At 39.4% G+C, this 198,939-nt stretch carries 168 protein-coding genes and 2 pseudogenes; 64 read left to right on the top strand and 106 right to left on the bottom strand.

Annotation, left to right across the window (positions count from 1 at the left end; translation table 11 throughout):
- Positions 1 to 40: 40 nt before the first annotated feature.
- The 5 genes from OQ267_RS17825 to OQ267_RS17805 form a co-directional block, all read right to left on the bottom strand.
- The gene (locus tag OQ267_RS17825) at positions 41 to 2,014 is read right to left on the bottom strand and encodes a DUF3732 domain-containing protein (protein ID WP_265837276.1); all 1,974 of its coding nucleotides are present in this window, start codon (positions 2,012 to 2,014) and stop codon (positions 41 to 43) included.
- Positions 2,015 to 2,506, bottom strand: a complete 492-nt coding sequence (locus OQ267_RS17820; RefSeq protein ID WP_265837275.1) for a three component ABC system middle component — start codon at positions 2,504 to 2,506, stop codon at positions 2,015 to 2,017.
- Positions 2,507 to 2,520: 14 nt separating this feature from the next.
- A complete protein-coding gene (locus OQ267_RS17815; protein WP_265837274.1) occupies positions 2,521 to 3,717 on the bottom strand; it encodes an ABC-three component system protein in 1,197 nt (398 codons plus the stop codon).
- A gap of 292 nt (positions 3,718 to 4,009) precedes the next feature.
- The gene (locus tag OQ267_RS17810) at positions 4,010 to 5,071 is read right to left on the bottom strand and encodes a DUF932 domain-containing protein (RefSeq protein ID WP_265837273.1); all 1,062 of its coding nucleotides are present in this window, start codon (positions 5,069 to 5,071) and stop codon (positions 4,010 to 4,012) included.
- Positions 5,072 to 5,441: 370 nt separating this feature from the next.
- Positions 5,442 to 6,005, bottom strand: coding sequence for a hypothetical protein (locus tag OQ267_RS17805; protein WP_265837272.1), 564 nt, complete (start codon positions 6,003 to 6,005; stop codon positions 5,442 to 5,444).
- Between the two features lie 429 nt (positions 6,006 to 6,434).
- Between OQ267_RS17805 and OQ267_RS17800 the strand changes: the two genes are divergently transcribed.
- Positions 6,435 to 6,824: a hypothetical protein gene (locus OQ267_RS17800; RefSeq protein WP_265837271.1), complete on the top strand. Its 390-nt coding sequence runs from the start codon at positions 6,435 to 6,437 to the stop codon at positions 6,822 to 6,824.
- Between the two features lie 12 nt (positions 6,825 to 6,836).
- Here the strand turns inward: OQ267_RS17800 and OQ267_RS17795 are convergent, their stop codons facing one another.
- Together OQ267_RS17795 and OQ267_RS17790 are read right to left on the bottom strand one after the other, a co-directional pair.
- Entirely contained in the window at positions 6,837 to 7,727 is an 891-nt protein-coding gene (locus OQ267_RS17795; RefSeq protein ID WP_265837269.1) for a hypothetical protein, read from the bottom strand.
- On the bottom strand, positions 7,724 to 8,491 hold the full coding sequence (locus OQ267_RS17790; RefSeq protein ID WP_265837268.1) for a hypothetical protein: 768 nt from the start codon (positions 8,489 to 8,491) through the stop codon (positions 7,724 to 7,726). Before OQ267_RS17790 ends, OQ267_RS17795 begins: the two co-directional genes overlap by 4 nt.
- A gap of 173 nt (positions 8,492 to 8,664) precedes the next feature.
- Here OQ267_RS17790 and OQ267_RS17785 point away from each other — a divergent pair, with 173 nt between their 5' ends.
- Positions 8,665 to 10,695 carry a dsDNA nuclease domain-containing protein gene (locus OQ267_RS17785; RefSeq protein WP_265837267.1) on the top strand — a complete coding sequence of 677 codons (2,031 nt, stop codon included), beginning with the start codon at positions 8,665 to 8,667 and terminating at the stop codon, positions 10,693 to 10,695.
- Positions 10,696 to 11,154: 459 nt separating this feature from the next.
- Here OQ267_RS17785 and OQ267_RS17780 read toward each other — a convergent pair whose 3' ends face one another.
- Positions 11,155 to 11,436 (bottom strand): helix-turn-helix domain-containing protein, encoded by a 282-nt coding sequence (locus OQ267_RS17780; RefSeq protein ID WP_265837266.1) that lies wholly within the window; start codon positions 11,434 to 11,436, stop codon positions 11,155 to 11,157.
- A gap of 189 nt (positions 11,437 to 11,625) precedes the next feature.
- On the opposite strand from OQ267_RS17780, the gene OQ267_RS17775 reads away from it, so the two are divergent.
- Both OQ267_RS17775 and OQ267_RS17770 read left to right on the top strand, forming a co-directional pair.
- Complete coding sequence (locus tag OQ267_RS17775; RefSeq protein WP_265837265.1) at positions 11,626 to 13,680, top strand: AAA family ATPase; 2,055 nt, start codon at positions 11,626 to 11,628, stop codon at positions 13,678 to 13,680.
- Positions 13,681 to 13,684: 4 nt separating this feature from the next.
- Entirely contained in the window at positions 13,685 to 14,737 is a 1,053-nt protein-coding gene (locus OQ267_RS17770; protein WP_265837263.1) for a hypothetical protein, read from the top strand.
- A 184-nt stretch (positions 14,738 to 14,921) separates the two neighbouring features.
- On the opposite strand, the gene OQ267_RS17765 is transcribed toward OQ267_RS17770, so the two are convergent.
- The 3 genes from OQ267_RS17765 to OQ267_RS17755 form a co-directional block, all read right to left on the bottom strand.
- Positions 14,922 to 17,282 carry a hypothetical protein gene (locus tag OQ267_RS17765; RefSeq protein WP_265837261.1) on the bottom strand — a complete coding sequence of 787 codons (2,361 nt, stop codon included), beginning with the start codon at positions 17,280 to 17,282 and terminating at the stop codon, positions 14,922 to 14,924.
- 351 nt (positions 17,283 to 17,633) lie between these two features.
- Positions 17,634 to 17,819: a hypothetical protein gene (locus OQ267_RS17760; protein ID WP_265837259.1), complete on the bottom strand. Its 186-nt coding sequence runs from the start codon at positions 17,817 to 17,819 to the stop codon at positions 17,634 to 17,636.
- Positions 17,820 to 17,995: 176 nt separating this feature from the next.
- Positions 17,996 to 18,280 (bottom strand): alpha/beta hydrolase family protein, encoded by a 285-nt coding sequence (locus OQ267_RS17755; RefSeq protein WP_265837258.1) that lies wholly within the window; start codon positions 18,278 to 18,280, stop codon positions 17,996 to 17,998.
- 580 nt (positions 18,281 to 18,860) lie between these two features.
- Here OQ267_RS17755 and OQ267_RS17750 point away from each other — a divergent pair.
- Positions 18,861 to 19,859 (top strand): phage exclusion protein Lit family protein, encoded by a 999-nt coding sequence (locus OQ267_RS17750; protein ID WP_265837256.1) that lies wholly within the window; start codon positions 18,861 to 18,863, stop codon positions 19,857 to 19,859.
- A gap of 920 nt (positions 19,860 to 20,779) precedes the next feature.
- Here OQ267_RS17750 and OQ267_RS17745 read toward each other — a convergent pair.
- The 4 genes from OQ267_RS17745 to OQ267_RS17730 form a co-directional block, all read right to left on the bottom strand.
- Positions 20,780 to 22,387, bottom strand: coding sequence for a RagB/SusD family nutrient uptake outer membrane protein (locus tag OQ267_RS17745; protein WP_265837255.1), 1,608 nt, complete (start codon positions 22,385 to 22,387; stop codon positions 20,780 to 20,782).
- A gap of 17 nt (positions 22,388 to 22,404) precedes the next feature.
- Positions 22,405 to 25,632, bottom strand: coding sequence for a SusC/RagA family TonB-linked outer membrane protein (locus OQ267_RS17740; protein WP_265837253.1), 3,228 nt, complete (start codon positions 25,630 to 25,632; stop codon positions 22,405 to 22,407).
- A 1,197-nt stretch (positions 25,633 to 26,829) separates the two neighbouring features.
- Positions 26,830 to 27,126 (bottom strand): hypothetical protein, encoded by a 297-nt coding sequence (locus OQ267_RS17735; protein WP_265837251.1) that lies wholly within the window; start codon positions 27,124 to 27,126, stop codon positions 26,830 to 26,832.
- An 85-nt stretch (positions 27,127 to 27,211) separates the two neighbouring features.
- A complete protein-coding gene (locus tag OQ267_RS17730) occupies positions 27,212 to 27,478 on the bottom strand; it encodes a helix-turn-helix domain-containing protein (protein WP_265837249.1) in 267 nt (88 codons plus the stop codon).
- A 644-nt stretch (positions 27,479 to 28,122) separates the two neighbouring features.
- On the opposite strand from OQ267_RS17730, the gene OQ267_RS17725 reads away from it, so the two are divergent.
- Genes OQ267_RS17725 through OQ267_RS17710 form a run of 4 tightly spaced genes read left to right on the top strand, consistent with a single transcriptional unit; the run spans position 28,123 to position 30,883 of the window.
- The gene (locus OQ267_RS17725) at positions 28,123 to 29,007 is read left to right on the top strand and encodes a hypothetical protein (protein ID WP_088301387.1); all 885 of its coding nucleotides are present in this window, start codon (positions 28,123 to 28,125) and stop codon (positions 29,005 to 29,007) included.
- A 1-nt stretch (position 29,008) separates the two neighbouring features.
- Positions 29,009 to 29,545: an SdpA family antimicrobial peptide system protein gene (locus OQ267_RS17720; RefSeq protein ID WP_265837247.1), complete on the top strand. Its 537-nt coding sequence runs from the start codon at positions 29,009 to 29,011 to the stop codon at positions 29,543 to 29,545.
- On the top strand, positions 29,542 to 30,468 hold the full coding sequence (locus OQ267_RS17715; protein ID WP_088301389.1) for a sporulation-delaying protein SdpB family protein: 927 nt from the start codon (positions 29,542 to 29,544) through the stop codon (positions 30,466 to 30,468). The genes OQ267_RS17720 and OQ267_RS17715 overlap by 4 nt, the downstream gene beginning before the upstream one ends.
- Entirely contained in the window at positions 30,434 to 30,883 is a 450-nt protein-coding gene (locus OQ267_RS17710; RefSeq protein ID WP_088301390.1) for a DUF1648 domain-containing protein, read from the top strand. Before OQ267_RS17715 ends, OQ267_RS17710 begins: the two co-directional genes overlap by 35 nt.
- A gap of 238 nt (positions 30,884 to 31,121) precedes the next feature.
- On the opposite strand, the pseudogene OQ267_RS22590 reads toward OQ267_RS17710, so the two are convergent.
- Positions 31,122 to 31,235, bottom strand: a pseudogene (locus OQ267_RS22590) (transcriptional regulator); the annotation flags it as partial.
- Between the two features lie 186 nt (positions 31,236 to 31,421).
- On the opposite strand from OQ267_RS22590, the gene galB reads away from it, so the two are divergent.
- Both galB and OQ267_RS17700 read left to right on the top strand, forming a co-directional pair.
- Positions 31,422 to 33,845 (top strand): beta-galactosidase GalB, encoded by a 2,424-nt coding sequence (galB, locus tag OQ267_RS17705; RefSeq protein WP_265837246.1) that lies wholly within the window; start codon positions 31,422 to 31,424, stop codon positions 33,843 to 33,845.
- A 262-nt stretch (positions 33,846 to 34,107) separates the two neighbouring features.
- Positions 34,108 to 34,542 (top strand): hypothetical protein, encoded by a 435-nt coding sequence (locus OQ267_RS17700; RefSeq protein ID WP_265837244.1) that lies wholly within the window; start codon positions 34,108 to 34,110, stop codon positions 34,540 to 34,542.
- Positions 34,543 to 34,776: 234 nt separating this feature from the next.
- Here the strand turns inward: OQ267_RS17700 and OQ267_RS17695 are convergent, their stop codons facing one another.
- Positions 34,777 to 35,124, bottom strand: a complete 348-nt coding sequence (locus OQ267_RS17695; RefSeq protein ID WP_088301393.1) for a hypothetical protein — start codon at positions 35,122 to 35,124, stop codon at positions 34,777 to 34,779.
- A 1,026-nt stretch (positions 35,125 to 36,150) separates the two neighbouring features.
- On the bottom strand, positions 36,151 to 37,047 hold the full coding sequence (locus OQ267_RS17690; RefSeq protein WP_265837241.1) for an AraC family transcriptional regulator: 897 nt from the start codon (positions 37,045 to 37,047) through the stop codon (positions 36,151 to 36,153).
- Between the two features lie 246 nt (positions 37,048 to 37,293).
- Here OQ267_RS17690 and OQ267_RS17685 point away from each other — a divergent pair, with 246 nt between their 5' ends.
- Positions 37,294 to 37,977: a type 1 glutamine amidotransferase domain-containing protein gene (locus tag OQ267_RS17685; RefSeq protein WP_265837240.1), complete on the top strand. Its 684-nt coding sequence runs from the start codon at positions 37,294 to 37,296 to the stop codon at positions 37,975 to 37,977.
- Positions 37,978 to 38,164: 187 nt separating this feature from the next.
- On the opposite strand, the gene OQ267_RS17680 is transcribed toward OQ267_RS17685, so the two are convergent.
- The 7 genes from OQ267_RS17680 to OQ267_RS17650 all read right to left on the bottom strand — a co-directional run bounded on the left by OQ267_RS17680 (position 38,165) and on the right by OQ267_RS17650 (position 44,949).
- On the bottom strand, positions 38,165 to 38,332 hold the full coding sequence (locus OQ267_RS17680) for a hypothetical protein (protein ID WP_172406513.1): 168 nt from the start codon (positions 38,330 to 38,332) through the stop codon (positions 38,165 to 38,167).
- A gap of 111 nt (positions 38,333 to 38,443) precedes the next feature.
- Complete coding sequence (locus tag OQ267_RS17675) at positions 38,444 to 38,899, bottom strand: hypothetical protein (RefSeq protein ID WP_265837239.1); 456 nt, start codon at positions 38,897 to 38,899, stop codon at positions 38,444 to 38,446.
- A gap of 115 nt (positions 38,900 to 39,014) precedes the next feature.
- A complete protein-coding gene (locus tag OQ267_RS17670) occupies positions 39,015 to 39,248 on the bottom strand; it encodes a hypothetical protein (protein ID WP_265837236.1) in 234 nt (77 codons plus the stop codon).
- 161 nt (positions 39,249 to 39,409) lie between these two features.
- Positions 39,410 to 40,579 (bottom strand): mannonate dehydratase, encoded by a 1,170-nt coding sequence (gene uxuA / locus OQ267_RS17665; RefSeq protein WP_265837234.1) that lies wholly within the window; start codon positions 40,577 to 40,579, stop codon positions 39,410 to 39,412.
- Between the two features lie 61 nt (positions 40,580 to 40,640).
- Positions 40,641 to 41,465, bottom strand: a complete 825-nt coding sequence (locus OQ267_RS17660) for an SDR family oxidoreductase (RefSeq protein ID WP_265837233.1) — start codon at positions 41,463 to 41,465, stop codon at positions 40,641 to 40,643.
- A 19-nt stretch (positions 41,466 to 41,484) separates the two neighbouring features.
- A complete protein-coding gene (locus OQ267_RS17655) occupies positions 41,485 to 42,954 on the bottom strand; it encodes a glycoside hydrolase family 30 protein (RefSeq protein ID WP_265837232.1) in 1,470 nt (489 codons plus the stop codon).
- 174 nt (positions 42,955 to 43,128) lie between these two features.
- Positions 43,129 to 44,949, bottom strand: a complete 1,821-nt coding sequence (locus OQ267_RS17650; RefSeq protein ID WP_265837230.1) for a glycoside hydrolase family 2 protein — start codon at positions 44,947 to 44,949, stop codon at positions 43,129 to 43,131.
- Positions 44,950 to 45,346: 397 nt separating this feature from the next.
- Here OQ267_RS17650 and OQ267_RS17645 point away from each other — a divergent pair, with 397 nt between their 5' ends.
- Complete coding sequence (locus OQ267_RS17645; RefSeq protein ID WP_265837229.1) at positions 45,347 to 46,366, top strand: LacI family DNA-binding transcriptional regulator; 1,020 nt, start codon at positions 45,347 to 45,349, stop codon at positions 46,364 to 46,366.
- Positions 46,367 to 46,396: 30 nt separating this feature from the next.
- On the opposite strand, the gene OQ267_RS17640 is transcribed toward OQ267_RS17645, so the two are convergent.
- The 6 genes from OQ267_RS17640 to OQ267_RS17615 form a co-directional block, all read right to left on the bottom strand.
- Positions 46,397 to 48,187 carry a chloride channel protein gene (locus OQ267_RS17640; RefSeq protein ID WP_088301657.1) on the bottom strand — a complete coding sequence of 597 codons (1,791 nt, stop codon included), beginning with the start codon at positions 48,185 to 48,187 and terminating at the stop codon, positions 46,397 to 46,399.
- Positions 48,188 to 48,264: 77 nt separating this feature from the next.
- Positions 48,265 to 48,987, bottom strand: a complete 723-nt coding sequence (locus tag OQ267_RS17635; protein WP_088301656.1) for an RluA family pseudouridine synthase — start codon at positions 48,985 to 48,987, stop codon at positions 48,265 to 48,267.
- A gap of 970 nt (positions 48,988 to 49,957) precedes the next feature.
- Positions 49,958 to 50,647, bottom strand: a complete 690-nt coding sequence (locus OQ267_RS17630) for a response regulator transcription factor (protein ID WP_088301655.1) — start codon at positions 50,645 to 50,647, stop codon at positions 49,958 to 49,960.
- Between the two features lie 103 nt (positions 50,648 to 50,750).
- Positions 50,751 to 51,863 (bottom strand): peroxiredoxin family protein, encoded by a 1,113-nt coding sequence (locus OQ267_RS17625; protein ID WP_088301654.1) that lies wholly within the window; start codon positions 51,861 to 51,863, stop codon positions 50,751 to 50,753.
- Complete coding sequence (gene gatB, locus OQ267_RS17620; RefSeq protein WP_265837227.1) at positions 51,863 to 53,320, bottom strand: Asp-tRNA(Asn)/Glu-tRNA(Gln) amidotransferase subunit GatB; 1,458 nt, start codon at positions 53,318 to 53,320, stop codon at positions 51,863 to 51,865. Before gatB ends, OQ267_RS17625 begins: the two co-directional genes overlap by 1 nt.
- A 177-nt stretch (positions 53,321 to 53,497) precedes the next feature.
- Positions 53,498 to 53,803: a hypothetical protein gene (locus OQ267_RS17615; RefSeq protein WP_265837225.1), complete on the bottom strand. Its 306-nt coding sequence runs from the start codon at positions 53,801 to 53,803 to the stop codon at positions 53,498 to 53,500.
- A gap of 162 nt (positions 53,804 to 53,965) precedes the next feature.
- On the opposite strand from OQ267_RS17615, the gene OQ267_RS17610 reads away from it, so the two are divergent.
- The 3 genes from OQ267_RS17610 to OQ267_RS17600 all read left to right on the top strand — a co-directional run bounded on the left by OQ267_RS17610 (position 53,966) and on the right by OQ267_RS17600 (position 56,477).
- A complete protein-coding gene (locus tag OQ267_RS17610; protein ID WP_088301651.1) occupies positions 53,966 to 54,250 on the top strand; it encodes a hypothetical protein in 285 nt (94 codons plus the stop codon).
- Positions 54,251 to 54,450: 200 nt separating this feature from the next.
- A complete protein-coding gene (locus OQ267_RS17605; protein WP_265837223.1) occupies positions 54,451 to 55,656 on the top strand; it encodes a glycosyltransferase in 1,206 nt (401 codons plus the stop codon).
- An 8-nt stretch (positions 55,657 to 55,664) separates the two neighbouring features.
- A complete protein-coding gene (locus tag OQ267_RS17600) occupies positions 55,665 to 56,477 on the top strand; it encodes a glycosyltransferase family 2 protein (protein ID WP_265837222.1) in 813 nt (270 codons plus the stop codon).
- Between the two features lies 1 nt (position 56,478).
- Here OQ267_RS17600 and OQ267_RS17595 read toward each other — a convergent pair whose 3' ends face one another.
- From OQ267_RS17595 to OQ267_RS17535, 13 genes are all read right to left on the bottom strand, one after another.
- Positions 56,479 to 57,528 (bottom strand): glycosyltransferase, encoded by a 1,050-nt coding sequence (locus tag OQ267_RS17595; protein ID WP_265837221.1) that lies wholly within the window; start codon positions 57,526 to 57,528, stop codon positions 56,479 to 56,481.
- Positions 57,529 to 57,533: 5 nt separating this feature from the next.
- Positions 57,534 to 58,856 carry a bifunctional PIG-L family deacetylase/class I SAM-dependent methyltransferase gene (locus OQ267_RS17590; RefSeq protein WP_265837220.1) on the bottom strand — a complete coding sequence of 441 codons (1,323 nt, stop codon included), beginning with the start codon at positions 58,854 to 58,856 and terminating at the stop codon, positions 57,534 to 57,536.
- On the bottom strand, positions 58,846 to 59,991 hold the full coding sequence (locus tag OQ267_RS17585; RefSeq protein WP_265837219.1) for an acyl-CoA dehydrogenase family protein: 1,146 nt from the start codon (positions 59,989 to 59,991) through the stop codon (positions 58,846 to 58,848). The genes OQ267_RS17590 and OQ267_RS17585 overlap by 11 nt, the downstream gene beginning before the upstream one ends.
- Complete coding sequence (locus OQ267_RS17580) at positions 59,988 to 61,082, bottom strand: glycosyltransferase (protein ID WP_265837217.1); 1,095 nt, start codon at positions 61,080 to 61,082, stop codon at positions 59,988 to 59,990. The genes OQ267_RS17585 and OQ267_RS17580 overlap by 4 nt, the downstream gene beginning before the upstream one ends.
- 194 nt (positions 61,083 to 61,276) lie before the next feature.
- On the bottom strand, positions 61,277 to 61,942 hold the full coding sequence (locus tag OQ267_RS17575; protein ID WP_265837215.1) for a hypothetical protein: 666 nt from the start codon (positions 61,940 to 61,942) through the stop codon (positions 61,277 to 61,279).
- Between the two features lie 140 nt (positions 61,943 to 62,082).
- Positions 62,083 to 62,958 (bottom strand): helix-turn-helix domain-containing protein, encoded by an 876-nt coding sequence (locus OQ267_RS17570; protein WP_265837214.1) that lies wholly within the window; start codon positions 62,956 to 62,958, stop codon positions 62,083 to 62,085.
- A gap of 258 nt (positions 62,959 to 63,216) precedes the next feature.
- Positions 63,217 to 63,639 (bottom strand): DoxX family protein, encoded by a 423-nt coding sequence (locus OQ267_RS17565; RefSeq protein WP_265837213.1) that lies wholly within the window; start codon positions 63,637 to 63,639, stop codon positions 63,217 to 63,219.
- Positions 63,640 to 63,676: 37 nt separating this feature from the next.
- Positions 63,677 to 64,423 carry a LytR/AlgR family response regulator transcription factor gene (locus OQ267_RS17560; protein ID WP_265837212.1) on the bottom strand — a complete coding sequence of 249 codons (747 nt, stop codon included), beginning with the start codon at positions 64,421 to 64,423 and terminating at the stop codon, positions 63,677 to 63,679.
- A gap of 11 nt (positions 64,424 to 64,434) precedes the next feature.
- Positions 64,435 to 65,505, bottom strand: coding sequence for a sensor histidine kinase (locus OQ267_RS17555; protein WP_265837210.1), 1,071 nt, complete (start codon positions 65,503 to 65,505; stop codon positions 64,435 to 64,437).
- A 41-nt stretch (positions 65,506 to 65,546) separates the two neighbouring features.
- On the bottom strand, positions 65,547 to 66,950 hold the full coding sequence (locus tag OQ267_RS17550) for an efflux transporter outer membrane subunit (RefSeq protein WP_265837209.1): 1,404 nt from the start codon (positions 66,948 to 66,950) through the stop codon (positions 65,547 to 65,549).
- A gap of 10 nt (positions 66,951 to 66,960) precedes the next feature.
- Complete coding sequence (locus OQ267_RS17545; RefSeq protein ID WP_265837207.1) at positions 66,961 to 70,128, bottom strand: efflux RND transporter permease subunit; 3,168 nt, start codon at positions 70,126 to 70,128, stop codon at positions 66,961 to 66,963.
- Positions 70,129 to 70,149: 21 nt separating this feature from the next.
- Positions 70,150 to 71,271: an efflux RND transporter periplasmic adaptor subunit gene (locus OQ267_RS17540; protein ID WP_265837205.1), complete on the bottom strand. Its 1,122-nt coding sequence runs from the start codon at positions 71,269 to 71,271 to the stop codon at positions 70,150 to 70,152.
- Between the two features lie 457 nt (positions 71,272 to 71,728).
- Positions 71,729 to 73,114 carry a DUF6055 domain-containing protein gene (locus tag OQ267_RS17535; RefSeq protein WP_265837204.1) on the bottom strand — a complete coding sequence of 462 codons (1,386 nt, stop codon included), beginning with the start codon at positions 73,112 to 73,114 and terminating at the stop codon, positions 71,729 to 71,731.
- 468 nt (positions 73,115 to 73,582) lie between these two features.
- Between OQ267_RS17535 and OQ267_RS17530 the strand changes: the two genes are divergently transcribed.
- From OQ267_RS17530 to OQ267_RS17495, 8 genes are all read left to right on the top strand, one after another.
- Positions 73,583 to 73,801: a hypothetical protein gene (locus tag OQ267_RS17530; RefSeq protein ID WP_265837203.1), complete on the top strand. Its 219-nt coding sequence runs from the start codon at positions 73,583 to 73,585 to the stop codon at positions 73,799 to 73,801.
- The gene (locus OQ267_RS17525; RefSeq protein ID WP_265837280.1) at positions 73,747 to 73,929 is read left to right on the top strand and encodes a rhodanese-like domain-containing protein; all 183 of its coding nucleotides are present in this window, start codon (positions 73,747 to 73,749) and stop codon (positions 73,927 to 73,929) included. The genes OQ267_RS17530 and OQ267_RS17525 overlap by 55 nt, the downstream gene beginning before the upstream one ends.
- A gap of 89 nt (positions 73,930 to 74,018) precedes the next feature.
- Positions 74,019 to 74,579 (top strand): YeeE/YedE family protein, encoded by a 561-nt coding sequence (locus tag OQ267_RS17520; RefSeq protein ID WP_265837202.1) that lies wholly within the window; start codon positions 74,019 to 74,021, stop codon positions 74,577 to 74,579.
- 10 nt (positions 74,580 to 74,589) lie between these two features.
- Positions 74,590 to 75,003, top strand: coding sequence for a DUF6691 family protein (locus OQ267_RS17515; protein WP_265817786.1), 414 nt, complete (start codon positions 74,590 to 74,592; stop codon positions 75,001 to 75,003).
- A gap of 96 nt (positions 75,004 to 75,099) precedes the next feature.
- Positions 75,100 to 76,182, top strand: a complete 1,083-nt coding sequence (locus OQ267_RS17510; protein ID WP_265837200.1) for a c-type cytochrome — start codon at positions 75,100 to 75,102, stop codon at positions 76,180 to 76,182.
- Positions 76,179 to 76,634 (top strand): DsrE family protein, encoded by a 456-nt coding sequence (locus OQ267_RS17505; protein WP_265837198.1) that lies wholly within the window; start codon positions 76,179 to 76,181, stop codon positions 76,632 to 76,634. The genes OQ267_RS17510 and OQ267_RS17505 overlap by 4 nt, the downstream gene beginning before the upstream one ends.
- A gap of 396 nt (positions 76,635 to 77,030) precedes the next feature.
- Complete coding sequence (locus OQ267_RS17500; protein WP_265837197.1) at positions 77,031 to 78,734, top strand: hypothetical protein; 1,704 nt, start codon at positions 77,031 to 77,033, stop codon at positions 78,732 to 78,734.
- A gap of 152 nt (positions 78,735 to 78,886) precedes the next feature.
- A complete protein-coding gene (locus tag OQ267_RS17495) occupies positions 78,887 to 82,369 on the top strand; it encodes a hypothetical protein (RefSeq protein WP_265837195.1) in 3,483 nt (1,160 codons plus the stop codon).
- Between the two features lie 207 nt (positions 82,370 to 82,576).
- Here OQ267_RS17495 and OQ267_RS17490 read toward each other — a convergent pair whose 3' ends face one another.
- From OQ267_RS17490 to OQ267_RS17480, 3 genes are all read right to left on the bottom strand, one after another.
- On the bottom strand, positions 82,577 to 83,011 hold the full coding sequence (locus OQ267_RS17490; protein WP_265837193.1) for a GNAT family N-acetyltransferase: 435 nt from the start codon (positions 83,009 to 83,011) through the stop codon (positions 82,577 to 82,579).
- Between the two features lie 283 nt (positions 83,012 to 83,294).
- The gene (locus OQ267_RS17485; protein WP_265837192.1) at positions 83,295 to 84,029 is read right to left on the bottom strand and encodes a hypothetical protein; all 735 of its coding nucleotides are present in this window, start codon (positions 84,027 to 84,029) and stop codon (positions 83,295 to 83,297) included.
- 544 nt (positions 84,030 to 84,573) lie between these two features.
- Entirely contained in the window at positions 84,574 to 84,951 is a 378-nt protein-coding gene (locus OQ267_RS17480; protein ID WP_265837190.1) for a winged helix-turn-helix transcriptional regulator, read from the bottom strand.
- A gap of 84 nt (positions 84,952 to 85,035) precedes the next feature.
- Between OQ267_RS17480 and OQ267_RS17475 the strand changes: the two genes are divergently transcribed.
- The 3 genes from OQ267_RS17475 (at position 85,036) to OQ267_RS17465 (ending at position 86,937) form a co-directional block, all read left to right on the top strand.
- Positions 85,036 to 85,581: an NAD(P)H-dependent oxidoreductase gene (locus tag OQ267_RS17475; protein ID WP_265837188.1), complete on the top strand. Its 546-nt coding sequence runs from the start codon at positions 85,036 to 85,038 to the stop codon at positions 85,579 to 85,581.
- A gap of 172 nt (positions 85,582 to 85,753) precedes the next feature.
- Positions 85,754 to 86,311: a hypothetical protein gene (locus OQ267_RS17470; RefSeq protein WP_265837186.1), complete on the top strand. Its 558-nt coding sequence runs from the start codon at positions 85,754 to 85,756 to the stop codon at positions 86,309 to 86,311.
- The gene (locus OQ267_RS17465; RefSeq protein WP_265837179.1) at positions 86,308 to 86,937 is read left to right on the top strand and encodes a hypothetical protein; all 630 of its coding nucleotides are present in this window, start codon (positions 86,308 to 86,310) and stop codon (positions 86,935 to 86,937) included. Before OQ267_RS17470 ends, OQ267_RS17465 begins: the two co-directional genes overlap by 4 nt.
- An 88-nt stretch (positions 86,938 to 87,025) precedes the next feature.
- On the opposite strand, the gene OQ267_RS17460 is transcribed toward OQ267_RS17465, so the two are convergent.
- From OQ267_RS17460 to OQ267_RS17440, 5 genes are all read right to left on the bottom strand, one after another.
- Positions 87,026 to 89,017 (bottom strand): FAD-dependent oxidoreductase, encoded by a 1,992-nt coding sequence (locus OQ267_RS17460; RefSeq protein WP_265837178.1) that lies wholly within the window; start codon positions 89,015 to 89,017, stop codon positions 87,026 to 87,028.
- A 2-nt stretch (positions 89,018 to 89,019) separates the two neighbouring features.
- On the bottom strand, positions 89,020 to 90,699 hold the full coding sequence (locus tag OQ267_RS17455) for a RagB/SusD family nutrient uptake outer membrane protein (protein WP_265837176.1): 1,680 nt from the start codon (positions 90,697 to 90,699) through the stop codon (positions 89,020 to 89,022).
- 11 nt (positions 90,700 to 90,710) lie between these two features.
- Complete coding sequence (locus OQ267_RS17450) at positions 90,711 to 94,019, bottom strand: TonB-dependent receptor (RefSeq protein ID WP_265837174.1); 3,309 nt, start codon at positions 94,017 to 94,019, stop codon at positions 90,711 to 90,713.
- Between the two features lie 76 nt (positions 94,020 to 94,095).
- Positions 94,096 to 95,220, bottom strand: coding sequence for a FecR family protein (locus OQ267_RS17445; RefSeq protein WP_265837172.1), 1,125 nt, complete (start codon positions 95,218 to 95,220; stop codon positions 94,096 to 94,098).
- A 42-nt stretch (positions 95,221 to 95,262) separates the two neighbouring features.
- Positions 95,263 to 95,799, bottom strand: a complete 537-nt coding sequence (locus tag OQ267_RS17440; RefSeq protein ID WP_265837170.1) for an RNA polymerase sigma factor — start codon at positions 95,797 to 95,799, stop codon at positions 95,263 to 95,265.
- Between the two features lie 164 nt (positions 95,800 to 95,963).
- Here OQ267_RS17440 and OQ267_RS17435 point away from each other — a divergent pair, with 164 nt between their 5' ends.
- Positions 95,964 to 96,530 (top strand): hypothetical protein, encoded by a 567-nt coding sequence (locus OQ267_RS17435; RefSeq protein ID WP_265837168.1) that lies wholly within the window; start codon positions 95,964 to 95,966, stop codon positions 96,528 to 96,530.
- 108 nt (positions 96,531 to 96,638) lie between these two features.
- Here OQ267_RS17435 and OQ267_RS17430 read toward each other — a convergent pair whose 3' ends face one another.
- The gene (locus OQ267_RS17430) at positions 96,639 to 98,264 is read right to left on the bottom strand and encodes a RagB/SusD family nutrient uptake outer membrane protein (RefSeq protein WP_265837166.1); all 1,626 of its coding nucleotides are present in this window, start codon (positions 98,262 to 98,264) and stop codon (positions 96,639 to 96,641) included.
- Between the two features lie 10 nt (positions 98,265 to 98,274).
- The gene (locus OQ267_RS17425) at positions 98,275 to 101,304 is read right to left on the bottom strand and encodes a SusC/RagA family TonB-linked outer membrane protein (protein ID WP_265837165.1); all 3,030 of its coding nucleotides are present in this window, start codon (positions 101,302 to 101,304) and stop codon (positions 98,275 to 98,277) included.
- Positions 101,305 to 101,744: 440 nt separating this feature from the next.
- Here OQ267_RS17425 and OQ267_RS17420 point away from each other — a divergent pair, with 440 nt between their 5' ends.
- On the top strand, positions 101,745 to 101,969 hold the full coding sequence (locus OQ267_RS17420) for a CDGSH iron-sulfur domain-containing protein (RefSeq protein ID WP_088300451.1): 225 nt from the start codon (positions 101,745 to 101,747) through the stop codon (positions 101,967 to 101,969).
- A gap of 200 nt (positions 101,970 to 102,169) precedes the next feature.
- Here OQ267_RS17420 and mnmE read toward each other — a convergent pair whose 3' ends face one another.
- Positions 102,170 to 103,528, bottom strand: a complete 1,359-nt coding sequence (mnmE, locus tag OQ267_RS17415; RefSeq protein ID WP_265817676.1) for a tRNA uridine-5-carboxymethylaminomethyl(34) synthesis GTPase MnmE — start codon at positions 103,526 to 103,528, stop codon at positions 102,170 to 102,172.
- Between the two features lie 205 nt (positions 103,529 to 103,733).
- Between mnmE and OQ267_RS17410 the strand changes: the two genes are divergently transcribed.
- Together OQ267_RS17410 and OQ267_RS17405 are read left to right on the top strand one after the other, a co-directional pair.
- On the top strand, positions 103,734 to 104,852 hold the full coding sequence (locus tag OQ267_RS17410; RefSeq protein WP_216359221.1) for an AI-2E family transporter: 1,119 nt from the start codon (positions 103,734 to 103,736) through the stop codon (positions 104,850 to 104,852).
- Positions 104,853 to 104,871: 19 nt separating this feature from the next.
- Complete coding sequence (locus OQ267_RS17405) at positions 104,872 to 105,396, top strand: protease (RefSeq protein WP_265837164.1); 525 nt, start codon at positions 104,872 to 104,874, stop codon at positions 105,394 to 105,396.
- 61 nt (positions 105,397 to 105,457) lie between these two features.
- Here the strand turns inward: OQ267_RS17405 and OQ267_RS17400 are convergent, their stop codons facing one another.
- The 3 genes from OQ267_RS17400 to argS form a co-directional block, all read right to left on the bottom strand.
- A complete protein-coding gene (locus OQ267_RS17400; protein ID WP_265837162.1) occupies positions 105,458 to 106,111 on the bottom strand; it encodes a DNA-3-methyladenine glycosylase family protein in 654 nt (217 codons plus the stop codon).
- Positions 106,112 to 106,876 (bottom strand): sulfite exporter TauE/SafE family protein, encoded by a 765-nt coding sequence (locus OQ267_RS17395; RefSeq protein WP_265837160.1) that lies wholly within the window; start codon positions 106,874 to 106,876, stop codon positions 106,112 to 106,114.
- 130 nt (positions 106,877 to 107,006) lie between these two features.
- Positions 107,007 to 108,779, bottom strand: coding sequence for an arginine--tRNA ligase (argS, locus tag OQ267_RS17390; RefSeq protein WP_265837158.1), 1,773 nt, complete (start codon positions 108,777 to 108,779; stop codon positions 107,007 to 107,009).
- A gap of 219 nt (positions 108,780 to 108,998) precedes the next feature.
- Here argS and OQ267_RS17385 point away from each other — a divergent pair, with 219 nt between their 5' ends.
- The 3 genes from OQ267_RS17385 to OQ267_RS17375 all read left to right on the top strand — a co-directional run bounded on the left by OQ267_RS17385 (position 108,999) and on the right by OQ267_RS17375 (position 112,421).
- Entirely contained in the window at positions 108,999 to 110,444 is a 1,446-nt protein-coding gene (locus tag OQ267_RS17385) for an arginine deiminase family protein (protein ID WP_265837156.1), read from the top strand.
- Positions 110,445 to 110,647: 203 nt separating this feature from the next.
- Positions 110,648 to 111,562 carry a citrulline utilization hydrolase CtlX gene (gene ctlX, locus OQ267_RS17380; RefSeq protein WP_265837155.1) on the top strand — a complete coding sequence of 305 codons (915 nt, stop codon included), beginning with the start codon at positions 110,648 to 110,650 and terminating at the stop codon, positions 111,560 to 111,562.
- A 280-nt stretch (positions 111,563 to 111,842) separates the two neighbouring features.
- Positions 111,843 to 112,421 carry a PhnA domain-containing protein gene (locus OQ267_RS17375; RefSeq protein WP_088300460.1) on the top strand — a complete coding sequence of 193 codons (579 nt, stop codon included), beginning with the start codon at positions 111,843 to 111,845 and terminating at the stop codon, positions 112,419 to 112,421.
- Between the two features lie 81 nt (positions 112,422 to 112,502).
- Here OQ267_RS17375 and OQ267_RS17370 read toward each other — a convergent pair whose 3' ends face one another.
- Positions 112,503 to 112,736 carry a hypothetical protein gene (locus tag OQ267_RS17370; RefSeq protein WP_265837153.1) on the bottom strand — a complete coding sequence of 78 codons (234 nt, stop codon included), beginning with the start codon at positions 112,734 to 112,736 and terminating at the stop codon, positions 112,503 to 112,505.
- Positions 112,737 to 113,347: 611 nt separating this feature from the next.
- Between OQ267_RS17370 and OQ267_RS17365 the strand changes: the two genes are divergently transcribed.
- Together OQ267_RS17365 and OQ267_RS17360 are read left to right on the top strand one after the other, a co-directional pair.
- A complete protein-coding gene (locus OQ267_RS17365; RefSeq protein ID WP_088300462.1) occupies positions 113,348 to 114,736 on the top strand; it encodes an arginine decarboxylase in 1,389 nt (462 codons plus the stop codon).
- Positions 114,737 to 114,893: 157 nt separating this feature from the next.
- Positions 114,894 to 115,790 carry a DUF72 domain-containing protein gene (locus tag OQ267_RS17360; RefSeq protein ID WP_265837152.1) on the top strand — a complete coding sequence of 299 codons (897 nt, stop codon included), beginning with the start codon at positions 114,894 to 114,896 and terminating at the stop codon, positions 115,788 to 115,790.
- 107 nt (positions 115,791 to 115,897) lie between these two features.
- Here the strand turns inward: OQ267_RS17360 and OQ267_RS17355 are convergent, their stop codons facing one another.
- Both OQ267_RS17355 and OQ267_RS17350 read right to left on the bottom strand, forming a co-directional pair.
- The gene (locus OQ267_RS17355; protein WP_265837151.1) at positions 115,898 to 117,034 is read right to left on the bottom strand and encodes an MFS transporter; all 1,137 of its coding nucleotides are present in this window, start codon (positions 117,032 to 117,034) and stop codon (positions 115,898 to 115,900) included.
- 112 nt (positions 117,035 to 117,146) lie between these two features.
- Positions 117,147 to 117,644, bottom strand: a complete 498-nt coding sequence (locus tag OQ267_RS17350; protein ID WP_265837150.1) for a DUF1579 domain-containing protein — start codon at positions 117,642 to 117,644, stop codon at positions 117,147 to 117,149.
- Between the two features lie 98 nt (positions 117,645 to 117,742).
- On the opposite strand from OQ267_RS17350, the gene OQ267_RS17345 reads away from it, so the two are divergent.
- From OQ267_RS17345 to OQ267_RS17315, 7 genes are all read left to right on the top strand, one after another.
- A complete protein-coding gene (locus tag OQ267_RS17345) occupies positions 117,743 to 118,369 on the top strand; it encodes a 3'-5' exonuclease (protein ID WP_265837148.1) in 627 nt (208 codons plus the stop codon).
- 86 nt (positions 118,370 to 118,455) lie between these two features.
- Entirely contained in the window at positions 118,456 to 120,159 is a 1,704-nt protein-coding gene (locus OQ267_RS17340; protein WP_265837146.1) for an ABC transporter ATP-binding protein, read from the top strand.
- 8 nt (positions 120,160 to 120,167) lie between these two features.
- Positions 120,168 to 121,196, top strand: a complete 1,029-nt coding sequence (locus OQ267_RS17335) for a sialidase family protein (protein WP_265837144.1) — start codon at positions 120,168 to 120,170, stop codon at positions 121,194 to 121,196.
- 107 nt (positions 121,197 to 121,303) lie between these two features.
- Positions 121,304 to 123,436, top strand: a complete 2,133-nt coding sequence (gene rnr, locus OQ267_RS17330; RefSeq protein ID WP_265837143.1) for a ribonuclease R — start codon at positions 121,304 to 121,306, stop codon at positions 123,434 to 123,436.
- A gap of 180 nt (positions 123,437 to 123,616) precedes the next feature.
- Positions 123,617 to 124,582 (top strand): polyprenyl synthetase family protein, encoded by a 966-nt coding sequence (locus tag OQ267_RS17325; protein ID WP_088300469.1) that lies wholly within the window; start codon positions 123,617 to 123,619, stop codon positions 124,580 to 124,582.
- Between the two features lie 27 nt (positions 124,583 to 124,609).
- A complete protein-coding gene (locus OQ267_RS17320; RefSeq protein WP_265837142.1) occupies positions 124,610 to 125,437 on the top strand; it encodes a hypothetical protein in 828 nt (275 codons plus the stop codon).
- A gap of 2 nt (positions 125,438 to 125,439) precedes the next feature.
- Positions 125,440 to 126,138, top strand: coding sequence for a hypothetical protein (locus OQ267_RS17315; protein ID WP_265837140.1), 699 nt, complete (start codon positions 125,440 to 125,442; stop codon positions 126,136 to 126,138).
- Positions 126,139 to 126,225: 87 nt separating this feature from the next.
- Here OQ267_RS17315 and OQ267_RS17310 read toward each other — a convergent pair whose 3' ends face one another.
- The 3 genes from OQ267_RS17310 to rplU form a co-directional block, all read right to left on the bottom strand.
- Positions 126,226 to 127,068, bottom strand: coding sequence for a hypothetical protein (locus OQ267_RS17310; protein ID WP_265837138.1), 843 nt, complete (start codon positions 127,066 to 127,068; stop codon positions 126,226 to 126,228).
- Positions 127,069 to 127,206: 138 nt separating this feature from the next.
- Positions 127,207 to 127,617, bottom strand: coding sequence for a 50S ribosomal protein L27 (rpmA, locus tag OQ267_RS17305; RefSeq protein WP_088300474.1), 411 nt, complete (start codon positions 127,615 to 127,617; stop codon positions 127,207 to 127,209).
- 51 nt (positions 127,618 to 127,668) lie between these two features.
- Entirely contained in the window at positions 127,669 to 127,980 is a 312-nt protein-coding gene (gene rplU / locus OQ267_RS17300) for a 50S ribosomal protein L21 (protein ID WP_088300475.1), read from the bottom strand.
- A 391-nt stretch (positions 127,981 to 128,371) separates the two neighbouring features.
- Here rplU and OQ267_RS17295 point away from each other — a divergent pair, with 391 nt between their 5' ends.
- The gene (locus OQ267_RS17295) at positions 128,372 to 129,328 is read left to right on the top strand and encodes a GLPGLI family protein (protein ID WP_265837136.1); all 957 of its coding nucleotides are present in this window, start codon (positions 128,372 to 128,374) and stop codon (positions 129,326 to 129,328) included.
- Entirely contained in the window at positions 129,325 to 131,988 is a 2,664-nt protein-coding gene (locus tag OQ267_RS17290) for a TonB-dependent receptor (protein ID WP_265837134.1), read from the top strand. The genes OQ267_RS17295 and OQ267_RS17290 overlap by 4 nt, the downstream gene beginning before the upstream one ends.
- A 48-nt stretch (positions 131,989 to 132,036) precedes the next feature.
- On the opposite strand, the gene OQ267_RS17285 is transcribed toward OQ267_RS17290, so the two are convergent.
- The 4 genes from OQ267_RS17285 to OQ267_RS17270 all read right to left on the bottom strand — a co-directional run bounded on the left by OQ267_RS17285 (position 132,037) and on the right by OQ267_RS17270 (position 136,105).
- On the bottom strand, positions 132,037 to 133,482 hold the full coding sequence (locus OQ267_RS17285) for a M56 family metallopeptidase (protein WP_265837132.1): 1,446 nt from the start codon (positions 133,480 to 133,482) through the stop codon (positions 132,037 to 132,039).
- 62 nt (positions 133,483 to 133,544) lie between these two features.
- Positions 133,545 to 133,907 (bottom strand): BlaI/MecI/CopY family transcriptional regulator, encoded by a 363-nt coding sequence (locus tag OQ267_RS17280; protein ID WP_265817654.1) that lies wholly within the window; start codon positions 133,905 to 133,907, stop codon positions 133,545 to 133,547.
- Between the two features lie 110 nt (positions 133,908 to 134,017).
- A complete protein-coding gene (locus OQ267_RS17275; RefSeq protein WP_088300480.1) occupies positions 134,018 to 134,518 on the bottom strand; it encodes a hypothetical protein in 501 nt (166 codons plus the stop codon).
- Positions 134,519 to 134,728: 210 nt separating this feature from the next.
- Complete coding sequence (locus OQ267_RS17270; RefSeq protein WP_265817653.1) at positions 134,729 to 136,105, bottom strand: dicarboxylate/amino acid:cation symporter; 1,377 nt, start codon at positions 136,103 to 136,105, stop codon at positions 134,729 to 134,731.
- Positions 136,106 to 136,262: 157 nt separating this feature from the next.
- Here OQ267_RS17270 and OQ267_RS17265 point away from each other — a divergent pair, with 157 nt between their 5' ends.
- From OQ267_RS17265 to OQ267_RS17255, 3 genes are read left to right on the top strand one after another with little or no spacing between them, the layout of a single operon-like run.
- Positions 136,263 to 136,760 carry an RNA polymerase sigma factor gene (locus tag OQ267_RS17265; RefSeq protein ID WP_088300482.1) on the top strand — a complete coding sequence of 166 codons (498 nt, stop codon included), beginning with the start codon at positions 136,263 to 136,265 and terminating at the stop codon, positions 136,758 to 136,760.
- Positions 136,747 to 137,343, top strand: a complete 597-nt coding sequence (locus OQ267_RS17260) for a hypothetical protein (RefSeq protein WP_265837130.1) — start codon at positions 136,747 to 136,749, stop codon at positions 137,341 to 137,343. The genes OQ267_RS17265 and OQ267_RS17260 overlap by 14 nt, the downstream gene beginning before the upstream one ends.
- Positions 137,344 to 137,377: 34 nt before the next feature.
- Positions 137,378 to 137,947, top strand: coding sequence for a DUF922 domain-containing protein (locus OQ267_RS17255; protein ID WP_265837128.1), 570 nt, complete (start codon positions 137,378 to 137,380; stop codon positions 137,945 to 137,947).
- Here OQ267_RS17255 and OQ267_RS17250 read toward each other — a convergent pair.
- The 14 genes from OQ267_RS17250 to OQ267_RS17185 all read right to left on the bottom strand — a co-directional run bounded on the left by OQ267_RS17250 (position 137,927) and on the right by OQ267_RS17185 (position 155,173).
- The gene (locus OQ267_RS17250; RefSeq protein WP_265837126.1) at positions 137,927 to 138,310 is read right to left on the bottom strand and encodes a diacylglycerol kinase family protein; all 384 of its coding nucleotides are present in this window, start codon (positions 138,308 to 138,310) and stop codon (positions 137,927 to 137,929) included. The genes OQ267_RS17255 and OQ267_RS17250 overlap by 21 nt on opposite strands.
- Positions 138,311 to 138,438: 128 nt before the next feature.
- Positions 138,439 to 139,038: a hypothetical protein gene (locus tag OQ267_RS17245; protein WP_265837125.1), complete on the bottom strand. Its 600-nt coding sequence runs from the start codon at positions 139,036 to 139,038 to the stop codon at positions 138,439 to 138,441.
- Positions 139,039 to 139,101: 63 nt separating this feature from the next.
- Positions 139,102 to 141,012 (bottom strand): family 20 glycosylhydrolase, encoded by a 1,911-nt coding sequence (locus OQ267_RS17240; RefSeq protein ID WP_265837123.1) that lies wholly within the window; start codon positions 141,010 to 141,012, stop codon positions 139,102 to 139,104.
- A 139-nt stretch (positions 141,013 to 141,151) separates the two neighbouring features.
- The gene (trxB, locus tag OQ267_RS17235; protein ID WP_088300488.1) at positions 141,152 to 142,108 is read right to left on the bottom strand and encodes a thioredoxin-disulfide reductase; all 957 of its coding nucleotides are present in this window, start codon (positions 142,106 to 142,108) and stop codon (positions 141,152 to 141,154) included.
- A 157-nt stretch (positions 142,109 to 142,265) separates the two neighbouring features.
- Positions 142,266 to 142,655, bottom strand: coding sequence for a DUF3060 domain-containing protein (locus tag OQ267_RS17230; protein WP_265837121.1), 390 nt, complete (start codon positions 142,653 to 142,655; stop codon positions 142,266 to 142,268).
- Positions 142,656 to 142,710: 55 nt separating this feature from the next.
- A complete protein-coding gene (locus tag OQ267_RS17225) occupies positions 142,711 to 144,339 on the bottom strand; it encodes an acyl-CoA carboxylase subunit beta (protein ID WP_265837119.1) in 1,629 nt (542 codons plus the stop codon).
- A 376-nt stretch (positions 144,340 to 144,715) separates the two neighbouring features.
- Positions 144,716 to 145,180 carry a MaoC family dehydratase gene (locus OQ267_RS17220; protein ID WP_088300491.1) on the bottom strand — a complete coding sequence of 155 codons (465 nt, stop codon included), beginning with the start codon at positions 145,178 to 145,180 and terminating at the stop codon, positions 144,716 to 144,718.
- 65 nt (positions 145,181 to 145,245) lie between these two features.
- On the bottom strand, positions 145,246 to 145,839 hold the full coding sequence (locus OQ267_RS17215; protein ID WP_265837117.1) for a TIGR00730 family Rossman fold protein: 594 nt from the start codon (positions 145,837 to 145,839) through the stop codon (positions 145,246 to 145,248).
- 226 nt (positions 145,840 to 146,065) lie between these two features.
- Positions 146,066 to 148,645, bottom strand: coding sequence for a TonB-dependent receptor (locus OQ267_RS17210; protein WP_265837115.1), 2,580 nt, complete (start codon positions 148,643 to 148,645; stop codon positions 146,066 to 146,068).
- Positions 148,646 to 149,141: 496 nt separating this feature from the next.
- On the bottom strand, positions 149,142 to 150,611 hold the full coding sequence (gene guaB, locus OQ267_RS17205; RefSeq protein WP_088301304.1) for an IMP dehydrogenase: 1,470 nt from the start codon (positions 150,609 to 150,611) through the stop codon (positions 149,142 to 149,144).
- An 888-nt stretch (positions 150,612 to 151,499) separates the two neighbouring features.
- Entirely contained in the window at positions 151,500 to 151,679 is a 180-nt protein-coding gene (locus OQ267_RS17200) for a hypothetical protein (protein WP_029285984.1), read from the bottom strand.
- A 182-nt stretch (positions 151,680 to 151,861) separates the two neighbouring features.
- Positions 151,862 to 152,446, bottom strand: a complete 585-nt coding sequence (locus OQ267_RS17195) for a biliverdin-producing heme oxygenase (protein WP_088300498.1) — start codon at positions 152,444 to 152,446, stop codon at positions 151,862 to 151,864.
- A gap of 91 nt (positions 152,447 to 152,537) precedes the next feature.
- Complete coding sequence (locus OQ267_RS17190) at positions 152,538 to 152,957, bottom strand: response regulator (protein WP_088300499.1); 420 nt, start codon at positions 152,955 to 152,957, stop codon at positions 152,538 to 152,540.
- Between the two features lie 2 nt (positions 152,958 to 152,959).
- Positions 152,960 to 155,173, bottom strand: a complete 2,214-nt coding sequence (locus tag OQ267_RS17185) for an ATP-binding protein (protein ID WP_265837112.1) — start codon at positions 155,171 to 155,173, stop codon at positions 152,960 to 152,962.
- A gap of 85 nt (positions 155,174 to 155,258) precedes the next feature.
- Here OQ267_RS17185 and OQ267_RS17180 point away from each other — a divergent pair, with 85 nt between their 5' ends.
- Entirely contained in the window at positions 155,259 to 155,690 is a 432-nt protein-coding gene (locus OQ267_RS17180) for a response regulator transcription factor (RefSeq protein ID WP_265837111.1), read from the top strand.
- A gap of 123 nt (positions 155,691 to 155,813) precedes the next feature.
- On the opposite strand, the gene OQ267_RS17175 is transcribed toward OQ267_RS17180, so the two are convergent.
- Both OQ267_RS17175 and OQ267_RS17170 read right to left on the bottom strand, forming a co-directional pair.
- The gene (locus tag OQ267_RS17175; protein WP_256387651.1) at positions 155,814 to 155,948 is read right to left on the bottom strand and encodes a hypothetical protein; all 135 of its coding nucleotides are present in this window, start codon (positions 155,946 to 155,948) and stop codon (positions 155,814 to 155,816) included.
- Positions 155,949 to 155,995: 47 nt separating this feature from the next.
- Complete coding sequence (locus OQ267_RS17170) at positions 155,996 to 156,340, bottom strand: STAS/SEC14 domain-containing protein (RefSeq protein WP_265837110.1); 345 nt, start codon at positions 156,338 to 156,340, stop codon at positions 155,996 to 155,998.
- A gap of 144 nt (positions 156,341 to 156,484) precedes the next feature.
- Between OQ267_RS17170 and OQ267_RS17165 the strand changes: the two genes are divergently transcribed.
- On the top strand, positions 156,485 to 157,603 hold the full coding sequence (locus OQ267_RS17165) for an alpha/beta hydrolase (RefSeq protein WP_265837109.1): 1,119 nt from the start codon (positions 156,485 to 156,487) through the stop codon (positions 157,601 to 157,603).
- A 67-nt stretch (positions 157,604 to 157,670) separates the two neighbouring features.
- Here the strand turns inward: OQ267_RS17165 and OQ267_RS17160 are convergent, their stop codons facing one another.
- Positions 157,671 to 158,441 (bottom strand): Ku protein, encoded by a 771-nt coding sequence (locus tag OQ267_RS17160; protein WP_265818120.1) that lies wholly within the window; start codon positions 158,439 to 158,441, stop codon positions 157,671 to 157,673.
- Positions 158,442 to 158,573: 132 nt separating this feature from the next.
- On the opposite strand from OQ267_RS17160, the gene OQ267_RS17155 reads away from it, so the two are divergent.
- On the top strand, positions 158,574 to 160,865 hold the full coding sequence (locus OQ267_RS17155; RefSeq protein ID WP_265818121.1) for a glycosyltransferase: 2,292 nt from the start codon (positions 158,574 to 158,576) through the stop codon (positions 160,863 to 160,865).
- A gap of 66 nt (positions 160,866 to 160,931) precedes the next feature.
- Here the strand turns inward: OQ267_RS17155 and OQ267_RS17150 are convergent, their stop codons facing one another.
- Complete coding sequence (locus OQ267_RS17150; RefSeq protein WP_088301408.1) at positions 160,932 to 162,404, bottom strand: glycoside hydrolase family 130 protein; 1,473 nt, start codon at positions 162,402 to 162,404, stop codon at positions 160,932 to 160,934.
- 203 nt (positions 162,405 to 162,607) lie between these two features.
- On the opposite strand from OQ267_RS17150, the gene OQ267_RS17145 reads away from it, so the two are divergent.
- Positions 162,608 to 163,732 (top strand): sensor histidine kinase, encoded by a 1,125-nt coding sequence (locus OQ267_RS17145; RefSeq protein WP_265837107.1) that lies wholly within the window; start codon positions 162,608 to 162,610, stop codon positions 163,730 to 163,732.
- On the opposite strand, the gene OQ267_RS17140 is transcribed toward OQ267_RS17145, so the two are convergent.
- Positions 163,725 to 164,771, bottom strand: a complete 1,047-nt coding sequence (locus OQ267_RS17140) for a metallophosphoesterase (RefSeq protein ID WP_265837106.1) — start codon at positions 164,769 to 164,771, stop codon at positions 163,725 to 163,727. The genes OQ267_RS17145 and OQ267_RS17140 overlap by 8 nt on opposite strands.
- Before the next feature lie 125 nt (positions 164,772 to 164,896).
- Here OQ267_RS17140 and OQ267_RS17135 point away from each other — a divergent pair, with 125 nt between their 5' ends.
- Positions 164,897 to 165,859 (top strand): alpha/beta hydrolase, encoded by a 963-nt coding sequence (locus OQ267_RS17135; protein ID WP_265837104.1) that lies wholly within the window; start codon positions 164,897 to 164,899, stop codon positions 165,857 to 165,859.
- Here the strand turns inward: OQ267_RS17135 and OQ267_RS17130 are convergent.
- The 3 genes and pseudogenes from OQ267_RS17130 to OQ267_RS17120 all read right to left on the bottom strand — a co-directional run bounded on the left by OQ267_RS17130 (position 165,856) and on the right by OQ267_RS17120 (position 167,213).
- The gene (locus tag OQ267_RS17130; RefSeq protein ID WP_253249021.1) at positions 165,856 to 166,161 is read right to left on the bottom strand and encodes a hypothetical protein; all 306 of its coding nucleotides are present in this window, start codon (positions 166,159 to 166,161) and stop codon (positions 165,856 to 165,858) included. The genes OQ267_RS17135 and OQ267_RS17130 overlap by 4 nt on opposite strands.
- Before the next feature lie 90 nt (positions 166,162 to 166,251).
- Positions 166,252 to 166,578 (bottom strand): annotated as a pseudogene (locus OQ267_RS22495) (DUF3307 domain-containing protein); the annotation flags it as partial.
- On the bottom strand, positions 166,578 to 167,213 hold the full coding sequence (locus OQ267_RS17120; RefSeq protein WP_265837102.1) for a hypothetical protein: 636 nt from the start codon (positions 167,211 to 167,213) through the stop codon (positions 166,578 to 166,580). The gene OQ267_RS17120 and the pseudogene OQ267_RS22495, both read right to left, overlap by 1 nt.
- 127 nt (positions 167,214 to 167,340) lie before the next feature.
- On the opposite strand from OQ267_RS17120, the gene OQ267_RS17115 reads away from it, so the two are divergent.
- The 4 genes from OQ267_RS17115 (at position 167,341) to pdeM (ending at position 173,237) form a co-directional block, all read left to right on the top strand.
- Complete coding sequence (locus tag OQ267_RS17115; RefSeq protein WP_265837101.1) at positions 167,341 to 168,396, top strand: ligase-associated DNA damage response exonuclease; 1,056 nt, start codon at positions 167,341 to 167,343, stop codon at positions 168,394 to 168,396.
- Positions 168,393 to 169,991, top strand: coding sequence for an ATP-dependent DNA ligase (locus tag OQ267_RS17110; protein WP_265837099.1), 1,599 nt, complete (start codon positions 168,393 to 168,395; stop codon positions 169,989 to 169,991). The genes OQ267_RS17115 and OQ267_RS17110 overlap by 4 nt, the downstream gene beginning before the upstream one ends.
- A gap of 48 nt (positions 169,992 to 170,039) precedes the next feature.
- Complete coding sequence (locus OQ267_RS17105) at positions 170,040 to 172,517, top strand: ligase-associated DNA damage response DEXH box helicase (protein ID WP_088301416.1); 2,478 nt, start codon at positions 170,040 to 170,042, stop codon at positions 172,515 to 172,517.
- Between the two features lie 81 nt (positions 172,518 to 172,598).
- Positions 172,599 to 173,237 (top strand): ligase-associated DNA damage response endonuclease PdeM, encoded by a 639-nt coding sequence (gene pdeM, locus OQ267_RS17100; RefSeq protein WP_265837097.1) that lies wholly within the window; start codon positions 172,599 to 172,601, stop codon positions 173,235 to 173,237.
- Here the strand turns inward: pdeM and trxA are convergent, their stop codons facing one another.
- From trxA to OQ267_RS17080, 4 genes are all read right to left on the bottom strand, one after another.
- Positions 173,238 to 173,534 carry a thioredoxin gene (gene trxA, locus OQ267_RS17095; RefSeq protein WP_265837096.1) on the bottom strand — a complete coding sequence of 99 codons (297 nt, stop codon included), beginning with the start codon at positions 173,532 to 173,534 and terminating at the stop codon, positions 173,238 to 173,240.
- A gap of 108 nt (positions 173,535 to 173,642) precedes the next feature.
- On the bottom strand, positions 173,643 to 174,980 hold the full coding sequence (locus OQ267_RS17090; protein WP_265837094.1) for a dihydrolipoamide acetyltransferase family protein: 1,338 nt from the start codon (positions 174,978 to 174,980) through the stop codon (positions 173,643 to 173,645).
- A gap of 47 nt (positions 174,981 to 175,027) precedes the next feature.
- Positions 175,028 to 176,281, bottom strand: coding sequence for a competence/damage-inducible protein A (locus OQ267_RS17085; protein ID WP_265837092.1), 1,254 nt, complete (start codon positions 176,279 to 176,281; stop codon positions 175,028 to 175,030).
- Positions 176,282 to 176,285: 4 nt separating this feature from the next.
- Positions 176,286 to 178,949 (bottom strand): putative LPS assembly protein LptD, encoded by a 2,664-nt coding sequence (locus OQ267_RS17080; protein ID WP_265818131.1) that lies wholly within the window; start codon positions 178,947 to 178,949, stop codon positions 176,286 to 176,288.
- A gap of 29 nt (positions 178,950 to 178,978) precedes the next feature.
- On the opposite strand from OQ267_RS17080, the gene OQ267_RS17075 reads away from it, so the two are divergent.
- From OQ267_RS17075 to OQ267_RS17065, 3 genes are all read left to right on the top strand, one after another.
- Positions 178,979 to 179,887 carry an N-acetylmuramoyl-L-alanine amidase family protein gene (locus OQ267_RS17075; RefSeq protein ID WP_253249016.1) on the top strand — a complete coding sequence of 303 codons (909 nt, stop codon included), beginning with the start codon at positions 178,979 to 178,981 and terminating at the stop codon, positions 179,885 to 179,887.
- Positions 179,888 to 179,897: 10 nt separating this feature from the next.
- A complete protein-coding gene (locus OQ267_RS17070; protein WP_265837091.1) occupies positions 179,898 to 180,677 on the top strand; it encodes an N-acetylmuramoyl-L-alanine amidase family protein in 780 nt (259 codons plus the stop codon).
- Between the two features lie 160 nt (positions 180,678 to 180,837).
- Positions 180,838 to 181,791 carry an MlaD family protein gene (locus OQ267_RS17065; RefSeq protein ID WP_088301422.1) on the top strand — a complete coding sequence of 318 codons (954 nt, stop codon included), beginning with the start codon at positions 180,838 to 180,840 and terminating at the stop codon, positions 181,789 to 181,791.
- Positions 181,792 to 182,003: 212 nt separating this feature from the next.
- Here OQ267_RS17065 and OQ267_RS17060 read toward each other — a convergent pair whose 3' ends face one another.
- From OQ267_RS17060 to OQ267_RS17045, 4 genes are all read right to left on the bottom strand, one after another.
- Positions 182,004 to 182,909, bottom strand: a complete 906-nt coding sequence (locus OQ267_RS17060; RefSeq protein WP_265818133.1) for a ribonuclease Z — start codon at positions 182,907 to 182,909, stop codon at positions 182,004 to 182,006.
- A 68-nt stretch (positions 182,910 to 182,977) separates the two neighbouring features.
- Complete coding sequence (locus OQ267_RS17055; protein WP_088301424.1) at positions 182,978 to 183,355, bottom strand: STAS domain-containing protein; 378 nt, start codon at positions 183,353 to 183,355, stop codon at positions 182,978 to 182,980.
- Positions 183,356 to 183,398: 43 nt separating this feature from the next.
- On the bottom strand, positions 183,399 to 184,343 hold the full coding sequence (locus OQ267_RS17050) for a phosphoribosylaminoimidazolesuccinocarboxamide synthase (protein ID WP_265818134.1): 945 nt from the start codon (positions 184,341 to 184,343) through the stop codon (positions 183,399 to 183,401).
- A gap of 90 nt (positions 184,344 to 184,433) precedes the next feature.
- Entirely contained in the window at positions 184,434 to 185,393 is a 960-nt protein-coding gene (locus OQ267_RS17045) for a PhoH family protein (RefSeq protein WP_265837089.1), read from the bottom strand.
- Between the two features lie 103 nt (positions 185,394 to 185,496).
- Between OQ267_RS17045 and OQ267_RS17040 the strand changes: the two genes are divergently transcribed.
- Entirely contained in the window at positions 185,497 to 186,276 is a 780-nt protein-coding gene (locus OQ267_RS17040; protein ID WP_088301427.1) for an SAM hydrolase/SAM-dependent halogenase family protein, read from the top strand.
- A gap of 105 nt (positions 186,277 to 186,381) precedes the next feature.
- On the top strand, positions 186,382 to 186,897 hold the full coding sequence (locus tag OQ267_RS17035; protein WP_265837088.1) for a hypothetical protein: 516 nt from the start codon (positions 186,382 to 186,384) through the stop codon (positions 186,895 to 186,897).
- A 193-nt stretch (positions 186,898 to 187,090) separates the two neighbouring features.
- Here OQ267_RS17035 and OQ267_RS17030 read toward each other — a convergent pair whose 3' ends face one another.
- From OQ267_RS17030 to OQ267_RS16995, 8 genes are all read right to left on the bottom strand, one after another.
- Positions 187,091 to 188,041, bottom strand: coding sequence for a D-2-hydroxyacid dehydrogenase (locus tag OQ267_RS17030; RefSeq protein WP_265818137.1), 951 nt, complete (start codon positions 188,039 to 188,041; stop codon positions 187,091 to 187,093).
- 60 nt (positions 188,042 to 188,101) lie between these two features.
- Positions 188,102 to 189,175 carry a 3-phosphoserine/phosphohydroxythreonine transaminase gene (serC, locus tag OQ267_RS17025; RefSeq protein WP_265837086.1) on the bottom strand — a complete coding sequence of 358 codons (1,074 nt, stop codon included), beginning with the start codon at positions 189,173 to 189,175 and terminating at the stop codon, positions 188,102 to 188,104.
- A gap of 416 nt (positions 189,176 to 189,591) precedes the next feature.
- The gene (locus OQ267_RS17020; RefSeq protein ID WP_265837084.1) at positions 189,592 to 192,003 is read right to left on the bottom strand and encodes a TonB-dependent receptor; all 2,412 of its coding nucleotides are present in this window, start codon (positions 192,001 to 192,003) and stop codon (positions 189,592 to 189,594) included.
- A 74-nt stretch (positions 192,004 to 192,077) separates the two neighbouring features.
- The gene (gene rpe, locus OQ267_RS17015) at positions 192,078 to 192,749 is read right to left on the bottom strand and encodes a ribulose-phosphate 3-epimerase (protein WP_265837279.1); all 672 of its coding nucleotides are present in this window, start codon (positions 192,747 to 192,749) and stop codon (positions 192,078 to 192,080) included.
- Between the two features lie 247 nt (positions 192,750 to 192,996).
- Positions 192,997 to 195,132, bottom strand: a complete 2,136-nt coding sequence (gene pnp / locus OQ267_RS17010) for a polyribonucleotide nucleotidyltransferase (protein ID WP_088301431.1) — start codon at positions 195,130 to 195,132, stop codon at positions 192,997 to 192,999.
- A gap of 176 nt (positions 195,133 to 195,308) precedes the next feature.
- Complete coding sequence (rpsO, locus tag OQ267_RS17005) at positions 195,309 to 195,593, bottom strand: 30S ribosomal protein S15 (RefSeq protein WP_029285581.1); 285 nt, start codon at positions 195,591 to 195,593, stop codon at positions 195,309 to 195,311.
- A gap of 287 nt (positions 195,594 to 195,880) precedes the next feature.
- On the bottom strand, positions 195,881 to 196,357 hold the full coding sequence (locus OQ267_RS17000; protein ID WP_265818142.1) for a hypothetical protein: 477 nt from the start codon (positions 196,355 to 196,357) through the stop codon (positions 195,881 to 195,883).
- Between the two features lie 9 nt (positions 196,358 to 196,366).
- Positions 196,367 to 196,570, bottom strand: coding sequence for a hypothetical protein (locus tag OQ267_RS16995; protein WP_265837083.1), 204 nt, complete (start codon positions 196,568 to 196,570; stop codon positions 196,367 to 196,369).
- Positions 196,571 to 196,652: 82 nt separating this feature from the next.
- Here OQ267_RS16995 and OQ267_RS16990 point away from each other — a divergent pair, with 82 nt between their 5' ends.
- Both OQ267_RS16990 and OQ267_RS16985 read left to right on the top strand, forming a co-directional pair.
- A complete protein-coding gene (locus OQ267_RS16990) occupies positions 196,653 to 197,072 on the top strand; it encodes an acyl-CoA thioesterase (RefSeq protein ID WP_265837082.1) in 420 nt (139 codons plus the stop codon).
- 335 nt (positions 197,073 to 197,407) lie between these two features.
- The gene (locus tag OQ267_RS16985) at positions 197,408 to 198,832 is read left to right on the top strand and encodes an MATE family efflux transporter (RefSeq protein WP_265837081.1); all 1,425 of its coding nucleotides are present in this window, start codon (positions 197,408 to 197,410) and stop codon (positions 198,830 to 198,832) included.
- The last annotated feature ends 107 nt before the right edge of the window (positions 198,833 to 198,939 follow it).

Below are 198,939 nucleotides of genomic sequence, written 5' to 3'. Positions count from 1 at the left end.
CTTTATATTTTATTTAAAGTTTTTCTTCGTGTGAGTTAATTCAATTCAACCACGATTTTGGTATTAATGCATCGTCATACTCGCCATCTCTCCATCTTTTAGTTTTAATGACGTTGCAATACTCTTTCCAACTGTCCTCTCCAGCGTGCTCCAAAACGATTATTTGAACCTTTCCTTTTGTATTTGTATTAAATGCTGATAAGACTTCAAATATCTTCTTCAATTTAATTAAATCTTCCTCTTGAACAGATTTATCATCATTTATTTCAGGAAAATAGGCTTGACTAGGTTGATCAAAAACAATAAATGGTGGTACTTTATTATCATTTAAGCCAATTAAATATTCGTGAATACCCAAATAAGTTGAAATGTGATATGCCATGTGGTTATGCCCACTACCAACTTCCCAAAATCCAGTTTCAGTACCGAGTTCGTCAAAAAATTTAAGTGTCAAAGCATCATTAATGTCTAAGTCTATTCTATCGCCACTTTTCTCAGCTTCGAACATCAATGCATACTTTTTTATATTTTCTGATATTTTATTTAATGCATAACGCTCACGATTTTTTAACTTTTCATTTCCAACCTCTTTTTCCATTTTGGCAATAGAGTTCTCATATTGTATTATTTTATCATCATTCGTATCTAATCCTTTATTATATTCTTGAAATTGACTTAATGTTAGCTCAACTTGCCCTAAATATCTATAAATTGCGTTCTGGTTTTGTTTTAATCTTTTAAACTCCCCATCCTCTCGCTGAAGCGCACTAATCTGATTTCTTATATTATTAATTTCGTTCTCTTTCTCTGTAATTTGCTTCTCCAATTTTTTACGTTCATTCAAGTAAATTTTGGCGGAATCTGCAACCTTGTCTGAAACCTTTTCAAATTCCGAAAGTAGTTGAGATAAATTTTTATGATATTCACCGATGTGGTCAGTAGTAGAATTACATAGTGGGCAAGGTTTATTATAGTCTAATTTCTCTTGGAGCCAACTTACAACACCAAGCCTGCCTTTTTTGGTTAACGCATTATCGCCAATTTCCTTATTATTCGCTTGTATGCTTCTAATAATCGAAAGTCTTCGCCCCAAATCCTGTAGCTGGTCGGAAGATTCCAATTCTCTTTTATTTAAAGAATAAAGTTGTTCGGCGGCTAATTGAGTAGCGTGTTCTGGAACCCGAATTTGTTCAATATCAGCTGTAGCAATAAGTTGTAATTGTTGAACAAGGAAATCTTGATCTAATTCTTCAACATCGGTTTCCCTTTTAATTATTCCAAATTCCAACCCAATTCTATAATAATTTATTAGTTCTTGATTTAATCTAGACAATCGGTATTCTTTCATATCCCTGTCTTTGATTAGAATTCCTAGTTGCCTTTTCAGCCCTTTAAGTTCTTCTCGTAACTCCAAAATTTTATTACTAATTACCCCAAGGAGATAAGGGAATAAAACTTTTAGTTTTTCACGATGAGCTGTAGAATCAGTCTTGAAGAACATTGTGGATTGGTTAGCAACCAAATACTGTGGTTGAAAATTCAGAGATATAGCGTTACGATAACTGGGCTTTTGAGTGTCAAACGATTGTACATAATCATTTGTAGTCAATCCAACATCAGCAAATCCTAACATAGTATTTAAATACTGCTTTATCTGCACGATACTAAATGGATAATCATCAACTGAGGTAGGTATTGAAACTATTTTATCTTCTGTTTTAAAAAAGTCATTAGAAACACCCGATATACCTGGTTCTGCCCTAGCAATTAAAATTTCTTTACCTTCTAATGCAATAATAATTCCAAATGCCTTTACCTTATTCCTGATTATACCAGAAGGAATTGAGCATTTTGAACTCCCAAGACAATAATCAATTATTGAAATAACCGAGGATTTACCCTTACCACTTGCACCTGTAATAACATTAACCTTATCAATTATAAACTCAATTTGTCGTGGGGCCAATTCCTCATTCTTTGGCCATAATATTATCGACTTGATTCTAAAGTCCATTTATATATCTAAATTTAAGTACATTAAAAATTCTACGTCAGAAAGATTTGAAAACCATCCACCTAATTTCCTAGCAGTCCTGACCAAGTCGCCTATTTCGATAGAAGGAGGGCTAAACTTTTGTTTTGGCGAGTCTATGTTACTACTGATTATGTTTGAGCTAAAGTCTATGTCTAATAAATTGGCTTTAATACAAATCAATAGAGAAAACATCGTTTTATCGAACATATTCCTTGTTTTTAGTGGAATAATATCAAATAATAATTTATTATCTTCTAACACATTATAAAAGCCTTTAATATTATTTGACCTTCCCTTTGCACTAGTAACAATATCCTTAGTGAAGAGAATCGGAAGTACTGGAAGCACTCGTTCCATCCTTGGCGATCGTTTGTCTTTATTTATACGTTCATAGGAAATCACAAACTCATTTAATAATAAAGCACCTAAGGAACTATTCTGATAAATATCAAATACATTTTCTACTTTCATTTGTTCGCTTGTATTTATTTTATTTCCGTCTGCCAATCAGGGTGCCATCCTATTATAAGTTTATCTGACAAGATGTGTAAGCTTCCAAGTATCGTATATGGCTGAATAACTGGATATCCGGCTAAACTATATCCAGCTGCATTTGATGAATCTATGTATATCAGGTTTCCAACATCCGCCTTTGTCAATGTAGGTTTGGTCTTAGCCTCTATTAAATGTCTTTTTTTATGCCCTTTCCAATTTCGGGAAATGTCACTTTCTAATTCATTAATATCTTCTTGACAAGGAATAGTGCCATTTTCTGCCCATCTATCCCGTTCTTTCGAAGCGCGGAGAAAATGATCTATTGCATCAACAATGTCATCTTCATCAGCTTCAATCAAACTCAACTGTTTAATAAATATTTTATCCTGTTGTTGTTGCCTTTCGAAGTCAAATACAGGTATAGCTGAAACCGCCTGTTCGATAAATGGTCTTTCTAAGGATTCCTTAATATATACGTCTTTTATATCAATTAATTTCTGAGCTTTAATTGTACCTTCTTGACCTTTTGCCCATTTTCCAATTATATCATTAACCAACCATCCAAAGATTTTCTCATACACAGAATTAAAAGGAACCTCAGAACCAATTCTCAAATTGGTTTTAATCTCCTCTTTAAACTTATTTCTATCTGGATAGAACTCGTCTGCAGATAAAACAATTTTAGCAAGTAAATTTATAAAGTCTTCCTTTGAGTAGTCAGTTACAATATCATCGTGCAATTCTTTTGATTTACCTTTCAACTTACTTCCTATATCGAATAATTCGTCATAAAATCCTTCAAGTATGTTGCGGTCAGTTTTATAGTCGCTGACATAGTTAGCTTTATGAAGTTTAGAGATAGTTGATGTTGATGAAACTCTCTTATTAGTTGACAGAACGAACCGTGCTTTCTCCCTGGGGAATCTCCTCTGAATTGATAACCAAATGGAAAAGGTTTTCCATAGGTTTATATTAGAGTTTGAGAATGGATTACTTTTTCCAGTTACACTTTTATCCTGCTCGTATATTCTGTTAATCTCTTGACCCGATTTTAATTGAGAAACAACATCATCATCCGTTTCTATTGAAACAAAGTCGATGTCTGATCTTGATAGCCAAAATATGGCACGCTCAAATTGATATAAATATCCTAATGCTTGTCCTGATGCAGATTTACCTAACGCCATAACTATAACGAGGTAACTTTAAACCAAAAAAAAACTTCTTTATTTCCAGCATTATGAAAAACGTTAATACTATTACCTTTATACAATAATAATAATTTAATATTCAAAACCCTATTGAATTAGAATCGTCGAGATAATTATTTGATTCAAAAATTTAATGAATTTTATTAAAAAACACATTATTGAAACCTTATAAAGTAATTAATGCCCGCAAGGGCCGCCCGAAATTTTGGGCATAGCAAAGCACTAAGAACAAGATGCCCTTAGTGCCTAATTTATCATAAAAAACATCCTAATTTAGCGCATTTACGCCAATCCTAGCAAAATCACTGCATAAATCAAATGTAGCCTGTGCCTTTCCCAATGCGTTGCCCGACATTATGAAATTGAACTTGGCTTCATCCGTTTTGTAGCTTTTCACATTCTGAAAATAGCCCGTAACGGAATTGTAAGCACCAAACAAAGTTCCTTTTGTGGTTTCCATTTGTTGGCTTGGACTTGTACCCGAATATTCCAAAACCTTATCAACTACATTGCTGAACAGACTTGAAAACTCATCGGGTCTGCCTTTTTGTATGTTCTCTAATGTTTCCTTATTTGGCGCCATTGCCATTTGCACCAACTTCTTAACCTGCTTATCGGTAATCTTGACCTTTGCCCACTGGTTAAAAATCTGCTCCATTTCTCCACCCAATTGGTTGGTGATGCCTAACAGCTGGTGTGCCTGCTTCAACCTTTCGTGTGCGCTTGCGGTATGTCGTATTTTTATCGCCCCTTTTTGGTTTCGCAATGCGGCATTCAACGTATTTTGGCAACAAATTCTAATCGGTGTAAACGATGCGGTAATGCTACCAAAACCATCGTGCGAAGTGGTGAGAAACAAATATTGCTCAATCAAATCTGATTTACCAACCTTGATAAACTCGGGCAGTTTTGCAGTTATAAAAATCCGTTCGCCCTTGCCCAATGCTCCTGCGGTCTCGTACAAAATCCCATCTCCACCGCCAACGATACTATCAAAGAACGAAAAGGCGTCAACGTTCTGCACCACTTCGTAATCTTTACCGACTACGCCCAAAACCTGATTGGTATCAGTGCGGAGCGTGGCAAAATAATCGGGAACTTCAGTTTCAGTATGCGCCAACAAATCGGGTTCATCCTCCTGCGGTTGTCCGTTATCAACCGTAAACAACCGACGTTTTTCGACCGTATAGTTTAAACCTGCATGTTTGATGGCTTCCGCACTTGTCGGATAGTCCTCTATGATCGTGCCCAGACTGTGCCACGCTTTTTGCTTCACACTAAAAAAGCTATGCTTTTCGGTCTTGCTATTATAATTTATGTTGTGTGCCATGATTGATATTTTTAATGTTCCTAACTCTTGATAATAAAATCTCCGTTTCCAGTACATTGATATTTGCCGTATCGCTAAGAGTCATTTTCGATTGGGTCTCTATCTCGTGTACGATATCTGATAGCTGTTTAAGGTCTGCGTGGACTGCCACACGTATCATGATAAAAATCGTTTCGTATTTCATCGTTTTTGGATATGTTGTTTCTTGAACTTGTCGAGTTGCTGATAAAAAGCATTCGGGTTTTCCTCCTCGAATTCTACGCCGTAGCCAGTCCAGTACAACTGGTCTAAAAATTCTATAAATGCTTCAAGCATGATTTATTGATTTGATTAAGAAATTAACCGCCCCCGATTTGGAGGCGGTCATTGGTTACTTGATTGGGAAATGAATATCCCCCTCGATTTCAGCAAGCTTATCTATACATAGTTTATTTACCATCGTTGCAACGGCATTGATAATAAAAGGGTTCTTCGTTGTAAACTCTCTGCCTTTATCATCCTCTATGGTCAATTCGCAACGCTGAAAATGGTTGCTTTCCGTTTCGTCCGCATCATCTTTTTGCAACACCTCAAATTCCTCCAATGTGGTGATGGTTTCCAATAATTTGCCCCTTTGGTTGATACGGCGGTTGAGTTCTAACGCAAATTTGATGGTGGCATCCAAATTCAATTGCGGTTTCTGCTCCTGCAAAGCTTCCCTCAATTCCGCTTTTGTAGGCTCTGCCTTTGGTGCTTCGGGTGTAACCACTAGTTTTACCGGTTCGTTCTTCGTCTCGATGGGCTTTGTGGTCTCTGCTTCCGATTTTTGCTCTTCCTTAGCTTGGGTTTTGGTGGCATCCTTTAGAGGTAATGACGGACGGATTGCCCTTTTTTCTGTTGCTTTATTAACTGTTGTTGCGCTGTCTTTTCCGCTTCCGATTGCTGTTGTTTTCATGATTGCTAAATTTTAATCTGTGTTCAATAAATATTTCTACTATCTGCCCAAAAAGGGCGGTTCTCGCAATGCCCTGCGGTCTGACCGTTTGGGCTGTGGGTTCGGTTGGTGGGCTTCTGCCTTTTGTGCTGTGCATGGGTCTATCTCCTTTAAAAAATGCTGTCGGCTGAAGCCTCCTGCCTTTTTGTTAAAAGCCCTCACTTGATACAATCCGATAGGCAGGCAAGACTTTGCGAAAAAAAATACTACCCGAGCGAAGCGAGGTGTGGAGATTTTTTTTCAGCAAACCCCTTTAGGGGCTTGGTCTTGACGAGGCTAATGGATTGTTCAGAAATTTTGGAACAAAAAGGTTGAGGAGAATTTTTCGCACCTTACCATACTTCACGGGAATTGGCTATTTTTATCCAGATTTTGAGACGGCTCGGCGCTATGCAGGCAAAAAAGAATAAAAAGAAAATCGTTGTACATACCACCCAGCCAAGGGCCGTTCGTCTGAGAAGGGCAAAAGTCTGGCTGGAAAGTTATGCGGGGAAGAAACTGGTTAGGGCTTACGCGAAAAAATACGGGGTCGATTTGCTGTGTGCCATTGCCGGACTGCGGATGCTGGGCGTGGAAATAAAGGCGGAATACGAACAGGCGGTTAGAAATACAATCCAGCAACAGCTGGAACAGAAGCGTTTGAAAAAGCTGGAAAAAGAGGAAATTGAGGACACCAGCGGATATAAAGACTGGGACTTTGCATTCATTGCAGGGTACACCAGTGGCGGTGCGCCCTATGGCATCCGTCAGGAGGATATTTTAGAAGAGAATGACAACTAATAGCTTGCAACCCTATTCGTCATTGTGTTTATCTGGTTCAATTTTATAATCTCTATGTATAAACTTTATAAACTCAGGGATGCAGATTCCGATTAGCACGGGAAGTTCGCACCTGTAATCGTTATCTTTCAAGTGGGCATCATTGCCAATTACTTTCCCCAAATTATCCATGTGAGTAAATAAGCTACGTGTAATATGCTGTAGATATGGAAATAAGGGATAGTCTGGTGTCTTCAGATCCAAAAGGTCAGGCAGGGATGTTTCATAAGGATTATTGATGGTTTTTGGTATCCTAAAATAAGCAAGTCCATTTTTTATGGTAACAATCGGCTCTTTACCATCATGAATGATTGAGTTCCTTATCTCTCTAATAATGTTTAGCGATTTCCTCATATTTTTAAAAACAGAAACAACCGGCTCAGAAAAAATCTCGGTGCTCCATTTATGTTTGTTTTCAAAAGTTTTTAGCAAGTCACTAAGTGAATCGGTACTCACTACTCGTAGTTTTAGAAATTCGGTGTTGACCACTATTCTGGCGAATACCGCCATAAGATCATATATAGTCCTGACATTTGTGACATAACTTTCAACTAGATTGCTAAGGTAAAGCGTTTTTAGCCCAACCTCGGTTATTCGATCGTTAAGCACATATAGCATTTGATGATAGCACACAGATAAGCTATGAACATCATTGGTAAAAGCCTGAATTGCACCCCTTACTTCGCCATACTTCCTCTTTACCTCATCAGGATGATCAATTAAAAATTCGCCAGTTGCACGGAATTGTGCAGTGTGCCAGGTTTCCACTATGCAGATTAACCATGATGCGAGCGACTCGGGATCATTTTGCCATTTCTCATAGTTATACCCTATAACCGTCCCTTTTATAAAAAGAGTGCTCATAAACCTAAATAGGGCTTAACAACCTCAAATATGGGAGCTGCAAGAAGATTAGTAAAGGTACCGATGCCCACGTCTTTCATTAAACCACCAATGGTTGACAATTGAGGCATAACATCCCTATCACGTCCCAATTGTACAATTGCATAATCCATCTCCATAGCAAAATCTTTACGAATACTTTCGTCAACCTGCTGGATATCCCTTTTCAAAATTTCCAAAAAATCTTTGATTTGATCTTTTTGCAGGTGATTGTGTTGTGTCTGAACGGAATGATCTGAGTTTTGTTGGAACTGAAGGGGCGCGTTTACGTTACCCACATTAATGGTATTGTTAACGGTCTGCCCGTGTTTTTGCTCTTCTGATTTCATACTTTGTTTTTTTATCCATTTATCAAATAATTCCACATAGGCTTCGTTCGTACTCCGTTTCTTTAATATTTGAAATATCTCATATTGCATATGTACAATAAACTCTTCCTTTTTTCCGGGGTGATTTGTGAGATAAAAATTAAAGTGGTGATTTATTAACCCATCAATTTTGTAAGAAGGTCTAATCCTTAATAGTTTTGAAACAAACTGATGGTCGTAATCCTCAGCAGTAACATCAGTATAAATGTGGCTACTTTGATACTGATCCCTTTCTCCCCAATCACCCCTTACACGCTTTCCAAAGCTTGCATATATACGCTGGCTACCTAAATTTTCTAGTTGATATACTTCATCCGGTAGACCGTTTTGGGCACTAATATCAAAAAATGGATTCATGGACATTAAGTTTAAATGCAAATATACCTGATCTAAAAAATGATTTTCATATTGTTTTTAAACAAGTGACTGAAACCTATGGGACAAGTAGCATAGCTAGGATACACTAAAAAGAGTTCAGTGATATAGATTTAAACTTTAACTTCTATTAACTTTACCTTAAATTAATGGATATGAGTACCAATAAACTATACCTTTTCAGTAAAGACACGGGAGCGACGGCAACCGAACAGGGCTATCATTATCAAAAACTGAAAACCTTAAAGACCTGGCTCGAAAACCGCATTGCCAAAGTAGAAGAAGTTATCTACTGTAATTACGAAGACGACATATTTCAGCGAAATTTTAATGCTGGTACTTCCAAATTTAGGCAGATCAAGCTGTATTCTTCAAACTTCTCATTTTCGACTGAAGAGATAACCAAGAGCATTACAAATTTTTTCATGCTGTTCACCAAAGGCGACTATCTCTATGACGATGCCCAGTTTGTTTTTGAAACTAATTCTTCCATCGCAAGGGAAATTCGCGGAAACGATGCGAACCTGCTAAAGGAATGGAACGAGAACCAGGGCAACATGAGCGGCGATCTGGTGACCCGTTGCGCAACACGCGTAAAAGCCATCGTCGATACCTATGTAAAAGAAGGTTATGCCAAACAAATGGCTGGGGATACTACAGGAGATTTTCTAAAGGCTAAAAATTATTATGAGCAGCTTCCGGATGAATTTTGGGAAGCTTTTATCAAATCGATCAGGTGGCAGTTTGAATCTGTCCAACAGAACGAGGCCATCCCCAAACTCCTTGAAGAAATAGAGGTATTGATCGCGCAGCTGCCCCTACCTATAGAAGTTAAATCGGCTTCAACCTATTTGGCTGTTCTTCATTATGAGATCGCTACCAGAACGGCAGAACCTGATGAACAGGAGCGCATGTTGACCAATGAATTGCTGGATGTGGTCATATTGAATAAAGGGTCGGAACGAGACAAGTGGTATGCCGAGGTATTTCAGAAATGGTCGGCAGTTGCCGCCATCAATATCTTTACCGTTGGTTCTTTTTATGAAGTGATAGATGCTGCAAGGTATTGCAGATGGAATCTGCCTCGATCAGAACATTCGGAGGTCTGGTTAAGGCTTTTGAAAATGTACATTCATCTTCCCGAAACGATTGTTTTATGCAAGCGTAAGGCAATCTACGAGTACCTGTTCCTCAAAATGTCGCCTGATATGACAACGGGAAGGCCTGGTGGTTCGATTGAGAATGAAGTTGACCTCATCAAATTTTATTTCGAGAATTTTCAGGAGCGTAATTCGCTGGCAGATATTGAGGATGACATCACGCTGTTACAGATCGTGTTCACACAATGGATGAAAACCCAGGATTTTATCGATCCCGAACTGATTACCCAATGGCGCACCATAATAGAGGATTATATCGAGGAGCGTCTTGTCTCGCCCCGCGACGTTGATGAACAATGCCAGTTATACGACCTCAAAGGGTCAACAATACTCCATTTCAATGTTGGCCGGGATAAAGCAGGTAAGGTGAACGAGGCCTTGAACGTCTATCGGCAAATCATTCCGCTACTGGGGGAAACCAAACTTTATACCATATCCAGATTAAGCGACCTGCTAAAGCAAATGATCGATGTTTACATCCAATTTGGCATACAGAATGACGAGGTAGTAGATGCCATCGAAGAATTTCTTTCCGAGATTGCCGAAAAAGCTGTTCAAACCGGAAACCAGCATAACCAGGCGCATGAGTTTGTTGAACGTGGCGTAAAGTATCTGAAACAAGGCGGGGCTAAAAATTTTCTTCGAGCCTTGGACTGCTTTCAGAAATCAGCAAAGCTTTGGCTGTTAAATGATACCAAAGACGGCTACATTCTGGCGATGATAAACATAGCCCAGCTGTATAGTGCATTGGACGCAAATCTTGCCGGAAAATATTATGCACTATGCGGTATCTGGTCATCTTTCAATTTTGGTGACGCCGATTCATTTAAACGAATCCCGGATAGCTATGCAATGGTATTCCATGCAGATTTTAAACAGGGTGCCTGGATGAGTGCGTTGGGAGATTTTCTGAATTTCATAAATACCAGGCAGCAATTTGACCCCCAAAAAATTAGTACTGTCGATACGGTTAAGAGAGTCAAGCAAAGTGTTTTTTTGCTTAGCGAGCAAACGTTCGGCATCTGAAAACATTCGCATCTCTTTTATTTCCACATAAAAGTCGTCACTGTCTTTTTTGACCAAAAAATCAGGGTGCTTTGTCGTATTTGGTAATTTTGGATGAATAGTCAAATCAAAACCTTGATTTTTAAAATAAGCGTGCATTCCCAATTCATAAAATGCAGGTTGGAAATCAGATTTAAGTCGCTGTCTAATTTCAAATTTCTCAGAATCTGGATAAATGCTATACCAGAGTTCCATGACTTCCCTTATTGGATCTACATCATCTCGGCCAGTATTGTTAAAATAGTCGAATGAATTTTCATTCCCAAAAGCAGGACGTGTTTCTGTCCTAATTTTTTCATCGAAAAGTTTATCATTTAACATTTTGCTAATTTATATATTTCCTTTGACGGTTTTCTATAACTGATTGTGTCTAATCGATCTATCAAATACTATCCATAATTTAGATGCCAAAAAAAAGGATTAAAATCTCTTCTGATGCTTCCCTTCAATGAGTGCTAATACATCATCATATTTATAGAACATCAAGCCACCAACTTTACTAAATTTAAGTGTTCCTGTGTCCCTAAGACTTTGGAGGGTTCCAGGCGAAATGCTCAAAAGTTTGCGGACTTCGTAGCTTTTCAGCCATTCTTTTTGCTCGCTATTTTTATGAAGCTTTTGTCCAGGCCTTCTTAATTCTGAAAATAGTTCCTGTTTGAACTGTTCTAAATCTTCTTTGGTTATAAATTCGATAGTTCCCATAATTCGTAATTAAAAATGATTGACAAATTTGTAAAGTTTGGTTTGTCTTATTTGGGTACTTGTTGACAAGGTAGCTATATCTAATTATCCTAATGGATTGGAACCTTGATAAGTTGAGTTAACTATTGACTCACAGTCATGTTGAAACCTGCGAATATTTTTGCATCTTTCCATATAAAAAAAAGTAAAATGACTAAACAAAAAACGCTCCCAACAGACTTTAAAATAATAGCTATAAAACCACTTAAGGACTGTAAGATTGAACTGATTAAGGTTCTAAGAGAGGAACAACCATATTATTTTTTTAACGACTACCAGCTAGATAAACACGATCGATTATCGTATAAAAAAACCTATCCTGATTGTTTGTATGACTACAAAAAATTAAAAATTAATATTTCTGCAATAGCTGGAAAAAATGGATCAGGAAAAAGCACAATCAGCGACCTACTTTTTATGTCCATAAATAATATTGCATATTATTTTAAGATGAAGCATGACCTTGTGCCAGTGATTGGCTTAAAAGTCGCTTTATACATCAAGATTAAATCATATCATAAAATCTTGATAGACGGGTATAATTTGGCTGTTTTCGACTATGACGAAGATGGAAAGTTGCTCAATGAAAATCAAATTGACAAAGATTTTACGAGAAATTCAATGTTCTACAGTATCTGTATGAACTATTCTCACTACGCGTATAATAGTAATGATTATACTTCAATCGGTCAACAAGACTGGTTGTCAGCACTTTTTCATAAAAACGATGCATACCAAACACCCATCGTAATTAATCCTTGGCGCGACCAAGGCAACATAATTATAAATCGTGAGAATGAACTGGTAAAGTCACGTTTAGTAGCTAATCTGTTAAGGCCATCAGCAAGCAAAACATACGATTTCAGAAATATTACAGAAAATTTAAGGGCTAAGAAATTGAACCTTTCCGTAAATAAAGATAAATTCTACAACAAGGAGTTATACAGAAAAAATGCAAAAGATGATAATGGTAAAGATTTGATCATTAAGGTCACCTATGAGAGATTAATGAATGAAGGTAAAATAAAAACAGAGGAAATACTTAAAAAAATAAATAGATCATTCGATTTTGGCTATAAAGTCTATCAAATTGAGGCAGATGATGTAGAAAAATTTGCCCTAGATTACTTAATCCGTAAATTGATTACCGTCTCTATTAAATATGAGGAATACAATGGATACTATAGTGAAACAGAAGATGATTTTGATTATAAATCAGTTCATAAGTTCATCTCTTTATTAGTTAAAGACCCTAGCCATATCGCATTCAAATTCAAACAGACCTTAAATTATCTAAAGCATAAACATATATCGCTTAAAAATGAGTATCAAGAGCTTGATGATATTTCTACTGAAATCCAAAAAGTCATCGATAAAAAGAAAACGCACAGGGACAAGATAATTGAACTAATTCCACCCCCAATTTTCACAGTTGACATTATTCTTGAGCCAATAAAGGGAGGCTTGGAAGAAAATATACCTTTCAGATTGCTTAGTTCTGGGGAAAAGCAAATAGCATTTTCCATGAGTTCGGTTTTGTATCATCTAGTAAATTTGGATTCTGTAAGGGCCTCAACCAAATCGAAAGTTAAGTATAGACATATTCAAATTGTATTAGAAGAAATCGAGCTATACTTTCATCCCGAAATGCAACGTAGATATGTAAGTTTTTTACGTGACAGCATTATAAACCTTGAACTTCAATTTATCAAAAATATTAGTGTTTGCTTTGTTACGCATTCGCCCTTTATATTGTCGGATATTCCAAATTCAAATATTATGTTTTTATCTCTAGAAAATGGGAAATCAATTCAAGTAAACAAATCACAGAAAACATTTGCAGCAAATATACATAACCTTCTAGCAAGTGGTTTTTTCATGAAGGATGGTTTATGCGGTGAATTTGCAATTGATCAAATTAATTTGACAATTCAATTTCTAAATGACACTATAAGACTCAATAAATTACGTTCAAAACTTTCTGAGAACTCTAACGACGAACAGCAACTTGATCTGGTAGATGAACTTGAAAGCAGGCTTTTGAATGACAAAAAAGAAAATCATGCTCTTCTAATTCGTAACGTCGCAGAGCCTGTCTTGGCAAGTAAGTTAACTGAAATGTATGACCAAGCTTTCTACAATGCCGAACAGGATAGAATTAGATCTGAAATCGCCGCACTTCAACAGTTATTACTTAATAAATAATTAGATGCTTTTTATAGACAAAGATGAGCCGTCAATCATCCAGGCGAGAGAATTGCATTTAAGCAGAGTCTCGTGTCGAATCCGAAGAAAATTAGATGGTACAAAATGTAATAATCAACAATGTGAAATTTGTAATCGGGTAACGCATAAGATTAAAAATGTTTCCAATAAGATCGTCGAGATTTTAACGGATGAAATTTTCTTGAAGACCATTTTAGTAGGTTTACCACAGGAGCTTTTTGAAATGTGCGAATTAGTTTGGTCAGAAATGGTGCCTGGTTTTAATTGGCAGGAATACGAAGTTTTTTTAAAAATTAAGAACTCCAAAAATCCTACTCAACTCCAAAATATCATAATTAATAAATATCTAAATAGCCATAACCTATTGAGAAAAATCTTCGATTATGATGATTGGTTCAAAAATGGTAAAGATCAGGTACGCTATGATGCCTATCAATTGGCGACAAATCTAAATCGATATACTTGTACCTACTGTAACAGATCATATACTCACACAATAAAAACCAAAGATAATCATAAGGTAATGCGCCCAACCTTTGATCATTGGTTTGCACACACAAGACATCCACTCTTGGGGCTATCTTTTTATAATCTTATTCCAAGTTGTGCGCTTTGCAATAGTTCGGTAAAGGGGTTTAAAGAATATCTTATAAGTTCACATTTGCATCCCTATATAGACAAGGATTGCTGCGATCATATTACGTTTGATTACTCGCTAGATGATGAGACTCGAAAGTATAAAATTAACCTGATTCCCATTGCTGGAGCAGATCGCGCAGTTAAAAGTTATGAAGATTTAATGATCAAGGAAATCTATTCCTCACATCAATCTGAGTTATCAGATTTAATTAGGATTAAAGATGCATATTCTCAACAATATATTTCTGAAATGATGAACACGTATTCTGCAGCAGGTCTGACACATGAAGAAGTTTATAGATTAGCATTTGGTGTAGAGCTAAGCTCCGCAGACTTTCACAAACGGCCTCTAAGTAAGTTTAGTAAAGATATACTATCCAAATTAAAAATCATTTGATTAATAACAATAATGCCACGTAGAAATCATTACGCGAATTTGTATAATTCCGCAAAAAGCGATAAAATCTATAGATTTTTTGTTAATAATGCTTATATTGTAATCAGATTGTTCTTTAAAGTTAGTCAAATTGTATCAAAATAACTGGTGCCCAATTTGGTGCCCACTCAGAAATGACGATTAACTATTTTTGTACGATACCGGAAGTGCCACTCCTGAAAAGCTTGGAACTTGCAATTCCTTCAAGTGTTTCAGCAGAATAGCTACCCTGGCTGTCCGAATTTCCAATAGCAAAATTGGTGTGGTGGGTATAGGATAGTTTGTTCCTTAATTTTTTGAGATCTGAATAACGGAATCCGCCCAGGATATCGGTGAAATAGTTTCTTTTGTCATTGTTCCTGATATAGGAATAGATCAGCACAAAATGTCCCGGATCCCAAAAACTACGGGCATCAAATTCCGCACTTTCTTCATCTGCCAGCTCCCGCAAAGGAATAAGGTCAGCGGCATGGATATTGAAAACGATAATATCATTAAGGTTATGCCGGAGCTGTAGCCTGGCCAAAAAACGCAACAACCTGCTCTGGTCAAACGAATCAGCACAGTCCTCAAAATCCAGCACAAAAATCTGGTCCTCGCAAATCTTTTTTAGTTCCACCACCCTGGCACCCAGCTTATCGGCAACGGCAATCTCCGCCCGATAATCCATCATCGAAGTAGTGCCTGTAAAGCTTGAAATATCCAATCTGGTTAAAACATCCCTATCTCCTTTTTTCAACTGATCATCTGATTCCAGGAAACTGTATTTGAGCAGTTCGTAATAATTTTTGGCAGAAAAGTCATTGTCTTTCACCTCCCTGGGCTGTACGACCTGCTCTTTCAGTCCCTGCGTCCGGTCAAGCGGCAGGATTACATTAAATATGGTGCCACCAGTGAATAGCTTACTTTCCTGTACAATATGGGAAAACTGACTTTCAAGCGGTCCAGAATAATAAGTGTCCAGTCCACCGGACCTACCTTTGGTCTGCACCTTATACAACCCCGCGTTCTTTTTGATCAGGCTACCGAAAATGATCAGGCCCCAGTGTGAGGCTGTCTTAATCGCATTGTGGTTGAGCTTGATTTCAGCTGCATTGAAAAAATCACCAATATTGACGCTTCCGTCTTTCAAAAGCGCAATGTCAGAGGTATAGAGATCAGAATCTACTGTTATCCCCTTGGCGAGGTTGCTGATATTGCTTATCGTTTTTTCGATCATTCCCGCACTACCCTCATCAAAGATCGAAAGATCAAAATACTCAGAAGGAGCCGATGTGGCACCAGTCTGCTGATCCATTTCCAGTAAATAGCTCTCCACACCACTTTTGAGTTCACTGTTATCTTTTATTGAGCGCAGCTGTATCCCCTGATAAACCCGTCCGGTGATCACACCACGACGGTGTTCGGTATGGTCGATGATATTTCTAGCGAGTTCCCTGATACTCAGGAACAGGTTCCTGGTAAAGGCCAATAGCTCTTTCAGCCGGTCCAATAGCAGGTTCTGTTTAAGCAGAAGCGAACCGTCTTCCCCTTCATCATCTCTGACCACCATGGTGCCGATATTTCTGTTTACCAGAAAACTGAACAGGAAGGTAAAATAACTAGGCTGTCCCTGAAGACCATCAAATATCTTTTTGGCACCTGTCGTTAACTGGTCCATTTCAAAGTCCTTGAACCCTTTTTTGGTAAAAGATTTAAAGCCAATTGCCTTTCCCACTCCTGGACGCACCAGCTCGATATTGGGCTGCAGCAGATTAAATTCGCTCAACATCCTGCAATACTCCAGAAAGAATATTTCATTGGTATTTCCCCAATCGATACTATTCGAAAAATGACCGATTATCCTGCGTGTTTTACGGTAATTTATTTCAGCAGCCGTGCCCTTAGCTGTCTCCAGTTTTTTGATATATCCAAAAAGACTATCACTGTCCACCGGTTTCATCAGTTCAGCGGATGAAAGCGCAACGCGTGTGTCCACAAAATACCGCTGAAAAGTCGCTGGATTGATCGGAAAGATCAGCATCGGATCTATCGTTTCCCTTGCCCTCCCCTTTATTACCAGTTCATCAGCTATCTCAAAGGGACGTATCCCACTGATTGATTCATATACCGCCCTGATCCTGAAAAAACTATCCCTGAACCTAGCATAGGCGCTATATCCACCTGCACCCGGCAAACGCAAGGTAAACTGGATAGATGGAAAATGTGTTTTAAACAATGTTAAAACCCCGATAAAATTAATATCAAAATTCTCCAGTTCATCGCTCAGGTTTAAAAAAACAGTCCGCTGTAATGATGGGTTATCGTAAATCACCAACTTCAGGTCATGGTACAACCGGGAGAACAGGTTGGTATGCTGCACACTGATCACCTTGCTTTCACCCTCCTTCTGCGGAAAGGGTTCTACCTGAATAACCAGGCCAAAGTCTCCCCTTAAGTCTGCCTCGGGAAGGCTGGATTCAAGACCTTGGTAGTCAATTAATCGTATATCGTATTTTGGGATCACAAGCGCTTTTTTTTGATTTACATTATTTTTTAGCCATTGGTTTTGTACTAACCATCCATTTAGTACAACAACATTCCACGCCAGGAACCAATAAGCAGTTGTAACTGATGATTGCAAGGGGTAAACCTATACCTGTTCAACAGATCCTGAAAAACACAGGCAGATGGGGAATTTTATTAAAGGAGAGCGCATTTTGACCGGAATGCACAAATAAAAATGGTGTATTCATATGAGGTTGAGTAGGTTAATTGACTAAAGATTATAATAAAAACCACAAAAAGCAAAATCTCCACAAATAATTCAGGCAATTTCATTTGAAATACTCATAAATAGTGATAGCAGCTGCTCCCACTACAGGTCAAGGGGTAGTCGCTCAACAAAGCCATTTACCAGCCCCTGATACTCTGGCCTGTTACGCAGATCACCGTGACCCCCACCTGCAAGGACGTGTTTATCCCTGATAACCGAAGCCAGATTTTCATAGATCCGGTCCGCATGACCAGGCTCAATAACCGTATCCAGTTCATCATGTATCACAAGTGCCGATATAGTTATTCTAAACGCCTTCTTTGCGTTGTTCAATTCATATGCCGAGCAACGGCCAGCAATAAAGCCCATCTCGTTACCGACGAATAACCACTCTCCATAATTACCGCCGTCGCCTCCCTGCAGGTGGCCAGATGGGACACCATCGCCACGCCCATGGAATAACCCTATAGGATGATCTGTTCAGCGCGGTAGCCCAAACTCCTCCCATAATCATAAACCTGCTCCGCATCTGTATAGAGCTGATCCTGACCACAAAGTTCACCCTCAGACTTCCCAAAACTTCGGTAATCGGTCACCAGAACATTACAACCCCAGTCCAACACCATCGCATGATTATCCAAAAAGTTCTGCAGTTTTTTTGCATTCCCCTGGAAATACACCATCAGATAAGCATTGCCAGGCCGCTCATATAAAAACCCATTTAAACGCAGGCTCTCTTCAACCTCCACAAATACTTCCCTTACATATTCAGGCAGGGAAAACTTATAATTCTGATCCAGTTTTACCGGCTCAAATATTACAGCAGTTTGTTGCTGTAGGTGGGGATTTCGCTAAAAGTATGCAGTGATTCTCATTCCAAACTGTACACCCCGTTTTTTACCATCTGGTCCTGATGGTATCCTAAAGACTGCCCAAATATATCCAATCCGGCCTAATCTGACCTGGTCATTTTTCAAACAGTATTTGTAATTGTTGGTCCACTGACCCTCCATGTGATTCCCTAGAAGGCAATATTCAGCGTCTAAAAGGACATTTTAGACTTGGACTAACAGAAAATTACCTTCGATAAAAAATACTTCAACAAAAGATTTATAAGTTTCGATTTTAAGGCCTTTAGCGCATAGACAATTTAATTTCTCCATACCAAAACAATCAATGTCCGGAAAGCTTAAAACTGCTTAAAATGAGCCGAGTGGCCATTGAAGCGAAATAGAGTGGACAATATAGACCGAAAAAGCTGGCCACTATGCGCGAAAACAGGTGGATATTATTGCCGAAATCCCCATTTTGCTATCTTTACATCATCCAATGAAAACAATCAACGCTCACCATACCAGTCACGAAGGCCATCAGCCCATCCGGGTGCTCAGTCATAACCTGATCGGAAATCATGAAAACACCCACGCCAAATTTCTAAAGGCGCAAATTGAGGCAACCAAGAAAGGTCTTCAAGCGGGAATCAGTTATTATGTCAATGATTTTCCCATTTTAAATCAGCGTAACGGTCAACATCAAATACCCAACATCTCTGCGGATAACAAAATCAATATCCATGAAACCTTCTGCAGTTATCTTTGGTGCATTTCCTATTCCATTCCTGTTTTTTATGATGAAGGTATCGCCAAAGCCAACCTGAACCTGATAGCCGGCAAAGAGGAATATAAAATCGATACAGAGCTCCTAAATAATGTCCAGCAGCTCTTTGACTATGCCATGACAGTCATCACAGCCATTGTGCCCTGGGATAAGGCACAGCTGGTCAATCCCGAACTGTACAGCGAAGAGGAAAAGTTCTGGGTGGAACGCGCCAACAGCATCTATCTTTATGCTGCGAACTTTATGCTCTGTCATGAATTTGCCCATTTCGATCTGGGGCATCTTGAAATGGGAAAACGGTTAAAACTGAAAAACCATCATTGGGTTCAACTGGAAAGGGAGGCGGATCAACACGCTATAAAACTCCTCATGAAAGGAAATAGCAAACAATTGGACAGAACCCTTAAAGTCGGCATCCTAATCGGGATGATCTCCCTGCTTTTTCTAAACCGGATGACGGTTATGACCAAGCATCCGCACACCGATGAGCGTATACACAGCTTCCTCATGCAGCTCCAATTAGAGGACAATGATCCCCTATGGGCAATGGCCTGTATCGGGTACAAGCTTTGGGATAGCCAGTTCAACCATTCCATGGATTTCATTACCAGCCAGACCAGCTATAGGAAACTTTATTTTGACATCAAAAAACAATTTCAGGAGGTATTGAAATGGCTGCCCATAGCGATCTGCATGGCTCTACTGAGTTGATATAAGAGTATGTGTGACTCACATTAATTGAGTTTTAATTCTATTTATTCTTATGTCAGTAGAGACGCTGCGCTTAACTCTACGAATACAGGTGTTTCGGGAAAATTTGTTTCGAAATCCTGAAATGTTTTTTAATGAAACTTTTTTTTGCTTCGAAAAAAACGTTTCTATATCTGGTTAAAAAAGCCATAACGTCATTTTCTTTCTCAAAATAATTTTAGGTATGGGGGATTAAAATGAAGAATTTTCAGAAGAAAAAATTTTCGAACTCTAATTTGTTAACATAATCATACGAATGAAAATGGAATTAAAGACATAAAATTTATAGGCGGTACCAAAACATTTAGTAATTCCATGAGGCTCGATATGTCTGTTAATAGAGTTCCGAAGTACTCTACGAATTAGTTAAGAACAGCGTCTTTGACTCGCTTCGTATTGAGTTTATAAGCTCAATTTTATTCTTGTATCCGTAAAGACGCTACGCTTAAGCACAGAGGGTAATATAATTTGAATACCGAAATTCTGATTTGAACAAAAGAACGAATGTGCGTTAAGCTCGCATTAAAAGATGGTTCAAGAAGTCCAATAAAGATATAATTCAAACATTTCTAAGTCTAACTGATTGGATGGCCATGAGTAACGATATAGCCATGCTTTTAAGTATGGGAGGTATAAAAGCAGGAACCAATAGTAGGGATGCTAAATATTAACGATGTTAAAGCAGGCGTTAAAACGTATTAAATGAATGGAGTAACTCAAAACAAACAGTATTTTCTGAATTTAACAAAATAAAAGAGCAGCTTACAAAAACAGTAGATGCTGCTAAAGAATTTAGAAATAGATTAAAAAATATACTGTAGGTATGCACACAAGCAAAAAGGGTTGTTCCCTATGACGAAAACAACCCTTTAAATTAATTTCTAATTATTCATGGCATTGCCACGCAGATTTTTGTTGTTATCCAACTCCGCTTGTGGGAAAGGATAGTACATTGCACGCTGCGTCCAACCTATCGCCTTAAGCGGCTCAAGCCATTTTGCATCAGCCATACCCCAGCGTAACAGGTCAAAGTAACGAAGATATTCACCGGCTAACTCAACAAAACGCTCGTGCGCTATTATGCTTTTGATATTGTTTAGTGGCACGCCGTTTTTAGTAATATTTTGCGCCAATAGTCCATCAACATCAGGTATGGTGCCAGGAGAATGCTGATACCATAAACTCGGCTGTTCTGATGGCACTACGTTGTTGGCACGTGATCTAACCATGTTTATATACTGTTTTGCGCCAGCTATATCGCTCTTTTCGTTCAAACATTCAGCATACATCAACAATACATCAGCATATCTGATTAACCTGTCGTTTATGCCATTATCAAAATCAGAAACCTGCACATCAGGGCAGTATTTACGTGTTCCGTACAGATCTTTGTTGGTGGCCAGTTTGCTCATCCAGTAGGCGTAATCTGTAACTGTACCATCAATTTGCGTAAACTTAGCACCGTTATCGCACCAAAGCGTCATAAACTTGCGCGGGTCACCTGTCTCAAACTCATCATAAGTTTTTTTGTTCGGCGCAAGGTTCCACCATGCTCCACCAGTACCGTCAAACATACCTATTTCTTGCCAGCGCCATGAGCATGATAAATCGTCGCCCAACCACCCGGGGCCGTTAAACATCTGTACCTCGAAAACAGATTCAACATTATTTTCTGTCGCTTCAGAAAAATTGTCTTTATAAGCACTTACCAATTGATATTCTTTGCTATCAATTACTTTTTTCAATTCAGCTTCAGCACCGGCAAAATTAGCAGGCTGGCCTAATTCAAGTATTGGCCTGTATAGGTATGCCTTAGCCAAATAAGCCTGAGCAGAGCCCTTTGTAGCGCGTCCTTTAAAAGCAGCGTTAGCATACAATGCACTTCTAAGGGGCAGCAAATCTGCTGCTTTAGCTAAATCGCTTGTTATCAAAGCATATATCTGGCCTTTTTGTGAATTGCTGGAATAGTAATCAGCATCAGAAGTAACCGGTTTATCAATAAGCGGGATGGTTTCGCCAAACATCATGCCCAGGTGCAGATAAAAAACACCACGTAAAAAATAAGCTTCGCCTAGCATCCTGCTTTTTCGGGCAGGGTCTATTGGTCCGGTAAACTCGCTTATTTTAGAAATAGCCAGGTTTGATGCAAATACACCGTTCCACATGTCTTTCCATGTTCCTGCTAGCAAGCCATCGCTGGAAGGCGTGTTATAAGTATCATAGTACATCGGCTCCCACTTAAATGTATGATTAAAGTCATCGCCCGGCGCAAGTAATTCATAGTAGAATGATCGTGCATATCCGCCTTGTACTCTTCCTATCAATGCCTCATAAGCGGGTATTATTGCACCCTCTAACTGGTCTGCTGTTTTGTAATATGTATCGGTTGATAATTCTTGCGGATTTACCAGATTTAAATCAGGCTTGCAAGAATGCACCGCTATCAAAGTAGCAATGAATAGTGTCCCTATTTTAAATATATTTTTCATAATTATTTCAGTTGCTATTAAAATGTGATCTGTGTTCCTATAAATATTTCCCTGGTGTTAGAAAATGTTAGGCCCCATGGTGTAATTGCGTCAATACCGCGGCTCAGGTTATATCTGTTATCGCCTGATCCAACTTCGGGATCAAAACCTTTGTATTTAGTAAATGTCAGCAGGTTTTTGCCACCAATAAATACCCGCAAGCGATCTATTTTTAATCTTTGCAGCGTGTTTGCAGGCAAGGTATAGCCTATATTTAAGGTTTTTAAACGCAGGTAAGATCCATTTTCTATAAAACGGTCAGAAGCTCTTAAATTTTGGTTAGGATCACCCAACACAGCTCTTGGAATATTGGTTTCGGTGTTTTTAGGATAAAAGGTTGTTACTCCTGATACCGGGTTTACGAAAGTTAAATCCGCTTCGCGGAACCTGTTAAGGGTTGAAGCAAAGTTATTATAGTAGTGATACATACCTTCACCCCAATATTTACTATTGTTATAGATCTCGTTGCCCTGAACCCCTTGCCACATCATAGACATATCAAGCGTACCGAATGAAGCAGCATAGCTAACATCAAAATTGAAACCATAGCTAAAAGATGGTATAGGGCTACCAATAAATGCCTTATCCTGATCATTCAAGGCTTTATCGCCATTAATATCCCTAAAGCGTATGTCTCCTAAACGTGCATTTGGAGCAAATGATTTATCGGCTTCTAATTGCTGGCTTGTTTTATAAAGTCCATCGGTTGTATAACCCCAAAATTCACCAATAGAATGCCCAACTGCTGTTCTTGAAACGTTTGAACCACTAGGGTTTACATTGCCCCACAAAATTTCGTTATTGTTACCAAGGCTTAATACTTTGTTTTTTACCACCGAGAAGTTAGCCGATGCTCCGTAGGTAAATTTGCCTGAGCTGTTTTTGTAACCTAATAATATATCTACACCCCGGTTTTGTATGCTGCCCGAATTTAAAACCGGAAAGTTATCTATATAACCTGTTGTATAGGAGATAGGTACATTTACCAGCATATCTTCGGTTTTCTTGTTATAATAATCAACAGTCAATGAGAGTTTATTATCAAACATAGCAAGGTCAAAACCAAAATCCGTTGAGTATTGGCTCTCCCATTTAACACTCGGGTTTGATGGGGTAAGCGGTAATGCCCCCGTTACTTTCACGCCATTTAAATAATACCATACGTGATCAAAACTTACTGTTCTCTGGTACTGGTATTGCGCGATGTCAGAATTACCTAATGCACCATAACTGGCCCTTAGCTTTAAATCGCTTATAAAAGATAAATCTTTCATAAAGTCTTCCTGGCTTAGTCTCCATCCGGCTGATACAGATGGGAAATTGCCATATCTGTACTTTTCGCTAAAGTTGGCTGAACCATCGCGGCGGAAGTTGAACGTTAAAAGGTACTTGCTGTCGTAACTATAATTGATACGGCCCAATATAGAGTACATTGCCGATTGACCTATTCCAGAGCCTATTACTTTAGAATTTGGAGATGTAGTTAAGCCAAGGATCAAAACGTCTGGGCTTGGCAAAGCCCTGGCGCCTGCATTCAGTGCTTTATATTTTGATTCTTCTGAGGTTACACCAGCTACAGCGCTGAAATTATGCTTACCAAATGATTTGTCGTAATTTACCGTGTGCTCAATTAACCAGCGGTTATTTTGAGTAGTTGATATGTTTAACTCATCAGGATCATGATTTTGATACTGACCAACAGAATAGGCAGAGTTGTAGTTTTGCGTGCGAGTTCTGTTCAAATCAATACCGACGTTGATTTTATACCTTAATCCAGGTATAAATTCGTATGATGCCCATACGTTGCCGTTAAGGGATAGCGACTCGTTATTATTCTCGTTAAGATAAGCGTTGGCCAATGGGCTGGCACCGTCTGTGCCGTTACCTGCGCCAGCAAAACCTGTAGTGCTGTTAGGATCGTATAAGGGCAAAGTTGATGACCATCGCTGCGCATCTATTACATTTTTGTCACTCCAGTTGCGTGTAGAAAGGTTAAGACTCATGCTTTCGCCAACCTTTAACTTGCCTTTTGTAAAATCAGATAAAAATTGTAAGCCGTAGTTTTTTGAACCGTCTCTGATAAAAACTGGTTTGTCTGTGCCGTAAATGCCGTTTAAACGGAAATTGGCATTTTGCGACCCACCGCTAACAGAAAGGTTATGCCTTTGATAGTTACCTTTACGCATCACAGCATCCATCATATTATACCCCTCGCCTATTGCTGCCGGGTTTGATAAAGCCGGAAGATAATCGGTACGGGCAGGGTTCTGATTATACATTTCCTCGTTAATTAGTTCTGCCAACTGCTGCCCGTTAAGCACATCAATTTTATGGGTGAGATCCTTTAACCCTGCAAAGCCGTAATAGTCTATTTTAACCGGCCCATTTTGCCCGCGTTTAGTGGTAATTAAAATTACACCGTTAGCACCCCTTGAACCGTAAATGGCAGCTGATGCAGCGTCTTTAAGTATTTGTATGCTAGCGATGTTGTTATCATCAGGAACTGCCCCGCCGATCATACCATCAACAACGTATAGCGGATCGGTACTGTTGATAGAACCCACGCCTCTTATACGAATGGTACCATTTGTAACCTGCACACCGGGTACAGTACCTTGCAACGCAGCCTGAAAACCACCCGGAACTTTAACAAGGTCCTTGGTATTCACCGTTGATATTGCTGAAGTCAGGTCAACTTTCTTTTGCGTTCCGTAACCCACTACAACAATGTCGCCCAAATCAGTTCCTGCAGCTTTCAATTGTATTGTCATAGGCTGGGCCGTAACAGCAACCTCTTGAGCTACATATCCTAAAAATTTTACAATCAAAATTGCATTATCAGGCGCCTCTAAGGTAAAGCGCCCACTTTTATCTGTTACCGTGCTGGTTTGCGTTCCTTTAACAGAAACAGTAGCGCCTGGAAGCGGCTGCCCCGTTTCATTAAGCACCGTTCCGGTAGCTGTTAGCTGCGCGTTATGGATACCGTTATTCCAATCAGCCAATCGCGCATTTTCCCGGGCTTCTATAACGAGTTCACTAAAGACATGGGATATTTTTTTTTCTGCCCGTAATTTAGGTGAAAGGATATCCGCAAATGCGGTGGCGTTAAAAAAAAATATGTTTAGTATGGTAAATGCCATGGTTAGCGGCTGCCTAAATAGGTGATATTTAGCCCCCGCATTCCTGGAGAATATAAAAAATTTCATAATTTTTGTTCTAAGGTAAATAGTAGCAGGTCGCTATTTCAACAACTTGCTATTAATTTTAAAGTGGTCACTTTATCAAGTTGGATTCTCGCGGTTATCCGCTTTAGTCTTGTGGATAATTTACATAGGCATTTGTGTTAAAAGTGTAAAAAATTGCATTTTCTATTTAACCACTCTATTTTAACACAGATTGCCTTTGCCTAACCCTTTCAAAACGGGTACGGCTACAAACATACCCTGCCAGTTTGCCAACCGATTAATGCAGCGGATGAAAGGCCTTTAAAAAATTTTAAAAAGTCGGTTTCGAAGTAAGGCAATTAGTCACTGATTAATTCCTACTCACTCTTTCTGAACTCGGTTTATATAAGTGGTTAGAGACAAAAATAGAAGTGTTTAAGAAGTCTGACTATCGCAAATTGACAATTATATAGCAATATAGTTCAAATTGCGGTGGTCTAAATTGCTTGTTATTGGTCGGTTTTTTACATAATAATTATAAATCAATTATTTGTTATTTAAAACCTCTCGGGGGGAGGAGATTAAGTTTTTGTATGAAATTTTATACTAAAGTTTTGCATATCCCTTTCATAAATAATCTATCTAAAACGTGAAAAATCAACATCAAAATATTTGTCAAACCTTGGGTATGCGTGCTCAGTCATAGTTTTCTTACTTCTTCCATTAAACCATATTGATCGTTTACCGGCGTTCTTACCCGTTTTATTCAGGTTACTTTCGTTGCAAAACTCTTCTGAGGACATAACCCAAATCTTATCTAATCTGCTAGAATAAAAAACAAAAAAGTAGTTTTGCCTCATTTCATGAGAAATTGCAGAGAAAAGCGCGGCGTCAATAAAACAATATTAGCGATAAATAGAGACATTAAAACAGGTACAGCAATGAATGAATTAAACCTGGCCTATATGAAATGAGCCCTATAGCGAATCAAGCTCATCACATTATTTTCTTTTGAGGTTCACTTCATTATACAGACCTTTTAAATTTAAATGCTTAAATGTCAATTGTTAAACATCGCAGGCGGGTGGAAGCTGATTCCGGTAAGTAATTACATCATCAGCTTTTCAGCACCCTCTTTCTGATCCCTTTCAAATTGCACTTGAATACTTAAACCAGTGTTACCTTTTGTTTCCGAAAGTATATTATATGCAAATTCATCTTGATCATATTGCCCCATGATCAAGAAAGAGGTATTTTTAATTTTGATGATTTAAGTTTTAGTGATAAATTTTGCATCCTTGTTTGCCTGATGATTTCAAGCCACTGGATTGTTCCTTTTACGAACATATGCCTGGTATTTTTTACATTCTTAAAATAGCTATAGTTATTTTTGACCAAAAACTTCCCTTGCTCATGTTCTATATAGGCCAGATTTTCAGGCGTGTCATAATCAGTGATCCGACTAATTGAATTTTCCTGTCCATGACCTGATGATAGCAATAAGAAAACGGAAAATATCAAGGTTACTTTTGCCATACTGATCAAATGAGGGATATCTGGAATGCATATCAGGAATCTCCAGGGCGGTACAACCAACCGGAAAGCTACGATACGATCAACATCATATCCTTCTCCTGCTTTCCTGATACTCCGAAGGCAATTCACTCTTATAAAACTTATCCCCGCCGGGAAGCTTCATCGGCCTTAGCCGGCCCTGCTTCACCATCCGCTTATCCGTACTCTCACTAATGCCCAAATAGTCCTTCACCTGCTGGCGGTTCATTTGCGGATCTTCCTCAAAAGCAATGTTCCCATGATATCTACTGTTATACACCAGAATCTGATGTATTTTAGACAAAAGATCCAAAAACGCATCCATCCTATTCATGAATCCAAAAATTAAATTCAACATCAAACCCTCGCCTGCCCCCCCCTGCCCTTATCCAACAGGTCGTGATCACAGCACAAAACAGTAAACCTTAACCCAAACAACCACAGCATCATACACTCAACAGCAGACAACTCAGGCAAATAAAAAACATTTCTCCACATCTGTCAAGTTGCTTCAAGGTTGTCAGAGCACGCAACCCTTCGGCATACTAAAAACTCAGAAATCCCGTAAAGCCTAACAAAACCGACCTGATAATCATCACATCATTTCGAACCAGCAGAACATTTAAATAGTGTATCCATAAAATTCATGAAATCACAGCTTTAAAAGTCCAGGGGGGTCAAACAAGACTCTCCATAGGCCTCACCAGCATCCTTATTTACACTCTTTAAAATTATTAAGCTGATCACCAGACCGCGACATTGTTGTGCCTATAACCGGAGGTATTCTGCAGGCTCTTTACAGCTGACTAACTGACTTCAATGACATACATCGATATCCCATAATCCTCCATTTATTAACATGTTGAATAATTCAATGGAAGAATATAAAAAATACATTTTTTAACATAAAAAAAACCACTTCTAGTTGTAGATTTAGTTTTATTTACACATCTTTATAAAAACTAAATTAATCTCATTATGAACGCTCCAAAACTCAGGAATACAATTTACCTGCTACTATTTTTTGCTGTAATAAGCTCGTGTTCCAAAGACAAACAATCTAAAGATGGCGATATGTCTACCCAAACTGGAGAGCAGTTATTCGAAGGAATTTATTTTGGCTACGGAAAATTTGCAAAATCGTTATCTATTCATAAGGAACTAATAGACGTCGTTGAAAAGTTCACACCGGAACAAAAAAAAATAAGTGAAAGCAACTTCAGAAAACTTGAAGAGTCAATCAAAGCAAGCAAACCTAATTATTTTAATGATTTCAAATTGAGCCTCATGACCAGAAATCACCAGGTGATTGCTATCGCAGTGAACCAGGGATTTAGTTTGATAAACGACAATATAAGGGTAATTTTCCCAAAAATGGACCGCATCATTAATTCCATTAAAGACGATATCAAAAAAGGTAAATTAACAAGTGCAAATTTCAATAGCGAGAAAAAATTAAGCCTACTGAAAAATAAACAACTTGCCGTTATTAATAAGGATTTGATTCATCAAAATATGATATCCAGTGAATCCGAGCCTGAACCACTGAGTCTTGATGTTGATGATCCCTTAGTTGCATGTTCCTGGGCAGTTGTATGTGTATACTATGCAGCACTTGCCATACACAATACCGTTGCGATTACCGCAAATGTAGCAGTTGCACTATCTGTTTATTTAAAAGTGGGTTTCTGGGGTCCTAATATCAGCTCTTACAAAGGCGGAGGTAGTGATGTACCAGTTCCTGTAGATCCTGATTCGTTAAGAATTGATACCAATAAAATTTTTCAGCCTGTTGAACCAGGTATGGTTAATCCCGCTTTGGAATTTGAGGTCTTCATAGATAACATCGCAACAGCAGCTTAGTGTGTATAAGTACATCCTAACAACCTTGTGCTCCATTTTATGTGCTGGACTTCTTATCCTTACCGTTTTTTTCTCTTCCCTACCAAGCAACCCAATGAATCTTGCTCTTAAAAGACCAAAGGCGTTTTTAGCGTTGGTTCCAGAGGGCTGGGCTTTTTTTACACGCAGTCCCAGAGAAGCACAGATTTTGATCTATGCTTGTCAGGGAAATAAACTCACTTTACTGGAACACCGTCATTCCTCTTATAGAAATCTTCTGGGATTGAACAGAAGGGTGACAAAATTATTTGGCGAGCTCCAGTTTATAAAACGACAAATCAAAGACTATCAATATGCGGACACCAAGTTTAATTATCAGTCTGGGAAAATTCAAGGTGTACCTGGTCATGTGGTCGAAGTAAAGAACCAGATGGATCATCCCATATTGATGGGGCAATATGTTGTTGTATACCAGAAAGCAATTCCCTGGAGCTGGTACAGATCCAATGAAAATATTGATATGCCCGCTAAAATAATAAAACTCAATATCACCAAATGATTAAACGTTTAGAAAAAAAGCTTAAGTCGCTTACGGTAGACTATTTTCCCTACACCAATGTTATCGGCCTCGCTAGAACGTTAATTGCTGTGGGTACACTGCTTACCCTGATCTGCAATCCGGTATATACACTCTTTAATACAATCAAAAACGGGAAGGTAGTCAACCCACTTTTAAGCGGAGACATTCCGATTAATGATTATAATTTTTTCACCTTATTTGGTTTTGAGAATGTTATATATACGAAAGTCGCAGCTATTTTAATATTAATTTTAGTAATCTCCGGAAGATTCATCAGAATTAGCGGCATACTGCACTGGTGGGTAACCACCAGTTTTATGCTGTCTGCTTCAATCATTGACGGTGGTGACCAGATTGGAGCCATTATCACTCTTTTACTAATCCCGCATTGCCTCACTGATAGCAGGAAAAGTCACTGGACGAAAGTAGAAGCAGTTCCACGTCCATCTAATATCATAGGCATCACTTCAATTATTCTAATACGACTTCAGGTTTTTGTAATCTATTTTCATGCCGCTGTAGGAAAACTTAATGTAACTGAATGGATCAACGGAACAGCAATCTATTATTGGCTTAACCATAGCGCATTCGGTATGCCCTTATGGCTGTCACACATTACTAATCCACTCTTAAAAAATTCTTTTTTTGTTTCAGCGCTGACTTACGGTTCCATTCTTTTTGAAATCATATTATGCATGAGTCTGCTTGCTGGGAGTAGGTTCAAAAAAAACCTATTAGTATTTGCGATCACATTTCACATCCTGATTATTTTCTATCATGGGATATTCTCTTTCTTTTTTGCCATAAGCTCAGGATTAGTCATCTATCTTTATCCTTTTTACACACCTATCAATTTCAGACATATTTATGAAAAAACGTTTAAACGTGGTGTTTTGGCTTAGTCCTTCCATTATTCTATGCTACACCATTATCTACTTATATTACTACCCTCGACTACCTGAAATCATCGTTGGCCACCGGGACCTCTCTGGCAAAATTGATGGTTATACCGAAAAAAGTTTCATCTGGGTACCAATTGTTTTCAATATAGTGATCGTCGGTGCCATTGGCTACCTGTTAAAAAGGCCAGAAATGTTAAACTATCCTGCCGATATCACAGATAAAAATAAGGAATCTGCCTATTTTAAAATGCAAATTTTCCTAGCTATAACCGCTATTATAACCTCTGCACTATTTTCCCTCGTTATTTTTGATGCAATAGGTTTTTTTAAATCAGCAAACGCATTTTATTTTATCGCCTATTTCTTTCTAACTGTTATTGCTATTCCGTTACTCATCCTTAAAGCGAGAATTTAAAGAAGCAGCTTTCATATTGTTCGATACCCCTGAAGTTTACAGAAAGTTAAATCATTGAACGACTTGATACGATTAGATTGCAAGGTTAACTTTAAATCAGTCGATTATGAAAACTAATTTCAGTCTGCCTTCTACCTGAAGAATGATATCAATTCTTTTTAAACGAAGCCAATGTATAACAAACAGAAACAATTTTAATAACATTATAATTTTTAGAAGAATCTAGTAAATCTCCCTCCTAACTATTTAAATGCGTAGCAACTTCAAATAATTTCTTTATTGAAGGTTGAGCAGAATTCGTACACCAACTGGAAACACTTTCGGCTGCTATATTTAAAGCATCTGCTAAATCTTTGTTTGTCTTCCTTTTTCAGCCAGTAAGGCTTTAAGGAGTAGTTTTCCCCGCTGTAGAATTGGCATTTCTATTTCTCGGAAAAAGGTGGTCAAGAAGCATGAATCTAATATAACACATAATTTACGCTAAAATACTTGTTAGTATAAATGTTATAGATACATTTAATAACTATTTCTAACCAAAATGAAAAAATTATTATACCTGTTTATCCTGATCAGTTTATCAGTCATTGTGCATGCGCAAAGTGGGCGGTCTGTTATGGATTTTGATCAAAACTGGACGTTTAACCTGGGCGACGTACCCGACGGCCAAAATGTTGATTTTAATGATGCCAGCTGGCGAAAATTAAATTTACCTCATGACTGGAGCATAGAAGAAGAATTTAAAAAAGAAAACCCGGCAACTGTGGAGGGCGGCGCTTTACCAGGTGGTATAGGCTGGTACCGTAAAAGCTTTACCATCCCACAAACGGATAAAGGCAAATTGATCTACATTGCTTTTGACGGTGTGTATCAAAAAAGCGAGGTGTGGATCAACGGCCATCATTTAGGTTATAGACCAAACGGCTATATCAGTTTCATATATGAGCTTACGCCGCATTTAAATTATGGTGGTAAAAAAAATGTGATAACTGTAAAGGTTGATAATTCATTGCAGCCAAATTCACGCTGGTATTCCGGTTCTGGTATTTACCGCAATGTCTGGCTGATCAGCACCAACAAAATTGCCGTTAGCCATTGGGGCACTTTTGTAACCACACCAAAGGTAAGCGCCAGCCATGCCGATGTTAACCTGAGCGTTAGCGTCAAAAACGCTGCAGGTAACACTAAACTTGCCACTGTTGTTAGCAGCATTTATGCCAATGGTAAAGTGGTAGCAAGCAAAACCCTTACAGGCATTAGTTTAAAGGATACAGTTACTACTGTAAGCCAAAATTTCGGTGTGAATAACCCGGTATTATGGTCGGTTAGCAAACCATTCCTGTATAAAGTACAAACCAAAATATTGGTGGATAATGTTGTTGTTGATCAGTATGAAACACCGCTGGGTATTCGTTATTTCAATTTTGATGTGGATAAAGGCTTCAGCATAAACGGCGTTTACATGAAAATAAATGGCGTTTGCCAACACCATGACCTGGGTGCGCTGGGCACCGCATTTAATGTGCACGCGCTGGAAAGGCAGTTTAAAATACTAAAGGAAATGGGCGTAAATGCGATACGCACCTCGCACAACCCACCCGCACCCCAGTTTTTAGACCTTGCAGACCGCATGGGCTTTATAATTATGGATGAAGCATTTGATGTATGGCAGATTCATAAGAGACCTAAATATGATTCTCATCTTTTCTTTGACGAATGGCACAAGCGCGATCTGACCGATCAGATACTGCGCGACAGGAACCACCCTTCAGTAATGATCTGGAGTATCGGAAATGAAATACCCGAGCAAAGAGATACCAGCGCGACACGTATAGCCCGCGAGCTTGCCGGTATCATCCACGAATTGGATACCACAAGGCCAATCACTACAGGTAATAACGAACCCGGCCCTGGTAATAAAATTGTCGAATCGGGCGCTGTTGACCTTTTAGGCTACAATTACCATAACGATAAACTCGCAGCTTTTCAGAAGGATTACCCCGGTAAAAAATTCATTGGTACCGAAACTGCTTCAGCGCTGGAAAGCCGCGGTGTTTACAATACTTCGCCCGATACCATTAAACGGTGGCCGGGAGGTGGGGTAGTGAATGGCAAAAAGATAAACTGGACCATGAATGCCGATAATACCGTTAATGCTTATGATAATATTTCGGCACCCTGGGGTCACACCCACGAAGAAACCCTGAAAATATATAAAAAACATGCTTTTCTGTCTGGCCAGTTTGTTTGGACCGGGTTTGATTATATCGGCGAACCATGGCCTTACCAATGGCCATCCCGCAGTTCATACTTCGGTATAGTAGATCTGGCTGGCTTCCCTAAAGATGTTTACTATTTGTACCAGGCTGAATGGACAAATAAAACAGTGCTACACATCTTGCCGCACTGGAACTGGCAACCTGGCAAAGTAGTTGATGTTTGGGCCTATTACAGTAATGCTGATGAGGTTGAACTGTTCTTAAACGGCAAATCATTGGGTACAAAATCAAAACAAGGAGACAGCCTGCACATTGCATGGAAAGTAACCTATAAGCCGGGTACCTTAAAGGCCATATCACGCAAAAATGGAAAAGTTGTAAAAACCACTGAAGTTAAAACCGCTGGCCAGCCAGCCAGGATCGAATTAAGTGCCGACAGGTGCAGCATACTTTCAAACGATCATGATCTTTCTTTTATCACGGTTAAAATTGTAGATAAGAACGGTATAATGGTGCCTAATGCTGATAATGATGTCAAATTCAAATTATCAGGGGCCGATGGATTCTTGGCAGGTGTTGATAATGGAAGCCAAACCAGCCAAGAATCGTTCAAAGCCGATCATCGTAAAGCATTCAATGGGCTGGCCTTGGCGATTATTGGTGCTAAAAACAAACCAGGCACAGTAACGATAACAGCAACTGCCAATGGCCTAACTCCCGCATCGTTGCCAATTACTATTAAATAAGCCAGTTGGTAATGCAAATACGTTCTGCTAGCTTATTGCATAAGTTTACTTTACTTTGTAGGGCAAACTCATTATTTGGGTACCTGCCACCGCCCAATCAGAACAAGGCTCAGAAAGTAACAGTGGAAAGGATATTAATCAAGAGCGTATTTTTTTAAAAACAATATACTATTGATTCGGATACAATCCATTATCCGTATGATCTGGTAATTGGTAAATAGTGAATATTAAACCTTAATTTGCACCAAACTAAAAAAAATGGATGAAAACCTTGTTTTTTATACTCTGCATCATCATCAACTTCATCCTTATTTTTAAAGTTAATAATTTACTTAAGCCAAAAACTGCAGCTATATCATATGCTATCAGCTTATTAATAGTTCCTGTGCTGATGCTGGCAGGTGTTTACCTGTTACGACTTCTTGATTTTCAAGCAGATCAACAGTTTCAGGATATTTATTTTGCAGTGATGCTTAGCCTGGTGGTCATGATGCTACAGAATCTGGTTATGATCTCCGCAGAGGTGATGACCCGAAAACTGTTTCATTTTCAGGAAACAGAAAATGCGGTGAATACCAGCCGAAATCTGATCAGGTTCGCATTAAACAATAAGTCTGGAATCAAGCTGATGTACAGAACTGTTTTTTTTGTAGGATCCATACTGATGTTCTACGGAATATGGCTAGGTAAAAAATAATCTATTTATTATTGCTGCACACAAATTTAAAATGACCAGATCATAGGTATATGGTTAATGAAGCACCCCTGCGCCACGAGCTTTGTAGAAAACTCGGCATTTCCACTATACCGCCTATATCGCCAAGTTTATTTTAAACAACGCAGAAGGGTTGTTAACAGACCAGAAACTTTAACAAGCCATGCATAATACCACTATCCTTTCGCATGGCCATTCAAGAAGAATAAGACCCAATCAATGACTAAGTAGTTCTGATTCATCAAATTCTTTTTTGAAGTAAAAGTGGCTTATAGGTCCAACGGCAGTTTCACCAACCAATGACCATCCTAAAGAATAGATGTAATCTAATACATCTGGAACAGCCGACATTGCCGTTAACTTTTTTAGCATTTCTTCAAACTTTGATCCCTTGATTGACGTCAGTGAATCTGATTTTCCGTAAATAAATTCAATCTTTAATTTATTTCCAGAAAGTCCCCCTATGCGTGTTGTAACTTCGCAGAATTTGGTAACCTTTTTCTGGCAAAAAGAATAGTGAACTGTACAGATTAGTAATGTTATGGCAATTAATAGTGATTTCATATCTTGATTACATAAAAAATAATTTATTAACAATATTGGCCATGATTGTTTTAACGATCAGTGAAAATGGAGCATCAATATTATCTACTATATTAAATGGTACTTTGAAAGCTACTCGATTATTATTTACAGAAGTCCATATATACCACATGCTGAAGAAAATATTGATTATATTATAAGTAAAACGCTTACCGCCTAAATTTACTTAGCCGTTCCACTGCTCATATGGGATTCTGTAGCGTTAAGACCTCTCATTTCAACTAGTTTCTAGTTTGCTAAATCTAATGAGTAGATATTTATTCAATATTAATATAAGGTTATATAATAGTTATAGACTTTTAACGAAATCTGCTTAACTTGAAAAAACCAGAAGTCATTGATCCATCTCACCAAAATTAAGGGAGCAATAACCTACGGACTTACAACTGATTTCTCCAAAGCTAAAATTGGTGGAACGGGGTCAATTAAATTGGTTTATCCACTCTAGTATTGAAATCACAAAAAACTCTAGTAGACACCTTTCAATAATAATCATCCACTTCGTCAGCTAAATCAATTATGCGTTTTAATCCGACACAAATGTGTTCGAGAAAATGTCAGTGAAGTTCACAGAGAACAAAAACCTTTAAGAAATGAAAGGTTTTTTCATTTGGTATCAACCCGCTTGGTTTCGAACAGAAGCGCAGAGCTTGGGTTCGATTTGTAAAAGGCTCAGGGCCGAGTTTGAGATATTGCGGGGCTGAGCCAACCCCAGCGGGATCACGAAAGGCGCAAGAAATTGCACCTTCGATGATTCCAAGGGTATTCGCAAATTCAGTTAATTGATATTCAACTCTTGGAGGCACTTCAGGATTAATGTATAAATCAGATCACATTCTTCTTGGATTAAGTTCATTAAGAAAAAAAGTTGAACACTCTTTCTTTTAGACATATTTTTTTCCTTATAGGTATGTTATAAAAACTATGTAGAATAGGTGATTTCTTTATTTAAAATTTTTGTAAGTTAAAAATCCTACACTAACTATTTTAGAGCGGAGATAGGACATCCCGTTCTTGATGTGTTGCCCGATACGTTGTTGGAGAGCAGCTGTATTTTTCCCGAAAAACCTTTGAAAAATGAGATATGTTTTCAAAACCTAGTGTGTTGCCAATTTCTGAAACATTTAATGCTGTACTTTCAAGAAGTGTTTTTGCTCTTTCAAGACGTTTATTCCTTATCCAAACCTCAGGTGATGTATTATAGATTTGTTGAAAATCCCGCTTAAAACTAGATAGGCTTCTACCTGAAAGATAGGCAAAATCTTTAATGGTCAAAGATGACATATAATGGCGCTCCATTACATCATGTATAGCTGCAACCATAGGTTTGTTTAACTGCAAAATTTGCTGAAACAGATGTGTATTGCAGGTAGCCACATCATAAAGCATCTCCATAAATTTAAGCCGTATTTGACCTGGAAGAACAATTTCACCATCATAGAAATAGGGCTTCAAAGATTCTGCGAATGACAAAAGGCGATCATTCATAGGATGACTATCCTCATCAACTGTGGTAGTTTCGGTTTTTGATGGCATCATCAAATCGCTGGTTGACAAAAAGCTTTTCAAAAGACCGTCTGGTATAGAAAACATCATACAGTCAAACACATTATTGCTATCTGCAATTTTTTGATAATGTACCACTGTTGATTTCTTTAGCAGGATCATTTCATGCTGGTTTACATACAATAGTTGATTACCATATGATAACTTATTGGTGCCGGCCAAAACAAAAAGTAAAAGGTGTTCCTGCAAAAACATAGTTCCTTCTATTTCCGCTTCATGGGTACAGTGTTCTGCTATAGAACAATCTTCCAACACTAAAATAGCCTGTGTTTTAGGATCTGAAGTTAAAGGTCTTGGAATTCTGGTAATACCTTTCATAGGGTAATAAACTGTTGTGGCACAAAAGTAACTAATAGTAGCGGAATTATTTGACTTGCGCATTGAGCCATAGTGAACAAACCATTGGACTAAACAGAATAACAGGTGGTAGGAATGAAGAGTAATTTTGCACTGGTAATCTGTTAACTGATTATATATTAATTAGACCATCCTAAACATTCCTAACTAATAAATATAAATAAGCTGATGGTAGCTTAGTAATTGATTAAAAAGAATTATATAGCAATGAAAAAAATACTATTTATGCTAACCTCCCATGATGAATTGGGCAGTAGCGGACGCAAGACAGGCTTTTGGTTTGATGAAGTTATTTCCCCTTATTACAGATTTATTGATGCGGGATATGAAGTGGTGATGGCATCGCCTAAAGGTGGCCCTTCACCCATTGATCCGGATAGTGAATTACTTGAAGATGCCACACAGGATACTAAACGGTATTTCAAAGACGATAAATGCAAAACTGCGATTTTGGAAACCTTAAAACTAACGGACATAAAGAGTTGCGATTATGAAGCCCTTTATTATCCTGGAGGTTACGGCCCATTGTTCGATTTATTACATGATCCCATATCACTTCAACTGATATCAGATTTTTACGCTGAGAAAAAAATTATAAGTGCAGTGTGCCATGGTACCGGGGTTTTTAAAGATGTACGACTTCCGAATGGAGATTTTTTTATAAAGGGTAAAAAATTGACTGGCTTTGCTGATTCTGAGGAAGCAGCAATAAATATGACGGACTTAACTCCGTTTTTAGTAGAAAAAGAATTAACCCACCAGGGAGCCATTTACCCAAAGGCGGGTGATTGGCAGGAGCATGTTGTGATAGATAACAAGTTAATTACCGAGCAAAATCCTGCATCGGCAAATTTGGTTGCAAATGCAGTTATTCGAATGTTAGCTATTTAAATATTCTTATCAAGAAATATCAATATGAATTCTCATGAAGTGAAGGCAATATTAAATTAGAACTTTTCAGGTTTTCTCCGCTCCTTTATTATGTCCAATACGATATTTTCGCTAACGCTTTTATAGAACACAAAAAAGCCGCTTCGAAATAATTCGAAGCGGCTTAATTACCTAACCTAATTATACCTTACATTTTCGCAGCAGCTTTTTTAGCTTTGTGATGATGTTTGGTATGCGCTTTTTTTACGTGTGTTTTTTCTGTTTTTGCTTTAACAGGTTCTTTGGTTTGAGCATTTGCTGCATTTACAGCGAAAGTAGCTACCAGGGCGATCATTAAAACTTTAATTGCTTTCATTTTGATATGATTTAGGGGTTAATAAACCTTGTTAATTGTTTAATAAATTTCCACATATCAAATGAAGAATTGATGAATTTATCCCTTCTTTTAAATTAATTATTGTTGGTGCTAATCTATGGCAATCAACTGGTTAAATACGGCCATGGTAGCTACCGGAGCATCCGCCGGGTAAGTGGTATAATGAATGGTCAGCTTATGCTGATCAATGGAAAACTTTCCGCTATCAAATAAAATATAATTTACCGGGGTATTCGTGATGATTTTGCCCGTAGCAGATTTCTCAAGGTTACTCGCAGTATTCACAATTAAACGATCTCCGGAAATCGTATATTTGCCAATCACTTCCATTTGCCAATATTGATTATTCTGATCTCTGATTTGCATGGAGAATTGACCTCCGGTTGCGAAAAGCAATCTCCTGCTATATGCTTTTTGAGGTGTTTCTTCCCATGCCCCGGTTAAGACATCCTTTGGTACAGCAGGTATTTTGTCTTTCTTACAAGAGACGATGACCAAAGAAAGTAAAAGTAGCAACCCGCTAATTGATCGTAATTTATGCTTCATATTTTTATTAGTTTACATGATAAACGGTTAGAAGATCATAAAACGCTACAAAACTGAAGTATATTTATTTAAAATCAATCAGGAATAAACGGGAGTTTGAATTTATTCCTAAATGCTAAGCATCTTCACCATTCCATACATCATCATCAGCTTGCTTAATTTCATCATGACTGGATGTGGCCGATTTAAATTCTTCAAGGTGATAATTGCGTTCGGGATTTTCAGGTAGCATATCCTCGTGGTTCGGAATCGTTTTCCTTAAATGTTCTGGTTTTTTCACCTCTGGCAAGTCATCATGAATAACGGAAGGCGTTAAAATCTTTTTTTCGGGATGCAGGTTATTTTCCATAATGATTAAAGGGCAAATTTCAAGCCACAAGCAAAGATGCATTTAAAATAGGATCAAATAACAAAAAAGTTAGATGTACAGATAGCGTTTGTGGAAGGAGATTTTATGATACTCCTAAATAAAAATGAGGCCTTTTGAGCCTCATTTTACATGACCAATGTTTAATAGTTACCGGTCACCCCTACTTCCAGTCCGCGCAATTCTGCAAGTCCCCTTAACCGGCCTATGGCTGAATAACCAGGATTGCTTTGCTTGGCCAGATCATCCAGCATCTGGTGGCCATGATCCGGACGAAATGGAATTGACCGGTCTCTCAGAGCATTTTCTGCCGAAAGGGCTTTCATGATTTCATACATATTTACATCACCGCCCAGGTGGTCCGCTTCGTAAAAACTACCATCTTCATCTTTACTCACGTTACGTAAATGTGCAAAATATATTCTGTCTTTTACGAGGTTAAAAATTTCCAGGGCATTGTTTTTCATTCCGGCACCTAATGATCCCGTGCAGAAACATACGCCATTAAATGCTTGGTTAACTTCTTCTACGATATATTTAAAATCTTCCAGCGTGCTGGCGATGCGTGGCAGTCCTAAAATCGGATAAGGCGGATCATCAGGATGAATGGTCATTTTGATGCCTTCTGCTGTACATACATTGGCAATAGCATTTAAAAAATATTTCAGGTTTTCTTTTAAACCCTGCGTTCCGATAGCAGCATATTCATCAATACTGGTCCTCAAGGTTTCCAGTTCAATTTCCTTTTCATTTGGGATGCCCATTAAAACGTTAATCCGCAGATCAGTTAGTTCCTGTGCACCCATTGTGGCATATTTATCTGCTGCACGTTTTAAAATCGATTCGGAATAGTCCTCTGTGGCACCTGCCCTTTTTAAAATGTACAGGTCAAATATGGCGAGGTCAATCCAGTTGAAATATAAAGCTTTCGAGCCATCTGTCATTTCCAGATCAAGCTGTGTACGGGTCCAGTCTAACACTGGCATGAAATTGTAACACACAATTTTTATTCCACAGGCCGAGAGGTTTTGAAGGGAAATTTTATAATTCTCCAGGTAGTGATCTGCATCTGCCCTTCGGGTTTTAATGGCCTCATGTACCGGTACACTTTCTACTACAGACCATGTCAAACCTGCTGCTTCAATAATGGCTTTCCTTTCTTCAATGTCTGCCAATGGCCAGATTTCACCATGGGGAATATGATGAAGTGCTGTTACAATCCCCGTTGCGCCTGCCTGCTTCACATCTTGCAAACTTACCGGATCAGCAGGACCATACCAGCGCCAGGTTTGTTCTAATTTTTTATAATTCATGTTATATTTGGTTAATCTATCCGATCCTTTAAGAGCCTTGCGTTAAATCTGAAATTTTTAATTAAACACCAGAAAATGCGCAGAAACCACCATCTACGGTAATGTTTTCTCCGTTGACAAACTTCGATGCATCACTTAAAAGATAAACCAGCGCCCCAATTAATTCTTCAGGTGCACCAAAACGTTTAAACGGCGTTTTAGTAATAATGGCATTACCTCTGGCAGTTAATGAGCCATCCGGATTGGTGAGCAATGCCCGGTTTTGGTTGGTAATGAAAAATCCGGGTACGATGCCATTGATTCTGATTTTATCCTGATAACGGTTAGCGAGTTCTACAGACATCCATTTGGTATAACTGTCAACAGCAGATTTAGCCATGGAATACCCCAATACCCTGGTGATGGCCTGTGTGGCAGAAACCGAAGATATATTAACGATATTGCCCCCATTTTTAGCAATCTCCTGACCAAAAATTTGAGTGGGGATAATGGTTCCGAACAAGTTTAAATCGAAAACCTGTTTCAAGGCTGAAATGTTAAGGTCGAAGATGTCGCTTCCCGGCTGGATTACGGCCTCGGCTACATTGCCTCCCGCTGCATTCACCAAAGCATCTATTTTGCCATAGGTTTCCATGATTCGTGTTTTGGCTGCCAGGAGTGCCTGCTCATCCAGCACATCTGCGATAATATAGATGGCTTTGCCACCGGCATCGGTTACTTCTTTCGCACGGAGTTTCGCTACCTCCTCATTTCGGCCAATAACCACAAGACTTGCTTCCGCGGCATGCAGGCCCTGAAGAAATGCTTCACCCAATACGCCTGTTGCGCCGGTTACCACCACTACTTTATCTTTTAAAGAGAAAAGATTTTCGATTTTTTTGATCATGTTTAGGTTTTTATCTGGTTTATTCTACCACTAATGTGGTAATGGAATGTGGCAGGCTGGTGGTATTCGCAGCCTCTCCCTTAATCCACAAACTATATTTTAATTTCTCATCTGACTGATTCATCACCACCACCACTAATTTGCCATCGGTATTCAGGAAAGCAGTCGATTGCAATAAATCTCTGCTGGAAGCTACGCCTACTCTTTTAGCACCCGGACGGATAAATTTGGAAAAATGGCCCATATAATAATAAGCATTGGTATAGATAAGCTTATCTTTTTTAAGATCTGCATGCACAGGTGCAAAACAAAAATTTCCCACATGGTTTGGTCCGCCCTTTTCGTCTAAAAGAATATTCCAATCGGTCCAGGCTGCAGTTCCGGCATTAAAATCATTGATCATGGAATAGCCATAACGCTCTCCCAAAGTCCAGTCATCCAATTTATTTACATCAAATTTTTCTTTGCAACCTTCAGTAAAAATCAATGCCTTATCCGGATAAGCCTCATGTGTTTGGCGTACGTTGCCAAACTGCATGCCGCTGCCTGTCCAGGTTTCATACCAGTGGAAACCGATTCCCCAAACGTATTTAGCAGCATCTTTATCGTTTAGAATGGTACTTGCCCTCTGGAAAATCTGATCACGGTTATGATCCCAAGCGATTAACTTTTTAGATGCTAAGCCTGATTTTTGCAAAGTTGGGCCTAAGAAATTCTTGATAAAATCACGTTCTTCTTCAGCTGTATATACACATGATTCCCAGATCTGTTTAGCCATGGGTTCATTCTGAACAGATAAACCCCAGATCGGAATGCCCATTGCTTCATAGGTTTTAATGAACTTTACATAATGGTTAGCCCAGCTCTGGCGAAATTCAGGAAGCAGGTGTCCGCCTTTAATTAAGCTGTTGTTATCCTTCATCCAGGCGGGTGGCGACCAAGGGCTTACAAATAAAGTTAATTTACCGCCAGCGGCAGCAGTGGCCTGTTTGATTAATGGAATTTTAAACTGCTCATCATGTGCTACACTAAAGGTTTTTAAATCTTTATCTCCATCTTTTACATAAGTATAACTGTCGCTGGAGAAATCGCAGCTGGCAATATTGGTCCGGGCCAGTGTGTAGCCGATTCCCTTATCTTTATTGTAATAGGCTTCCAGTAATTCCTGCTGGTTCTTTTTAGATAGCCTGGCAAACGTTTCAGCCGAGGCATCAGTTAAGGCACCGCCGATCCCCACCATGGTTTGATACTTTACCGTGGGGTCTACAAAAATGCAGGGTTCTGTTTCAAAAGGTTGCTTATTTTCTATGAAATTTAATGTTTCTGTTTTACTGATCCGGTATTCAGACTTTTCAGCTGTGGTGTAAACCGTTACTTTTTTATTTCCGATGCTATAGTTTGCGGCGGGCCTGGTTATCTGTTTCTTTTGCTGTGCCGATGTACCAAAAGCTGTTGCCAGAAGCAGTAAAACACTTAAATGTTGTTTCATTATTATTTCTTTAATTTACGTTTAGATCTTCAAAGAGATCTCAGGTGAATGATTGCCGAATTTCAGGATAAAACCATTGATTCTACCCAGGCAAACATCATTTTAACGTATCTTTTTTATGGATGATGTCTGTTAACCGCCTAACAGGCTATCCCTTAAAAAGATAAATTTTAATTATTTATATTTCGCTTGCATTTGATCATAAAAATCTTTCACAACAAAAAAAGCTTTCTTTTTCTTCCCGGTTTCACTGATCAGCCCTTTGCGGTTCCAGAAATCCTGATAAACAGGGTGCTGTCTTCTCGGCGACCTGAAATCAGCCAGAATCCATGGTGTTACCCCGCGTAATGCATTGATTTTACTTAACATGCTAAACTGATTTTTATAAAGTGCTTCCTGGTATTCTTCACTCCAGCGGGTACTTTCATCACCGTGAAATCCACCCAAGGCATCTCCGCCAAATTCGCTGATAACTACTGGTTTTTTATATTTGATATCAAAAGTATATTTAGACAGTTCTGCCGGTGTGCCGCCCCAGTACCAGCCTGCATATTCATTAAAGCTCACCAAATCGATGACTTCACCCAAAGGATCATTTAAAACCATGGTATTGCCCTCACGGTGAACTTCCAATGCTGCTGCCACCAGTCGACTGTCGTCAAGCATACGTGCTGTTTCGGCCAGATTTCTCATGAAACTCAGGCGGGCTTCGCTCAGTGGTGTTTCATTTCCAATTGACCAGATGATTACACTTGCACGGTTTTTGTCCCTTACAATTAAATCGGTCAGCTGTTGTTTCGCATTCGCATAGGTGGAAGGATTGGTCCAGCTAATGGTCCAGTACACCGGCACTTCGGCCCACACCATTAATCCCATTTCATCGGCTAAGCGCAGCATTTCTTCGTTATGAGGATAATGTGCCAGGCGAACATAGTTGCAGTTCATGTCTTTTGCCCATTGCAGCATCATCCTCATATCACCTTCCGAGCGCAAACGGCCTGCCAGCAACGGATTTTCATCATGAATGGAAACACCACGCAGGAAAGTACTTTTACCATTCAGGAGAATAGAATCACCCTTTACCTGAATGGTTCTGAACCCAATTTTATCGTTGATGTCTTCCTTATCGCTTTTAATATTCACGCCATACAACTTCGGGCTTTCAGGCGTCCAAAGGGATAAATTATTCCAGGTAAATTCATCATTGATTTTTCCTTCGGCATCAGTTTTATATTTCTTTTCAAGCTTTAATTCTGGGATAGACAGGGTAATGTCCTGCCCTGCTGTCGCGTCAGACAGTTTCATAGAGAAATTCAGCAAGTTATTATTTCCCTTTACAAGCTGGAGTTTATAGTCACTGATGAAATGATCCGGAAATTCGGCCAGATAAACATCACGTGTAATTCCACCATAATTCCACCAGTCAGTATTCACCGTAGGGATTTCATCAGGCTTACGGATATTGTCAACTTTCAAAATTAGTGTATTTTCACCTGGCTTTAAACCAGCTGTAACATCAAACTGGAAAGGCGTAAAACCACCTTTATGGATGCCCAGCTTTTTACCATTCAGGTAAACATGTGCCTCATAGTTCACAGCTCCGAAGTACACATAATATTTTTTTCCCTTTTCTGGCTTAACATCAAATTTTCTGCGCAGCCAAACATTACCCTCGTAAAGGGATAATTGTTCTGATTGAGAATTCCAGTCTCCGGGAACATTCATCTGTGGCGAGAGGTCAAAATTATATTCTATTAATTCTGTTTTGTCTTTCTGTACCCGGTCATCATAATACCCTCCCGTTCCACTTTTAGATTCATCAAAAGGCTGATGACGGTAATCGTAATAACCGTTTTCATAGGGATCAACAATATAATTCCATTTACCATTTAAACTCTGGATTTTTCTGCCCTGAATGTTCTGGATAGCACTAACCTGGGCACTGGCGATAAATGAAAAGCAAACGAAAAGTATGATATAACCTGATCTAAGCATAATTATTTTTCTTTAATGTGTAATGAACTGATCCAAAACTAACAATTAATTAACAGACGGTGTTTCCAAAAGGGAGGTAATTTGAAGAAAATTTATGTTAAAAGACTGTAATCGATTATTTTTTCTGATATCACCATTCCACCTGTTCCCCTGCAAATGATACATTATTATAGCTGATCAACTGCATGTATTACGTTGGAAAGATTCGGTTATGGATAAAGTTCCGGGCATAGAAAAGATAATGATCATAGGTTATTATTTGCAGAACGAATTTAAAAAAGCTTCATACAGGATCTGATTAAAGTAGCATATAAATAAAGTAAATCGGTTTCCATCACCATTTCAAACGTTTGAAATAATTACAGATTTTGCTTAACTATGCGTAGAGATTTAAAAGATGATTCGCAACACACCCGTTACGCTGAAATTCCTGGCCGAAAAACTAAAAATGTCGGTATCTACCGTTTCTAAAGCACTGAACGATTATCCCACCATTAATGCCTATACCAAAAAGCGCGTTCAGGAAATGGCCAGGGAGCTGCACTTCACCCCAAACAAATCAGCCATTAATTTACAGGAAAGAAAATCACGGATCATCGGCATTATCCTGCCCAATCTTTTAGATCATTTTTTTACCAGAAGCATTTATGGTGTAGAGCAATTTGCCACCGCAAACGGCTATAACGTGATCATCAAACAAACCCACGATGAACTGGAAAAGGAAATTCAGGCCGCAGATATGCTGCTGAAAAGCCGGGTGGATGGATTAATTATTGCCATTTCTAAAAATACACAAGATTTTGCCCACCTGGGCCAGTTCGAAAACCTGGGTATACCTGTGGTTTATTATGCCAGAAATCCAAGTTTCAATTTAAGCTGTCATAAAGTGCTGGGCAATACTTTTCAGGGTTGTTATGAAGCCACCCGTTTTTTAATACAGCGGAAGCACCGGCAGATTGCCTACCTCGGCGGCCCTAAAATGATCAGTTTTACGCACGACCGCTTTAATGGATATATTCATGCCCTCAGAGATCATGCCATCCCTTTTAATGCCGATCTGGTGGCCTATACGGATTTTGATCAGCAGAGTACGATAGCAGCTATACAGCAATTGTTCTCGAATACCGATTATTTACCTACAGCCCTGGTGGCGTTTAAAGAATCCGTTTTGTTTGATGCAATTAAATACCTGCGCGCTGTAAATTATGCCCACCTTCGGAATATGGAATTTATAGGTTTTGGCAATCATGCCTTTATCAGTTACCTGGATATTCCGCCTGTTGCCTCTGTAGAAGAACAGCCGGAGGACGTGGGTGAAAATGCGGTGAAACTACTGCTTCAACTGATGAATAAAGAAATTGACCACTCAGAATACCAGAAGGTCATGGTAGATTGCAGGTTGGTTGTTCATGAGTAGTAACAATAAGCCCTGCCTGAAAACATTGAATTAACTCATGTAATCATTCTGCCGCATCAGGAGTGCCCTGTATTTATTAAAAATGGCGGTTTTAGAAACAAATCCCTTATAATGATTGGCCTCATCCGTTACCGGTAAAACCCATACATTATCTTGCTCCATTTTCTGCAAAACCACTTTTAAATCGTCATTTTCAATCACAGTATTTGGCGCTGCCTGCACCAGGTTGGTAGCCAGCAGGTTTTCCTGATCCGGATGGTTAACCATTTGACTGAAAAGCTCTTCTATATAGATAATTCCTTTAAAATCTCCGGTTTCATCCGTCACTGCACAAATATTTTTATGCGACTGCACAATCTCGTTCATCTTTAAAGCAATCTGATCGTTCATCTGTAACTGGGGATACGTTTTTTCAATAAGGTATTTGAGTTTCATCTGGTTCAAAACCGTAGTGTCTTTATCCTCATGAGACAATAGTTCGCCTTTATCCGCCAGTACCTTAGTGTAAATAGAATGTTTTTGTGAACTGCGGTTTATGGCATAAGAAATGGCCGTAGTAATCATTAAAGGAACCATCAGGATGTATCCACCGGTAATTTCTGCAATCAGAAAAATGCCCGTTAACGGCGCATGCATAATAGAACCTAATGCAGCAGCCATACCCGCTACAATAAAATTAGATACATTTAAATGTGCCAGGCCCGAAAGATTTACCACGTAGGCGAAGATAAAACCGATTAATCCGCCCATAATTAAACTGGGCGCGAAGGTACCACCATTACCGCCGGCACCCAGCGTGATGAGGGTAGCCAGTGATTTCATAAAGATCGTAACCACCGTAAACAACACCACCATGGGCGGAATGGAATTGTAACTTTCAAAAATACTGTTGTTAATGACAGCCAGATAATCCCCCCTCAGCAGATTCTTCATCGTGATATATCCTTCTCCATACAAGGTGGGAAAAAGAAATACCAGAAAGCCAAGCATTAAACCACCCACCACTACTTTGGTGTAGGGGTGCTTAATTTTATAAAACAATCCCTTTACCGCATAATTCGCTTTTGTAAAATAGATGGAAAAAAGGCCAATTAAACCAGCCAGTAGCACATAATAAAATAATGCATTGATCTGCCAGCCTTCGGTTACCAGGAAAAATAATTGCTGGGTGTAAAAGATCCGGGCCACTACCGCTGCTGTAGCTGCTGAAAGTAAAAGCGGAATAAAAGCTGGGATGGTAAATTCTGGCAATAAAATTTCAATGGCGAAAACGATTCCGGCTACCGGACTGTTAAAAGCACCGGCAATACCTGCCGCGGCACCACAGGCTACCAGCATGGTGATCTCCCGGTAAGATAAGCCCAGAAAGCGACCAAGATTAGACCCTATTGATGCACCACTGGTTACAATGGGCGCTTCCAGACCTGTAGAACCTCCAAAACCCACTGTGATGGCCGCCGTGATAATTTGTGAATAAATATTATGTGCTTCTACCCGGCTTGATTTTTTGGAGATGGCGTAAAGTAAAGGAGTTAAACCCGTTTCAAATTTACTTTTACGAATGAAATATTTGATGTATAAAACCGTCAGAAAAATACCAATCATCGGAAAAATAAAATACAAGTAATATTTGTATTTCCAATGCCAGTCTGACTGGAGAAATTCTTCAATATGATGGGTTAAACTTTTAATTGCCGCTGCCGCAAGTCCGGCGAGAACACCAACAATTACGGCCAGTATAATGAGGAAGTTACGGTTTGATATTTTTGATTTTCGGTACTGATTAATGTTATCAAGGTAATTGACAAAGCGGATATACATTCTATTGAATTTTAATATAGAGCGAATGTTCCAAATGTAGGTAAAAGTGATTATCAGGTCAACTTTTAATGCATTATTTAAGCGTCAAATTTATCCAAAAGCTTGATAAGGGTAGCAAAATCTTTCGGATAGGGTGCCTCGATGGTAATATCCTGATCATCCAGGCCTTTAAATACCAGATGCCTCGCGTGTAAAGCAAAACGTTTCATTACCGGCTGCTCTTCTTCTCCTTTAGTGAGCTTATATCCGCGTTTGATGGAAGAGAGAAAAACAGGTTTTCCTTTGTACATCTCGTCACCTACAATGGCAGCCCTTTGCGTAGCCAGGTGAATCCTGATCTGGTGCATTCTTCCGGTAATGGGCTTGCATTCTACCAGGGTGTAGTGTTTATAATATTTTAAAGAATCAAATATGGTTTCTGCCCTTTTGCCTTCAGCCCGATCGATGGTTACGTTTTTGTTTCCATCATTCAGAATTGGTAAATCAACCAATAACTGATCGAAGATCACATGACCATCTACTACTGCATGATACGTTTTATTGACTTTCCGTCTTTCAAACTGCATGGAAGCATGGCGGTACGCTTCCGGATTTTTCGCAATAATCAAAGCACCAGAGGTTTCCTTATCCAACCGGTGACAAACCTGTGCATCATCACTGTATTGTTTGGCCAGGCGTAAAACATTGGTTTCTCCTGAACCGCCCCTTTCATCAAGTGAAGCCAGGAATGGAGGTTTATTGATCACGATAAAATTATCGTCTTCGAATAGGATAAGGTCTTTAAAATTGGGATACTTCAAATTGTGTATTGGTTAATGCGCCGCAAAAATACAATTTTATTTTTTAATGCTTTAAACTCCTGAGAAGAAAGATTGCTTCACACTACCGCTCAGCCCGCAACTTCAGTTCGCAATGACGGTTTACGGTGAATTCGTCATTGCGAGGCGGCTTTTTCAGCCGGCGAAGCAATCTGTTTTGTCGTTTTTACGATAGAGATTGCTTCACACCATCGCTTAGCCCGCAACTTCAGTTCGCAATGACGGTTTACGGTGATCGTCATTGCGAGGCGGCTTTTTCAGCCGGCGAAGCAATCTGTTTTGTCGTTTTTACGATAGAGATTGCTTCACACCATCGCTCAGCCCGCAACTTCAGTTCGCAATGACGGTTTACGGTGATCGTCATTGCGAGACGGCTTTTTCAGCCGGCGAAGCAATCTGTTTGTCATTTTTACGATAGAGATTGCTTCACACTACCGCTCAGCCCGCAACTTCAGTTCGCAATGACGGTTTACGGTGATCGTCATTGCGAGACGGCTTTTTCAGCCGGCGAAGCAATCTGTTTTGTCGTTTTTACGATAGAAATTGCTTCACACTGCCGCTTAGTTCGCAACTTCAGTTCGCAATGACGAACTCCGTTGAATTCGTCATTGCGAGGCACCTTTTTCAGCCGGCGAAGCAATCTGTTTGTCGTTTTTACGATAGAGATTGCTTCACACTACCGCTCAGCCCGCAACTTCAGTTCGCAATGACGGTTTACGGTGATCGTCATTGCGAGGCGGCTTTTTCAGCCGGCGAAGCAATCTGTTTTGTCGTTTTTACGATAGAGATTGCTTCACACTACCGCTTAGTTCGCAATCAAGATAGCACTTGCCGTCATGTCCTATATATAAAAAACAGAAGCCGCAAACGCGCTGAATGTCATCTGCGAATTTGCGGCTTTTAATTTCGTTGTGGTCAGTCCCTGTTGCTGACTTCAGACGTAAATAACTATCTAAGAAAGTTCGAACTTGTAGCCCACGCCTTTTACGGTTGACACATAGGTTTCACCCAGTTTTTCCCTGAGTTTACGGATATGCACATCAATGGTTCTGTTGGTTACCACTACTGAATCTTCCCAGATATTTTTAAGGATAGATTCACGGGTATACACTTTTCCCGGTTTAGAAGCCAGCAGATATAACAATTCAAATTCTTTCTTTGCCAGCACCACCTTGTTACCACCCTGAAATACCAGATAAGCTTCACGGTCGATTACCAGATCCCCAATTTCCAGTTTGTTCTCTGAAATTTCTTCTGTGCCTGAATTTCTTCTGAGGATGGCATTAATGCGGCTGACTAAAGCACGTGGTTTAATCGGTTTGGCGATGTAATCATCTGCGCCAACATTAAAACCGGCTATTTCTGAGTACTCTTCACTCCTGGCGGTTAAAAACACCATAAATGTATTTTTAAATTCAGGAATAGCACGCATCAGGCGGCAGGCTTCAATGCCGTCCATCTTAGGCATCATGATATCCAGGATAATCAAATCAGGATGAACTTTCTTGGCTACCGTAATTCCTTCCTGACCATTTGAAGCTGTAAAAACCTGATAGCCTTCCTTTTTCAGGTTATATTCAATCAGTTCTACAATGTCTGGTTCATCATCAACAATTAATATTTTCTGACCTGGATTATTCATAGTTAAATATTTGTTACGAAAGTAGTATCTCTGATGTAACTCTTCGTTAAGCCTAAGTTAATAAATTGTTAACGACTTAAATTAGTTTAACATTGAATTTCTTTTAACGTAATGTTTTTCCTAAAAAAGCATCCAGTTCCTCTCCACGCAAGTTTTTAGCTGCAATTTTTCCTGAAGGATCAATTAAAAAGGAAGCCGGAATGGCCTGAACCTGGTATTTTTTGACCGTTTCGCCGTTAAAATCTTTCAATTCTGATACATGTGTCCACATTAAACCATCCGCTTTAACCGCACCCAGCCAGGCTGCTTTATCGGTATCCAGAGAAATGCCCAGGATGTCGAAATTTTTACCTTTGTATTTATTATACACCTTTACCACATTCGGGTTTTCCTGACGGCAAGGCTGGCACCATGAAGCCCAGAAATCCACCAACACGTATTTCCCCTTATAATCAGCTAAACTCACTGGTTTTCCATCAGCGGTATTAATGGTAAATGCCGGAGCAACCTGGCCAACCTGAACGGCCTTTAACAAAGCCATTTGTTTGATAAAGGCATCTACTGTAGCATTTCCTTTAATCTGGTCTTTAATTTCATCAGCGAAAGTAACCAGTTCTGCTTCAAATTCCTGCGGACTTAACGTATTCATGGCATAAAAACTGGCCAGCGTGCCTTTGTTATCCTTTGCAAATTTAAGGATGGAAGTATTTAGCTGGTTGATGTAAGATTCATACTGGGGTTTCATTTCTTCCAGTACAGCCGCCCTGTTTTGTGGTTGTTTGGCAACTTTTGCTTCAAAATCTGCCTGCAGCTTTTCTACCTGTTTCGCAAAATTATTCCGAAGTGCATTCAGTTCAGATAATTTTTCAACTTCATTGGCTCCTGAAATTTTGTAGGCCATTGTTTTATCAGCAAGGTCTGCTTCCAGTTTGATGTCATCTCCGTTTTTGGCAATCAGCATAAATTCATGATTGCCTATAGAAACCCTGAAAAAATCAACAGATGGTGTTTTTCTGATAAATTTGAATTCGCCTTTTTCTGATAGATTGGTTGAATCTATGGCCACCATCTGGCTGTTTTGCATGCCAAAGAGAAACACTTTTTTCTCAGTTCCGGGGTTCTTGAAGATACCATCAATAGTAAAACTATCCTTGGGTTTACATGCTGTGAAAGCAATTGCGATCAATATGATCAGGCTTAAGTTTTTCAATTTCATTATTTCAGTTTTTCTAATATTAATTCGTTGAGTTTTTTGGCATCCGCCCTGCCTTTTGCCAGTTTCATGACGTCGCCAACAAAAAGGCCCAAAACACCCTTTTTACCTTTTTTATAAGCTTCTACCTGTTGCGGGTATTTGTTCAATACTTCATCAATAAATCCATCAAGTTCGTTGCTGTTTTCACTGATCAGTAAGTTCAGGCGTTCTGCTAAAACAGCAACATCAACACCAGTACTTTCTTCAGCTGCCGGTAATAACTGCTGAATGGCAATTTGCTGGGTTAATTTTTTATCATCAACCAGATTGATGGCTTTCGCGAGCTGATCCGGCTTAATTTTATAGGCTGCAATGGCAATCCCCTTTTCACTTAAAACTGCTCTGATAGGGCCAATCAACCAATTAATCAGTGTTTTTTTGATCTTTACTTCGGGTAAGGTTTGATTAAAATAATGAAGCAAATCCGTGTCTTCTGCAAATAAAGTCGCATCAGCCTTGCTGATACCAAATTCAGCAATTAACTGAGTGGAGATCTCATTTGGCAAAGCTGGCATGGCGGCCTTAATTTCGGAAAGCCATTCATCAGAAATATAAATGGGTGACAGATCCGGATCAGCAAAATACCGGTAATCATTGGCTTCTTCTTTGGTGCGCATGGGTGATGTGGTACCTTTATCGGCATCAAAATTCAAAGTGCTCTGGATAATTTTTCCACCCTCACTGATCACCTTAACCTGTCTTCCAAATTCAAATTCCATGGCCCTGCGTACGTTTCGCATAGAATTCAGGTTTTTAACTTCACAACGTATGCCAAAGCTACTGGTACCCTTTTCACGGATGGAAATATTCGCATCGCAACGCAGGCTGCCTTCTTCCATATTGCCGTCACTCACATTTAAATGCCGAACCAGTTTCCTGATTTCGCTCAGTAATGCAGATGCTTCTTCCGCACTGCGGATATCGGGCTCGGTGACAATTTCAATTAAAGGTACACCTGCACGGTTTAAATCAACCAGTGAATACTGGTCATCCTGATCGTGGATGCTTTTGCCTGCATCTTCTTCCAGGTGAATGCGGTTAATACCTATTTTCTTTTTTGAACCATCATTTAATTCCACCTCCAAAAATCCGTTGATGCAAATGGGCTGATTATCCTGCGTAATCTGGTATCCCTTTGGCAAATCGGCATAGAAGTAGTTTTTACGGTCGAAATGATTCAGCTGGTTAATGGTACAGTTTAAGGCCAGGCCAATGCGTACAGCCTTTGCCACAACTTCTTTATTCAGCTTTGGCAAAGCACCTGGTAAAGCCAGGGATACGGTAGAAATATGTTGATTCGGTAAAGCCCCGAAAGATGCACTGTCAGCAGAAAATATCTTGGTATTGGTATTTAACTGAACATGTATTTCCAATCCTGAAACAAGCTCGTATCTGCTTTCGGGTGTCCCTAAACTCATATAAAATGATGCCTTTTAAATGTATGGTGATTGCAAATATAGCAAACAATGTGAAATAGAATGACCACAATTTAACTGAACCTCCTTTTAATCTTGACAGGAAAAACGGGTGAAGTGTTTTCTGTTTTGGCTTCTGGTTAAAAGCGTTTTAAAGATGTTATGCCGGGAAGGGTAAATTTACTGATCAGTATTAATCAGATTGGTTCGCCAGAGCATATAGCCGAGGCGACCACAACATGCCGCCACAAAATATTCCACATTGGCAGGCACATCATTTACGATGCGGTAACGTATTTTAAATTTAGGGTTATAACTGATATAAATTACCAGATCATCCTTTGAGAAACCACTTTCGGTTAATGCTTTAAGGTGTACTTCAGCAAGTTCCTTTGCGGCACGCTTTAAACGCTCATTCATGATTTTAGCCAGGTGTTTAGCCGGAACAAAATCAGTCTCCGGGATGGCCAGCACAGTCACAGTCATGCCGCAAATTTATAGGGATAATCGACTTTTGCAAATGGCTGATGCTAAATTATTGAAATGGAGAGCTATTAATTTTGACACCCGGAAAGCAGATTGCCCTTGGCCATGGTCATCATTTTTACACTTCCAAAACTTTTTACTTTTAAAATTTGTTGCCTAAATATGAAATCTTTCAACCTTGAAGTCATTCTGGATGGTGAAAATACAAGTATCACCGTCAGCGAAGCAGATGGTATTTTTGAGATTATCCATGAGGGGCATATTGTTGCGGCATTGAGGCCTCCGGGCGAAGACTGGCAGCTGCTTCCACTGGATGAATTGATTGAAAAGGTTTCTTTGTTCGAAAGTGATCTCGCCCCGCAAAGCCATCACATTGCCCTGCATTCGCCTGTTATCAATCAGATTATTGCCGAAATTGAAACCCGCTCACACCACAGCCTTCTATAACACAACCGGTCTATTCCAACTCAATCATCAGTGCACTTTCTGCATAACCAGGCTGAGCAATTTAATTTATTTTATTCCTGACAAGTTCATTTCCAGGCTTTAAGCACTACTTTGTTTATATACATGATGCGGGCGGACAGAATTATAGAACTTTTGTTTCAATAATACTGTTCTCCTTGAAACATGTCTTAACCAGCATTATGATTCTATACTTATCTAAAAAAAACGTTATTCTTTTCTCCACATCACCAGATCCCTTTTTGCGTTTATCAGTTATTGTTCCGGTTAAAAATGAGGAAGCTTGTATTGCCCATACATTGGATGCCATCCGTATGCAGGTTGATCCATCTGGAATCCCTGTTCCACCCGAATATTTTGAAGTTTTGGTGCTGGCCAATAATTGTACTGACCGTACTTTTGAAATCTGCCGGAATTATCAGCTTCAATACCCTGAACTGAGGTTGCATGTGGCAGCAATCACGCTGGAAGGTAAAGCGGCTCATATTGGCACAGCCAGGAGATTACTAATGGATGCCGCCTATCAACGGCTGATAGAAGTGGCCGGATACCGTGGTATCATTGTTTCTACAGATGGTGATAGCCAGGCTGATCCGCAATGGTTATATCACATTATGGACGAAATGGAAAACGGTGCGGATGTTGTGGGTGGTAGAATTTTACCCAGAGATACACCACTTCAATCTAAATTGCACCACCTGCGTGATGTGACGTACCGCTTGTTTACAAGCCGGCTGGAATCCGTTCTTGATCCATGTATATCCAATCCATGGCCAAGGCACTTCCAATGCTATGGCCCAAGCCTGGCGGTTACTTGTGAAATGTATGATCGTTCGGGAAGGTTACCAGCCATCCCATACCTCGAAGATGAAGAATTCAGAAAACGTTTAAAAAGAATAGATGCCAAAATCAGGCATTCTCCAAAAGTGAAAATCTATACTTCCTCGAGGCTTAATGGCAGGGTGGAATTTGGATTTTCGGTACAATTACAACAATGGCAGGATATGAGTACCAAGGGAGAGCAACAGTTAGTGGAATCACTGGAAACACTGATTTTTAAACTAAGCACTAAAAATTCACTCCGGAAACTCTGGACAAGCCGCAAACAATGTCCTGCCTTCTATACGGAACTCAAGGAAATGGCTGCTGCACTGGCCATTGATTTTCATGCACTTAAAATGGCTGTACAAAACAATCAGTATTTTGAAAGCTTGTGGGAACAGATGGAGGAACATCTTTTATCTTCCGGACATCATCAGATTATCATGGAACCTATTTCTAAGGCCATCAGTTCGGTGAGACAATATTTTTCAAAAACTATTCTACAACCTATGCCTGCCCCTATGATCATCACTGAAACAGATGATTTGCAGGGTATCGCCGTTTAAAGTGTTTTATGATATCTGTTTTAACCATTGTAAAAGGACGGGCAAATGCATTGATCAACTTGCTTAAAGGATTGGAAATGAATACCGTTCTACCTGATGAAGTGGTAATTGTTTTTATGAACGAGCCGATCAGGAACATCCCGGCACTGCCCTTCCCGGTGCATTGCCATACTATCTTCAAGAATGGACAACTGCCCCTTGCTGCAGCCCGGAATTTGGCGGCAGAGAAAGCAAATGGCGATTTCCTCATCTTTTTAGATGTTGATTGTATTCCGGGTGCCACGCTTATTGCCGACTATCAGCGACATCAAAACGCAACTACATTGTGGAGTGGAACAGTCAGGTATCTTCGTAAAGACGCTACTGAACAAGATGGTTTTTTAACGTCTATGGATTTTTGGAGCGATCCTGATCCGATTCGGGGTGAAATGAATGAGATACCTTATGCACTTTTCTGGTCTTTAAATTTTGCCTGTGCCAGATCCGTTTACCATCACATTGGCGGATTCGATGAAGGCTATGAAGGCTACGGTGCAGAGGATACTGATTTTTCCTTTACAGCATCAGAAATGCATGTTCCGCTAAAACATATTCCGGCCATCGCCTACCACCAGTACCATGAAAGCTTTTCACCGCCGCTTAACCACCTCAAAGACATCGTTGGCAATGCTAACCGTTTCTATCAGAAATGGAAAAAATGGCCCATGGAAGGCTGGTTGAAGGCCTTCAGCGATTTAGGTTTAATAGAATGGCATCCAACCCGGATTATCCTGAAGCGGCAACCTGCTGAGCAGGAAATCATTGCTGCCTTAAAAAAATAAGTTAACCATATATTTTTTGGCCTACAGCCACAATTGCTTCTGCGGTACTTGCCAGTGCATTTTCCGCTATTATACCATCCCACACAGGCTGTTGAGCCTGCAGCTGGTGCAAAACCTCGTTCCAGTTGGTTTCATAAAGCGATTCGGGTAAAATCATCATTACGCCGGGAACGGACTGGATGGCCCTCGCCTTATCTAATTGTTCATCAAACGGACGTGATTCCGGAATGGCAATAAATCGCTTATTCAGGCTGGCCATTTCCATTACGGTATTGTGACCGGTATTGCCAATTACCATGCTGCACTGCGCTAACAGCATTCCCGGTTCATCCTGATGTCCGTAATAGGTGACATGAGGCTGTACTTTAGCTTTCCCGTCAATTTTTCCGATAATGTAAAAATGAAAATCATGGGCAGCATCGGTAAGAAATCCTATAAAATCCGCATCGATGGAGGTACCACCACTTCCTACAATGACAGCAACATGACGCGGCTTTTCTGCTGCAGAATTGCCTTTATCAAACCGCGAGAAACCACCAACATATTTGGTTTTATCTGTGATCCATTGTGCAGATTTGGGGGATATGGCAGCAGGAAAAGGAGCAATTAGTAGTTCAGCGCTCTGATAGGCCATCAGGTGTGGCAGGTCATCGCGAAGCCCGTGCTGACGCATCACAATGGTTGGAATACCCGCTAACCGGGCCAGCAGGGTCACCTCTACCGATACATCAACCACTAGTAATAAAGGATGGGCTGATTGGAAAAAGTTGGTCATCATGGCTGCCCGTTCACTGATTCCTTTTATATTCAATGGCGCATAGTGAAAGGCATCAATTGCATTTCCATTACTATGGTATACATCATTTTGATCTGGCGTATCCATAGGAAGATGGATGACATTAGTCTTTTCAGGGAGTAAATGCTGGTAGGGTTTCAAATTACTACCAAGCAAAGTAATATGGAAACCATGGAGATGCCTGATGATTTGTGCGGTACGGGTGAAGTGACCGGCGCCATGATGGTGAACATAAAAAGCAAGGTTAAATTTCATAAAATCTATTCCTGCTTTTTGTAAACATCCAGCCGGTAATCGGCCGTCCTGCTGCCTTTCAAATGTTTGAGCTTAGCCTGGTCAAAACAATGGTGCACTTCATCGCCACTCAATGGATAATCAGCTACAAAATGTGTCCAGTGTACCAGTACCAAAACACCATCAGGCAATAATGAATTAAATATAAGTTTCCTGGTGGCTAGAAGATCTTCTTTGGAGAGGTAGTAACCCACTTCACTCATGACAATGAGATCAAAACTTTCATCCGGAAAATCGGCGGGAATTCCTCCTTGAATAAAGGCGACTGCTTTTTGATCTTTCATACGCTTTCTGGCTTTTTCCAGCGCAATCTCACTGATATCCATTGCGGTCAAATGGTCACATTTGGAGCTTAACATTTGTGTTAACACGCCGATGGAACAGCCAATCTCCAACGCTTTCCGGTATTGTCCATCCGGGATGGCCGATATGGTAGCCGCATATTTATGGCTTTCATATGCGCTGGTTTCGAATGACCATGGATCTGAATGCGTGCTGTAAAGTGTTTCGAAGTAGTCTTTAGAAAGGGTGCCGGCCGGATTGATTTTGTTGCGCTGCATAAAATATTCTTTCCCGTTTAAAAAATTCCCCATCATTTCTGTTGTTAACCTAAATCCGGATGGGTCATCATCAATGAGTTGGGTGGTTTGAGATTGATGCGCCTGAATGGCTTTTTCTTTTTTATGCAGATAACCGTGGATGTCTAAAAACTTAAGTTCTCCGGCTTCCAGTTTCGGAATATCACTTTCACTGGCATTTTCATAAAGCCAGATGGGATATTCCCAGATCACGGGCTTATAATTGGCTACATTTTTTAACGCAGATAACAGCAATTGAAAGGTTGCCCGGTGGTCGCGGTGTGGATCAAGTTCGTAAGGAACTAAAATAAGTTGCGGAAGAAAATGAGAAAGATCAGCATGAAGCCTTTCAGATAAGGTCTCAAAACCGGGTTCACCTTTAGCCGGCATGGCAGAATCTTTACTTTGGTAACCTTTAAGTTGTTGCGGATCTATACCTAAACAATCCAGTGCAGTAATCATTTCTCCATACCGCAATGCAGCCAGCTGATCAGGCGGATAGGTAGCTGACTGGTGTGACTGGCTTCCATCAGTGGTGAGGATCACCCGCACTTCGGTACCTTGCTGAAGCAGCAATTGAATTAAACCACCACAAGCCAAAGATTCATCATCAGGATGTGGTGCTAAAATCAGGCATCTTTTGATCGTGCGGAGAAATTTTTCCTCCACGCCTGTTGCTGATGACCTGAAGGCTTTTTTGTCAAATATCATCGTCAAAAGAAAAATCGTTTTGTATAAAAAAATCGGCAGCCTTCAGTCTGGTGGCATCCGGTGCGGGCTGGCGCAGGTAGAATGTCAGGTCGCGGTGCAGGCGTTCCAGTTCAAAAGGTTCCATTAATCCTCGTGCACCTACACAACGGTTGCTCTCATCCATTATCTTTAAGCAGATTTCTTCAATGATCGTACGGGTCATATTGGCAAAAGCAATCAATGCATCATCATGTGTACCTGCTGCAACCCATCGATCATAATACTTACCGGCACGGTTCAACCACAATTGTCCGGTGGTGAGTTCACTCATCATATGGTATATGCGCATCTGCTGGAAAGGATCATCTGTGCGCTTCAACTGTTTTAAATAAGAAAGGGTATGCGCTGCAATGGCTTCGGCACCACCCAGATGTACGGCTGCAAAGCGAATGGCCCCGGCATTAAAATACGGCTGGGTTAAATAAGTACCTGGGCGGGCCAGTAAATCCTCATCGTAAATGAGGTAATCGCTAAAATTTACTTTATAACTGCCAGATGCCTTCATGCCCAAAGGTTTCCAGCTATCATAGTCAATTCTATCCTGTGGCAAATCTTCCATATTGATGACCAGCAATTGCCAGCCTTTTTCACCATCTCGGTGAATATCTCCAGAAATCAGTGCACGGTTGATGATGGCAGCGCCCGAACAGAAGGTTTTGCTTCCCTGAACGCGAAATCCCGAATCAACTGCTTCAAGCGAAATGCCATCTGCAGCCTGGGTATTCCATATGCCAAACAACAGGCCTGCTTCTGCTTCTTTGTACCATCGCTCACGCTGTGCTTGTGCGGCATATAAATGGATCAGGTAAAGGGTGTTAATATGCCCTTCATAGATTCTTCCTACAGCTAAATTGGTCTTGCCCACGTCTTTCAGAAGACGCAGCAACTGGGGTGTTTTAGGTAGATTAAAATCCAGTTCATGACCAGGAAGCACAATGGATAGTGCCCCGCATTCATGCAACCATTTAAATTCTGCTGCCGGACCATCAGGCTGATGCTCTGTAGCCGTGGCACTTTCCGCAATTCTTTTCAACACCTCATCAATGGAAGGCTTGCTGATTGCTGTATGAAATACTTCGGTTGTATCTGTGATCATATGGCTACCAGATTTTTCTTGATTTTACCCTCAGCTACCGCTGCCAGCATATCTTCATATTTTTCAACCATTTTTTCAATATCAAACCGCTGCCTGGCATAATCACTCACCGTCTTTCTGTCTAGTTTCATGGCGTCTTGTATAGCAGTGGCCAAATCATCAACGGCAGGATAATCAACCAGGATACCGGTTCCTGTGGCTATAATTTCGGATAAAGCACCCATCTTAAAACCGGCTACCGGCGTACCACAGCTCAATGCTTCTGCAACCACTAAACCAAATGGCTCCTGCCAGCACGGACTCACAATACATACACTTGCTCCTCCGATCAGGGCGTTTAATGATTTTTGGTCCTGCAGGCCTAATAGCGTTGTGCTTTCATCCAGCAGTATGGCTACCTTTTCCTTAAAATATTTCTGGTCCGCAATTCCACCGGCAATTTTCAGCGGAATGCCGGCTAGCTTTGCAGCCTGTATAGCCAAATGGAGGCCTTTATCCGGATGGATTCTTCCAAACCAAACGGCATATTTTTCTTCACTTGCTTCCGCATAGACCTTCCACTGATCCAGATCAATTCCGTTTTCAATCACCTCACAACTGGAAACAATATTGCTCCAGTTCGCTGCACTCTGCTTAGACACAGTAACGTATTGAATCACAGGATTTTTTTGTTCTGCCTTAATGGCCAGTTGCAGTTCGTAAAATGGTGGGGTATGCAAAACGGTTAACATCGGTGTGTTTAACAGATTGGCCATGGTAATCGGGATATAGTGCAGGCTGTTATTGAAAATGATGTCCAGGTTATAATCATCAATTTTCGACATCAAACCAAAATAGGCATGATGCTCAGCGATATATTCTGAGGGCAAATCCCTTTTTTTGATCCGCATCCCTGTTTGCTGATCATAATGTTCATCAGATAGAATCGGATCAACAGGAAGATTTTCATCAGAACTTGAACTGGCAAATAGTATCACATCGTGACCGCGAGATACCAGTCTACGAGTTATTTCATGTGTAAATACCTCCAGTCCGCCTGCAAACGGGGCAATTATGGGGTGTTTTAAGTGAGCGATAATTCCGATCCTCATATGTTTTGGCAATGGTTAATGATATAGTTTCATTCATTAGACATTTTTTTAGGCATGAAGGTTTTATATTTCTGATACGGCACAACGGGTATTCGTAAAAAATACTGTTAAATCTCTAACACGGTTAAAATTGACTCACCCGAATGGCATATACATCGATACTGTAAATATTTGATACCAATCATTCGACCGGTTTATTGATGATTATTTATCTTCATGGTTTTAAAGTCTCCTCCGCTGCTATCTGCTGTAAAAAGGCCTATTTTTCCAGCTGTTCGATGGTTGAGTTTTTTGACCACCAGTGAAGGCTGGCTGGAATGGTTGATGTACGCTTTAACGGTAGTGCCCTCCATTACTAATTTCATACTAAACCAATCATCAGGATTTGGTGGATCAATGATTTCTTTCTCAAAAACCCCATTCCGCTCCTTTCGCAGTTTTTCCCAGGTAAAATCGGGTTGTGAAATGTATTGCACCGCATGAACTCGCCGGACAGCATCTTTAGCAAAAAAATTAAAAGGACGGCAATATACCGCATCATAATGAAGATCATCGGCACCATGAAAGGCAATCCCGATAAAACTGCGCTGAAAAACGTCTTTTCCCCGCATTTCAATCTCAATGGTTCCGTTTTTAAAGTCCTTCACCGGTAGCCAAACAATACCTTCCTTTTTACTTTCCGATATTTTCAGGTAAGCTCCACTATCACTTGAAATAATTTTGATCGTTCTGTTTACGGCTTTAAGCTTTCCTTTTTTGTACAGTTTAGCAAGTTCGATGGTTTGCTGTTGCTGCCCGAAGAGTAAGCAGGGAAGTAAAATCAGTGTAAATACGAGGATAAATCTGATTTGCTTTTTCATTTAAATGCTGTTTTTAATGGTGTGATCGTTTATCTGTTCTTCCTTTATGTCAAGAACGTCTGCCTGTTTTTTGTATAAAAGTTAGTGGTGAACAGGCACCTGCACAAAAATACCATGCATAAAAAAATAATCAAGACCAATCAGATAACAGAACTACCCTTTTGATAAGCATTTCTGAATGCTTTCGGGGAGATCCCGGTTTGCGACTTGAAGAAACGTGTTAAATGATTGGCCTGTGAGAATTGCAACTGATACGAAATTTCATTGATATTCAGCTGCGTATAAGATAAAAGCGACTTAATTTCAAACAGGATAAATTCATTGACCATTTCAGAAACGGTAAACCCGAACTGCCTTTTGATGCATTTATTGAGTGTTACCCTGCTAGTGCCTAACTGCTGTGCATAATAATCGATATTTCTGGTTTTACATACGTCATTTTGTAAAACCTCCTTAAACCTGAATGCCAGGCTATTATTTTCTGTTTCTGAAGACAACAGATAATGCTGTGCATAGGCGCGATTGAGTTTAATTAACACCAGGTATAACAACGCCCTGATCATATGTTCGCTATCTGACTTAAATGTTTTGATCTCCATGAGCAGCTCCTGAATAATATTCGCCAGCTGTGAAAAGAAGCCGTCATTAACCTTCAGGTAGAGTGGTTTTGTTTTGTTATAGAAAAACTGCAGCCTGAAAGCAAATAATTTATCCGAGAAGAAATCAGACAAAAAGCTATCCTGAAAAAACAGGAAATAACAATCCACCTTAGTTTTGTCTAAAAACCACCTTCTTTTTTGAAATGGAGAGATAAAAACAATGGTATGATCAGTAATTTCAATGCGCTGCTGATCAAGTGCTAAATAGCCGTTCCCTTTAACAAAAAATATGATTTCATAAAAATCAGCATCATGAAGCTTACTTTCGAAAAAATAATTCGGAATATCTTTATAAGCACCGATATCAATCAGGAGCTCAACATCATACTTATTTTTCAGAAATTTAAAGGTCTTCATTGTTAATGTATTTCATACACTATTTAAATGCAGAGATAAGCCATCGGTGCATTTGACCTCTCCCTTTGCCAGCAAACCACCCACAGCCATCCAATAGAGCTGATAAAAATAGTCATTTGAAATATTTTATCCGAGCTTACTTTAACGTGCACAAACCCTCTCCTAATTCTTTATGGCATTGCCGATATTTATTTATAAATCGTTTAAGAATAACTTAGGCTATATACTTGCACAAGGTTTTGCACTTTATACAATTTACTATTTAGTCCATTCATTTCCGGCTTTATACAAAACGTACTTCCCTCCCCCTGTAAAAAATATAGCAATGCCTGCAAACATATAGATTAGTGCAAGTTCTCCATCTAGTCCGCCGTTTTCATTAATTGTAAATGCTGACATCCCGTGGGCCAGGTATATTGCAAATAACATTACAATAGCAATCATCAGCCCGGAAAGGCGTGAAAAGATACCCAAAATCAACATCAGCGGTGCCAGTACTTCACCCACTGGAACACCAACCCAAACAAAAGCCGGCAAGCCCTTTTCGATAAGGCTCTGTTTGATAAAATCAAATCCATGGAACAGTTTGGCTATGCCGTGAAAGATCATTAAGCCACCAGTAGCGATACGCAATAACAGGATGCCAAGATCTGGATTTAATGTACTTGAAATTTTATTCATCTTATTTGTTTTTCAGTCTTTTTATAATGGGTCGATTTTATTGATTTAACCACTCTTTAAATTTCGTTGCTTTTTCTTTGCTTACCAACACTTCTTTTTCAGGATGCGCTTTAAGCACAACCTTCAGCTTGCCATTAAAACTGTTCAGAATACGCTCGATGCTATTGATAGAAATGATAAACTGACGGTTAGCCCTAAAGAAATCATCCGGGTTCAATTCGTCTTCCAGATCGTCTAAAGAATATGATAACATCTCTTCCTGCCCAGATTTTAACATCAGCCGTGTAGATTTATATTCGAAATACACAAACGCGATATCATCTGCACTTATGGTTTTGAAACCATCGAAAGCTGGCAATAGAAAACGCTTGCGGTATATTTTTGCTTTACTGTTGATCAGGTTCAGCAACTTTTCCATATCAGGCTGTGAAGCGGCAGGATTAGTTTTTTTTAAAGCTATGGCGAGCTCCTCTTTTTGGATGGGTTTGAGCAAATAATCCAGACTATTCACTTTAAAAGCCCTTATTGCATATTCATCATAAGCTGTGGTGAATATCACAGAAAAGCTAACGGTAGTTTGCTGAAAAATATCAAAGCTCAAGCCGTCAGACAGGCGAATATCCATCAGTGCAACATCTGGTTTGGCATTGTTTTTTATCCACTGCACTGTTTCCTCAACCGAGCTTACCGTACCAACAATATGATAGGCATCCGATATTTCTGCAACCAACTGTTGCAGGCGTATGGCATTGTGTTTTTCATCTTCTACAATCAGAATGTTCATTTATTAAAATATTAGTTCAATAAAGGCAAGCCCACTTCAAAACTGTTGCTGGTTTCTTTAATTACAGGAATTTTATCAGATAAAATTTCATAACGGTTGATGATATTGTTCAGCCCAAATCCGGTTGTTGGTAAAGGGTTTGCTATTCGTTGTAAATTATTTCTCACCCATAAAAAATCAGTTTCCTTGTCAATATTAATACACATGAGTAGCGGCATCGCCCCTGTTGCCCTATTGTGTTTAATGGCATTTTCAACTAACAGCTGCAAGCTTATAGGTGGGATATACCTGTTTATAAATTCGTTAGGAATATCCATTTCAATCTTAACATTCTCACCATGGCGGATGTGAATGAGGTAACTATACGATTTCACAAAATTGATTTCCTCCTGTAGGGTAACCAAATTCTTTTTTAGGTTGATCATCATATATCGGTTCACCTGCGAAAGATTATCCAAAAAAAGACTGGCAAGTTCTTGGTCTTCATTAATCAGGGCAGATAGCGTGCTGAAATTATTGAACATAAAATGCGGATCCAGTTGCAGTTTGAGGGATTGCAATTCAGATTGCATGGCCACTTCTTTAAGTTCCAGGGTTTTTATTTTCAGTGCTGCGGTTTCCGACATCGATTTTTTCCAATATTCGAGTAAAGCATATCCGGTGTGAAAAGTGCTTACAAAAATAGAAACAATCACACCAACCAGAAAAAACTGCCAGATACTGATGGCTTGCTCAGTATTTTCAGGCTCATCATATTCTGCCTGGTAATACAGATGTTGCAGGTAGAGCATAAGCGTGACCACAAAGATAACCAAAACCAATTGTACCAGCACACGTTGCATTGGTGCATTGTTCCATGGCAATTTTTTATCCAAAAATTTGGCAATAAACACACTGGTTTCTATAATTGCCCAAGACTGTAAGAAAACAAAAACTACTTCTTCCAGTATTTCATATACACTCATCTGCCGATACGTCTTCATAAAATCGACAAATGGATTTATTAAATAGGAAAATAAATAAACCAATACGAATACTACCAATATGGAAATGAGCTTAACGGGCCACTTTATGGGTTTCATATTTTTTGGTGTGAAATATTAAGATGGTAAAGATACATACATCAATTCCAACCGCCACCTACGGCACGGTAAAGTTCTATTTTATTGGCAATTTGGTCCCGTTGCAGTTGTGCGCTTGCCAGGCTTGCCTGCAGGTAGTTATTTTCTGCAATGATCACTTCCAGATAATTAACCATTCCATTTTTAAATAACTTTTTAGCAGTTACCATTCCTTTTTCCAATTCCTGCGCCCGCAACCTGGTATGTATGGCTTGTTCTTTTAATTTTTCTTCTTTAATCAGTGCAATAGAAACTTCGCCATAAGCCGTCAGAACCGATTGACGGAAATTAATAACGGCTTTTTCATAATCTATTTTTGCATGTTTTTGTTGTAATTTTAAAGCACCCCGATTGAAAACAGGCTGGGTAATCCCACCGGCAAAAGTACTGAATAATGATGCAGGAACAGTGAACCAGTTGCTTACTTTTAGTGAATTAAGTCCGGACTGTGCGGATAAACTGATGGTTGGGTATAACGAAGCCTGTGCCACACCCACTTTTGCATTTGCTGAGCGCAAGCTGAGTGCTGAAGCAGAAACATCCGGACGATTTGCCAGCACCGAAACCCCATAATCCATATGAGTGGTATTGAGTTCATCATTTATGTTTTCTTGTCGGTCTATTGACGATGGATAGTTTCCACACAAAATACTCAGCGCAATTTCTTGCTGTGCAATATCCTGTCCTATCTGTGATAGTAACACCTTTACTTGTGCTAATTGTGCCGTTGCCTGTTGGATGCCCAAAGCATTGGCATCGCCATATTTGAACTGAATGCGTAATATTTGCAAGGTATTTTCACCCAATTCTATATTCCTTTTGGCTACAAAAAGCTGGTTATCCAACATCAGTAAATTATAATAGCCATTGGCCACATCGGCAACCAGCTTGGTTTGTACGGCTTTTTTTACCGCCTGGCTTTGTAAATAATCAGCCAGTGCCGCTTCTTTTTGCCTTTTGATTTTTCCCCAGATATCAATTTCCCAGGTAAGGCCTAGAGAGGTGGTAAAATCTTGTGTAGTGGTACTGGAAGTAAATTGTTGTGCCGATATCCCGGCCAAGCTGTTTTTTGATGCAGTACTTCTGTTCGCATTCATTTGTGCGTTCAATTCAGGTAAATAATTAAGTTTTACTTTCTTAAAAATAGCTCCTGCACTTTCTATATTTTGTATTGCCAATTGTATTTCGCTGTTTTTTTCAATGGCCTGATCAATTAGCTTAACTAATTTTTCGTTTTTGAAAAAGTCTTTTCTATCGAGCACAGTCGTGTCGTTCCTGCCATTTTCGGTTGTACCAAATTGAGCCGGCATTGCTAAAGCTGGTTTCGTATAATCTTTGGTTACACTGCAAGCGCCCAGCATCAGCATCATGAATAAAACAGGAAGGCTGCTTTTGTATCGGTTCATTACCGGGAGTTTATTCGTTTTCATCATTAAAATGTATTTTCATATCTTGCTTTTTGCCCGGACTAAAATATTCCTGCATACTTTGGAACAGCACAAACAAAACCGGAATAATAAATAATCCAAGCAAAACGCCGGAAATCATTCCGCCAGCGGTACTGATACTGATTGATTTATTGCCAATGGCTGAAGAACCTCTTGCAAACATCAATGGTGTAATTCCAGCCACAAAGGCAATAGAAGTCATCAGGATTGGACGCAACCGGTGCCTTGAACCGGATAAAGCAGAACGAACTAACCCCATTCCGTTCTTACGCGCCTGCAAGGCAAATTCCACAATCAGAATGGCATTTTTGGCAAGCAGGCCAATGAGCATAATTAAACCTACCTGTACATAAATGCTGTTGGTTAGACCCACCATTCCTATAGCCAAATACACACCCAGCAAACCAGTAGGAATAGAAAAAATAACTGCCAAAGGAAGCAGGTAACTTTCATATTGTGCAGCCAAAAGAAAATAGGTAAAAAGTACACACAGTGAAAAAACAAAAATCATCTGGTTGCCTGATTCTTTTTCTTCCTTGCTTAAGCCTGTCCACTCGTAAACGTAAGATTCAGGCAGCTTCTTTTTCATCATTTTTTCTGCCGCCGCCATCGCCTGGCTGTTGCTAAAGCCATCGGCAGGAATAATATTTACGGAAATATTGTTGTACAAATTGTACCTGTTAATGAGTTCAGGGCCATATACTTTTTTCAGCGTGACCAAGGTACTGATGGGGATCATTTTGCCGTTATTGCTTTTCACAAAAACCTGGCTGAGTGAGTTTTCATCAGCCCGGTATTTTCCTTCAGCTTTAATATTTACCCGGTAAAACCTTCCGAAGCGGATAAAATCACTTGCCTGGCTACCTCCGTAAAAAAGACCAAGCGTATTCATAACATCTTTTGGCGTGGTACCAAGCTGATAGGTTTTATCTTCATCCAGTTCCATTTCCAACTGTGGAAAATCACTTCTGAACATCGTAAATGCCGAACCAATTTCAGGCGATTGATTCAGTTCGGCAACCAGCTTTTGCGCCACTTTTGAAAAGTCATCAATGTTGCCGCCCATCTTATCCTGAAGCACCAGTTCTGCACCGCTTATACTACCAAAACCCTCCACAGGGGGCGAACGAAAAATACTCAATTCACCTTCTTTTATGTTGCTAAGCCTTTCGTTCATGGCCATCACCACCTGGTTCATATCTTTAATCTCGCCCCGGTTTTTACTTTCTTTTAAACGGATAAAACCAATGCCATACGATGGGCCTGAACTACCACTAATCATATCAAATCCCGATACGCTCGTCACCAGTTCTACCTCGGGCATTTTTTCAAAAGCACTGTCAATCCGGTCAATCACTCTAGTTGTGTAATCGATATTCGTACCCGACTTTAATGTTAAAGCGTACATCACAAATCGGTCATCTTCTTCAGGAATAAATGATTTCGGACTGCTATTCATCATCCAGACAGAAAGAACAGTCATCAGGCTCAATCCTGCCAAAGCCAGCCATTTCTTTTTAATCAGCCATTTAACTGATTGGATATAACGCCCGGTCATTGTATCAAAACCAGCATTAAAGGCCGTAAAAAAGCGTTGCTTAAAATTCTGGTTTACCTCTTTTTCAGTGTTATGGTGCGTCGTATTTTTGAGCAAAAGCGCACAAAGTGCAGGGCTTAAGGTTAAGGCATTCAATGCCGAAATAAGGATGGCAATTGCTAAGGTAAAGGCAAATTGTTTATAAAAAATCCCGGCCGGGCCATCCATAAAACCAATGGGTAAAAATACTGCCGACATCACTAAGGTAATGGAAACAATGGCGCTGGTAATTTCTCCCATGGTGGCAATAGTTGCTTCCTTTGCAGGCAAACCTGTTTTTTGCATCTTGGCGTGAACCGCTTCAACCACCACAATGGCATCATCTACCACAATGCCAATCGCCAGTACCAGCGCAAAAAGCGTAAGCACATTCATTGTGAAACCCAGCAATTGCAGGAAAAAGAAAGTACCAATAATGGCTACAGGCACAGCAATGGCCGGAATAAGGGTAGATCGAAAATCCTGCAAAAACAAGAAAACCACTATAAACACCAGCATAAAAGCTTCGATAAAAGTGTTGCGAACCTGTTTAATAGATTGATCTAACCGTTCCTTCACACTTTGGATTATATGGTATTCAACGCCTTTGGGAAAACGCTTGCTAAAGGTTTCCAGCTGTGCCCTCACGGCAGTTTCTATTTCGTTGGCGTTAGATCCGCTTGCCTGTTGAATCCCAATGGTTACTGCCGGGAAGCCATTCTCCTTGTTATCACTACCATAAAATGAGGCTCCAAATTCAATTCTTGCCACATCTTTCAGGCGAAGCATCGCACCATTAGGATTGGCTTTAACGACAATCTTTTCAAAAGCCTGGGCAGTGTTCAGTTTCCCTTTATACTTGATGGTATATTGCATTGGTGCATCCGACTCTTCACCCAATTTTCCGGGTGAGGCTTCCAGGCTGCTATTGGCAATAGCATTGTCTATATCTTGCGGTACAAGGTTGTTGACCGTCATTTTTTGCGGGTCGAGCCAAATGCGCATCGCATAATCCTTCGAGCCAAATAGCTGTACGTTACCAATTCCCGGAATGCGTTTCAGGCTGGTAATGAGGTTAATTTTAGCATAGTTCTGTAAAAAAAGCTCATCATATTTAGCCTTGTATTTACTCGAAATATTGAAGAACATGATGTTGCTGTTCTGTTGCTTGGTAGTGGTAATCCCGGCCCGTATTACTTCAGCCGGAATAAGACTGTTTACCTGCGCTACACGATTTTGAACATTTACAGAAGCCTGGTCAGGATCAACCCCCTGCTTAAATACAATTCGCAAAGAAAAAGCACCATCACTACCTGCAGAAGAAGAGATATACTGCATATTTTCGACACCATTAATGGCTTCTTCCAGGGGCGTAATTACCGAACGGATTACACTTTCGCTGTTACCGCCCGGATAAGAACCTGATACCGTAACCGTTGGTGGTGCAATATCCGGGAACATGGTAACCGGAATGCGTTGCATACTCACCAAACCCAGTAAAACCAACATGATCGAGATTACGGTAGCCAAAACCGGCCTTGTAATTATTTTTTTCAGCATCTTGAATGAGATAAGGAATTGTTATTTTTCAGGCGTGATTTGTTCGCCTTCCTGAATGAGGGTTAAATCTTTGGTCACAATTCTATCGCCGGCATGTAGCCCGCCGGAAACCAGATAATTATCTCCACTTTTACCGTTTACAGTTACCGCTACACGCTCGGCTTTATTGTCTTGGCTTAAGCGGTAAACAAAAATTTTATTTTGTACATCCAGCGTTGCCAAAACCGGTACCAAAATCACATCCTTATAATTTTCGGGCAACACAACCCTTCCGGTATTGCCGGAGCGCAAAATATTTTCCTTGTTGCTGAAAATTGCCCTTACACTGATGGCACCAGTTGCCTTGTCAAACTGTCCGTCAATCATCTGTATTCTTCCCTGATTGGCAAATGCATTTCCATCAGCCAGCATGAGCTTCACTTTAGGCATAGCTGAAACTTTATCCTGAAAAGATTTTGCTTCACTCCGTGAAATGAAGCGCAAGTAATCTTTTTCGGTCATTGAGAAGTAGGCATATACCTCACTCACATCAGATAAAGTGGTGAGCGGAAGTGCATCTCCTTTTGATACTAAGTTCCCGATACGTTTGGGAATACTTCCGATATAGCCAGAAACAGGTGCTTTAATTATAGCAAAAGCCAGATTTACTTTTGCCACTTCAACTAAAGAAGCATTTTGAGCTACCTGCGCTTTTGCATGCTCAAAATTAGCCTGAGCAGCTTTAAGCTGATAATCAGAAACCACATTACTTGTGCTGAGCTCCTTATTTTTTTTGAGTTCTAAAGTTGCATTTTTGAGTGTAGCTTTAGCCGCATTGAAACTTGCTTTCGCCGTATTGAGCTGTTCTTTCAGCGCGTGGTCGTTAATTTTGAACAAGGGCTGTCCGGCTTTAACATAAGCACCTTCATCAACAAATATTTTTTCGATATAGCCATCGGCCTGCGAACGAATATCAACCATCACCTTACCTTCTATCCGCGCCGGATAATCGGTATCAATATTCGCGTCTGATCGTTGAAGAGTTAAAACAGGTAACTTTTTTATCGCCGCTTGCTTTTCGCTATCCTTCTTGCTCCCACAGCTTACCAGGAAAGAACAAACTGCTATTCCAATAAAAACAACATAATTTTTTAAACCAGCCATATGATTGCACTAAATAATGGTGCAAATGTGGCTATAAGTAAGGGCGGCTGATTTGATTATTTACCCGAAGCGGAAGAAATGGGGTTTGAAACTGATTTATGGGATAATGAGTTTTGGAAATCATATATTAAGCCAGCAGGTATGGAAATTCATCTTATTGTTCGTTGTTATCGTTAGGTCCAATTTATGGTGACCATACGCACAGGATAAGAAGAAAAATAAAAAACCCGATCTAATGCTTTCAAGAAAGGTTTTACCTTCAGCAGGAAATCGAACTAAAATCGGCGTTTCTGCTCAATTATGGTACATTAGGGCATTCTACTTTTAAGAAAACGCTTAACCAAATGGTTCCTTCAGCTTTCTTAAATAAGTTACCCACGTGATGAAAAAAAGCCGTCTCCACAAGCTGGAGACGGCCTCATCTTCATTTACATAAAATGGATGATTGAGCAGTGTCTTACAACACGGAGCTATTGGTGAATTTTACCTTGTAAGGCCATTGGTCATCATTGGCTTCATTTTCATCCCATGGATGTGGTGCATAGGTAGTCGGCGCTCCGGTTACAACATACCATAATTTTACTGTTCCAGCCGGCACAGTAAAGCTGCTGGTGGCATTGTTGGTCCACATGCCGCTATACCGGCGTTCTCCTGTATTTAAAATCGCAACATATCCATGGCGCCAACCGGCTCTTGCCGGATTTGCCACCTGGTTATACCCGGGCGCATTAACCATACCGGTAAACACGGTTGATACGACCGTACCTGCGGCCGGAACGGTTAAAGGAATAACATTGTAACCAGTAGTACCCGGGGCACGATTATAGGCTACCTGATAGCTTCCGTCCGTCAGCCTGGTATAATTCCATGTTTGGGCGCCATGGTAATTGGCACCATAAGACCGGAGTGAAGGAATATCCCAGGTCACAAATCTTACCGCCTGATCGTAAATTTCTCCATTAAAAGTAGCCACATCAATACCATTGAGCCGCATATATGCCTGGATAGGATCTTCCGGTTGGCGAGATTCGCGCCATAATCTTCCGACAAAATTGCGCCCTCTTTTAAATTCCCAATAGTAGAGGATAAAGTAACTGGCATAACGGTACCATTCATGGTGAACATGGCGGTGATAATTATCCTTGTAAACAGTGAAATCATATGCGGTAAAAACCGTTGAAGGATAGCTCTGGAACCCCTGGAAATTAGCCGTTTGTTCCCAGAAGCCGTTACCACCATTGCCACCAAACCCATAGCGAAACCCGCCAACACCCTGGTCAGCAAAAACCTGGTATTGGAAACTATGTCCAATTTCATGACCGATGACATGGCCAACCGGCTGCATGGTAGCTGGACTAACCCACAGGGCACCAATAACGTTATCATAGCCTGAACCAGTAGCCAGCCATTCTGTTTGATAATTGATAAAGATCATCATCTTATATTTATTCAGCTTGGATGTAGCTAAATTAGCAAATCCTAATTCAGTTACATTTAATTGAAAAAAACCTTCCGCTTTGCTCAGCAGGTCGGTAATGTTTACCCGGTATGCGGCTGGCACGGCCGTTGAATTCGGATCGTTACTGCCATAGCCTTTGGCCCAGAAAACAATAAAGTGATCGGAAGAACGGGATCTTGACCAACTCCATGTGCTAGCCGAATTATTAAAATCATTTGAGCGTAGTTCCATCGGAATATAGACATCCGGAGCTGCAGCTGCAAGTGCTGCTGTTGTGGCCTGCTTTTGCGGTTGAGTTAGCGGAGAGGGCTGAATGGATTTAAATTCATCCTTACAGCCTGATAATATCACAATGATCAGGAATAATAAAATTTGTTTTTTCATTTTGGTTTTTGTTTGATTAGGTTCATAGATTGATTAAATTTCATCACACAGCATGCTCATCTTTAGGTTATTGATTTCCTCAGAAGATAAACAGGCTTTTCGCGAAAAATATTTTTATGACGGGTTAATGCTTAAAATAACAGATTTTACCATACACGTCCATATGCAGAATAAAAGTGGTAAGGCGTGGGCCCACTTGATTCTATGGTTGATTACAGTGTTGTATAAAAAATATTTAATTTTTAAATATACACCACAAAAGGCGATTATGCTGATCGTATATTAACAACAAGTTATACATAATTGACCTATTTGTTAGTCAATGATCACAACTGTTTTACGGCAATTAGTAAAAATAAAGGTTCGGTGGAAGAGCACTGAGATCACAAAGAATAGTATTGGTGAAGATGAACAGAAATTTTGATGGGATACTTTAGTATACCTATCTTTAAAATCCAAAACACCAAAATGAAAGATACCACAGTAGCCGTATACATTAACCGTCTCTTCCCACAATTTGAACCTGCACTAAGGGATATCCTTATTGAAAATGCCTTGCTTAAAGATTTTCAGGGAGGAGATATGTTGATGCAGACCGGGCAGAACATGCGTTCAATGAAAACTTTGAGGATCTGGATAAGAACCAGACTTACTTTGTTCATTGTGCCGGCGGTTACCGATCTGTAATTTTCAACTCCATCATGAGGGCAAGAGGATACCATAACCTGATCGATGTGGCCGGTGGGTTTAAAGCCATTAAAGAAAATAGTCCTATCCCTACCACTGCATTTGTATGCCCAGGTACCCTGAAATAAATCAATGGTCTGCTCAGGTTTATACCAGTGCTGACCTTGTCCCTTTAATGGGCAAACTCGAAATACCCTTATAATATTTAATTTAAAATATGATGATTGATTTTATTAAACAACCCTGGCCCTGGTATTTTTCGGGTATAATGATCGTGTTGATCATGCTGATATTGCTTTTTTTTGGCAAGTCATTTGGCTTCTCTGCTAACCTACGCACCATTTGCAGTATGGCAGGAGCAGGAAAAAAAGTAAAGTTCTTCGATTTTAATTGGAAAGACCAGGTTTGGAACCTGATGTTCTTAGCCGGTTCTATTTTAGGCGGGTTTATCGCTACGCATTACCTGAGCAAACCAGCGCCAATCAAGCTCTCTGCAGCAACCATTGCCGATTTAAAACAATTGGGGGTAAAATTTGATGGTGGTCTGAATCCAGCTGATCTCTTCTCTCTCGAAGCCATGAAAGATTTAAAAACACTCGGCATCTTACTCATTGGAGGACTGCTTGTAGGCTTTGGCTCCCGCTATGCAGGCGGATGTACATCAGGCCACGCCATATCCGGGCTCTCCAACCTGCAGCTACCTTCACTTGTTGCGGTAATTGGTTTTTTTATAGGAGGCCTGATCATGACTTTCCTGATCATGCCATTCATCTTCTAAACCCACAACAATGAAATTTATCAAATATATTCTGGCCGGAACACTTTTCGGCATCATCATGACCAAATCTGAAGCTGTTTCCTGGTACAGAATACAGGAAATGTTTCGTTTCCAGTCCTTCCATATGTATGGAATTATCGGTACTGCAATCGTACTTGGTGTAATCGCTGTATTGCTCATTAAAAAATTCAAGATCAGGGATATCTCCGGAAATCCAATCCGCTTTCATGATAAAGATCAAGCATACCGCAAATACCTGATGGGAGGAACCATTTTTGGTTTAGGCTGGGCACTAACTGGCGCATGTCCGGGGCCAATGTTTGTTAACCTTGGTAGCGGATATGCCGGGATGGCAGTGGTTATCCTGGGTGCCCTCCTCGGAACATATTTATACGGTGTGATGAAAAACAAGTTGCCACATTAATGATTAAACATCACCCGATGACAAAGCTTACTATAATAATAGACCAGAACGAGCCAAGTCACGTTATATCAATTGGTGAGAAATAGGATTTACCAGATGAAACCTGAAATAAACGCTGAAGAAAAGCTTAAGGCCTTTTCAAGTCTTGGAAAATATCTGTCATGGATCGGATTGATATCCGTTGGCATGATGTGTTGCCTGGTTCTTTTGTTAACAGGCTTTCATTTTCCGAAAACGCTTTACACGAATACAAACAATCAATTATCTTCAAAAAACCAATTAAAGCCTGAAACTGGCCGAGTTGCAGGGCCTGGCTATTGGATGGCGCCTGACACCATTAAAATACAGGATAAACCCGGTGCAGACCTGATCAGATATGGGAGAAATTTAATGGTGAATACGGCATCTTATTTAGGGCCGCAAGGTACAGTAGGAAAACTCGCAAATGGTATGAATTGTCAAAATTGCCATTTGGATGCAGGAACCAAACCTTTCGCAAATAATTTTTCCGTTTTTTATGTAAACTATCCAAAATGGAGCGTAAGAAGCGGCAGAAAAGAAGAAGCTTTTGAACGAATTGATGAATGCTTTGAGAGAAGCATGAACGGGATGGCACCAAAAAGAAATTCAAAAGAAATGCAGGCCATGTTGGCCTATTTAAAATGGGTTGGAGAAAAAGTAAGTTCAGAAACGCCACTTGCTGATCATTCGGTAAAAAAAGTTCCCTATTTAGATATTCCTGCAGATCCGATCAAAGGAAAAATTGTTTATACTTCCAAATGCATGAGCTGCCATGGTAGCGAAGGTAAAGGAATGGCAGCTCCAGGCGGAAAAGGTTATATTTACCCACCCCTTTGGGGGCCTGACAGTTATAATGATGGTGCGGGGATGTTCAGGCTTGGAAATTTTGCTGGTTTTGTTAAAAACAATATGCCTTATGGTTCAACTTATCTAGATCCGAATTTAAGCGACGAAGAGGCCTGGAATGTGGCGGCATATGTAAATGCGCAGCCTAGGCCTCATCTTAACCCGAAAAATGATTATAAAGATATCTCAACAAAACCTATCGATTATCCTTTTGGGCCATACGCAGATGCTTTTAGTGAGAAACAACACAAATATGGACCTTTTAGTGAAATAGCAAAACAACACCCTTTTAAAAACAAAAAGATAACATGAAAAAATTATTAATCTTCATTTCCTTTATTTTAATTACAGCCATTTCTTCGGGCCTGTCTGCACAAGAAAAAGCCAGCAACTATGTGGGCGCCATCGCAAGAAAGAAAACGTATAGCGCCCTTTATGTACTCAATAGTGCCGATGAAAAACACATCTCTGCGACACTTAGGAATATGAATAATGCCCTGGAAGATCCAAGATTAAAGGGAAAATTAGCATTAGAATTGATTGCTTTTGGAGATGGCGTGGTGGTTTACCTCAAAGATGGAAAATTTCTTGATCAGCTTAATTTGCTCAGGAACAAAGGTGTGCGCTTAGCACAATGTGAGAATACCATTCGTGAGCGCAAAATTGATAAATCGGGTTTGTTTGATTTTATAAACTATGTACCCAGTGGTAATGGAGAAATAATCATCCTTTCGGCAGAAGGCTGGGCAATTGTTCATCCCTAAAATCGCCTGTTAAGCGTATACATAGATCAGCATAGTCATGATTTAACACCTCTTCATGGTTACCTTTTTTTCTGCGTCCTGTTGCTTCATGATACATATTGATTGTTCTTTTTCTTGTTTATTTAACGTAATTTTTATCCATTAAAATGCTAATTTTCTAGGTTTAAAGTCTTTAATGTGAAATTCAGGCTGAACTGAATCTTTCCAATTTCCTAATTCTTCTATGCATGGTTTGATTGATGTTGTCCTGATCTTAAAGGCCAGATCAAAATTGATAGCTGCAGCATGTCTAAAAAAATATCATTTTAATACACCTATTAAAATGCGCAATTTTCATGTTTTTTTTTCTGAAATTTTGTAACTTAAGATCATTATTAACCTCTTAAAAAACAAACAATGGGATTTTCATCTTCAAATCTTTCGGCTGCGGCATATGGCTACAGCTTTGTGGTAGCCACCACACAGGAAAGTATCAATGCATCGATGCAGCAATACCTGAGTGGTATTAAAGCCCCCGAAATCATGATGTGTTATATCATGGACCAGAACGGTAATCCGCAGTCCATTGATTATCAGACATTAATTACCCAGGCTAATGGAACAGATCCTTTTTCTGTGCCGGATGGAACACCTGTCACTGATCCGCGCATTCAAAACCTGTCAAAGGCCTACTTTATGTATGCTTTCAAAGCACAAATCGGATTACCGGCAGGTTATGCGCCGCTTACACCCGGAGGGCCTGCACTGCCCAACATTGTTGTGTTAGGCAGCAGCACGGCAACTGTTCAATTCAATCTGACATGCAGTGAATTTCAGGTAACCGAAGCCACATACGGGCCACGTGGCATTGCGAATTGGTTAAATCAATCGCAACCCGCCGGACAAGCATGGATATTTTCATCTTTAGTGGATATGCAGTTAACACCGAACAGTGATTACGCAAACCTGCCACCTGCCGTACAGGCACAAATAAAAAACCTGGGTGGCAATGCTTTCAGTGTACAGCAGTTGTTGTTTGATCTGGACAATGCAGCATTGCAGTCAACTCCGACTATTACAGGTGTGGTACCGGGCACTCCCTTATATAATGGATTGCAAAGTGCATTCCTGGGCCCTTACATGACACAATTGAAAACCAATGGCCAACCTGTGTTAGGTTATTCTATACAGCAATCCACCACGCCTCCGTCTTCCATTACCCTCACCGATCTGAATTTTGAAGTAAACCCATATATGGGTACCAACGGACAACCGGTATCTTCGCCGACAACAGATCAGCAAGGGCTGAGCTCCTTATGTTATCTCTGTGCAGCCAACGGCGTACAATTGCCGGTAGCGAACGAATTTTCATGGAACTGGATTGACCCTTCAGAAGAATCCAGTTATAATGGCGTAGTGGCTATTAACAGGAATACATTTGCAAATTTCTTCGAGACCCAGTTATATCCGATCGTATCAAAGTGTTGTTTTTCTCCATCAGTAAGAGTCTGGCTTTCAGGAACGTTCGATACCACCGTAAATTACCAGTGGGGCCTTTCAGGCAATCAGACACCTACGGTAAACATGCCATCCACCGGATCAACAGTTGCCACGTTTACCTATAGTGGAAATGCTTCTGATCAGGCCGGATTAAACGGAGATATGGGATCGATGACGCTTACCCCCTCTATGAATGCCACTGTGGTATTCACCGGAAAAACCATTGTGATTACACAACATCTGGTCATATACGTGGAAATTACCGGAACATTCGGTGTTACCCTGAGTGGCAATGTAGTGGATATTACCTATACAGACACCTATACTTTAGGTGTAGATGCCAGCGGATCACTTACGGCTACCTTAAATTCTGTAAAAACGGATAATTCGGTTGACCCAAGCACCAACGGATGGAGCAATTTCTGGGGCAGCGATGTGAATAGCCTCATGAATGATATCGCCACCTGGGTTCAAAATTTCGCAGCCACCAATTTCACGGATATTCCGCTGAATACAGTCCAGAGTTTTGTATTTCCGGGTGGCAATACATTCACATTTGATGATGTATCGTTCTCTGAAAACCAGGACCTGGTTTCGCACATCACTTATGTACAGGTGTAAACAACAACATATTCCTTCTATCTTAATCTGATTATCCGATACCTGAAACACCGGCCTTATTTTTTTACACCATTACTGAACTTGTTGAAGCATCAAAGACAAAGGCCTGTTCCCTGTATCGGATTAGTCATTCATCTCAAAATCCACCAACAATGGCAAATACAATTCATATTACTTCGGAATTCATGCAGAATTATGTGCAGGCAGAGATCATGTCTCCACAGTCAAAATTCGAAGCATTACAAACCAGTACCGGCTTATCGCTGTTATTTTCGACGGGTACGGACAACGTATTTTATGTAACGGAAGAAGCACAAGGGGCTTCAGCAAGCGGCTGGCAGAAACTCGACTTAAGTTCAGCGCAGATAGCCAAAGACTTTGCCGGCAAATCAGGCATGTTCTGTAAAACGTTCGATGTGGCACAAAACATTACCGATGGAACCATTGGAATGGCTATGGCCATCAGCGATGGCACGAACGATCACTTATACCTTTGTTTAGGCAATTCCAATTCGGATACCAGTTGGCTGGCCAATCCGCAGTGGGTCTATTATCCTTATGATGCTGCAGCCCCGTCACCTCCTCCCTCACCTGTTCAGATTGTAAATATTTTCATCAGCGAAACAACACAGGGCCAGTATATATTGGTGGATATTGTCCAGGATCTGGCCAGCGCCAATCAATTGGTTTCGAGATATTATATCCATACGGCTAATGCCGGAGGTACTGCATGGAATGTACACAGCATTACCATTGACCTCCAAACAACCGGCTACCAAAGCTGCCTTGGCCGCCAGGCCGGGCAAACCATTGATGGTGTTTATACGGCAGGAAATATAAACGGCAGCCCACAGTTTATCTATCAACCTCTGTACAATATCTGGAATCCTGCATTACCAGCAAATCCTGCCCGACTGGCATTGCCACAGAACCTGCAGCCAGATGCTATCGCATCCTGCCGCAATGCAGACCAGTCAACTGATTTATACTGTGCTGCCGGCAGCGGACTCTATTACTTTGCCAGCACCAATCAGCAAGACCAGGCCATGGGTGCATTGTTATTTAATAATAGCCTGCTGACGGGCGTGACACATGTATTCGCGGCAAGCAATAGCACCACTATAGTCGTGTGGGGACTAAACCAGGCCAATCAGGTGTTTTATACCACTTGTCCATTGGCTCAGGCAGGCACCGGTTCCGCCTGGAGCACGCCACTTCCTGTACTCAGTCAGGTGGACCTGATTTCGCCGTATCTGAATGTGGCAGATGGCGGTAATACTTTCTTTGGCGTAGGCGGTAATTTTTTATACAAAATGATCAAATCGCCAGTAAGTGGTTTATGGACCACACAGCAGATCACATTACCCGCTCCGGGACCGCAATCGCCGGCACAAAGTTTCAGTTCTTATACCACACGTATCCAGTTGGTTGACGATACCAATACGGCTGTACCCCAGGCCACCCTGATGTTAAGTGCCAAAACCAGGGCAACATTCTACATCAATAACCTGTACTATGTGCTGGATACCAATCCGATTCCGGTGGAAACAGATGCCCAGGGCTTTATTATACTGATCGAAACAGTAGATGATATAACAGGCACACAAATACAGGTGGCGGCACAAAATGGTACGCCTACGAATATTAATCCCATGGAAAAGCCATTTAATCAAGCCACACAACTGAATACCGTTTCCAGCTTGCAAAGTGCCGTGGTGACCAATCCCGATGGGAGCACCTATCCGCTTGTACCCTCCGGTAATTCGCAAAGCGACCTGCAGGCAGCGGCTACATCATTAGGCAATTTATCACAGGCCTATACCAGTTTATCATCGCCAGGGCAGGGAAATCCTTCAGCAATGGTGATGATAGCGATGCCTTCCCCCGTCAGTCTTGCAGGTGCTATTGAAACAGATATCGGCGATTTGTTCAGCTGGCTCGAATCCGGGGTTGAAAGTATTGTCCAGGTACTAAAAGACGACGCTACAGATGCATGGAATTTTGTGGTAAAGATTGCCGATACGGTGTACCATGCCGTGCTCGATGCGGTAGAGAAAGTGGTGGGCGCGCTAAAATGGATATTCAATGCCATTAAAACAGCCATTGAAGACCTGATCAAATTCCTGGAATTCTTGTTTGAATGGGCTGATATCACCCGCACAAAGGAAGTGTTTAAAAACCTGGTTACCTCTTTCCTTCAATATGAGGTAGATCAGATCAGTGTGTACCAACAGGGAATCAATACAGGTATTCAAAATCTGGTGGCTGCCATTAACGGATGGGCGGACATCACCGACTGGTCGGGACTGGGAACTGCCGGTACGTCATCTGTCAGCGCCAGTTCCAGTGCCTCATTGGGGCAGAGTTCTCCCGGCACGTTATTGTCGCATCATTTTCAGTATAATGCCAATAACCTGACACTGACCAATCCTCCCGCTCCGCCTATTCCCGGGCAGTCGTACATTGATATCCTGATACAAGCCATCCAAAACGAAGGCACCCTTCTGGATGCCACTATCGATCAGCTGGAAAAACTGGCAAGCAATTATAAAAGCATGTCGTTAGTGGATATACTAAAACAGATCATTGCCCTGTTAGCAGATACGGTGCTTGAAAGTGTAGAGAATATTCTCGATGCCTTGCTGGACGTCATACAACAAGTGTCGCAAACAATATTGAATATCCTGGATACACCGATATACATTCCTGTTGTCAGCGATATATTGAGTGCCTTTGGCGTACACAGTGTTTCATTTATTGATTTGTTTTGCTGGATCACTGCGGTACCTGTTACCATAGCATATAAGATAGCGGAAGGAGCAGTACCATTTCTTGACAATACAGAAACTACCTATCTGATAAACACAACTGACTTCAGCAGCTTGATGAGTGCCTTTAGCGGAACGGCGACTACACCGCCCGCAGCATCAAACCCGGTAAATGCAATGGAGACAACATCCCTGGCCACTGTTGATTTTGCGGCTGTGAATACATCAACCAGCCCTGTAAGCATGTCGCAGGACACAAAAAATGCGGTTTTCGTTATGTTACATGGTGGTTCAGGTTTCTTTACTTTTATGTCGTGCTTTATCACCAGTTTTGAAGCCGCTTCAGAAACCGGTGATAATCCATTCTCTACGCCTTCTGCTATACTGGGCGTACTGAGTGCAGGCACTAATGGAATCGCCAATTTCCTGGTCCCTCAGGATGCCATCCAAAATTCGGCAGTCAGCTGGATCAGTAACTTTACAACCGGTGTAACCATTCTTTCGAAAATCATATTCAGCGGTCCGGCACAGCGAAAATTCGCAGCATCTGCCAGCACCATGAAATACCTGTCTGTCAATGATGGTCGATCAACAGGTGCTATTATAAATAGTGTGCTGATCATACCTGCGCTATTCTGCACCTGCTGGCACTTCTACGAATTGTCGCAAGATACCAGCGGAGATGTACGTTCCAATGCCATTATCGGAGAAACGTCCAACATGACTGGTTACATCAGCCGCATTTCTTATACCGTAGCCGTAAATGATGAAGACCCTGATTCGAAAGCCATTGCCATCGGCATCATGGCAGTGGCCAGTATCTGTACCGGAGGTTTACAAACTGCGGAGGCCATAATAGGCGTTTAGCATGGCGCGTACCTAAAGAAATGTACGGTCCATCACACACAAAGCCCGCTCTGATAGCGGGTTTTGTGTGATTACTTTTTCGTAAGGTTCAATATCAGCCTGTTGAGAGGCAGTAACCTGGGAGTCAGAAAATTACCTTTCGTTTTATTTATGATGACTGATCCTGATGGGCAATCTACTTCCATACAGCGTTGTAAAAACCCAACTTTAGCTACAAATCATTTGATGATGAAAGGCAGTTTGCCCGGTTGTACTGAAGCCCAATCGTTCGTACAAAGCCTTCGCTCGCGTGTTTACTTTAAAAACCTGTAATTTGATTTGTTTCGACCTTGATCTTGCCTGCCCAATTAATTCAAGCAATATTTCTGTACCCAAGCCCTTGCCTTGAGCGTTTTGGCATAAAAGCAGGCTTTGAAGGTAAATATGCGTATCGTCTTCTGTCGTCACCATAAGCCCGATAGCCTCATTGCTTTCATCCATTATGATTTTAGTTTTTTCAGGATTGAAGTCTTTAGTGTGAAAATCTAGCTGAACGCCATCATCCCAACCCCATATTTTCTCAATGCATGGTTTGATTGATGTTTTTTTGATTTGAAAGGCCAGATTAAAATCAGCATTTGTGGCATTTCTAAAATTTATCATACCTATAGATATTTTATACATTAGCTACCATCAACCAACTTCTAACTTTTTTTTGAAAATACTAAAAGATTTCCTACTTCAACATCCAAATATACAGCTATTTGTACAGCAATAATAAAGTATTACCACAAACCCCCATAGGCCATACACTGTTAGTTAAATCATTAGGCTAACATATGGAAAGAAGACAATTTATGGCTAAATCCTCGATCAGCTCTGGAAATGACTTATCCTGGCACTTTTTATCTACATCATAATTTTCTCCTACTACTATATGGAATACTCAATAGCTATTTCTGAATAAATAATGAAGTTTTTTGACCTTTCCAAAATCCTGCTCACCGGCTCTCGTAAAATAAGTTTTAAATAATTCCTGAATTTTAATTGCTGAAATCCTTCCTGAACGTCCTGGACAATGTACTTCATAAAAGATAGGAGAATAAAATTTCAGGTCTTTAATCCCATCTTTGGTAATCAGCTTAAACAACGGGCCACCTCCATCAAATAGCTGAACAGGATTTTTACCTTTCACTATAGGACAACCCTCGCCTTCTATCGCATCATCTTTAATATGCCATATTTGTTCGTTCATCAGGTCTTTCCAGAACGTAGTTAAACTTTGCTCATCAACAACCATAACTTTAAAAAGCGTATTGATTGAGGGTGCCTGATCAATTGCCGTGTAATTTACACGTGCAATGGCTTTTGCAAATGCTTTTGGTACATCAACATGGGGTGTTTCAATTAAATTCCGATATCTGTAGGTATACATATTAATGGTATCACCTTTCTTACTTACAATGAAGTAATCGGGATATTCATAAATATTTTGAAGGTGTGATAAAACGATTGTGCTATCAGCATTTTTTTCAAAAAAATCAAATAACGGCGCAGACTGATGTTTTTGGGCATAAACATCAACTACATTCAACGTATTAAAGCATATTACAATCAGTAATAATACCAGCTTTAAATAATTTCTATTTACAAATGGTTGTTCCGGCATGATAAGCATCATAATCTTTATATTTAAGATAACGGTAAGATAGGTCTTCTTTTGTTATGGAGATACCGGATCTACCCAAAGGAATGAGATCATCCATGTTTTTATTGGTCCATGATGGCGAATCTTGAACACCGCTCCAAACCAGGCTATATGCATCCTCAAGCGTTAGACCATATGTTTTCTTCGATATTGCTTCGACTTTCCTTCGGGAAAATGGCCTTTAAAGCACCATGAGCCGAACAAACCTCGAACAACTGTCGAACAAGTGCCATTCAACCAGACAAATCAGGACAATTCCCGATATTGCCCGGTGCCTCTGGGGTATTAAAAGATCTGTCTTTTACCTTCACCCTGCCATCATATGGTGAACAACAGATTTTAAGTATAGCAGAAATAAAGTCATTTGAAAAGGAATCCCGCGTGAATGCTTCTTGAACCGGTAGCCGGTATAGTCAAACCAGCCTAAGTTCATTGGAACGAAAATCTTCAATCTCCCCCTGCTTAGGCCATGGAGATGAAAACAGTTAAAACTTAAGGTGATGCAGATGGCTGAAAGCTATCTGGCAGATGTCACAAATTCCCCTTTTTCGGATGCAATCTGATTTCCCCATGTCGTAATGGTGTCTAATACCGGCAGGAATGTTTTTCCAAAACCGGTCAGGCTGTAAATCACTTTAACGGGCGGCTTTTCGCCATATACTTGTCTGGCGACCAGGCCATCTTTCTCCAGCTGTTTTAACTGCAAACTTAAAGTCATTTCAGTAATGTGGGGTACCGCTTTCCGAAGTTCATGATAACGTTTTTCGCCATCTTTCAGGTGATACAGAATCACGGCTTTCCATTTACCCCCTATTAAATCCATCGCCAGGCTTACCGTACAGGGATAAATTTTTCCCTCTAATTTAATCGCATCAGCAATACATTCTGTTTTCATTAGATTATTTTTAACCTATCGTTTTGGATAGTTATTGCAAATCTAATCTACTACAGATAGTTTTGCAACTATAATTATGATAGTATGGCATTAATCATTTTAGCACACCCTAATTTCGAAAAATCTTTTGCCAATAGCGCAATTATAGCGGTATTGAAGAACAGTAACCTGGAATTGGAAATCAGGAATATACATGATTTGTATCCAGATTACAATATAGATGCAATAGCAGAACAAGAGGCATTATTGCGACACCAGACTATCGTTTTCCAATATCCCATTTATTGGTATAACATGCCGGCTATTTTAAAACAATGGTTTGATGTGGTTTTCGACTATCAGTTTGCCTACGGCTCCAAGGGCGACAAACTCAAAAACAAAAACTTCCTGCCCAGCTTTACCGTTGGCGCACCTGAAAATGAATACCATACACTGGGCGACCATCATTTTAGGGTTTATGAATTTTGCAAAAACCTGGAACAGACTGCTTACTATGCACAGATGAACTATATCAATCCCATTTATTTCCATGGAACATCTTTAGCCGCTGGTTACACAGCGGATGAGGTAAGAGAAAAAGCTGAAGCACATGCCCGTAAGTTGGTGGCTAAATTGACTGAATTGGGTTAATAGACAAAAGTTATTATTTTAAGGAATAAAGAAGATTTTGGTAGGTGTTGTGCAATTAACCTGGCCAAACAGACTTTTTCCTAAAAAGAATGCGGAGACATTTTTTATTAGGGTGCAACGATAAATACAATAAGTTGTCCTATCTTAAACTGTATTCATTTCAGGTTGTATTATGGGGAGATATCCATTGTTGATTTTTATATTTTTATGTTTTTTTAATACGGCTTTCGGGCAGGACGATCCCATTCAAGCAGCTACTTATCATTTCCAGGTTAAGGAGGGCCTGTTCACCGGCAACGGATCAGATACGCTTAAAAAGTATATTCAACAAGCCCAGTTCTTCCTCATTGGAGAAGAACACAACATGAAAGCATTACAGGATTTTACAACGGCCATCATCCCCTTTCTTAAAAGCACCGGATATCAAAACCTTGCGCTCGAAATCGGGCCGTTTTCCGCAGAAAAAATAAGGGCGATGTATCAAACCAAACAAACCATCACCGATTTTAATACCAGATATGATTCTGATGTCAAAGGATCACCTTTTGGCTTTTTTGAAGGGAAGGAAGAAGAACAATTCAGCAACCAGGCCTTTAGAAACGGATTCAGGCTCTGGGGCCTGGATTTTGAAAATTATAATGCAGCACTCTTTATCCTGGATGAGCTCTACAGCTTATCAAAAAAAGCAGCGAACTGGATCGCTCGTATCAAACTGCCCGACGGCTCATGATTGCAGAATATGCAAAGGATAGAAAGGATCAGACATACAATCTTCCCGGGAATCTGCTGCATGCCGCAACTGTACAAGCTTTTTTTAAGCGGGTAGCCACCACACCCCAAGCCAGGTACATCATTAGTCAGCAACTGCGCTCGTGGCACATATACGATGCGCAAAGCCGGAAGAACTGGTATGCCAGGGTTAAAAATATGAGAGACAATTTCATGCTGCACTATAACCGGGCACTGGAGACGAATAAAAATCCAAAAGTATTTGTTAAAATGGGGGCTGTGCACCTGGCGCGGGGAACCAGTTCCAGCGGATTTGAGGAAGTGGGACAGCTGATTAATGAATTAGCCAAAAAGAATAAAAAGAAAGTTTTTTCTGTGATTTCATTTGCGCGGTACCGCATTGATGCCCAAGGTAAACTGGTGGATTTACTGGAAGAAGCAGATGCAGAACTGCTCAAATATACCCCTACAGCTAGCTGGAGCCTGATCGATTTAAACCGGTTAAGAAATGATGCAAAGCAGGGAAAGCTGAAGCTTTCTGAAGCGATGCGATCTTATATGGAACATTATGATATGATGCTGATTCCACCCGCCACCCCATCCACGACCCCAAATGTTCATCGTTAGTGGCAACCTGATCCGGAAACTATGCTTCAGATAGTCAATAACAGGAGCCGCCATCGTACGGCTCCTGTTATTCATATGTAATCAGGCTTTATTTGGAAGCCGCAACAAGCAACACCGCATCTGCCGCCACTTTTTCCCCGTTGCCGGTAATTTCCACGTAGGGTTTTCTATTTCCGGAAAAAATGTAGTCGCCCAGCTTTACCCATTCGCCGGAGGTCTGCCCCACTACCTTCACATCATCATCCTTTATGGCCACTTCCTGAAGCCTTTTTCCATCAAATACTTTTACAGCGGTGACCGCCTTTCGTTCCGGAAGCTTGGCATAATAGGTGTAGATTTCGTAACGGCCTTTAATATTTGGATCGGGATAATAGCGGATGAAGCTACTGCTGTCGGTATGGCCGTCAGACAGGAAATAATCCGGACCGTAACCACCCCTTTTTTGTACTGACCACTTCCCGGATACTTTTACCCTGGATGAATCACTGTTATCGATCAATACATCCGGTGCACTGCCATCAGCCAGCGGATTTTCCTTCAGCTGGCGCTGAAGAGCGGCCACATCAATCCGCTGAACCGCTGATTTTCCGTCAATTGCCTTTACCGCGGCAAGGGCAGCAGATTGTCCCAATACCATAAATACCGGCTCCATGCGAATGGAACCATAGGCAATATGGGTGGCAGAAAGACAAACCGGCACCAACAGGTTAGCTGCCTCCGTTTCTTTAGGCGTTATGGCCCGGTAAGCAATGGGATAAGGGCCAAAACCACCTTCTTCTACATTGCCTTCATTTTTAACCATGCCATTTACCACCAGCCGCTCGCAGTTATGAGAATCCATGGTGTACGCCGCCATGCCGATGCCGTCCTGTACCATTTCCCGGCCTTCACAATGGTGCTGGGTCATCACCAGCGCACCTTTCATTCGCCTGGCTTCGCGCACGTAAAGCTGATGTGTCCAGTTTTCATTATCCATATACTCATCCTTGGGATATCCCCACTCGTTCATCTCCGCCCGGATGTGTTCCGGAATGCGCGGATCATGGCCCACAAAGTAAAGTAAACCCTTGGTATAATCGGTGTGGGCCGACCATATTTCCTGCCGCTTCCGGTAATCTGCATCCGGATAATCCCAGTTCATGCCGATCATATCCGTCGAAAATCCGTTGCGGTTATTGATATCCGTTTTTTGGTTGGGCATCCTGCTCCAGATGAACACATCCTGTAATGATTTCCAGGTTCTTTTTTCCATCTGGCGGATCAGCAGTTCGTAACGCTCGGGCTGATAATGGGCCGGTTTGGTGATCGGGATCCGGTTTTTGGGGTCGTTACTGAGGCAAATCCTGAAATTGTATGCTTGTACCTTATTATCGCCACTTCCCTTTTCGGCCAACTGACCCTTGGTGATGCCCCAGAGCAAACCGCTTTTCGCATCGCCTTTAACTTTGTAAGGATCAATCCCATCCGGAAGCTGGTGACCATTGGTGAGCTGAACGCCGTTAAAAGTTTCACCGTAGGCGGTATTGGCTTCCCTTCCCACCACGTAGGAAACACCTGCCCTGGCCATTACATCGCCTTCATAAGAACAATCAATAAACATTTTCGCTTTCACGCGGCCAACCGAACGGGGACCAGTTGATTCGAGCAGGATTTCAGTAATCACATTACCCTGTTTTTTCACTGCGGTTACCCGGTGCTGGTACAATACGGGCACCTTTGCCTTTTTAAGGTAAGTATGGAAGATATCTTCAGCCACATGGGGTTCAAAAATCCATTGCTCAAATTGACCATAATGCTGCCCTACCCGCCTGTAGAAATCAAGTGCGATTCCACTAATGGCGTATTTATTCCCGATATCAGTTAAGCCCAGTCCGCCGGAACTCATTCCACCCACGTGTTTTCCGGGTTCAATAAGCAATACCGATTTTCCGTATTTAGCGGCGGTATAGGCGGCCACTACCCCTGCTGAGGTAGCACCGTAAATACAAACATCATAACTTTTATATAAGGTTTGCTGTGCCTTCAGGCTGTTCAAAGTGATCAGCAGACCTAAAACGGTCAATTTGATTTTATTGCTCATCTTTAATATTTAGGGTTTTGAATCAGTTTGGGGTTGGTGACCGTTTCAATGTTTGGAATCGGCCAAAGGTAATCTCTGCCGGTATCAAACACCCGGGTTTCAATCACCCGCATATCTGCCCGGTTGGCCACGTTATTATAACTGGCGAGGCCGTTTTCATCGATCTGTGGCGGACCGGCCAGCAGGCCTCTTTGTACCCGGCCATAAAAATTGCCGGTCATGGCTTTATCGGCAATGCGCCATCTTCTCAAGTCAGACAGCCTGAGCCCTTCCATCGCCAGTTCATACAAACGTTCCTTACGCACCAGGCTTCTGAATGATGCGGTGCTTTGTCCGGCCGGGATAAGGGGCATGTTCACAGTGGGTCTGGCCCTTACCAGGTTAATGGCATCATAGGCCGACTGGTCAAGCTGGCCGAGCTCATTTTTGGCTTCGGCATAAATTAACAGTACTTCGGCATACCGGATCTGGATCACATTGATCTCTGAATTACTGCGGTCGGCCTTATCATCCAGGTCGACATATTTTTTCCAGCAATAGCCGGTAAAGGTGGCAAAGGCATTCAGTGCATCCTGGTTATCCACGCGCGTGGCCGGAGTAGTATTGTAATTCCAGCATTTTACGCTATCGCGATGGGTTTCAAACTGGTAGTTGTAAAAAACAGAACCCGGCACCGCAATGGTAAAGGTAAGCCTCGGATCTCTGTTCTTATATGGTGCTTTCGGATCAAACAGGGGCGACTGGTCGATGTTAAGACCATCGGTGCAGGGATACACATCAACCAGCGATTGCGAGGGCACTTTATTGGTAAAACCCAGTCCGTTTCTGGAAAGTAGCGCATTTGGGGTGGAATGTGTTTTCGTTCTGGATGCCTTGAGGTACTGGAAAGCCCAGATGATTTCAGGAGAGCTTTGCCCGGCATAAGAAAACAGTGTGCCGTAGTTATTGTGCAGGCTATATATTTTCAAATCCATGACGGCCTTTGCCGCTTCTGCAGCTTCTGCCCACCTGGCATTGTTTAATGCCGTTCTGGCTTTAAAAGCCAGGGCTGTCCCCCTTGTCGCCCGCCCTACATCAACACCTGAATAATTAAGTGGCAAATCTGCAGCGGCTTCTGTAAACTCTTTTAATATAAATTCAACAATAGCTCCCTTTTCTGTTTTGGCTACCTGGGCAGTTTCGAGTGTGAGCACATTGGTGATCAGGGGCACACTGCCGAAATAATCGGTCAGGTACTGGTAGGTATAAGCCCTTATAAAACGCGCTTCAGCCTTTGAGCGGTTGTAGATGGCCGCCGTGGATTTATCCTTGACCTTGTCAATATTATCGAGGATGAAATTACATTTTGCAATGACCTTGTAGGCTTCTGTCCATACGCTGATCGCCAGACCGTTATTGCTGTCCTGGTTTCCTTTGCCCAGGCTTTGCAATGGGCTGTTGTTGCGGTCCCAGCCGATATCCGTGCCATTATCCATGAGCAGGTTCAACGGCATGTTATCCAGCGGAGCGTAATTGGCATAACGGTATAAACCATTCACCGCCAGTACGAGTTCGTCCTGATTGCTGAAATAGGTTTCATCAGAGGGCCCACTCAGCGGTGTTTTATCCAGATAATTTTTCTGGCAGGATGATAATCCGAGCAGTAAAAAAATAATGATCGAACAATATATTTTATTTTTCATGTGTGTTAAAATTAAAAAGATGCTTCTAAACCAAAACTGTAAACCTTTACCTGCGGATAGATATTTCCGGCACCCACAGGGGCCTCCACGTCATATCCCTGCCAAAAGCGATCGAAAGAGCCCAGGTTTGATCCATTGGCAAAGACCCTGATTCTTTTCAAGGCCACCTTCTGCGCGATGCTTACCGGAAATGTATAACCTACCTGAACATTTTTTATCCTCACATAGGATGCATCTTTCAGGAAATAGGTAGACACCTGTTCGTTATTGGTTTCACCAAAGGCCAGCCTGGGGTATGCGGCATTTCGATTGCCGGGTGTCCAGCGGTCTTTATTGTCCTCGCGAATGGTGCCACCGATGGCTCCGCCCACATTAAAAGGCAAGATACCAGGACCCGCCAGGTAACCATTGGCCTTGCCCACGCCCTGGATCACCACTGAAAAATCAAAGCCCTTGTATGAACCGCCCAGATTGGTGGCAAAGGTATAGCGTGGAATGGTGCTGCCCATCACGATCTTATCTGATTCGTTGATGATATTGTCGCCGTTCTGATCAACATATCGGATATCACCTGCCTTAACTGATCCGAATTGCTTGGCATGAGCAGCCACCTCGGCATCTGAAGCGAACAATCCATCTGCCTGGTAACCAAACAGGGAAGCAATGGGATAACCTTCCCGGTTAACAGTTAAACCAGTCTGATTAATTCCACGCATATCAATTACCGTATTTTTCACGTCGGAAATATTGAAACTTACATTGTAATTAAATTCATTCAGCTTTCCCCGGTAAGCAAGCCCCAGCTCCCAGCCGATATTATCCACCACCCCTGCATTCTGGTAAGGCTTTTCAAAGCCCACAATTAAGGGGATATCCAGCGGTAACAGGATGTCGCTCGTTCTTCTCCGGTAATAGTCGGCCGTGATGTTCAGGTTCTTAAAAAGGGTCAGGTCCAAACCAATATTTTTTTCTTCGGTACTTTCCCATGAAATGAGCTTGTTGGCCAGGGTATTTAAGGCCGCCGTATTCACAATCTGCTTTCCAAGTGTATAAGATTCCAGTAAAATGGTGGTAATAGAGGGATAGGTCCCGATGTTCTGGTTACCCAGTTTACCCCATGATACACGGAGTTTAGCCTCACTAATCACATTTTTTAAACCGGCCATGAAATTTTCTTCCGATATGCGCCAGCCTGCAGAAGCGGAAGGGAAAAACCCATATTTATGACCGGCCGAGAAACGGGAGGAACCATCATAACGGGCATTGATTTCCAGGAGGTATTTATCCTTGTATACATAGTTAAACCTGCTGAACAGTGATTGCAGGGCCCATTCTTCTTCACTGCCGGTAGCCTGCTGGTTTTGAGCAGAGCCGGCATTCAATACCGGGTAATCAGGCAGGATATAGGTATCTCGGTAAGCATTGGTCCATTGGTTAAAATAATCTTCCCTTGATGCTCCGGCCAGTAATTTTAGGTTATGATCGCCAAAAGTTTTGGAAGCCGTTACCGTTGCACGCATATTGTTAAAAAAAGACTGACTGTTGTATTGCGTTAATGAACTGAGTGCAGGCGTTAAATAGCTGGTGGCCCCATTGGGCAGGTAAGACTGAATGGCTTTCCGGAAATTTTTAGATGAAGATAAGGCATACTTTGGCGAATAAACGGCTTCCATTTCTAACCATTCAACAGGCTTATAATTCAGTGCTGCGTTAATGCTGCCAAAAGGTGCATTGGTACGGTTAGCTCCCCCTTCTTTACCGGCTGAAATGGGATTGAATCCATTCCATCCCACCCCCCACTGGCCACTTTGGTTCACCCCGATCTGATTGGCCGGAATACTGTTCATCCATTGAAAAATGGCATCAGAAGTTGCTGAAGGATCAGTGGTGATGGCATTGACGTACTGAAGATCTATCCTGGCCTTCAACTTATCTGAAAAAGCAATATCCGCATTACTTCTGATGGTATATCTTTTGAAACCCGAATTTTCGATAATCCCTTTCTGGTCAAGTAACCCGAATGAACCCAGCAGCTTTACCTTTTGGGTGCCGCCCTGTATGGTTAAAAAATGACTTTGCTGCAAACCTGAACCGGTTAAGGTTTCCTTCTGCCAGTCGGTATTCGGGTAAAGATCAGAACTGGCGCCATTCTGCTCCCGGTATTTCTGAATAAGTGCGTCAGAATATAGAGCGGTACGACCAGTATTGGCGTAGGCCTCATTGGTTAAAAGCATGTGGTCAAGCGCATCCACCAGATCGGGCATATTGGTCGGCTCCTGCCAGCCGATGTAATTATTATAGGAAATGCTGACCTGATCAGCAGCGGCTCTTTTTGTGGTAACGAGGATCACACCATTTGCTGCCCTTGAACCATAAATAGAGGCCGACGCAGCATCTTTTAAAATGGAGATAGATTCAATCAGGTTCGGATCAATATTATTCATACTGCCCTCAATCCCGTCAATCATCACCAGTGGGTTAGGATCGCTGACTGTTCCGATTCCCCTAATCCTGATGGTACCGGCATCTCCACCCGGACGACCGGAACTTTGCGTTACCGTTACACCGGGTGCCATGCCCTGCAGGGCAGCTGAAGTTTGTCCGGCAGGTCGCGCAGCCAGGTCTTTACCTGAAACCTGCGAAACGGCCCCCGTTAAATTCACTTTCTTTTGAACACCATAACCCACCACCACTACCTCATTTAAATTTTCATTCAGGGGAAGTAGTTTCACGTTGATCTGGTTATCCGTTCCTACCGGTATTTCCTGTGGAGTATAGCCCACATAGGAAAAAATCAGGATATCGCCGGCATTGGCATTGATCTTATAGCGGCCATTCTGATCACTAACCGTTCCGCCGCTGCTACTTCCCTTGATCTTAATGCCTGCACCTGGAATAGGTGATCCGTTTTCATCTGTGATTACACCGGTTTTATCTTCTACTTTGGGGCTGCTCAAGGCTGCCGGTTTGCGCGGTTCAGGACCTGGCTTTGGAGTGGCCTTTTGCAGAATAATATACTGTTCTTTAATTGTCCAGTCGAGCCCCTTTCCCTTCAGGCTGACATGCAGAACCTCATTTAATTCGGCCTGCTTAAAGCTGATGGTGATTTTCTCTGCATCGTCAAGAATTTTATTGCTGTAGAAAACCGTCAGCCCGGTTTGTGCTTTTATGCTTTTAAATACTGAGGCAAAGGTGATGTTTTTGCCTTCAATGCTGATTTTGCCTATAGCCTGGGATTGAGCGCCCATCACCAGGGTAAAAAGCAGCATCAAAACAATTGGCAAGCAAAGCCGACCCCTTCGGGTAAGATTTTTTTTCATAACAGTTAAAAGTTTATAAGTGGTTTTGCATAAGATGCAACTTTAACTGAAACGGGTGAAGGGCGGGACAAAAAAATTATTTAAAAGTCAGCACACCATTTTTAAGGGTGGCCTGAATGCCCGAACTGAGCTCCAGGTTGGAGATGACCACCTCCAGCGGCAAGCTTTTATTGATCTCGCCCGTAAAGGTTTGTCCGGCCAGATCAGGCTGCAGGAAAACCACCTTCACATCAAACCAACGCCCAAGCACCTGAGCAATGTCGCCTAAGGAGCGGTTGTGGAAATTATAAAGGCCCTTGCGCCAGGATAACAGTTCCTGGGCATCAAAAGGTTGTTTGGTTAAGCCATCCGGGGTGGCATTCACCTGTTCACCGGGTTTTAAATCAATGACCTTCCTGTCTTTTACCGCCGATACTGATCCTGCCACCAGTGCAGTAGAAAAGCTTCGCTGATCATAAGCATTGACGTTAAAGGAAGTACCATGAACCTGAACATCGGCAAAAGCCGTGTGCACCACAAATTTCCGTTTTTGTTCATGTGCCACTTCAAAATAAGCCTCACCGGTTAAATAAACTTCCCTGATCTGCTGATTAAAGTTATAGGGAAATTTCAAAGTAGAAGCCGAATTCAGCCATACTTGTGTACCATCGGGTAATTTGATCTTATAGTCTTTGGTAGCTGGCACATATAAGGTGGCCTGATCCGTATCATTTGCCTGATCGGCCTGATAAGTCAGTTCATTTTCTTTGGTTTGTCCGCTTAAACCATCCTGGTTAATGTGACGGTCAGTGTTGAGTTCAATAGCTCGGCCATCACTGGTTTTGAGGTATACCTGATTGGTTTGGAAACCTGGCACTAAGGAAGTACTCCCCTTTTCCTGATAGACATACCACACTACAGGCATGCCGATCAACAGCATGGCGGCAACGGCCAGGTATTTCAAATTCCGGTAAAAAAGGGGTTTGGCCGAATGAGCCCCGAGTTTAGGACTGAGCTTTTGCCAGGCGGTTTCTTCATCCAGTGAGGATAAAAATGCTGCTGCACCAGGCTTTTCCATTTGCGCTTTCAGCTTCAGCCAGTATACTTTCATGTCGGGAATATCAGCTATTGCCTGTTCTGCAATCCTGTTATCGCCATCACTGATCGTTCCCGCCATTTTTTCAAACAGAAGCCCTTTGATATATTCCTCTTTATATTCCATCTTTAATTGATAGATACATTAATGTGTAAATTAGGTGAATGTTTATCTGAATGAAATCAATTTTTCCTGCAACATTTTAACGGCGAGTTTCAGGTGTGTTTTCACAGAGTTGACCGATAAGCCCATTTTATTGGCGGCTTCTTTATATTTCTTATCTTCCAGATACACCAGTTGAAAAGCTTTCTGGCGTTGTGCAGGCAGATTTTCCAAAGCATGCTGAATCAGTTGTTCGTGCCTGTCATCTGCTGAAACTTCTTCAGCTGTAGCCAGATCGAGGGTATGGCTGTAATCATGCAGCCGCTGCTGATCCGTTTTTCTTTTTCTGATACACATGAGGCATTGGTTATGCACCGCCTTAAACAGATAAGCCTTCAGCGCCGTATTGACAGAAAGAAACTGTGATTTTTCCCACATGGAGATGAAAAGGTTCTGCACCAGATCTTCCGCCTCCATTTCATTCTCGAGCATGAGGTATGCTTTTAAAGCCAGCGCCTTATAATATTTTTTGAACACCAGTTCATAAGCCGATTGATTGCCATTTTGGAGGTCTTTTAATAAAATTTGGTCAGGAATCTCCATTAATACAGATTAAAGCAGGGCTAAATATATACTTTGATCATGAAAATTACAACTACAGCATTAAGTTTATCCATCGCCTTTCAGGTGAGCAAAAGCAATGGCTGCCGGTTATACGCCATATTTTTATATTTTAGCTGCACATGTACTGTAAGCAAAAACCCGATATGATTAAAATCCGCATACCAGATACCTTACCGGTTTTTAAAAGTTATTTACTGATCATCCCGCTGATGTGCGCCCTCGCCTGCCGCGATACCTCAACCCAAAAAACAGTAACCAAAACGCCCGCAGAAAGCAGCATTCCCGATCGCATCAGGCCAGCGGAAAAAGCAATTGAAGCGCCGAAAGCAAGGCCTCAACCGGATACCATCAGAAATATGGAAACCACCAGGATGACTGAAGCGGCTTTTCAGAAGGCAACTGTTAGCCTTCGCGACAGCCTGTTGCGGGTATATGGAAACATCAGGGCTGATTACCGGATCTTCGGGTATGAACAACCCGATACCAATTCCAGGAAACTTATATTTTTTTCTGTGTTTACCACGGATGTGGAGAAAAACCCATACCAATGCCCGTATGGTGCTTATTATGCCACATCGGATATGCCACACACCACCATCAAATATATTGGTAATGCCGGTAATTTTATCAAAGCCAACCTGATCCAGGCAGAAAAAGTAGAGACTTCGCTTTATATCCGGAAAGACTGGGTGGAATTTGAAAAGCAATAAAAAGAAGAACAGCCAGGGAAAAGGACTGTTGCTCCTCGCGACCTGCTATTTTTAAAGAAGGTTAGTTAAGGGCCATCCGGAGACGCCCCATAAACTAACCAATGTATGTTAATAACCAGGATTCTGTGTTAACACCGCATCCTTGTTCAGCTGAATTTCATTTAAAGGAATAGGCAATAGCAAAGCCTTTGAAGTTAAACCTGTAATGGGTTTGACCGCATCATTTGCATTCAGACGGAGCGCCCGCTCTACCAGTGTGCCAGTTCTCATCAACGTCATTCTCCTGTTTTCTTCTCCGATCAGCTCCCTGGCACGCTCGTCCAGGATAAAATCTTTGGTCATCTCCGCTGCCGTTACCTGTACAGCATTTGCCCTTGTTCTCAGCACATTAATGCTGGCAGCGGCTTCTGTGGTTTTACCCTGCGCCACCTGTGCTTCAGCCAGCAGCAGATAAGTTTCGCCAAGGCGCATTAAAATAAAATCCTTCACCATGGCATAACCAAAGGTATCATTCGGATCGAATGCGCCCCATTTGGTGGTGCTCGGGCAAATGTTAATTAAAGTATCCGGACCGGTAAAAGGCACCTGTTTACCATACCTTGCGGCATAAATCGGATTAGGATCATTGTAATAGTATTTACGGCGGATGTTATACTGTGAATTGCGGATATCATTGCCTTTATACAGGCGGTACAAAACCCAGTTGCTCAAACGTAAACGACCAATGGAACGGCCACCCAGGGAATCTGCCACAGTCATGCCGGCAATGTTGTAATAAGCTGCACCCCAAACCCGCCTTTGCTGCGGGCTGTCGGTAATACCACCCACTACGGAAGCCGGATTTTCCTGCTCTAACACCCAGATGGCTTCGGTATTGCCCTGCGATCTTCTTTGATTACCATACTGAAACATATCAGCATAATAATCTCCGGGCTGGCTGGTTTTAACACCGTAGCGATTCCTGATCAGGCTAAACCTGCCACTGCTGATGATCGCCTGGGCCTGCTGCTCGGCTAAATCTGGTTTTCCAATTCTTAAATAAACCTCTGCTAAAAGCTGCATGGCCATAAATTTATTGGCCCTGCCATACATTTTACCTTTGGTATTGGTTTTTACAGATTCAATATCAGGAAGATTGGCCGCGGCAAACACTAAATCTGACACGATGAAATTATTTACATCGGCGATGGGTGCGCGGACAAAATCGATTTTCGGACCGGATAAAGCATGTGTAATTAAAGGTACCCCTCCAAATAGTGTTGCCAGGTTATTATAGGCATAAGCCCTGAAAAATTTAGCTTCGGCACTGATCTGGTTTTTGCCTCTCGCACTGATGGTGCTGGTGGCAGGGTTTTCAATCCCGTCTACAATGATATTGGTTAAATTCACCATAATGTAGTTTCTGTTCCAGGTACGGGCCGCACCATTATCTGTGGGCGTTAACGTTTCATAATTGTAATAAGGAATTTCTACGCCCTGCTGGTTATTGGTGGCATTGGCCACATCGGTTCCGACTTGCCACACACTCGGCCAACCTTGCTGATCGCTCCATGAAAAGATGGTGCTGGTATGGTTATATAATCCAATTAAGGATGCCTCAAAGCCCAATGAATCCGTAAGCGTCAATGGTGTATAGGCCGAAAATGGTTTCTCATCCAGGAAAGCTTTTTTACAGGAGGAAAAGGCAAAAAACAATATGGATAAGGAAGTGAGTATGATGATATTTTTTTTCATGATGATAAGATTAACGTAGTGAAACATTTAAACCTAAAACAAATGTCCGCGTAACCGGATAGTTGTTGGTCCAGTCAGCAGCGAATGCCTGTTGGTTGGCATTTGAATTACCAGTACCCCGGCCATATGTGGTTTGCTCAGGGTCCCAGCCTATCCAGTTGGTAAATGTAGCCAGGTTACGGCCGCTGGCATAAATGGTTAAACTACCGAGGTGCAGTTTATCAAGCAGGCGTTGGGCAAATACATAACTCAGGGTAACATCCTTAATTCGGGTATAACTGGCATCAGAGGCATACCCGTATCCTAAGGTATTGTTATAGGATAAGGCCGGGCGGGTTTGACTTTGGTTTTCCGGCGTCCAGTAGCCCACTTCTGCCGGTGTGTTTCTCCGGCCTGTTTCATCCCCGTAGGTTAGATCAGGATTATTCCTGGTCATGCCCTGTGCTGTTTGGATAAACACACTTAAATTGATGTTTTTATAATGAAAAGTATTGGTAATACCTCCGGTCCATTTTGGAGCCGTTTGTCCTAAAATCGTTCTGTCGTCAGCAGTAATTTTACCATCACCATTTAAATCCGCAAATTTTAAGCTGCCGGGTTTAGCAGTCGGATCCTGTTTAGACACATCTTCACCCGTTTGCCACACACCCGTCATTTTGTAATCGTACACTACATTAATAGGTTGACCAATGAACCACCTGTTTCCTAAATCGTCCTTTCCATCGCCATATAAATCGTTGATTTTATTCTTGTTGGTGGCAAAAACAACCATGGTTTCCCAACGGAAATTCTTTCCGGCAAAATTTTGAGTATTCAGGGTCAGTTCTAAACCGTTGTTCGTGGTTTTACCGATATTTTCCAGCACCCTTGAATACCCTGTAATGATGGGAAGGCTCCTGTTTAATAATAAGCCACTCGTTTTATTCTGATATGCCTCTACACTACCTGTAATTCTGTTATTAAAGAGACCAAAATCTAAACCAATATTGGCTGTTTTAGTGGTTTCCCACTGCAATAATATATTGCCCAGGTTATTTGGAATGACACCAATGGTGCTGATACCGTTAAATGGCGAGCGTACAGACCCTTCAGTGGTGATGGTATTGTAAACACCAACGGCCTCATTACCTGTTTTACCATAGGAAAGCCTTAACTTTAGGTTACTGATGGCTTTGATGTCTTTCATGAAGCTTTCGTTAATGACGTTCCATCCCAGTGCTGCTGATGGGAAAACACCATACTTGGTGGTATTGACGCCAAATACCGATGAACCATCTCTCCTGGCTGTTAAGGTTAAGAGGTAGCGGCTGTTGTAAGAATAAAATAAACGGCCCATTTGCGAGTTTAATCCATACCGATCACGGTATGAGCCACTGGTTTGCGTTGCTCCGGCACCAATATTATCCAGCCCCAGCTCATCATTGATAAAACCCACTGCACCGGCAGTGGTCGAATTGTATTTGCGTTCCTGTGCACTGTACAATGCTGTAAAATCAACATGATGTTTTTTAATATCCTTTGAATAGGTCAGGATGTTCTCGATGGTGTAACTGTTGGTCGATGCATTGAAACTACTGGCCGTACCATTATTATCATTGGCTAAACGACCAACATAACTGCCACGTCTTTCAGGAAAATAGGTATAACCTGCATTTAACCGGAACTTTAATCCGGTTAATACCCCCGGAAACTTGATCTCTGCATAACCATTTCCATTGATATTAGTGGTTCTGCTGATCTGTGTAGTTTTTAAACCCAACAACGGATTGGTATACAATAGTTCAGGCTCCATTGGAAAAATCTTGTAAGTACCATTGGCATTATACTCCTGTCCGTAAGGACTCATGGCTGTAGCCAGCAGCAGATTGGCCCTGCCGCCATCAAAATTATTGCTGGTTAAAAATAAGGATGTACCAACCGTTAAAAAACTGGTCACATTTAAATCTAAATTGGAGCGTAAACCGATGCGGTTAAACTGGTAACCTTTAATTACACCTTTCTGGTCAAGATAATCTCCTGAAATAAAATACTTCACGTCAGGTGTTCCGCCTGAAATACTGACGTTATGATCCTGGATCACCCCCTGCTGGGTCGCTTCATCCACCCAGTCGGTTGTGGTACCGGCATTATAGGCTGCTAATTCGCCGAGGTTTGGAACGGGCCGCGTTTGGGTCTGATTGGTTTGTTTAAGGAAGTCGGCATATTTCTGTACGTATTCTGCCCCACTTCGAGGTTCCAGAATATGCGCAATGTTATCGATACCAGCATACCCATTGTAACGGATGACCGGTTTACCCGTGGTTCCCCTTTTTGTGGTGATTAAAATAACACCGTTTGAACCGTTCGTACCATAAATGGCCGTGGCACTGGCATCTTTCAGGATCTCTACAGATGCAATATCATTCGGGTTGATGTCATTTAAAGAACCACCTGTTTTGGTTAAAGGCACACCATCCACCACCACGTAAGGACCGGTTCCGGCAGTGATAGAGTTTTGTCCCCTCACCAGCGCAGTAGGCTGACTGCCCGGAACGGATGAAGATGAAGTAATGTTAACACCGGCTACAGCACCCTGAATAGACTGCAGGATGTTGGTTACCGGAAGCTGTGATAATCTGGATTTCGGCACAGATACCACCGAACCGGTTACATCAGATCTTTTCTGTGTACCATAGCCCACTACCACCACCTCGTTAAGTGTTTTATCAGATTCTTCTGTTAATGAAAAATTAAGTTGAGTCTGGTTGTCTAATACAATTGTTTTTGGCGTGTAACCAACAAAGCTCACCACTAAAGTTTCTCCTTTAAGGGCTGCAATTTTATATCGCCCGTTTCCATCTGATATGGCCACCTTAGCTGTTTTTTCATTTTTAATGGTTGCACCAGGAATGGGCATACCTTTTACATCCAGGATGACACCTGAAATTTCTGTATTACTGTTTTGCGCATACAAGCTATTGCCATTGATACTTAAAAAAAGAAGTATAGACAATAGCACAGCAATACATCTTGAAGGGATTAGTAATTTTTTTTGCATCATAAATTTGGTTAGTTTTTTGGAATGAATCGATATTGAAACCGACTTTCGTTTCACCTGTTATTCAACAGGCATTTTTTCAGGCAACGGAGGCCATGATTAGAGCTAGTAGTTCTTTGTCATAATATGTATATTTGGTTATACCAAAGTAACTATAAATATTGCACATAATATGGGGGGCAATACGATATTTAAAGGGGGGTAAATTTATATTTTAAGCACGAATAAACGCACCTGAGCTAATATATCTCATTTTAATCACTTACAAGCCTGCAGAAGAATAGCTGTTGGAGATAAGCAATGTAAAATCCACGTTATGATGGCATTGAAGTTTCAGTTCAGCAGCTCCCTGTACGACTTAAAGCGGAATGTTTCTAAACTACAATCCGTATCTGCCAAATCATCAGAATTATTTTAGTTTTGCCGCATACAAACAAAACATCATGTCTAAAACAAAACTTACTATTAACAATAACGGATCAGTAAAAATTGAGGGAGATTTCGAAATTGTAGATAAAAACGGCAATGCTTATGGCTTACAGGGTAGAGAAGTTCTGTCTATTTGCCGTTGCGGTCTATCGCAGAACAAACCATTTTGCGATGGTGCACATAAAGGACATTTCGAACATGAAGCCATTGCTTTTGATCTGCCTCCAAAAAAAGCATAACATGAAATTAAAGCCTTGCAAAGCCGCAGGGCTTTTTTTGGCGATTGGTATTTAAAAGTTTTAGTCAGCAGCTCAAATAATTACGGGGTGCAAAAAATTTATTTGGCTGTACAACTTATCATTTAAACAGGCAGAGATCATTTTTTTACAAAACGAAAAATAGACAGACAATTACGATCAGTTTATTTTATTTAGCCTTATTATTTCCCGATACAAAACTTCGTAAAAATATTCTCCAGCAAATCATCAGTGGTAACCGTTCCAGTGATTTCGCCCAGGTAATGTAAAGCCTGTTTGATATCCATCGCCAGGAAATCAGAAGTTACCGGGTTATCTACATTATCCAGTACCCGCTGTAAGGCATTTTCAGTTTGTTTAAGTGCTTCCACATGGCGGATATTGGTCACCAACGTTTCACTTGTATTAATATGATGCAGATTCACCTGTTCCAATAAGGTGGTTTTCAATTCATCTATGCCAACCTTTTCTTTCGCCGATAAGAAAACAACATCTAAAGCCTCGAAAGCCTTGCGTTGTTCGGAAGAAATCAGATCTGCCTTGTTGAGTAAAATGAGATAAGGAATTTCAAGTTGCTTTAAGCCCCTTACCTGCTCTTCAATTTCGGCAGTGGTTTGTGCCACATCAGCCATATAAATGATCAGCTTGGCCTGTTTCATTTTTTCAAGCGTCCGCTCTACCCCAAGGGCCTCAATAATATCGGCAGTATCGCGGATACCCGCAGTATCGATAAAGCGAAACACCACGCCACCGATAGTAAGCTCATCCTCAATGGTATCACGGGTGGTCCCGGCGATATCAGAAACAATGGCCCGCTCTTCATTCAATAAGGCATTTAAAAGAGTCGATTTGCCTACATTCGGTTTTCCGGCAATCACAATCGGAACACCATTTTTAATGACGTTTCCCATTTCGAATGAAGAAATTAATCTGCGCAGCACATGGTTGATTTTGTTCACTAAATTCGTAAGCTGTTCGCGGTTGGCAAATTCGACATCCTCTTCTGCAAAATCCAGCTCCAGTTCAATCATCGAAGCAAAATGGATCAGCTGCTCTCTTAAAGCTTTGAGTTCATTTGCAAAGCCACCACGCATCTGCTGCATGGCTACATCGTGTGATGCCTTGGAATTGGAAGCAATTAAATCGGCCACTGCTTCTGCCTGACTTAAATCAAATGCCCCGTTTAAAAATGCCCTTAAGGTAAATTCGCCAGGCTTTGCTGCACGTGCACCCTTGCTGATCAGCAGGTTAATAATCTGCTGAATGATATAATTTGACCCATGACAGGAAATCTCCACCACATGCTCTTTGGTGTATGATTTGGGGGCAACAAACAACCCTGCAACGACCTCATCTATAATATGATTACCATCTTTAATTAATCCAAAATGTAAGGTATGAGAAGCTTGCTGTGCTAAATCCTTCCCTGCAAAGACCTCGTTGGTCAACGAAATGGCATCCGGGCCTGACAGGCGGATTACGCCGATAGCGCCAGACCCTGAAGGGGTAGATAAAGCAATGATGGTATCCTGATCGTTCATGTTCAATTTAAAAAATGTAAAATTAAGGCTTATTAACGGCTTTATCGTTTTCGAGAAGTAATTTTTCACAAGGAAAAATTGTAAAGGTATAAATGTTAGATAAAACTTAAGTGCCTAACCTAGCTAACCCTCTGCCCCACTTTTCCATTAATAAAACATTTTCTACAGGTGCGTGTTTACACATCAATCAGATAAACCGTATATGATAAATAATTTTCCCCTAACTGTAAAGCGATCAATTGAACTCCTCGGATTGATGGCCGTAGTGACTGTGATGGTCATTGCAAAAGATATTATTATGCCCATGCTCATGGCATTTTTCATCAGCATTATGCTGCTTCCTGTATACCGTTTCCTGAAAAGAAAAAAGGTACCTGAAACTTTAGCTATTGTTTTACCTATCCTTCTGGTGGCCCTGTTTGTAGCCCTGATTGTATGGTTTTTCTCCAACCAGATTGGAATTTTGGCTAAAGATTTCCCGCAGATTAAAGCCAATGTAACACAGCACATCAATTCGTTAAGCGATTGGGTGAGCAGAATCACGCACTATAATGATAAACAGCAAAAGGCTTTTATTCAGGATAAAAGCGATGACCTGATGAACATGGGTACCTCTTTGGCAGGTGGTGCAGCTGTTACCTTAAGTGGGGTCTTTGTTTTCATCGGGCTATTGCCGATTTATATTTATTTAATGCTTTTTTACAAGGATATTTTACTGAGATTTATTTTCATGTGGTTCAAAAACGATGACCACCCTAAGGTGAAGGAAGCCATTTATGAAACGGAATCCATTATCAAGAGTTACCTGATCGGGCTATTGATCCAGATTACCTATATGACCGTATTATTGGGCGGAATATTAATGTTGATCGGTATTAAGCACGCTTTGTTAATCGGGGTAATATTTGCCATTCTGAACCTGATCCCATATGTGGGTGCCTTGCTTGGAAACCTGATTGGTGTATTGTTAACGCTGACTTCATCTCAGGAATTATGGCCGGTTATCACGGTCTTAGGTGTTATTGCTTTTGTTCAGTTCCTTGATAATAATATCCTGATGCCAAGAATTGTAGGATCGAAAGTAAAGATCAATGCACTCTTTGCCATTCTCGGGGTATTTATCGGTGGAAGCATCGCCGGCGTGTCCGGAATGTTCCTCGCACTCCCGATTGTAGCGGTATTGAAAATCGTGTTCGACCGTACCGAATCTTTCAAGCAATGGGGTGTACTATTAGGTGATGAACGCCCTTCAAGAAGCCCGATGACATTCCCTGCTTTTAGAAAAAAGAAAAATATAGAAACCCGGTCCGGTACAGAAAAATAACATCCTTTATGATAACTTTATGAAAAAAATAAGCCTGATCATCGCGTGCTGCAGCATTTTATTTTCTGCCTGTAACAGCGACAAAAAGAAAGAAGCGGCCGGCGGCCAGCAAGACACCACATTGGTGCCTGAAGCCGCAGTGCAGAAAAAGACCGATCCTATTACAGGAAAATTATCGGTGATTGGTGAACCTAAACTTGGCGGACCGATAAATATGCGTTTTTCAGTGTACAATAACTCGGATACTGTTGCCAAATTTTGCATCTGGCATACACCTTTTGAAAAATTATCCAGTAAATACCTGGATGTGAACTTAGAAGACTATACTCCTGTTGATTATAAGGGTGCCATGGCAAAACGAATGATGCCACCACCGGCAGACAGTTACCGGAAATTAAATGCCGGCGACAGTACCAGTGCAGATTTTAACCTGGCAGATACTTATCACATCACCAAAGCCGGAAATTATACCATTAAATACAATTCAGCTACTGTGAGTGGAATTGTAATGACTGACAGTTTAAAAATTTATGTAGGACATTAACCTGATTTTATTGACTGCAATCAAAAAGCATCGTTGTTGAATACCAGCGGTGCTTTTTGATTTAGCGTTTAGCTATCGCACCCTTGATCTTTCGTTCCTCCAGGTAAAAGTGCCACAACATCATGACGGCTATGGTTCGGTAGGGCTTCCACTGTGTGGCTATAGCAGAAAGTTCCTCCTTACTCGTATCTTTTTGTAAGTTCTTCAGGTTTTTAAGGGCATTCACGGCAGCAAGGTCACCCAATGGAAAAATATCACTATGGTGTAAGATAAATAATAAGTAAATATCTACTGTCCAATCTCCCACACCCTTCACCCTTTTAAGCTGCAGTCGGATTTCATCTGCAGAAAGTGATGCCAATATCGCTAAGGAGAGTTCTCCGTTAATGATCTTTTGTGCCAGATCCCGAACGTAAACGGTTTTCTGTCGACTGAAATAGCAAGCTTTGAGTTCTTCATCAGTAAGCCTGAGGAAGGCCACAGGATCGATTTCTCCGATTTTAGCCTTCAGTTTATTCAGGGCGGCAAGTGCCGATGCCAGTGAAACCTGTTGTTCCAGAATAATATGAACCAGTGATTCGAAAGTATTAGCCCTAGACCAGAATGGTGGATAGCCATATTTCATCAGAACATGATTAAGATCAGGATCTTGTGCCGCTAATGTATTGCAAAGCGCATGATAGTTGTCGATGTCAAAAACTTTAAATCCGGGCATTTACTTTAATAAAATATCATAAGCAAATCTCAGGATTGTTCCGAAAACAACGATGAGAAAAAAGACCCTAACAAACTTATTGCCTTTAAGTAAGGCCAAACGCGTGCCGAAATATGCACCTGACACGTTAAAGAGTGCCATGGGCAATGCATATTGGTAAAGGATATGTCCGGAATAACTGAAATAAATAATCGCCGCTAAATTGGTAGCCATATTTACAATCTTGGCATGTGCACTGGCACCGACAAAGTCAAATCCTAATGTAGCAATAAAAACCAAAATCAAAAAAGAGCCTGTACCCGGACCAATTAAACCATCGTAAAAGCCAATAACCAAGCCGAATAGCGCAGCCATGAATACCTGCTTTTTTACAGCATGATTTTTTTCCTGATGAATGCCAAATTGCTTATTGAAATAAGTGTAAAGCGCAACCATTATCAGCACGATCAGAATGACAGGCTTGATCACCGCATTATCAATACGGCTCACCAGAAAAGCACCATAAAGCGCTGCAATAAATGCCATGATCGCACATATCACCAATACTTTAAAATTGAATTTAACGTGTTTGGAATATTTGAAGGCCGCTAAGGTGGTACCAGCGAGAGAAGGAATTTTAGTGGTTCCTAATAAGGTGGCAACAGGATAATGTGGTAAAATGAGTAAGGTGGCAGGGGTTTGCAATAAGCCTCCGCCACCTACAATAGCATCTATAAAACCTGCGGCAAAAGCAACGAGGCAAAGTAAAATCAGTTCATTTATCAAGAAATATCTTTTTTTTGATCAACACCTTTATGTTCTGTTCTCCCTTTCTCTACTCCTTGTTATCTATTTTGCTATCTCCCGTTTTGTGATTCCTCACTTCCTATTCAGGATTCCCAATTCAATACTCGCCCTACATCCGCTCCGGTGAGGTAATGCCTAAAATAAGCATTCCGGCAAAAATCACATCGGCCGTTTTTTTGCAAAGGTTTAATCGGAACTGTTTGGTATCGCCCGCTTCCGTTTTTACAATCGGCGGAACATCATGGTAGAACTTGTTGAAAAGTTTAGCCAACTCGTATAAGTAATTCGCTAAACTCGCCGGACTGTATGCTTTGGCTGCAATGGCAATTTCTGAAGGATATTTAGCCAGTTGCAAAATCATTTCCAGTTCTATAGGCAATAAATCGCCTGGTCTTAAATTGCTGACTTCAGACTGATATTCCGCTTTGCTCAATAAAGACTTAATCCTGGCGTGCGTATACTGGATAAAAGGTCCGGTATTTCCCTGAAAATCAATACTCTCTGCAGGATTAAACAACAAGCGTTTTTTGGGTTCTACCTTTAGCAAAAAGTATTTCAGTGCACCTAAACCAATATTTTTATACAGTTCTGCCTTATCTTCTTCCGGAAAATCACTGGTTTTACCCAGTTCTTCTGTTTTTTCACGGGCTGTGGTAATCATACTCTCAATTAACTCATCTGCATCCACCACCGTTCCTTCCCGGCTTTTCATCTTTCCGTTTGGCAAATCCACCATCCCGTAAGATAAATGGTATAAACCCTTCGCCCAGCTTTTCCCTAATTTTTCGAGAATTAAAAACAATACTTTAAAATGGTAATCCTGCTCATTCCCCACCACATAAATCGACTCATCCATATTGAAATCGTCATGCTTCATTTCGGCAGTTCCTAAATCCTGGGTGATGTAAACTGAAGTGCCGTCAGCACGCAAGACCAGTTTTTCATCCAGGCCGTCTGCAGTTAAATCAATCCAAACCGAACCATCTTCTTTTTTAAAGAAAACACCTTTCGCCAGGCCTTCATCAACTGTATCTTTACCCAACAAATACGTGTTACTTTCATAATAGAACTTATCAAAATCAACGCCCAGGTTTTGATAAGTGACATTAAAGCCGGCATAAACCCACTCATTCATGGTTTTCCAGAGTGAAACCACAGCCTCATCCCCCTGCTCCCAGGCCAGCAACATTCGCTGCGCTTCTTTAATTAAAGGCGCATTTTTCTTTGCTACTTCTTCGGTTTCGCCTTCAGCCTTTAAAGCTTCGATTTCCTTTTTAAACTCCTGATCAAAAATCACATAGTATTTGCCCACCAGGTGATCACCTTTTAAGCCTGAACTTTCTGGTGTTTCACCATTGCCCCATTTTTGCCAGGCCAGCATTGATTTACAGATGTGAATTCCACGGTCATTGACCAGGTTAACTTTTACCACATCATAACCATAAGCCTTGAGTAATTCAGAAACTGAATAACCCAATAAATTATTACGTACATGCCCCAGGTGAAGTGGTTTATTGGTATTTGGCGAAGAATACTCCACCATTACTTTTTTTCCATTCGACGGAAATACACCAAAATCAGCCGCTAAAATTTCTTCATTAAACTGGTTTAAAAAATAGCTTTCTGCAATGCTTAAATTTAGAAAGCCTTTAACCACATTGAATGTAGTGACATTTTCAACATTAGTTACTAGATATTCGCCTATTTCATTAGCCGTTTGCTCCGGCGATTTTTTAGAAAGTTTGGTTATCGGAAAAACCACAATCGTAACCTGTCCTTCAAATTCTTTACGCGTTTCCTGTATATTGATCACACTTTCAGCAACTTCTTCCTGATAAAGTGCAAGAATGGCTTTCTGTGTTTCGGTAATAATAAAATTCATGGCGTAAAAATAAGAAAAAAGTCCGAAGTCGGGAGTGAGAAGTCTGAAGTTCAATTGCAGATTAAATTGTCGCGGAAAGCCCCAGGCAGAAACACCCGGGCGATTAAAATAAAGCTAAAGCGAGCCCTCATCCTGATACCCGATACTTACAACTTGATACTGCTCTAAAACTTGATACTATTCTAAAATTAAATAGATTTGCAATAACTAACTTATTTTATGAGCGAGCAGCATCTGAATTTTAAAGTGAATGTAACTACCGAAATCGGTCGGTTGCGCAAATTATTAATCCATAGTCCGGATAGTGGTCTTGGCAAAGTGGTGCCTTCAAAAGCACAAGACTGGCTTTTTGAAGATATTGTACACCTGGATACCATCCGTAAGGGTGAATACGACTACTATATTAAGCTATTGATGTACTTCCTTGATCCTGAAAAAATCAAGGGAAAACTCGCCCAGATTGATTCGGAGGAAGGAAACCGAAATTTCTACAAGCCCAATCACGCTGATTTTCACCATTCAGACTCGGTAATAGAAATTCAGAACTTGCTGAGCGAAATGCTGGAAAATGAATCTATCCGTAAAAAATTAGTTGCTGCTGTATGTGCCATTGAAGGATGTACGTATAAAGTTCAGATCGAGTTGAGTAATACTGATCCAAAAGAACTTGCCGAAATTCTTATTTCGGGAACACTGGCCAATGATACCATGATTTTTGCACCTATCCCTAACTTAATCTTTACCCGGGATGTGGGTACCACCATTAACAATTACATTTTATTAAATAAGCCGGCAAAAAAGGCACGTGTTCGCGAAACGCTTTTAATGCGTTATATTTTCTTCAACCATCCGCTGTTTACTGATTATCAGAGCAATGTATTGGAAATCCCGGATGTAACCATGCACTTCCTGCGTCCGGGTGATGAACCTGCGTTTAGCACCACTTTAGAAGGTGGAGATGTGATGATGGTGAGTCCGAACCATGTTTTAATTGGTTGCAGCGAAAGAACTTCAGAGCATGGCGCCAATGAAGCCATAAAATTATTATTCGACAATGATGTGGTAGAGAAAGTAACGGTAGTTAAAATCCCGAGCAAGCGTGACTATATGCACCTGGATACGGTTTTTACGCAGGTTAAACGCAATACCTGGGTGATTTTAAATTCTATTGCCCATTCACCAAAATACAATCCTTACGAGCCGATCAACTTCTTAAAGGAACCTGAAAAATCAGAAGCGACAACTGCCATTCAGTTTACCAAAGCTAATCCACAGGCACCCAAACATTTTGAGCACGTGGAAGCTTTGCTCAACGACATCAGTCAGAATGATTTAAAAAGCACGGAACCTACCAAAATCATTTATAGTGGAAATAACCAGTTTCCTTATGATTCAAGAGAGCAATGGACCGACTCCTGTAACCTCCTGGCCATTAAGGAAGGCGTGGTTTTGGGCTATGACAGAAATGATAAAACTGTTGAAGCATTTAAAGCTGCAGGATTTGATGTGATAGATGTGAAAGATCTGATTCAGGATTTGGAAAGTGGTAAGGCAAATGCAGAAACCATTACTGATACTTTAATTTTAATGCCATCGGCAGAACTATCCCGTGCCCGTGGAGGTTTTCATTGCATGAGTTTACCAATATGGAGAGATAATCTTTAAGATAAAGGAGCAAAGAGCGAGGATAAAGCAATAAGGCCAGAAAGAAATGCTGGCTTCGCTTTGTCTATCAAGAGCAGCAAAGCAAATCGTTGTTCGCAGAGATACAAGCTTGAGCTTAGTACGATTTATAAAAAGTTTATTAGTGATTTGCTTTAACAATAAACTATTGACTAATGAACGGCTGAACCATTAACTATTGACTAATGAACCAAATAACCAAGCATCTTTTGATGATCCGACCGGTTGATTTCAAATTTAACGAGCAAACGGCAGGCAATAATAAATTTCAGGTAGCATCAGGCCAAAGTGATGTACAAAGTCTGGCTTTGAATGAATTTGATGGATTTGTGGATCTGTTGAGGAAAAATGACGTAGATGTTACTGTAGTTGACGACACTTTACAACCGGAAACACCTGATTCCATTTTCCCGAACAACTGGGTGTCTTTTCATGATGATGGTTCGGTATACCTCTACCCTATGTTTTCAGAAAACCGCAGACTGGAGCGTAGAAAAGAAATACTGGACGAATTGAAAGAGAAATTTGAAGTGAATCATGTGAGCGATTTAAGCTTTTATGAAACCCAATATGCCTTTTTAGAAGGTACAGGAAGCATGGTACTGGATCGCGTAAATAAAATAGCCTATGCCTGTTTAAGTGTGCGTACCGACCAGGAAGTACTGGATAACTTCTGCCTGTTAACAGGATATGAATCCGTTTCTTTCCAGGCGGTTGACAGTACCAATTTCCCGATTTACCATACCAATGTGATGATGTGTATTGGAGATCAGTTTGCTGTAATTTGTTTAGATGCTATTCCAAATCAAGAAGAAAGATTAGCTGTTACCTTGAGCCTGAACAGCACAGGAAAACAAATAATTGAAATAACTTTAGATCAGATGAATCACTTCGCCGGCAATATGCTGCAAGTTGCTAACCAAAGCGGAGAAAGTTTATTGGTGATGTCCGAGCAAGCTTATTTATCTTTAACTGCAGATCAAATCAATATTTTAGAAAAATATGCCAGAATAATTTACGCCCCACTTTATACCATCGAAAAAAATGGAGGCGGCAGTGCAAGGTGTATGCTGGCAGAGATTCACTTGCCCGAAAGTTAAAACTTTTTTGGAAATCAGGCAGCTTTAGGTCATTCCATCTAAACAAACTATATAACACGTTTTAAAAGACTTTATTATTTTGCTCCTGCTGATTTCGGAGATTTACGCAGAGAAACTGCTCTCTTATCTGCGTAAATCTTGAATTTATGGGCTATTCTTTCCTTTGCATAAAACTTAATGGTCTTTGTGATCAAATTAATTCACGAATCACATTCACGATAGCTACGTCATTATTTATTCCGAATAGTTTTAGTATTTTCGCAAAAAATCTAATATCAATATGTCTTTAGTACAAGAATTACAAGCGCGATCAGGTAACAAATGTGAATTATGCAATCAGGAAAATGCTTTAAACATTTACGAAGTGCCCCCAACGAGCAATGCAAATAGCGATAATAGCATTTTAGTTTGTAAAACCTGTCTGGATCAGATTGAAAAAACAGAGCAACTTGATGCCAATCACTGGAAAATACTAACTGAAACCATGTGGTCTGAGTTTCCTCCTGTACAGGTAATGGCCTGGAGGATGTTAAGCCGATTGAGAAATGAAGGCTGGGCATCAGATAGTTTAGATATCTTATATCTTGATGAAGAGACCCTGGAATGGGCAAAGAAAACCGGCGATCACGAATCAGATGGAACGGTAGCATTTCATCAGGACAGCAACGGTACCCGCTTACATGAAGGTGATACGGTGGTATTGGTTAAAACGCTGGATGTAAAGGGATCAACAATAAGTGCTAAATTAGGTACCGTAGTTAAAAATATTCGCCTGGTTCACGACAATACCGAACAAATTGAAGGTAAAGTAGAAGGCCAAACCATCGTCATTCTGACTAAATACCTGAGAAAGGGATAAATTTAATTGTTATGCTGAGCTTGTCGAAAGAACATTCATAGAAAGGTGTTTCGACAAGCTGCACTTGACATGATATACAATTTACCACACCGGTGGTGCATAGAAATTCTGCAGATTCTCACAATCATAGCCAAACCTGGTAATCAAAGATACGGCATCACCAATCTTGTCCACACTCGAATCTATTCTCAAAATTTTATCTGAATCTAATAGGTCTACACTCCAGGTAGCTCCTGAGAGTAAGTTATTTAAATGTTGAGCAATTTTATTCAACTCAACTCCTGTTTGAATATTGGTTTTAAAAATCGAGATCATAGCGCATTTTTTAATAATCTGTAAGGTTTTATTACATAAAGACGAATGAACTTTAAAATTACTTTAAAAAATTTTTAGATTAAACATAAAGCTTTATTAACCAATATTTTAATCAAGACACTTAGATCAGATTTATCGTTTAATTGAATAATAACTATGCCCCCGCGGATTTAATAGATATAAGCAGAATAATAAAATCTATGGTAATCATCCTGATTTGCGGGAAACCTGATTACGGTGAGTATAAATGCTGAATTTGAGGTTGCTCAATATGTTCCCGCAGATATAATTGATTTGTGCAGCATAACAATAAAATCTGTGGTAATCATCCTGATTTGCGGGAAACCTGATTACGGTGAGTATAAATGCTGAATTTAAGCTTGCTAAATATACTCCTGCGGATATAATTGATTTGTGCAGAATAATAAAATCTGAGGTAATGGAGACCTTCCTTTTCATTATAATTTAAACACATACTGCCTGTTCCTGTTTATAAACATAATGTGAACATGTATTGAGAAAACTATTGCGTTGCTCTACCGTAAAAATATTTTCAATACCGATTAATTCTCGATTTAAAATTACATTTTTGCAAAAATTATTTAAAGTAAATGCAGAGTTACTCAGAATTTCTCGATCTAAGCGTTGGCTTTCCACAAGAAGGCTTTGATGTGATAGATGATGAATTATATTTTCAGGATTTAAACCTGATGGAAATGATTGAAACATACGGTACACCCCTGCGTTTCACGTACTTACCAATGGTAACTAAGAAAATTCAGCAAGCGAAGATTCTTTTCCAGACTGCCATTTTAAAGAACAATTATCGTGGCGATTACAAGTATTGCTATTGTACAAAAAGTTCTCATTTCCGCCACATTGTTGAAGAAGCTTTGAAGAACAATATCCACCTGGAAACTTCTTCGGCTTTTGATATGCCTATGGTTGATGCTTTGGAGAAAAAAGGGCACTTAACTAAGGATACGACGATCATTTGCAACGGATTTAAAACTTATCAGTATAAGCAATACATCATTGATATGCTGCATGATGGTTATAAAAACATCATTCCGGTGTTGGATAACAAAGAGGAATTTAACCTTTTTGATGATGAAGTAGATATTGATACGCCTTGTAACCTGGGTATTCGTATAGCAGCTGAGGAGCAGCCTGATTCGCAATTTTATACTTCGCGCTTAGGTGTGCGTATGGAGGATATTATCGATTTCTACAACAATAAAATCGTTCATAACCCGAATTTTCGCGTTAAATTATTACACTTTTTCATCAACTCTGGCATTACCGATTCACCGTATTACTGGAATGAGTTGGAGAAATATGTCACGCTTTACTGCAAGTTCAAAAAGATCAATCCTGATTTAGACACTTTGGATATTGGTGGTGGCATGCCATTTAAAGACTCATTGGTTTTTGATTTCGATTACGAATATATGGTAAACGAAATTGTTAAACGGATTAAAGAAATCTGCGCCATCCATGAAGTAATGGAGCCGGATATCATTACCGAATTCGGTAAATATACAGTCGCTGAAGCATCTGGTATTTTATATAAAGTTTTAGGCCGTAAGCAACAGAACGACCGTGAACGTTGGTTAATGCTGGATGGTTCTTTCATTACCAACCTGCCGGATGTTTGGGCATTAAATCAAAAATATATTCTTTTGCCCATCAACAACTGGGATGCAGAATACGAACGGGTGAATTTAGGTGGCATCACCTGCGATGGTCAGGATTATTACAACCAGGAAGCACATATGAACAGTGTGTTTATGCCAAAAACACGTAAAGTGCAATACTTAGGTTTCTTCCACACTGGTGCTTACCAGGAAGTGTTGAGTGGTTATGGCGGTATTCACCATTGCTTATTACCTAGTCCGAAACATGTACTGATCCGCAGAAACCGGGATGAAAGCTTCAATTTTGAAGTTTTTGGCGAGGAACAGAATAGCAAGCAGGTATTGAAGATTCTGGGTTACTAGATCAGTTGTCTCTTACGGATGATGCGCAACAGTTCTTAAACAAGAAAAATCAAAAACTCGAGGTAAATGTGCTTCGAGTTTTTTTATTTACAAAGGATATTCTAATTTTATAAAATTGCCAGACTGGTAACTCAAAACTTTTAACCCATAACACATTATGCAATTCGGTAAAGTAGATGACCCATCAATTATAGATTTCACACTTCCTGCTGATGCGCCGGAAACGGAAGCTATCCTGAAAGCAAATAAAGCCAGGCAGGATTTCAAGGCATACGTAGGCTGTGCGAAATGGAATAAAGCAGACCTAAAAGGTTTTTATCCAAAGGGCACAAAAGACGAACTCACCTACTATTCTACTCAGTTTAATTCCATTGAATTAAACGCCACATTTTACGGAATGCCAAGTAGTGAACAGGTAATCACCTGGACGCAAAAAACTCCGGATGATTTTAAATTCTTTCCAAAACTAACCAATACCATTAGCCATTTTAAAAGGTTAATTAATGTGAAGGAGCCTGTAGCGCAATATTGCGATGCCATCAGTAATTTTGAAGATAAACTTGGAATGGCTTTTCTTCAGCTTCATGATAATTTTAAACCCAAAGACCTGGAGCGGCTGAAAATAGTGGTCAAGGAGTTTCCAAAAGTAATTCCGCTGGCTGTTGAGGTCAGAAATGCCGAATGGTTTTCCAATCCGGCTATTTCAAATGAGTTTGCCAAATTATTTGAAGATAATAGCATTACGAATATTATTGTTGATACAGCCGGACGAAGAGATATGCTCCATATGCGCTTAACCACACCAATTGCTTTTATCCGGTTTGTTGGAGCCAATGATGATCATATTGATAAAAAACGCCTGGATGATTGGGTGGAAAGAATTGTAGAATGGAAGAAAAAAGGTTTGGAAAACCTGTACTTTTTCGTTCACCAGAATGTAGAACTTTCCTCACCATTATTTTCAGCTTACTTTACTGAGCAGTTAAACAAAGCTGCAGGAACTGATCTTAAAATTCCGGTTATGGCCAATTCAAAACCCGCTACCTTATTCTAGACATACGAAGCATCTTGCAGCATAAAAACCTGCAAGACTTTTCTAGTTCACCAACTGCAGTTTCTCTCTTTTACAGGCGATGGCAATAGCCAGAATCAGCCCCAGAGCTACAATACATAAACTAACTGGAAAAAGATAATCCATGCCAAATCAGTAGAAACAGTACCCAGTAAAGGTCCGGTGATACCCAAGGAAAGATCGATAAACAAGCCATAACTACCTAATGCTGAACCCTGACTGGATGCGGGAATTAAGCGAACCGCTTCTACTCCAAGTGCCGGAAACACCAGTGAAAACCCTAAGCCCGCAACACCGGCTCCAAAGAGTGTAATCACCGGATCTGCAGCCAGTGCAATAATACTCAAGCCAACCAATTCCATCGCCAGGCAGGCAATAGCAGTTTTCATCCCTCCATATTGATTAATTGCCCCTGCAAAAATCAACCTGCCTAAAACGAACATCACACTGAACAATGAAAGGCAAAGCACAGCACCTGTCCAGTGTAAATAATTATAATATAAGGTGATAAAAGTTGAAATGGCACCAAAGCCGATACCGCCGGCAGCCAGGCAAAGCCCGTATGGTGTTACTTTTTTAAGCACATGCAAAAAGGATTGTGGTGCCTCCTTGCTCGTTCCCATCAGGTTAATTTTACTATGGGCATAAATCAATCCTCCGATACCAATGAGGATGATAAAAACGGCAATGTAGACAATACCGAAAGTATTGCTGATAATCACACCAAGCGGCGCGCCTGCGGCAAGAGCGCCATAATTACCAATGCCATTATAACTGATTGCTTTTGCAGTGTGCTGACGACCTAATTTCAAGATAGCCCAGTTGATCGGGCTTGTACCAACCAGCCCTTCAGAAAAACCGGTTATTAAGCGCATCACCATCATTAAGCCTAAGCTGATCATCCGGAAATCCTGCAGGAAAGCCACCGCAAACAATATGATTCCACTTACGATAAAACCTGCCATGCTCATCATTACCGCAGGCTTCGGTCCGCTTTTATCTACTATTTTCCCTCCAAAACCACGGAACAAGAAAGTGGCTGCATATTGCAGGCTGATCACAATGCCTGCCACCATGGTATTGAATCCCAAAGGACCATGCAGATATTCAGGCAATACGGCTAGCGTAAGGCCAATGGTAAAATAGCCTAAAAAAGTAAAAGTAACATAACTAATAATGGTTAAGTTAATATTTTGCCTGGTCGTATTCTGGCTTTCAGCTTGCATAAAATGTGTATTGCAGCTGCAAATTTGTTTAAAATTATACAAATAATACTTATAAAAGATCAGGGATGACTTTCAGTATAAACTTCGCTTGAAAAATATACTAATAAACCACCTAAATACGCTTATAGCTACTTTCAATGGCTATTGTTTCTGCTTCTCCGGGCATGATGTTATAGGCACTAAAAATGATTTCATCATCACTAATGATTTCGAGTGCTATACGCCATCCAAATAACTGATCGCCATATTCAGGATTTCCCCACGAACCTAAGATCGAAAATCCCTTTTCTGTAGCCTCACCGGTTGCCTGCATCATCTGCGTCCCCATATGGAATGTGTCAATCCAGCTCAATGTAAATTTTTGGTAAGGAATGTCAAAGCCAATGATCATTTTGCCTGTTAATGGTTTCCCCCCTAAACTGCTTTGGTAATCATAAGAAATGAACCGGCCATCTAAAATCGATGTAATTTCTGCAATTGAAGGAGATTCATCAGCTAAAACATCTTTTTCGAACCAGGTTTTTGAAGTTCCTTTCCAGTTGCCTGCTAAACTTTTAATCTTTTGGTGAGCGCCGTCCTCCATTGATTGCTCAAATTTACCTTTTGCCATACTCAAATTTAAAAAATATAATAGCATTATTTCTACGAGATGAATATAAAATTCAACCTGAAAATTGATAACTGAAAATTATTTTTCTATCTTGTTTTATGCTAAAAAACCTAGATTTAAGTCAGGTAATTGTACTAGACATAGAAACTGTTCCGCAATACCAATCTTATGAGGATGTTCCCGCCCATCTGCAGGAGCTTTGGGATCATAAAACCAGTCATCAGCGCAAACCTGAGCAAAGTGCCCATGAATTTTATGAGCGTGCCGGCATCTTAGCAGAATTCGGTAAAATAATTTGCATCAGTCTCGGGATTTTCAGTTTTCAAAACCAATCTTATTCCTTGCGGCTGAAGTCTTTTGCCGGCGATAACGAGAAGGAAATATTAAATCAATTTGCAGGCCTGATTGAAAAACAGTCACCTTCACTCCTCTTTTGTGCACACAATGGAAAAGAATTTGATTACCCCTATATCTGCAGGCGATTATTGATAAACGGACTGGAAATTCCGGCACATCTGGATATTTCAGGTAAAAAACCATGGGAAGTAAAGCACCTGGATACGATGGAAATGTGGAAATTCGGCGACTACAAGCATTATACCTCCTTAAGCTTGCTGGCTGCTATTCTGGATATTCCGACACCGAAAGATGATATTGACGGTAGCCAGGTGCGACAAGTATATTATGAAGAGAAAAATCTGGAGCGCATTGTAACCTATTGCTAGAAGGATGTTGTCACCACGGCCCAGGTATTGTTAAAATTTAAAGGCATGGATATAATTTCAGCAGAAAACATTACCATTGTAAACTGATGCTAAATGTTGAAAACTTAACGATCGATTTTTACAACCGGGATGAAAAGACCTGGTTCAAAGCTGTAAAAACTATTAATTTTAATGTTAAGAAGGGAACGGTTTTAGGAATTGTGGGTGAATCAGGCTCTGGAAAATCCGTTACTTCATTTTCCATTATGCGCCTGCATGACGAACGTACAGCCCATATCTCCGGGAAAATAGATTTTGAAGACATCAGCCTGCTTCATTTAAGTTCGAATGAAATTCGCCAGATCAGAGGAAATCAGATTTCTATGATTTTCCAGGAACCGATGACTTCCCTGAACCCTGTATTTACCTGTGGAGAACAGGTAGCAGAAGCCATCATACTGCATCAAAAAGTAAATAAGCTCACCGCTAAGGAACGAACCATTAAACTGTTTAACGAAGTTCAGCTTCCACGCCCTGAAAAAATATTTGACAGTTATCCGCATCAAATCTCCGGTGGGCAAAAACAAAGGGTGATGATTGCAATGGCTTTGAGCTGCAATCCTAAATTGCTGATTGCAGATGAACCAACAACTGCACTGGATGTTACCGTTCAGAAGACCATCCTGCAGCTGCTTTTAAAACTAAAAGAAGAACGCGATATGGCCATGATTTTCATTTCGCATGATTTAGGCGTAGTTAATGAAATTGCAGATGAAGTAGCTGTTATGTATAAAGGCGAAATTGTGGAGCAGGGCCCTGCCAAAACGATTTTCGAACATCCACAGCACCCATATACGAAAGGATTGCTGGCTTGCCGTCCATCACCTGCCCTGCAGTTAAAAAAACTTCCTGTAGTTGCTGATTTCCTCACCGGAAAAACAGCGGATTTAAATACACATTTGCAGTTATCTAATCAATTAACGGATGAGGAAATTGCATCCAGAAGAGCACTACTTTATGCCAGCCAACCTTTACTCGAGGTAAAAGAACTGTCTACCTGGTATCCGATTTACAATGGATTGTTTGGCAAAGTTACTGATTATGTAAAGGCTGTAGATAAAATCAGTTTCCAGGTTTTTCCAGGAGAAACCCTAGGCCTGGTTGGCGAATCTGGTTGCGGCAAAACCACACTGGGCCGAACAATTTTAAGGTTAATTCAGCCAACATCCGGTAGCATTAGCTTTAATGGGTTGGATATTACCAATATCAGCAAATCTGAATTAAGGAAACTGAGAAAAGACATTCAGATCATTTTTCAAGATCCTTACGCCTCATTGAACCCAAAACTCAGCATTGGACAGTCTATAATGGAACCTTTACAGGTTCATCAGCTTTACCGGAATGATACGGAAAGGAAACAAAAAGTGATGGACTTATTGGCTAAAGTTGGCCTGAAACCTGAACACTTTAACCGCTATCCACATGAATTTAGTGGAGGTCAGCGACAGCGTGTAGTCATCGCCAGAGCACTGGCACTGGAACCTAAATTTATTGTTTGTGATGAATCTGTTTCTGCACTGGATGTTTCGGTACAGGCACAGGTGTTAAATTTAATCAGAGACCTGCAACATGAATTCGGGTTGACCTATATTTTCATTTCTCATGATCTGGCTGTGGTTAAACATATCTCCGACCGCATTCTGGTGATGAATAAAGGTAAAATTGAAGAAGAAGGATTTCCTGAACAAATTTTCCATGCACCAAAAGCAGTTTATACCCGAAAATTAATAGAAGCCATCCCTGGAAGTTAAACAAATACATGCTACGTCATATTCTTATTATGTTGTGCATTGCTACGACTGTAACTAAAGCACAAAGCGTCAAAATCATTCAATCTACCTATCTTTTCGGAAATGCACCATTTGCTGCCTGCCATGCCTCTACCCTTGTAGATTTGGGTAAAGGAAACGTAATGGCCGCATGGTTTGGCGGAAAACATGAAGGCAGTAAAGATGTTGTGATCTGGTCAGCACTTAAAACCCGCAATAAATGGACTGCGCCTATTGAAATCGCAAACGGAATACTGCAGGATACCATGAGGTTTGCCTGTTGGAATCCGGTACTTTTCAAATCAAATAATGGAATGTTAACTTTGCACTACAAGGTTGGGCCAAACCCAAGGGAATGGTGGGCAATGTACAAAACTTCTAAAGACAATGGAAAAACATGGTCTGCTGCCATGAGGTTACCTGACGGATTTCTGGGGCCGATTAAAAACAAACCCATACAACTGAATAATGGCACAATTCTTTACCCCTCCAGCACGGAGAGTTTAGATGAGAAATCATGGAAGGTTCACCTTGAAAAAACAGATGCGAAAAATAACAACTGGAGAAGGATTGAAATAGATTGTGATACTTTTGGTGTTATCCAACCATCCATACTTACTTATGCGGATGGCCGCATGCAACTCCTTTGCCGAAGCAGGCAAAATGTAATTGCAGACAGCTGGTCAGCCGATCAGGGTGAAACATGGTCTAAAATTAAAGCCACTCAACTCCCCAATCCCAATTCCGGCAGCGATGCTGTCACTTTAAAAGATGGTCGGCAGCTACTCATTTATAACCCTTTAAGGGCAGGAAAAAACTGGTGGGAAGGCCGATCGGTATTAAAACTCGCCATATCAAAAGATGGTAAAACCTGGAAGGACATTTATACATTGGAAAACCATGAAACTGGGGAATATAGCTATCCGGCAATCATTCAGGATCAGCAAGGGAATGTACATTTAAGCTACACAGCGTTACGTACAAAAATTAAATATGTCATGCTAAAGATAGCAGACTAATCATTTAAATCCAGTAAGACGGAGGCAGTAAGAATTGCTTTTTTTGACGTTCAAAAATGGCCGCTTCAGCATCTTTTCTGTATCTTCGGTAAATTCAGTTTTAAACTATGGCAAAGAAAAAATCGGCAAATATAAAATTCGTTCTGAATCAATTGGTTAGTGATGTGTTCGAAAAAAACAACAATCAACTGCTAAATTATAAACAGGTTTCAGCCAAATTAAATCTTAGTGATCAGGAATCGAGAGAAACGATTTTAGAAATTCTGAAAGAAGGAAAAGGCACCGGTGTTTTTCTGGAACCTGAAAAGGGAAAATTTAAACTTAAAGAGCTACAAAATTTCATCATCGGTACGGTGGACATGACTGCTGATGGTTCGGCCTACATTATTCCGGAAGATGAGTTTGAAAAAGATATTTTTGTGGCACCAAAGAAGCTCAAAAATGCTTTGCATGGTGATACCGTAAAGGCTTATGTTTTCGCCAAAAAAAGCGGACGTAAAAATGAAGGCGAGGTGGTTGAAATCATCAAAAGAGCAAAATCTGATTTCACCGGCGTAATCAAAATCTCCGATCGCTTTGCCTTCGTCATTGCTGATGATAAGAAAATGATGCACGATATTTTTGTGCCGCTGGCGGATACCCTTGAAGCTAAAAATGGCCAGCGGGTTTTAGTAACCCTTTCCGACTGGCCGGAAAGTGCAAAAAATCCAATCGGTATGGTAAAACATGTACTGGGCAATCAGGGCGAAAACAATACCGAAATGAACGCCATCCTGGCACAATATGGTTTTCCGCTGGAGTTTCCACCGCAGGTAGAAAAAGAAGCCAATGCCATTCCGGAAGAAATTCCGGCAGCTGAAATAGCTAAACGTAAAGATTTTAGAAATATACTCACCTTCACCATTGATCCGGCAGATGCCAAAGATTTTGATGACGCCATTTCTTATCAGAAACTGCCCAATGGCAACCATGAGATTGGCGTACACATTGCTGATGTTTCACATTATGTAATCCAGGGAACTGATTTAGATAAAGAGGCTTATAGTCGTGCTACTTCTGTTTATCTGGTAGATCGGGTGATTCCGATGTTACCTGAACGGTTGAGCAATGGCGTGTGTTCCCTTCGTCCGCATGAAGATAAATTGTGTTTTGCTGCGGTATTTGAATTAGATGAGCAGGCCAATATCCAGAACGAATGGTATGGCCGCACCGTAATTCATTCCGACAGAAGATTCAGCTATGAAGAAGCGCAGGAAGTGATAGAAAACAAAGCTGGCGATCATGCAGAAGAAATCCTTAAACTTAATGAGCTGGCATATATCTTACGCGACCGAAAATTTAAAAACGGTGCCATCAGTTTTGAAAGTACAGAAGTTAAATTTAAACTGGACGAATCTGGAAAACCTATTGGTGTTTATGTGAAGGAACGTAAGGACGCACATAAACTCATTGAAGATTACATGCTTTTAGCCAATCGGAAAGTGGCCGAATATGTAGCCAAGAAACAAAAGGGAGAAAAAAAACTCACTTATGTTTATCGCGTACACGATTCCCCTAATATGGAAACCCTGAATACCTTCGCCACTTTTGCTTCCCGTTTCGGATATAAAATCAATACAAAATCAGACAAGGAAATTGCAAAATCACTTAACCACCTCATGGCGGATGTAGAAGGCAAAAAAGAACAGAATATCCTGACTTCCCTGGCTATCCGTTCAATGGCCAAAGCCATTTACTCCACAAAAAAAACCAGTCACTACGGATTGGCTTTCGAATACTATACCCATTTTACCTCACCTATCCGCCGATACCCTGATGTGATGGCACACAGACTTTTACAAACCTATCTGGATGGTGGTAAATCAGCAGATGCAGAATTTTATGAAGTAGCCTGCGTACATTCATCTGCAATGGAAAAAAGAGCCGCTGATGCGGAAAGAGCTTCTATCAAGTATAAACAAGCTGAATACCTTGAGGAAAATATTGGTACAGAATACAAAGGCATTATTTCTGGAGTGACCGAATGGGGCATGTATGTTGAAATTGAAGAGAACAAATGTGAAGGGATGATCCGTCTGCGTGATATTTCTGATGATTTTTATGTGCTTGACGAGAAAAATTATTGCATTGTAGGCCAGCGTAAAAAGAAAAAATACCAGCTTGGTGATGAAGTGATGATCCGTGTAAAAAAAGTCGACCTGGCTAAACGTCAGATTGACTTTACGCTTATTGCAGACTAACTGTCTGATGAATAGAAAATACTTTATATCTTCTATCATCGCGCATTATTGTATGAAATGATTGACGTAAAAACAACATAAAATATGATTAATAATGTTGATTTTTGAAATAGAATCCAACCATAAACAACGAGAAGAAGAGGTTATAGATTTGAAAGAAACCTCAATAATAAACAGTGCATGCATACAACAGAGCAATTACAACAAATTTTAGATACAGCAATACAAAATTTAAGGTTTCCGGATCAGCCCAGACAGCTTTACGATCCCATCACCTATATCATTAATCTTGGCGGGAAACGTATACGCCCATTATTGGTCTTAATGGCTACCGAACTATTTGGTAAGGATGCACATGATGCTATCCATGCCGCCATGGCTATTGAAGTTTTTCATAATTTTACACTTGTTCATGATGACATTATGGATAATGCACCCCTACGCAGGGGAAAAGCAACCGTACATGAAAAATGGAGCACCAATACAGCCATTCTCAGCGGTGACGTAATGATGGTTGAGGCGAATAAAAACCTGGCGAAGGTTAATCCTATCTTCTTGAAAGACGTTCTGGATACTTTCAATGCGACAGCTCAGGGCGTTTGCGAAGGGCAGCAACTGGATATGGAATTTGAAAATCGTGATGATGTCAGTATTGAGGATTACATCAATATGATCCGATTGAAAACGGCTGTTTTATTGGGTGGTGCATTAAAATTAGGTGCCATTATCGCTGGTGCATCAGAAAAAGATGCTGATCTCATTTATCAGTTTGGTGAAAATATCGGGATTGCATTTCAGCTGCAGGATGATATTTTAGATGTTTACGCCGATCCAGAAAAATTTGGCAAACAGGTAGGTGGCGATATCATTGCCAATAAAAAGACATTTTTATTGTTGAAAGCCTTATCTAAAACTGATTCTTTCGTACTTCAAAACTGGATCAACAGAAAAGACTTCGAGAATCAGGAGAAAATTCAGGCCGTAACCGAGATCTATAATGAGTTGGGTATACCGGATGAAGCTGAAAAGGAAATGAAAAAATATGCCGCAATTGCGTTTAAAAACCTGAATGAGATTAGCGCATCTCCTATATATAAACAAGATTTACATCAACTGGCAGAACAAATTTTAAAACGAAATAATTAACTTCAGCATTCATCTAAATTAACCCTCATGTACGCCAACTTATCAAACCCGGGAAAATCCTTCCAGGTGAAACGATTTTTAAAAATAATAGCTTTTTTATCTTCGGCCTTTCTCTTTGCAACGGGATGTCAGGATACCAAAAGCAGGATGACTGATTTCGTAACGGCTTACAATAAAGAGGCCGCATACGTCAGCAGTCAGTTTGTAAGGAGCACATCCGCTAAGGCAGATTACCGGCAACGGATTATCCAGATCAGGGTGGTCACCACTTATAACCTGAATGATACTGAAAATGAATTCATTAAACAGGTAATGCCAGGCATGATGATGGACTTATTAAAGTCGCAACCCTTAGCTAAAAAACTGATAGAAGCTGGCATCAAATTCGAAATCACCTATTTTACACAATCGTTATCTGAAATTTCTGTTGTTACGATAGATAAAAAGAAACTGGAGGAACTGGACAAAGTTAAATCAAACTCATTTAATGAACCTGGATTTAACAATCCTGGCAAAAATGAACCAGCAAGCCAGCTGGATATGATGCTCGTCACATTAAACAAAAGTCTGCCTTTTACAGATAAATCTTCAGGGATGATAATTTTCAAAGTCGACCAGAACAGCACGGGTGATCTGGTTTACCATGTACATACCCCAAAAGCACTTGAAGCACCGGTTAAAACAAAGGCCGGAATAGAATTAATGAGAAGTGAAATGCTAAGATACGGTAACCTTCAAAAAATCATGCATGAGTTCAGCAGGTTTAATATATCAGCCATTAAATATGTATACTACGATCTGAAGGGAAAAAAACTGAATGAAGTGCGTTTAACAGCTGCCGATATTCAACAGTAGAAATGGAAGACGAAGAATATAAGGAAAGACCAGTTTGGCGAACGATTTTAGCCATCGCTTTCGGCCTGTTTGCCATTGTCCGTTTTGGCATTTTATGCCATAAAATGAATTCGAGGCCTGCTAATGATGGTGTAAAAATTAATTTTAATGAATCTGATTTTCAGGCTATGCCTCCTCAGTCATCAACCATTTCTAAAAAAGCTTTTAATAAACAGCTTTATCAAGACTATCAATTACTCAACCAGCTTAGTCCATCGCAGCTAAAGGCATCCTATATAACTAAACTCGCAAAGGATTCATTGGTGGGCCTGAATGTAAATACCTGGTTAAAAATAAGCAAGGGTTCCCTTTTCCAAAACACGCATGATGATTCATTAAAATTTGCTTTTAAAACACCTAAAAATTTAAATGTGTTTGTACATGATTTTGAAAGTACGTTCGCTGTAAACGCTACATTTAAAAAATTAAAATCAGGGAATAAAATAAAAAAATACAGAGATTTTCTTAAACTTAGCAAAAATACAAAACTGGTTTCCTACAGCATTATCCAGGCTGGCGTTCAATTCAAGGGAGTGGCTTATGCCTTTAATGAAGGTGATTATTACATGTTTATTGAGTTTGAAAGCAGCATCCTGCCACAGATGGAACTGGAGCATCAGGCACTAAGCTATATTTCCAAACACATTAAAGGACAAAAGTAAAAGGGAAATAATTATCATGATTAATCAGCAGGAAAACAATTCTGTACTTCATTTCTCCCATTTTTATCCTACTTTAATTTTTGCCCCTCAGGCTTTTGCAAGTTTATATTTGATCCAGAAATCTGAAGATTTCATACCGGCCGTATTTTCTCCAGCCCCTTCAGGAAGATGTTGCCGTCCGGCACCCCGGTTACCGCCCATTCCGCCGCCACTCATACCAACGTGATTCCCACCCATCCTGCTTCTACCTCCTTTTCCACCAGGCATGCCCTCACTCATTGATCGGTTGCCATCTTTTCTGAAAGCTGACGGACCAGGTTGATTAATTTTAATATTATACACAAGTGGTTTTTTAAAATCAAGATTTACCTGCAATTGAGCGAGAGGAATACTTAATTCATAAATCAGATCTTTGTTGGGATGAATATGCATACCCGTTGTAATCCCGTAAGTATTGATGGCTGGCAAATTCCCATCTGTAATATTTTTAAACCCGGAAACCTTAATGCTTTTAGTCATGGCATTTGGATCATGCATTTCAGAGCTTTCACCTGGCCGGGGCCGGTCTTTTACTTCAGCTGTTGCTGGTATCGGCGATTGTTCAATTAAAGGAAATAACAGTTTTACACCGTCCTTCTTTTTACCCTGGGTATTGATATTCAGCGTAATTCCGCCACGCAGAACACTAAACGTAGTTTGGGGATCTAACGATTCAATAATGATATACAGATGCTGATCATCATTGGCCAATGCAAAAGCCAGTTTGGTCGCATCGTTGTACTGGTTAAGGGGCTCATTCCATTCGTTTGAGATGCCATCAGCTTTAAAGGGTTTATCCATCCGGATATTTTCTTCCACTTCCTGGGCACTCAAAGAATAACTGCAGGAGATGATAGCGAAAAGGGACAAGGCAATCAACTTAAAATTCATCTTGACATATTTACAGGCGAATTTATACGGTTGATTGGTTAAAATATGTTATTTAACAGAATTTAACGATGTTAAAAAAACAGCTTAACGCAAAAAGTCCCGGTTTTCACCAGGACTTTCTATGTTATTTTTTATTGATTATTCTGCAACTGCAGCTTCTTCAGCAGCTTCGTCTTGTTTAGCTGCCTTTTTAGCAGGTGCTTTTTTTACTGGTGCCTCAGCAACAACTTCTTTTGCTTCTGCTTCTTTTTTAACAGCTGGTTTTTTAGCTAATGCTTCTTCAATTTCAGCATCAGAGATCGGAAGTACAGATACATAAGATTTGTTATCCTGTTTCTTTCTAAAAACTACTGTACCATCAATCAAAGCAAATAATGTATGGTCTTTTCCTAAGCCAACATTTTTATCTGGATGGTGTTTTGTACCACGTTGACGTACTAAAATGTTTCCAGCGATAGCTAACTGACCTCCGAAAATTTTAATACCTAAACGCTTACTATGCGATTCACGTCCGTTTTTCGAACTACCGGCTCCTTTTTTGTGTGCCATGATTTTATATTTTGTAACTCGCTAAAAGCGAATTATTGGGTTAACAATTAATTATAACGTGATGTCAGAGATCTGAATCTTAGTGAAAAACTGGCGGTGACCATTTTTCTTTTTGTAACCTTTTCTACGTTTCTTGTGGAAAATGATTACTTTATCACCTTTTAAATGAGATACGATCTTAGCTGAAACTATAGCACCTTTAACTGCAGGAGCACCTACAGTGATTGCACCACCATTATCAACCAACAATACATTATCAAATTCAATACTAGCGCCTTCATCTCCTTGCAATCTGTGTACAAAAAGGTGCTGGTCTTTAGCAACTTTAAATTGCTGCCCTGCTATATTTACTATTGCGTACATTGTTTAAATATTAGTTTTTTAATTTTTATTTAACGAGGTGCAAATATAGAACAAATTCAATTAACACACAAACACATATCAAAAATATTTTTATAAAATCCGCAGGAATCAAATTTTAAAGGATTAGGTTTCTACATATTAATTCAGTTCAAGATATAATCTCCTAAAACATTTTGAAATAATTCAGGCACTACAGAGACACTTCTGCCCTACTGTGTGCCAGACCTTCATTACACGCCTAAATTTTCATTCAGCTATATTTCTTTTTAAAAGCATTCAAGAAAAGCAGAACGACAAACCAATTGGTTAAAAAATGTTAAAACATTTCTTTATTACGAATAATTCGTAGATTTACGAAAATTAAATAGTTAACCTGATTAATAAAACTTTTATGAAAAAAATTTTAATGACTTCAATCGCCTTATTGGCTGCTATTTCTTCGTATGCGCAAAACCCTGATAAAGCGCTGGCCAGAGTAAGATATACCTTTACACATGTTTGGGATACTACTCAGCGGGATAAGCCCCATATAGAAAATATGTTGCTCATTACCGGAAAAAATGCATCCGTTTACACCAGCTATGACAAACTGAACCAGGCAATCAATACACAGAAGCAGATTCAGGAGCAGATGAAAAACCAGACCGGCAATAATAACGTCAGATTCAACATTAAGAGTGAAACGAAAGTGCCGCTTACCCAGGTCGATTATTTCTTCTTTGCCAATGAACATAAAATGATAACCAAAGAAAAATTATTCAACAATTACCTGGTGGAGGAACCTGCATCACAAATCGATTGGAAAATTTTAAAAGATACCATGAGCTTTTCAGGTATTTCCTGCCAAAAAGCAACGGCTAACTTTAAAGGCAGAAACTGGGTGGCATGGTTCGCAACCGAATTGCCTTTTCAAAGTGGTCCATGGAAGTTAAATGGTTTACCGGGATTGATTATAGAAGCGTACGACACAAAGAAAGAAGTAAAGTTTGAATTTGCAGGATTGGAAAATGTAAAGGATGAACAAAAAAATGCTGAAGAAGATGCCAAAATAACGATGGGAAATGGTGCTGTTGGCACAGTCAAAATCATGGGTATCGAAACAAGCACTGCTTATTTGGGTCCGGAAATAAAACTGCCTGCAGATGCCATTAAAACCACCCGCAAAGAACTTGATAAATTAAGAGCTGCCCGAGATAAAGATCCACAAGGCTTTCTGCAAGCACAAATGGCTGCAAATGGCATGCAAGGCTCTTTTAAAATGAATAACAATACTCCTCGCCCAGGCGGAACTTCAACAACAGTAAAGGCAACAGAAAATAATCCCATTGAAATTCTCCAGAAAAAATGAGCAGGTTCCTTTTATTCGCATTAGTTTTCTTTACCGGCTTATGTGCCTCATTTGCTCAAAAATCAATTAAGGGAACGGTAAAAGATGATCATGGTAAAGGTGTGGAATCCGTGAATGTAAGCCTGAAAGATCCTGAAGGCAATATCATCGGCTATACGCGGACCAATAAAAATGGTGATTTTACCATTGCCATAAATAACGATCAGCTTATTGGTTATCAAGTTGAGGCATCAAGTATTGGCTATAAAAAACAAACTGTTTCGATTGCAGATGTAAGCAAAAGTCAGGATTTGATGCTTCAGCCAAGTGAAACCAGTCTGGAAACCGTAACGGTCAAAAATAGGCCATCATTAACGGCAAAAGGCGACACCCTTAACTACAGCACTGCTGATTTTGCCGACAAGCAAGACCGCAGTATTGGCGATGTACTTAAAAAAATGCCTGGAATTGAAGTTGCCGAAGATGGAAAAATCAGTTACAATGGAAAATCGATTTCAAATTTATATGTTGATGGCGATAACTTATTGGATGATAAATACAACATCGGAACGAAAAGCATTCCGCAAGGCGCAGTAGATAAAGTGCAGGTTATTCAGAATGATCAGCCGATAAAGATGATGCGGAAGAATAACATGAGCGATGATGTTGCCTTGAATTTAGTTATTAAAGACGATGCTAAACTTAAAGTTATGGGTGATGCAACTGTTGGTGCCGGCATGCCCGATCGCTTTGATGAAAATCTTTCAGCCATGCTCTTCAACAAAAAACTGAAATTTATTAATAATGTGAAGGCAAATAATATTGGCAACGATCCTGGTATTGATTTAACATCGCATAACTTATCAGATTACCTCCAAAAGATAGGTAACAATAAACCTAATGGATTACTATCCATAGGTGCAGCAGGCGTTCCATCTTTACCACAAAGCCGGTATTTATTTAACCAAGCAGGTTTAATTAACCTGAATAATCTGTACAAGTTCAACAAAGATTTACAACTCAGGGCCAATATTTCTTACTTATACGATCAACGCAAACAGCAGTATAATAAATTTTCGCAAACCTATTTATCAGATCAAACCATCAGTTATACTGAATATCAGAATAATAAAATCAACCCCCAAAAGTTGAGAACCCAGTTTAACCTGAATGGTAATGCCGAAGCATATTACCTGAATAATAATTTTATTTTAGATTATATTCCATTTAAAACTGAATCGGCTTTTTCTATCAACAATATTGCTGCAAACCAAATGCTAAGGCAGCAAACGCTGGATATTTCTAATGAATTCAATTACCGTAAGAAACTTAAATCGCAAAACATAATCAACTTATATTCTTATTTAAACAGAACAACGCAGCCTGAAACACTAAATATTAATCCGGGTTTAAATGCTGATATCTTAAATAATGGAAATCCGTATTCGGGTTTAATACAGTATATCAGGCTACCAACCTGGTATACAAATAATTATGCATCATTTGCTTTTGTTAAGGGAGGTTTTGTGCAAACTTACAAAACGGGCTTCAACATTCAGCTTCAGGAACTTAATTCTGCGCTTTACCGCACACAAAATAACCAAACCCAAGAAATTGTATCTGATAGTACCGTAAATAACCTCAACTGGCTTAAAACCAGGATTTATGCAGATGCCACCTATGAGTACTCCAGCGAAAAATGGAAAGCGGGCTTAAGTCTTCCTTTAAGTTATAATTATGTTGCTTATCATGATCCGTCAAATCATTTAAATAAAAACCTGAATAAAGTATTTCTGAATCCATCAGTCAATGTAAAATACCAAACCGGAACTGAAAACTATGTTGTGGCGAATTACACTTTTAAGAATGATTTGGGTGGAATTGATGATGTTTATCGTGGAACAGTCTTAAAAAACTATCGATCTCTTTTTTCAAATAATGCGCCAATTTCAGAATCAGAAACACATAATGTCGGTGCTGGCTTTAACTTTAGAAAAGCCATGCAGATGTTTTTCTTTAACATTTTTGCGAACTATAATGACATGGAACTGAATACCATATCATCTTATCGTTTAAGCAATAACATTCAAGAGCGAATAGTGCTGCCATTACAAAATCATTTTAAAACCCTGTCTTTTAATGTAAATGCCAGTAAATATCTTTTTGCATGGAAGAGTACTGTTAATGCAGGCCTGAACATTTCTCAAAGTAAATATAATCAGTTACAAAATGGCGACTTGCTTCCTTTTAATACCTTAAGCATTTCTTATAACACAGGAATTGAGGCAAAGCTGAACAATTTCATCAATTGGTCTTACAAGGCAACTTATTCCGTCACGAATAATAAAGCTAAAATTGCAGATGCCATTCAAACTAATTTTCAGCAATTGAGGCAGCAATCGGCTTTGGCGATAACCACGGTTAAAAATGTATATCTCAATATATTGGCAGAACATTTATTTACACATCAATCTACCCAGCCTAACTTAAAATATCTTTTTGCAGATCTGAATGTAAAGTATAGGATTTTAAAGATGAAAACCGATTTGGAATTTGGCATAACCAACCTGACCAACATTAAAAGGTTTGATGCGGTTTATCTTTCTTCCAATTCACTTACCACCGGAACTTATGAAATTCCAGGAAGGGTGGCCATGTTGAAGGCAACCTTTAACTTTTAATCATAAGGTCTCATCAGAATTACTCTTGAGACCTTATGCATTTTACAGTTACTGTTTGGTGGTAAACTGAAATGAAGTTATACCGTTTTTACTCACTTTAATATCCGAAATTTTACCAGGATCAATCTTATCTATTTCTTCCTTAGATAATTGATTACCATTAAGCACAAAGTTATACCGGGCATTTGCAACGTGACGTTTTCCAGCCAATTCCTTCATAATTCCATTTTTTACATCCGGCTTCTGATTAGTTGTTCTTACGATAACAATCTGTTTTATGGTACCTTTTTTCGGTTCTTCAGATGAAGATAAATCTGTATTCTGAAAAGATGTTACCACCACATTATTCAGATTTGAATCGAACTTTAAGCTATCTTTTAAAATGAAATGACGCATGGTCTCTTTTTCATCAACATTACCATTCATTTTAAAACTTAATATTTTAACTTTCCCAGCAAGCTTATTTAATCCGTCTGCAATGGATTGGCGGGTGGTATCTTCAGTTTCTAAATTGGATTTAAAGACAAATGTAAAGTGTTTTATAGCATCTGTAGATAACTTTATGCCTGTTTTAGCTTTCCTGTTTACAGTGATTTTTTTCATTAATGGTTTGTCAATTACAGGCTGCGACTTGATTTGTGGCAAAACATCTTTAACGATCTCTTTAACTGGCATCAAACCTGATTGAACATCTTTTTTATTGATCGTGAAAGCGAGTGTTACCATCAGCAAAACCGGCAACACAAACATATATCTGGTTAAGTTTATTTTTGATGAGCGTTTGGCATTCATCATCTTTATTCTTTTTTTAAGATCTGATAAGTTGAAGTTGTTTACAATCGAAACCGAGGCTTGCAAAGCACCAACATCCAGCAGACTATACTGATAGGCTTTTTTATCGATTCCCTTGTTCAGTATTTTCGCATCTGTCATAAACTCAATATTTTCCCTTACCGCTTTTTTCATCAACCAAACGCCAGGATTAAACCAGTAAAAAACCACGCATATTTCAGCCAGAATAATGTCAAGCGTATGCCATTCTTCAATATGTATCTTTTCGTGCTCGAGAATATTGCTTAAGTCCTGTGGTTTGTGCAGGCCTGGATTGATATAAATCGTTTGCCAGAAACTAAAGGGACTTACCTGATCATCCAAAAGCCGAACTTTGATATTTTTCAATTGACCGGGTTTCGATTTCTGGTGCATGCTGTTTAGCGAAACAAACTGTAAGATTAACCTGAATGCCATCAAAATTACACCCAAATAAAACAGAATGGTTAAAACTTGCCAGCACATAGAGATATCATCTTGCTGAACGATCTGCCTTACCCCCTGATTGAGTTGTGGCACAAAAGTTGGCAATGCCTGGTTATTGGCAAAAAGTTCAGTGAGGTTTATAAAAGGATATGTGGAGGAAAATATAATCCCGAAAATTAAAAATAACCGGTTGATGACATAAAACGTTAATCGGCGTAAAACAAGGTAATACGCCATTGCAAAAAGTATAAGAACGATGTTGATCTTAAATAAAATGAGAAAGAAATGAGGCATGGCATTTACTTATCAGGGTTTTCAATCAGGTTGATAATCTCTTTTAATTCTGCTGCACTGATCTTTTTATCCTTCGCAAAAAAGGCTACCAATTCTTTATAGGAGCTTTGAAAATAGTTATTCACAAAACCACTCATAAAGCGTTTTTTGTATTCTACCTCCTTCACCTTGGCACTGTATCGGTTTGCATTGGCAAAACGCTCGCTCACTAAATAACCTTTGCGCTCCAGGTTTTTGATAGTGGATGCCAAAGTTGTGTATGGTGGTTTTGGCTCTGGCATGGCATCCATAAAATCCTTTATAAACCCACTGCCGATCTGCCAAACGGCAAGCATCGCTTCTTCTTCCTGTAATGTTAACTTTTCCATTTATTACGAATATATCGTAAATATACGAAATCATCCTAAAAAAAAGAGACTTAACAAAGGTCAAATAATTAGCCTTTTATTAAGTCTCTTAACATTATTATTTTATCTATCTACTTACCTGATCTTCTTTCTGCCTGTACCAATGTTTCCTGAATAATCTTTCTCATCTGAACAGCTGCATCCAGCAATTTCGGATTGCCATCAAAATCGCCATAAATGGTTACATGTTTTGATTTCTCTTTATAATTAAAGGTAATATCATATCGTGGAACCAATTTAGATTTATCGCTTTTCTTACCAATTGTATCCGGAAAATTCCATAAGCCTATTTCATTTGCTTTTCTGTGCATGTATAATATATCATCGCTTTTTAAAAAAAACTTTTTAGTGATCACAGAATCCTTGGTATTTACATAATGGTATACGCCTGTTTTTGAATCATAACTATTTTCCAACGTATCTTTCAAACCATAGCTAAACTGCATCGACACAAAATCATCCTTCCTGAAAGGTGCATTCTGAATAATGGGTTTATAATAGATGTAACAATAGATGATCATCGGCACGATGATGGTAATGGCTAAGAATATTTTTTTTCCTCTGGTTGACACAATTTGAATTATTGAATGAATGAATTATTGAATGAATGAATTATTGAATGAATGAATTATTGAATTATAAATGGACAGATGGAGTAAATAAACAGTTGGTTTTAAAACGCTGCAAAGTTTGCATTTTTCCTGAAAAATCTTCTCATCCCAAAATCATTTAATGGCCTAATAAGCTATAGAAATACAGACGCTTGACTCACGACTCCAGACTCAGGACTCCTTCAACTCCCCTTCCCATTTACTTACTACTGCAGTTGCAATGGAGTTACCCACCACATTAGTGGCAGAACGACCCATATCCAGCAAAGGATCAATCCCGATTAACAAGGCCAAACCAGCCTCCGGAATATTAAAACTGGCAATGGTACCTGCGATAACGACCAGCGATGCACGAGGTACACCCGCGATTCCTTTACTGGTGAGCATCAGAATAAGTAACATGGAAATTTGTTGTTCGAAACCCAGGTGAATCCCATAAGCCTGTGCAATAAATAATGAAGCAAATGTCATATACATCATCGAGCCATCCAGGTTGAAGGAGTAGCCCAGGGGAAGTACAAAACTTACAATTTTATCCTTACAGCCGAAACGTTCCAAAAGCATCATCGTTTTCGGATAAGCCGCTTCACTGCTTGCCGTACTGAAAGCCAGAATTGCAGGCTCCTTCATGTCGTTCACTAAACGGAACACCGGCTTTTTTAAGATTAAGAATCCTATAAAGATCAAGAAAGCCCATAAAATGGCTAAACCGAGGTAAAATTCACCAATAAATATGGCATAAGTATTTAACACGTTTAAGCCCTGCTTGGCTACAATAGCCGTCATGGCACCGAAAACCGCTAATGGTGCAAAGTTCATCACATAGCCCGTCATTTTCAGGATCACGTGTGCAATGGCATCAAAAGCTTTAATCACCACCTGACCTAAATCACCAATAGCAGCAGTAGCTACCCCAAAGAATAAGGAGAATACCACGATTTGTAAAATCTCATTGGTGGCCATGGATTCGGCAATACTTTTAGGAAACACATGCGCAATGAAATCCTTTACACTCATAGAAGCCTTCTGGATTCCAGTGTTTACCAATTGATCCGGCAGGGTTAACTGCATGTGTTTTCCGGGCTCAAATAAGTTCACCAAAATTAAACCAAGCACGAGCGACATTAAAGACATTGCCATAAACCAACCTAATGTTTTCCCGCCAATACGGCCCACAGCCTTTATATCGCCAACTTTTGCAACCCCTACTACCAATGTGGTAAATACGAGTGGTGCTACAATCATTTTAATCAACCGGAGAAAAATATCACTTAACAGCGTGAAATACTCCAGTTTCTTTTCCCTGATATCCTCATTCTCTCTTTTGATACCTGCATTCAATTTTCTTTCGGCCTTGAGCTGACGATAAACAGCAGATGTAGTATCAGTAGTTTTCGCAATACTGACTTCAATGTTTTTAACTTTCGCATCAGCATTCAATATATTCTGATTGTAAACATCAATTGAATTAACGTTCAAAATGTAGCCTAAGGCAATACCGGCAATCAGCGCAATGAAAATAAAAAGCGTGAGTTTGTTTTTCTTCATGAATAAAAAAGTTTGTAGCCCTGTTAATTTGGTAAAACTACGATAATTACGTGGTGTAACAAATTTGATTTTCTACTGCAATCCTAAATACTTTAATTTTATCTTCGCTGTAACATTAATATCTAAATTATATCTAAATACCGTTACACGCCCTTAAATGGAACAAAAAGACAAATTATTTAAAGAAATCTTTGATGCCAATTCCAAAAAGATATTCCATTTATGTTATGGTTATACCGGTGATACCGATGCCGCAAATGATCTGTTGCAGGAAACATTCTTAAAAGTATGGCAGAATTTAGATAAGTTCAGAAACAAGTCTTTAATCTCAACCTGGATTTACAGAATTGCGGTAAATACCTGCCTGACCTACTTAAGATCAGAAAAAAGACAGGCTAAGGATGAGTTAACGGAAAATATTATTGAAAATAAAATCGAAGAGTTTTCTGAAAAAAATGAGCAGGTTGCCCTTTTATATAAATGTATTTCTAAACTCGAAGAAAACGATCGTCTCATCATCACCATGGTACTTGACGAGCTACCCTATCATGAAATTGCCGATATATCAGGCATTAGCGAAGGCAATTTAAGGGTTAAAATTCATCGTATTAAACAAAAATTAACAGAACTATACAACCAATATGCAAGCGTTTGATCAAATACAGGAGTTGTGGCAAAAGCACAAGGTAGAAGTTAAGTTTTCTGCTGATGAAATGCTGCAACAGGCTAAAAAGGAGGTAAATGGTTTGAAGTTCAAATCTGCGCTCAATATTATAGGTATGGCAGTTTCATGTATTGCCATTGCAGCTTTATGGTTATTCTTCCACTTTGATTCCTGGACAACCCATTTAGGAATCAGTATCACTATTATTACCATCGGAGTTTATACACTAATTCTGTACAGGGATTACAGGCTGATTGCTAAAGCAGATTTTACGGCTCATCCGCAGGAATATCTGAATAATTTAAAAACTTACCAGTTAAACCGTTTTAAACTTTATAATTCATTATATTGGTTCTACACGATAGCACTTTCTACAGGTATTATCTTCTATTTTATTGAGATACTGAGTTACCTGAATATGATTCAAAAAGTAGGTGCAATTGGCTTCACTTTTATATGGATTTTGTTTTGCTCAACCATTCTGCGTAAGGCAGTGATGGAGCGGGAAAAAGAAAGAATATCCTTATTGATTGAAAAATTTGAACGGATTAGCCAGCAGATATCTACACCATAAAATTTAGGCACGGTTTTTTCATAATAAAAGCAGAATGAAAAAACTGATTATACCTATTCTTTTTTTGCTTGTGCTCCCCTTTAACTTTGGGTTTAAAACAGATTTTACTGAACCTGTTCAGATTAATTGGGAAACGCATTTCAAGGGCCAAGCCGATATGAATTCTCCTTTTTTTGCATTAACCGCAATGACCTGGGAATACAGTTATGAATCTGTTGTTTATAGAAACCGCGTTACCATTAAGCTGAAAAACGAAGTCAGGATTGACAAAGATCGTTCTTGGGTAAAATGGGATAGAATCAGAAATCCGCAGGTCAGTGCTGATTTGCTTCACCATGAGCAGGGCCATGTAAACATTCAATATATTTTACTTTCTGAAGCTGAAAGGGTTTTAAAGAACAGAACTTATTCTGTTAATAATTACAAGGCACAAATTTCACAATTGGCAAATGAAGTAAGTACTTACTTCGACACTATGCAGCGCAATTACGATGATGAAACCGAGCATGGTAGCAACCACAAAATGCAGGCCCGCTGGGATCAGATTATTCAAGATAAAATGGAAGAATCAAGAGCGGCCACTTTAGCCGATGCAGGCAAATAATTTTGGTAAAAAAATAATCAATCCGACCGCAACGGCCACAAAAGCTGCAACCAATACGCCTGCAGCAGCCAAATCTTTTACAGTTTTAATTTTAGGATGATATTCGGAAGAAATGACATCTGCCAGTTTTTCTATTGCTGAATTAATGATTTCAGCAATGATAACCATAGCGATAACCAGCAGAACAGCAATCCATTCATAAGCAGATAGCTTTAAACAGAAAGATAATGCAATGGCCAAAATGGCTGCAAATAAATGAATCCTGCCATTGTGCTCGTTTATAAAGAATAATTTCAATCCATTGAACGCATATTTAAAACTTTTAGCTCGATCAATAATGGAGAATTTCTGATTTTCGTTCATTTCATATTCATTGATTAGCTCGGGGAAAGTCCAGGAATAATTTTTATTGTATTTTCAATTACCTTATTCCATCACCTATCAGTGCAGGATGGCTCTTTCAGCCAATAAAGTTATCATATTTTCTGGTACTATTTTATCACTTCACTCGCAGAGAAGCTATTGCCACTCAATTTATACTGATAGGTTTTCTTTGCAATTTTCGTTGAATCCGCTGCATCTTTAACAGGAAATGACCTGAATAGATCTCCATTCTTTATGAAAAACTTATCATTCCCGGAATATCCCTTTTTCTGGTTTGAAGTCAGCGATGGGAAACTGATTTTATTAAAACCACCACCAGCATACTCAAACACATTTAAATCCAGCATATTCTTTTTCCGCTGCAGTTGCACATAAATCTCCGGGCTGCCATCATTATCAAGATCCATATTCCAGGCATCGTTTAAAATGCCATTTCTTTCAACCGATTGAGATTTGTAATTATTTCGAACTGAATCCGACATTAGAATCTGGTAGCCACCAACTGAATCTACGCCTTTACCCCAACTTAATACTTCGAAATTCAAACCTGGCTTTACTTCAATGTCTTTATAGTATCTGAAAGGACTTTTTTCCACTTTTACAGGCTCAATTTTAGCAGTAACGGACTGTTCATCCGTACAGGCAAAACAAAACAGCATCCCTGCAGTGAGCAAGAGATGCTGTAACGTATATCGATATGGTTTCATTTTATCAGGTTATATTTAACCCTTCCAAAATAATAAATTTAGCATTTTATTACAAGCTATATTTTATTTCTTCGCTTCTGTCTTTATTTCAGGCGCGCCATTATTTAAAAGTGTTTCCATGGTGACACTTCTTTTTCCACTTGGTGCAATCACGATGGTTTTCAATACTCTTTTCTCTCCTTTTGGTACCACTACTTTAAATGGAGCACTATATAAAAATGCATTTTCTGATGGCCGCGATGAATCCAAAGAGTAATAAATTTTACCACCCTGAACAGGCACTTTCAGATCGATCATAAAATCGTCGCCATTTAAGGCTTTTTCACGCTGACCAATTGGTGTAGGCACCCAGAAGTTAACACCCATTTTATCCAGACGGGCCAGGTGAACGGGCAAACGGTCTTCAGAGAAGTTTTTTAAATCTTTACGCTCAACCGGGCTCCATGCAATTTCAGCAAGCGCCATCAAACGAGGGAAAGCGTGATTTTCTATTTTATTAGTGGTTTTGATGTATTCGGTCCACATATTTGCCTGAACACCTTTTATGTATTTTTTTTGATCAGCAGTCAGCACTTTTGGAACAGGATCATAAGCGTAAATTTTTTGGTAAGGTGCCAAACCACCGATGGTTACAGGTTCATCAGGCGATTCGGATTGCTGATGATCGATATATAATCCCATAGAACCCGGCGTCATAATTACATCGTGGTTTTGTTGTGCAGCTGCAATTCCACCAGCTTCACCCCTCCAGCTCATTACCGTTGCATTTGGCGCGAGGCCACCTTCCAGAATTTCATCCCATCCAATAATGGATCGGCCTTTTTCATTCACATGTTTCTCAATAGTCTGAATGAAATAACTCTGCAGTTCATGCTCATCCTTTAAGCCCTTCTCTTTCATTAAGGCCTGGCAAAATGGAGATTCTTTCCAATAGGTTTTGGGTGCTTCATCGCCGCCGATGTGAATGTATTTAGATGGAAAAATGGCAATTACTTCGTCCAGAACGTCATTCAGCATTTTAAATGTATTTTCTGATGGCACAAAAATATCGTCAAAAACGCCCCAGGTTTGCTGTACCTGTTTGCCTTTTCTTGATCCGGCCCAGGCAGTTTTATCACTTACAAAAGTATCACGGTCTGGAAAACAGCTTAAAGCAGGGTAAGCGGCAATTGCTGCTGATGCATGTCCGGGCAATTCAATTTCAGGAATAATGGTGATATAACGTTCAGCTGCATACTTCACAAGTTCCTTTGCTTCATCCTGCGTATAAAAACCTTTTACTTCTGTAAGATAATTTCCCGTTCCGGGATAACGACCAATAATAGATCCATTTCTTACTGAACCCACGGATGTTAATTTTGGATATTTTTTAATCTCTATCCTCCAGCCCTGGTCATCCGTTAAATGCCAGTGGAAAGTATTGATTTTATAATAAGCAAGCTGATCAATATATTTTTTGATGAAAGAAATCGGAAAGAAATGACGACAAACGTCAAGCATCGTTCCACGATAGCTAAAACGTGGATAATCATTAATGGTAACTGCCGGAATCGTAATTTTATCACCGGTTTTTTCAGGCATCATTTGCATCACAGATTGAACAGCATAAAATAAACCTGCACCTCTGCCTGTGATAACAATCTGATTAGAATTAACTTTAATGGTGTATCCTTCATTGGGTAACTGATCTGCTCCAACAGAAGTTAACAGAATACTTTTTTGATTGGGCTGAATAATTTTACTTTCTCTTAAAGCAAAACCTGCTTTGTTAACAATAAAGGCATTTAATAAATCATTCATCCTGGTGCCATCAATGCTCTGGTTGACCAATACTGTTGTTTTGTCCAGGATGAAATTTCCATTGGTCCTGGTAATGGACACCGGTGCCGGAATGATGCCCAGATTTGGATCACTTTGTGCAAATACACTTATGCTCATTAATACACCAATAAAAACGTGTAATGCTTTCTTCATATTCAGGTTTAATTTTAAGGTTTATATTAAATTTATCTAATATAGAAATTACCTAAAGAATCTCCATCACACTTTTTTGTTACGCAAAAAAAAAGAGAAACCTGAAAGGGCTTCTCTGCATAAATATTACTAAATAATTTTAGGCTTCAACAGGGTGTTCCTTAGCGGCCAGGTATCTTTCTGCATCCAAAGCAGCCATACAACCAGATCCTGCAGCAGTAACGGCTTGCCTGTAATACATATCCTGCACATCTCCACAAGCAAAAACCCCTTCAATATTAGTCAAAGTTGAACCTGGCTTGGTTAACAAATAACCGGTTTCATCCATATCCAGCTGACCTTGAAAAATATCAGTATTTGGTTTATGACCTATAGCTACGAAGAAACCTTCTACAGCAATTTCTGAAACTTCATTAGATTGGTTATTAACCACCTTAACTGCGGTCACATTTTTACCATTACCCAGAATTTCCTGTGTTTCGGTATTATAATGTACTATAATATTTGGTGTGGCCAATACACGGGCTACCATGGCTTTTGAGGCCCTGAATTCATCCCGGCGAACCAATAAGTGAACCGTTTTACAAAGTTTAGCCAGATAGGTGGCTTCTTCTGCAGCAGTATCACCGGCACCAACAATGGCTACGTCCTGCCCCTTAAAAAAGAAACCATCACAAACTGCGCAAGCGGATACGCCAAAGCCATTATACTGTTGTTCGCTTGGCAGGCCCAGCCATTTTGCTGTGGCACCTGTTGCGATAATAACAGTATCAGCCGTCATGGTTTTAATTTCATCAACCACTACCTTGTGCGGCGTTGAAGAAAAATCTACAGAACTGATAAAACCGAAACGGATATCTGTACCAAAACGTTCTGCTTGTTTACGGAAATCTTCCATCATTTCCGGCCCCATGATGCCTTGTGGGTATCCAGGGAAATTTTCTACATCTGTAGTTTGGGTTAACTGACCACCAGCTTGCATGCCAGTGTACATTATAGGCTTTAAATCAGCTCTGGCGGCGTATATTGCTGCTGTATATCCTGCAGGACCAGAACCAATGATTAAACACTGAACGTGCTCGTTTTCTTGTGACATTATAGTGTGTTTTTGAAATTCTTAAACTGAGGAACAAATTTAATGCTTTAAACATTTGTTAACAAATATACATTGTCAACATAGTTTACTTATTAACATTGCAATAATCAGGTAGATTAAATCAAAGACAAACCATTACACTAAACCTGTTTAATTTTTATTTTATTTTAGTGACATAACTTGCCGCTCCGGAAACTCTTGAAATGGCCTTACCATTTTTATTTGGGCTTGACGTATAGGTAACACCAGAATCAGCTCCCTGTACTTGGATTATTTTGACGCCCTGCGCTTTAACCTTTATACCTGCCCCGGTTACCTTAATGCTATTACAGTTTCCGGTAATCACCACATTAATGCTACTGCCCACGATATTGATATTTTCCTTTCCTGTAGCTTCTATATTCTTGTTAAGACTACTACCTGTAACGTTGATGGTTTCACCTGTCTCCTGTGTTCCTGTGCTTACTTTTTGGGCTTTGGTTAACAGCGGTGTGGTGAATAAAAGGGCAAAAACTAAGCCTACAATCGTTTTTTTAAAGTTTTTCATATTTAGTCATTTTAGCTTTCCCAATCAACAAAGATTATACCATTGATGCCCTAACTCAAGTTTGTATAACCCCAACACTAAATTTCCTGGTAATTGGTGATTGATTCGCTGCTTCAATCCCCATGGAAATTACTTTCCTGGTTTCCAGTGGATCGATAATTCCATCAACCCAAAGTCTGGCAGCAGCATAATAAGGTGTAGTCTGGCTATCATATTTATCTGTAATTTCTTTCAGCAGTTCAGTTTCTTTTTCTGGTGTGATTACCTCACCTTTTGCCTTTAAAGATGCCTGTTGTATCTGCAACAGCGTTTTTGCTGCCTGTGAACCTCCCATCACTGCAATTTTAGCGGTTGGCCAGGCATAGATTAGTCGTGGATCGTACGCTTTTCCACACATGGCATAATTACCAGCACCGTAAGAATTGCCAATCACAATGGTAAATTTAGGTACGACGGAATTGGCTACTGCATTCACCATTTTAGCACCATCTTTAATAATGCCACCATGTTCTGAGCGACTTCCTACCATAAATCCAGTAACATCCTGTAAAAATACCAGCGGAATCTTTTTTTGATTGCAGTTCATAATAAATCGGGTCGCTTTATCTGCACTATCAGAATAAATCACACCGCCAAATTGCATCTCTCCTTTTTTAGATTTCACTACCTTCCGTTGGTTAGCAACGATTCCGACAGCCCATCCATCGATGCGAGCTAAACCACAAACAATGCTTTTCCCGTATCCTTTTTTATATTCTTCAAATTCCGAATGATCAACCAAGCGGTTGATGATGTCCATTATTTCGTATTGCTTATCCCGGTTTTCCGGAATAATTCCATAAAGTTCTGCTTCATTTTCTTTAGGTTTTGCAGGCTGAATGCGATCGAAACCCGCATTTTGTGGTGCGCCTAACATACTCATGATGTTCCTGATGCTATCCAAACAAGCCTGGTCATTTGGATGCTTATAATCGGTAACACCGGAAATTTCGCAATGTGTGGTGGCTCCACCTAAAGTTTCATTATCAACGTCCTCTCCTATTGCTGATTTTACCAGATAGGAACCGGCTAAAAACACCGAACCTGTTTGATCAACAATCATGGCTTCATCACTCATGATGGGAAGATAGGCCCCACCTGCTACACAAGCCCCCATAATGGCCGAAATTTGTACAATTCCATCTGCAGACATCATCGCATTGTTGCGAAACATCCGTCCAAAGTGTTCTTTATCCGGAAAAATCTCATCCTGCATGGGCAAATAAACGCCAGCACTATCCACTAAATAGATTACTGGGAGTCGATTTTCCATCGCGATTTCCTGCGCCCGAAGATTTTTCTTGGCGGTTAATGGGAACCAGGCGCCAGCTTTTACGGTTGCATCATTGGCCACAATCATGCATTGTCTACCCTTCACATAACCAATTCCACAAACTACACCAGCAGATGGACAGCCACCTTGTTCTGCATACATGCCGTCGGCAGTAAAGGCACCAACTTCCAGAAATTCTGAATCTTTATCAATGAGATAGGCAATTCGTTCACGAGCCAATAACTTCCCTTTCTCTTTTTGTTTGGCAGCATTTTTTTCACCGCCACCCTGATAGATTTTTTTGAGTCTGGTTTTCAGTTCGTAAACCAACTGTTTGTTTACATCTTCGTTCTTGTTGAATTCGATATCCATGGAGGCAATTTAAATCTTATTTTGGAATTAAACATAGCGACCAAATTGGTTTCTGGTCTATACCCGATTTTAATCGCTAAGAAAGCAGAGAGGAAGGTGCAAAGAACACCAAGTTGGTGTTAACAAAGCGCATTAAATTCTTGCATCCACTTTATGTGATCTATAAATCTCAGCCTTCTTTGTGGTAAAACCTAATGTCTTAATTGCGATTAGAAATAAAAATAACCACTGATGAAACAGCGAAAAAAGCTCCAAGTAAACACAGAGATAAAGGTTAGAATCTCTGTGCTCTTCGGTAAACTCGGTGGTTAAAAATTTATACACCCTCCTTAGCGAAAAACGATCTGAATTTTAGATTTTAAATCAACTTACTATTTTATTCCGCAATAAAGTGATACAAGAAAACCACTTCACCTGTAAAAGCAGGTTTTTTCTGACCTTCAATTTCCATTTCAATCGCCATGTGTACCTTTGTTACTCCTCTTAAGTTGACAATAGAAGCCAGTTTAGCTTTAAGCCTGATTTTTGCATTTACAAGTACAGGTTGTGCAAATCTTAAACTTTCGATACCATAATTGATCTCCATTTTGAGATTCTGAATATCTACAATCTCTTTCCATAAATATGGAATAAGTGAAAGTGTCAGATAGCCATGAGCAATAGTAGAGCCGAAAGGCCCCTCATTTTTGGCTTTATCTTCATCGGTATGAATCCATTGAAAATCAAGCGTGGCGTCTGCAAACTTGTTGATCTGTTCCTGAGTGATCGTATGCCACGAAGAAACACCAAGTTCTTTACCTAAATGTTGTTCAAATTCTGCGTGAGATGTAATAATTTGCATTTTTATAAATTATTTTATTACTAAATTTTAATTGATAACATTTTAAACCTTAAAATAAAACTATCTTATATAAGGTCTTTTTCTTTAAACCAAACTTCATCCGGAACAGCCGAAAAATGATCCATTTTTTCAATTAATACGGTGGCATCCGATTCATTGAAAACCAAATCACGATTTGCAGGTTTTAAAAATTTACTTTGGACCATTATTTCCATCTGAGCAAACAGTGGATCATAAAATCCATCTACATTCAATACCCCGATAGGTTTATTGTGTAAGCCTAACTGCAGCCAGGTAAGTACTTCAAAAAATTCTTCGAGGGTACCAAAACCGCCAGGTAAAATCATAAAACCATCACTTAAGTCGGCCATTTTCTGCTTCCGCTGATGCATGTTTTCGGTCAGGATCATTTCGGTAACGCCTTTATGTCCTACTTCTTTATCCATCAGAAACTGAGGAATTACCCCTGTAACCAGCCCACCCAAATCCAATACATCATTGGCTAAAAGCCCCATCACACCTACACTTCCCCCACCATAAACGAGTCTGATTTCTTCTTTAACTAATATCTCTGCTAACTGTTTAATGGCATTACGTAACTGTGCATCACCATTAAAGTTTGAACCACAGTATACGCAAACTGCTTTAAGCTTATTCATTTGATTCTAAAAATTTACCGAAGTTAATATTTTCCGGGCGCTCTGTAAATTTTTATTCTGCAAAAAACTGTTGCAGGTATATTTAAGCCTACGCATGTTAATTGTAGCAACAGTAATTATAGAAAATTTAGTTTTATCTTATAAATTTAATTAGCACATACCTGAAGTAAAATCAATAAAAAAGCGCCAAAAAATTGGCGCTTCTAGCAAGTGCAAAAAGAGAAAATTAAAAACTGTATCGGAAAGTAGCACCGTATGTTCTTGGATCACCTAATACCCCGGCGTATAAACCTGAATTACCTGCTGCAGCCTGTAACTGCTCGTAATAGTTTTTATTGGCTAAGTTTCTGCTCCAAACAAAAACCGAAAACTTATCCGATTTAAAGCCAAGTCTCGCATTCAAAAGTGAATAGCCCTGTACATTTAGTACGCTTGAAGGTGTTGGATTAGAAGAATAAGTAGAACGGTAGCTGGCGTCACCGGCAATAAAATAGCGACCTGCTTTAGTAGCCAAATTTCCGGGTGTGCTAAACTCTGCACCACCAGAAACATTCCATTTTGAGATCCCGGGCAATCTTCCACCAGATGCATCTTTAAAGGCTACCTGAGTAGCCACGCCATTCACTAATTCGGTATGACCGGTTTCTTCCAGCGGAAGCGGTGCATTGGTAAACGTCACATATTTTCCGTCAAGATAAGCCAATGCCGCATTTAATGTTAAGAAACGTTCCAGCTGATAGGTTCCATCAATCTCCAAACCTTTAACGTTCACTTTCTCCGCATTGGCCAGGTACCCCCTGTTTACACCCAATTGCGGCGATTGCACATTGGTTTGATAATCTTTAATATCGGTATTGAAAGCGGTTACATTCAGGATTGCGCCTTTGAAAGGTTTCGTTTTAACGCCAAGTTCATAGTGCTCCACATATTCAGGTTTTACTACCGCTAATGATAAATCGGCTTGTCCGTTAGGTGTGGTTGGCAAACCACCTACATTTACCCCAACTGGTTTGTAAGCAGTAGAAAAGATTCCATATACATTTAATTTAGGGTTTGGTCTGTAGGATACTGTGATGTTACCTGATAAATTATTATTTTCCGTACTGGTATTAAATTGCTGGTTGCTGTAAACAGCTGCTTTCAGCGCCAGCAGTGCAGCATCAGTAGTTTGTAAACCGCCGTAAGTATTTCTGTCATAGTCAACGTCTTTTTTATCATAGGTAAACCTTAACCCTGGGAGCACATGTAAATGATCAATCACTTCCCAATCTACCTGACCAAAAACGGCGGTGCTTAATGATTTAATGGTTGAATTGGTTCTGATTCCATAACCATCCAACAAACCTGGTGTCGAATATAGTGCCTGAGCACCTGTGTTACCTGTTTGTACAAACCTCCACTGATCTTTACCCACTTCTTCCGTCTGCCCCAAACCCTGAAGATTTTGACTTAACGCGAAAACTCCAATAACACCACTCAGCTTTTCTGTGATGTTACCTGCATACCTGATTTCTTGAGAATACTGGTCGTGTCGTGAATTTCCCTGCGATTTTGTTAACGCTGAAAGTTCAGAGAAATCTCTGTCGTTGGTTGGATCCCAGTTCCAGAATCTCCAGGCTGTTGTTGTTGTTAATGTTCCATTTCCTATTTTATAATCAACGTTTAAAGATATTCCACCTATAGATTGATTGTGTCGCCAAGGCGTATTGGTATTAATTTCTCTGGAAAAAGGATCAATTTTAGGTTGCTGATAACCCAGGTCTGATACGATCCTGGCATATTGGCGATATGCACTTCTTTCAGTGGGGCTTACCCCGGCAATTACCAGCGGATAACCTGCAGGATGCTGAATACTGACATCACCACTCAACAAAATTTTCAATTTATCTGACGGTGTGAAATACAATTGTCCTTTAAAACCAAGGTTATTCTGCCCGCTGTATCTTCGCTCCTCTCTCGTATTGTAAATGGTACCATCTCGCTGTGTACCGGAGATGGAGATTTTTGCAGCGAGATTTTTTGCCACACCTCCGGAAACTGATGTTTTAGCTTGTATGAAATTATAGTTACCTACACTCATTTCCACTTTAGCGGTAGGTGTTTGCGTTGGTTTTGTTGTGGTGATATTGAAGGCACCCGCAGTAGTGTTTTTGCCAAAAAGCGTCCCCTGAGGTCCGCGGATAACTTCTATTTGTTCAATATCAAGAAAATCTGTCGACGTGGCAGCTGGACGGGCATGATAAACGCCATCAACATAGAAACCCACTCCTGGGTCAATCCCATCATTGGTTAAACCAAAGGTAGAACCCAAGCCTCTGATATTTAACGTCGTATTTCGGGCGTTTGAAGCATATAGCTGTACAGATGGTACCAGTTCCTTTAAACGGTTTACGTTAAAAGCGCCTGCGTTTTCTGCAGCCTGACCGCCAATCACCGTAATGGGGATAGGTACATCCTGCAGAACCTCAGATCGTCTTCTGGAAGTTACCACAATCTCATCTAGCTGAGTATCTTCTACCAAAATGAGTTCAATAGGTGTTTCCTGGAAATTTAAAATCTGAAAATCCTGCGGTTTGTAGCCCACATAACTGATTCTGAGATAAAATGGCGGTTGTTGCCTGGCATCAATAGTAAAGGCACCGTTTGCATCGGTTAGGGTGGCAGTTTTGGTCCCCCTGATGGTAATGGTAGCTCCAGGAATGGTCATATTATTGGCGCCTTTGACAATACCCTTTACCGTATTTTGAGCGAATATTGTACTTGTGGAAATGATGATGGTAAATAAAATAAGTAAACTTTTCTTCATGATTAATTTAGTGGTGTTTGGTTTATATTTTTAATTGTCGTGCCGTACGGAAAAATTTCGAAGAGTGTTTAAACGCCAATAATAATTAGCGCAATTCTGAATATCACCCGTCATATATTTTATATTAAATCTATGGATTTAGTAGACAAATATATTAAAAAAAAGCGTTCTCCAAATTTTATGCTGCAAATATTGTGATTTGACGTTTTGCTGCAGAAAAAGCTATGTTTCATAAACATATAGTAACGTAAACAATTTTGTAGCTAGATAATGAGTTAATTTGCATGTAATGGCGCAGATTTAGATAACTCATCATTTCATTACGTGATGAATTCTATGCAGATTTGACTTATTAATGGGAGAAAAAAGTATAAAAAAGTGGGGCTATCATTTAGGATGCCCCACGTAGTAATATTGTTCGTTTAGAAGATTTCCCAATGCCGCTGAATATGCAATTGAATGGAAAGCTTTAGTCTTTAGCTTACTACTTCAAATCTTACCTTGTATAATTAGGTGCTTCTTTGGTGATGGTGATGTCGTGTGGATGACTTTCGCGCATCCCGGCTGCTGTAATCTGAACAAATTGTGCTTCCTGTAATGCCTCAATCGTAGCTGCACCGCAGTAGCCCATGCTTGCGCGAAGTCCGCCGATGTACTGATACATCACCTCTGCCAAAGTACCTTTAAAAGGAACACGACCAACAATTCCTTCCGGAACTAATTTCTTAATATCATCTTCCACATCCTGGAAATAACGGTCTTTAGAACCTTGCTCCATGGCCTCAATAGAACCCATTCCACGGTAAGATTTAAATTTACGTCCTTCGTAGATAATGGTTTCACCTGGAGACTCTTCTACTCCGGCGAATAACGAACCAGCCATTACCGTATCTGCACCAGAAGCAATTGCTTTTGCGATATCGCCAGTGTGTTTAATACCACCATCGGCAATTACCGGAACACCTGTTCCTTTTAATGCCTTAGCACATTCGTAAACGGCATATAATTGTGGCACACCTACACCAGCAATAATTCTGGTGGTACAAATTGAGCCCGGGCCAATACCCACTTTAACGGCATCAGCACCAGCATCTGCTAAAAACTTAGCTGCTGCACCGGTAGCAATATTACCAACGATTACCTGCAAATCAGGATATTTTGCTTTTACTTCTTTTAATTTATCAACAACACCTTTCGAATGCCCGTGAGCGGTATCAATAGTAATGACATCAACACCCGCACTAACCAAAGCATCAACTCGCTGAAGGGTATCGGCAGTTACGCCAACCGCGGCACCAACACGTAAGCGACCACGTTCATCTTTACAGGCAGCAGGGTAATTTTTTACTTTTGAAATATCTTTGAAAGTGATTAAACCACTTAAATAACCATCTTTAGAAACAACTGGCAATTTCTCGATTTTATAATTTTGAAGAATTTCTTCTGCCTGTACCAGGTTTGTTCCTTCCGGGGCAGTGATCAGATTTTCTTTTGTCATGACTTCAGCAATTGGCCTCGCCATATTTTTCTGGAACCGCAAATCACGGTTGGTGATAATGCCAACCAATTTATTATCGCTACTCACTACCGGAATGCCACCAATTTTGTGTTCTTTCATAATTTTGAAAGCATCGGCAACTACTGCGGTTTCTAACAAAGTAACCGGATCCTGAATCATTCCGCTTTCTGAACGTTTAACCTTACGAACTTCTTCGGCTTGTCTGTCAATCGTCATGTTTTTATGCAACATCCCGATACCGCCATTTTGCGCAATGGCAATGGCCAGTTCAGCTTCTGTTACCGTATCCATTGCGGCAGAAATCAATGGGACGTTAAGCTTAATTTTTTTAGTTAAGAAAGTGGCTGTATTTACATCGCGGGGAAGAATTTCAGAATATGCGGGTACCAGCAGTACGTCGTCATAAGTTAAACCTGTTGCAATAAATTTTGTGGAGTCGAGTTGCATAGCAAATAAATTACGATTTATTATTTGCCAGGCAAAGATAAGATAAATAAGTTGATTTTTAAAAATAGATTGTGTTTTGGAAATGTAAAAAGGAAATAAAAATGCCCCGAAGATAGTCGAGGCGCTAAATGTTTTCACAACGGAATAATCCTTATTGTGATTTGCTTTCAAGTCAAAGATATAATTAATTTTAATATACCATATACGGGAAACCGTAGTGAATTAAAATTAAATGAATTTAAGTTTGGGTATGATATTAACGCTGTCAGTTTATTGGGATTAAAAAATTAAACCAGATATTGTTTGGGTATTTCGGCAAAAATGGCCGCCCGTTCCGCATTTAAATTGTCATCCCATTTCGCTTTAAAGTGACTACCTGTTCCGGAGAAAACTGGCCGTTCTGATGTTTCGATAAGCTTTTTTCGCGACTAGATTTCGGAAATAATTTTTCAATTTCTGCATAAAATAAAGACTCTTGGGAGCATATCTGCAATTTGATATGGACTATGGTAGCTTCGTTGCTGTGGAGAGATTATGGCATTTTTTTTAAGCGTGACAATATCTGCGAATGGATTTTGATCTTTAGGAAGGTCTGAATTGAAGATAATCCGGCAGTAGGATGGATTAAACTGAAAAGTTCGGAGGAAAATGGATTTGGATCCGAAGTGAATATTTGTCAGAAGGAAAGGAACTTAGATGTGCATCATCCGGTAATCAAATTGGTGGCTAATTTGGCCCGAAACAGAAGGGTCACTTTCGCCGAAATACATAATTCATGCACATCTATAAAAATTTGAGTGTTTTTTTAAACCAACAGTAGAATATAGCTTCAAGCAAAAAGGGTCTCAGCATTAACCAAGACCCTTTTTGTTTCATACTCACGAAATATTATTTTTCAGAGTTTTTCTTTTCAGTTACTTCTGCACGGATTTCTTGTGCTAATACTTTAAGATCTTGCATCGCTTTACGTACACGAGTACCAGCAGCTGCATTGCCAGCATTATAAAATTTTTCCACATCTGCTTCGATAGCAGCAACAGCAGCTTTAACTTTTGAGAATTTTTCCATCGCTAATTGATGTTTTTAAGGTTTAAAAAATTTATTTTTTTCCAATAATACATATTTACCTTGAATTAACAAGAGAAAGCATATTTTAATTTAAAATAAGTTTTACACATATTCACAATCTAAAAATGCCCCTGGCGTATTATACAAGTATTTTATTTAATAATGTGAGAAAATATGTTCACTTAATTTATTTGTTTCGAAAGCCTGATCAGATTATCAAAAGTTTGATTAGCGCTATTTACACAAACTTCATAATCAGCTTCCTCAACCTTTTCATTTATTATACTTACAAATTTTTTCCATTTAGCACCTAATTCTGCCCCATAAACACCGTAATAATGCAAACCATCCCCATTATCTTTAAAATTTGGATTAGCTAAGATATGTTTCTTAATTACGTTTCCGCCTAATGTAGCTCCTTCTAAAACATATAATGCGCCTAAAATCGCTGCATTGTTCTGGTCAGGAATAAATAAGTCAAAATCTAAAGCCGGTAAGGTTAAGCTGTCAATATTCCAATATGCTAAATCTTTTTCCAGTGCATTAAGTTTTAATCGGCTATTCATATCCAATTCCTGCGCGAGATTGGTTTCAAGCATGTTAGCCAGCTTATTTTCCAGCCTTTGATGGATAATATAATTGATGGTAAGAAGTTTTTTATAATCATTTACACTTAGCGTGTGATTCATAATGTCGTGAACAAACATTAACGATTCCAGTTTTTTGTGTTTTTCAGCTGTTTCTGTTCTTAATATATCGGCAATCATTCTATTCGTTATTTTTAAATTAAAATGGATATAAAAATAAAAGATTCGAATAACCCATCCGAATCTTTTATTTTTATTTTATTATATTGAGTTAATTCATTCTCAGGTGCTTGTTAAACCAGAAATCGTGTACCGAATGTACACATTTCACCAGGTTATCATAGCCATCAGGCTTAGTAAGATATGCATTGGCACCAAATTCAATAGATGCTTTTACATCATCCGGATTATCTGAAGTGGAAAATAAAATCACTGGTATCGATTTTAAATAAGGAATATCGCGTATAAATTTCAGCAAATCCAATCCAGACAATCCTGGCAGGTTTAAATCCAATAAAATTAATTTGGGTTTGATTTTACTTTCTGCAAACTGTTGCAGTTTGGCCAAAGCTTTGGCGCCATCTTCAACAATAGCAATATTCAATGTATCTCCTACCTCCTTGATGGCACTCTGCATAAAAAAAGCATAATCTTCATCATCCTCAACGTAAAATATATCTGGTGTACTCATTATTATAAATTTTTAAAAGCTACGTAAAACGTAGACCCGGCATTCAGCTTGCTTTCAAACCAAACGCGGCCGTGATGCCGCTCAACCACTCGTTTAACAATGGCTAAACCAACACCAGTCCCTTCAATTTCTTTAACATTATCCATGCGCTTAAACAGTTCAAAAACCCTGTCGTAATACCTGTTATCAATTCCTATACCATTATCTTTAATGGCATAAACCGTTTCTCCTCCCTCAATATACGCAGAAATCTCTATGACAGGTTTTTCTACCATTAAAGAGTATTTGACCCCATTACTCATCAGATTTGTAAATACTTGCGCAATCATGGTCCTATCTCCCTTTATATTTGGCAAATGGCCTAAAATCAATTCGGATTTGTCTGCTTTGAAAGCCGCCCATACTTCAGATTTGATTTCTTGTATCAAGGATGGCATATCAATGGTTTCAAAATTAATTTCAGAACGCCCTACCCTTGCTAAATTTAAGATTTCCTTAATGAGGAAATTCATTTTATCAGCACCAATTAAAATCCTGCTCAACATCTTGATTGCATGATCATCAAGACTTTTGTTTTTCAGCATTAATTCCGCATATGTTTTGATAGAAGTTAATGGTGTTCTTAAATCATGGGAGATGGTATAACTGAAAGTATCAAGCTCTTCATAAGCAGATTGCAATTTTTCATTCAATAACCTGATTTCATTGGCCTTTTTATTTACATCCGTAATGATAATTTCACGAATCCTTAAAACGGAGGCAATTTCTTCTGCCATCCATTTTTCAGAGGTATTGCTGACCACTTCCGACCAGGCTTCAAAAGATTTTCTGGGTGATAGATTAAGTAATCCATTTTCAGACAATACAACTTCTTTATCTGGATTTCCAGCCCAGTTTATAGTTGTTATGAGTTCAGGCTTAAACCAAATAATCATTTCGCCAAGATCTTTACTGATATTACAGGCCAAGATTCCTGAAGCAATGTCTTTATATTTCTTTGCCGGCGAATGTATTTCCGATAAACGATGAGTATAGTAGATGGATTCATCGTTGCTGGCTTTCAACCATTCTGCCAATTCTAAAATATCTTCATCAGCCGGAACCTGCCCAATTGTTTTTAGTCTCTTTTCAAAAATTATAGCTGCACCCGTTGCATTGGTAATAGATAAAATATTTCTTTGATGATCGGTAAGGGCATCAATCAAATACTTATCCTGGCTGAGGTATTCAGAAAGTATGGCTGCAGTGCTTTTAAACTGTTCAACCATTTCAGAATCTTCTTCGTCCTGGCGATATTCCAATGCGGATGACAAGATCTGACCAATCAGTTTCGCACCTTCCCTTGCTTTATAATCAATAAATTTAGGTGAATAATTATGGCAGGCAATTAATCCCCATAGTTCACCATGAGAGATCAGCGAAATACTGAAACTGGAGTACACACCCATATTTTTTAGATATTGGATATGAATCGGTGAAACTGCCCTTAAATTAGATTTTGTTAAATCTAATGGCTGATCGGTTAAATAAGTTAAGATATCGGAATCCTGCTCATTAACATCAGCTATTAACCTGGTTAAATTTAGTTTATATAATTCCCTTGCCTGTTTTGGAATATCGGATGCCGGATAATGAAGTCCGAAAAAAGGTTCAAGTTCATCATTTTTTTCTTCTGCAACTACTTCTCCATGACCATCGTTTAAGAACTTATAAATCATGACACGATCATAATTGATGAGTTTTTTAACTTCAAGCGCTGCACCTTTTAATAAAGAGGAAACACTCCTGCCCTGCAACATGGCAGATGCCGAACGTCCGATTATGCCTTGAATGTCATATTGTAAGGTTACAGGTTCAAATTCTATCAGCCAGTTATTTTCAGATTCGGAAATTGTAATATAATACGGCTTTTTATCAATATTTATCGGATGAGGATTAATGGCATCAAAATTTTTCCTGATTATACCTAGTTTAAGTAAATCCTCTATGTTGAATTCTGGTTCCTGCTGCGTTAAAAGATGGTCCAGTGCCGAAAGCGGCTGATCAAGAAGACCACTCGCCTGTTTGCTCAAAAAACAATTAATATTCTCACTTACATAAGTAATGTGAAAATCGTTTTTATGTACGGCAATTAAAAAACCATGTGCCTGAATTTTTCCAGGGATATGAATGGGCTCTTTATCGCAATTTGTAAGATCTACAGAAAATTGATTCATATTAAATTTAGATGCTACAAAAATATTAGAATTTTTCAATTAATAAGTATGAAGCATAGGTTTAGCAGTAGTGCAATTTAAATGATTGAGCTTAACATTTATTTTTTATTTTATATTTGTTAAAATTTTAAAAAATCAATTGCAAAACTTGGCAAAAAAAAACATTCTGGTTGTTGAAGATAACCATGCTATTTTAGATGTAATTACGCTCATTCTAGAAAGTGAAGCTTTCCATGTTGAAGGCTTAAATAATGGAACAAATTTTCTAAATCATGTACAGGAATTCAAACCTGACGTGATCATAATGGACATTATGCTTCCTGATATTGATGGTCGGGTGCTCCTTAAAGAATTAAAAAAAGCAAAGGCTACAAGTCATATACCTGTATTGATGATTTCTGCACGTTATAACTCAAATAATTATATTCTCGATAATGTTTCTGCGGACGATTTCATGGCAAAGCCATTTAATATTGATGAGTTAATGGATAAAATATACGCATTATTAAAAGCTTAGCACATAAATTTTATTCCAAAAAGGCGTAATTTACTCCTTTTAGTTTAGGTGTTCAGTTATCGGCAAGAAATAAACCTTGCAATAATCATTTATTTCCTGCCTGCATAATTACAATTTTACAGATTAATCCTTCTTTTTAGCTACGTCGACTTTCTTGGCATCTTTTGCTGAAGTTACCTTTTCATCTGCACTCTTAGCTTTCCCATTTTTGGGTGCTGTTGCTTTATTTTTTTCTGCTGCTGTTTTTGAATCTTTCATAATAATATTTTAATTAATGTAATTTAATCTTCAGTGGCAATCCAGGCTTAGGCTTCATCTATTTCATCAGGTTTAAATCCCCTGGAGTTGCCTGGTGTTAAAAAAGTAAAAAAATCAGAAAACCATTCTACACTTTTTTCAGCACTTACCACAGCAATTTTCTTCCACTTGGTAAAGTTTTGCAAACCTGCTTTAGCATCCTGAATCCATGCGCCTGTGGTGAAATTTTTAACTTCAGTATCCAGTACCAGTAAATACCTGATTTCTCCGAAGCGATCTGATGTTCTGGCCAGGCCAGGAAGCAGAACATCTTTCAAATCATCGGCACTTACCACACCAGTAGCCCGAACGCCAAAAATATGATCGGGTAATCCTGTAATTTCAGTTAACATATTAAACGGTTTTACTTAGAACAGCACGAACACTTAAGAAGTTTGAATAATATTAAAAATCTGTAAAGTTGTAAAGCATTTAAAACTCTTATCTTCCTGATAACGTTATTAAAACAACTTTAATAAAAACAATAAATTAAACCTATGAAAAGCAATTTAAATAGGCTACTGATAGCCACACTGTCTGTAGCGATTACAGTTTCCGCCTGTACAAACACGACCAAGACCAACACTTCTACTGATTCTTTAACTGCAGATTCAACAGCGAGTACCGGTTTAAAACCTGCTGGTCCGCCACCAGAATGGGGACAAAGCATTAAGCCGGAAATGCAGTCAGTGATTGAAAAATTAGCAAGCTATGGTGATAAACCCATAGAAACACTTAGTGCTGCAGATGCCAGAAAAAATCATACGCCTACTGATGCCGTTATGGATCTGATCAAAGTAAATCACATAAAATTACCTGCTCCAATGGTTGATACTACCGGAAAAGACATTGATGTTCCAGGTGGAAAAGTTCATTTACGCATTTATACACCGAAATCAGGCAATGGTCCCTTTCCTGTAATTGTTTATTATCATGGCGGTGGTTTCGTTATTGCAAATCTTGACGTTTACAATGCTTCTGCTCAAGGCCTTGCAGAACAGGTTAATGCAGTTGTGGTTTCAGTAGCCTATCGTTTGGCACCAGAAAACAAATTCCCCACCGCACATAACGATGCCTTTGCCGCATATGAATGGGCGATTAAAAATGCAGTGAGCCTGAAAGGAGACCCCGCTAAAATTGCCGTTGTTGGAGAAAGTGCTGGAGGAAATCTGGCTGCAAACGTTTCCATTATGGCCAGAGATAAAAATATTATGGTTCCGGTACACGAAGTTTTGGTATATCCTATTGCACAAGCCAATATGAATACGGAATCTTATAAAATGTACGCCAATGCCAAACCATTAAATAAAGCCATGATGACCTGGTTTACGGAAAAATACCTGACCACAATGATTGAAGCACAAAACCCTAAAATTTCCTTGGTAAATGCCAAACTGAAAGGGTTGCCACCAACCACTATTATCACTGCAGAAATAGATCCTTTGCATGATGATGGCACCATGTTGGCCAATAAACTGGCTGAGGCAGGCGTAAAGGTAAACAGCAGAAATTATGAAGGTGTAACACATGAATTTTTTGGAATGGCAGCTGTTGTACCGGAAGCTAAAGCGGCCCAGGCATATGCTGCAGAACAATTGAAAGCAGCCTTTAAATAGAACTTCATTAAAGTTAAAACGCCTGTAAAATTACAGGCGTTTTATTTCACTTTATCATATATAAATGTTAAGCACCTTTTTTAGATCCGAGGCTTTGCATTAACTGATCATACAAATCATCACTTGATGCCTTTTGTGGCTTCATTTTTTTCACCGTTGCCCGCTTGCCTTTTGCCTTGGCTTTTATAATTTTAAGCAGTTCATTGCTGTAATCGTCTTTAAATGAGCTCAGGTCAAATTTAGAACTGTATTGTTTGATCAGCGCCAAACCAACATCCATCTCTTTTTTGGTTATGGTAATATCATCTGCCTTATTGATCTCATCTAAGCTCCTGATTTCCTGTTCAAACCTGATCTTCGTGATAATAATAACATTTTCCATTGGATGTATAACACAAAGATTTTCGGTATTTCTTAATACAAACCTGGCTACACCTGCTTTTCCTGATTTCTGGAGTGCTTTCAGTAATAATGCATAGGCCTTTTTACCCTGTTTTTCTGGTTCGGTGTAATAAGAGGTTTCATAGTATATGGGATTAATGTCTTTAATATCAACAAAGTTCTCCAGTTCGATAATTTTGGTTTTTTCAGGTGCAGCTTCTTCAAAATCATGTTTTTCCAGAATAATATATTTATCCTTAAGAAAATACCCCTTTACAATCTTTTCATACGGTACCTCTTTGTGCGTTTTATCATTTACACGCTGATAACGGATTTTTTCATGGTCACGTTCATCAAGCATATCCAAATCCAAATGGGTAGTTTGTACACCCGAGAATAATTTAACGGGTATATTAACCAAACCAAATCCTATTGCGCCTTTCCAAATTGATCTCATTATGTCATTTATTTATCCAGACTAACAAGCCCTTAATTGATATTGTTTGTTTCAAAATTTCATAAATGATGCCGAACCAAAACCATTTTAGCTATCCGTGCGTTATAATAGGACATTAACTTATATATTAATATGAAAATCGCATATATTTCAACTTATCCTCCTCGCGAATGCGGTCTAGCTACGTTCAATTACAATTTAATCAATGCGTTAAGTATCAATCCATCTTACCAGGCAGATAAAAGTTTTGTTATTGCGATGAACGAATCTGATGATCTTAATGAACATGCTTATCCTTCAGAAGTAAAATTCATCATCAGGCAACAGAATCAGCAGGATTATATTGAAGCTGCTAATTTTATTAATGATAGTGATGTAGATACTTGTATCATTGAACATGAGTTTGGAATTTATGGTGGCAATAGTGGTGTTTTTTTGCTTTCGCTGATTAATAAGCTCAAAAAACCTTTTATTACCATTTTGCATACGGTGTTAAAGGAACCAAATTTTATGCAACAGACCATTATTAAGGAAATTGCATTAAAATCTTCAAAAATTGTGGTAATGAGTAAAAAAGCAGTGTTATTTTTAACCAGCATTTACCAAATTCCTTCAACCTCTATCAAATTAATAGAACATGGTGTTCCTAACCTGGAACCTATTGCGAACAATGAAATTTCGCGAAGCGAATTGTTTAAAAATAGAAAAGTACTGTTTACATTCGGGCTGATTAGCCGCAACAAAGGCCTAGAAACAGTGATTAAAGCCTTACCAAGCATTGTTTCGCAACATCCGGATGTTTTATATGTGATTCTGGGCAATACACATCCCGGAGTTGTTAGACATAACGGTGAAGAATATCGTGATAGTTTAAAAGCACTGGCTAAAGATTTAGGCGTAGAAAATAATATTGCCTTCGTCAATAAGTTTGTATCTGAAAATGAACTTCACCAATATTTAACGGCTTGTTATTTATATATAACACCTTATTTAAATGAAGCACAAATTACAAGTGGTACATTATCATATGCTGTTGGTGCAGGTGCTGCTGTTGTTTCTACACCATATTGGCATGCAGAAGAATTACTGGCAGATAACCGGGGCAAATTATTTGATTTTAAAAACGATAAGGCCCTGGCCAACATTGTAAATGAATTGCTATCAGATGAAGCTAAACATCAGGAGCTTAAATCAAATGCTTATCAATATGGCTTAAAACTAAGATGGCCAGCAATAGGCAATGTATATCTTTCTACTTTACAGCAAGCCATAGCAGACGGAGAAAAACCTGAAAGGGTAACCCCTCCTATTATAGATGTGGAAAGCATGCCGGCACTCAACCTAAGTCATATTAGCTTGCTTACAGATGATACCGGAATTATTCAACATGCACGTTTTGGCATTCCGAATCTGAAAGAAGGTTATTGCATTGATGATAATGCCAGAGCCTTAATTATGGCTTTAATGGCTTATGAGCAAAATAAAAATCAGGCAGCATTAAAGTTGATGCCTGTTTACCTGAGCTTTATTCAATACATGCATACAGAAGATGGAAACTTTAGAAATTTCTTAAGTTTTAACCGCAATTATCTGGACGAAATTGGTTCTGAAGATGCTTTCGGCAGAACAATATGGTCTTTAGGTTATTTAATTGGTGTTGCGCCTAATAATTCATACCGTGAGTTTGGAAGGGAACTTTTCTTTAATGCAGTACCTCATTTTAAAGGCTTAAAGCATTTGCGTGGGATGGCAAATACACTCATCGGAATTTCTTATTATTTACTCGCGCATCCCGGTGATAAACCGATTATAAATGAGGGGAACCAGCTGGCAGAAAGTTTGAAGCTATCCTATCAAGCCAATAAAGATGGAGACTGGCATTGGTTTGAAGATATACTAACTTACGATAATGCGATTTTACCTCTGGCATTATTACATCACTATGAAGCAACCGGCGACAATGAATCTTACCAGATAGCGATGGAAAGCATTAATTTCCTGAATAGTTTTTCTTTTGAAAATGGTTATTTAAACCCTGTTGGAAATGCGGGCTGGATGAGGAAGCATGGAAAAAATCCAATTTATGACCAGCAAGCCATTGAAACCATGGCAATGGTACTGCTTTACGGTAAAACCTATGAAATTACCAAAGACAGTAAATACCTGAGTTTAATGTATACCAGTTATGAGTGGTTTTTAGGCAAAAACAGTATGCACATTCCTTTATATGATTTTGAAACACATGGCTGTGCGGATGGCTTACAGTTTAATAGTGTAAACAGAAATCAGGGTGCTGAAAGTACATTAGCCTATTTTGTTTCTCATCTTACCGTTTTGAAAGCGGCAGAGGCTGAATATGAAACGCTTTCCCCCTCGCTATTTGAAGAGGAAGAAGAATTTGTAAAACATCAAAATTCAAAATAATAAAGAAGGGCTGATTCATTTGAATCAGCCCTTCTTGTTTCATAATAGAAAAGTATCTTATCCTATTTATCCCTTCCCGTTTTCAAGCAATTTGTTCAGCAACAATTCTAAGTTTACAGTGGCAAAAGACGAACTGTAATCAGATAATCCATAAGGAATTATCAGTTCTCCATTGCTTATAATCGAACCACAGGAATACACTACATTTGGCACATAACCTTCACGTTCATCATTGTTTGGAATAATCAGCGGCTCTTTTAAATGCCCGATTTCTTTGCTCGGATCTTCCAGATCCAGCAATACCACTCCAATACAGTATCGTCTCATTGGACCAACCCCATGTGTAATTACCAACCATCCCTTTTCAGTTTCTATTGGTGAGCCACAATTACCAATCTGTACCAATTCCCAGTCGTAACGCGGTTGTTTCAGCAATATAGGATTTTCCCAAACATTTACCTTATCAGAAAACATCAGGTAATTGTTCCATCCATCAATTCTGCTCATCATCACGTATTTTCCATTTATTTTGCGGGGAAAAAGAGCAAGGTTTTTATTTTGGGCACCATCTCCATATAAAGGGATTACTTTAAACTCATAGAAATCTTCTGTTTGCACCAACTTAGGTATAATAAGCGAACCATCAAAAGCAGTATAGGTGGCGTAATATAATACCTTCCCGTCATCTTTAACAAATTTTACAAAGCGTGCATCTTCAATCCCCTTGCGTTCGAACTCCGAAATTGGAAAAATTACCCGGTCTGATATATCGGTATCTTTAGAAAAAGAAATGGTATGATAAGTATCTGATAGCCAAAGCACTTTATCGTATTCTACCAGGCGTGAGGGATTTTCATTATGCAGGCTTTTTGAATCTTTAATAATATTACTCAAACTGGTGTATTCAAAACGATCATCCAGTTTTGCTTCAATTTCTTCAATAACAGATGGATCAATCTGTGCATAGGCAGCTTTCTTAAAGAACAGTTTCTTTACATAAATTGCATTCTTCACTACCTCTGCCTCATCCACATAATTGCCTACCGGCAAAACCTGTATATTATTATTCTTATCAATCAATGCCCGACGGAAAACGATAGATGAAATGTGTCCTTCACCTACTGCCCTGAAACTGATGATCACCCTTTTCTCTCCTTCTACAAGATCAGTCTGATCGGGATCGTCTACAATACTTGGATTAAAAAACGCAGCCGATTCAATAGAATATTCATGCGTAAAATACGCACCAATAAGTAATCTGGTATATGGATCAAGGTCTTCTATATCCGTTCCAAGTACAGCAAATTGCTTTTTCAGCTTTTTACAATGCCGGTTTAAAATTTTCGTAATGTTACGGTGTCTTTTAGAATACTCCTGTAAAATCGGAGAGATGAGTGAAAATACTTTATCATCAGAAAACTCCAAAACTTTTCTGATCACTTCCAGTGCTCTTTCTTCTCCGTTAAAAAAAAAACGGGCAATTACACGTTTCGTATCTGGATTAACCTTAACGGGCTTACGTTCTATATATAATCTCATTTTTGAATAATGTTTTGATAATTATAATGTTCATCTTACGATGACATTAGCTATAGTAACTAAAGTTACAACTTAATTGTTTATATTATTTATCCTTTTAATGAGAATCTTTACCTTTAATCCATTACCCACTTTAATCATACCTTTAAATGCATTTACATCAGGTTTCAGATCAAAATATATGTTTTAATGAAGAATTGCATATGCAAAAATTATATGAATATGAGATCTTAAATACACCTGCTGAAGAAAGCTTTAACAACTTTGCAAAACTGGCCGCTGAGATTTTTGAAGTAACTGATGCTGCTATCGGATTTTTTGACAAGCACGGTACTTTCATAAAAGCTTTAATTGGTAAGCATGCAGCGCCAGAAATCAATCCATATCTTTTTAACCTGATTAAAACAGCGGATGAAGATGTGGTTACCGGCAATGCATCGGAATTTGTACATGCCAATGATCAATCTTTTTTATTCCAATTTTTTGCCGGAGCAGTGATTAAATCTGCAGAAGGACAAAATCTGGGTGCCATCATTGTACATGGCCAGCATTTTCAAACTGCTACTCAAAACCAACTGAACATGTTAAACAGGCTGGCCGTGATGATATCAGAAAAACTGGAAACGCGAATGGCCTTCAGAAAAACGCTGAGGGCGCAGGATGATCGCCTGCATGTGCTTATCCACGACCTGAAAAATCCGATGACCACCATATCCCTTCAATCTGAATTGGTAAGCAGAATGCCTGGTGCAGATGAAAGAACTATAACTATCGCAGAAAAAATCAACAGTCAATCTAAAAGGATGGTTGACAATCTAAACCAGATACTAAGTTCAGCCAGAAGGGAGACCGGGTCTTTCAAACCGCAGAAAAATAAAATAAATCTCCGCGAATTGTTATCTAAAACCGTAAAAGATCTGAATGTTATTTCTAAAAATAAAAACCAGGCATTTACCATCAATATTGATACACCGGTAGAAATTTTTGGTGATCAGATTAAACTGCAGGAGCTATTTTTCCAATTGCTTCATAATGCGATTAAATTCTCTTATGCAGATAGCGAAATCCGGATTTCTCATCAAATGGCAGAAAACAGGGTAACCATTGCCATAAAAGATCATGGCGTAGGTCTGAATGAATCGGATCTGGAACGCTTACTTATGAAATTTTCCCAATTAAGTTCTGCGCCAACCCAACATGAAAATGTTAATGGCTTGGGATTAATTACCGCAAGGATGTTTGTGGATATGCATAAAGGCCGCATCTGGGCAACAAGTGAGGGCAAAGATAAAGGAACAACTTTTTTTATAGAACTGCCCCTTAAATAGCATCCAGTAAATCAGCCAGCTTCATTTCTTCCAGTAAAACTCTTTCCGGATCACCTGATTTTTGAAAAGACCATTTAATTAACCGGATCATACCATTTTCAATTTCGATACCTGTAATATCACCATCGCTGAAACAGCAACAGCCGCTATTGAAATAACCAGGCTTGTATGCTTTAAATTCAGGTACCTCATCTCCTTTTTTTACTCTTTTTTTTAGTTCTTCATTTAATTTATCCATTACAGGTTGATCATGCGCAATAGTTGCATTTTTAAGTTTTAAATAAACTCTTTCCAGGTGAGTAAGCGATGCAAATACAGGCTGGTGTGTGTGGCCAGTAATTAGTGCCGTATCTTTTTGTTCTGCCTGCCAGCTATACATCATGCTGTTGTGCATGGTTTTTAGCTGGTTATCATAAGCCGGTGTATTGGGATTAATTTTTAAGAATGATTGCAGTGGTGCCCATATGGTGCTGACAAACCATTTACTAAACCAATTCCCATCGCTTTGCAAATCACCCTGATGACCATGGGTGAGAAAGATATTCAGCACTTTATGCTGTAATTTTACCTTTAAAATTACGCCTTCATAAATCGGAATCTTTTTACCGTAAATGCGATTCAGGTTAAAACCGGCCAACGGATCATTGTCCCAGTAGAGGTCATGATTTCCAAAAACCTTTGTGAAAGCATTGCGATGAATAAATAATTTTTCTCTTTCAAAGGTTTGCTTATGATGCTGAATTACAGATTCCAGCAAATTCTCCCAAAGTTCTTCACTATCTCCCAGGTTGATGTAATGGAAAAAACTGGTATTGTAGTATTCAAGTGCCTGCAGATAGTTTTTTTCCGCCAGCGTAAAGTCGTCGGCATCATCACGCGCACCCTTATGCTGATCCGAAAAAATAATGATTTTATCTTTTTCCGAAATTTCAAACACCAGTCCACGTTTTCCGGGCTCCTTACTTATAGTGTTAAAAAGCTTACTTAAAGCTTCATGAATACGGTGAAGATCAGGTCTTGAACCAAATTTGTTTGACATTCGAATTACCCAATCCCCAAATAAGTGCTGTAAAAATTTTCGCATTAATCGTGTTATGCATGAAGGTTTAAAATTAATCAAATATAAGATCAAACCCCGACTAACTATTCTATATATTTACCTGAATGAAACGCCTTGTCATTTTTCTATTATTTTTTTATACCAGCACTCAGGCTCAAAAAATCCTGCCAGATACCTCCTTTAGTGTATATACTACCTACCTTAAGGAGCATAAAAAGCGGCCATACATCAGTATAGCACAACCATTGGTTAAAGGTGATTTCAAAATCAAAAGTAACATGGTATACGCTAAATATCCAACAGGTGATTTATCTCTTGATGTTATTTATCCAAAACACAACCGTAAACCATTACCGGCAGTATTATTTGTTTTTGGCGGAGGCTGGCGATCAGGTCATCGCAGCCAAAACATTCCATTGGCACAGAAAATCGCTCAAGGTGGTTATGTTTCTATTACTGCCGATTACAGGTTATCTACACATGCACAGTTTCCTGCCGCTGTGTATGATTTGAAAAACACCATTCGATGGATAAAAGCGAATGCTTCAAAGTTTAATATCGATACCAACAAAATTGCCATAACTGGATTTTCGGCCGGCGGGCAGCTGGCAGCTTTAATTGGCACTACAAATAATGATCCTCAATTTGAAAAGGAAGAAATTAATGGACACTCTAGTAATGTTCAGGCTGTAATAGATGTAGATGGCGTATTGGCTTTTGACCATCCTGAGTCTGCTGAAGTCAGTACAGATCCAAACCGGAAATCTGTTGCTGCGATATGGCTTGGTACTGATTTAAAACAAGCCCCTGAATTATGGCACAATGCTTCTGCACTTTATCATGCCGGTAAACAAACAGTCCCCATGTTATTTATAAATAGTTCTTTACCACGCTTTCATGCCGGAAGAGATGATTTAATTGCCAAAATAAAACCATTCGGAATCTATTCAGAAATTCATACATTGCCTGATACACCCCATCCTTTTTGGCTATTTAACCCTTGGTTTGAACAAGTTCATACCCTCATGATTAACTTTTTAGACAAGCAGTTTAAACCCTTGAATTAAAGCAGAAGCCGGCCTATCCAGGTGTTTATGGTGAGTGCAACAATAATGGCTATACCAAAACTTAATAAGGTTCCGATTAAAACATATTCTGTTAACTTTAAATCATGCGCCTCTTTTAAATCACCAAAACGAAAGATGGATTTTGCTGCAAGTAAAAATCCTACTGCTTCAAAATGATTGGTTGTAATAAAGATAAAAATTAATAACCGTTCTAAAATTCCGATATACTTTCCGGCATTTTGCAACGATTTAGGGCTTTCATCATCACTTTCGGGTAACCATTTTGCAATAATTACTTTCATAATAATGGAAGTGGGCATAGTTAAAAACAAAGCACAGGAAATTAAAATCCAGAACCTAATATCATGAAGATAACTCACATCCAGGTATCCTTTGAAAAAAAGATGCCAGACTAAAACAATGGATGAAAAATGAAATATCTGATCAATAAAAAATAGTGCGCGGGCATTTTTTCGAGTCTGGAAAAGACCTTTCGCTCCATCAATAAACAAATGTAATAATCCTATTGAAAGTGCTATCTTCCATATACTAAAACTCAAAAAGACGAAAAAAATCAATGCTATATGTACTGCTACATGTATATATAGTTTTCCTGATTTTAGTTTTTTAGTCGCCTTATCCTTCACCCAAGAATTTGGTTGCAAAAAGAAATCGCCTATTAAATGTACAAGGATGAGCTTAATTAGATAGATGTCCATCAGTTAGCAAATATTTGATTCAATTTTTTACGATACAGTTTATCCATATCCATTAACTCAGCATAATGCGAACGCTTTAAAGCCTCACTAACAGACGATTGTGTTCTACCTGAAAGTATAGCCAACTCACTTTGCAATAGATTTTCATGTTCCAATGCAAGTTTTACCATCTCTGCAGCAACAATTCCCCAGCTATCCATCGCAATTAAGGCAAGCCTAATCATGACATTAATATCTTCATCAAATCCTGGAAAATCAGTTTTGATAGCCAAATTGACTTTTGCTTGTTTTAAGCTATCAAAAGCAATTCCTGAATTCACAAATACATCCCCATTTGATTCAGAAAGCTTTTTACGTTTACTTTTAACCTCACCAATTCCTATGCCCATTCTAACATCAGCTGGTTTATTAATCCTGATGCTGGCTTTTAAATAAGCTGCTGCTTTGATTGCATTTTCAGGTTCAACTTCTATCTGAAAGCTATCTCCCCGGTAAATCTCCCATTTATATTGTCCTGCAATCACTTTCAGTGCGCTTTTTAAGTTTGACAACCAACTATCCTTCACTTTTCTGGAACCTACAATATCACCCGTTATAATGCAAATCATAATACTAAGATATTTGAAATTATTCAATTTAACAAAATTATCGGGTAATTACCCGATATTTCATTTTATCGGCTAATTAGCCGATATTTCATTTTATCGGATAATTAGCCGATATTGTTTCAAAACTTAAATTCTGATTTATTGTTTACCTACTATGGCACTAATCGAATTTACGAAAAGGGGTATTTATTGCAAACAGGGAGATTTCTATGTAGATCCCTGGTGGCCTGTAGATTATGCCGTAACTACACACGGGCATAGCGATCATGTGCGTTTTGGTAATAAACATTATTTATGCCATACACTAACCAAACCAATCATTAAGAGGCGCATCAGTGAAGATTTAAATGTAGAGACACTAAATTATGGTGAAAATATCATCCGGAATGGTGTAAGCATTTCATTCTATCCGGCAGGTCATATTATTGGTTCTGCTCAGGTCCGTTTAGAATATAAAGGGGAAATATGTGTCATATCAGGTGATTATAAAACCGAAGATGATGGCATTAGTGATGTATTTGAGCCTGTTAAATGCCATTCTTTTGTATCAGAAAGTACTTTTGGCTTACCCGTTTATAAATGGCAAAAGCAAGAAGTGGTTTTCAATGGAATTAAAAGCTGGGTGAATGATAATATTCAGCAGCAAAAAACAAGTGTATTAATTGCCTATAGCCTTGGTAAAGCACAGCGCCTGATCAAAAACCTTGCGGGCGACGTTCCTATTTATGTTCATAACAGCATTGCGAATTTAAATGAAGTAATTATTGATGCTGGTGTAAACCTTCCTGAAACCATTAGAATTACACCGGAAACTACAAAAGATGAGTTGCAAAAAGGAATTGTTATTGTTCCGCCAGCCATGAGGGATAGCCGCTGGATTAAGAACTTATCTCATCCTGTAACAGGAATCTGTTCAGGCTGGATGCAGGTTCGCGCACATCGACGCTGGCAAAGTGCCGATGCAGGTTTTGCCTTGAGTGACCATGCCGATTGGACGGGCTTAATGGATGCCATTACTGCAACTGGTGCAGAAAAGGTGTATGTTACACATGGCTTCACTGCTGCTTTTAGTCGGTTTTTAAATGACGAAGGGATTGAATCAGAAGAAGTAATGACCAAGTTTGGGCAGGAAGATGACGAAGAAAATAAAGTTGATTTGGCCGATGCTGAAAATCATCATGTTGAAACAGAAAATAAAAAGTCAGAATGAAACGTTTCTCAAAACTGATTCAGCAACTCGAACTGAGCAATAAAACCAATGATAAAATTGCTGCATTGGTAGATTACTTTAATTATGCTGACGATAAAGATAAAATCTGGGTAATTGCTTTGTTTACGGGTAAAAAACCTAAGCGCCCGATCAAATCCGCTTTACTCAAATATTGGGCAATTGACATCACACAAACACCTGAATGGTTATTTTCAGAAAGTTATTCCAACGTTGGTGATTTAAGTGAAACCATTGCACTGCTCCTGCCCCCTGCCGAAAACACATCTGATTTGCAATTGCATAAATGGATTGAAGACCTGCATGATCTGGAAGGCAAAGATGATGAAACTAAAAAAGGGTTTATTTTAAATGCCTGGAACCATCTGGAAACCCAGGAACGCTTCATTTTTAACAAACTTATTTCAGGAAATTTTAGAATTGGTGTTTCAAATAAAATGCTGGTGAATGCCCTGGCTAAACAAAGCAGTTTAGATAGTGCACAAATCATGCATAGCATTATGGGGAAGTGGAATCCTTATGAAATTACTTTCCATGAGCTGATTAATGGTGTTCATGTCAATACCGATAATTCCTGGCCTTATCCTTTTTGCCTGGCTTATGCCTTGGAGCAGGAACCGGAAAAATTAGGTGATCTATCTGAATGGCAGGCCGAATGGAAATGGGATGGCATTCGTGGACAAATAGTGAAAAGAAATGGTGAGCTTTTTATCTGGAGCCGCGGAGAAGAACTGGTAACAGAACAATTTCCGGAGCTCCATTTTTTAATTGATGTTTTGCCTGACGGGGTTGTACTAGATGGAGAAATTCTGGCCGTACAAGATAAACAGGTTTTATCTTTTAGCACACTACAACAGCGATTAAACCGTAAAACAATTAATAAAAAACAGCTGGAGGATGTACCAATCGGCTTTTTTGTTTATGATATTCTCGAATATGAAACCCGTGATTTTCGCGATCATCCTTTAAGTGAGCGAAGAGCCGTTTTAGAGCAGTTATTTGAAAATCTGGACGAAAGTGCAGTTATCCTCTCACCCGTTATCAAGTGCAAGAATTGGAAAGAACTAGCAGATTTAAGGCAAACCTCGCGTTCCATTAACAGTGAAGGTATTATGCTTAAAAAACTGAGTTCTCATTATCATAGTGGCAGAAAACGCGGCGACTGGTGGAAATGGAAGATTAATCCCTACACGGTAGATGCTGTCATGATTTATGCACAGAAAGGTAGCGGCAGAAGAGCAAATTTCTTTACCGATTATACTTTTGCCGTTCGCGACGGAGAAAATTTAGTTACCATTGCCAAAGCTTATTCGGGTTTAACCGACAAGGAAATAAAAGAAGTAAATTCATTTGTCACCAGAAATGCAATAGAAAAATTCGGACCGGTACGCACAGTAAAACCTGAACTTGTCTTTGAAATTGCATTTGAGGGCATTGCCGAAAGTAAAAGACATAAAGCTGGCCTGGCACTTCGGTTTCCGAGGATTTTACGCTGGCGAAAAGACAAAAAGGCAACGGAGATTAATACATTGGAAGATTTACGCCAACTGCTGGAATCGACGTTTATAAATGGTTAGATACCTATAAGTTTTTTCAAAACCTTTTATAATAATACAGAATTATACATGGATCAAACCAAAACCAAAGGTTATAAAAAGATAAAAGCATGGCTTAAAGCCAATAAGCGTAAGCCTTTTCAATTTCAGGAAGATGCCTGGCAAAATTATCTTAATGGCTATAGCGGTTTAGTAAATGCACCAACTGGTTTTGGAAAAACTTTTTCTTTGTTTCTTGCTGTGGTAATTGAAGCTTTAAATGCATCAGAAGCCAGTAATAAGAAAGCAAAAGACCGCTTGCAGCTCATCTGGATTACACCTTTACGTTCACTGGCTAAAGATTTAGCGAGGGCCATGCGTGAAACCTTACTGGAATTGGAATTAGACTGGCATGTTGGAGTCAGAAACGGCGATACTTCACAAGCCGAGAAAGTTCAGCAGAAGAAATCAATGCCTGAAATTTTATTGATTACACCTGAAAGCCTACACCTGCTATTGGCGCAAAAAGGCTCATCAACCTTATTTAAAAACTTAAAATGTATTGTTGCAGATGAATGGCATGAACTGTTGGGCAGTAAACGTGGCGTATTGGTAGAACTTGCCGTATCCAGAATAAAAGGTCTGCAGAAAATTGAGAAAAATCAGTTTTTAAGAGTTTGGGGGATTTCCGCAACGATTGGCAATATAGAACAGGCATTGGATGTTTTAGAACCCGATGAGGAAGCCAAAAGAATTATAGTAAAGGCAGATCTGGAAAAGAAAATTATCATCAAGTCTGTTCTGCCGGATGATATTGAAACCTTACCATGGGCCGGTCACCTGGGTTTAAAACTAGCCTACAAACTTTTACCCATTATTGAAAAAAGTAAAACGACTTTAATTTTCATCAATACACGCGGCCAGTCTGAAATGTGGTACCAGCATTTGTTAAATATAGAACCTGAGCTGGCAGGCCGGATTGCCATTCATCATGGTTCTATAGATTTCGAACTGAGAAACTGGATTGAAGATGCTTTACATACGGGGCAGCTGAAGGCTGTAATTGCAACTTCATCTTTAGATTTAGGTGTGGATTTTAAACCTGTTGATACAGTGGTGCAGGTAGGATCTCCCAAAGGCGTAGCCAGGTTTCTTCAACGCGCCGGACGCTCGGGCCACTCTCCTCATGAGGTTTCAAAAATCTATTTTTTACCCACACACGCGCTTGAACTGGTTGAAGCTGCAGCAATTAAAGAAGCGGCAAAAACTAACAATATTGAAAGCAGAGAACCCTTTATTATGGTTTTTGATACCCTGGTACAATATCTTGTTACCCTTGCCATTGGCGATGGTTTCGACGATAAAATCATTTATGAAGAAATAAGAAATACACATGCTTTTAAATTAATCCTGCCTGAAGAATGGAACTGGGTGATGCAGTTTATCACTTCAGGTGGCGACAGTTTAGGTGCTTACAATGAGTTCAAAAAGGTTACCAAAGATGAAGATGGTCTTTGGAAGGTAAAAAGCAGGCAGCTGGCCATGCGGCATCGCCTGCATATCGGCACTATTGTGAGTGATGCGATGCTAAAAGTAAAATTCCTGTCTGGCGGCTACATCGGCATGGTAGAAGAGTATTTTGTTACCCGTTTAAAAGCAGGCGATAATTTTAGATTGGCAGGCCGCGTTTTAGAATTTGTGCATGTAAAAGACATGACGGTGATTGTGAGAAACAGCAAACAGCATAATGCCATTTCACCAAGCTGGAACGGTGGCAGATTGCCACTTTCTTCAAATTTGGGTTCTGTTTTAAGAAAGAAATACAATGAAGCGCTGGATAAAACGCATCAGGATGAAGAGCTGGATGCTGTTTATCCGCTGTTTTTATTGCAGGAAAAGCGTTCTCATGTACCCAGAAATGATGAGTTATTAATTGAACTGATCAACAATAAAGAAGGTTTCCATCTTTTTGCTTATCCTTTTGAAGGAAGACTGGTTCATGAAGTTCTGGCCGCATTGGTGGCTTACCGCTTAAGTAAGTTATTGCCTATCAGTTTTTCTATTGCCATGAACGATTATGGTTTTGAACTGCTCAGTGAAACCGAAATTCCAATGGACGAATCCATAGCCTACGAAGTGTTTTCACCAAAAAACTTAACCGAAGATATTACTTTAAGTATTAATTCAACCGAAATGGCACGTAGGAAATTCAGGGATATTGCCTGTATTTCTGGTCTGGTTTTCCAGGGGTATCCGGGTAAATATGTCGCCAACAAACACCTCCAGTCATCTGCAGGTTTGTTTTTTAACGTTTTTAGCGATTATGACAAACATAATTTACTTTTGCGCCAGGCTTACGATGAAGTTTTCTACCAGCAATTAGAAGAACCCAGATTGGCTGCTGCCTTGGAACGTATTCAAAACGGAGCGGTCATCATCACCAATCCTAAAAGCTTTACGCCACTTTCGTTCCCAATAAAGGTTGATAGTTTACGTGAAAATATGAGTTCAGAAGAATTGGAACATCGCATTGCCCGGATGAAAGCAGAATCAGAGAAAATAAAATAATTTATCCCTGATTATATGAAGAATTATAGGGTAGAAGACCAAGAATTCACATTTCTTATATAGTAAACTTTATAAATACAAATGACCATTACAAGCCACGGAGAAGAACTGATATTAGATAAAGAAAGGGCTTTATATTTACCGAAACATCAACTTTTAGCCATTAGCGATTTGCATTTGGGTAAGTCGGCTCATTTTCGTTTAGCCGGTGTACAGGTACCATCTACTATAGCGCAAAATGATTTGCAAAGATTAGGCCTATTGATTGAAAAATACCAACCTCAAACATTGCTGATTAATGGTGATATGTTTCATCATGGCTTGAATACAGATGTTGATGATTTTTCGGAATGGCAACAGCAGTATCAACATGTAAACCTGCTCCTGGTAAAAGGAAATCACGACAGGTTATCTGATGCCGATTATGCTTCCATGAATATTGAGATACATGACACCAGTTATTGCCTTGGCCCATTCTGTTTTATACATGATGCACCGAAATGTACAGAAGAAGAGTTATACCCGATCAGCGGACATATTCATCCGGGGGTTACCATAGTTGGAAAGGCAAAGCAACGGTTAAAATTTCCATGTTTTTATTTCGGAAAGGACTATGCGATATTACCTGCTTTCAGTACCTTCACAGGGTTATACAATATCTACCCTAAAACAAATGAACAAATTTTCGCCGTAACACCAAATACCGTTGTCGAGGTATAATTATGCATGTGTATCAATTATCTGTTTCAATTGTGAAGCCTGTAATACCCCACTTTGCCGCCATACCTGCTTTCCATTTTTGAATAGCATTAATGTTGGCACACTTTGAACACTATAAGCAGCGGCTACGGCCTGATTCTTATCAATATCCACTTTGATAATCGAAACGGTATCGCCAACCTGAGATTTCAATTGTGACAAAATAGGTTTCATCATTTTACAAGGACCACACCATTCGGCAAAAAAATCGACCAAAACAGGCTTATCGCCATTTATTAATTCTGAAAACTTAGCCATAACTTTAATATTAATGTTATTAAGAAACAAGTGATGATAAGTTTGGTTTTAACTGAAAAAAGTCAGGTTTTTAAAGCCTGACTCTTTGTAAGTAAATATTGATTACGATTAAATCTCTCTGTTAAAATCCCAGTTCTCCAGGTAATCAGCCACTCTGCGTACAAACATTCCGCCCAGCGATCCATCTACAACCCGGTGATCATAAGAAAGGGAAAGGAACATTATATGCCGAATGGCAATCACATCACCATGCTCTGTTTCTAAAACAGCCGGTTTCTTTTTAATGGCGCCAACAGCTAAAATGGCTACCTGAGGTTGATTGATAATTGGCGTACCCATCACATTTCCAAATGAACCTACATTGGTAAGCGTAAATGTTCCACCTTGTGTTTCATCAGGTTTTAACTTTGAATTTCTTGCTCGCAAAGCCAGATCATTAACGGCCTTGGTTAAACCGACTAAATTTAGCTGGTCAGCATTTCTGATCACCGGAACAATCAGATTTCCGCTAGGTAAGGCAGCTGCCATACCAATATTTATATCACGTTTTTTAATAATTTGTGTGCCACTTACTGAAACATTAATCATAGGAAAATCCTTGATCGCCTTTGCCACAGCCTCTACGAAAATTGGAGTAAAGGTTATTTTTTCATTCTCCCGCTTTTCAAAGCTATTCTTTACCTTATTGCGCCATAACACCATATTGGTTACATCAGCCTCAACAAAGGAAGTAACATGCGGGGACGTAGTTTTACTCATCACCATATGGTCGGCAATCAGTTTACGCATCCTGTCCATCTCTATGATTTCATCTCCGCCAGAAACTGAAGTGGTTGATGTTTTATTGGGTACTGAGGATACAACCGGAGCAGCTACAGGCTTATTTTCAATTGGTGCAGCGGCAACCTCTGTTTTCACAGCTTGCTGTCCGGAATTTTTATGGGCGATATAACTTAATAAATCATCTTTATTTAAACGACCATCAGCCCCCGTGCCTTTAATATCATTTAGTTCTGAAATAGAAATATTTTCCTGAGAAGCAATACTTTTAACAAGCGGAGAATAGAAACGCACTGAAGATGAAAAATCAGATGGAGTTGCTTTGTTTTCTGCCGGAAGTTGTGCAATACCTGGAATGGACTCAGCCTTTTCTTCAGGCATGGAAGCGTCAGGATGACTATCTTCAATCTTTGGATCAGCACTACCTTCTGTTTCTATGATAGCAATCACGTCACCTACCTGGGCAACATCATTTTCTTGAAATAGCTGTTTAACCAATTTACCAGCAACCGGAGAAGGCACTTCAGAATCAACTTTATCTGTCGCTATTTCTAAAATAGTATCGTCTAAACCGATTGCATCACCAGGTTGTTTTACCCATTTAATTACCGTTGCTTCGGCAACGCTCTCCCCCATTTTTGGTAACAATAATTCGTATTGAGCCATATTAAATTAAAGTATATTATATTGGTATTGCGACAAAAATACGCTTTTTATTCTTTCAACCCGTCTTCTTTAAGTAGATTTAAAAGCATGGTGAAAGCAGAAGCTGCCGAGCGCTCGATATTTTGAATGCGCTTGTTACTGAAAGTAAATACTTTAGCTACCGTTTTATGTTTATTTGATACCGCAATCCAGACCGTACCTACGGGTTTATCTGCCGTGCCGCCATCTGGTCCGGCTATCCCGCTTACTGCAATGGCATAATCAGTTTTAAATTGTTTGATTGCGCCTTCTGCCATTTCCGAAACCGTTTCTTCACTCACCGCGCCAAATTTATTTAAAGTACTTTCCTTTACACCCAGTATAGATTCTTTCAATTCATAGGCATAAGCTACTGCCCCGCCCCAATACACGGATGAACAACCCGGATGTTGCGTAATTAAATGAGCAATGTATCCTCCTGTGCAACTTTCAGCGGTAGATAGGGTAAGTCCGCGGCTGTTCATGATATTTATTACAGCTTTTTCAAAAGGAATATCCTCATCTACCACCACAAACTTCGGAATTTTAGCTATCATCAGTTTTGCGTAAGATTCAACTTCCATTTTTAAAGCTGTTTCATCACTTCCACTAGCTGATAAACGCAAACGCACCTGCCCTAACTTGGGTAAATAAGCTAATTTAATATGTTTGGGCAAGCGGTCTTCAATTTCCTCAATCTCTTTTGCCAGAAAGGATTCTCCGATATTGGCTGTAAGAATAGTTTTATGCACAATGAATGGTAAAGTAAATTTTGATCTGATTCTGGGAAGAATCTCATCATCCATTAAATACATCATTTCATACGGAACACCTGGCATGGATACGAAAATTTTGCCATTACGCTCAAACCACATGCAGGGTGCTGTGCCATTTTTATTGACAATGACCTCACAACCGTCAGGAACATCAGCCTGTTGAATATTGATATCCAGCAAAGGCCGGTTATATTTTTTAAAAATTGATGTAACCATTTCCAGCGCGCCTTCATCCCTGCGGAAACCCATACCAAAATATTTCGCTAAAGTTTTTTTGGTAATATCATCTTTGGTGGGACCTAAACCTCCTGTAATTAAAATAAGATCAGCACGTTCTTCAGCTTGTGCAAGCGAAGCCAGAATATGATCTTCATCATCAGAAACTGAAGTGATTTGTTTGACAAATACACCTGTTAAATTAAGCTGCTTAGCCATCCAGGCTGAATTGGTATCAACAATCTGACCGATGAGTATTTCATCACCAATGGTTATAATTTCGGCTAACATAAGTTTATTGGTAAGTATTGTAAAAACCTTGTCTCTTGCTCAGTTTTAAATCCTGGAGAATAGACGCCTTCACTTTTAATGTTAAAGAGTAACTTTTATAAGCACCAAATGGTACCCAGTTTACACTCATATCCCAGCAATGCAAATCGCGATAAATGCCAATGTTCATTGGTGTTAAACCATTATTCTGAAAATCATACCCTGAATTATAGGTAATCTTCCATTTTGGAGTAAGATTTAAATCGCCATTAAAGTTTAAGGTATTACTGGTTCTGCTTATACCTAAATCATTTGAATACTGAAAGCTATAAGAGAATGAAAAGTTCCATGGAATATTAAAATCCACAAAGGCATTCGGATCACGGCTGATGGCTGCAAGTTGTTCGGATTGTATAGGTGATAATCCTTTATTCTTCGCTTCATTAAGCTTATCATTTGCCTCATTTTTCTTTTTTAATGCTTCCGGATTTAAACTGTAATCGAATGAAAAGCCAATCGAAGTTAACCGGGGAATTAGATTGCCTCTCTTCCAAACGAAGGTATTACTTCTGGTATAGATCCCTGTAGCAGGATCATAATCCAAAGCATATGCATCAAAAGTACCATTATAGTTAATGCCCAGCTTATCCGTAAATTGTGAACGTCCGCTGAAGCCAAGTGTTGAAAGCTTATTCCTGGTGGCTAAAAAATTATAAGAACCGCTGATGCTTAATCCCTGGATAATCGGAATTTTCCGTTCGCCTGTACCGGTAGTATCTTTGCTGGATTTCACCTTTAATTCAACGGTATTTTCTAAGCCAAAGCCAATAGATGCTGTTTTACCCGGAAAAGAGCCCTGATAAGCCATTCCCTGAAAAACAGAATAAGTTAAGGGAAGACCATTCGCATCTCTGATGATTTTCTTGCTCCCATCACTCTCAAATTCATTTTCTGAAACAGCAGCCAGAAATGGTCCACTACCTGCCTTTGTAAAATCAGGAGAATAACTGAAAGACATATTCGGTGTCATTACATGCCTGAGTGCCTTAATATTTCCCAGGTTTTTAAAAACTTTTAATCCATAAATTTTTGTAGACATGCTGGTGGAGAGGTTATAACTCCCTGCCCTTTTAAATCCGCTAACTGTATCAGATCTGATTGTGAAGCTATTATCCGCAAAAGTAGTGTAACGATTTCTAATGGTTTGAAAGTTCCAGACCTCGTTATAAGTTCCACCCAAAGAGAAGTTTAGATACTTCAGCGCAGTGAATGACATGTTAACAGGTATGTTATGGGAGAAACCAGATTTCAATCTTTTTAAACCATCATTCTGAAACAATAAGCTATCTTTAGTATCAATGGCATTGGTTCCCTGTAAAGCATATCCCACAGTAATCTTTTGGTACCATTTCTGTTCACCAACCCTTGTTTTAGAATCAAATGGACTAAAAGTCGGTACGTTGAAAGTTAATTCAGGTAATCTGATTGAAACATCCCTGGTACTTAAAGTTTGATTACTCGTCATCGATAACGAGTAGTTCATATTATTAGAAAACGTTCTGGAATAACTGATACTACTGTTGGTGGTATTATTCGCTATTGCCCTGATATCATATGATTGATTGGCTGCCGTATTTCTATAGTAACTGCTTGAAGTGATATTTACACTCGCACTAAAAGTAGTTCCAGGGTTTGCATTGGCATTTTGAGAATGTGACCACCTGATGCTAAAATCTTTTTTTGGATTATCGAAAGCTTCAGTTCCTTCCAGGCCATTTTTAACACTGGCATAATTAATACCAATGTTACCGGAATATTTATATCGCTTAATATATTGCGAATTAACACTGGCTTCATAAGAGCCATTGGTGTAAATACTACCTAAAAGTTTGGCATCCCAGTAATCATTCAACCCCAGATAATAACCACCATTCTGCAGAAAGAACCCCCTGGTAGCATCTTCTCCGGGTGAAGGTAAAATAATGCCCGAAGTACGCTTGTTGGGCTTTGGAAAAAAGGCAAATGGTAAACCTAAAGGAGTAGGAATATCTTCAATAATCATATAAACCGGACCAGTGATAATCTGCTTCTCTGTTACAACACCTTTAGATATCATTAAACCAAAGTGCGGATGGGGCAGGTTACAGGTACTGTACATTACATTTTTAATGTGCAGTTCATCATCAATTTGTTTCTTACTTTGTCCGCCAGAGAAAAATCCGCCCTCCTGCTCTGAAAATACGCCGAAAACTTTAGCTCGGGTGGTTTCTGAATTATAATAAATAGAATCGGCTATTGCAGATCCCTCCGGGCCAGACTTAAAAATTGGCTTCCCTACATATTTATTTGTTTTCGGATCCGTTCTGCCACTGGCAAAAATTACTTTCTTTTCAGAATCATACCTGATGTAATCTGCATCAAGTTCAAAATCACCATAAAGCACCCTGGCGTTTCCGTATAAATAAATGATACTCTTATCTTTACTGAACTTCATGGAGTCTGCCTTGTACTCCACTTTTTGATCCAGTCCACTGTTGTTTTTTGCTGCTTTTTTAGAAGTATCTCTTTTAGAAGTATCCTGTTGAATAATTTGCTGCAATGAAAAACGGGAAAACGCGTTAGCTTTACCAACACTATGTGTTAATAAAATGACAGAAATGAGTAAAATAGAGCTCTTAAGAAGTTTCAAATTCGTATTTGAATGTTATTTTTGCACAGATGTTTAATCAAAAACGTTCAAAATTAGTGAAAAATATACCATTGATGTATCTTAAAACCATTTTAACATTCATTATTTACTTTGCGCTTGTTAATACAATTGATAATCAGGCAATTGCACAGGGATATAAAATTAAGACAATTGTAATTGATGCAGGACATGGCGGTAAAGATGGCGCCACACATGGCATTTATTCAAAAGAGAAAGATGTTGCCTTGAAAACAGCATTAAATTTAGGAAAGGCACTTCAGGATAGTATTAAAGATATCAAAGTGGTATATACCAGGGAAACTGATGTTTTTATTCCTCTTTATGAACGGATAAATATTGCAAATAATGCAAAAGCTGATCTTTTCATCTCTATTCACTTAAATGATATGCCTGTAAGGGTGTCAAGAGTGGTGGATTATTATAAAAAAGTAAAAGGAAGAAGTGTTCCTGTTTACAAAACCATCGCTGCCAAAAGCACTTCAACTAAAGGAACAGAAACATTTGTTTCAGGAACCGGCCGCTTAGGCGAACAGGATGAGGTGATCAAACGGGAGAATGCATCCATGTTCCTGGAAGATAACTATCAGAAAAACTATGAAGGCTTCATTGCCAATACCCCTGAAAATGACATCATGTTATCCCTCATGAAACAAACCAACCGGGATAGAAGTTTAAAGTTTGCATCATTGCTTCAGCAGGAATATGTAAATGCAGGCAGAATCAACCGTGGTGTACAGGAGAAAAGTCTGGCCGTACTTGCAAGAGCGGCAATGCCTGCCGTATTGACTGAAATTGGTTTTGTCAGTAATCCTGATGAAGAAGACTACATGAATTCACCTGAGGGTCAGAAGGAAATTGTTGATGGTATTATTAAAGCAATTAAAAACTATAAACGCATAGCAGAAACCTCATTCTAATATCCTATAAATGAAGATTAAACGTGCAATAACATCAGTTTTTATCTTAACCCTCTTTTCTGTTCAGGTTTTATTCGCACAGGGATATAAAATCAAAACCATTGTGATCGATCCCGGACACGGCGGAAGAAAACCCGGTGCTTCAGGAAGTTATTCAAAAGAAAAAGATATCGCACTTAAGGTGGCTTTAAAACTAGGCGCAAAACTTCAGGAAGATATGCCTGGGATCAAGGTTATTTATACCCGTACAAAAGATGTGGATGTTGACCTGTACAGGCGTGCTGAAATTGCCAATAACGCAAATGCTGATTTATTTATTTCGGTGCATTGCAATTCCATGCCATCCGGAAATAAACATGTAAAAGGAACAGAAACATTGGTTGCTGGTTCTCACCGGTTGAAAGAACAAGATGCCGCCATCCGGGAAAATGCGGATATTAAGCTGGAAAAAAACTATAAAAGCAAATATGATGGCTATGATCCAAATAAACCCGGAACATTTATTTTAATGTCATTGCTTAAAAACACATTCAGAGATAAAAGCATTAAATTTGCCAAACTGGTGCAAAACAGTTACGTAAACCGTGATAAAAGAGGCAGCAGAGGCGTTAAAGAACAAGGCGTTTTGGTTTTACAGCGTTGCGGAATGCCAGCTATATTAACTGAAGTTGGATTTATTTCCAATCAGGAAGAAGAAAAATACATCAACTCCAGTAGCGGACAAAGTGAAATTGCCGATTCCATACTGGCTGCTATTAAAAAATACAGGAAAGATGTTGAAGTTGATTAATATTAAATATTATTCAGCCTATTGTTAAAATAATAACAAATACCAAACAAAAACGTTGGTGCAAACATTATGTAATTATAATACCTTTGCATTACAAAAATGATAGCGCTCAGGCAAATGATGAATACAAATCATATTTGCAGCGAATAAATAGAAACACATGAAAATTAAGAACGAAACCAAAGTCGGTATTTTAGCTGCATTCGCCATTGCTTTATTAATTATCGGATATAATTTTTTAAAGGGAAATTCCATATTCTCCAGTGAAACAACCTTGTTTGCAAGATATACCCGTGTAGATGGTTTAACCGTTTCCAAACCCGTTTTAATTAATGGTTATCAGATTGGCCGCGTGGCGAAGCTACAATTGGAACCGGGTGGAACAATCCTGGCTACCTTAAGCATTAATAGCAAATATGATATTCCTGAAAATAGTGTTGCACGGTTAGAAGGTACTGATCTTTTAGGAAGTAAAGCCATCGTAATGTCGCTTGGAAATTCAAAGAAAATTGCTGAAGATGGTTTTACCTTAAATGCCAATGTTGAAAAGGGTTTGATGGAACAGGTTCAACCTGTTCAAAAGAAGGCTGAACTGATCATAGGCAAAATGGATTCGATCCTGAGCAGTGTAAATTCGATATTGAATCCGAATTTTCAGAAAAATGTAGATAAAAGTTTCAATAGTATAGCCGGAACACTTGCTTCATTGGAAACAACCTCTAAAAAGGTTGATGGTCTCGTAGGTTCTGAAAGTGCCCGTATCGAAGCTATTTTTAAAAATGTAGAAGGCATTACAGCAAACCTGAATAATAACAACAAAAAAATCAGTGATATTTTAACCAATATCAATACGGTAACTGATAAGTTTGCAGCAGCTAATTTTAAACAAACCTTAGATAATGCCAATAACGCCATTGCAGATTTGCAAAGTGTGATCTCCGGTATTAAAGATGGCAAAGGCAGTTTAGGTTTATTGTTAAATGATGATAAAATGTATAACAACCTGAATAGTGCTTCAAAAAATCTCGATGAGTTGATGATCGATTTAAAAGCCAATCCTAAACGTTATGTACATTTCTCTGTATTTGGCGGTGGGAATAAAAAAGATAAGTAATTTGATTTTATAAATTTGAAGCCTTGTAATTGATATTGCAAGGCTTTTTTTATGCCTTAATTTTACTTATGCGCGTGATAAAGGAATGATTTAAGGATCATTAATAATAAAAGCACTTATTAAAAAGTAAAATACATCAACAGGCAAATCCGCAGTAGAGACTTGTTTAACCCGCTAAATTTCAAGAACTTTACGATTAAAGCAGAATAAATTTAAAGCTGAAAGGTTCTACCTTCTACTGCTAATTCTGTATTTTCAAAAACAGATTGTGTTTCTTCAAGAAGCATTTGGAGCGTTTTATAACGCGATGAAAAATGGCCGATCAGTAACTTGTTTATCCCATTGATACTGGCTATTTCGCCTGCCTGCTTTGCGGTGGTATGATGGGTTTCATTTGCCCTATCCAGCAGTTCGTGCATAAAGGTAGCTTCATGATACAAGGTATCACATCCCTTGATGGTTGCAAAATAGCTTTCATCATACATGGTATCTGAACAATAAGCATATGATCTTGGTGGCTCAGCAGGTGTTGTAAAGTCTTCGCTTCTTAAAATTTCACCATTAGCCTGCTCTACATCCTTTCCTTTTTTTAAGGCTGCATAGTAAGCCATGGGGATATGTTCAGTTTTTTCCTTGATTAACTTACGCTGTCTTGGTTTTTGCTGAAATATAAATCCGGTAGTTGGAATCCGATGGTTTAATATTACTGTTTTTACAATCAGGTCCTGGTTTTCAAAAATTTGTCTGGACTGATCAGCCTCAATTGGAAAAAATTCGATAGGATACCTTAAGTTGGTATCAGAATATTTAAACTGAATTTCTAAAATCTCCAGAAGTGGTGCAGGAGCAAAAATCTGCATAGGTTTAATCCGGCCATTTAAATGAAGGCTGGAAAGTAAACCAATCAAACCAAAGTAATGGTCGCCATGCAAATGGCTGATAAAAATATGATCGATCCGTGCAGCCTTAAGATTGTATTTGGTCAGCTGCTGCTGGGTGCCTTCTCCGCAATCAATCAGGTAATACTTTTCGTTACAATTCAAAAGCTGTGCAGAAGGATTCCTGTTGAAAACAGGTGTCGCCGAACTACTTCCTAGAATAGTAACTTCAAATTTCATAATGGTATGATATAAAAAACCTCGTAGGTTTTCGTACTACGAGGCTAAATGTTGAATTAAAACGTTGTTTATTTATCGCCTCTGAACTCTTTTTCCAATTCATCCATAAAGATAAAATCGGTCGCTTCTTCTATTGTATTAACAAACGTTACAGATTGAAATATGTTTGACAATTCTATAATCGGTTCGAGCTGATCATTAATACCTGTTACAATAAATAATCCTCCAACCGACTTACAAAGCCTGTCGCCAACCAAGAGGCAGCTAAGATCCTGTGCATCATTGCATTCCTGTACATCACTCAGGTCGACAATAATATTTTTAAATCCTTCTGCATTAAGCAAATACAATTCAGATTTTACGCCAGGTGCATTATCATTGGTGAATTTAGGCTCTTCTAACTTTAAAGTAACGTATTTATCGTGTTTATCTACTGAAAATTTCATTTCTGTTCTTCTTGTTTTACTAAAGTATAAATTCCATCGATTTTTAGAGTGATTGCAAAGCCTTGATCACATTGGCTTCAATGCGACTGGAAATGGCATCGGCATCAGCTTTTATAAAAGACTCTCCAACAATCTGTTCATAGAGTTCGATATAACGCGCTGATATGGAATTAACTATATCTGGTGTCATTTCCGGAACAGCTTGCCCATCTTTACCCTGAAAACCATTTTCTATTAACCACTTTCTTACAAATTCTTTTGAAAGTTGTTTTTGTGGTTCATCAGCATTTTGACGTTCCTGATATCCATCTGCATAGAAATAGCGTGAAGAATCTGGCGTATGAATTTCATCTATTAGATAAATAACACCATCGGCCTTACCAAATTCATACTTCGTATCCACTAAAATCAATCCGCTTTTGGCTGCGATTTCAGTTCCCCTTTCATATAATGCGTAGGTATATTTCTCTAATTGTTCATAATCAGAGATGGACACAATTCCTTTGGCTAAAATATCTTCCTTTGAAATATCTTCATCATGCCCTACTGATGCTTTTGTCGTTGGCGTAATAATAGGCTGAGGTAGTTTATCGTTTTCTTTCAAACCATCAGGTAGTGAAACACCGCATACTGAACGTTTACCGGCACTGTACTCCCGCCAGGCATGACCAGCTAAATAACCTCTGATCACCATTTCAACTTTAAAGGGTTCACAAATGCGACCAATAGTCACCATTGGATCGGGAACATCTAAAACCCAGTTTGGAACAATATCCTCCGTAGCAGCTAAAAATTTAGCAGCGATTTGATTTAAAACCTGTCCCTTAAAAGGAATGGCTTCAGGCAAAACGACATCAAATGCAGAGATACGATCTGATACCACCATTACCATTAATCTATCGGCTATGGTATACACATCACGTACTTTACCTTTATAGAAATTACTTTGATCTGGAAAATTAAAACGGGTTTCTTTTAGTGCTTTCATGAGGGGATAAAAATAAGTAAAAAAGTCTAAAGTCGGAAAGTCTTTAGTCAAGAGTCAATTTAGACTATAGACTACCGACTCAGGACTCACCTACTGAATATCGCCGTAAGCTTTTAAGATATCTTTCACCAATTTATGGCGAACCACATCCTCTCCGCTTAAATAGATAATATCTATGCCTTTGATGTCTTCCAGGATTCTTAAGCCATTGAACAAGCCGGACATCTGTTTTTTAGGCAAATCTATCTGTGTCACATCACCTGTTACAATAAATTTAGCAGTTGGTCCCATACGTGTTAAAAACATTTTTAACTGCATATCCGTGGCATTCTGTGCCTCATCAAGAATTACAAAACAATTATCTAACGTACGACCACGCATAAATGCAAGGGGTGCAATTTCTATGGTTCGGTTTTCGATATAGAATTTCAACTTCTCTGCCGGAATCATATCATCCAGCGCATCGTAAAGCGGACGTAAATACGGATCAATTTTTTCTTTTAAATCGCCCGGTAAGAAACCGAGGTTCTCCCCTGCCTCTACGGCAGGGCGTGTTAATATAATGCGTTTAATCTCCTTATTCTTAAGCGCACGAACAGCCAATGCTACTGCGGTATACGTTTTACCCGTTCCTGCAGGACCAATCGCAAATAGGATGTCATTTTTAGCAATACTGCTTACCATTCTGCGCTGATTGGCCGTTCTGGCTTTCACTAAAAGACCGTTAGTACCAAAAACAATCACCTCTCCACCTCCGCCGGTTGGCTGTTCTGCATCTTTTTTTGCTACACCATTGGCCTTTGCGCCTAATATGGTTTCTACATCATTATTGGTTAGTGAACTATATTTTTCCAGGTGTGCCACCAGCTGACTGAATTTTTCTTCGAAGGCCTTAAGTTCCTGTTCATCACCGAGAACCTTAATTTCACTTCCTCTTGCCACCAGCTTTAACTTAGCGAAGGCACCTTTAATCATTTCGTAATTCTCATTATTTGCTCCCCAGAAGTGAGCAGGATTTACGGTATCCAGAGTTAATTTCAATTCGTTCAAACTATAGTATTTTAAAAAGTTATCGGGGTATATTAATTAAAATTTGAATATTTGCAGACGCTTAGGCCTCTACACAAGAATAAGCAATAATAATGAATTTTTAATGGGGATAATTACTTTAACAACAGATTTAGGTTCGAAAGATTTTTACCAGAGTGCCCTTAAAGGTAGCCTGCTAAGTCTTATGCCTAATGTTAATTTAGTTGATATTACCCATGAAGTTCCTGCTTTCAATATTTCATATGCAGCATTTGTTTTAAAGAATGCTTATCCATATTTCCCAAAGAACACTGTACATTTAATAGGGATTGATTCCGTTTACAGTGAAAACACTAAATACATTGCCATCAGGCACCGTGATCATTATTTTGTAGGGGCTGATAATGGTATCTTTTCTTTGCTTTTTGATGATATACCAGAGGATGTGGTAGAACTGAATATCATGCAGGATTTAAAATATCTTCATTTTCCCCTGGTTGATATTTTTGTTAAAGCGGCCACGCATCTGGCTAAAGGTGGCAGGTTAAAGGATATTGGTTTACCTGTAGCTCAAATTGAACAGAAAATGCTGCTTCACCCTGTAATTGAACGGGATATTATTCGTGGAAGTGTGGTTTACATTGATACATTCTGCAATGTAATTACCAATATCACAAAAGATCTTTTTACACGCATCCAGAAAAACCGTGATTTCACCTTATATTTTCGCAAGAGTGAAACCATTACACAATTGAGCTGGCATTATAATGAAGTGCAGGAAGGTGAAAAACTTTGCTTGTTCGGCATCAGTAATCATTTAGAAATTGCCATCAACAAAGGTAAAGCCAGTGGTTTATTGGGCCTGCACCTGGGCGATATTGTGAGGGTTGAGTTTCATTCTTAAAAAAAGCTAAGCTGAAAGCTGCACCTGATTTCATAATCTAATCCCACACTTTCTATCTTTCAGTGGCAAATAAAACAACTTCCACTATTTTCACGTTTATATCTCATGAAAAAATATTTTTATCTGCTTGTCGTCCTATCCGTAAGTTTTCAAACTTACGCCCAGCAGGATACCACGGCTTATGCTGCTCAACGGGTTAAAGTAAATGCTTTACTAGCAGAGCGAAGTGCAAAATTCGGACAATATGATGAGAGCTTAAACCAACGAACCGGAATATTTGGCTGGCAAACCAAAAAGGATATCAAAAATTCCAATGAAATTCTTCGTGAGGTGGTATTGACAGATAATAATATCTTTAAGGAATTAAAAGTATTAATGGAATATAAAGACCTGCAGAATCAACAAAAGGTTGCGGTTGCAGATCACTCTCAAGAAAGGATTGAGGGTTATATGAAAACCATTAAAAAGCTACAGGATCAGAATGAAATACTTCAAAAAGAATCGAATAAAAGTAATTACGGAATATCTACTTACATTATTATCCTGCTGATTCTAACCCTAGTATCTATGTTTTATTTTTATAATAAGAAGATTCAAAAATATGAAAAAGGCAATATTTAAAACTTTAGCAAAGATAAACAAGGTAGTTTTACCAAGTTTGTTTAAAAAAGATCCAAATAGGCTTACCACTTTTCAAAAAGCAATATTGGGTTATCGTTATTGGGTATTAACGAATGCTTTGGATTAATCAAAATATCATGTTAAGCCTGTCGAAACACAGTTGTCCTTCGACAGGCTCAGGATGAAAAATTTATTACTTCTTAAAATGCTCAATTATCAAAGTCGCCAATTCGGTACCGATACGTTCCTGCGCTTCATTGGTTGATGCACCAATATGCGGTGTTAAAGAAATTTTAGGATGTGTTAAAATCTCTGCCAAAGGTGTTGGTTCATTATTAAAAACATCTAAACCTGCAAAAGCAACTTTACCTGAGTTTAAAGCTTCAATCAGCGCCGGTTCATCAATAGTTCCTCCACGTGAACAATTTACTATCCCCACACCATTTTTCATTTTAGCAAACTCCTCTGCGCCCAAAATAGGTTGATCAGCAAAAGGCGTATGCAAACTAAAAAAATCACTTCCGGCAATTACTTCATCAAAAGAAACGGTTTGAATGGGAATGTTCACTGATTGCCCTCCCTGAAATTCCAAAGTTATTTCAGATGAAGAGGGATATAAATCATAGGCCAGTACTTTCATGCCTAATCCTAAAGCCACTTTAGCCGTTGCACGACCAATACGACCGAAACCAATGATCCCAATGGTTTTTCCACTTAGTTCAGTCCCTTTAGCATAAGCTTTTTTAAGATTATTAAATTCTGTAGAGCCATTAACTGGCATTTTACGGTTAGCATCCTGTAAGAACCTGATCCCCGTAAATAAATGAGAGAAAACCAATTCTGCTACTGACAATGATGAGGCAGCAGGTGTATTTACCACCGCAACACCCTGACTACGTGCGTATTCCACATCAATATTATCCATACCAACGCCTCCTCTACCAATCAATTTGATATTTGGAACGGCATCAATTAATTCTTTTCTGACTTTTGTGGCACTACGTACCGTAATGGCATCATAATTTTTTAAAGCTTCCGCCAACTGATCCTGTGGAATGGTTTCTGTATCTACCTGGAAACCTGCTTTTTCTAATAGTTCTTTACCGATAGGATCTATTCCATCGTTTGCTAGTATCTTAATCATTGTTATTTATGATTGCACAGATTACCAGGATTATACTGATAATCTGTGATTATAATTTAATTAATTTGCTTTCGCTTGTTTTTCTTCAAAAGTCTGCATGGCATCAATTAGGGCATGTACACTTGTAATAGGCAATGCATTGTACATTGATGCCCGGAAACCGCCAACGCTTCTGTGACCTTTAATACCTACAATGCCCTGTTCTTCTGCAAATTTCAGGAATGGTTTTTCCAATTCAGCATTTTCCATCACAAAACAAATATTCATCCTGGAACGGTCTTCAGCTGCACAAGTTCCTTTAAATAAAGGATTGCGGTCAATTTCCCTGTAAAGTGCCTCAGCTTTTTGCTTATTTTCTTTTTCAATTTCAGCTACACCACCTTTAGATTTTAACCAGCGAAGATTAAGCAAAGCCACGTAGATAGAGAAAACAGGAGGCGTATTATACATGGAATCATTATCAATATGAGACTGATAATTAAGCATTGATGGCACTTTGCGTCCTGTTTTACCTAAAATTTCATCTTTTACAATCGCGATAGTTAAACCTGCAGGACCAATATTTTTTTGCGCTCCGGCGTAAATTAAATCGAATTTTGAAACATCAATAACGCGGCTCATAATATCTGATGACATATCGCAAACCACGGGAACCTTCGTTTCAGGAACGTCGAAAAGCTCTGTTCCATAAATGGTGTTGTTAGAGGTATAATGGAAATAAGCACTATCAGCAGGGATTTCATAATCTTTCGGAATGAATGTATAGTTTGCATCTTTTGAGGAAGCCACAACATTTACATTTCCTACGAATTTAGCTTCCTTTAAGGCTTTAGTAGCCCAAACGCCCGAATCTAAATAACTGGCCGTTTGTCCATCACCCAATAAATTCATGGGAACCATTGCAAACTGCAAACTCGCGCCACCTTGTAAAAATAAAACGGAATAACCCGATGGCACGTTCAGTAACTCCTTCACCAATTTTCCAGCTTCAGCAACAACGGCCTCAAACTCGGTTGTTCTGTGTGAAATTTCTAAAATTGATAATCCATCGTTAAAATCTAAAACTGCCTGTGCAGCTTGTTTAAACACTTCTTGAGGTAAAATACAAGGGCCTGCGCCAAAATTATGCTTCATCTTATTATATAATGTTTTATGGCCGTAAATGTAAAATTTTTAAAGCAGTTATGTCCATAAAATCGTATCATAAAAAATTAAATATTGTTAAAAAATGTGGCCATATTGATGATTTTATTAACGTTTTTGCAATTATATAAAATGGTAAATAGTGGTGTATTAACAATTTGGAAAGGAAAGCAGTCTCAGTTGAGTTAAAGCAATCCCGCAATATGTGCTAATCTTTTACAAAGATTAGCACAGCTGACAAAAAAGCAACTTCAGCCTGCTAAAAACAGTTGTTTCATCGTTTGCCGGAGATTTTACTCAACATGAACTTAATTTAAAATTGCTACAAATAAAAGGTATTTCTGCTCCTTCTTTAAATTAATCAGATCCGATATTATCAGGATTTCTACAATATATAATGCTGTTTTTCAAGTTTTATTTTTCAGCTTCACAATCAACTTCAAATTAAACTGCCTTCCGGTTAAATAGTTCGGAATTGCATATTGTACATTATCAACATCATTCAACCACAGGTAAGATGCGGTATTGTTAATATTTAACATGTTAAAAATTTCAAAAAACAGGATCACCGAACTAAAATTCTGATCTAAAAATTTAGGCTTATGTATGGCAACATCATCTAGAAAATCTTTAGAAAAACCGATATCTAAACGCTTGTATGAGGGAATAAAAAATTTATCCAGATATTTTGGTGTTTGTGGCGGTCCGATGGGTAAACGCGAACCATACATTGCAGTTAAATGCACTTTATAGGTTGGGCTGTTTAATAATCGATCCTGGAAGAAAATGGAAAAATTCAGTCTTTGGTCGGTAGGGCGTTTCATATATCCGGGATAAATGATTTGTCCGTTCTGTATATAACGATCTCCGATAATATCTTCACTGGCCCGCATGACCGACATCCGGAAATAGGAAATTAAATCTTTTACAAATTCACCTCCAACACTAAAATCAGCACCATAAGCATATCCTTTTGATACTTCATTAGCCAAATACCTGATTCTTAAATTATCAATTTTATAAGGAATTAACCGATCCGAATACTTGAAGTATGCTTCGGAAGTAAACTTTAAACGAGCCCCAAAGGCATCAAATGCATAGTCATACCCAAGTGATGTATTATATGAACTTTGTGCTTTCTGGCTGGTATTCAGTTCCCCGGAAAAATCCCGGAGTGTACGGTATGAAGGTGGTTGCTTATATACACCTGCGGCAAACCTCAGGATTTTGTTGTTGGAATTTGGCCGGTAGGCGATTAACATTCTCGGGCTGATGATCAATTGACCGCTTAAGGTGTTGTATCCAGCACGGGTGCCTAACTGTAACTCTGCATAGTTTGAAAGAGAATAACTATCCTGAATATAAGCGCTATAATTTTTTATACTGATATTATTTTCTGCCTTAACTATATTATTGAAAGCCTTATTATTCGCGTTTAGCTGAATGATGCCTGATGAATCGGTATAACTGTATTCATTTAGTTGATCTTTATAATGCGACTGATCCAGCTTTAAACCCCAGGAAAATAAATGGTTATTAAAGTTTTGATCAACCTTAAGCTCAGTAGCAAAAATCTGCGTATTCAGGTTATTTTTTCCGTATTTATAATAAACTCCTGTGCTTTTATTCTGCTCCGAGTGATTAAAAAGTCCCTGGCCAGTTTTACCAAAAACATAGTTGCTCGTAATATCAAACTGTTCCCGCTCGATGGTATTAAAGTAACTATTTATTAACTTAATCACCAGATTGGGTTGTGGGGCATAGGTTGCCGTAACTGCGGTACCAAATGTCTGATAGTCATCAATTTCCTGGCCTGTATAATCCATATCCAGTCGAAGGGCTGTGTTCAACGTTCCAAACTGAGTTTCACGGTTGGTAGGTAAAAGTTTAAACTGGCCCAGATTTAAATTACCTAAAACACTGATGCTTAATTTTGGAGAAAACTCATATTGATACAGGAGTTGTACATCGGCAAAGTGAGGACTGTAACTCCCTTTTTCATCTTGCTTAGTCAGCACACTTGAATTATTTTTATACCGAAAACCTGCAAGGAAAAAACTCCGTTTAAAAATCCGTTTTGTTGCTAATGAGGTATTTAGAAAACTGGCGCTCAGAATGGTCTGGTTACTATCAGGCTTATCATACCTGATGTCCAAAACTGAAGAAAGTTTATCTCCATACCTGGCTTCAAATCCACCAGCAGAAAACTTAGCCTTACTTACCAGTTCGGCATGAATAGCGCTCAAGCCCTCCTGCTGCCCGTTACGAATTAAAACAGGCCTGTTAATTTCTATATCATTGATATATATTAAATTTTCATCAAAATTGCCCCCCCGCACACTGTATTGCGCACTTAATTCATTATTGGTAGAAACGCCCGGCAAAGTTTTTAATATCGTTTCAAAATTACCTGAAACCATTGGCATAGAAGTTACATCGGCGATATTGATGGTGGTTGTATTGCTGAGCTGATTTTGTTTGTTTGTGATATTTACCTGCTCCAACTCGTTAATATTAGCAAACAGGTTTATATCTTGTGTTAGCCGTACACCTGAATGTGTATTAAACTTTAAAACCTGTGGCAAATAGCCCAAGAGGGAATATTTAATACTAAATGATTCTGATTTTGAATAGACAGTATACTTGCCTGATTCGTCGGTAACTGTTGATTGCGTCTGTCCCAATACACTAACCGTAACCTGCGATAAAGGCAATTTACGCTCATTATAAACAACCCCTGAAACCCTTACTAAAGGCTGTGCAACTGCAATGCCGCAACAAGCCATTAACATTAAAAGAGTTAGCCTAATCTGGAGCATTTTTTAGTATCAAGATGAAATTATCAGGCATTAGAAATTTCGAGCGATCAACCTGACCAAAGCCAAAAGTATGCTTAAACGCTTAAACTATTTTGCGTCAGACTTTTCATTTTAGAAATGGTTTCCTTAGGATTATCTGTAGCAAAAATTGCATTTCCGGCCACGAAAGCATTAGCACCTGCTGATACTAATGTAGCAATATTTTGTAAACCTACGCCACCATCAACCTCAATAATTAAATCTTCGTTAATGCCTTGAATCAATTGTTTTAAATCACTGATTTTTTTGTAAGTATTATGGATAAATTGCTGTCCGCCAAAACCCGGGTTTACTGACATGATCAATACCAAATCCAGGTCTTCAATAACATCCTGCAACAAAGTAACCGGTGTATGGGGATTTAAAGCCACACCAGCCTTACAGCCCGATGCCTTTATCAATTGAATAGTTCGGTATAAATGTGTACAAGCCTCATAATGAACCGTTATCCGGTCTGCACCAGCAGCTGCAAATTCCTGTACATATTTATCTGGATCGACGATCATCAGATGAACATCTAAAGGTTTAGTTGCATGCTTTTTAACTGCAGCCATGACCGGAAAGCCGAAAGAAATATTTGGCACAAAAACACCATCCATTACATCCACATGAAACCAGTTGGCCTCACTTTGATTAATCATTTCGATATCACGTTGTAAATTGCCAAAATCTGCAGAAAGTATGGATGGGGCGATGATGTATTTCATTTCTTTTATATTTCCTTCATTGCGAGACACGGAGCAATCTTTTAAATTGTATGCTGGAAGATTGCTCCCTGCCACGCAATGACTATTTGTTAATACGATTTACTAAGATGCAAGTTACAAAAGAACTGTGAAAGTTTTTTAGCCCGAAAGATTGAAATTAACATTATATGAATAAAAAAGCCCTTTCAGTAAAACTGAAAGGGCTCATATATCTCCCAAAATCTGACTATAGACTTCGGACTTTTTGCTATGCTTGTGGCGCAGCTGGTTTCTCTGGTCTTGGCAATAAAACCTTACGGGAAAGTTTCATTTTACCTTGTTTATCGATATCCAATAACTTAACCTCGATCTTATCACCTTCTTTCAATACACCATCCATAGTCTCTAAACGCTCCCATGAAATTTCAGAGATGTGTAGTAACCCATCTTTACCTGGCATCACTTCAACGAAAGCACCAAATGGCATGATCGATTTTACTTTACCCTGGTAAACTTCACCAATTTCTGGTTTAGCCACGATGTTACGGATACGGGTAACAGCTGAATCGATAGCTGCTTTATTATCAGCAAAAATTTCTACGATTCCTTTACCATCAACTTCTTCGATAGAGATGGAAGCGCCGGTTTCGCGTTGCATTTCCTGAATGATTTTTCCTCCGGGGCCGATAATTGCACCGATAAATTCTTTCTCAATAGTTAAAGAAACGATACGTGGCGCATGTGGCTTATAATCTTCATTCGGCTGACTGATGGTTTTTTTCATCTCATTTAAGATGTGTAAACGACCTTCTTTAGCCTGCAATAAAGCTTTAGTTAAAACTTCATAAGATAAACCATTGATTTTCAAATCCATCTGACAAGCAACAATACCATTCTCAGTACCGGTTACTTTAAAGTCCATATCTCCCAAGTGATCTTCATCACCTAAAATATCAGAAAGGATGGCATATTTACCAGTTTTTTCATCAGTGATTAAACCCATTGCAATACCGGAAACCGGAGATTTGATTTTAATACCTGCATCCATCAATGCTAGTGTACCAGCACAAACAGTTGCCATTGATGATGAACCATTTGATTCTAAAATATCAGAAACGATACGGATGGTATATGGATTGGCATCACCCTGTGGCAATACTTTTTTCAATGAACGTTGCGCTAAGGCACCGTGACCAATTTCACGACGGCCAGCACCTCTGTTCGGTCTAACCTCACCTGTTGAGAAACCCGGGAAGTTATAGTGCAATAAGAATTTCTGGTAACCGTTGAAGAAAGCACCATCAATCATTTGCTCATCATCTTTACTACCTAAAGTAACTGATGTTAATGATTGGGTTTCGCCACGGGTAAACACCGCCGAACCGTGAGCAGCAGGTAAATAACCAACTTCACTCCAGATCGGACGAATTTCTGTCGTTTTACGACCGTCTAAACGAATGCCTTCATCTAATAACAGATTTCTAATCGCATCATACTGCACATCATGGTAATAATGTTTAGCCATTGCTTTGGTTAAATCTGCAGTATCTTCTGGCATCGCCTCGAAAAACTCATTGATAATCGCTGTAAAGCCAACTTTACGCTCATCTTTATTTGAACCGGATTTCGCTACTGCATAAACCTTATCATAAGTATCAGCAAAAACCTTAGCCCTTAAATCAGCATCATGGTCTTCATGGCTATATTCACGTTTTACAGTTTTACCTGTTGCTTCAGTTAATTCGACCTGAATCGCACATTGAACTTTAATGGCAGCATGTGCAAATTTTAAAGCTTCAACCATTTCATCTTCCTGAATTTCATCGCACTCACCTTCAACCATACCGATATCGTTTGCAGAACCTGCAACCATGAATTCTAATGTGGCACGTTCTAAATCACTTGCATATGGATTGATCACCAATTTGCCGTCAATTTTAGCTACACGTACTTCAGAAATCGGACCGTTAAAAGGAATATCTGATACAGCTAATGCAGCTGAAGCAGCTAAACCGGCTAAACAATCAGGAAGGATATTTTTATCAGCAGAAATTAATGAAATCATCACTTGTGTATCAGAGTGATAATCAGAAGGGAACATTGGGCGTAAAGCTCTGTCTACCAAACGGGAAATTAAAACCTCATAATCTGATAATCTTGCTTCACGGCGTAAAAATCCACCTGGAATGCGACCGGTAGCCGCATATTTTTCCTGATAATCAACTGATAATGGTAAGAAATCAGTTCCTGGTTTAGCACCAACAGTTGATACAACAGTTGCTAACAACATGGTATCGCCCATTTTCACTACTACCGAACCATCAGCTTGTTTGGCTAATTTACCAGTTTCAATTTCAATTGTTCTGCCATCGCCCAAATCGAACGATTTTTTTATTACATTCATTTAATTAGAATTGTGGTGTGTTTTCCTCTTTCTACACACCGTTGTTTATATATGTTTTTGTTTTTGCAAACGAAGATAAGATTAAAAAACCCTATCTATAATAAATCCCGTCAAAATATTTAACAGGAAAGTAAAAAAGCCATTCTAGAGAATGGCTTTTAATGATAAAATTACGCTTATTTTTGTTTAATGATATCACGAAGCGATAAAGCTTTGATGATAGCACGATAGCGCTCAATATCTTTTTTGTATAAGTAAGCCAAAATACCGCGGCGTTTACCTACCAATTTTTGAAGTGACAACTGGGTAGAGAAATCTTTACGATTTTTCTTTAAGTGTTCTGTTAAGTGCGCAATACGGTATGTAAACAACGCTACCTGACCTTCAGCAGAACCCGTGTTGGTTTCTACTTCGCCGTGTGTTTTGAAAATTTCGGCTTTCTTTTCTGAACTTAAATACATTCTTGAATAATATTAAAGTGTATAAAATTAATTAATAATGCCGCAAAGATAAAGATTTTTTTACATAGTAGCAAAGCATTGTTTAATTGCTGGATCGTTAAATCATTTCAAAAGTAACGCTATTTCTTAGTTTGTTACTTCAGTGCCACTCTCTCTGCAATATTTTTGCCTGTCTTAGTTCATTTGTCATATTTGCGAGGAGGAATTACGAAGCCATCTCATTCGGAAATTGCGGCAAAAGGATTTCCGCTAAATCGGGTTTAGAAAAATAAGGTTATGCAAAAAACTTAGTTTTTCTTATTAATACGCTCCAGTTCTAAAACATCTAATTGATCTTTCGGTCTATTCGTAGCGCGTTTGTTATCAAGGAGATGGTTATAATGAAGAAATCTGGCTTTGATCCCATTTATTTCATCCACAGTTGCCATTTGAAAATACTCATCAAAATTATCTTTATCCAATCCGGGAATATCTGTCATTAAATCTGCATACATCCCATCATCCATCATCACTTCGCAATACCCTGCAATAATCGGAACATCCAATAACATGTCGTATTTGCCATAACCCATTTTATCCAGTGCATAAATTAAGTTTTGCCTGTTTTCTTTTGTATCTTTTAAATATATATCCAGGTCTCCTGTAGTACGGTTATAACCATAACGGTTTACAGCAAAGCCACCTACAATTAAATAATGTAAATCAAACTGTTGAAAAGTTGCTAACAGCAAAAGCATTTCTGGGTTTTCTTTATCAAAAGCCATATACGGAAATTATCTGGCTGGCTTACGGATGACCAGGCCTTTGCCTTGAGGAGATTTTAAAGGCCTACCGCCATTCATAACCATTGAAATGTGATTGAGATGCAACACGCTAAGAAAACGTTGCTCCGGAGTATGACTTAAATAAACACTTTCACGCTCTTCCGCAATTATTTCGCGAGGAGTTGAAATATCATATAAAGTTAGCTTTCCCATTTCATATCAAAAATACGAAAAAGAAACTAATACTTTACATTGGAACGGTTATTTAATACTTTTGTACAAAACACTTTTACCCTTGGAAAAGAATCAATTCAGCATTTTCGAAAGCGAACTTCGCGTACGCCCTGACGACATAGACATGTTTAATCATGTACATAACAGCAAGTACCTGGATTATGTATTGGCAGCCCGTTATGAGCAAATGGAAAAGTTTTATGGAATGCCTTGGGAGCACTTCACTAAACATGGTTTAGGCTGGGTAGTGAGCCACGTAGACATTAACTTTAAACGCCCGCTTTTGATGAACGATTTAATGTTGATCAGAACAGGCATATTAACGATGCATGATAAAGGTTGTGCTGTTCAGTTCGAAATTATCAATAAAAAAACGGGCAAAGTTGCATCCGATGGAATTTTCGATTATGTCTTAATTGATTTAAACACCAGTCGCGGAACAAAAGTGACTGAAGAAATGATTAAAGCGTATAGTATTTAGTTGGGCGTCAGAAGACCGAGGTCCGAAGATTTAGTGTTTCACAAATATATCCTGAGCCTCAAACCTAATCCAGCATTCTCAACTCAATGATATAATTACATGTTTTCAGTGGTTCTTTGGCAATAAATTCATCAAACTACTAAAAATCAGTCAGTAAAATTTGACAGACAGGAAATTTATTTATCTTTGCCTTATCAAAAAGAACAGAACCATGATAGTATCTGCGATCCGTTTGAGATTTTAGTTAACCGAGGATTTCCCTCCCATTTAAAATTCACGAACATACGCTTAGCCGCGTTTCATTCATTTATTCATTACATTTTATATTATTACATATGTCACAGTCAATAAAGACACGGGGCAAACTATCTTCCTTTTTTGAGGTATTAGTACAATCCTTAAAGGGAAATGAAGTGGATCTAACCTCAATCAGTATAAAACGGGCAATTATTTTATTAGCCATTCCAATGATGCTGGAAATGGCCATGGAATCTATATTCGCTTTAGTTGATTTATATTTTGTAGGTCACCTGGAAAACAGCAGCCATGCTATACAAACAGTAGGCCTAACTGAATCCGTTCTGACCATCATTTATTCTTTAGCAATAGGTTTAAGCATGGCTGCTACAGCAGTAGTATCACGAAGAATCGGCGAGAAAAATCCGGAAGCTGCAGCTCAGGCCGGAATACAAACCATTATTATAGCGGTGGCTGTAAATATTTTAATCAGCATTGCCGGATTGATTTATGCAAGGGATATTCTTTTGCTCATGGGTGCATCTGCCGAAACTGCTGATCATGGTACAACTTTTATCCGCATCATGATGGGGGGAAGTATCATCATTGTTTTGTTGTTCTTAATCAATGGTATTTTCAGAGGTGCTGGAAATGCCGCCATCGCCATGCGCAGTTTATGGATCGCCAATATTGCCAACATCATCCTCTGCCCTGTTTTTATTAATGGATTTGGTCCTATTCCGGCGTTTGGATTAACAGGTGCAGCCATTGCCACAACCATTGGCCGTGGTTTAGGCGTAACCTATCAGGTATACCATTTATTCAATGGTAAAAACGCTTTGAAGATTAGAATCAGTCACTTCATTCCTGATTTCGAACAAATCAAGGCCATTGTAAAAATAGCTGCCCCTGCTATCTTCCAGTTTGTTATAGCAAGCTGCAGCTGGGTATTTTTAGCAGAATTAGTGGCCACAACTGGCGGAGATGAAGGATCAGCTGGCTATCAGACCGCACTGAGATTAATGATGTTTTTCTTATTACCAGCCTGGGGATTGAGTAATGCTGCCGCCACTTTAGTTGGCCAGAACCTGGGTGCTGGTCATATCGATCGCGCTGAAAAATCTGTTTATCAAACCATGAAATACATTCTGGTTTTTATGGCGGTGGTAAGTGTACTTTTCCTAACCTGCGGTCATTTATTCGCTGCGTTTTTCACATCAGATGAAAAGGTTATTGATATGGCCAGCAGGGCACTAAGGATTTTAAGTATCGGTTTTGTTATATATGGGATGGGAATGGTGCTGACCAGTGCTTTCAATGGTGCAGGCGATACCTGGACACCTACTAAAATTAATATTTTTGCATTCTGGCTGTTCCAGATTCCGTTTGCATACTTCCTCGCTAAATACCTGGATATGGGGCCAACAGGTGTTTTTATAGCCATCCCCACCGCTGAAATTGGTATTGCAATTGCCGCTTTTATTCTATTCAAAAAAGGTAAATGGAAGAAAACGATGGTATAAAATCAACTTAACCACCAATAAAACCAGCCACCGAAACACGGATTGCTCAGAAAACAAAAAAAGGATTACTGCTCTGAGCTACATAAACCTGATGAAGTATATTGCGT

The sequence above is a fragment of the Pedobacter sp. MR22-3 genome, assembly GCF_026240075.1.
In the GTDB taxonomy this organism is placed as follows: Bacteria; Bacteroidota; Bacteroidia; order Sphingobacteriales; family Sphingobacteriaceae; genus Pedobacter.
This window is presented reverse-complemented; position numbering and strand designations above follow the sequence as displayed.

Bases quoted from the DNA above. Each gene is read 5' to 3' on its own strand.
- OQ267_RS17825 (WP_265837276.1), bottom strand. From the start codon at position 2,014: ATGGACTTTAGAATCAAGTCGATAATATTATGGCCAAAGAATGAGGAA.
- OQ267_RS17820 (WP_265837275.1), bottom strand. From the start codon at position 2,506: ATGAAAGTAGAAAATGTATTTGATATTTATCAGAATAGTTCCTTAGGT.
- OQ267_RS17815 (WP_265837274.1), bottom strand. From the start codon at position 3,717: ATGGCGTTAGGTAAATCTGCATCAGGACAAGCATTAGGATATTTATAT.
- OQ267_RS17810 (WP_265837273.1), bottom strand. From the start codon at position 5,071: ATGGCACACAACATAAATTATAATAGCAAGACCGAAAAGCATAGCTTT.
- OQ267_RS17805 (WP_265837272.1), bottom strand. From the start codon at position 6,005: ATGAAAACAACAGCAATCGGAAGCGGAAAAGACAGCGCAACAACAGTT.
- OQ267_RS17800 (WP_265837271.1), top strand. From the start codon at position 6,435: ATGCAGGCAAAAAAGAATAAAAAGAAAATCGTTGTACATACCACCCAG.
- OQ267_RS17795 (WP_265837269.1), bottom strand. From the start codon at position 7,727: ATGAGCACTCTTTTTATAAAAGGGACGGTTATAGGGTATAACTATGAG.
- OQ267_RS17790 (WP_265837268.1), bottom strand. From the start codon at position 8,491: ATGAATCCATTTTTTGATATTAGTGCCCAAAACGGTCTACCGGATGAA.
- OQ267_RS17785 (WP_265837267.1), top strand. From the start codon at position 8,665: ATGAGTACCAATAAACTATACCTTTTCAGTAAAGACACGGGAGCGACG.
- OQ267_RS17780 (WP_265837266.1), bottom strand. From the start codon at position 11,436: ATGGGAACTATCGAATTTATAACCAAAGAAGATTTAGAACAGTTCAAA.
- OQ267_RS17775 (WP_265837265.1), top strand. From the start codon at position 11,626: ATGACTAAACAAAAAACGCTCCCAACAGACTTTAAAATAATAGCTATA.
- OQ267_RS17770 (WP_265837263.1), top strand. From the start codon at position 13,685: ATGCTTTTTATAGACAAAGATGAGCCGTCAATCATCCAGGCGAGAGAA.
- OQ267_RS17750 (WP_265837256.1), top strand. From the start codon at position 18,861: ATGAAAACAATCAACGCTCACCATACCAGTCACGAAGGCCATCAGCCC.
- OQ267_RS17745 (WP_265837255.1), bottom strand. From the start codon at position 22,387: ATGAAAAATATATTTAAAATAGGGACACTATTCATTGCTACTTTGATA.
- OQ267_RS17740 (WP_265837253.1), bottom strand. From the start codon at position 25,632: ATGAAATTTTTTATATTCTCCAGGAATGCGGGGGCTAAATATCACCTA.
- OQ267_RS17735 (WP_265837251.1), bottom strand. From the start codon at position 27,126: ATGGCAAAAGTAACCTTGATATTTTCCGTTTTCTTATTGCTATCATCA.
- OQ267_RS17730 (WP_265837249.1), bottom strand. From the start codon at position 27,478: ATGAATAGGATGGATGCGTTTTTGGATCTTTTGTCTAAAATACATCAG.
- OQ267_RS17725 (WP_088301387.1), top strand. From the start codon at position 28,123: ATGAACGCTCCAAAACTCAGGAATACAATTTACCTGCTACTATTTTTT.
- OQ267_RS17715 (WP_088301389.1), top strand. From the start codon at position 29,542: ATGATTAAACGTTTAGAAAAAAAGCTTAAGTCGCTTACGGTAGACTAT.
- OQ267_RS17710 (WP_088301390.1), top strand. From the start codon at position 30,434: ATGAAAAAACGTTTAAACGTGGTGTTTTGGCTTAGTCCTTCCATTATT.
- galB (WP_265837246.1), top strand. From the start codon at position 31,422: ATGAAAAAATTATTATACCTGTTTATCCTGATCAGTTTATCAGTCATT.
- OQ267_RS17700 (WP_265837244.1), top strand. From the start codon at position 34,108: ATGAAAACCTTGTTTTTTATACTCTGCATCATCATCAACTTCATCCTT.
- OQ267_RS17695 (WP_088301393.1), bottom strand. From the start codon at position 35,124: ATGAAATCACTATTAATTGCCATAACATTACTAATCTGTACAGTTCAC.
- OQ267_RS17690 (WP_265837241.1), bottom strand. From the start codon at position 37,047: ATGAAAGGTATTACCAGAATTCCAAGACCTTTAACTTCAGATCCTAAA.
- OQ267_RS17685 (WP_265837240.1), top strand. From the start codon at position 37,294: ATGAAAAAAATACTATTTATGCTAACCTCCCATGATGAATTGGGCAGT.
- OQ267_RS17680 (WP_172406513.1), bottom strand. From the start codon at position 38,332: ATGAAAGCAATTAAAGTTTTAATGATCGCCCTGGTAGCTACTTTCGCT.
- OQ267_RS17675 (WP_265837239.1), bottom strand. From the start codon at position 38,899: ATGAAGCATAAATTACGATCAATTAGCGGGTTGCTACTTTTACTTTCT.
- OQ267_RS17670 (WP_265837236.1), bottom strand. From the start codon at position 39,248: ATGGAAAATAACCTGCATCCCGAAAAAAAGATTTTAACGCCTTCCGTT.
- uxuA (WP_265837234.1), bottom strand. From the start codon at position 40,579: ATGAATTATAAAAAATTAGAACAAACCTGGCGCTGGTATGGTCCTGCT.
- OQ267_RS17660 (WP_265837233.1), bottom strand. From the start codon at position 41,465: ATGATCAAAAAAATCGAAAATCTTTTCTCTTTAAAAGATAAAGTAGTG.
- OQ267_RS17655 (WP_265837232.1), bottom strand. From the start codon at position 42,954: ATGAAACAACATTTAAGTGTTTTACTGCTTCTGGCAACAGCTTTTGGT.
- OQ267_RS17650 (WP_265837230.1), bottom strand. From the start codon at position 44,949: ATGCTTAGATCAGGTTATATCATACTTTTCGTTTGCTTTTCATTTATC.
- OQ267_RS17645 (WP_265837229.1), top strand. From the start codon at position 45,347: ATGATTCGCAACACACCCGTTACGCTGAAATTCCTGGCCGAAAAACTA.
- OQ267_RS17640 (WP_088301657.1), bottom strand. From the start codon at position 48,187: ATGTATATCCGCTTTGTCAATTACCTTGATAACATTAATCAGTACCGA.
- OQ267_RS17630 (WP_088301655.1), bottom strand. From the start codon at position 50,647: ATGAATAATCCAGGTCAGAAAATATTAATTGTTGATGATGAACCAGAC.
- OQ267_RS17625 (WP_088301654.1), bottom strand. From the start codon at position 51,863: ATGAAATTGAAAAACTTAAGCCTGATCATATTGATCGCAATTGCTTTC.
- gatB (WP_265837227.1), bottom strand. From the start codon at position 53,320: ATGAGTTTAGGGACACCCGAAAGCAGATACGAGCTTGTTTCAGGATTG.
- OQ267_RS17615 (WP_265837225.1), bottom strand. From the start codon at position 53,803: ATGACTGTGACTGTGCTGGCCATCCCGGAGACTGATTTTGTTCCGGCT.
- OQ267_RS17610 (WP_088301651.1), top strand. From the start codon at position 53,966: ATGAAATCTTTCAACCTTGAAGTCATTCTGGATGGTGAAAATACAAGT.
- OQ267_RS17605 (WP_265837223.1), top strand. From the start codon at position 54,451: ATGATTCTATACTTATCTAAAAAAAACGTTATTCTTTTCTCCACATCA.
- OQ267_RS17600 (WP_265837222.1), top strand. From the start codon at position 55,665: ATGATATCTGTTTTAACCATTGTAAAAGGACGGGCAAATGCATTGATC.
- OQ267_RS17595 (WP_265837221.1), bottom strand. From the start codon at position 57,528: ATGAAATTTAACCTTGCTTTTTATGTTCACCATCATGGCGCCGGTCAC.
- OQ267_RS17590 (WP_265837220.1), bottom strand. From the start codon at position 58,856: ATGATATTTGACAAAAAAGCCTTCAGGTCATCAGCAACAGGCGTGGAG.
- OQ267_RS17585 (WP_265837219.1), bottom strand. From the start codon at position 59,991: ATGATCACAGATACAACCGAAGTATTTCATACAGCAATCAGCAAGCCT.
- OQ267_RS17580 (WP_265837217.1), bottom strand. From the start codon at position 61,082: ATGAGGATCGGAATTATCGCTCACTTAAAACACCCCATAATTGCCCCG.
- OQ267_RS17575 (WP_265837215.1), bottom strand. From the start codon at position 61,942: ATGAAAAAGCAAATCAGATTTATCCTCGTATTTACACTGATTTTACTT.
- OQ267_RS17570 (WP_265837214.1), bottom strand. From the start codon at position 62,958: ATGAAGACCTTTAAATTTCTGAAAAATAAGTATGATGTTGAGCTCCTG.
- OQ267_RS17565 (WP_265837213.1), bottom strand. From the start codon at position 63,639: ATGAATAAAATTTCAAGTACATTAAATCCAGATCTTGGCATCCTGTTA.
- OQ267_RS17560 (WP_265837212.1), bottom strand. From the start codon at position 64,423: ATGAACATTCTGATTGTAGAAGATGAAAAACACAATGCCATACGCCTG.
- OQ267_RS17555 (WP_265837210.1), bottom strand. From the start codon at position 65,505: ATGAAACCCATAAAGTGGCCCGTTAAGCTCATTTCCATATTGGTAGTA.
- OQ267_RS17550 (WP_265837209.1), bottom strand. From the start codon at position 66,950: ATGAACCGATACAAAAGCAGCCTTCCTGTTTTATTCATGATGCTGATG.
- OQ267_RS17545 (WP_265837207.1), bottom strand. From the start codon at position 70,128: ATGCTGAAAAAAATAATTACAAGGCCGGTTTTGGCTACCGTAATCTCG.
- OQ267_RS17540 (WP_265837205.1), bottom strand. From the start codon at position 71,271: ATGGCTGGTTTAAAAAATTATGTTGTTTTTATTGGAATAGCAGTTTGT.
- OQ267_RS17535 (WP_265837204.1), bottom strand. From the start codon at position 73,114: ATGAAAAAACAAATTTTATTATTCCTGATCATTGTGATATTATCAGGC.
- OQ267_RS17530 (WP_265837203.1), top strand. From the start codon at position 73,583: ATGAAAGATACCACAGTAGCCGTATACATTAACCGTCTCTTCCCACAA.
- OQ267_RS17520 (WP_265837202.1), top strand. From the start codon at position 74,019: ATGATGATTGATTTTATTAAACAACCCTGGCCCTGGTATTTTTCGGGT.
- OQ267_RS17515 (WP_265817786.1), top strand. From the start codon at position 74,590: ATGAAATTTATCAAATATATTCTGGCCGGAACACTTTTCGGCATCATC.
- OQ267_RS17510 (WP_265837200.1), top strand. From the start codon at position 75,100: ATGAAACCTGAAATAAACGCTGAAGAAAAGCTTAAGGCCTTTTCAAGT.
- OQ267_RS17505 (WP_265837198.1), top strand. From the start codon at position 76,179: ATGAAAAAATTATTAATCTTCATTTCCTTTATTTTAATTACAGCCATT.
- OQ267_RS17500 (WP_265837197.1), top strand. From the start codon at position 77,031: ATGGGATTTTCATCTTCAAATCTTTCGGCTGCGGCATATGGCTACAGC.
- OQ267_RS17495 (WP_265837195.1), top strand. From the start codon at position 78,887: ATGGCAAATACAATTCATATTACTTCGGAATTCATGCAGAATTATGTG.
- OQ267_RS17490 (WP_265837193.1), bottom strand. From the start codon at position 83,011: ATGATAAATTTTAGAAATGCCACAAATGCTGATTTTAATCTGGCCTTT.
- OQ267_RS17485 (WP_265837192.1), bottom strand. From the start codon at position 84,029: ATGATGCTTATCATGCCGGAACAACCATTTGTAAATAGAAATTATTTA.
- OQ267_RS17480 (WP_265837190.1), bottom strand. From the start codon at position 84,951: ATGAAAACAGAATGTATTGCTGATGCGATTAAATTAGAGGGAAAAATT.
- OQ267_RS17475 (WP_265837188.1), top strand. From the start codon at position 85,036: ATGGCATTAATCATTTTAGCACACCCTAATTTCGAAAAATCTTTTGCC.
- OQ267_RS17470 (WP_265837186.1), top strand. From the start codon at position 85,754: ATGGGGAGATATCCATTGTTGATTTTTATATTTTTATGTTTTTTTAAT.
- OQ267_RS17465 (WP_265837179.1), top strand. From the start codon at position 86,308: ATGATTGCAGAATATGCAAAGGATAGAAAGGATCAGACATACAATCTT.
- OQ267_RS17460 (WP_265837178.1), bottom strand. From the start codon at position 89,017: ATGAGCAATAAAATCAAATTGACCGTTTTAGGTCTGCTGATCACTTTG.
- OQ267_RS17455 (WP_265837176.1), bottom strand. From the start codon at position 90,699: ATGAAAAATAAAATATATTGTTCGATCATTATTTTTTTACTGCTCGGA.
- OQ267_RS17450 (WP_265837174.1), bottom strand. From the start codon at position 94,019: ATGAAAAAAAATCTTACCCGAAGGGGTCGGCTTTGCTTGCCAATTGTT.
- OQ267_RS17445 (WP_265837172.1), bottom strand. From the start codon at position 95,220: ATGGAATATAAAGAGGAATATATCAAAGGGCTTCTGTTTGAAAAAATG.
- OQ267_RS17440 (WP_265837170.1), bottom strand. From the start codon at position 95,799: ATGGAGATTCCTGACCAAATTTTATTAAAAGACCTCCAAAATGGCAAT.
- OQ267_RS17435 (WP_265837168.1), top strand. From the start codon at position 95,964: ATGATTAAAATCCGCATACCAGATACCTTACCGGTTTTTAAAAGTTAT.
- OQ267_RS17430 (WP_265837166.1), bottom strand. From the start codon at position 98,264: ATGAAAAAAAATATCATCATACTCACTTCCTTATCCATATTGTTTTTT.
- OQ267_RS17425 (WP_265837165.1), bottom strand. From the start codon at position 101,304: ATGATGCAAAAAAAATTACTAATCCCTTCAAGATGTATTGCTGTGCTA.
- OQ267_RS17420 (WP_088300451.1), top strand. From the start codon at position 101,745: ATGTCTAAAACAAAACTTACTATTAACAATAACGGATCAGTAAAAATT.
- mnmE (WP_265817676.1), bottom strand. From the start codon at position 103,528: ATGAACGATCAGGATACCATCATTGCTTTATCTACCCCTTCAGGGTCT.
- OQ267_RS17405 (WP_265837164.1), top strand. From the start codon at position 104,872: ATGAAAAAAATAAGCCTGATCATCGCGTGCTGCAGCATTTTATTTTCT.
- OQ267_RS17400 (WP_265837162.1), bottom strand. From the start codon at position 106,111: ATGCCCGGATTTAAAGTTTTTGACATCGACAACTATCATGCGCTTTGC.
- argS (WP_265837158.1), bottom strand. From the start codon at position 108,779: ATGAATTTTATTATTACCGAAACACAGAAAGCCATTCTTGCACTTTAT.
- OQ267_RS17385 (WP_265837156.1), top strand. From the start codon at position 108,999: ATGAGCGAGCAGCATCTGAATTTTAAAGTGAATGTAACTACCGAAATC.
- ctlX (WP_265837155.1), top strand. From the start codon at position 110,648: ATGAACCAAATAACCAAGCATCTTTTGATGATCCGACCGGTTGATTTC.
- OQ267_RS17375 (WP_088300460.1), top strand. From the start codon at position 111,843: ATGTCTTTAGTACAAGAATTACAAGCGCGATCAGGTAACAAATGTGAA.
- OQ267_RS17370 (WP_265837153.1), bottom strand. From the start codon at position 112,736: ATGATCTCGATTTTTAAAACCAATATTCAAACAGGAGTTGAGTTGAAT.
- OQ267_RS17365 (WP_088300462.1), top strand. From the start codon at position 113,348: ATGCAGAGTTACTCAGAATTTCTCGATCTAAGCGTTGGCTTTCCACAA.
- OQ267_RS17360 (WP_265837152.1), top strand. From the start codon at position 114,894: ATGCAATTCGGTAAAGTAGATGACCCATCAATTATAGATTTCACACTT.
- OQ267_RS17355 (WP_265837151.1), bottom strand. From the start codon at position 117,034: ATGCAAGCTGAAAGCCAGAATACGACCAGGCAAAATATTAACTTAACC.
- OQ267_RS17350 (WP_265837150.1), bottom strand. From the start codon at position 117,644: ATGGCAAAAGGTAAATTTGAGCAATCAATGGAGGACGGCGCTCACCAA.
- OQ267_RS17345 (WP_265837148.1), top strand. From the start codon at position 117,743: ATGCTAAAAAACCTAGATTTAAGTCAGGTAATTGTACTAGACATAGAA.
- OQ267_RS17340 (WP_265837146.1), top strand. From the start codon at position 118,456: ATGCTAAATGTTGAAAACTTAACGATCGATTTTTACAACCGGGATGAA.
- OQ267_RS17335 (WP_265837144.1), top strand. From the start codon at position 120,168: ATGCTACGTCATATTCTTATTATGTTGTGCATTGCTACGACTGTAACT.
- rnr (WP_265837143.1), top strand. From the start codon at position 121,304: ATGGCAAAGAAAAAATCGGCAAATATAAAATTCGTTCTGAATCAATTG.
- OQ267_RS17325 (WP_088300469.1), top strand. From the start codon at position 123,617: ATGCATACAACAGAGCAATTACAACAAATTTTAGATACAGCAATACAA.
- OQ267_RS17320 (WP_265837142.1), top strand. From the start codon at position 124,610: ATGTACGCCAACTTATCAAACCCGGGAAAATCCTTCCAGGTGAAACGA.
- OQ267_RS17315 (WP_265837140.1), top strand. From the start codon at position 125,440: ATGGAAGACGAAGAATATAAGGAAAGACCAGTTTGGCGAACGATTTTA.
- OQ267_RS17310 (WP_265837138.1), bottom strand. From the start codon at position 127,068: ATGAATTTTAAGTTGATTGCCTTGTCCCTTTTCGCTATCATCTCCTGC.
- rpmA (WP_088300474.1), bottom strand. From the start codon at position 127,617: ATGGCACACAAAAAAGGAGCCGGTAGTTCGAAAAACGGACGTGAATCG.
- rplU (WP_088300475.1), bottom strand. From the start codon at position 127,980: ATGTACGCAATAGTAAATATAGCAGGGCAGCAATTTAAAGTTGCTAAA.
- OQ267_RS17295 (WP_265837136.1), top strand. From the start codon at position 128,372: ATGAAAAAAATTTTAATGACTTCAATCGCCTTATTGGCTGCTATTTCT.
- OQ267_RS17290 (WP_265837134.1), top strand. From the start codon at position 129,325: ATGAGCAGGTTCCTTTTATTCGCATTAGTTTTCTTTACCGGCTTATGT.
- OQ267_RS17285 (WP_265837132.1), bottom strand. From the start codon at position 133,482: ATGGCGTATTACCTTGTTTTACGCCGATTAACGTTTTATGTCATCAAC.
- OQ267_RS17280 (WP_265817654.1), bottom strand. From the start codon at position 133,907: ATGGAAAAGTTAACATTACAGGAAGAAGAAGCGATGCTTGCCGTTTGG.
- OQ267_RS17270 (WP_265817653.1), bottom strand. From the start codon at position 136,105: ATGAAGAAAAACAAACTCACGCTTTTTATTTTCATTGCGCTGATTGCC.
- OQ267_RS17265 (WP_088300482.1), top strand. From the start codon at position 136,263: ATGGAACAAAAAGACAAATTATTTAAAGAAATCTTTGATGCCAATTCC.
- OQ267_RS17260 (WP_265837130.1), top strand. From the start codon at position 136,747: ATGCAAGCGTTTGATCAAATACAGGAGTTGTGGCAAAAGCACAAGGTA.
- OQ267_RS17255 (WP_265837128.1), top strand. From the start codon at position 137,378: ATGAAAAAACTGATTATACCTATTCTTTTTTTGCTTGTGCTCCCCTTT.
- OQ267_RS17250 (WP_265837126.1), bottom strand. From the start codon at position 138,310: ATGAACGAAAATCAGAAATTCTCCATTATTGATCGAGCTAAAAGTTTT.
- OQ267_RS17245 (WP_265837125.1), bottom strand. From the start codon at position 139,038: ATGAAACCATATCGATATACGTTACAGCATCTCTTGCTCACTGCAGGG.
- OQ267_RS17240 (WP_265837123.1), bottom strand. From the start codon at position 141,012: ATGAAGAAAGCATTACACGTTTTTATTGGTGTATTAATGAGCATAAGT.
- trxB (WP_088300488.1), bottom strand. From the start codon at position 142,108: ATGTCACAAGAAAACGAGCACGTTCAGTGTTTAATCATTGGTTCTGGT.
- OQ267_RS17230 (WP_265837121.1), bottom strand. From the start codon at position 142,655: ATGAAAAACTTTAAAAAAACGATTGTAGGCTTAGTTTTTGCCCTTTTA.
- OQ267_RS17225 (WP_265837119.1), bottom strand. From the start codon at position 144,339: ATGGATATCGAATTCAACAAGAACGAAGATGTAAACAAACAGTTGGTT.
- OQ267_RS17220 (WP_088300491.1), bottom strand. From the start codon at position 145,180: ATGCAAATTATTACATCTCACGCAGAATTTGAACAACATTTAGGTAAA.
- OQ267_RS17215 (WP_265837117.1), bottom strand. From the start codon at position 145,839: ATGAATAAGCTTAAAGCAGTTTGCGTATACTGTGGTTCAAACTTTAAT.
- OQ267_RS17210 (WP_265837115.1), bottom strand. From the start codon at position 148,645: ATGAAGAAAAGTTTACTTATTTTATTTACCATCATCATTTCCACAAGT.
- guaB (WP_088301304.1), bottom strand. From the start codon at position 150,611: ATGCAACTCGACTCCACAAAATTTATTGCAACAGGTTTAACTTATGAC.
- OQ267_RS17200 (WP_029285984.1), bottom strand. From the start codon at position 151,679: ATGGAAAAATTCTCAAAAGTTAAAGCTGCTGTTGCTGCTATCGAAGCA.
- OQ267_RS17195 (WP_088300498.1), bottom strand. From the start codon at position 152,446: ATGATTGCCGATATATTAAGAACAGAAACAGCTGAAAAACACAAAAAA.
- OQ267_RS17190 (WP_088300499.1), bottom strand. From the start codon at position 152,957: ATGAGTACACCAGATATATTTTACGTTGAGGATGATGAAGATTATGCT.
- OQ267_RS17185 (WP_265837112.1), bottom strand. From the start codon at position 155,173: ATGAATCAATTTTCTGTAGATCTTACAAATTGCGATAAAGAGCCCATT.
- OQ267_RS17175 (WP_256387651.1), bottom strand. From the start codon at position 155,948: ATGAAAGATTCAAAAACAGCAGCAGAAAAAAATAAAGCAACAGCACCC.
- OQ267_RS17170 (WP_265837110.1), bottom strand. From the start codon at position 156,340: ATGTTAACTGAAATTACAGGATTACCCGATCATATTTTTGGCGTTCGG.
- OQ267_RS17165 (WP_265837109.1), top strand. From the start codon at position 156,485: ATGAAAAGCAATTTAAATAGGCTACTGATAGCCACACTGTCTGTAGCG.
- OQ267_RS17160 (WP_265818120.1), bottom strand. From the start codon at position 158,441: ATGAGATCAATTTGGAAAGGCGCAATAGGATTTGGTTTGGTTAATATA.
- OQ267_RS17155 (WP_265818121.1), top strand. From the start codon at position 158,574: ATGAAAATCGCATATATTTCAACTTATCCTCCTCGCGAATGCGGTCTA.
- OQ267_RS17150 (WP_088301408.1), bottom strand. From the start codon at position 162,404: ATGAGATTATATATAGAACGTAAGCCCGTTAAGGTTAATCCAGATACG.
- OQ267_RS17145 (WP_265837107.1), top strand. From the start codon at position 162,608: ATGCAAAAATTATATGAATATGAGATCTTAAATACACCTGCTGAAGAA.
- OQ267_RS17140 (WP_265837106.1), bottom strand. From the start codon at position 164,771: ATGTCAAACAAATTTGGTTCAAGACCTGATCTTCACCGTATTCATGAA.
- OQ267_RS17135 (WP_265837104.1), top strand. From the start codon at position 164,897: ATGAAACGCCTTGTCATTTTTCTATTATTTTTTTATACCAGCACTCAG.
- OQ267_RS17130 (WP_253249021.1), bottom strand. From the start codon at position 166,161: ATGAAAGTAATTATTGCAAAATGGTTACCCGAAAGTGATGATGAAAGC.
- OQ267_RS17115 (WP_265837101.1), top strand. From the start codon at position 167,341: ATGGCACTAATCGAATTTACGAAAAGGGGTATTTATTGCAAACAGGGA.
- OQ267_RS17110 (WP_265837099.1), top strand. From the start codon at position 168,393: ATGAAACGTTTCTCAAAACTGATTCAGCAACTCGAACTGAGCAATAAA.
- OQ267_RS17105 (WP_088301416.1), top strand. From the start codon at position 170,040: ATGGATCAAACCAAAACCAAAGGTTATAAAAAGATAAAAGCATGGCTT.
- pdeM (WP_265837097.1), top strand. From the start codon at position 172,599: ATGACCATTACAAGCCACGGAGAAGAACTGATATTAGATAAAGAAAGG.
- trxA (WP_265837096.1), bottom strand. From the start codon at position 173,534: ATGGCTAAGTTTTCAGAATTAATAAATGGCGATAAGCCTGTTTTGGTC.
- OQ267_RS17090 (WP_265837094.1), bottom strand. From the start codon at position 174,980: ATGGCTCAATACGAATTATTGTTACCAAAAATGGGGGAGAGCGTTGCC.
- OQ267_RS17085 (WP_265837092.1), bottom strand. From the start codon at position 176,281: ATGTTAGCCGAAATTATAACCATTGGTGATGAAATACTCATCGGTCAG.
- OQ267_RS17075 (WP_253249016.1), top strand. From the start codon at position 178,979: ATGTTTAATCAAAAACGTTCAAAATTAGTGAAAAATATACCATTGATG.
- OQ267_RS17070 (WP_265837091.1), top strand. From the start codon at position 179,898: ATGAAGATTAAACGTGCAATAACATCAGTTTTTATCTTAACCCTCTTT.
- OQ267_RS17065 (WP_088301422.1), top strand. From the start codon at position 180,838: ATGAAAATTAAGAACGAAACCAAAGTCGGTATTTTAGCTGCATTCGCC.
- OQ267_RS17060 (WP_265818133.1), bottom strand. From the start codon at position 182,909: ATGAAATTTGAAGTTACTATTCTAGGAAGTAGTTCGGCGACACCTGTT.
- OQ267_RS17055 (WP_088301424.1), bottom strand. From the start codon at position 183,355: ATGAAATTTTCAGTAGATAAACACGATAAATACGTTACTTTAAAGTTA.
- OQ267_RS17050 (WP_265818134.1), bottom strand. From the start codon at position 184,343: ATGAAAGCACTAAAAGAAACCCGTTTTAATTTTCCAGATCAAAGTAAT.
- OQ267_RS17040 (WP_088301427.1), top strand. From the start codon at position 185,497: ATGGGGATAATTACTTTAACAACAGATTTAGGTTCGAAAGATTTTTAC.
- OQ267_RS17035 (WP_265837088.1), top strand. From the start codon at position 186,382: ATGAAAAAATATTTTTATCTGCTTGTCGTCCTATCCGTAAGTTTTCAA.
- OQ267_RS17030 (WP_265818137.1), bottom strand. From the start codon at position 188,041: ATGATTAAGATACTAGCAAACGATGGAATAGATCCTATCGGTAAAGAA.
- serC (WP_265837086.1), bottom strand. From the start codon at position 189,175: ATGAAGCATAATTTTGGCGCAGGCCCTTGTATTTTACCTCAAGAAGTG.
- OQ267_RS17020 (WP_265837084.1), bottom strand. From the start codon at position 192,003: ATGCTCCAGATTAGGCTAACTCTTTTAATGTTAATGGCTTGTTGCGGC.
- rpe (WP_265837279.1), bottom strand. From the start codon at position 192,749: ATGAAATACATCATCGCCCCATCCATACTTTCTGCAGATTTTGGCAAT.
- pnp (WP_088301431.1), bottom strand. From the start codon at position 195,132: ATGAATGTAATAAAAAAATCGTTCGATTTGGGCGATGGCAGAACAATT.
- rpsO (WP_029285581.1), bottom strand. From the start codon at position 195,593: ATGTATTTAAGTTCAGAAAAGAAAGCCGAAATTTTCAAAACACACGGC.
- OQ267_RS17000 (WP_265818142.1), bottom strand. From the start codon at position 196,357: ATGGCTTTTGATAAAGAAAACCCAGAAATGCTTTTGCTGTTAGCAACT.
- OQ267_RS16995 (WP_265837083.1), bottom strand. From the start codon at position 196,570: ATGGGAAAGCTAACTTTATATGATATTTCAACTCCTCGCGAAATAATT.
- OQ267_RS16985 (WP_265837081.1), top strand. From the start codon at position 197,408: ATGTCACAGTCAATAAAGACACGGGGCAAACTATCTTCCTTTTTTGAG.